The sequence below is a fragment of the Hymenobacter perfusus genome (genome assembly GCF_003944765.1).
GTDB lineage: Bacteria > Bacteroidota > Bacteroidia > Cytophagales > Hymenobacteraceae > Hymenobacter > Hymenobacter perfusus.
In genome coordinates this window covers 1-230,686 of sequence record NZ_RWIU01000003.1, presented here as the reverse complement: position 1 = coordinate 230,686, position 230,686 = coordinate 1, and the positions used below count along the sequence as shown (strand labels likewise).

Below are 230,686 nucleotides of genomic sequence, written 5' to 3'. Positions count from 1 at the left end.
ATGATGTCGTACACCTGTTGCTCGGTGCCGTGGAGGCTATTGGCGCTAGCTCCGGTCGGGATGATGGCGTGGTGGTCGGTTACCTTCTGGTTGTTGAACACCTTGGTGCTCTTGCGGATTTTGCCGCCCGCCAGCAGCGGAGCCGCCAGAGTGGCGTGCTGGCCGCCCAGCCCGCGCAGAATCCCAGGAATCTTGGGGTACTGGTCGTCGGGCAGGTAGGTGGTGTCCACGCGGGGGTAGCTCACCACTTTCTTCTCGTAGAGGCCCTGCACGGTTTTCAGTGTATCCTCGGCGGATAGGCCCAACTGGTTGTTGCACTGCACCTGCAACGAGGTCAGGTCGAACAGCGCGGGTGGGCTTTCCAGCGCCTTCTTGATTTCCACGTTGGTCACCGTCAGGGGCTGGCCGGTTACCTGAACCAGGGCCGCGTCGGCTTCCTCCTGGGTCACGAAGTAGCCCCGGGCCTTCAGGCGGGCCTTTTCGTCGGGCTCGTCGTCGTCCTTGCCTTTTTTCACCACGGCTACGTGGCTGAACATAGTGCCCCGGTACTCGGTGCGCAGCACCCAGTACGGCTCGGGCCGGAAGTTCTGGATTTCATGATAGCGGTCCACCAGCAAAGCCAGCGTGGGTGTCTGCACCCGCCCGATGCTGAGCACCTGCCGCTGCCCGGGCGCGTACTTGAGCGTAAACAACCGAGTAGCATTCAGGCCCAGCAGCCAGTCGCCCACGGCGCGGCTCTTGCCGGCCTGGTACAGCGAGTCGAATTCCGAGCCTTCACGGAGGTTCTGGAAGCCCTGGCGGATGGCCTCTTCGGTGAGGGAGGAAATCCAGAGGCGCTTGGTGGGCTTGCGGTATTTGGCCTCCAGCAATACCCAACGTTGAATCACCTCCCCTTCCTGCCCGGCGTCGCCGCAATTAATGACTTCCTCCGCGTTGGCCAGCAGGTTTTTAATCACGTTGAACTGGCGCACTACGCCATCGTCGCGGCGCATGAGCTTGATGCCGAACTGCTCGGGCAGCATGGGCAAATCATGAATGCTCCAGCGCTTCCACTCGGGGCGGTAGTCCTCGGGCTCGCGCAGCTGGCAGAAGTGGCCGAACGTCCAGGTAACCTGGTAGCCGTTGCCCTCGAAGTAGCCGTCCATTTTGCGGCTGGCACCCAGCACCTGGGCAATTTCGCGGGCCACGCTGGGCTTTTCGGCAATGCAGACTTTCACTCGTAGCGGATTGGATGAAGTACACCGGCCGGAGCCAGCTAGGGAATCAACAAAGATAACGGGGAGAAAAGTCCGGTGCACTGGACTCTTCTCCCCGTTTTTGAGCTGACAAATACTTAGTCGATACTACTGCTTTACCGTTTCGGGGGCAATGCGGGTGGGTGTCTGCTGGCCGCTGATGATGCCGCCGGCTGCCCTGCCAATGGCCGTAATGACGGCCGTCATGTTAGGCAAATCGAGGCTTTCCACCTCGTCGTCCACTGAATGGTACTTCTTGTCCGTCGGAATCTGATCGGTGCTGATGGTGTGGGCTGGTACGCCCAGACGGGCCAGGGTGGCGTTGTCGGAGCGGAAGAACAGGTTCTGCTCGGGGTACGGGTCGGGCTCGAAGCGGAACACGGTGCCCTTGGCATTGTCCTGCAGCATTTTACCAAAATCCGACCGGTCAAAGCCCGTGATGAAGGCCGTGTTGGGGCCGAATTTAGCCTGCTTGCCAATCATTTCAATGTTGAACATGGCCACCACGTTCTTGGGGTCGAGCTGCTTGGAGAAATAGCGCGCCCCAAAACCGCCAATTTCCTCGGCCGTGAAGGCCACGAACACCAACGGGCGGGCGTTGTCGTTTTTCTTCTTGAAATACTCGGCCAACGCTACCACGGCGGTAGTGCCGCTGGCGTCGTCGTCGGCACCGTTGGCAATAGAGTCGCCGGCCACGGCGGGCAAAAAGCCCAGGTGGTCGTAGTGGCCGCTGAAAACCACTTGCTCGGTGGCGCGGGCGGCCTCCTTACCGGGCAACACGCCCACCACGTTGCGCAGCTCCACGGTGCGGATGGTGGTAGTGGCGGCCACCTGAAATTTGAGCGGCGTAGCGGCCGGAGGCGCCAGAATAAGTAAAGTGGTGAACGGGGCCGGCTTTTCGGGGCGCAGGCCACCGCGCTTTACGTAGCTGGCTACCCGGTTGAAGGCCGTCAGCTGGGTGGGGTCAATGAATACAATAGTGTTTTCCCTGGGGTCCAGCAGGGGGCGAACTTCCTTCATCAGGTTATCCTGGGGGCCTACTGTTACCACGCGGGGTGCGGGCTCGTCGGCCTCCGTCCAGTTGAGGTGGGGCTGGCCCGAAACCAGCAGCATCTTGTCGGGGGCTACTTTCGCGCCGTTGATGGTGACGAAAGCGGCGGCCGTGCGGGCCTCGTAAGCCGGAAATGTCTGGGCAAAAGATGTCAGGCCCGGCAACGGCTCCAGACCGATGCGCTGAAACTCAGCGGCCAGAAACTCGGCGGCTTTCACGCTACCGGGCTTACCGGTGGCGCGGCCCTGCATATCATCGGCGGCTAATGCACGGACTACCCGTTCTACCGTAGCGGCCGGAACACCGGCTGTCGGCGGGACAGTGGCTGGTTTTTTCTGAGCGGAAACGTTAGCACTGAAGAGAGCGAGGAACAGGACGAAGGGGGGGAATTTTCGCATACCGCAAAATAACCATTTTGTTCTTTAGCCGGTACAATTTGTGTGCCGTAACCAGTCGGTTTCCGCTGGTTTATTTTCTCACTTCACTTCCTGTATAGTATGCGCCTTTTCCTGCCTCTACTCCTGTGGCTGGGTGCCTGTCAGACAACAGCTCCCACCACGGAAACTACCGCCTCTACTGCTCCGGTTACTCCACCCACCGAGCTACGGGGCACGCGCTGGCTTCTGCACACGCTCAACAATCAGCCAGCTACCCCTACGGCCGATAAGGAAATATATCTACAGCTCAACACGGCTGAGCTACAGGCGGAAGGACAGGCAGGCTGCAACCGTTTTCGGGGCACTTTTGCGCTACCTGCTACCGGTCAGCTACGCTTCGGACCGCTCATGGCTACCAAGATGGCCTGCCCGGACCTTTCTATCGAGACCGGGTTTATGAGTGCCCTGGATGCAGCCCGGACATACCGCATCAGCCGTGATACGCTACGGCTGTATGGGGAACCGGCGGGGTTGCCTCTGGCGGAGCTGCACAAGGGCCAATAGGCTAACCGTCATTTTATAAAAAAGCCCGGCCGCCCGAATTGTTGGGCGGCCGGGCTTTTTTATAAAATGACGGTTACTTTACTGGGTGTCTACTTTGGCCAGTACCGCACCCCAGTCGGCATCGGTTTTGGCAGTGGCGGCTTCGGGTAGGGCCTTTAGGGCGGCGGCCAGCGCGGGCGCCGCCGCCTGCAGGGGCTTCAGGCCGAGCTTTACTGGTAGTAGCTGTCCATCGGGCCGCAACAGGTAATAGGTGATTTTGTCTTCCACCTCATCATACCGTTCCCCCGTGCTGTACGCGCCCTGGTAGTTGGCTTTGCGCAGGGTTTTGGCGTAGCGTTTCAGCAGCGCGTACTTGCCTTCGTGCAGCACTTCCACGTATTCAGCACGTTGGCTGAGCACCGGAGCCTCGGTAAAGCGCCGGAACCTGCGCACCCGCGCCGGCTGCAGACCACGCGCCGGTACATCCAACTCAAAACTAGCCAGCTTTCGGTCATCGAGCACCAAGGAGTCTTTGCGGTGCAAAGGCAGCATCAGCAGCCGGTGGTTCAGGACATCATACTTCACTGGCACGGGTGCCAAAGGAATACCGGTGGTCATTTTCAGCCGGGCCGGCAGCCAGCTGTTTTCAACGTACGGCGAGCCGATGAGGCCATAGGCGCTGCCATGTGGTATGACGGCCGCTGCTCCGTTGGCAAGCGCATCAACATTCGCCTGCGCGGCATTTCCTACCTGCCCGATGGGAGCTTGCTGAGCATACGCAGCAACTGTGAAAACCATAGCCGGCAATACCAGCAACAAGCGAATATCCATAAGTTAAGAAGCGGATTTTACCCGCCTAAAGTAAGATTTTCGCGTGGCTTTCCTGCTACCCCAGCGTCAGCACCAAGTCGTCGGCGTTGACCAGGCTGCCTTCCGCGAGGCTCACGGCCTGAATGGTGGTATCGTCGGGGGCGGTGATGGTGGTTTCCATCTTCATGGCTTCGATGATGAACAGCGGCTCGTTTTTGCGCACCTGCTGGCCGCTTTCCACCAGCACCCGGCTGAGCATTCCCTGCAACGGCGCGCCCAACTGGCGCGGGTTGCCTTTGTCGGCCTTAGGGTTGAGAATGCGCTTGACTTCCACGCTCGTATCCCGGATTTCGAGGTTGCGGGTCTGGCCATTGAGGTTGAAGAAGATGGTGCGACAGCCGTCCTCGTTCACCGGCCCGATGCTTTGCAGGCCCACAATGATGCTCTTGCCCCGGGCAATGTCGATGATGGTTTCCTCACCGGGCTGCAGGCCGTAGTAGAACACCGGCGTGGGCACCACGGCCACGTCGCCGTGGTCTTCGCGGAACTGCCAGTACTGCTCGAACACCTTCGGGTACAGCAGCCACGACAGCACATCGGTGAACTTACCGGGCCGCCCGAACTTCTCCTCAAACCGCCGCTCCTCGGCCGCAAAATCAATGGGGGCCAGGTGCTCGTTGGGGCGGTCGGTGAAGGGCTGCTCGTCTTTGAGGATGAGTTTCTGCAGTTCCGATGGCCAGCCGCCCTCAGGCTGCCCGATGTCGCCGCGGAACAGCTCCCGCACCGATTCGGGGAAGTTCAGGCCCGCCCCTTTCTCCAGCACGTCACGGGTGGTGAGGTTGTTGCTGACCAGAAACAGGGCCATGTCGCCCACCACTTTGGAGCTGGGCGTCACCTTCACGATGTCGCCAAACAGCTGGTTGACGTCGGCAAAGGTCGTTTTCACGGTTTCAAACTTGTCCAGCAGGCCCAGCGAGGCGGCCTGGGGCCGCAGATTGGAGTACTGCCCGCCCGGAATTTCGTGCTGAAACACCTCCGAGGTACCCGCCTTCAACCCCGACTCGAACGGATAATAGTACTCGCGCACGGTTTCCCAGTAGTTCGAGAATTCGTTGAGCGACTTCTGGTCGAACTCCCGGTGCCGCTCCTGCCCGCGCAGCATCTCCACCACCGAGTTGAAGTTGGGCTGCGAGGTAAGACCCGACAGCGCGCCTAGGGCCACGTCAATTACATCTACTCCGGCTTCCACGGCCTTCAGGTAGGTGGCGGGCTGCAGGCTGCTGGTGTCGTGGGTGTGCAGGTGGATGGGCAGGCTCACGGTGGCGCGCAGGGCCGAAATCAGCTCGGTGGCGGCGTAGGGCTTCAGCAGCCCGGCCATGTCCTTGATGCACAGGATATGCGCGCCGGCATCCTCAATCTGGCGGGCCAGGCGCAGGTAGTAGTCGAGGTTATACTTCTGGTTGCGCCGGGGGTCCAGAATGTCGCCGGTGTAGCAGATGCTGGCCTCGGCCAGCCGGTCGGTTTTATTCCGCACGAACCCGATGCAGGCTTCCATGCCCGGCATCCAGTTCAGCGAGTCGAAGATGCGGAATACGTCGATGCCGGTTTCGGCGGCCTGCTGCACAAACCGCTCTGTGAGATTATCGGGATAGGCTTTGTAGCCCACGCCATTGGCCCCCCGAATCAGCATCTGAAGCAAGATATTAGGTACAGCGGCACGCAGCTTGGCCAGTCGCTCCCAGGGGTCTTCGTGCAGGAAGCGCAGCGCCACATCGAACGTGGCCCCGCCCCAGCACTCCAGCGAGAAAGTTTGCGGATGCTGGCGGGCGTAGCGTTCGGCCACCTTCAGCATATCGAAGGTGCGCATGCGGGTGGCCAGCAGGCTCTGGTGGGCGTCGCGCAGGGTAGTGTCGGTGAAGTGCACCTGCTTTTCGGCCCGCAGCCACTGGGCAAAGCCGTCGGGGCCCAATTCGGTTAGCTTCTGCTTGGTGCCGGCGGGCGGTGCGGCGGCCAGGTCGGCCTCGGGCAGGCGCGGCTTGCGCAGCTCGCGCTTGGGGTCCAGGTGGCCGCGCACGTCGGGGTTGCCGTTCACAATCACGTCGCCCAGGAAGCTGAGCACGCGGGTGGCGCGGTCCTGCCGCCGCTTAAACCGGAACAGCTCCGGGTGGTCCTTGATGAAGTCGACGTTGGCCTCGCCGGCCATGAATACCGGGTGGGCAATGATGTTCTGCAGAAACTGGATGTTGGTGCTCACCCCGCGCAGCCGGAACTCATCGAGGGTACGAGCCATCTTGGTGGCGGCCTCGGCCAGCGAAGGGGCGTGCGTGGAAACCTTCACCAACAGGGAATCGAAGAACGGCGACACTTTCACGCCGGTGTACACCGAGCCCTGGTCGAGGCGGATGCCGAAGCCGCCGGCCGAGCGGTAGGCCGTGATGGTGCCGTAATCGGGCTTGAAGTCCTGCTCCGGGTCTTCGGTGGTGATGCGGCACTGGATGGCCACCCCGATTTTGAGCGGCGTCACGTCCGGCCCCAGCCCGATTTCGGGGTCCTGGAGGCGGCGGCCGTCGGCAATGTGGAGCTGGGTTTTGATCAGGTCGATGCCCGTAATCATCTCCGTCACGGTGTGCTCCACCTGAATGCGCGGGTTCACCTCGATGAAGTAGATGCGGTCCTGCTCAGGGTTCACCAGGAATTCCACGGTGCCCACGTTGTTGTAGTTCACGGCCCGGCCCAGGCGCAGCGCGTACTCGTACAGCAGGTGGCGCAGGTGGTCGGGCAGATTGAGCGAGGGCGCTACCTCCACCACCTTCTGGTAGCGGCGCTGCACCGAGCAGTCCCGCTCGTAGAGGTGGGTGAGGCCGCCGTGGTTGTCGGCCACCAGCTGCACCTCAATGTGCTTGGGCTGCTCCACAAACTTCTCCAGGAACACGGTATCATTACCAAACGCCTTGAGGGCCTCGTTGCGGGCCTCGAAGAAGCCGCGCTCCAGCTGCTCATCATCCCGAATGACGCGCATGCCCCGGCCGCCGCCGCCGCTGGCTGCTTTCAGCATCAGCGGGTAGCCGATGCGGTGCGCTTCCTCCAGGGCCACGTCGAGGTCGGTCAGGTCCCGCTCACTGCTCTCGATGATGGGCACTTGGCACGCTACGGCCACCCGCTTGGCAGCCACTTTGTCGCCGAGCGCCTCCATTACCTCGGGGCGCGGCCCCACGAAGATGATGCCTTCCTCACCGCAGCGACGAGCCAGGGTGGCGTTTTCGCTCAGGAAGCCGTAGCCGGGGTGAATGGCATCGGCCCCGTTCTGCTTGGCTGTCCGGATGATGCCCTCAATGTCGAGGTAAGGCTTCAGCGGCTCGTCGTCGCGGCCCACCTGGTAGGCCTCATCGGCCTTGTAGCGGTGCAGGGAGTAGCGGTCCTCGTAGGTGTAGATGGCAACGGTCTGGATGCCCAGCTCGGTGGCAGCGCGCAGCACGCGAATGGCAATTTCGCCCCGGTTGGCGACCAGCAGTTTGCGGATGTTCATCGGTTTTCAGGAGAAGTTGAAAGGTGGAACAGAGAAGCGGTGCAAGCTACGCAACGGGGCGGGATTCGTCAGCGAATTTTTGCTAAATGATTATTTTTCGCAGAAAACAGGTAGTGTGGGATGTATGAGACAGGGCGGCTGTAGAAACGCGACACTTCGCATCTCGTCGTTGCTGAGGTCGTTTATTCAGAGCAGATCAGGTCTTTTAATACGGGGAAGCGAAGTGTCACGTGTCATCACAGGATGTTCATACAGCGTCGTTCAAAGACGAGGCGCGAAGTGTCGCGTCTCTACACGGTTTCGTCAGTTTTCCTGATTAATGAGGTTGACCACCAGCTTCACCATCACGTCTTTGTCCTCCGGTTTGCTTTCGGCAATGAGCAACGTGAGGGCCACCAGGGCGTTGTCGGCGAGGCGGCGGGAGCCGTCGGGTTTGTAGAGGCAGTGGTTCTTGTCCATGAACCACACGAATAGGAAGGCGGCAATGCGCTTATTACCATCGGAAAACGAATGGTTTTTCACCACGAAGTAGAGCAGGTGGGCCGCTTTTTCCTCCACGCTGGGGTACAGCTCTACGCCGTCAAAACTCTGGTAAATCGTGCGCACTGAGCTCTGGAACGATTCATCCTTCTCCCGCCCGAACAGTACGCTGCCCCCGAACTGCTGGCGCAGGCCATCCACAGCCTGCAAAGCGGCCTCGTAGGTCAACTCAAATGGCGTATCTGGCGAGGTAGCCGTAATGCGCAGGCGCTGATGGTCGTACTGGTCGAGCACGTCGAGGGCGCGGGCGTAGTCGCTGAGTACACGCAGCAGGGCCGTGGTCTGGTCAGGGGTGAGCTCCTGGTTTTCCAGCAGTTCGCCCTGCAGCCGCAGCAGCTGTTTCAGTTCGGTAAGCTGGCGGGCATCTTCCCGTAACCGTTTCTCATTCAGCGCGAAGCCCTGCACCAGATACTGACGCAACACCTGCGTGGCCCACTGCCGGAACTGCGTGCCCTTTTTGGAATTGACCCGGTACCCGACGGAGATGATGACGTCGAGGTTGTAGTAGTCGGCCGGGCGGCCGCCTTCCGCTTTACGCTTCCTTTCACCTTCAAAATCGCCCTCCGTTGGCTCAAAAAGACTTCTGTGCATTTTTTGCACAGAAGTCTTTTCGTCCAGTTCACCCGTTTGAAATATGGTGCGCAAGTGCTTGGTAATCACACTTCGTTCTCTGCCAAACAGCTCGGCCATCTGCGCCTGGGTAAGCCAGAGGGTTTCGTTCTGGAGCTGTACTTCCAGCTGAGCGCGGCCATCGTCCGATTGGTAGAGCAAAATATCCTGGGTTGGTTCCATATAGCTGGATAAAAAGGCAAAACACGCGTCCAATCAGCAATATGCAGAATCAGCAACGGGCCGCCAAGCTCGATTGGCACCCCATTCCCATATCCAACCCCCAAAACTTTCCCGTAACCGTTCAGTTCTGAACCCACTCCCTCACTCCTGACTTCGCACACATGGAATTTGCCGACAAAAACATCCTCATCGTAGGGGCTTCCTCGGGCATTGGCCTGGCCACGGCCCGGCTGCTGAGCAAGCTCGGCGCCCACCTCTACACCGCCTCCCGCCACGAGTCGGCGGAGCTGGCCGAGCTGAACACCACCTTTCTGCCGCTCGATGTGCTGCAGCCCCTGGGCACCGCCCTCGACGCCCTGCCCGAGGTGTTGCATGGCGTGGTGTACTGCCCCGGTTCCATCAAGCTGCGCCCGTTCGAGCGGATTCCGGCTGACGATTTCCGGGCTGATTTCGAGCTGAACGTGATGGGCGCGGTGCAGGTACTGCAGGCCAGCATGAAGCGGCTGAAAAAGGCCAACGGGGCCTCGGTGGTGCTGTTTAGCACCGTGGCCGCCGAGACGGGCATGGCGTTCCACGCCAGCATTGCCACCGCCAAGGCGGCCGTGGAAGGCCTCACCCGCGCCCTCGCCGCCGAGTATGCCGCCAGCGGCGTCCGGGTGAATGCCGTGGCCCCGTCGCTCACCAACACGCCGCTGGCCGCCGCCCTGCTCAGCACCCCCGAGAAAGTGGAAGCCGGCGCCAAGCGCCACCCGCTCCAGCGCATCGGCGAGCCCGAAGACCTGGCCTACATGGCGTCTTTCCTCCTCTCCGACCACGGCTCCTTCATCACCGGCCAGGTGCTGCCCGTGGATGGCGGCATGGGCCGGCTGAAGTAGTGAGTCGTCTGTCATCCTGAGCGGAGCGAAGGACCTTATCACGTTAGAACGGTTTTCTCCGACGTAATAAGGTCCTTCGCTCCGCTCAGGATGACAAGCTGGTTTCATTCTCTCTCACTTCTCTCCTATGAAAGTATCCCTGTTCTGGCACCGGCGCGACTTGCGTTTTCAGGATAATGCCGGGCTGGCCGCCGCTTTGCAGGGCGACCAGCCGGTGGTGCCGCTGTTCATCTTCGACCCCGAAATTCTCGACAAGCTGGAAAACCGCCAGGATGCCCGCGTCATGTTCATCTTCGATGAAGTGCAGCGGCTCGTGGCCGAGGCTAAAGAAGCAGGTGGCACCATGCTAGTGCGCTACGGCAAGCCGGAAAAGATGTTTGCCGACCTGCTGAAGGAGCTGGACGTAGCCGCCGTGCACACCAACCACGACTACGAGCCCTACGCCGCCACCCGCGACGCGGCCGTTACGGAACTACTGGCCAAACACCAGATTCCGCTGCGCACCTATAAGGATCAGGTTGTCTTCGAGAAGGACGAGGTGCAGACCAAAACCGGCCAGCCCTACAAGATTTACGGCCCCTACAAGCGCGCCTGGCTGGCCCGCCTCACCGAGGACGACTACCGCCCTCACCCTTCCGCCGACCACCTAGATAAGCTGGCCCACGTGCCGGCCGGCGCCCGCCCTACCCTCTCCGATATGGGCTTTGAGCGCAGCCCCGAGCACATTCCGGGCCGGCGACTGGCTTCCCGCACCCTGGAGCAGTACGCCGACACTCGCGACCTGCCCGCCCGCGACTCGACCAGTCGAATGGGTTTGCACCTGCGCTTCGGCACCGTGAGCATCCGTCACCTGGTGCAGCGGGCGTTGGAGGCCAAGGCCGAAATCTGGCTGAGTGAGCTGATCTGGCGCGACTTCTTCATGCAGCTGATCTGGCACTTCCCCCACACCGCCCACGAAAGCTACGACCCCAAGCTTCGCGACATCCAGTGGCGCAACAACGAGGACGAGTTCCGGGCCTGGTGCGAGGGTCGCACCGGCTACCCGCTTATTGATGCGGGCATGCGCCAGCTCAACGCCACCGGCTTCATGCACAACCGCGTGCGGATGGCCACGGCCAGCTTCCTGATCAAAAACCTGCTCATCGACTGGAAATGGGGCGAGGCCTACTTCGCCGAGAAGCTGCTCGACTACGAAATGGCCTCCAACGTGGGCAACTGGCAGTGGGTGGCCGGCACCGGCGCCGATTCGCAACCTTGGTTCCGTATTTTCAGCCCCGATTCGCAGCTGGCCAAGTTCGATAAGCAGCACGCTTACGTAAAGCAGTGGGTGCCCGAGTTCGGCACGCCGCGCTACCCCAAGCCCCTGGTGGAGCACCCCGCCACCCGCGACCGGGCCCTGGCCGCCTACCGCGCCTCCCGCGACCTGCACGCCTAGCCAAATCCGGCCCGGTTTCTCACAACTTTCAGCCGCTGACGCGGTTATCCTGCTACTATGAAACAGCAACCCACGCCCGCTCCCGAAGCCACTTTCTCGCCCAAAGAACGGATCAAGCAAGCCTACCTCGACTACGTGCTGCGCAAAGGCAAGCCGCCGATTTCGGTGTTCAAGCTGACCCAGAAGCTGGGTTTGCCCGAGCAGGAATTCTACGCCAGCTATGCCAATTTTGACGCCATTGACCGGGAAATCTGGGCCGACTTTGGCCGCGAGGCCCGCGCCACGGCCGCCCGCGAGCCGGTGTGGGAGCAATACGGCGCCCGCGAAAAGCTGCTGGGCTTCTACTACACGCTCATCGAGATTCTCAAGCACAACCGCAGCTACGCCCTGCAAAGCCTTCGCCGCTCGCTCTCCAAAATGCCCGGCATCACGCCCCGCGTGTTGGACGATTTCCGGCAGGATTTTGAGGCCTTCGTGGAAGATTTGCTGCGCGAAGGCCGTCGCACCGAAGAAGTAGCCAGCCGCCAGCTGGTACAGCACGGCTACCCGCGCTTCTTCTGGCAGCAGCAGCTGTTCGTGCTCGGCTTCTTCGCCAAAGACGACACCGTAAACTTCGAGCGCACCGACGCCGCCATCGAAAAGGCCGTGACCCTGAGCTTCGACCTGGTAGGCCGCAACACCCTAGATTCCGCCGCCGATTTCGTGCGGTTCTTAGTGCGCCGGTAAGGCTTTTCAGTTGTATCAGACGGTCATGCTGAGCTTGCCGAAGCATCTCTGCCGCTTCGTTGTTGTAGTAAGGCAACAGTGCGGTAGAGATGCTTCGGCAAGCTCAGCATGACCGTTTTTGGTTTATACTACATTCTCATGGACGATACCCCCAAGTCGCTTACTTCCCTGCCCACCACCAAAGTGGCTCGGGCAGCGCGCTTCGCCAAAACCGGCCTCAACGTGGGAGCCAACTACGTAAAGCACTACGCCAAGCGGGCCGTGGGCGCCGATAGCCCCACCGAGGACCTGCACGCGGCCAATGCGGCCGAGCTGTACGGCACGCTCAGCGAAATGAAAGGCTCGGTGCTGAAAGTGGCCCAGATGCTGGCCATGGAAAAGAACCTGCTGCCCACCGCCTACGCCGACCAGTTTGCTCAGGCCCAGTACCAGACCCCGCCCCTCTCGGGCCCGCTGGTGGTGAAAACGTTTCGGGAGGCGTTCGGCAAGTCGCCGTTTGAGGTGTTTGACGAGTTTGATATCGAGGCCCGGCAGGCGGCCAGCATCGGGCAGGTGCACGCAGCGCGCAAAGACGGCCGGGAGCTGGCCGTGAAGGTGCAGTACCCCGGCGTGGCCGACAGCATCCGCTCCGATATCCGGCTGGTGAAACCCATTGCCCTGCGCGTGCTGGGCCTCGATGAAGCCACCGTGCGCCCCTACATGCAGGAAGTGGAAACCCGCCTGCTCGAAGAAACCGACTACGCCCTGGAGCTGCGCCGCGGTCAGCAGATTGCCGCCGCCTCGGCCGGTCTGGCGCATTTACAGTTCGCCCAATACTACTCCGAGCTATCGGCCGCCCGCATCCTGACCATGGACTGGCTGCCTGGCCGCCACATGAAGGAGTTTTTGGCCACCAACCCCAGCCAGGAAGTGCGCAACCAGCTCGGCCAGGCCCTCTGGGACTTCTACATGTTCCAGCTGAACGAGCTGCGCCAGGTGCACGCCGACCCGCATCCCGGCAACTTCCTGCTCACGGATACAGACGGCGGCACCGTGGGCGTGCTGGATTTTGGCTGCGTAAAGGAAATTCCGGCCGATGTGCATCGCCTGTTCACGGCCCTGCTCACGCCCGAAACCCTCGCCGACCCCGCCCGCCTGGCGGCCCTACTGGAAGAAGGCGGCGTGCTCCGTGCTGACGACCCGGCCGCCCGCCGCGCGTTCTACGTGGATACCATGCGCGCCTCGCTGGAGCTGGTGGGCCGCCCCTTCCGCCAGCCCACCTTTGATTTCGGCGACCCGGCCTACATGCAGAGCCTCTACGCCCTCGGCGACGACCTGATGCAGCAGCCCGAGCTGCGCCAGCAGCGCGAGCCCCGCGGCTCCGAGCACTTCATCTACCTCAACCGCACCTACGTGGGCCTCTACGCCCTGCTCACCGAGCTACGCGCCTCCATCCGCACCAATCCTGCCGAATAATTGAGGGTTTCCAAACTAAACCGGCAAACCATAGTTTAAGCATCCCGGAGCAACTCGTGTACTTACACGAATAGCTCCAGGATGTTTTTTTTTCTCTCCTCATCTTCACCTCCCCTTTTTCCATGAAAAGATTCTGGACCCTTTGCGCCGCGCTGCTGAGCGTGGTATCGGTGGCCTCGGCCCAATCGACGATGAGCTGCTGCACCAAGCCCGCCGCCGGCCAGGCTGCTACCGAAGTATTCGCCATGCTAGCCTCCAACGAGGATTTCTCGGGCGGCCACGATGCCCCGCTGCCCTTCACCTACGCCGGCGAAGGCGGCATGATTGAGTTCAAGACGGCCGACGGCCAGATGGGCAAAGCCTTCGAAATCAAGAGCAAGACCAAGTCGGACAAGTACCTCTTCGTGATTCACGAGTGGTGGGGCCTCAACGACTACATCAAGCAGGAAGCCGGCCGCTTCGCCGAGGAGCTGCCCGGCGTCAACGTCATTGCCCTCGACCTCTACGACGGCCAGGTAGCCACCGACGCCGACATGGCCGGCAAGCTGATGCAGGGCGTGAAAACCGAGCGCGCCCAGGCCATCATCAACGGCGCCCTCACCTACGCTGGCCCCAAAGCCCAGATCAGCAGCATCGGCTGGTGCTTCGGTGGCGGCTGGAGCATCCAGACGGCCCTGCTGGCCGGCCCCAAAGCCAAAGCCTGCGTGGCTTACTACGGCATGCCCGAGAAGGACGTAGCCAAGCTCAAGACGCTGAACACCGACGTGCTGTTCGTTTTCGCCAAGCAGGATAAGTGGATCAACCAGGAGGTAGTAGACCAGTTCCGCAAGGACATGGCCACCGCTAAAAAAGGCCTCACGGTGAAAACCTACGACGCCGACCACGCCTTCGCCAACCCCTCCAACCCCAAGTACAGCAAGGACTTCGCCGCTGACGCCCACGCCGCCTCGGTTGCCTACCTGAAGAAGAACCTGAAAGTAAAATAGCTTTCTGCAGTACCGGCCGCAGTAGCGCGAACTGTGTAGTTCGCAACCCCGCGCCGTTAGAATCCGTGTCGTTCCGGGGCGCGAACTACATAGTTCGCGCTACAGACCGCCCCACAAAAAAGAGGCAGCCCAAATGGGCTGCCTCTTTTTTGTGGGGCGGTCTGTAGAGACGCGACACTTCGCGTCTCCCGGTCAGAACAACCGGAACCGCGCCACCGGAACCGCGCCACCGGAACCGCGCCACCGGAACCGCGCCACCGGAACCGCGCCACCGGAACCGCGCCAGTACGCGCTGGCATGTATTGCCCAAACGACATGCAGACCTGAACAACGTCAGCACGCGCCGAGACGCGAAGTGTCGCGTCTCTACAACCGTACAGGGTTTTCCAGACCGCGGAGAATCTGCTACCTTATTGGCTCCCACCAATGTTCCGCGCCATGTCTACCGCCCTCGTTTCTCCGGTTCAGCGGCTGCTGAACGAGTACGCCGAAAGCCACCAGAATCCTACCAATAAGCTGGTGCACTGGGTATGCGTGCCGCTGATTATGTTCGCCATTCTGGGGCTTCTGTGGTCGGTACCGGTGCCTGCGGCGGTGCGGAATATCAGCCCGTGGCTTAACTGGGCTACCGTAGTGATGGTGCTGGCGGTGGGGTACTATGTGCGCCTCTCGGGGCGGCTGGCTGTGGGCATGGTGCTGGTGTGGCTACTAATGGCGCTGGGGTTGCGCGTGGTGGATGCCGGGGCGGCCCTGCCCCTCTGGGCCGTGTGCCTCATCGTGTTTGTGCTGGCCTGGATTGGCCAGTTCTGGGGCCACAAGGTGGAGGGCAAGAAGCCCAGCTTCCTCAAGGACCTGCAGTTTCTGCTCATCGGCCCGCTGTGGCTGCTCCATTTCATCTACCGCCGGCTGGGCTGGCGGTATTGATGGTTTGCTGGACAAAGTAGCCCGTCATTCCTCGCAGGCTCGGAATGACGGGCTACTTTGTCCAGCAAACCATCCCTCAAAACCTACTCCAACAGCCGCGCCTGCAGCTGAGCCAGGCTTTCGGGGAGCTGTTGCATGTCGGTCAGCACGAAGTAGAGGTCTTGGAATTTATCCTTCTCGAAGGGCGTATCCAGCACGCCATCGAGGGTGAAGGGCAGGCGGGTTGGCGCGTCGCTGAGGCTGAACTTCACCTCGCCGTGTGAGGACAGCAGCCCGGCCCCGTAGATGCGCAGGCCGTCGGGCTGATGAATCAGGCCGAACTCGGCCGTGAACCAGTACAGGCGCGTGAACTGCTCCAGGGTGCCGGGCCAGCGTTGGCCGTGGTGCACGGCGGCCGCCCCCAGCTTCTGCAGAAAATCGGCGAAGCCGGCATCCGTCAGCAGCGGCACGTGGCCGAATACGTCGTGGAACATGTCGGGCTCTTCGAGGTAATCGAGCTGCTCGAGAGTGCGCAGCCAGGTGGTGGCGGGGAACTTGCGGTCGGCCAGCAGTTGGAAGAACACGGCGTCGTCCACGATGCCGGGCACTACCACCAGCTCCCAGCCGGTCAACTCCTGCAGGCGCGGGTTCACCTCCCGGAAATCAGGAATGGCGTCGCGGGTGAAGCCCACCCGGCGCACGCCTTCCAGAAACTCCTCGGCGGCGCGGCCGGGCAACAGGGCCATCTGGCGGTCGAACAGCAGTTGCCACACGTGCTGGTCGGCAGCGGTGTAATCGGCATAGACCTGGTTGAGCAGCGGCAGGATATCGGAAGCAACGGGGGCGGCAGAAACAGACTGCATAACGAAAACGGAAATGGTGGAAAAAGAAAAAGCCTGCCTCCGCAGAGAGCGGAAGCAGGCTTAAAAAGACGTTGGGGAGGGTGAAGTGCTAGTTTCAGTTCCTCGCGTACGCCGCGGCCGCTCCGCTCCGGAGGGGAGCGTAATAGGTAGCAGCGTAATAATAGCAGGACGTGAACAGCAGCATGTGGGGCAAAGGTAAGCGAGTTTTTGGATTTATGAATTGATAGAGGGACGTCATTCCGAACCTGCGAGGAATGACGTCCTTTTTCCACCCGCATTCACTTCACCATCCCCTACTCCACCGGCTGCAGTTCCCAGCCTGAGGACAGCAAAGCAGCCAGTTCGGCTACGCTTTCGGTGAGCTGTTCCCAGCTGTTGAGCACGAAGTATTGGTCCTGGAGGTGGGCTTCGCTGTAGGGTGTGTGCAGCACGGTGGCTAGGTCAAAGGGGAAGCGGCGCGTGATGTCGCCGATGCAGTGATGGATTTCGCCCGAGGACGAGAGCAGGCCGGCCCCGTACATGCGTGTCTGACCGTGCTCCTCCACCAACCCAAACTGCACCGTGAAACCGTAGAGCCGCTCGAGGCGGGCCAAAGCCACGGCATCGTCGAGGTGCTGGGCGGCTACCTGGCCCAGGAAGTGCAGGAAATCAGCGAAGGCCTGGTCCATGAGCAGCGGCACGTGGCCGAACACGCCGTGGAACAGGTCGGGCTCCTCGATGAAGTCGAACTGCGCCATGCTCCGGATCCAGACGGTGGCCGGGAACTTGCGCTGGGCCAGCAACCCGAAAAACTCAGCATCGTTGAGCATGCCCTGCACCGGCTCCAGCTGCCAGCCAGTGGCCTTCTGCAGGCGCTGGCTTACTTCCTGGAAGTCGGGAATGGCGTTGCGGTGGAAGCCTACGGCCTCCAGACCTTTACCGAAGGCCGAGCAGGCACGCTTGTGCAACAGGGCCGTCTGGCGGTCAAACAATACCTTCCAAACCAGCTGGTCCTGCGTGGTGTACCGGTCGTAGTGTTGCTGTATCATAGCGCGTACAGGGCAGAAAAAAAGCCCGGCTCCTGGGGAGGAGTCGGGCTCTTAAGTGGATTTCAGAGAAGGAGAAGCATGCTGTGTTCTACCTTTCATACCCGCAAAAGCGCCCGACCTCGCCCTGGACAGGACGATTAATGGTCATAAAGCGTTTCGCGTTTAGGTTCAGCATGATGATGCAAATATAGAAGACTTCTGGAATAAACAAGTTTTCAACGGCCTTATTATTTATACCCTCTTCCCATACAATACACATACTTTCCAGTCAATATACCTTTTTTCTTTGAGTCATTTTCGGGATAACAATACCTATTATCAGCAACACACTATCAAATCGGAAGGCATTAACTGCTAAAGACTCATAAACCAGGCACCATCTAGCATACTGGATTACAGCTGGCCGTTGGGCTCGTAGGTCATGCTCAGCCGGGTGTCGCCGGTGATTTTGAGGTCTACTTTGGCTTGCTGGGCAGACGGGTTGAGCAGCAGCGCCGTGGAGCCGGCCATGAACCGCAGCGTGCCCCGCTCGCCGGGAGCCAGCGTCGTCTTGCCGAAGATGCCGCCGCCCCGGGGCCGCTCCTTGAATTCGACCGGCACTTTACCCACGTTGTGGGCTTCTACTTTGAAGCCGCCCAGCTGGCCGCCGCCCAGCACGAACTGCTTGCCCGGCTCAATGAGCAGATTGGACGTAATACCCGCCCAGCAGGCCGTAATGAATAGCAACAGGGCAGCGAAGGTGGCAACGGCGGCCGGACGGGAAGGCAGGGAAATACGCATGACAATTGGAGGTTGAAGTGAAACGATATCCCAAAGGAACTGCCCCCGCCGCCCCCAAACGCCCCGATTTACGGCCTGGGACGCCTCAACTTATAGCTTGACACCCGGCAGCTGTAGAGACGCGACCCTTCGCGTCTCGCTATTGCTGAAGTTGTTTGATTGGCGCAGTTCCGGGTCGTTCAACGCGGAGACGCGAAGTGTCGCGTCTCTACATCGTGCTTGGCGCGGGGCCGGTCTTTCAACGATTAGACGCAAGCATGCGTCTCTACAGCTGCCGGGCGGCTTCGCTGGGGGTCTGGCCACGGAGCTTTTTAAAGACGCGGTTGAATGTGGACTTGGAGTTGAAGCCGGCTTCCAGGGCCACGGCCAGTAGCGTGTAGTGGCGGAACTGCGGGTCGCGGAGGCGGCGCTCGGCCTCGCGCACCCGGTATTCGTTGATGAAGTCGTTGAAGTTCTGGCCGCAGCCGGAGTTGATGACCTTCGAGAGCCAGGACGTGTTGGTACGCAGCTGGGTAGCCAGCTCGCCTAGCGTCAGCTCGGGCTCCAGGTAGGGCCGGGCAGTTTGCATGTGGGCCAGCAACCGGGCCGTCCAGCGGGCCAACTCTGCATCGGGCTCGGCGGCCGCTTCAACTGGCGCTTCGGCCGCCGCGTCGGCCATCAATGGTACACTGGTAGCCGACGCGGCGGGCGAAACAGTTATTTCAGGCACCCCGGGTAACGCATCGGCAACTGTCCTTTCGTCTGCAACTGGTGCAATGGCAACAGATACTCCGGTGGCGGCTTCCACCGTTAGTAACGAGGTTGCAGACGGAGCGGCGGCGGCTGGCAACTGGAAGCGCAGGGCGGCGAGGCGGTAACCCGTCAGCAGGCCCGAGATACTGAGGTAGTAGATCAGCAGGCCTGTGAACAGGTAATCGTACCAGTTCTGCACATAGTTCAGGGGCGTGATGAAGAGGTTAACAACCCCGAACACCAACGTGACGCCGGTGCCTACCACCACGGCCACCAGCACGTTGCGCAGCCACCGGAACCGGAGCTGCTCGGTATCGGAGAAGTTGTCGTTGAGGTAGCGGGCGTAGGCGCGGTAGGCGCGCAGCGTATGCACCGCGTAGGCCAGCACCGAGAGGTAGCCGAGCGTATCGGCCAGCAGCCCGATGGGCTGGTAGTCGGCCCAGCTGGCCAGCTGGCCTTTGGTGCCGAAGTGGGATATCAGCGGCTGGCCTAGCAGCCCGTGCCACCAGCCAATATCGTAACTGAATACCATCAACATCCACGCCACCACCGCCAGCGCGGGCGCAAAGTGCCACCAATGCCGCCGTTCCATTCGGAACTCCTGGTTGGTGAGGCTGCGGAAGTAGAAATACAGCGTCGGCCCCACCGCCAGCCAGTTGCTAAACGGCCAGTAAAACATGAACGTCGTGCGGGCATCGTGCGAGTCGTACCAGCCAGCAAAGCCCAGCATCCACTGAGCCAGCCGCACGGCAAACAGCAGCAGTAGCAGCGCCAGCCAGCCGTCGGCCGCCGTATCCTCGCGCCGCCGCCGCGCCCACAGCACCGCCGCCACAATGATGCCTTGCAGGAAAAACGGCAGCAGCAAGCCGCTGTAGAGGTTGAAACCGAAGAACATACCGGCAAGGTAGCAGTAGATCGGGTTTCGGCTATATAAAAAACCCGGCCCGGCTTCCATAGGCCGGGGCGGGTTGTGTGATGTAGAGACGCAATAGTTGGAGTCTCGTCGTTGCTGATGTTGTTTTGAGTGGTGCGGTTCCGTCCGTTCAACGACGAGACGCGAAGTGTCACGTCTCTACATCTTGCTGAATTGCATCTGAAACCGAATAGAACGTCATGCTGAGCTTGCCGAAGCATCTCGCGTGCTGACACTGGATTACTACCCCAACGTCAGCACGCGAGATGCTTCGACAAGCTCAGCATGACGGCCTTTTTTGCCTACCCAACTCGCTTATTCCAGCTCCTGGCGCAGGGCGTACACTTTGCGCAGGTTGCGGATCAGGCGTTCCGACTCGGCGAAATTCAGAGTCTGGGCACCGTCGGAAGCAGCTTCTTCGGGCTTCTCGTGGGCTTCGTAGATGATGCCATCGGCACCGGCCATGACGCCGGCCAGCGCCATGGTGGGCACGTATTCGCGGATGCCGATGCCGTGGGAGGGGTCCACGATGACGGGCAGGTGGGTTTTCTCCTTCAGGATGGGCACGGCGTTCAAATCCAACGTGTTGCGCGAGGCGGTTTCGAAGGTGCGGATGCCCCGCTCGCAGAGAATCAGCTTCTCGTTGCCGCCCGAAAACACGTACTCGGCCGACGACAGCAGCTCCTCGATGGTGCCCGAGATGCCACGCTTAATCATCACCGGCTTATCCACGCCGCCCAGGGCGTCGAGCAGGTTGAAATTCTGGGTGTTGCGCGCCCCCACCTGGAACACGTCCACGTAGTCGTGCATCTCCTCCACCTGCGACACCTGCATCACCTCCGTCACAATCTTGATGCCCCGTTCCCGGGCCATGCGGTGGAAATCCTTCAGGCCTTCCATGCCCAAACCGCGAAACGCGTACGGCGACGAGCGGGGCTTGAACACGCCCCCGCGCATGATGCGCACGTCGTTGTCCACGAGGTGCTGCATAATCAGCTCCATCTGCTTTTCGCTTTCGATGCTGCACGGGCCGGCGGCCAGCGTGAGCGAGCCTTCCCCGATGCGCACCCCGTCGCCGAGGTCGAGGACGGTGGGGCGCACGCGCCACTTGCGGCTCACCAGCTTGTAGTCGTCGGATACGCGGTGGATGTCCAGGATGCCGGGCAGCTGGCCGATGGCGCGCAGGTCCACATCGGCCTTGCCGATGGCCACCAGGTAGTGGGCGCGCTGGGTTTTCACCTCTGTAGCTTTGTATTTCAGCTCCAGAATCCGGGCTTCAATAGCGGCTTTCTGGGCTTCGGTGATGTGGGGGTCGAGTTGGATGATCATGTGGGGAGAAAGAAAAATACCAGCACGTCATGCTGAGCAAAGCGGAACGTAGTCGAAGCATCTCTACCGCTTCGGTGGCCGTTCTCCATAGCCCAGGGTTTAAACCCTGGGCTATGGAGCGGTTATCATTCATTCAAAATGAGTTAGCCAGCGGTAGAGATGCTTCGACTGCGCTCAGCATGACGTTCTATTGGATGGTGCTTAAGCCAGCACAGAAGAAACAAACCGCTTAGCTGCGGCCGGGGCGTCGTCCACGCCGTCGAGGGCGCGGATGAAGGCGGAGCCGATGATGGCACCCTCTGCGTACTGGCAGGCATTCTGGAACGAGGCTTTGTCGCCAATGCCGAAGCCGATGAGGCGGGGGTTGCGCAGATTCATGGCCTCGATACGCTGGAAATAGGCTTCCTGCACGCCCTCGGCCTGGGTGTTGGCCCCACCCGTAGTGCCGGGGCCCGACACGAGGTAGAGGAACGAATCCGTCAGCTCGTCGATGCGGCGGATGCGCTCCGGGGCGGTTTGCGGGGTGATGAGGAACACCGGCCGCAGGTTGTGGCGACGGAAGATGTCCTGGTACTCGGCCACGTAGTCGTCGAGGGGCAGGTCGGGCAGGATGATGCCATCGGCCCCGGCGGCGGCGGCTTCGCGGCAGAAGTTGTCCACCCCGAATTGCATCACCGGGTTGAGGTAGCCCATCAGCAGAATCGGCGTTTCGGGCACGCTCTCCCGGATGCCTTGCAGCTGCTCGAACAGCACCCGCAGGTTCATGCCGTTCTGCAACGCCACGGTGCTGCTGGCCTGAATTACCGGCCCATCGGCCAGCGGATCCGAAAACGGCATCCCAATTTCGATGAGGTCGGCCCCGGACTCGCTCAAGGCTTTGAGGATGGGCACCGTGTCGTGCAGGCGGGGGTAGCCGGCCGTGAAGTAGATGTTGAGCAGGTTTTTCTGCTTCTTTTCGAAGGCGTCTTTGATTCGGTTCATATCAGCGGCCCTGTCATCCTGAGCGGAGCGAAGGACCTTATCACGGTTGGTTTATTACTGAACGATGTCGTTCACGCGTGATAAGGTCCTTCGCTGCGCTCAGGATGACAGACGGTTTGGGCGTTACATAATGGCGTCAGCGTACTTGATGTAGGTTTCCAGGTCCTTGTCGCCGCGGCCGGAGAGGTTGATGACCACCACGTCGTCGGGTCCGGCGCCGAGCTGGTCGAGGGCGGCCAGGGCGTGGGCGGTTTCCAGGGCCGGGATGATGCCTTCGAGGCGGCTGCATTCGGCCACGGCTTTCAGGGCCTGCTCATCTTCGATGCTGATGAAACGGGCGCGCTTGGAATCGGCCAGGAAGGCGTGCAGCGGCCCGATACCGGGGTAGTCGAGGCCGGCGGAAATGGAGTAGGGCTCGGTAATCTGGCCGTCCTCGTCCTGCATCAGCAGCGTGCGGCTGCCATGAATCACGCCCGGCGTACCCAGTACCGAAGTGGCGGCTGAGTGGCCCGAGTAGATGCCGTGTCCGGCCGCTTCCACAGCCACCAGCTGCACCGAGGGCTCCTCCAGGAAATGGTAGAACGCGCCGGCCGCGTTGGAGCCGCCGCCCACGCAGGCCACCACATACTGGGGCAGCTCGGAGCCGGTTTTTTCCAGCAGCTGCTTGCGCATTTCCTCGCTGATAACGGCCTGCAGGCGCGCTACCAGATCGGGGTACGGGTGCGGGCCGACCACCGAGCCGATAATGTAGTGCGTGTCAACGGGGTTCGAAATCCAGTCGCGGATGGCCTCGTTGGTGGCGTCCTTGAGGGTGCGGCTGCCGCTCATGGCCGCCCGCACCTCGGCCCCCAGCAGGCGCATGCGGTACACGTTGGGCTTCTGCCGCTCCATATCGATTTCACCCATGTACACGATGCACTCCATGCCCATCAGGGCGCACACCGTGGCGGTGGCCACGCCGTGCTGGCCGGCGCCGGTTTCGGCAATGATGCGCGTTTTGCCCAGGCGCTTGGCCAGCAGAATCTGCCCCACAGTGTTGTTCACCTTGTGGGCGCCAGTGTGGCAGAGGTCCTCGCGCTTGAGGTAGATGCGGGTGTTGTACTTGGCCGACAGCCGCTTGGCCTCGAACAAGGGCGTGGGCCGGCCCACGTAGTCGCGCAGCAGCTGCTGGTATTCCTGCTGGAACTCCGGCTCGGCCATGATGCTCAGGTATTGCTGGCGCAGCTCTTCCACGTTGGGGTAGAGCATTTCGGGAATGAACGCGCCCCCGAACTGGCCGTAATAGCCGCGCTCCGTGGGTTGTTGGTAGGTTGGTTTCATGGTTGGTTTCTCGCAGTGTCTCGGGGTGGGTGGCGCAGGGTCTCGCAGTGGATTCCCCCGCGAAATCAGACGCAAAAAAAGGGTTCTTATAACAGGTCGTTGGTCATGACTTCCGACAGCGGCAGCTTCCGGGTTTCTAGGCCATGCTCGGCCAGCCAGTCCAGGTAGCGCTGCACCTTGGCAGGGCTCATGTGGCCCCAGCCAGGGCCACTACCGTAGTATTCGGCCGTGTACTGCTGGCTTTCGAGCAGGAAACCGGGGTTGCGGTCGGCGGCCGGCACTAGCTTTTGCAGCAGTGCTACCGCCTCTTCCGGGTGGTCTTTGGCATGCAGGAAGCCCTGCCTGGACACCCGCAGAAACGTCCGGTAAGCCTTCCCGTTTTCCAGCACCCGCTTTTCCGACGCCATGATGACGGGCGAATAGCCGTACGGAATGCCATACTCGGCCAGGCGGAAGCTGGTTAGCTCCACGCCCTGCTGCCGGGCCTGCACGCCTTCCCAGTTATCGAAAATCCAGGTCGCGTCGGCCTGCTGCTGCAGCAGCGTGTTCCAAATGCCCAGCTTCTCGGGGTAGGTAATGGTCAGCGGGCCGGTAGCGCCGTCGTTTTCCAGCATTTTCGCCACTATCTGGTCTTCGTAGCGAGCCTGGTACGAGGCGTAGATTTTGCCGGCCAAATCTTTGGGCGACTGAATATCCGGGCGCTTGAGCGTCACGATGCTGCTCAAGTCTGCCGTCAGCAGGGCGGCCACGGCTATGGCGTCGAACGGCTGGGCCTTGATGCGGTAGCTGATGATGCTTTCCAGCGGGCAAAGCGCAAAATCGGCCTGGCCCAGCTCTACCTTCTTGGCCGGAGTCAGGGCGTAGTTGTCGGCCTCCGGGGTCAGCAGCTCGACTTCCAGCCCGTGCTGCGCGTACCAGCCCAACTCCTGGGCCACTACGAAGCCCGTGTGGTTGGTGTTTACCGTCCAGTCCAGCGCAATCTTTATTTCGCTCATAGCTTCCGTGTAACCGTCTTTACCTCAATCTACCTGTGTATGATGCTGGCTTATTATGCTCTCAGTTCCTGAAAAAAAGCATCCAGCCGGCCGGCGTCCTTGGTGCCCGGGGCGGTTTCGAAGCGGCTGTTCAGGTCCAGGGCAAACAGGCCGGGCAGCCGAAGGTTGCGCAGCGCCGCCGCGTGCTCCGGCCCGATACCGCCGGCCAGAAAGTACGGCACCGGCAGGTTGTAGTCCCGCAGCAGCATCCAGTCGAAGGCGGTGCCGTTGCCGCCGGGCTGCGCGCCGGCCGTGTCGAAGAGGAAGTAATCCACGCAGCCCACGTAGGGCCGGAGCTGCGCGAAATCGAACCCCTCGCCTACCGCAAACGCCTTCACCACCGGCACGCCCCCGGCCCGCACTGCGGCGCAGGTTTCGGGCGTTTCGTGGCCGTGGAGTTGGGCCAGCTGCAAATCAAACTCCCGCACCCGCGCCAGCACCGTGGCCGCGTCGTCGTCCACGAACACGCCCACCTTGCGGATGGCGGCCGGCAACGCCCGCGCCGCCGCCGCCGGCAGCCGCTCCCCCACGTACCGCTTCGACTGCGGGTAGAAGATGAACCCCAGAAAATCGGGCCGCAGCGCCGCCACTGCCCGCAGGCTGTCGGCATCAGCCATCCCGCAGACTTTGAGGTGGGGCGTGTGGTGGGAGTTGGTGGGCATGTGTGGTGGGTGTAGAGACGCAATATTTTGCGTCTCCCCGTTGCTGATGTTATTTGATATGCGCGGTGCTTGTCGTTCAACGACGAGACGCAAAATATTGCGTCTCTACCCCGTTCTGGCTTTTACAACAACGTTACCGCCTCAGTGGCGCGGAGCTGCTGCACTAGGGCGGCGCAGGCTTTTTCGGGGCGGGAGTGGCGCATGAAGGTTTCGCCCATCAGGAAGCCGCGGTAGCCCACGGCGCGCAGGGCTTCGATGTCGGCGGCGGTGGTCAGGCCGCTTTCGGTCACCTTCACGTACTCGTCGGGGATGCGCTGGGCCAGCTCGCCGGAAGTGTCGAGGCTCACGGAGAAGTCGTGCAGGTTACGGTTGTTGACGCCCACCAGGGTCACGGCGTCGGGGTGCAGGGTTTTGTCCAGCTCCTCGGCGTTGTGGATTTCGAGCAGCACTTCCAGGCCCAGGCTCTTGGCCAGCCGGCCCAGGCGCAGCACTTCCTCGCCCGTGAGCACGGCCGCAATCAGCAGCACGGCATCGGCCCCCAGGCTCTTGGCTTCGATGATCTGGTACTCGTCCACCACGAAATCCTTGCGCAGGATGGGACAGAAATTGAAGCGCCGGGCCGTGGTCAGGTCCTCGTTCCTGCCGCCGAAAAACTCCATATCCGTCAGCACCGACAGCGCCGAGGCGCCGGCCTGCATGTAGCCCAGCGTGGTGCGCTCCACCGGCGCGTGGGCGTTGATGATGCCCTTGCTGGGCGATTTACGCTTGAACTCGGCAATGATGCCGCTCAAGTCGTCGCGCAGCAGATAGCGGCGCAGGCTTAGCGGCTGGGCCGGCATGTAGAAGCTCTGCTCCAGCAGTTTCACCGGCACCAGGCTCTGGCGGGTGGCAACTTCCTGGCGCTTATGGGCAATGATGGTATCGAGAATGGTCATGGTGTTGGTTAGTTGTCAGTTGTTGGTTGTGAGTTGTCAGTTGCTGGTTATCAGGTTCACTATGCGTAGATGAGCGACCTGACAACCAGCAACTGACAACTAACAACTAATGAGTGTCCGCAGTGCCTGGCGGGCGCGGCCGGAATCCAGCGACTCGCGGGCGGCGGCCAGGCTGTCGGCGAAGCTGAAAGTGGGTTCCAGGCAGCCGATGGCCAGGGCCGCGTTGGCCGTTACTACGTCGCGCTGGGCACGGGTGGCGCGGCCTTCCAGTACATCAACAAAAATACCGGCCGATTCGGCGGCGGTGCGGCCGCCGGCCAACTCCTCGGGGCGGTTCAAAGTCAGGCCCAGGTCGGCGGCCCATACCACCCGCTCCCCCTCGGGCGTGGCCAGCTTTGCGGCGGCCGTCAGCGAGAGTTCATCGTAGCCATCCAAAGCGTGCACCACAGCGTAGCGGGTGTCGGTTTGCTGGAGCAGGTAGTGGTAGAGGCGCAGCAGCTCCAGGCTGAAGGTGCCCGCCACCTGAAACTTCGGCCGCGCGGGGTTCACCAGCGGGCCCAGAATGTTGAAGAACGTGCGCACGCCCAGCTCCCGGCGCACCGGCCCGGCGTGGCGCATGGCCGGGTGGAAGGCCGGGGCGTGCAGAAAGCAGATACCGGCCCGCTCCAGCTGCCGCTGCAGCACGTCGTTGCCGACGCCAAACTCCACGCCCAGCTGCTGCAGCACATCCGACGACCCGCACACCGACGACACGCCGATGTTGCCGTGCTTGGTAACCTTGTAGCCGGCCCCGGCCACCACAAAGCAGGCCAGCGTGCTGATGTTGAGCGTGTCCTTGCCATCGCCGCCGGTGCCCACAATATCCACCGTGTCGCGGGTGCCCAGCTCCGGGTCGCGGCTGAGGCTCAGCAGGGCCTCGCGGAAGCCCGCCAGCTCCGGCACCGAAATGGGCCGCATCCGGTACACGCTCATGAAGGCCGCCATTTCCGACGCGTTGGCCTCGCCCTGCCCAATGCGCAGCATGGCTTCCAGCGCCTCGGGATGAGTCAGCAACTGCTGGTCGAATAGTTTATTGAGAATCTGTTTCACAATCAGACCGCCACGAAGACGGGTTTGGGGGGAATTGGGTAGGTAATTGCCGGAGGTAGAGACGCAATATTTTGCGTCTTGCCGCGTGCTGATGTTGTTAGCTCCGCGCTACTATTAGCGTTCAACGACGAGACGCAAAATATTGCGTCTCTACATTTAGCCTGTTCAACTCAGCCAGTTGCGCAGCATCTGGTGGCCGTGCTCGGTGAGGATGGACTCGGGGTGGAACTGTACGCCGCGCACGTCGTACTCCCGATGACGGAAGGCCAGCACCTGGCCGTCGGCATCCAGCGCCGTGACTTCCAGCTCGGCGGGGACGCTCTCGGGGCGTACGCTCCAGCTGTGGTAGCGGCCTACTTTAAAGGTGTCGGGCAGGCCTTCGAACAGCTTGTCGGCGGTGGTGAGGTGGGCGTCGGTGGCGAGGCCGTGTAGCACCTGGGGCAGGTTGTACAGCTCCCCGCCGAAGCTCTCGGCCAAGCCCTGGTGGCCCAGGCACACGCCCAGAATCCGCTTGGAAGGCGCATAGCGGCGGATGATTTCGGGCATCAGCCCGGCATCCGAGGGCACGCCGGGGCCGGGCGACAGCAGCACCGCGTCGTAGGCCGCTACGTCGTCCACGGCCAGCTTGTCGTTGCGAATCACGGTTACGTTGCTGGTATGCCCCAGCTCCCGTAGCACCTGCACGAGGTTATAGGTAAAGGAGTCGTAGTTGTCGAGAACGAGAATGTTCATGGTTCAGTAGAGAGTACTAAGTAGTGAGTAGATAGATTAGTAGTGTATTGAGGGAAGCCAGGCGAAGCACCGGCGAGCAAGCCGGACTCTGCTCATCTGTCTCACTACTCAATACCCACTACTCATTACTTAAATGACTTCCGCGGCCTGCAACGCCTTGCGCAGGGCGGCCAGCTTGTGGTGCACTTCGTTGAGTTCGGAGTTGATGTCGGAGGCGGCTACAACGCCGGCCCCGGCCTGAAAGTAAAGCTGGCCGGCGGTGCTCAGGAACGAGCGGATCATGATGGCGTGGTTGAAGTCGCCATTGAAGCCCAGGTGGCCGATGGCGCCGCCGTAGTAGCCGCGGGCAGTGGGTTCCAGGCCATCAATAAGCTGCATGGCGCGGTGCTTGGGGGCGCCCGAGAGCGTGCCGGCCGGGAAGGTATCGGCCACCACCTGCAGGGAGTTAGTGCCGGCGGCCAGGGTGGCATTCACCTCGCTCACCAGGTGAATCACGTGCGAGTAGAACTGGATTTCGCGGAAGGTTTTCACGCGCACGTTGTCGCCGTGGCGGGCCAGGTCGTTGCGGGCCAGGTCCACCAGCATCACGTGCTCGGCGTTTTCCTTGGGGTCGTCGGCCAGCTGCTGGGCCAGGGTGGCGTCCTCGGCGTCGTGGCCGGTGCGGCGGAAGGTGCCCGCAATCGGGAACAAACTGGCCTCGCGGCCCTGAATGCGCACCTGCGCCTCCGGCGACGACCCGAAAATCTTGAAGGAACCGTAATCGAAGTAGAACAGGTAGGGCGAGGGATTGATGGAGCGCAGCGCCCGGTACACATTGAACTCGTCGCCCGAAAAGCCCTGCTGAAAGCGGCGCGACAACACAATCTGAAACACGTCGCCCACCCGGCAATGCTGCTGGCCCTGAGCCAGCACCCCGAGGAACTCCTCGTCGGTCTGATTGGTCTGCTCCTCCCCTTCCGTCCGGAATTTGAAATCGGGCAGCGAGGGGTTACGGATCAGGTTCACCAGCTTGGTTAGTCCGTCCTCGTCCACTTCCTGGCCCTGGAGCGTGTGCTCGAACACGTACAGCTCGTTGCGGAAGTGGTTGATGGCAATGACGTAGCGGTAGGTGCCGTACAGGATGTCCGGAATCTGGCCGGCGGGCTGCTTTTCGGGGTTGAGAGTGAGATCCTCAAAGGCCTGCACGGCCTCGTAGCCCAGGTATCCGAACAGCCCGCCAGTAATAAAGTCGTGGCCGGTATCCTCGGTCTGGAAGCTGGCGGCAAAGGCCTGCAGGCGGGCCAGAGCCGCGCGGGGCGAGTCCAGCGTCTCGGTTTCGGTGGTATCGTCGGGCAGCGTGAGGGTCAGCTCCCGGCCGCGCAGCTCGAAGCGGGCCAGCGGGTCGAACGCTAGGTAGCTGAATGCGTTCTGCTGGCCGTGGTAATCGGAGCTTTCCAGCAGCAGACAGTTGTCGTACCGGTCGCGCAAGCGCAGGTAGAGGCCAACGGGCGTTACGGTATCGGCCAGAACGCGCAGGTGACGGGTGGTGAGCTGGTAGGTTTGCATGAGCGGGGCTGGTTGTGGTGGTGAAGAAGGAGTAGCCAGCGCCGGGCAACAAAAAAAGCCCGGCGGGCGGCCGGGCTTTCTGTAGAGTCGTTGCGAAGAAAGTAGTTCGATACCTTAACGCACGCACAGGCTGTCCCGTCCGGAATTTCCGTAGGGCCACCACCAAGCTTGCAGGTTCATCGAAGGGGTCATTGCCGAAATTTAGGTTTGGGGCGTTGAACGGTGCAAATGTACACCGGGTTCGGATCGACACAACAGTAGGCCCGAATTTTATTGTTCGGACCGCAACGTTGTCCCCACCACTGTCATGCCGAGCGAAGCGGGAAATCTGGGTTAGGCAGGTAAACGACGTAACCCAGCTTCCGCACTCCGTTCGGAATGACAGCTTGTGGCTTTACTCCTTCACCAGCGCCTGCGTACCCTGCATCCGGCCAGCCGTTACCCGTAACAGGTACTGGCCTTTAGTCAGTTGACTTACGTCGAGTACGCCCCCGGCTTTCAGCTTTTCTTTGAGCACTACTCGCCCGCTCGGGTCTACCACTTCCACGCGGGCCTCGCGGGCAGCAATAGGCAACTGCAGCGTCAGGCGGTCTTTAGCCGGATTGGGATATGCGCTGAACGCCAGTGCCATCCCTGGCCGATTGCCGGTCATTACGGCCGGCTGCATCAGCCATTGGTAGGCCGCCGAAAATTCCCGTTTCCAGAACCATTCGGCGTGCTGCCCGTCGGCTTTGGCATTGAAACTCAGGTTGGCAGCTGGCACGCCACCTGCCGCCAAGGAGTCACGCATGGCCTGCATCAGCGGCACCATCGTCTGGCTTTCCGTGCTGCCGCTCACAAAGTAGAACCGCGTGGCTGGGTTAGCCGGATGCTGCCGCAAATACTGGAACAAAGGCTTATCGGCAAACCAGAAGGCCGGCGAGAACACGCCCACTTTACTGTATACCTGCGGATACTTCAAGGCGGCGTAAGTGGAAATCAGCCCGCCCATGCTGCTGCCCGCAATGCCCGTGTACTCGCGGCCAGTGAGGGTACGGTACTGCTGGTCGATGTAGGGTTTGAGCGTCTGGGCCAGGAAATCCACGTACTGGTCGCCTTGGCCGCCGCCGTACTGGGGGTTGTTCCAGGGCGACATTTCGTTGAGCCGGTCGGCACCGCCATTGTCCACGGCCACCACGATGGAGCCCGTTGCATCGAGGCCCTGCTGCTGCAGCTGGCTCAGGGTTTCATCCACGCCCCACTCGCCCGAGAAGCTGGTGCAGTTATCGAATACGTTCTGGCCGTCGTGCATGTACACCACGGGATAACGCTTGGTCGGAGCCGTGCTGTAGTCGTTGGGCAGATACACCCAGATGCGGCGCGTACGCCCCAGCTGCGGCATCTGGAAGGCAGTGCTGACAACCCGCACGTTGGGCTGCAGGGCCGTGCTCTGGCAACTCCCACCGGTAGTGCCCATATCTTTCCAGTTCACCACCTGCAGTTCTACAGTAGCCGGGCCACTGCCCACAGTGTACTGTCGGTTGCTGATATCGTTATTCTGGGCATCCGACTCCACATTTGCCCAGCTGCCCCGAGTGAATTTGAACTCTATACTGCCCGTAACACTGGCGGGCAAAATCAGTTGATAGGTACCATCGGCTGCACGGGTGAAGGCGTGCGGAGCATTACCTGGGTTCCAGTTATTAAAGGAGCCTGCCATATACAGGGTAGCCCTGGCGGGGGTAGATGCCGGCACCGTTGTCAGGCGAAAGGTGGTCTGAGCTAGCACATTGCCCACAGACAAAGTAAGCATACTGCTCAACAGAAAACGATTCATGGAAAGAAAGTGAGTGGAAAGAAAAAGCAAGCTACCACCATTTGTAGCCGGACGCGGCAGAGCTGGGAATATTTTCTGCAAGCGGAGTTGGTACGGGCGAAATACCGAGCAAAGTCAACCTGTACTTTTCCGGGAAAATGCCATATCCGTTCTTTGACTCCCTGAGCCACAGCCAGTAAGTAAGCCCTTACGAAACAGCAACCGCCAGTTACTCCACGCATCTGCCAAATCCCTGTTTTTTACACCTCATTTCAGACAGCCTTACCTCCCTAGAATATATACAAAAAAGACCCACAATGGCAAACCCATTTCATACCAAATAACCAGTCCCTTGTTGATACTGGCTACGCCTGCATTTGCAGGCCAATGAATTCAAATATTCAGAATATTCATCGGCAAACCCCTCCACAAACACCACAACTACTCCCATTGCTATCTATATTCGGTCAACACACTATCAATTCAGTATCTGATCATGCAAACATGCTTAGCATAAAAAGCTTCCCACAAGCCAACCCCTGAGGAGCACATTAGTCAATACAACATTATATATTATCAATCTAAAACTACCTTCCATTGCCACTCTTTATTAGCAAATCAGGAATTATAAGGGCTTTTATGGGGTACTGACACCTGTGTTTCTTACAGTCCTCCACCCTCTCCGGCGCAAGGCTAAACTTCTCTTCCAGTGTACCTGATCGGCAGACCGCTGCAAAATCCAATTATAAAGAAACCCACTTACTATCTAGAGGGCATTGTTTTTATCTGGTCGAACCCTTTAACTTGCGGTGTTTCTTAACGATTTGGTGATGTTGAGCACGGAATAAAGCAGTCAGTACAGAATGGGTCACTCACCTAGTATCGTACTCGCTTTCCGCTGAGAAGGACCACTAAATTCCCACTCCGGTCTGACCGGAAAAATCCATTTCAACCCCTAACTCTTTTTCAATGAAACACCCCTATCTAGCGAAACTGGCGTTGCCGGTCCTGCTCGCCGGTGCGAGCGTGAGCAGCGCATACGCTCAGGGAATCGGGACGGTAAGCGGCCGTGTGCTGGACGAGAAAGGCGAAGGCATGCCCGGCGTAACGGTACTTATTGAAGGTACCAGCCTCGGCGGCTCCACCAACTCTGATGGTTCTTTCTCTATCCAGAATGTTCCTTCCGGCCCGCACACGCTCATTATGTCGTTCGTGGGCTACACCACGCAGCGCCAGACCATCAGCGTAACGGCCGGCCAGAACACGGCCGTCAGCAGCCTGACATTGTCGGAAAACACGACGCTGCTGAACGAAGCCGTGGTAGTAGGTTATGGTGTGCAGCGCAAGCAGGACATTACCGGTGCCGTAACCTCCGTGCAGGCCAAGGACTTCGTGAAGGGGCAGGTAACCAACCCTGAGCAGTTGGTGCAGGGCAAAATTGCCGGCGTGAGCATTACCACCGGAGGCGGTGCTCCTGGTTCGGCTTCTACGGTCCGTATTCGCGGCAACTCCTCCCTCAATGCCAGCAACGACCCGTTGTATATCATTGACGGAGTACCCGTGGACAAGGATGGCATTTCGGGTGCATCCAATCCACTGACGTTGATTAACCCCAACGATATTGAGAGTGTTACCGTGCTGAAAGACGCCTCGGCGTTGGCTATTTATGGTAACCGGGCTTCCAACGGGGTTATTCTGATTACCACCAAGAAAGGCTTGCAGGGCGAAAAACTGACGGTCAATCTGTCGTCGCAGACGTCTGTTTCCAGCCGCACTAAAACGTACGACGTACTCAACGCCCAGCAACTGGCCGATATCGTACGGGCGAATGGCTCTACTACCCAGATCGGGACGCTGGGCTCAGCCTCTACGAACTGGCAGGATGAGATTTTCCGTACCGCCGCTACCTATGACAATTCCGTTAGCCTGACGGGCAGCGCGGCCAAAATTCCGTTCCGGGTTTCTTACGGCAATCTTTACCAGGAAGGTATTGTCATCACCAACAAACTCAAGCGTAATTCCGGCTCCATCAGCCTTTCGCCGATGCTGTTCGACGACCACCTGCGCATTGACATCAATGCCAAGGGGACGCAGATTGACAACCGCTTCATCGACGGCGGCCAGATTGGCAACGCCGTACTGTTCGACCCCACCCAGCCCGTGCGTAGCGCAGAAGCGCGCTATGCTCCGTATGGCGGGTACTTTCAGTTTCTGCAGGCCAACGGTAACCCTCTGGGGCAGGCCATCGGCAACCCGGTAGCAGCACTGGAGAACACCAACAACGTCAGCGACGTGAAGCGCCTGATCGGTAACGTACAGTTTGATTATAAAATCCACGGGGTGGAAGGCCTGCGTGCCAACCTGAACCTGGCTACGGACATTGCCCGTGGTGAAGGCTCCGCTACCACCAACCCGTTCGACTTCGGCAACTTCAATGCCCAGGACCGCACCGACCCCAACCGTAGCGGCCGCTTTACCCAGTACAACCAGAAGAAGGACATGCGCCTGCTGGAGGGATATCTGGCCTACGGCAAGCAGTTCGGTGGCACCCGCTTCGATATTCAGGCAGGTCACTCCTACCAGGATTTCGTAAACAAAGGCGACAACTTCCTGGCTTACCGCTTCGACCGAACTACGTTGGTGAACCCCGACGACAGACTGATTGTGCCGGGCTATTATAGCAAGCTCGTCTTACTGTCCTTCTTTGGTCGTACGACCCTGAACGTGAAGGACCGCTACCTGCTCACGGCCACTGTTCGGAACGATAACACCTCCCGTTTTGCCGATGGCAACCGTAGCGGCATTTTCCCGGCCCTTGGCTTGGGCTGGCGTCTGAAGGGAGAAGAATTTCTGGCAAACAGCAGCACCATCTCGGAGCTGAAGCTGCGCGCCGGATGGGGCCGCACGGGCCAGCAGGACGTTGGTGGCACCTACGATTATTTGCCCCGTTATGTACTAGGCAACTCCGCCGCACAATACAACGGCGTAACCACGCTACGTCCTTCGGGCTACAACGAGGGTCTACGGTGGGAAACTACGGCTACCTGGAACGCTGGTCTGGACTACGGCTTCTTTGATAACCGCGTTTCGGGCTCCCTCGACGTGTATGAGCGTACTTCTGAAGACCTGCTGTCGTTCGTGGACGTACCGGCCGGAGCCAACCTCACCAACCAGCTTAATGCCAACATCGGCTCGCTGCGCAACCGGGGTATCGAGCTTAACCTGAACTTGGCGCCAGTTCGCTCAACCGACTGGAACTGGGACGTTAACTTCAACGCTGCGTACAACAAAACCAAAATCACGGAGCTTGGCGACCAGGCCCCTGGTTTCCAAGGCTACCTGACCGGTGGCATTCCGGGTGGTACGGGCAGCAACATCCAGATCAACTCGGTAGGCTCTCCTAACAACACGTTCTTCGTGCGTCAGCAGGTGTATGACAGCAACGGACGGCCGGTAGAAGGAGTGTATGTTGACCGCAACGGCGACGGCATCATTAGCAACCTCGATAACTACAAGTACAAGCAGGCGGCTCCGCTGGCAGTACTGGGCTTCTCTTCCAACCTGGCGTACCGGAAAGTAAACCTCTCGTTCCTGCTGCGCGGCAACGTGGGCAACTACGTGTACAACTCGGTATCGGCTAACCTGGGTAACTTCTCCAATGCCCAGGGCTCCACGCAGTACCTGATCAACCTGCCCACCAGCATTTATAACACTGGTTTCAACACGCAGCAGCTATTCTCGGATTATTACATGGAAAACGCCTCGTTCCTGCGGTGCGAGAACGTGACGCTGGGCTACAACGTGGGTAAAATTTTCACGGAAAAAGCAAACTTACGTTTGTCGGCTGCTGTTCAGAATGTGTTCCTCGTCACGAAGTACGATGGACTTGATCCTGAGATATCTGGCGGCATTGACAACAACTTTTACCCCCGTGCCCGCACGTTCACTTTCGGTGTTAACGTAGGCTTCTAATATTCCCACCCATGAACCACACACTAATCCGCAGCCTGGTTGCCGTAACAGCCGGCTTGGCCCTCACCACGGGTACCACTTCCTGCATGAAGGAGCTGGACCAGGAGCCCCGCTTCGAAGTAACGCCCGACAAGGTATATGTTGACCTGAACGGGTACCAGCAGGTACTGGCCAAGCTTTATGGTGGCTTCGCCGTTACCGGCCAGCAGGGTCCCGCTGGCCAAGGCGACATCAATGGCATCGACGAAGGCACTTCCGACTACCTGCGTCAGTACTGGAGCGCCCAGGAAGTGACCACCGACGAGGCGACCATCGTTTGGAATGACCCGGGTATCCGCGACTGGCACAATATGAACTGGGATTCCAGCAATCCGCTGATCCGGGGTTTGTACAGCCGTATCTATTTTGAAATTGCGGCCTGCAACGAGTTCATCCGTGAAGCATCCGACGAGAAACTTTCTTCCCGTCTCTCAGCTGCCGATGTTACTGCCGCCCGGCGGTTCCGGGCTGAAGCCCGCTTCCTGCGTGCCGTATCCTACATGCACGCGCTGGACCTATTCGGCAACGGCCCGTTCGTGACGGAAGCCAATGCCGTGGGCTTTGAGCGGCCGGTATACGCCACGCGCCAGCAGCTGTTTGAGTACGTGGAAAAGGAGCTGACGGCTCTGAGCACCGACGCTGATTTCGCTGAACCACGCGCCGGCGGCTACGGTCACGTAGACAAAGCCGCCGCCTGGGCCATGCTTTCCCGCCTGTATCTGAATGCCCAAGTGTACACGGGTACTGCCCGCTACACCGATGCCGCTACGCAGGCTAAGAAGGTAATCGATGCCGGGTATTCGCTCGCCAAAACGGCCAGCAGCAATGCTTCGCAGTATGGCCGCCTGTTCCTGGCTGACAACAATACGACCCCGGCTCGTAACGAAATTATCTGGCCGGTAGTGTTCGATGTAAATAACACCCAGAGCTACGGCGGCACTACGTTCCTAGTGAACGGGGCAACAGGTTCTGCCAGCAACTGGCAGCGCCGCGTAGGCATGACGACCGGCTGGGGTGGCGTGCGCGCCACGAAAAACCTATTTAATCTATTCCAGACCCCGGGCGGAGGAATTACCTCCGATACCACGCGTGACACGCGCGGCCGGTTCTGGGTGAAGAAAGCAGACGGTAGCAACCGGCCGCTGGAAATTGCCAACCTCTATGAGTTTGAGGAAGGTTACGGCGTGGTAAAATTCCGCAACGTCAATTCTGCCGACGTGGCCCAGGGTGGCTCTCAGAACTTCTCAAGTGTTGACTTCCCCATGATCCGTCTGGCGGAGGTGATGCTGACCTATGCCGAAGCAGTTAAACGTGGTGGCACCGGCGACCTTAACCTGGCCCTGACGTACGTGAACCAGATTCGGGCCCGGGCTTTCAATGACCAGCCCGGCAGTGCCATCACGGCTGCTCAGATGACCGAGCAGTTCTTGCTGGACGAGCGTGGCCGCGAGCTACACTGGGAAGGCTACCGCCGCACCGATTTGGTTCGCTTCAACCAGTTTACCACCAGCACCTACGTGTGGCCTTTCAAAGGCGGCGTAGCAGCTGGGCGCGGCGTGGAAAGCTTCCGGAACATCTTCCCTATTCCGGCCGCCGATTTGTCTGTTAATCAGAACCTGAAGCAGAATCCAGGCTACTAGTTCAGTGCGTATGCCATTCCGGGAACCAGCTTGGCTGGTTCCCGGTTTACGGCGATACATCTTCACTTCCAAAATTCCCGCTTACCATGACAACATTCATTACCAAACTGGCCGGCCTGGGTTTGGCGGCTACCGTTCTGCTTGCTTCGTGCGAGAAGGATGAGGAGAAAGTAACTATGGAGCCAGCTACGGCTTCAGCATTAACAGCCAGCACCGCATCAGTTGTGCTGTTGCAGGCTGACGCGGCCAAGAATGCCATAACCTATACATGGGCTCCTACTACCTATGGTTACCAGGCCGCCGTTTCTTATACGCTGCAGTTCGATAAGAAAGGCGGAACTTTTGCTGCTCCGATTGAAATAGAAGCTGGCAGTTCCACGACTAAAGTGATTACCACTTCGGAGCTGAACAATGTGTTGCTCAAGCTGGGTATGGCAGCAGGCAATGCCGGCCAAGTTGATGTGCGGGTAAAGTCGAGCGTGAGCTCGGTAGTTGCTCCCACTTATTCAGGAGCCAGCACCATCACTGCAACGCCTTACTCAGAGTTCATTCTGTATCCGCAGATTTACGTACCCGGCAGCCACCAAGGCTGGGCTCCAGACAAAGCGCCGTTCTTGGCTTCGGAGAAAAGCGACGATAAATACGAGGGTTACATAAACTTCGCAGACGCTTCTACCAAATTCAAGTTTACTCCTGCGCCCAACTGGGATAATGACTTTGGTGATGATGGTACTGGTAGCGGCCTGAAGGCTAAAGGTGCAGATATTGAAGTGGTTGGCGCAGGTTATTACCGCTTCAATGTAGACCTCAAAAACCTGAAGTACTCGTACACCAAGACTGCTTGGGCCATCATTGGTTCTGCTACTCCTGGCGACTGGAACACGGAAACGCCCATGACGTATGATGTCACCAAAGGGGTGTGGACGGTTACTACCACTTTGAAAGCCGGTGCAGAGTTGAAATTCCGCGCTAACAATGCCTGGGATATTGACATGGGGGACAAATTACCCGCTGATGGCAAGCCCGATTACAAAGGCGACAACATTGCAAGCCCGGGTGCCGGCACCTACACTATTACGTTGGACCTCAGCAAAGGCGAAGGCAACTACGCTTATACCATCAATAAGTAAGCTCCTACAAGTTCATCTTAGTTGATGTCTTAAAAGGAAAAAGGCCACACCAGAAATGGTGTGGCCTTTTTCCTTTTAAGACATCAACTAAGCGAGGGAGTCGCAGTGTTGTTGTTACAGCACGGATAACTGCTGGGCCGTGGTCTGGTCACCTACTCGTAGTTTCACGAAGTAGGAACCGGCCTGAAGCGCTTCCAACGGCTGCACCTGCGTACCGCTACGCCGACCCAGATTCAGCTGACGCACGCGCTGACCCAGGGAATTAAACACTTCCATTTCCACCTCTTGCTGCCCACCGGGCACCTGGTAGGTTACCTGGGTTGTGCCGCCGCTAGGGTTGGGGTACACGTTGAATTTCAGTGCGGAAGCAATGGCATTGCGGTTAGCCAGAATCCCTGTGCTCAGGTTGTACGTGACATTTTGCCGGCCAGTCAGAGTCGAAAAGTTAGGCGACGAACCCAGGTCTGTCGTTTGGCCAACTACCTGCGGTAGCACATCGGAGGTGAAAGCACCACCGTCTTTTACGTAGCCGACCATCAGGTTAATCTGGCTGGTAGTGGTCAGGCCCATAGCGGCTAAATCGAACTCCATCTCCAGACCAGCGCCGGCAGTGGTTGCGGCTGTCAGGTCAGCTGATTTCACCAAGGCCACTCGCGTACCGGTAAAAGGTCCCGTTGCAGTGGAGAAAGTCAGGGCTGTGCCATCTTTTTTGCCGGCGCCCTGGTAGCTATCCGCAACTGGGGCTGCATTGCCACTGGTGTAGTCAACAAAGCTGTAGTACACATCGGTCATATTGGAAGGCGACAGGGTAGCACGCACCCCATAGTCCGTTTCCATGTCCATTGTAGGGGTGTGCTTAAGAGGGCTGTCACCGGCTGAGCCGCCTTTTAGCTGAGTACCGGCAGCTACTCCTGCTTTACCCGGCACATTCAGATAAACTACATAGCCGGGGTAATCGGTGGCCGTTTCGGCGGAGCCTACTATCATCACGTAGAGCTTCGTGCTGCTGGCGCCAACGTACAGCGACTGTAGTCCTTTACCAGCCACCGAGTGTGTACCAGTGTAGGTGCTGGCCAACTGATACCGGTTAGTGCCGGTTCCGATTTCGGTGGCTGTTACTTTGCCATCGAGCACAATTTGGGCACTGGCCGAAAACGACGTGGCGGTAAGAAGCCCAAGGGCAGCCAGAGTAAAGGGTCTTTTCATAGGATGTAGGAGAAAATGAGGGGTTAAAAAATCCTGCGCGTGACCGGCAGGTCCGGCAACTGATTAAAAGTACAAAATCTACGCAGCTGAATACCTATTGGTTATGGACATATTAAGTACTCACTCACAATTTTTATTAGCCGTGTTATAAACAGTCGGCTTTTATCGTGTTCCTCTCTGGTCAATGCAATTTTCTATCACCGGTTTTTTTTTGTGTTTCGTTGCCAATAACTGTGGAACTTGCGTTTCATATCACCTTGTGTGGTAGTAACCGAACACTTCCTTTTCTTCACTTTTCCGACCTGATATGATTCTTATTGCCGACGGCGGCTCGACCAAGAGCAACTGGTGCCAACTCGATGCTACTGGCAACCGGGTATACTTCAACACCGAAGGATACAACCCCGACTTTATGAGCACCGCCGCCATTGCGGCTTCGCTTGATAAGAACCTGCCCGACAACCTGCCCCGGCAGGAGGTCACCAAGGTGTATTACTATGGGGCGGGCGTACACAACGCGGAAAAGGCCGAGCGGGTAGCCGCCGCCATGCGCGAAACTTTTCCTAATGCCAACGCCTACGTAGCCGAGGATCTGCTGGCGGCGGCCCACGCGCTGCTGGGCAACAAGCCGGGCTTCGCGGCCATTCTGGGCACGGGCACCAACTCCTGCCTCTACGACGGCGAGAAAATCACGTACAACGTGGATTCGCTGGGCTATTTCCTCGGTGATGAGGGCTCCGGCTCATTCATTGGCAAGCGGCTGCTGCGCGACTACCTGCGGGGCCTGTTGCCCGATGGGTTGCAGGAGATATTCCAGGAGGAGTTCAAGCTCACCCGCGACGAGATTCTGGACCGGCTCTATAACCAGCCGCTACCCAACCGGTTTCTGGCCAGCTTCGCCAAGTTTACCTACGACCACAACAACATCAGCTACTGCCGCGACATTGTGGTGCAGGGTTTCGAGACGTTCTTCGATAACATCGTCCGGCACTACCCCAACTACCAGGACTACACGTTCAACTGCATCGGGTCGGTGGGCTACAACTTCCGCGACGCCCTCACGCAGGTAGCACGCAGCCACAATATGGAGGTGGGCAAAATCATTCGTTCCCCCATTGATGATCTGGTGGCCTACCACGAGGAAAACATCAAGTAAGCGTTGCCGGAACCCCGGCTGGGGGTCGTAACACCACCGAACGCAAAAAGCGGCCGTCCTGTGCAGGACGGCCGCTTTTTGCGTTCGGTGGTAGTAGCTGCCTAGTGCTGCACAACCAACCGGACGGTCTGCTGCTGTTCGCCCGTGGTCAGGCGCACCAGATACACGCCATTGCTCAGGTTGCTGAGCGGCAGCTCCAGCTCCCGGTTGCCGGCGGCCTGGCGGGTAGCGGGCAGGGTCTGTACGGTAGCGCCCAGCAGGTTGCTCACTGTAACCTGTACTGTACCGGCCTGAGGCAGGGTGTAGCGGAGCTGAGCGCTGGCACCAGCCGGGTTGGGCGCGGCCGTCAGTTGCAGAGCCAGAGCCTCGCGGCGGGTTTTGCTGCTCAGCACCGTACCGGCCGGAATGGCAATGCGGCGCGAGGTGTACACGGCGTACTGGCCGGGAGCCAGCGTGAGTGGGGCAGTGGTATTGGTAACCGTAACAGCCTCGCCAGTGAGGTAGTTATACCAGGTACCGGCGGCCTGGAAGTCAGGCACCACCGTGGCCGTCTGCACATCGAAGTTACCCACGATGGTCACGTTCAGGCGGGGGTCGGTGAGGTGCATGGTTTTTACCGCGCCGTTCAGGTTCTGGGTGAAGCTGGCCGGATTCTCAAACGCAGGCTCCTGGGTTTTGAGCGTAATCAGGCTGCGGTATACGTCATACAGACGGCGGCGGTCAGCGTTCTGGTAGTAGTTCCAGAGGATGGGTTTATTGGCCAGCTTGCACGGGCCTTCTACATCATAAGGAGCCGGAACCGTACCATCGGAGCAGGTGGAAATAGATTGGTCGTACCCGACTTCGCCGAACTGCCAGATCATTTTCGGACCGGGTACCGGGAAGAAGAAGGCCGCCGCCATTTCCTGGCGCTTGAGAGCAGTTGGCAGGTTCTTTACCGAGTACGAGCCTGAGGAATTACCAAACGCCACGTTCTTATACATCAGCCGCTCCTTGTCGTGGCTTTCCATGAAGGAAATCAGGTTGGGCTGGTCCCAGCCGCGCTGGCGGTAGTAGCCCCCGCTGAAGTTAGATTTTCCCCCGTCGTGGTAGCCCATAGTGGCTTCATTGTACGGGGCATTCATTTCGCCCCACAACATCAGGCCCATGTCCGACAGTACTTTCTCCTCGTCGTTATTGCCCAAATGCTCCAGAATCGAGTAGGATGTGGCATCGGTGCTCACCAGGAAATCCCGGTAGTCTTTCCAGATATTCACCCGCGACTGGTCGTACTGGTTCCAGGTTCCGACATCAGTTGTCACTTTCTGAGTGAAGCCTTTGCTGAGGTCGAAGCGGTAGCCGTCGATGTTGTATTCTTTCAGCCAGAACTCCATTACGCGCTTGCTGAAGTAGCGGGTGAAGGCGCTTTCGTGGTTGAAATCGTAGCCCACGTTGAAGGGGTGGGTAGCGGTACGGTTAAACCAGGGGTTGGAAGTGGAAGGGTTACCATCCTCAAAGTACATCTGCACCATAGGGCTCTGCCCGAACGACTGGTTGAGCACCATGTCCAGCACCACGGCCATACCGCGGCGGTGGCACTCATCAATGAAGCGCTTCAGGTCGTTTTTGGGGCCGTAGTATTTGTCGGGAGCAAAGTAGAACGAGGTGTTGTAGCCCCAGCTCTCGTTGCCCTCAAACTCGTTCACCGGCATCAGCTCGATGACGTTTACGCCTAGACGTTGCAGGTACGCCAGCGTATCCACCAGCGTCTGGTAGTCGTGGCGGGCAATGAAGTCGCGGGGCAGCAGCTCGTACACCACCATATCCTCTTTCTTGGGGCGCTGGAAATTGGTGGTCTGGAACGTGTAGCCGGGCGCGTTGCTTTGCAGCACCGATACGATGCCGGTGGTCTGGCCGGTTGGGTAGGCCTTCAGGTTGGGGTAGGTGGTAGCGGTAATGAACCGGTCGTTGTTGGGGTCAAGCACCTTTTCGGTGAAGGGGTCCGGCACGCGCAGGCCACCATCTACCTGAAACTGATAAGCATATTCCCGACCGGCGGTCAGGCCGTCAATCTGCACCCACCAGCGGCCATCCACCGAGTTGTCGGCGGCGGTACCGGCGGCGTTGGGCGTGCGCTTCATATACGAAGCCTCGTTGGCGGTCCAGTTGTTGAACTCTCCAATGGCATGGATGAACTGCTTGTTGGGGGCCGTCAGGCTCAGGATGGCCGAGGTACCGTTGTTGATATAGGTCACGCCGTCGCGCTTGGCTCCGGCGGGCAGCGCAGCCAGTGTCACGGCCGGGCGGGTTTGCAGCACGAGGTCGGAGGAGGCGGTGGAAGTGCCATTGGTAGCTGTCAGGCGCACCGTGTTGGCACCGGCCTGGGTAAGCGTTACGCTGGTGCTGATGCTGGTGGCGTTATTTTGCTGCGCCACCTGGGTGCCGTTCAACGACAGCGTGAGCGTGGCGGGCACGGCGGAAGTACCGGTGACCGTGGTAGGCGTGTTCAGAGGCACAAACGTGGCCCCAGGGCCCGTTGGAGCAGTAAAGCGCAGATCAAACTGGTTCTGGGCCACATCCACGTAGATGTCGCCATCGGGGCCGCGGCCCACTAGGCTACCGTCGGCATTCTTGAAAATCATACCCAGGCGGTAGATAGTGGTGCCCGCCGGAATGGGATAAAACGTGTTGGGCGTAAACGTGATGGTGTACACGTTGGCGCTTACCCGCGTCATTTTTGCGGCGGGGTCAGCCTGGTTGAAGCTGGGGCTTTTTACGTTGGTCCACTGGGTGCCGGTGGGTCGGTCAATCACCACGCCGGTCCAGATGTACACGTCGCCGGTGAAGTTGGCTAGTGCTGCGTTACCCTGGGTGGCATTATAGGTAATGGTAACGGCCTGGCTGGCCAGAAACGGGGAGGGCTGGGTGGTGACTACCTGCGCCCGCAAAACCGGTATTCCGGCCAGCAACGCCACCAGACTCAGCAAAAGTCGAAGTCTTGTCATGAAAAAAAGGAGTTGGGAATTTAAGGAAACGATTCGGACCTTTGATGCTATATTGACTCTATCAACGGTTCAGCTGGTCAATACGGCGCAAGGGGGCATTAAAGATAAGGTAACCACTCACACACCACCAAGTCAACAGCGGCTTTTCTTGTAGCTTTAAGCTCTTTTTAATTTGATTTTCCTGTACCCCGTGGTCTGGTCGTTCTGCCGCTTTTCGCTTGTTACCCGCTGGGCTGCGCTGCTGGCCCTGGCGCTATGGGGCAGCCGGCCGGCCCAGGCGCAGGTGCCCCTAGCCGTGCCCCTCCCCGACTCGGCAGCCACGCCGCCCGGCCGCCTCAACCAGCGGCTGCCGGTACTGGCGGGTGGGCTGGTGGTGTCGTACTCGGCTACCATGTACCTGCTCAGCCAGGGTTGGTACACGGGTGAGCGGAGCCGGTTTCACTGGTTCAATGACCTGCCCGAGTGGAAGCAGATGGACAAGGTGGGGCACTTCTGGGGGGCCTTTCACGAGAGCCGGGGGGCCGTGGATATGCTGCGCTGGGCCGGCGTGCCCGACCGCCGCGCCACCTGGTACGGCGGGTTCGTGGGGTTTCTGCTGCAAAGCCCCATCGAGCTGCTCGACGGCCGTGACCCGCAGTACGGCGCCTCCGCCACAGACCTGGCAGCCAACTTCCTGGGCTCGGCCGGCCTGGTCGGGCAGCAGCTGGCATGGGGCGAGGTGCGCCTAATGCCTAAGTACACCTTCCATACTACCCGCTACTCCGCCCTACGCCCCAACGTGCTGGGCCGCAGCCTGGCCGAAAAGCACCTCAAGGATTACAACGGGCAAACCTACTGGCTCTGCGCCGACGTGGGGGCCTGGCTCCCGGCTACCTCGCGCTGGCCCCGCTGGCTGCAACCGGCCCTGGGCTACGGGGCCCAACAGATGGTGTTCAACGACCCCGCCGCCAACGCGGCCTTGGGCCTGCGCGCCTACCGCCAGTACTACCTGAGCCTGGACGTGGACCTGCGCCGGATTCCGACCCGCAGTAAGCTGCTGAAACGGGTGTTTTACGTAGCCAGCATCTTTCACCTGCCCGCCCCCGCCCTAGAGTGGAACCAGCGGCGCGGTTTCGTAGCCCACGGCCTCTACTATTAATCCGGCGGATGGGCTACTGCGTACAGCGGTACCGGCGCGGGCCAAATTGCCCGTACCTTTGTTTTTCTCTATTCCCCCCGCATTTTACTTTCCGTTGATATGAACGTTGGAGACCGTGTACGCCTGCTCACCGGGCGCGAAGAAGGCATTGTAACCCGCCTGCTTAGCGATGAGCTGGTGGAAGTAGCCATTGATAACGATTTCACCATTCCGGTGCTGCGCCGCGAAGTAGTGGTAGTAGCCGCCGAAGAAACCAAGGCTTTCGGCCAGAGTGCCGCCGCCATTGCCTCCGAGAAGAAAGCCGCCGCCACCGGCGCGGCCCACGCGGCCCGCGCCGCCAAGGCCTCCGGCAATCCCACAACCGCCCCGCAACCCGCCAAATCGGAAGGCCCGGCCCCGGTGAAAGCCGATAAGACGATGGCCCCGCCTGTACAGAAAGGCCTGTACCTGGCCCTCACCCACCAGTCGCCGGAGCTGCTGGCCCTGCACCTGGTCAACCACACCGAGCGGGACGTGCTCTATACCTTCGGCGAGGAGCGCCAGGGCAAGTACCGCGCCCTGAAGGCCGAAAAGCTGGAAGCCAAGGCCGCCAGCCCGGCCCTAGGCCACTGGCACCTCAAGGACTTCGACCAGTGGCCGGCGGCCGTAGTGCAGCTGCTGCCCTACCAGTTCAACGGCGCGGAGGCTTTCGAGCTGCTCACCAAACGGATGCAGTTCAAGGCCGCCAGCTTCTACACCAGCCGCCAGCCCAACGTGCCGGTGCTTCAGCGCGAGGCCTACCTGTTCCAGCTGGATGAGAAGCCCGCCGCCCCGGTAGTTATTGCCCCCGAAAAACTGGCCGAGACCCTCAAGGCCCAGCTCACCGGCAACGCCCCTGCCAAGCCCGCCGCCGTGGCCCCGGTCCCCGAGCCCGCTAAGGCCATTGTAGCTCCGCCCCACGAGGTAGATCTGCACCTGGAAGCCCTGCTGCCGGAAGGTGCCGAGGGCATGAGCAACACGGCTATCCTCAAGCTCCAGCTCGAAGCCTTCGAGGATACCCTGAGCCGCGCTTTGGCCACCAACATGCACGAAATCGTGTTCATCCACGGCTCCGGCAACGGCACCCTGCGCAAGGAGTTGCACAAGCTGCTCAGCCGCAACCGCGACATTAAGTTCTTCGAGGACTCGAAGAAGGAGAAGTTCGGCTACGGTGCCACGCTGGTGCGGCTTAAGTAGATTTGACTGGAATTACATCTGCCCCGGAAAGCTATTGATTAGTAGCTTTCCGGGGCAGATTCGTTAATCATATCTTCTCTTTTCATGGCTACTCGCTCCATATACATCTTGATATTTTGTACAGCATTAAGTTACACTCTCCCAGGATGTACGAATAGGTATCACCATTCCAAATTTTCCCCGAAACAACTTGGGCTCAATCAGATTCAGCTGTGGCGACTCAAACGGTTTGTAGGGAAGCAGAGCAGTGATAAATGCGACTACGACAAACGGTATAATTTTATTAAAGCTTACAGCTTCTCTCCAGCAGCCACATCGGCTACTTATACAGGACTGATTTCGATACGTCAGCGGAACCGCTCCCATGGTTCCCCAGTGTACTTTATCAAGAGTAAACACCGCGTTACGCCACTTGATTTAAAGCTAGCCAGGTGCGGATCAGCAGAGTATATCGTGTCTGTTGATACTACGGCTGAAAAACTCAGACGACATCAAATAGTTGAAGCAGCCTTACAACGCCACGCGCGGGAAATGCCAGATAGTCTTCAGCAACGCATCCGGCACCACCTTCACTTTCTTTGGCAGTAACTTTTCCGCATGAAATTCTCCGCGCTTCTCGCCGCTTCTCTCCTCCCCTTATCCTTGGCGGCCCAGCAGCTGCCCGTGCCGCGCAACCTTCAGGCCACATATGCCAAAGGTACCCGCTCCGCCACCGGCCAGCCCGGCCCCAATTACTGGCAGAACTCGGCCGACTACGCCATCAAAGTCAGCTTCGACCCTACCACGCGGCTGGTGAAGGGCACCGCGGACATTGCCTACCACAACCAAAGCCCCGATTCCCTGCGGCAGCTGTGGTTTAAGCTCTACCCGAACCTCTACAAGAAAGGCGCGCCCCGAGCCGGCGGCATGAGCCCCGAGGACGTGGGCGAAGGCATGAAGCTGGAGAAGCTCACCATCAACGGCCAGCCCGTGGACGTGGCCAAGCTCAAGGCTGATTTTACCAACCTGACGGTGCCGTTGCGTCGGGCTATTGGTGCCAAGCAAACAGCCCAGATTTCCGTCAGTTACAGCTACACCCTCAACAAAGGCTCCCACATGCGCACCGGCGAGGTGGAGCCAGGGGCTGATTTCGTGGCGTACTTCTTCCCCCGCGTAGCCGTGTACGACGACATCGACGGCTGGAACCGCAACCCCTACCTCGGCAGCCAGGAGTTCTACAACGACTTCGCCAACTTCTCGGCCGACATCACCGTGCCCCGCAACTTCGTGGTGTGGGCCACCGGCGACCTGACCAACGCCGACAAAGTGCTGGGCAAAAAATACGCCCAGCGCCTGCGCGAGGCCGAAACCAAGGACGGCGTTACCCCCATCATCACCGCCGCCGACCTTAAGGCCAAAGACCTGACGGCCCCCGCCGCCCAGAACACCTGGCACTTCGAGGCGAAGAATGTGACCGACTTCGCCTTCGCCACTACCGACCATTACGTGTGGCAGGCCAGCAGCCTGGTGGTAGACCCCGCCACCAAGCGCCGCACCCGCGTGGATGCCGTGTACAACCCCGCCCACAAGGATTACGAGGAGGTAGTCCACTTCGCCCGCCAGACGGTGGAGGCCATGAGCTACACCTTCCCCAAGTGGCCCTTCCCCTACGCCCACGAAACCATCTTCGACGGGCTGGACCAGATGGAGTATCCGATGATGGTGAACGATAACCCCACCAGCACCCGCGAGGACGCCATTACGCTCACCGACCACGAGATTTTCCACACGATGTTCCCGTTCTACATGGGCATCAACGAAACCAAGTACGGCTGGATGGATGAGGGCTGGGCCACCATCGGCGAGTGGCTGATTTCGGGCATCATCGACCCCAAGCTGGACGACGACTACGGCATTGCCCCCTACGCCGCCGCCGCCGATACCGAGGCGGATCTGCCCATCGTCACGCTCAGCACCCAGCAGACGGGTACGCCCTTCTTCCTCAACTCCTACCCCAAGCCGGGCCTGGGCTACCTCTACGTGAAGGATTTGCTGGGCGACGAGCTGTTCACCAAGGCGCTGCACACCTACATCCGCCAGTGGAACGGCAAGCACCCCATGCCCTACGATTTTTTCAACTCGATGAACGCCGGGTCCGGCCGCAACCTCAACTGGTTCTGGCAGCGCTGGTTTTTTGACGGCGGCTACCCCGACCTGGCCATCCGGCAGGTACAGAAAACGTCGGCTGGCTACGACGTGGTAGTGGAAGCCAAAGGCACCAAACCCGTGCCCGTGGACCTGACGGTAACCTACCAGGACAACTCCACCGAGAAGCTGCACCGCACCATCGGGGTGTGGGAACAGGGCGCGAAAACCGTGACGGTACCCGTAGCCACCACCAAAGCCGTGAAGCATGTGAAGCTGGGTGCCACCCTCGTGCCCGACAGCTACCCCAAGGACAACGTGTGGGAGGGGAAGTAAGCCAACTGATGTATCAATGGGTCTGATCTTGTTTTTCCTGTTTCTGCCGAGCCTGGCCGTTTGGGTGGGGTGTACCTATGCCACGGCTGGCAGCTTGCCTCTCAACTCCACAGAGTGGACGCTGGGCCTCGTCCTCACCGTTCTGGCGCTGGTTGGCCCGCTGGTGAAGTGGAAACGAGCCGGCCGCATGTACGCGTTGGCACCGCCTTTCTTCTACCTGGGTACCTGCGTGCTGCTGCCTGCGGGGGTGGCGCTGCTGGCCAACCTCCTGCCCTTGCCTTCTGCACTAGTGGTGCTGGTGCACGGGCTTACCCTGGCAGTCACGCTGGTGTTCCCGATAGTGTGCGGCTATTTCTTTTTGGCCCCAGCACAGTGGAGCGTTCCGCGCCTGTTGGACATTCCGACGGATTACTAGCCGGTCATTCCGCATCAGTAAGACTTCTTTGTGTACCTTTGCCCGCAGTGATGGGTCGCCCCACCGCGGCGCCAAACGCAAGAATGGCGACGAGGAAAGTCCGGGCAACGCAGAGCACCCTGCTTCCTAACGGGAAGGACTGGTAAGCGTAAAGTGAACCAGGACAGCCAGTGCCACAGAAAAGTACCGCCAAGCAGTGAAATGGTGATTTAGCGAATTAGTGAGTTGTCGTTCTGGGAACTCACTAAATCACTAAGTCGCTAAATCACCTTTGGTAAGGGTGAAAAGGTGCGGTAAGAGCGCACCAGCGGCTGGGTGACCAGTCCGGCTGGGTAAACCTCAGGGGTTGAAAGACCAAATAAGCCAGTACGCGGCCCTTTCGGGGGGCGCACCGGGCGGCTCGTCCGGCGCTGGCGGGTAGGTTGATGGAGCCCGCGCGCAAGTTCGGGCCTAGATAAATGGTGGGGCCGCTTGCCCTCGGGCGGGCGGACAAAACCCGGCTTACAGACTCATCACGCCACCTCAAACGGCCGCCGCATCTTCGGGTGCGGCGGCCGTTTTGGTTGCTGCCTATCCCCGGTTGCGGAGGATGGGGAGCGAGTGGCCTGGGCTCCGGTCCGGCGGCTCTTTTCAGCCGTCGGGCCGGTCGTCGTAAGCGCATAGGACACGTCTTTTTATTCACGGTCACCTCGTTCACATGGTAACCGGCCCGACGGCTGAAAAAAGCCGCCGGACCGGAGCCTGCTCCGCAAAATCGGGTTAAATAGTGTTATTTCGTGTACACAAACGTTTGCATAATGTCTGATCTGATACGTGTAGTGCCCGGCGACGCCCGCCGCTGGTCGCTGGTGCTGGCTGGCTTCGGCTGGCTGCTGGTACTATTGATTTCCCTTCCCGCCTTCGCCCAGAAAGCCCCGCCCAAAACCGCTGATGTGTATGTGGATGCGGCCGGAGTGCTGCGCTGGCAGGGCTCGAAGCAGGAAGTGGCCCTATTCGGCGTCAACTACACCACGCCCTTCGCCCACTCCTACCGGGCCCACCGCCGCCTGGGCGTCACGCCCGAGCAGGGCATCGACCAGGACGTGTACCACCTTTCCCGGCTGGGCATCGACGCATTCCGGGTTCACGTCTGGGACGTGGAAATCACGGATACCCTGGGCAACGTGCTGGAAAACGAACACCTGCGCCTGCTCGATTACTTGCTGCAGCGGCTCAAGCAGCGCGGCATCAAAACGGTGCTCACGCCCATTGCCTACTGGGGCAACGGCTACCCCGAGCCCGACACGGCCCAGACCGGCTTCTCGGCCGTTTACCCCAAGGGCCGGGCCTACAACAACCCGCGCGCCGTGAAGGCCCAGGAAAACTACCTGCGCCAGTTTCTCAACCACCGCAACCAGTACACCGGCCTGCTCAACCGCGAGGATCCCGACATCATCGCCTACGAGGTCTGCAACGAGCCCCACTACCGCCAGCCCGAGGCCGAAGTAAGCGAGTTTGTGCAGCGCATGGTAGCCGCTATGCGCTCCACGGGCTACAAAAAGCCCATCTTCTATAACCTAGCCGAAAGCCCGGCCGTGGCCAACGCCATTCTGAGCAGTCCGGTGCAGGGCTTCACGTTTCAGTGGTACCCCTCGGCGCTGGTGAACGGCCACACCCTGCGCGGCAACCTGCTGCCGCTGGTGGAGAAATACCCGATTCCGTATGCCACCGACCCGCGCTTTGCCGGTAAGCCCCGGCTGGTGTACGAGTTTGAGTCGGCCGATATTCTGCAGCCGGTGATGTACCCGCTGATGGCCCGCAGCTTCCGCGCGGCCGGCATGCAGTGGGCCACCCAGTTCGCCTACGACCCGCTGGCCCTGGCCTACGCCAATACCGAGTACCAGACGCACTACCTCAACCTGGCTTACACGCCCGCCAAGGCCATTAGTCTGCTCATTGCGGGCAAGGTATTCCGGCAGGTGAAGCGCAACCAGCAATTTGCCTCCTACCCCCAGGATTCCACGTTCGGCAACTTCCGGGTGAGCTACCGCAACAGCCTGAGCGAGCTGAACACGCCCGAGGAATTTTACTACACCAGCACCACCACTACCACCCCGCGCAAGCCCGCCGCTTTGCGCCGCGTGGCCGGCACCGGCTCCTCGCCGCTGGTGCAGTACCAGGGCACAGGCGCCTACTTCCTCGACCAGCTGGCTTCCGGCGTGTGGCGGCTGGAGGTGATGCCCGATGCCATTCAGGTGCGCGACCCATTCGCCAAAACGTCTTTGCGCCAGACCGTCACGCGCATTGCGTGGAATACCCAGCCCCTGCGCCTGGCTTTGCACGGCCTGGGCGCTGATTTCACGGTGCGCGGCCTGAACGAGGGCAACACCTTCCAGGGCCAGGCCAATGGCGGCATGGCGGCCCTGCGGCCGGGCGTGTACGTGGTGGCAGCCCGGGGCAAAAGCACGGCGGCCTACACCGCGCAAACCCAACTGGGCAGCATTAAGCTGGGTGAATTCGTAGCTCCCGCCGCCACGCCGGGTCCGGTTCAGGTGATGCACGCGGCTCCAGCACAGCTGCCGGTCGGGCAGCCGGCCCTGCTTCAGGTGACCATTGCCGGAGCCGAGCCGACCGACTCGGTGCTGCTGATTGCCCAGCATTTCTACGGCCGGACGCGCACTATTCCCATGCGCCGCCCCACGCTCACCACTGCCGAAGCCACCGTACCCGCCGAACTGCTCTACCCCGGCCTGCTGCGCTACTGGGTGGTAGTAAAGCAAAACCAGCAAACCACCACCTTCCCCGGCGGCTTTGCCGGCAGCCCCCGCGACTGGGATTACGCCCCCCAGGACCACTGGGAAGCCCCCATTGTACCAGCCGGGGCTCCGCTGCCGTTATTTGAAGCGGCCCACGACCAGCAGCGGGTGGAAACCGGCGGCATCAACGGCTCTGGCTGGACGGATTACGTGACCACCGGCAGCGGCCGGCTGGCCCTGCGGCTGCTCCAGGCCCCCACCCCCGCCAGTCCGCCCGCCTTCTTCGACCCGGCCGCGCCCGTAGCCTTTTTGCGGGCCTACTTCGGTGACCGGCTGGCCGTGCGGGCCAGTGAGGCCGGCAACTTCCGGGAGCTGGTATTACGCGCCCGACGTGGCGGCGCGGCCGGCCCGGTCCGCCTCGTGCTCACCACCCGCGACGCGGTGGCCTACGCAGCGGAAGTAGCCGTAGGGGCCGACACGCAGGAAATCCGGGTGCCGCTGACGGCGTTCCGGCCGGCGCAGCAGGTGCTGCTGCCGCGCCCTTACCCCAGCTTCCTGCCGATGAATGCCCCTGGCAACACTGGCTCATCTCTGCCTTTAGCGCAGGCTGAAGTGCTGCAGATTCTGCTTGGTCCGGCCACCACTTCCGGCTCCACGGAGCGGCCGTATCTGGATGTTGAGTCGGTGGAGTTGCGGTAGCAGCACGGCCGGTCTGGCGGCTGGAAGCCGTCGGGCCGGTTGCCGCAAGAACAACGACGCGTGCCCGATACCGTAACAACGTCAGCCTACGACAACCAGCCCGACAGGCTGCGCCTGCCGGACCGGCCGTGCTGCACCCAATCCGGCAATTCGGCGGCGCGTTTTGTACCTTTCGCGGCCTACACCTTCCTTGTTTTATGCCCCGCATTCTCATTATCGACGACGAAAAGGCCATTCGGCACACGCTGAAGGAAATTCTCGAATACGAAAGCTACCAGGTGGATCAGGCCGAAGACGGCCCCACCGGCCTGGACATGCTCATCCGCGACAAATACGACGTGGTGCTCTGCGACGTGAAAATGCCCAAGATGGACGGTATTGAGGTACTGGAGCGGGCCCGCATTCTGGCCCCCGGCGCTACGTTCATCATGGTATCGGCCCACGGCAACGTGGAAATGGCCGTGGATGCCACCAAGAAGGGTGCCTACGATTTCCTGCAGAAGCCGCCGGACCTCAACCGCCTGCTCCTGACGGTGCGCAACGCCCTCGACCACAGCAAGCTCAGCACCGAAACCACCAAGCTCAGCACCGAGAACAAGACGCTCAAGAAAAAGCTGGCCAAAAACTCGGAAATGATTGGCGACTCCGAGGCGCTGTCGGCGGTGCGCAAAGCCATTGAGAAGGTCGCGCCCACTGATGCCCGGGTGCTCATCACCGGCCCTAACGGCGCGGGTAAGGAAATGGTGGCCCGCCAGCTGCACGAGCTCAGCAACCGCGCCGGCGGTCCGCTGGTGGAAGTCAACTGCGCCGCCATTCCGTCGGAGCTGATTGAGTCGGAGCTGTTCGGGCACGAGAAGGGCTCGTTTACTTCGGCCGTGAAGCAGCGCATCGGCAAGTTTGAGCAGGCCGATGGCGGCACGCTGTTCCTGGATGAAATCGGCGACATGAGCCTTTCGGCCCAGGCCAAGGTGTTGCGCGCGTTGCAGGAAAGCAAGATTACCCGCGTGGGCGGCGAGAAGGAAATTTCGGTGAACGTGCGCGTGCTGGCGGCCACCAACAAAAACCTGCTCCAGGAAATTGCCGACAAAAACTTCCGCGAAGACCTCTACCACCGCCTGTCCGTCATCCTGATTCAGGTGCCCGCCCTCAACGACCGGCGCGACGATATCCCGGCCCTCATCGAGAAGTTCCTCAAGGACATTGCTCAGGACTACGGCAACAAGCCCAAGAAAGTGGACGCCGCCGCCCTCAAATACCTCCAGAGCCTCGACTGGCGCGGCAACATCCGGGAGCTGCGCAACGTGGTAGAGCGCCTCGTGATTATGAGCGACGACACCATCACGGAGCCTGATGCCAAAGCCTTTGCCGGCAAGTAGTCCAGACCAAATTCACCCTGACTGCGTAAGAAAAATGCCGACCCACCTGGGCCGGCATTTTACGTATCTATGGAAGCCTTTTTCGATCAACTATTGGGCATGCAGGCCACGGCCGATACCATTACCGTGGCCCAGACCTGCGCCCGGGCAGTGCTGGTATTTCTGGTGGCGCTGGTGCTGCTGCGGCTCTCGGGCCGGCGCACCTTCGGCGGCAACAGCGCCCTGGATATGGTGGTCAAATTCATGTTCGGAGCCTTGCTGAGCCGCGTCATCATTGCCGATGCGCCCATGGGCATCACTTTCGTGGCCGCCGCCGCGCTGGTATTCGTGCATCGGGCACTGGCCTACGCGCTGTACTTCTCGCCCACCCTGCGCCGGCTGGTCAAAGGCTCCGATTCCGTACTGGCCGAAGGCACCACCATTCACCAGCACGAGCTGCGCCGGGCCAGCGTGAGCGAGCCGGAGCTGCGCGCCGGCATCCGGGCCGCCGCTAACACCGACGACCTCAGCACCCTGGAAAAAGTACGTCTGGAGCACGACGGCGTGATTACGGTGGTGAAGAAGGCGGAGTAATCACACCACTACACCATCTGGTTGCAGCCGCGCACGTCGGAGTTATCCAGCCGGCCCAGCACTTCAAACGAGCCATCGAGGTGCATGCGGGCTAGGTCCTTGGTTTCGATGAAGGCGCAGCTGTCCACGTTGGCCAAGTCGATGATATTGATGGCCCCGGCGGCGCGGGTTTCCGATGCGGAAAACGGGTCGGACGGGTCGCGCAGCAGCACCCGCAACTGGGGCGGAGCGTGGAACCGGCCGTCGCCGAAGCTATAGGCCTGGCCCAGCAGCTCCGTCATGCCGTACTCGGAGTGGATACCGGCCGGTCCAAAAGCCTGCTGCAACTCGGCGTGCAGTTCCTCCCGGATCATCTCGCGGCGGCGGCCCTTCATGCCCCCGGTTTCCAGCACCGTGAGGCCGTGCAGCTCCGCCCGGCCGGCGTAGGCCGCCGCGAAGTCCAGCAGCGCGTAGCTCACGCCCAGCAGCAGCACCCGGCGGCCGGGCTGCTGTTTGGCCCGGCCCAGCGCAGCTACCAGCGCCTCATGATCACGCAGAAAAAACGCCGGCTCCGTCTGGCCCGACTGCTGGGCGAAGTACTCCACCATGGCCACCAGCGAGGAATTGCCCTGCTCCAGATACGAGGGCAGCAGGGCCAGAAATGTCCAGCCCGTAAGCGGGCCGTAGAACTGCTCGAAAATACGGGCCGCGTGCTGGCGATAGAGCAGCGGCTCGCGCACAAAGTGCTGGCTGCTGCTCTGGCGGGTGGTGCCGCTGCTCAGGAAGGTTTCCTGCGGCTCCCAGTCGGCGGCATCGGTGCGCACATCCTGGGTTTTGAAGAACTCGATGGGCAGAAACGGAATATCCTCCAGTTGCTGCACCTGCTCCGGCCGGCAGCCCAGGGCCGCCAGGTACTCGGCATACGGGGCGCAGTGCCGGGCTTGGTAGCGGAACAGCTCCAGAGCCGCCGCAGGAGCAGTAGCGTTGGTTAAAGAGGGAAGCTGGCGGAGGTAATCGGTGCGGAAACTCATTCGGGCACGTTGGGGTTAGCGGAACTGAGAACAATGCGGGCAGTACTTCGTTCGTTGAGATGTTGTACCTTCCTGCCCGGCGGGGGCCGCTTCCCCCGACTGTCTATTCTGCTTTGTATGGCCATATTTCGTACGCTCCGCTCTGCTTCCCTGCTGACGCTTTCGGGTCTGCTGGTTACCTCCTGCATCAGCCCACCGGACTACCCAGAAACCCCGGAAATTGAGTTCAGGCGCATCACCAAGGAGCGTATTTCCGACGCCACCGGCACGTACGATAAGGTAGTCGTGACGGTGAGCTACCAGGATGGTGACGGTGACCTGGGCCTGCGCGACACGGATACCGATCCGCCGTTCAACGTCACCAAGCCGGATAACACGCTCAACCCGGACGGCTACAACTATATTTGTCGCTTGCAGGTGCGGGATGCCAACAACGTCTTTCAGGACATCGTTTTCTCTCCTAACGACCCCGGTTACGACGGCCGCTACCCCCGCCTCACCCCAGATGAGCAAGGCGACCGGAAAGCCCCGCTGAAAGGCGAAATCGACTATAACCTGCAACTCTTCAAGAACTCGGTGCTTCGTACCGGAACCGTCCTGCGCTTCAAAGTCAAGATCAAGGACCGGGCCTTACGTGTCAGCAACGAAGTCATTACCGACCCCATCACGTTGCAGTAGCAGTCAGCAGTGGTGACTGTGGGCCGCAGATTACGGGAGTAACACTCCGTAACCTGCGGCCCACAGTCCGTTAGCACCTTTTGCTATTGGTTAATAGATGGCCGGAAACCGCTTGGGGTCTGCCTCCTGCAGCATCTCGTACACCGTATCGAACACGTCCTCGGCATTGGGCTTGCTGAAGTAGTCGCCGTCGGAGCCGTAGGGTGGGCGGTGAGCCTGGGCCGCCAGGCAGCGCGGCTGCGAGTCGAGGAAGCGGTAGGCCTGCTGCTCGTCTACCACCTGCTGCATCATGTAGGCAGTGCCGCCACCGGGCACGTCCTCATCGGCAAATAGTACGCGGTTGGTGCGCTGCAAGGAGTCAGCAATAACGTGGTCTACGTCGAAAGGCAGCAGCGTCTGCACATCGATTACCTCCACCGAAATACCCACTTCGGCCAGCTGCTTGGCGGCGTCCAGCACAATGCGGCACATCGAGCCGTAGGTCACGATGGTCAGGTCGTCGCCCTTTTTCAGGGTTTCGGGCTGGCCCAGGGGCAGCGTAAACTCACCCACATTGGACGGAATCTGCTCCTTCAGACGGTAGCCGTTGAGGCACTCGATTACAATAGCCGGCTCATCACTGCGCAGCAGCGTGTTGTAGAAACCAGCCGCCTGCGTCATGTTGCGCGGCACGCACAGGTGCATGCCCCGGATAGCGCCCAGAATCATCTGGATGGGCGAGCCGCTGTGCCAGATGCCCTCCAGGCGGTGGCCCCGGGTACGCACAATCAGCGGAGCCTTCTGGCCGCCCTTGGTGCGGTACTGCAGGCAGGCCACGTCGTCGCTCAGAATCTGGATGGCATAAAGCAGGTAATCGAGGTACTGGATTTCGGTGATGGGGCGCAGGCCGCGCATGGCCGCCCCAATGCCCTGCCCCACAATGGTGCATTCCCGAATGCCGGTATCCGTCACGCGTAGCTCCCCGAATTTCTCCTGCAAACCGGCAAAGGCCTGGTTTACGTCGCCGATGCGGCCCACGTCCTCGCCAATGGCAAAAATGCGCGGGTCGCGCTGGAAGTTGGCGTCGAAGCAGGCTTGTAGTACCTCGCGGCCGTCTACCTGGTGGGCGTCGGCGGCAAATTCGGCTTTTACCTCCTCAATGTTGCCAATGGCTTCCTCGCTCTGGCTGAACAGGTAGGAGTTGTATCGGTCCGAGTTTTCGGCCAGGGCCTGCTCCAGCCAGTTCTGCAGGTCGCGGCGGGCGGCGCTACGGGTGCCGCGCACGGCGCGCAAAGCGCGGCGCACGGTACGCACCAGATCGGCGCGGATGGGGGCCGGGTTGTGCTCCAGCGGCTCTACCAGCTCGTGCAGCTTGTTTTCGGTGCCGGTTTCCTTCACCAGGCGGTTCAGCAGGGCCACTACCTCCGTCGCTTCCTCCTTGATGGGGTTGAAGAACGCGCTCCAGGCAGCCGTACGGGCCACTTTCACGGTTTCCTTGGCCTCATTCTCAATCTGCGTCAATTCTTCTTCGGAGGCGTGACCTTCTTGGAGCAGCCACTCGCGCATTTTGCGCAGGCAGTCGTGCTCCTCTTCCCAGCTCAGGCGGTCCTTGCTCTTGTACCGCTCATGCGAGCCCGAAGTGCTGTGGCCCTGGGGCTGGGTCACTTCCTGCACGTGAATCAGCACGGGTACGTGCTGGGTGCGGCACACTTCGGCGGCGCGCTGGTAGGTGTCGATGAGGGCAACATAATCCCAGCCGCGCACCCGGAAAATCTCAAAGCCATCCTGGCCTTCGCCCTCACGCTGAAAGCCTTTCAGAATTTCGCTGATGTTCTGCTTAGTGGTCTGGTATTCGGCGGGCACCGAAATGCCGTAGTGGTCGTCCCACACGCTTACCAGCATCGGAATCTGGAGCACGCCGGCGGCGTTGATGGCCTCGAAGAACATGCCTTCGGAGGTGCTGGCGTTGCCGATAGTGCCGAACGCCACCTCGTTGCCGTTCACCGAAAACTGCGAAAACTGGTGCAGTTCGGGGTTCTGGCGGAAGAGTTTGGAAGCGTAGGCCAGGCCCACGAGGCGGGGCATCTGGCCGCCGGTAGGCGAAATATCGGCCGAGGAGTTTTTGCTTTCAGCCAGGTTTTTGAAGTTGCCGTCCTCATCGAGGTGACGGGTGCCGAAGTGGCCGTTCATGGCGCGGCCAGCGGTGCTGGGCTCGGCCTCCACATCGGCGTGGGCGTAGAGCTGGGCGAAATACTGCTGCAGCGTCAGTTCCCCGATGGCCAGCATGAACGTCTGGTCGCGGTAGTAGCCGGCGCGCCAGTCGCCGGCCCGGAAGGCGCGGGCCATGGCCAGCTGGGGCACTTCCTTGCCGTCGCCGAAGATGCCAAATTTGGCCTTGCCCATGAATACTTCCTTACGGCCGGCCAGGGAAGCGTGGCGACTTTCCCAGCCCAGGCGATAGTCGTGGAGCAGGTCTTCTTTGCTGAGAGTGGCAACTGAGGATAGCACGTCGGCGGCGGTTTCGGCAGTAGACATAAATGAAAGGCGGGTGTGGGGGCAAAAAGTGGGTGGGTGGAAAACGCCCGGCGGGAAACAGGCCCTCAAAAGTACGGACTTTGCCGTTGATGCGGTGACAGGCGGTTTTGTGGTTATCTTTGGCAATGTCATGCTTCGGCTGCGTTGCACTTCGTTCATCATGACGTTCCTCTACTTACTAGCTGCTTTTGACTATGAAACACCTGTTCTCCTTCCTGCTGGCCGTGCTGCTGGCCGGTGCCGCCCAGGCCCAGGGCGTACTCACCTTCGACAAAGAGCTGCATGATTTCGGCAGCGTGCCGGAGGGCACTATGGCTACCCATGAGTTCCGCTTTAAAAACACCGGCAACCAGCCCGTCATCATTGCCAACGTGCAGGCCAGCTGCGGCTGCACTACCCCGGACTGGACCAAAACGCCCGTATTACCCGGCAAAACTGGCATCGTGAAGGCCGTGTACAGCAGCGCCGGCCGCCCGGGCGTCTTCAACAAAACCGTCACGGTGACCAGCAATGCCACCTCGCCCAGCTCGGTGCTCACCATCAAGGGCAACGTATTGAATAAGGAGCAGATGAAATCCTCGCTCACACCGGCCCAGATTGTGCAGTCACCGCGCCTGACGCTGGACCGCGCCGTGCATAATTTCGGCAAGATGGAAGCCGGCCAGTCCCTGACGGCCAAATTCACGGTGAAGAATACCGGGAAACAGGACTTAGTGCTGGGGGCCATTACCTCGCAGTGCTATTGCGTTGGCTACAAGAACGTGCCGGGCCCCATCAAGCCCGGCCAGAGCAGCGTGGTGGAGCTGGTGTACAGCCAGCGCAAGCTGGGTGAACAAGCTGAACCCGTGGTTATTACCAGCAACGACATTACCGGCGACGCGAAGCTGACGCTGAAGGCCAACGTGGTGCAGGACCTGAACGGCAGCAGCATGGTAAAGGAAAGCGGCGCTTCGGTTCCGTTCAAGTAAGCTTACCGCATTGCACGAAAACGTACTATCCGGCTCTGCTTTGTAAGCTTATAAGCAAGCAAAAGCCCTGATGTCCTGCCGGCATCGGGGCTTTGTATTTTTCAGGACGGGCGGCAGCAAACCAGGCAAACCGATGCCGCCTTTTGCGGACAACAGCCCACCGCCTCATAATGCCGGCGGCTTGTCTTATCTTTGCCTTGCTCTCCGGGCATTTTCATCCACCCACGTTTCACCACCCGCATTATCTCATGCTGATCGGCGTACCGAAAGAAATCAAGAACAACGAGAACCGCGTGGGCCTGACGCCCGCCGGTGTAGCTGAATTCCGCAAGCACGGCCACGAGGTGTACGTGCAGGCTACTGCCGGTAACGGCAGCGGCTTCTCTGACGCCGAGTACGAGCAGGCCGGCGCTACCGTGCTGGCTACCATTGAGGAGGTGTACGCCAAGGCTGAGATGATTGTGAAGGTGAAGGAGCCGATTGCCTCGGAATATCCGCTCATCAAGGAGAATCAGCTGCTGTTCACCTACTTCCACTTTGCCTCGGGCGAGGAGTTAACCCACGCCATGATTGAGCGCAAAGCCGTGTGTCTGGCCTACGAAACAGTGGAATTGCCTTCCCGTGCCCTGCCCCTGCTCATTCCGATGAGCGAAGTGGCCGGCCGCATGGCTCCGCAGGAAGGCGCCAAATACCTGGAGAAGCCGCTGAAAGGCCGCGGCATTCTGCTGGGCGGCGTACCCGGCGTGAAGCCCGCCGAAGTGCTGGTACTGGGTGCCGGCATCGTGGGCACGCAGGCCGCCAAAATTGCCGCGGGTCTGGGCGCGAAAGTAACCGTGATGGACATCAGCCTGAACCGTCTGCGCGAGCTGGACGACTTCATGCCCAAGAACGTGGTGACGCAGTACTCCAACGAGTACAACATCCGCGAAGCCATCAAAACCGCCGACCTCATCATCGGCGCGGTACTGATTCCGGGTGCCAAAGCCCCGCACCTTATCACCCGCGAGATGCTGAAAACCATGCGCCCTGGCACCGTGCTGGTGGACGTGGCCGTGGACCAGGGCGGCTGCATTGAGACGTGCGAGCCGACCACTCACGAAAACCCAACCTTCATCATCGACGACATCGTGCACTACTGCGTGGCCAACATGCCGGGCGCCGTGCCGTACACCTCTACCCTGGCCCTGACCAACGCTACGCTGCCCTACGCCGTGAAGCTGGCCAACCTGGGCTGGCAGGAAGCCTGCCGCCGCGACGAGGCTTTGCGCCTTGGTCTGAACGTAGTACATGGCAAAGTGGTGTACAAAGGCGTAGCCGATGCGTGGGGCCTGCCCCTGGAGTCGGTTGACGCGGTTATGGAAGCGGCTGTGGCGTAAGGCTTAAAAGTCAAAGTCAAAAAGTAGAAGTTGAGTATCTGGGGCTGTAATGCACCGGGCACTCAACTTTTACTTTTACCCCTGCCTTATAACCAACGGTAGCTGTCTTGCTGCAGCAACTTTCTTTTCTCTTTTACTTTTCCTTCCCTTGAAAGGCATTATTTATACCGGCGAGGAGCTGACGGACCTTGTAACGTTTGCCCGACTTCCCTCCTATCTGCAGGCCTTTCTGCGCGAGCAGAACGGCGTGGTGGCCTACTTCGGCGGGCTGCACATCCGGGGCTGCGTGGCCGCGCCTAGCTGGCACGCGCTGGCCAACGTGTGGCAGGGCGAACGGGCGCTGTGGCGCACCTACGCCGAAGTGCAGAAAGCTGATATTCCCTTTGCTCAGGATTGTGCCGGCAACCAGTTTCTGCTGCGCGGCGACGCGGTGCTGTGGCTGGATACCGAAACCGGCGAGCTGGCCGATCTGGAAGTGGATTTCAAGCACTTCCTGTTCGGGGCCGAGAAGTTTCCGCTGGATGCCCTGGGCATGCAGCCACTGCGGGCCTTTCAGCAGGCGGGCGGGGTGCTACACCCGGGCCAGCTGCTGAGTTTGTATCCGCCGGTGTGTATTGCCACCAAAAACCAATCCGAAGCCGGGGCCAAAGCCGTATCGGTAACGGAGCGGCTGCGGTGGCTGGCCGATTTCCACGAGCAGATCAAGAACCTCCCCGACGGTCAGTCGGTAACGCTTAAGCCACTGTAAGCACTGGTTACTTCGGGTCACCGCGCCATTTTTACCTGATTCCGTCCGCATCGGACCGACGTACTGCCTGGGTCTACTGCATATGCCAGCTGAGTTTTTGCGTTTACTTGTTCGTCGCTTTTTGTTGCTGCTGGGCGTTTACCTACTGTTGCGCGCGGGATTCTTCGCCTTCAATTACGCTACGTTTCAGGATGCCTCCGCAGCGCAGATGGCCCTGGCGTTCTGGCACGGCTTCCGGTTCGATATTTCGGCACTGCTGCTGCTGAACCTGCCGTTTATCGTGCTGTCCCTGGTGCCGAGCAGGGCGCGGGCCTGGCAGCGGCTGGTACGCGTGGTGTGGCTGCTGCTGAACAGCTTGGGTGTGGCGCTCAACCTGATTGACGTGGAGTACTTCCGGTTCATCGGGCGGCGCACCAGCAACGAGCTGCTTACCATCGGCGACGATGTGCGCCGACAGGCCGGGCAGCTACTCCTCAGTTACTGGTTTCTGCTGCTGCCGTTCGGGGTGTTGCTAACGGCGCTGTGGTGGCTGTATCCGCTGCCCCAGACCGGGGCGGCCGTTACGGCTCCGGCAGCACGGCGGCGCGGACGGACGGCACTGGTGTATGCCGGGCAAGTGTTGTTGCTAGTTGGATTAATTGTACTGGGTATTCGCGGGGGGCTGCAGCTGAAACCGCTACGCACCGGCCACGCCTTCATGCAGAGTCCGCCGGCGCTGGGCCACGTAGCCCTCAACAGCACGTTCACCTTCCTCAAAAGCCTCGGCTACCAGCAGCTGGAACGTCGCAAATTCTTCCCGACTGCGCCACTGGCCCGCCAGGCCCTGGGCAGCAGTACGCCCGCTGCCCGACCCGGCGCGCCCCGCGACAACGTAGTGGTGTTGCTGCTGGAGAGCTTTGCCTCCGAATACACCGGCATCGAAAACGGTGGCCAGGGCTACACGCCTTTTTTCGATTCTCTGGCTACCAAAGGGCTGTTTTTTCAGGAGCATTATGCTAATGGCCGCCGCTCCATTGAAGCCCTGCCGGCGGTACTGGCTGGGCTACCCTCTTTGCTTGAAAGTCCGTTCATCACCTCCAATTTTCAGACCGATGAGCTGCATGGACTCGGCGAAATTCTGAGCCGGGAGGGGTATGCAACGTCCGTTTATCACGGGGCGCAGAACGGTACGATGGGGTTCAACACGTTTAGCGGCATTGCCGGCGTGCAGCAATACTACGGGCTGAACGAGTATCCGGGCGGTGAAAAAAGCCCCGATTTCGATGGGCACTGGGGTATTTCGGATGAGCCATACCTGCAGTATTTCGCGCGGCAGCTGAGCCAGCAGAAGCAACCGTTTTTCTCCACGCTCTTCACCCTCACCTCACACGAACCGTTTGTGGTGCCCAAGCCGTACGAGGGACGCTTCCCCGGTGGCACACTGCCTATTCACGGGGTTATCGGCTACACGGATTTTTCCCTGCGGCAGTTCTTCAAAACGGCCAGCCGCCAGCCCTGGTACGAGCACACCCTGTTCATTCTGCTGGCCGACCACACCTCCCAATCGGACCGGCCCGACTACCAGAATATTCTGGGCAACTACAAGACGCCGCTGCTCCTTTTCCACCCGGGCCGTCAGCTGCCGCCGGCCGATGTACACCGCATCACCCAGCAGGCCGATGTACCGGCTACCGTGGTGGACGTGCTGGGCTTACCCGCCAACCGGCAATTGCTGCCTTTCGGCTACTCCGTTTTCGATGCCAGCACTACCGGTCGGGCCTTTTTCCTGAGCGGCAGCTCTCTGTTCCTAGTGCACCACGACTTTGTGACGGAGCTGACGGCGGATGATAAAATCCGGCTGTATCCCTACCAGACCCACCAACTCTCTACCGAACCGCTGGCGCAGCCGGACCCCATCAAAGCACAACAGTACGGCAACGAAGTAAAAGCCGCCGCCCAGCTCTATACTGATGGCTTGCTCGATAACAGCCTGTACCACTAATCCTGTGCGCAGCTATTCAGCAGCACCTTTTTCCTCAAACTGCGACTGGATAGCCCGGATTTCCTCTGTATCAATGGGCTTGTGAATGAGGCCGGAAACCAGGTCGTAGCTTTTTGATTTTTCCAGGTCGGCCAGAGCCAGCGAGGAAGTGAGGATGTAAATGTGGCAGTGCCCCAGCAGCTCGCCCTCGTAGGGGGCTAGGGCATCCAAAAACTCCCAGCCATTCATGGCGGGCATGTTCAGATCCAGAAATACCACTTGAGGCGCGGCTTTGTCCTTATCCTCTACCAGTTGCTGCAACGCCTGCTGCGCCGAGTCAAACGTGTTGATGGTATTCGAAAACCCTTCGGCCCGCAATAGCTGCTCCGTTAAGTAAGTACTAAGCGTATCGTCGTCGATAAGGTAGGTTTTCATGCGCGGGGCGCTGGAGCGAGCGTTAGAAGAGGAGAGTGAATTGAGTGCCGACACCGAGCTGGCTTTGTACGCTGATACGTCCGTGCATGGATTCAACGTGGGATTTCACCAGAAACAGCCCGATGCCCCGACCGGGTTTATCGGGATGGAAGCGGCGGTACAGCTGGAATATATCCCCGCCTACCTTCTCCTGGTCGAAGCCCGACCCGTTGTCTTCTACGACAATCCGGACTGGTCCGCCGGAACTGCCGGTGGCTTCAATGGCAATCTGCAACACGCGCGCGTCGGAGCGGTACTTGATGGCGTTGGAAATCAGGTTGTGAAAAATGCTGTGAAAGTAGGCCCGACTACCCGGTACCCGCAACTCTTCAGGAATAACGCACCGCAGTTCTCCGCCGCATTCCTGCAGTTGGTGGACCAGACTGTGCAGCGCCTGCCGGCACACCTCGGCCAGGGCTACCGGCTCGGGCCGATAGCTGCCCTGCTGGTCGCGGATGGACAGAATGCCGTTGATATCCGTCAGTACGCCATCCAGCAGGTGCAGGCTGGTGCGCAGGTTTTTGAGCGACTCATCAAATACCTCCGACGTTTTTTCCACCCGTGAAAGCAAGTCGGCGTAGCCCAGGGCATTGGCCAGCGGGGCGCGTAAGTTGTGCGAAACGATGTAGGTAAACTGCTGCAGATCGGCATTCTGCCGGCCCAGCTTCTCGGCCAGCAAGTGCTGCTGGTTCTCGGCTTCCTTGCGGGCCGTAATGTCCTGCATGGCCCCGATCATGCGGGTGGCCCGGCCCTGGGCATCCCGCAGAATGTAGCCCCGGTCGAATACCATGGCCCAGGAACCATCGGACCGGCTGAAGTGATACTCCTGCTGCCAGAACAGATTGCTCGTTTCAAAGGCCGTGTAGCGTAGCCCCGCCACTACCCGGTCGTGTTCCGTGGGCTCTACGTAGTTGGCCCAGGTGCTGAAAGGCGTTGGGTTTTCCGTCAGCTTATGACCAAACAACTCCTCAAATCCCTCGCCCCAGTACAGCGTATCGGCGGCAATATTCCAGTCGTAAATGGCATCGGTGGTAGCCTTCAACGCGTAGTGAAACCGCTCGTTACTAACCTGGAGCCGGATTTCGGATTCCTTCTGCGGCGTAAGATCATGCACGATGCCCACCAGCTGGCAGCAGGTTCCATCGGCTTCCAGCACCGGCGTTACCCGAACTTCGCCGGTTTTGCGGCCGGTGGGATAGTCAGAAGTTTCCTGCCACGCCACGGGCTGCCGGGTACGCAAAGCGGTCCGGTAGTATTCCAGCACCTCACTAAGGGCCGGCTCCGGAATAATTTCTGAGACCAGCCGGCCCACCACCTGCGCGGCCGGCAGGCCAGTGGTGGTTTCAAAGGCCCGGTTAACAAACACGAACTGGAACTGCCCATCCGTTTCGGCCCGCAGCACAAACGTCACGTCGGCAATGTTATCAAATATGACGGACAGATGCCGCTCCCGCTCCAGCAGCAGCGCATTGGCCGCCGACACCGACGGCGCAGCCCGCAACAGGCCGTACAGTTCGCCGCCGCCCGGCAGCGGCAGCAGCGAGAGGCAGTGCGCCCCGGGCTGCTCATTCACCGCTACCTCTATACTGACTACCTCGCCGGTAGCGGCACGATGCAGACCGGCCGCCAGCTGCTGTTGCTCTGTCAGCGGCAGAAAACCGGCCAGGCTTTTCCCCACCAACGCGGCGGCTGGCTGCCCCAGCAGCTCCGCCAAACCCGCCGTAACTTGTCGCAGCTGTCCTGCAACATCCAGCACAAAGGCAGCCTCGGCGCTTTGCGTAAACGGCGAATCCGGCACTGGAGCTTCGGGCGGGGACAGGGACATGAGCGGAGGGTAGAAAACGGTTTCGGGGCCGGCCTGGCAGCCACCGTGCGCCGGAACCAAACGGAAGCAAGTATCCGGTTTTCAACCTAAAGAAAGCAAATTGGCTTCATTCCCCGGGCAACTCGTCCCTTAGCCGGGTCGCAGCCGGCTACCGGCCCGCCGCCGGAGCCTCGTACCGGGGTACCTCGGCGAGTCGCTCGTTGGTGCGTTCGGCAAAATTGACGCGCCAGCAGAAGTGCTGCAAACCGTTCGTCAGCAGCAGCAGCGGCGCCCCGATGGTCTGGTTATACGTGGCCGCCTGCATAGCCGTAGCCGCCGTAATGGGCACCGTGGGCCGTTTGCACTCCACCAGCAGCAGCGGCTGGCCGGCAGCATCCAGGGCCACTAAGTCGGTGCGTTTCTGGCGCTGGTTGTAGCGGTGGCCGCGCTCCAGGCTCAGCAGTCCTTTGGGGTAGCCCCGGTGCGTAATCAGATAATGCACTACGTGTTGGCGCACCCATTCCTCGGGCGTGAGTACCACATTCCGGCGGCGCAGAACGTCCCAGATTAGCAAATTTTCGCTGGATTGTGTAACTTTGTACTCGAAAGGCGGCAGGTTCAACTCTTGCATCACCTCCAAAGGTACGGCCCTGGGTACTCTGCTCCCGCTTTTCTTCCCGTACCGTCGCACCCCACCTGGTGGGTTCCGACGGTTTTTTTGTACCTATCCTTTTCCGGCTGAACGCAGCTGGTTGCCGCCTGGCGCAGCAACCGGCGCAGGTATAGCCTTTCTTCACGCAACACTTACTTTTTTACCCTTATGAAAACCAAAGCCGACATCGTCGAGAACTGGCTGCCCCGCTACACGGGCGTAGCGTTGAAGGAGTTTGGCCAGTACATCCTGCTGACCAACTTCGTGAATTATGTACACATGTTTGCCGAGCAGTTCGGCGTGGAAGTTCGTGGCATCGACAAGCCGATGCAGACGGCCACGGCCAACGGCATTACCATTATCAACTTCGGTATGGGCTCCCCGATGGCGGCTACCGTCATGGACCTGATTTCGGCCGTAAAACCCAAAGCGGCCCTGTTCCTGGGCAAGTGCGGCGGCCTGAAAAACAAAACCAAGCTCGGCGACCTGATCCTGCCCATCGCCGCCATCCGGGGCGAGGGTACCTCCGACGACTACCTGCCCGCCGAAATTCCGGCTTTGCCGTCGTTCCGCCTGCAGCGCGCCGTGAGCAGCATGATCAAGAAGCACGAGAAAGACTACTGGACCGGCACGGTGTACACCACCAACCGCCGCGTGTGGGAGCACGACGAGAACTTCAAGGAGTACCTGCGCCAGATCCGGGCCATGGCCGTGGATATGGAAACGGCTACCATCTTCACCGTCGGCTTCGTGAACGAGATTCCCCACGGCGCGTTACTGCTGGTGAGCGACAATCCGATGACGCCCGAAGGCGTGAAAACCTCGGAAAGCGACAAAAAGGTAACCGCCGATTTCGTGACCTCGCACCTGCAGATTGGCATTGATTCCTTGCTGGAGCTGAAAAACTCCGGCGAGTCGGTGAAACACATGCGGTTCGAGTAAGCAAAAAAAACTGCTATTTGCGGGGCCTGTATTCTGTTGGAATGCAGGCCCCGCTCTTTTTCCGCGCCTGCTTCTGCTATGCCCCTCGTTGCCTCCCCGCCTTATCTGCTCATCAACTACGAAGGCCGCCGCCGCACGCTGCTGGGCCAGTGGCGGCGCTCCGTCATGCCGTTTGAAATGCACCAGGGTTACGCCGCTTTGCTGGATACGGCCGAGGAGTACCAGTGCCGGCACTGGCTGATTGACACCAGCAAACGGGCCGCCGGCATTGCCCCCACCGACGTATTCTGGATGCTGGAGGTATTTTTTCCGCAACTGGCCCCGCGCCTGGGCGGTACCACGTACCTGGCGTTTCTGATGGCCCCGAACCAGCTGGCCGGGGTACTGGCTACCCCCGCCATTCCGCCCCTGCCCGACGACGCCAACCAGCCCTATCACCTGCAGCGCTTCACTGATGAAGCCGAAGCGCGCCGTTGGCTGCGGCAGTGCGCCAAAAAGCGGCCGTAGCGGCTGCGGATTGCCGGTCGGCTGCGTACTTTCGCCGGCATGATGCCTTCCCTCCTCCTTCTACGCCGGCCCGCCTTCGGGCTGCTGGCCGCTACGGCCGCCTTGGCAGGCTGTAACTCCGGCACCCGCCAGCCCGCCGACCTTATCGTGTACAACGCCACGGTGTACACCGTCGATTCGGCGTTCAGCAAGGCGCAGGCCTTTGCCGTGCAGAATGGCAAGTTTGTGAGCGTGGGCACGGCCGAAGAAATCCGGGCCAAGTACCAGAGCAAGCAGGAAGTGGACGCCCAGGGCCAGTTCATCTACCCCGGCTTCTACGACGCGCACTGCCACTTCTACCGCTACGCCCTGGGCTTGCGTGATGCCGACCTGGTAGGCACTGGCTCGTGGAAGGAAGTAATACAGAAGCTCCAGCAGCAACGGCAGCAGTACCCGCAGGCCGCCTGGCTCACCGGCCGCGGCTGGGACCAGAACGACTGGACCAACAAGCAGTTTCCCACCAAAGACACCCTCGACGCGCTGTTCCCGAACACGCCCGTCTTCATCATCCGGGTGGATGGCCACGCGGCCCTCGTGAACCAGAAGGCACTGGACTTAGCGGGCGTCACGGCCCGTACGCCCATCAGCGGCGGCACTATCAGCAAAAACGCCCAGGGGCGGCTTACCGGTTTGCTGGTAGATAACGCCGTGAAGCTGGTGGCGGCCAAAATTCCGGAACCCACCGCCGCCGAAGCGGAAACGGCGCTGCTGGAAGCGCAGCAGCGGTGCGTGGCCGTGGGCCTCACCAGCATGGCCGATGCCGGCCTGGAAAAAGCCAACGTGGATCGGCTCGATGCCTTGCAGCAACAGGGCAAGCTGAAAGTGCGCTTTTATGCCATGCTGGCGCCCACCAAAGAGAACAAAGAGTTCTACCTCAAAAACGGCCCGGTATTCAAGGACCGCCTCACGGTGTGCTCGTTCAAGGTGTACGCCGACGGCGCCCTGGGCTCCCGCGGGGCCTGCCTGATTCACCCGTACGCTGACCGGCCGAAGGAAACCGGCTTCCTGCTGTCGTCGGCGTCGGATTTCCGCAGCCTGGCGAAAGAGCTGGCGGCCAGCAAATTTCAGATGAACACCCACGCCATCGGGGATTCCTCGAACCGGCTGCTTCTGGATATCTACGGCGAGGCGCTGAAGGGCCAGAAGGACCGGCGCTGGCGCATTGAGCACGCCCAGGTGGTAAGTGGGGCCGATATAGCCAAGTTCGGGCAGTACGGCATCGTGCCCTCGGTGCAGCCCACCCACGCCACCTCCGATATGTACTGGGCCGGCGAGCGGCTGGGTGCCGACCGCCTCAAAACAGCCTACGCCTTCAACGACCTGCGCAAGCAGTACGGCCAGGTGGCCCTGGGCTCCGACTTCCCGGTGGAGGACATCAACCCGCTCTACGGCTTCCACTCGGCCGTGGCCCGGCAGGATGCCAAGAATTACCCGGCCGGCGGCTTCCAGATGGAAAACGCCCTCAGCCGCCCCGACGCATTGCGCGGCATGACCACCTGGGCCGCCCACGCCGCCTTCGAGGACAAGCAGAAAGGCAGCATCCGCCCCGGCATGGCCGCCGACTTCGTGATCCTGAAAACCGACCTGCTGGAAGCCCCCAAAGAGCAGCTCCGCACCGCCAAAGTCCAGCAAACCTGGATTGCCGGCGAGCGGGTGTTTTCAATTAAAAATTGAGAATTAAAAATTAAAAATGGGCCGCTCAAATACCTCCCACGAGATAATTGAGCGGCCCATTTTTAATTTTTAATTCTCAATTTTTAATTCCCCTTACCCCCAGCCCTGCTCGTCGGCGGAGGGGCCGTACATGGCGGGCAGCGGGATGTCGAGCAGGCGCAGGTACACGGAGAGCTGGCCGCGGTGGTGGATGCTGTGGTTGAGGCCCATGATGCGGATGGCCGCGCCTTTGGGGCGTTCCATCAGGGTTTGCTCGCCGCGGTGCAGGCGGAAGCTGCCGGTCAGCTGCTCGTCGTCGGAGTCCTGCAGGGCCTGGCGCAGGCTGGCGCTGTACTGGTCGAAGCGTTGCAGCAGCTCCTCGGAGCTGGTGGGCGTGGGGCCGGGCTTGGGGCCGTTCGGGTCGAGAAAGTCGCGGGAGGCATGCTGCACGAACAGCTGGTTGAACGCCAGCAGGTTCACGATGTGCGAGGCCAGCTGCCACAGCTTCATGCTTTTGGGGTGCGGCGTGAAGTCGGCTTGGTCGTAGGGGACGCGCTCCAGTAGCTTGCGGGTGGTAGCCAGCTCATGGTCGAGTTCGGCCAGGATATTCTGTTGAAGGGAGGACGTGTGCATAAGGAACTGCGGTTTGAGGGCGTGAAAACAGCAACGAGCACCGGGGCGGCCGGTGCTCGTTGGCAAGTACTGAAATTTGCGGGTATCAGGCGGCGACTGGGGTTCGACCGGCTGCTAGTTGCCGCTGAGGCCTTCCGCCAGCTTCGGATCAGCCCCGCTCACATCGTCGCGCAGCTTCTTGCCGCGCAGACGCAGCAGGAAAATTAGGCCTAGCACGAAGAACACGATGAGCGACAAAATGCTGTTGCGCATAGAGCCCGTCACCTGGGCAATAACCCCGAAAACAGCCGTACCGATTACGATACTGAGCTTTTCCGTCACGTCGAAGAAGCTGAAAAATGCCGCCGTATTGGGCGTGTTTTCAGGAATAATCTTGGAGTAGGTGCTGCGCGAAAGGCTTTGCACCGCGCCCATAGTGAGGCCGATGACGGCGGCCAAGGCGTAGAACGACCATCCCGCCTGCACGAAGTAGCCACCGATGCAGATCAGCATCCAGATAAACACGGCCCAGCTCAAAGCCCGGGTGTTGCCGATGCGCTCCGAGAGTTTCGAAAACAGGTAGGCTCCCAGGATACCCACAATCTGGAGCAGCAAAATGGTCAGAATCAGGGCCGAGCTTTCGAGCTTCAGCTCTTCATCGCCGAAGATGGTGGCCACGTACATTACCGTCTGCACGCCCATGTTGTAGGTGAAGTAGGCCAGCAGGAAGCGTTTCAGATTGGGCAGCTGTTGGAGCTGGTCCCACACTTTGCCCAGCTCCCGGAAACCGTTGAGCAGCCAGCCCGATTCGTCGGCGGCCCCGGCCGGGCGGCCGGGGTCGGCGGGCAGCGCGAAGAAGGCAATCTGGGCGAAACCGGCCCACCAAAGGCCGGTGAGCAGGAAGGCCAACCGGGTGGCAAATCCTTCTTCCAGCCCAATGGCCTCATGGCCCATGATCAAACCCAGACAAACCAGCAGCAGCAGCACCGAGCCGATGTAGCCCATGGAGAACCCGCGCGCCGACAGCGAATCGTACTTTTCCTCGCTGGAAATCAGGGGTAGATAGGAGTTGTAGAAGACAATGGAGCCCGAAAACCCGATGGTGGCCAGCACGAACACGAAGGTGCTGAGCGTGAGCGTATCGGGCGTGAAGAAGAACAGCGCGGCGCAGGAAAAGGCCCCGAGGTAGCAGAAGATCTGCATGAACAGCTTCTTGCGCCCCGAGAAATCGGCCAGCGACGTGAGAAACGGGCTGATGATGGCAATGAACAGGAAGGCCGCCGAAATGGCGTAGGTCAGCAGCGAGGAGCCGGGCACCTGGAACCCCAGAAAATCCACCGGGCTTTTGCCGCTGTCGGTTTTGGTAATTTCCTTCACCATCGCGCCCCAGTAGATGGGGAAGATGCTGGAGGTGATGACCAGCGGGTACACCGAGTTGGCCCAGTCGTAGAACGTCCAGCCCCGAGTGATGCGCTTATCGTCCTTGGGAATGTTCTCGAAGCCCACTTCGGGCGGGGTTACGGCGGCGGTAGCGTCGCTCATACAAGGAGGGGGTTGAGGTAGAGTTCGGGCAAGATAACGGGAATTCGGCGCGGCCGTTGCCGGGCCTGCGTTGTTAGCGACGCGGCAGCAGCACAAACGTGACCCATTCGCTCCCTACGCTACTGCCCCGCCAACAGAGCCGCGTACTGCTCAGGCGTGTCCACATCTACGGCACCCAATGCGAAGGGCACTGCCGCCACTAAGGCCCCATGCTGGCGCAACAGATGCCCCGCTCCCGCCCCGGCCGGCAACGCCCGCAGCAGCGGCACCGCTTCGGCCGCGAAATACACCGGCACGCCCTGAGTTTTGGCGTACGCCGAAGCCACGATGGACCGGCCGGTGCGGGCGTGCGTTTCGCGCAACTCCGCCAGCAGCGCGGGCGTCACGAAGGGTTGGTCGCAGAGCATGACGGTTACGCCATCTGTGGCCGGAAGCAGGGTTTCGAGGAAGGTAAGACCGGTTTGAATGGAAGAGCCCATGCCGGCGGCCCAGTCGGAGTTGCACACCACCTGCACCGGCAGGCCCGCCAGCTCCGGCAGCAGCTCCTGATGCAGCGCGCCAGTGACGACGACGACTGGCACGCCGGCCGCGGCGGTTACAGCTGTTTCGGCGGCGCGCCGCAGCAGCGTCTGTCCCTGAAACTGGAGCAGCTGCTTGGGTTGGCCGAGGCGGGACGAGGAGCCGGCGGCAAGCAGGATGATGGCGTTGGGCATTGAGTTGATAGGTAGCCGGAAAGTGTGGCTATCCAGTGGTAAAACCTGGAGGCGGAAAAGCAGTAGCGCGAACTTTGTAGTTCGCGTCCTTGCGCCGTCTGATTCGTTTAACGGCGCGGGGACACGAACTACAAAGTTCGCGCTACTGTGGGTTTACTCGCCGATGGCGCACATGGCATCCACCCGGCCCTCGGGCACCAGCGGGGCGTTGCTGTGCAGAGGCGGGTGGATGGGATGCGGGGAGTCGCGGAGGAAGCCGGCAGGGCGGCCGGTGAGTACTGCCTGGATTTCGGCCACGATGGACAGGGCAATTTCCTCGGGCGTTTCGGCCCCCAGGTTCAGGCCGATGGGACTGTGGATGCGGCCCCGCAGCTGCTCGGCGGCGTCAGGCGTGTCCTTGGTGAGGTCATCCAGTAGCCGCTCGTACTTCTTGCGCGGCCCCAGCAACCCGATGTAGCGCGCCGTGGCGGCCGGCAGCAAGTGTTGGAGCACCGCGAGGTCGTAGTAGTAGTTGTGGGTCATCAGCAGCGCGAAGCTGCCATCGTGAGGCTGCTGGTTTACTTGCGCCAGCGGCAGCACGCGCACTTCGTCGGCTTCGGGGAAGCGGGCGGGCTGGGCCTGGGCGGGACGGCCATCCACTACCAGCACGCGCCAGCCGAGGCCGGCAGCTAGGCGCACCAGCGGCTGCACGTCGTTACCAGCACCGTACACGGTGAGGCGCACGGGCGGACGTAGGATTTCCAGGCTCACGCGCACGGTACCGGCACCGGCCGGGTAGTGACGGGTAGCCGGCTGCCCAGCCGCCAAGGCGGTGCGGGCATCGGCCAGAATAGCGGCGTACAGGTCAGCAGCTTCCGGCAGCGTGCCTTGCGCGGTGTTATCGGATGTCAGCAACAGGCGCTGACCCACGGCTACCTCGGAGCCCGGGCCCGCCGTGCTGAATACGGTGGCTACTACGGCGTTGGCCTCCACTCCTTCGGCCCAGCGGCGCAGCAGCTCCACGGGGTTGTCGGGGTTTTGGAAGTCGAGGGGTTCGAGCAGAATCTGCACGATGCCCTGGCAGCCCAGCGCGGCGCCGAATTGCAGGTCGTCGTCGGGGTCGGTGGAATCGTAGGTAACGACAGTGGGGCGGCCCTGCTGAATCACGCGGCGGGCGCGCTGGCGGGCGTCGCCTTCGAGGCAGCCGCCGCTAATGGCCCCGGTCAGGCGGCCTTCGTCGGTGACGAGCATGCGGGCGCCAGGGCGGCGGTAGGCCGAGCCGGCCACGTCCACCACCGAGGCCAGGGCGCAGGCGCGGCCCTCGGCGCGGTGCGCGTCGTAGGCGATAAGCAGGCGTTGGAGTTCAGTCATGATACACAGCAGTACGGATAGAGAAACGGCGGCGTTGGCCTGAACTAAGACAAAAGCACGTCATGCTGAGCTTGTCGAAGCATCTCGCGTGCTGATGTTGAGTTACTAGCCCAACGTCAGCACGCGAGATGCTTCGACAAGCTCAGCATGACGTGCTTTAGATCATCCGCATAATCTAAGCCTGTACTGGTTTCGTGGCCAGCACTTTATCGGGGGTGATAGGAAGGCTGCGGACCCGCTTACCGGTGGCGTGGAACACGGCATTGGCTACGGCGGCGGAGACGCCCACCATCGAAATTTCGCCGATACCCTTTACGCCCATGGCGTTGATGTGGGGGTCTTTTTCGTCGATGAATTCCACCGTCATTTCCGGAATATCGGCGTTGACGGGAATGTGGTAGTCGGCCAGGGAGGCGTTGGTGTAGCGCGAGTAGTTCTGGTCGCGCACGGTGCCTTCCATCAGCGCCGCCCCGATGCCGAAGATGCTGCCCCCGATGATCTGGGAGCGGGCGGTTTTGGCGTTGAGGATGCGGCCGGCCCCGTGCACACTCACCCAGCGCGTAACGCGCACGGTGCCCAGGTCGGGGTCCACTTTCACCTCGCAGAAGTGCGCCCCGAAAGAATGCATGGAATGGTCGGCGGCCTGATCCTTTTTGGCGGGGTCGGCATTTGCGGCGGCTTGGGCGTCTTCGTAGCCACTGCCGTAGCGGCCCTGGCCGTTGCCCTCGATGTCGGCCATTTCGGCGCGCTTCATGATGGCGGCGAAGTCCTCCCCTTTCTGCGGATTGTTCTTGAGCTGCAAACGGCCCTGCTTCACCTCCACATCAGCCGCTTTGGCGCGATACAGCGGCGACTTCTTATCGAGTACCGCCACCTTGATCAGCTTCTGCCACACGTCCTGCGCGGCCATGTACACCGACGACGACACCGTACCAGCCGCCACCGAGCCGCCCGAGTTGGGCGCAGTGGGCAGCTTGGTGTCGCCGAGCTCGAAGCGCACCTTGTCCACGGGCAGAAACAGCGCATCGGCCGCTACCTGGGTCATGACGGTGTAGGTGCCGGTGCCCAGGTCGGTGGCGCCGGCCTGCACCACGGCGTGGCCGTCGGCGTAGAGGCGGGCGCGGGCCGTGCCCTGCGAGTTGTGGACGGGGTAGCTGGCCGTGGCCATACCCCAGCCCACCAGCAGGCGGCCGTCGCGGGTGGCGCCGGCCTTGGGGTTGCGCTTGCTCCAGCCGAACAGCTCAGCCCCGCGGGCGTAGCACTCCTTCAGGCTCTTGCTACTCCAGGCCTGGCCGGTGCCAGGGTCTTTCTCGGCATAGTTGCGCAGCCGGATTTCCAGCGGATCAATTCCTAGCTGGTAGGCCAGATCATCGAGGGAACTCTCCAGGGCAAACGAGCCGGGCGCTTCACCGGGAGCCCGCGTGAAAGTGGAAGTCATGACGTTGGCGCGGGCCAGCTGATACGAGGCCTCGAAGTTCTCGCACGCATACAGCATATTGATGATCTTGCTGTTCGACTCGGCGTAGTTGTCCCAGGGCGATGTAGTCGAGGTCTTCTCGTGGATGAGGGCCGTGAGCTTGCCGTCGCGGGTAGCGCCCATTTTCAGGGTCTGTGTCTGGTCTTCGCGGTGACCCATGCCGGTGAACATCTGGGGCCGGGTGAGCGAGAGTTTCACGGGCCGGCCCACAGCTTTGGCGGCCTGCACCGTCAGGATGGTGTGGGGCCAGCTGGAACCTTTGCACCCGAAGCCGCCGCCGAGGTACTTGGTCACTACCCGCACCTGCTCCGCCGAGAGGCCCAGCATAGTACTGACGGCCTTCTGAGTGCGCGTCACGCCCTGCGTGGCGTCGTAGATGGTGAGGCGGTCGGGGGCTTCCCAGTGGGCCGTGGTGGCGCCGGGCTCCATGGGGTTGTGGTGGTTGATGGCGTGGGTGTAGGTGTGGGTAAGCTGCACCGGCGCCGCCGCGAAGGCCGCCTGCGCGTTGCCGCGCACAACGTGGGCCGGCGCTTTGCCGTCCTGCACCTTCGTGGGGTCAAACAGCTTGGCCTGCGGGTCTTCGTAGGAGGCAATCGGCTTTTCGGCCGCTACTTGCACCTTCAGCAGCGCAGCGGCGTACTGGGCGCGCTCCAGCGTATCGGCCACCACAATGGCCACCGGCTGACCGGCGTAGTGAATCTGGTCCGTGGTCAGCGGCAAAAAGCCCATGGGCGCGCCGATAGCCTTTTTGCCCTCCGCATCATTGGGGGTTTTGGCCAGCTTGGGCAGATTCTGGTGCGTGAGGATGGCCAGCACGCCCGGCTGTTTCATGGCCGCCGAGGTATCGAAGCCGGTGATGCGGCCCTTGGCCACGTCGCTGGTTTTGAGCACGGCGTGCACCAGACCCGGCAGCTGGTTGAACTCGGCCGAGTACTTGGCCTTGCCCGTGACCTTATCCCGGCCGTCTACCCGGTTCAGCGGCTGGCCTACAACGCCTGCCTTGGGGTTGGTATCAAAGAAAGTTGGTTCTGCGGTATCCATGGGAATGAGGTCCGTGAGGGAGAGTAGAGACGCGATACTTCGCGTCTCAATCGTTGCTGACGCTGGCTGTTGCGGCTTTTCAGAAGCAAGCCGTTCAACGGGGAGACGCGAAGTGTCGCGTCTCTACACTGTTCTTAGCCCGCTACTTTCATCAAAGCCTGCACCAGCGTATTCTGCGCCAGCTCTACCTTGAAGGCGTTTTCCTTGCGGGGCTGCGCACCGCGCATTGCGGCGGCTGCGGCGGCCCGGAATGTAGCCTCGGTGGCCGGCTGGCCTACGAGGGCCTTTTCGGCTTCGGGGCTGCGCCAGGGCTTGGTGCCTACGCCGCCCAGCGCCACGCGCGCCGCCCGGATGGTGCCGCCCTGCACGTCGAGGCCGACGGCGGCCGAGGCCAGCGCGTAGGCGTAGCTGCTCCGCTCGCGCACCTTCAGGTAGGTGGAGCGGCGGGCCTGCGCGGTCATCGGAATAGTCACGGCTACTATCAGCTCGCCGGGTTCCAATACAGTTTCTTTCTGGGGCGTTTTGCCGGGCAGCAGGTAGAAGTCCTTCACCAGCACCTGGCGCTGCTTGCCTTTCTGGTTTTCCAGGGTCAGCACGGCATCGAAGGCCGCCAGGGCCACGCTTAGGTCACCGGGGTAGGCGGTGGCGATGCAGCTCTCGGAGGTGCCCAGCACGGCCAGGTTGTGGTTGTCGCCGGTGAGGGCGGGGCAGCCCGAGCCGGGTACGCGCTTGTTGCACGGAAACGCCGCGTCGCGGAAGTAGCCGCAGCGGGTGCGCTGCAGAATGTTGCCCCCGATGCTGGCCATGTTGCGCAGCTGGGGCGAGGCGGCTAGCAGCAAGGATTCCGAAATAGCCGGAAACTGCTCCAGCACCAGCTTATTTTCGCCCACGTCGCTCATGCGCTCCATAGCCCCGATGCGCAGGCCGTCTTTGGTCTGCTCGATGCCTTTGAAGGGCAGGGTGTTGATGTCGACCAGCTGCGGGTGCTCCTCCAGGTTGGCCTTCATCAGATCCAGCAGCGTGGTGCCGCCGGCAATGTAGGCCGCCTGGGGTTTGTCTTTCAGCAGGCCGGTGGCCGCCTTGGCCGAGCCGGCCTGGGTGTAGCTAAAGTTGTTCATGGAATTAGTGATGAGGTGATGAAGAGATGAGGTGACAGGCAGCAAGCAGATGACGAAAATTCCTCATCACTTTTTGCCTCATCACTTCATCACGCTTTGCCAGCCACTTCCCGCACGGCGGCCACAATGTTGGGGTAGGCGCCGCAGCGGCAGAGGTTGCCGCTCATCCACTCGCGGGTCTGGTCGTCGGAGCCGGCATGGCCTTCTTTCACGCAGGCCACCCCGCTCATAATCTGGCCGGGCGTGCAGTAGCCGCACTGGAAGCCGTCGTGCTTGAGGAAGGCTTCCTGCATGGGGTGCAGCGCGTCGCCCTGGGCCAGGCCCTCGATGGTGGTGATTTCCTTGCCCTGTTGCATCACGGCCAGCGTGAGGCAACTGTTGATGCGCCGACCATCCACGTGGACGGTGCAGGCGCCGCACTGGCCATGGTCGCAGCCTTTTTTGGTGCCGGTCAGGTCCAGATACTCGCGCAGGGCATCCAGCAACGTCACGCGGGGCTCGGCCTGAATGCTACGCACGGTGCCGTTGATTTTCAGCTGCAGCGACGTGACGCCCTCCACCGTTTTGGAGTAGGCCGCTAGCCGCTCGGCGGGGCCCACGAAGGGCGGGGCCAGGGCCAGACCCAGCAGGCCGCCGGCCTGTTTCATGAACGAACGACGCGTGCCGTCTTCGGGGCGCACTGGCTGGCCTTCCGGGGTATCAGGAGAAGAGAAAGTCGACATAAAGCAGATAGTAAAAAGCCCGCACCACGTACGGCCCCTGGTCCAATACAACTGTGCGAAGCCGGACGGGGTTGCCCTGGGTTAGCTACAACATATTGGCATGCCGGGACCCAGCAGCGTATGCGCTGCTTTTACGCTTTGCCGCCAGCTTGGTTGAAGTAGGTACATAGTTTCTGCCCCGTCCTGTCGATTAAGAGCCCGGACCGACTCAGGTTCAGCGCATAAGTCTTTCCGATTACACGCATTACGTAATGACTACCCACAACATCTCTATCAACCGTCACCAAACGGATAGCGGCAGCGCCGAAGTAATCGGCCGAACGAAAGCGTTGCCCGTTTCAGAACGCTAGGAACGCCGCCCGAAAAGCTAACAAACATTAGTTTGCGTATCCGTAGGTTTAGTACCTTAGCTCCCGAACGACCAGCGCTTCCTTTCCTTCCTACCCCACCCATGCTCCCAATCCGAAAATCCAATAAGCGCCAGCTGATTCTGGAAGAAGCGGCCAAGCTGTTCCGACAGAAAGGGTTCAGCGGCACCTCCATGCGCGACCTGGCCGGCGAGGTGGGCATTGAGGCGGCCAGCATGTACAACCACATCAAGAGCAAGGATGAGATTCTGGAGCTGATCTGCTTTCGGGTATCGAGTACCTACATCTCCCAGCTCGCCGAAATAGAGTCCACCGAGGCTTCCTTCGTGGAGAAAATCACGGCCCTTATTCGGTTGCACATCCGGCTGATGATTGAGGATGGCGCGGCCGTATCGGTGGGCAATCACGACTGGAAGTACCTGCGCGAGCCCGCCCTCACCGAGTTCAAGCAGGCCCGCAAGCAGTACGAGAAAGGCTTCGCGGCCCTGATTGAGCAGGGGATTGCGGCCGGCGAGTTTCAACCTGTAAACGTCTCGGTGGCGCTGTTTACCATCCTCTCGGCCGTGCGCTGGGTGGAGCTCTGGTACCGCCCCGGCCGCGAGCTGTCGGCCGAAGAACTCGAAGACAACATCGTCACCATGCTCCTTTCGGGGCTGAAGAAATAGTATTAGCAGTGCTTAAGACTTAGGGCTTAGAGAATAGGTAGTCTTTCTTTCGCAGATAAAACTACCTATTCTCTAAGCCCTAAGCCCTAGGCACTAAGCACTAACTACAATGAGCCGCTTTCATACGATTAAAGTCAAGAGCATCACCCGCGAAACGCCGGATTGCGTGAGCGTGGCCCTGGATGTGCCCGCCGAGCTGCGCGACACGTTTCGGTTCACGCAGGGCCAGTACCTCACGTTTCGGCGGCACCTGAACGGCGAGGAAGTGCGCCGCAGCTACTCCATCTGCAGCAGCCCGCTGGAAAACGAGTGGCGCGTGGCCATCAAGCAGGTACCGGAAGGCCGCTTCTCCACCCACGCCGTGCAGCAGCTGCGCGTCGGCGACGAGTTGGAGGTGATGCCCCCGATGGGCCATTTCACTACCGCGCTGGATGCCGCTCAGGCCAAACAGTACGTGCTGTTCGCGGCCGGCTCAGGTATCACGCCGGTGCTGTCCATCCTGAAAACAGTGCTACTGACGGAGCCCAATAGTCGCGTGACGCTCATCTACGGCAACCGGGGCCGCAACTCCATCATCTTCAAGGAGGAAATCGAGGGCCTGAAAAACCGCTTCCTGCAGCGCCTGAGTGTATACCACGTGCTCAGCCGCGAGCAGGGCGACACAGACCTGCTGTTCGGCCGCATCGACGGTGCCAAAGCCCGAATGTTCCTCGACAAGATCATCCCGGCGCAGAAAATAGACGAGGTGTTTCTGTGCGGGCCCGAGGAGATGATTATGGAGGTGAAAAGCGTGCTGCTGGAAGCCGGCGTAGCGCCCGAGAAGGTGCATTTCGAGCTGTTTGCCTCCGCGGCTGGCGCCCAGAAAGCCGCCGCCCGCCAGGCCCAGCGCCCCGCCGGCCAGGACGATAAGCACAGCCAGGTAACGGTGCAGCTGGAAGGCACGAAGCGCGTGCTGGAAATGTCGTACTACGGCGACACGATTCTGGATGCGGTGCTCGAAACCGGGGCCGACGCGCCGTATTCGTGCAAAAACGGCATGTGCAGCACCTGCCGCTGCCGCGTGACCGAAGGTACTGTGGAAATGGACGTGAACTACTCGCTGTCCGAAAAGGAAGTGGCCCAGGGCTACGTCCTCAGCTGCCAGGCCCGCCCCACCTCGGAGCGGGTAGTGGTGGATTTCGACCAGTAATTGATAGCCTCGTAAATAGAACGTCATGCTGAGCGGAGTCGAAGCATCTCGCGTGCTGACGTTGTAATACTAATTTGATTACTGCTGCACGCGAGATGCTTCGACTACGCTTTCAGCTTCGCTCAGCATGACGTTCTATTTACGAGGCTGCAGGCCAGCAGCCCGAATTTTTCCTTACATTTAACTAACGATTGTTAGTTAACCTTTGTTGAAGAGGCATGGAAACCCTAGAACTCACCCAGGAAGAACAGTTTCAGGCCCGCATTGATGCCGATGTGCGCATCGAGCCCAAGGACTGGATGCCCGAGGCGTACCGCAAGACGCTGATCCGGCAGATTTCGCAGCACGCGCACTCCGAACTGGTAGGCATGCTGCCCGAAGGCAACTGGATTACCCGTGCTCCTTCGCTGAAGCGCAAATCCATCCTGCTGGCCAAGGTGCAGGACGAAGCCGGCCACGGCCTCTACCTCTACTCGGCCGCCGAAACCCTGGGCACCACCCGCGACCAGATGCTGGCCGACCTGCACTCGGGTAAAGCCAAGTACAGCAGCATCTTCAACTATCCTACCCTGAGCTGGGCCGATATGGGCTGCGTGGGCTGGCTGGTCGATGGTGCCGCCATCCTGAACCAGGTGCCGCTGTGCCGCACCAGCTACGGCCCCTACGCCCGCGCCATGGTGCGCGTGTGCAAGGAGGAAAGCTTCCACCAGCGCCAGGGCTTCGAGATTATGCAGACCCTGTGCGAAGGCGCGCCCGAGCAGAAAGCCATGGCCCAGGAAGCCCTCAACCGCTGGTGGTGGCCCACGCTGATGATGTTCGGCCCCGCCGACGCCGATTCGCCCAACACCGAGCAGAGCATGAAGTGGCGCATCAAGCGCTTCACCAACGACGAGCTGCGCCAGAAATTCGTGGACATGATGGTGCCCCAGGCCGAGTTCCTGGGCCTCACGGTGCCCGATGAGAAGGTGCAGTGGAATGAGGCTCGCCAGGCCTACGACTTCGGCGAGGTGAACTGGGAAGAGTTCTGGAACGTGGTGAAAGGCAACGGCCTCTGCAACCAGGAGCGTCTCCAGGCCCGCGTAGATGCCTGGGAAGAAGGCGCCTGGGTGCGCGAAGCCGCCCTGGCCCACGCCGCCAAACGCGCCGGCCGCGAGCTGGCCAAGTCGGCCGCGTAAGCGTCGCCTCACCCCCTAGCCCCCTCTCCGAAAAGGAGAGGGGGGACTAGCTTCTAGTTTTTCTAACCTTAAAATATCCTCACTCCGTCTACCCTGAAAACTGCTCTAGGAAACTAGAAAGCTAGTTCCCCCTCTCCTTTTCGGAGAGGGGGCTAGGGGGTGAGGCGAACGTGAGGCGCATCGTATGACGCAACAAGAATGGCCGCTGTGGGAAGTTTTCATCCGCAGCAAACAGGGCCTCGACCATAAGCACGTGGGCAGCCTCCACGCTGCCGACGCCACCATGGCCATCCAGAACGCCCGCGACGTGTACACGCGCCGCCTCGAAGGCGTGAGCATCTGGGTGGTGGAAAGCACGCACGTACACGCCTCCAACCCCGACGACGCGGCCGCCTTCTACGAGCCCGCCAACGACAAAATCTACCGCCATCCGACCTTCTATCAGGTGCCGGATTCCATCAAGCACATGTAACCGATGACGGACGACTTCACGCCCACGCCGGCCCTGGCTACTGTCACCGAAACCCAGCGTAAGATGCTGCCCTTCGTGCTGCAGCTGGCCGATACCAGCCTGATTCTGGCCCACCGCCTGAGCGAGTGGTGCGGCCACGGCCCCATTCTGGAGCAGGATCTGGCTATGGCCAACATTGCGCTGGATCTGCTGGGCGAGGCCCGCAGCTACTACCAGTACGCCGCCGAGCTGGAAGGCCAGGGCCGCACCGAGGACGACCTGGCTTACCTGCGGCCCGCCGTGGAGTACCGCAACCCGCTGCTGGTGGAGCAGCCCAACCAGGATTTCGCCCACACCATCGTGCGGCAGTTCCTGTACGATGCCTTCCACTACCACCTGCTGCTCCAGCTCCAGCAGGGCCCCGACGCGCACTTGGCAGCCATTGCCGAGAAATCGGTGAAGGAGGCGGCTTACCACATCAAGTGGAGCTCGGAGTGGCTGATTCGCCTCGGCGACGGTACCGACGAAAGCCGACGGCGCATCGAGAAGGCCATCCGCAACCTGTGGCGCTTCGGCGGCGAGCTGACCATGCCCACCGCCACCGAGCAAACCCTGCAAGCCGCCGGCCTCGTGCCCGACTACGCCGCTTTGCAGCAGCAGATAAACGCCCACGTCGCGCGCGTATTCGAGGAAGCCACCCTGCCCGTACCGGAAAACGTGTTTGCCCAGCAAGGCGGCAAAGACGGCCGCCACTCCGAGCACCTTGGCTACCTGCTGGCCGAGCTCCAATACATGCAGCGGACTTATCCGGGCATGCAGTGGTAGACTAACTAGCCCGTCATGCTGAGCGCAGCGGAGCGGAGTCGAAGCATCTCTACCGTTGACTAACTCAGTCGTGAGAACTAAGCAGTAGAGATGCTTCGACTTCGCCTCCGCTCAGCATGACGTTCTGATCTTTATCCCATATGCCCCACCAACCCCACGTAATGCCCACCGAAGCGCACATCTGGCAGCTGCTGGAAGAGGTTTCCGACCCTGAGGTGCCGGTGCTCAGCATCCTGGATCTGGGCATTGTGCGCGGGGTGCGGTTGGAGGGCGAGCAGGTGCACGTCACCATCACGCCCACCTACTCGGGCTGCCCGGCCATGAACACCATTGCCACCGAAATCCGGCTGCGGCTGCTGGCTGAGGGCCTCACGCAGGTACACATCCACAACCAGCTCAGCCCCGCCTGGACCACCGACTGGATGAGCCAGGCCGGCCGTCAGAAGTTGGAAGACTACGGCATTGCCCCGCCCGTAGACGGAACCGCCACCGGCCACGTCCTCAACCTGTTCGGGGCTGATACGGCCGTGCGCTGCCCGCTCTGCAAGTCCACCCACACCCATTTGGTCAGCCAGTTCGGCTCCACCGCCTGCAAAGCCCACTACCAGTGCGACGACTGCCTGGAGCCCTTCGACTACTTCAAGTGCCACGCTTAAGGCCTCACGGTTGCCTCACCCCCTAGCCCCCTCTCCGGTGGAGAGGGGGAACTAGTATCTAGCTCTTTCTAACTCTAAATCCACTCACTACCCTTACCTCAAGTAAACACTAGCTCTAAAATGCTAGAAAGCTAGTTCCCCCTCTCCACCGGAGAGGGGGCTAGGGGGTGAGGCAACCGTGAGGCTCAACATGAACGACTCCCTACTCTTCTCCCTCGAAGCCGGCGTGGCTACCATCCGCTTCAACCGGCCGCAGGTGTTCAACAGCGTCAACAAGGAAGTGGCGCTGGCCTTGCAGCAGCGGCTGCGCGAGTGCCAGCAGAACCCCGAGGTGCGCGCTGTGCTGCTCACAGGCACCGGCAAAGCCTTCTGCGCCGGCCAGGACCTGGCGGAAATCACCGGCCCCGACAGCCCCGAAGTGGCCGAGATTGTGGAGCAGCTCTACAACCCCATCGTGGAGCTGATTCGGGCCCTGGACAAGCCGGTAGTGGCGGCCGTGAACGGCGTGGCCGCCGGCGCGGGGGCCAACCTGGCTCTGGCCTGCGACATTGTGGTGGCCCGCGAGTCGGCCTCGTTCATTCAGGCGTTCAGCAAAATCGGGCTGATTCCGGACAGCGCCGGCACCTACTTCCTGCCCCGCCTTGTGGGTTTGCAGCGCGCCACGGCTTTGATGATGACCGGCGACAAGGTATCGGCCCCGGAAGCCATGCAGATGGGCATGATCTACAAGACGTTTGCCGACGACCAGTTCGACGCCGAAGTAGATGCCCTGACCCGCAAGCTGGCTGCCATGCCCACCAAGGGCCTCGCCTACACCAAGCAGCTGCTCAACGGCACCTTCTCCAACACCCTCACCCAGCAACTCCGCGCCGAAGCCGACTACCAGCTCCGCGCCGGCAGCACCGCCGACTACAAAGAGGGCGTGTCGGCCTTCATGGAAAAGCGCCAGCCGACGTTTACGGGGCAGTAGAACAAGTATTGTACGGCGTAGAGACGCAATATTTTGCGTCTCATCATTGCTGATGTTGTTAAGCCCCCACGGTTCCGGGCCGTTCAACGACGAGACGCAAAATATTGCGTCTCTACGCCGTTCACCTAAGCACTAGGCACTAAGCACTAAAAGAATGACCATCGGAATTATCGGGAGCGGGGCTATGGGGGCGGGGATTGCGCAGGTGGTGGCCCAGGCCGGCCACTCGGTGCGCCTGCTCGACCAGAACACGGCCGCGCTGGAGCGGGCCGTAGCCGGCATCCAGGGCAGCCTGCAGAAGCTCACGGAGAAAGGTAAAATCACCCCGGAGGCTGCCGAAGCCGCCGCGGCCCGCGTGCTGCCCACCACCGACATCAACCTGTTTGCTGACTGCGGGCTGGTGCTGGAAGCCATTGTGGAAGACCTGGGCGTGAAGCAGCAACTGTTCCGGGAAGTGGAGCTGGTGGTGTCGGAAACCTGCGTGCTGGCCTCCAACACGTCCTCGCTGTCGATTGCCAGCATTGCGGCGGCCTGCCAGCACCCCGAGCGGTTTATCGGCATCCACTTCTTCAACCCGGCCCCGCTGATGCAGCTGGTGGAAATCATTCCGGCGGTGCAGACCCGCGCCGGGCTGGCCGAGGAAATCCGCCAGCTGGTGCAGAGCTGGAGCAAGCTGCCGGTGCTGGTGAAAGACACGCCGGGCTTCATCGTGAACCGCGTGGCGCGGCCTTTCTACGGCGAGGCCATCCGGCTGCTGGAAGAAGGCGTGGCCGATATGGCGACCATCGACTGGGCACTGACCGAGCTGGGCGGCTTCCGCATGGGGCCGTTTGCGCTGATGGATTTCATCGGCCACGACGTGAATTACCGCGTCACGGAGTCGGTGTTCACTTCGTTCTTCTTCGACCCGCGCTACAAGCCCAGCTTCACCCAGAAACGTCTGTTCGAGGCCGGCTACTACGGCCGCAAATCGGGCCGCGGTTTCTACGACTACCGCCCCGGCGCCACCCCGCCCGAGCCTACGCGCGACGAGGCTCTGGGCCGCCAGATCGTGCAGCGCGTGCTGGCCATGCTCATCAACGAAGCCGCCGACGCGCTGGCCTTCAATGTAGCTTCCCGCCAGGACCTGGAGCTGGCCATGACCAAGGGCGTCAACTACCCTAAAGGCCTGCTGGCCTGGGCCGACGAGCTGGGTTTGCCGAACGTACTGACCACCCTCGACGACCTCTACGCCGACTACCACGAGGACCGCTACCGCGCCAGCCCGCTGCTGCGTCGCCTGGTCCGGGCCGGCCACACGTTTGCCCAGTATGAGCCAACCGCCCGCTAGCGCCGCCGTGGTTCGCGCCGAAGCTGTGAAAGACCAGATGCTGCAGCACGACGCCTTCAGCCACTGGCTGGGGCTGGAAGTGCAGGAAATGGGCCCCGGCTACTGCCGCCTGCAGTTTCGGGTGCGCCCCGAGATGCTCAACGGCTTCGGCATCCTGCACGGCGGCGTGGCCTTCGCCGCCGCCGATTCGGCCTTTGCCTTCGCCTGCAACAGCCACGGCCGCCAGAGCGTGGCCCTCAGTGCCACCATCGACTTCCTCGAACCCGGCCGCCCCGACGACCTCATCACCGTGGAAGCCCGCGAGGAAAGCCTCAAGCACAAAATCGGGGTGTACCAGCTGCGCCTCACCAACCAGCACGGCACCCCGCTGGCCCTGTTCAAAGGCACCGCCTACCGGACGAGTACGGAGGTGCTGTGAAGCAAGTAGAACGTCATGCTGAGCTTGCCGAAGCATCTCGCGTGCTGACGTTGCCACAGTAATCCAACGTCAGCACGCGAGATGCTTCGGCAAGCTCAGCATGACGTTCTTTCCTGACCCAATCATCACCACCACCCACCCCATGACCCAAGCCTACCTCATCGACGGAATCCGGACGCCCATTGGCAACTTTGGCGGCACGCTCGCGGCCGTGCGGCCCGACGACCTGGCGGCCCACGCCATCCGGGAACTGCTGCGCCGCCACCCCAGCCTCGACCCTGCCGCCGTGGCCGATGTGCTGCTGGGCTGCGCCAACCAGGCCGGCGAAGACAACCGCAACGTGGCCCGCATGGCGCTGCTACTGGCCGGTATGCCCACCACCGTGCCCGGCGAAACCGTGAATCGCCTCTGTGCCTCCGGCCTCTCGGCCAGCATTGCCGCCGCCCGCGCCATCCGCAGCGGCGACGGTGACCTGTTCATTTCGGGTGGGGTGGAAAACATGACCCGCGCCCCGCTGGTGGTATCCAAGCCCAGCAAAGGCTTCGGCACCGACTCGCAGATGTACGACTCCAGCTTCGGCTGGCGCTTCATCAACCCCCAGCTACAGGCCCTCTACGGCACTGACGCCATGGGTGAAACCGCCGAAAACCTGGTGGACCAGTACCACATCAGCCGCGACGACCAGGACCAGTTTGCGCTACACTCGCAGCAGAAAGCCGCCGCCGCCCAGCAGGCCGGCCGCCTGGCCGAGGAAATTGCGCCGGTGCCCATCCCGCAGCGCAAGGGCGAGCCGCTGCTTTTCGCCGAAGATGAGTTCCTGAAGCCCGACACCAGCCTCGAAGGCCTCGGCAAGCTGCGCCCGGCGTTCCGTAAAACCGGCACCGTCACGGCCGGTAACGCCTCCGGCCTCAACGACGGCGCGGCAGCCCTGCTGCTGGCCTCGGAAGCCGGCATCAAGCAGCATAACCTCACGCCGCTGGCCCGCATTGTGAGCATGGGCGTGGCCGGCGTGGAGCCGCGCATCATGGGCATCGGGCCGGTGCCAGCCAGTCAGCAGGCTCTGCAACGCGCCGGCCTCACCCTCAACTACATCGACGTAATCGAGCTGAACGAGGCCTTCGCCGCCCAAAGCCTGGCCTGCCTGCGCGCCCTGCACCTCGCCGACAATGACCCGCGCGTGAACCCCAACGGCGGCGCCATTGCCTTGGGCCACCCGCTGGGCATGAGCGGCGCCCGCATCCTCAACGCCGCCGCCCGCGAGCTGCACCGCCAGCACAAGCGCTACGCCCTCGTGACCATGTGCATCGGCGTGGGCCAGGGCTACGCGGTAGTGCTGGAACGGGCGTAACCTCTCATTCGCCTCACCCCCTAGCCCCCTCTCCGGAAAAGGAGAGGGGGGACTAGCTTCTAGTTTTCTAGAGCTAGTTCCCCTCCTTGGAAAGGAGGGGTTAGGGGTGGTTGATTCGTTGAACGATAATCGAAAGAGCCGTTTGCGTTAGTTTGCGGAACGCAAGCACGATGTAGAGACGCGACACTTCGCGTCTCCCCCTTGAACGACCGGCAAAGTATATAAACAACCTCAGCAACGACGAGACGCAAGATATTGCGTCTCTACACCCCAAACTTCCCACCCACCAACCTCACAACCCGCCCAGCTAGAAAGCTAGAAAACTAGTTCCCCCTCTCCCCCTGGAGAGGGGGCTAGGGGGTGAGGCGAACGTGAGGTCCTCCAAATCCACCAATGGCACAACTACTCGAAAACTACGCCCTGGGCCGCTGGACGGCTGGCTCCGGCGACCAGCAGGAACTCTACGACGCCTCCACCGGCGAGGTGGTAGCCATTGCCGACGGCGAGGGGCTCGACTTCGCGGCCATGCTCGACTACGGCCGCCGCGTGGGTAACCCCGTGCTGCGCCGCATGACTTTCCACGAGCGGGGCCGCATGCTCAAGGCCCTGGCCCTGCACCTCGACAGCAAAAAAGAGGACTTCTACACCCTCAGCTACCGCAGCGGTGCCACCCGCGCCGACTCCTGGATTGACATCGAAGGCGGCATCGGCAACCTGTTCGCCAACGCCTCCCTGCGCCGAAAATTCCCCGATACGCCGTTCTACGCCGAGTCGGACCCAATTGCGCTGTCCAAGGCCGGCAACTTCATGGGTCACCACCTGATGGTGCCTAAGGAGGGCGTGGCCGTCCACATCAACGCTTACAACTTCCCTATCTGGGGCATGCTGGAGAAGATTGCCGTGAACCTGCTGGCCGGCATGCCGGCCATCGTGAAGCCGGCCGTGCCTTCGGCCTACCTCACCGAGGCCGTGGTGCGCGAAATCATCCGGTCGGGCATTCTGCCGGAGGGCGCGCTGCAGCTGGTCATCGGTTCGGGCCACGGGCTGCTGGAACACGTCACGTACCAGGATGTCGTGACGTTTACGGGCTCGGCTGAAACCGGCCGCAAGCTCAAGGGCCACCCGCGCATTCTGGCCGAATCGGTACCCTTCAACATGGAGGCCGACTCGCTGAACGCCGCCGTGCTGGGCCCCGACGCCGTGCCCGGCACCGTGGAATTTGACCTGTTCATCAAGGAAGTACGCAAGGAAATGACGGCCAAAGCCGGGCAGAAATGCACCGCCATCCGCCGCATCATCGTGCCCGAAAATCTGGTGGAGGACGTGCAGATTGCCTTGGGCAAAGCCCTGGCCCAAACCACCGTGGGCCATCCGCAGGCCGAGGGCGTGCGCATGGGCGCCCTGGCCGGCCTCGACCAGGTAAAGCGCGTGCGCGAGCAGGTGCAGCGCCTAGCCCAGAACACGCCCATCGTGTACGGCGACCTGGACAACGTGCAGGTTATCGGCGGCGACTGCAAAACCGGCGCGTTCATGTCGCCGATTGTGCTGCTGAACTCCGAGCCGTTCAAGTTTACCGACTCGCACGAGCTGGAAGCCTTCGGGCCGGTAGCCACGCTGATGCCTTACAAGAACGTGGGCGAAGCCATTGAGCTGGCCAATCTGGGCCGCGGCTCGCTGGTGTGCTCGGTGGCCACCAACAGCCCCGCCACTGCCACCGAGTTTGTCATGGGGGCCGCCACGCACCACGGCCGGATTCTGGTGCTCAACGGCGAGGTGGCTAAGGAAAGCACCGGCCACGGCTCGCCGCTGCCGCTGCTGGTGCACGGCGGCCCCGGCCGGGCCGGCGGCGGCCAGGAAATGGGCGGTTTGCGCGGCGTGGAGCACTTCATGCAGCGCGTCGCCATCCAGGGCTCGCCCAGCATGATTACGGCCATCACGCAAGTGTACCAGCCCAAGGCCAAGCAGATCGAGAAGGACAAGCACCCCTTCCAGCACTACTTCGAGGAGTTGGAAATCGGCCAGACCTACACCACCCACCGCCACACCGTGTCGGAAGCCGACATCACCAACTTCGCGCAAGTGTCGGGCGACAATTTCTACGCCCACGTCGACGCCACTTCCCTGGATGGCACGCTGTTCACGGGCCGCGTGGCCCACGGCTACTACGTGCTCAGCAAGGCCGCCGGCATGTTCGTGGACCCGCGCAAAGGCCCCGTGCTGCTCAACTACGGCCTCGATGAGTGCCGCTTCACCAAGCCCGTCTACCCTGGCATGACCATCGGCGTGAAGCTCACCGTCAAGGAAAAAATAGCCCAGGAAAAGCGCGACGAGCAGGATGTAGCCAAAGGCATCGTGCGCTGGCTGGTAGACGTCTCCGACGAAACCGGCGAAACCGTAGCCGTCGCTACGATTCTGACGATGGTGAAAAAGAAGGATCAGGAGTAGCCTTTAGAACGTCATGCTGAGCAGAGCGAAGCATCTCGCCAGAGGCTAACCGTCATGCTGAGCTTGCCGAAGCATCTCTACCGCTTCGTTGCATTGCTAGCCCAACGAAGCAGTAGAGATGCTTCGGCAAGCTCAGCATGACGGGCTATTTGCAGCATGACGCTCTTTTTACAACTCAATTCCCCCCATGACCACAGGAACCGTTACCACCCACACCACCCCGGAAGGCATCAGCACCATCCGCTTCTTCCACCCCTCGCACAACTCCCTTCCCGGCGCGCTGCTCACCCAGCTGGCCGCTACCATCACCCAGACCGCTCAGGCCGAGGCCACCAAAGTCATCGTCCTAGAAAGCGAGGGCGAAAAGACCTTCTGTGCCGGGGCCAGTTTCGATGAGCTGATTGCCATTGAGGACGCGGCCCAGGGCCTGGAGTTCTTCTCCGGCTTCGCCAAAGTGATTAACGCCTGCCGCACCTCGCCCAAAATCATCATCGGGCGGGTGCAGGGCAAGGCCATTGGCGGCGGCGTAGGCGTGGCCGCCGCTACCGACTACTGCTTTGCCACCACCAATGCCAGCGTAAAGCTGAGCGAGCTGGTGGTCGGCATCGGGCCATTTGTAGTAGGGCCGGCCGTGGAGCGCAAAATCGGCACCGCCGCCTTTGCCCAGCTGGCCCTCGATGCCAGCGAGTTCCGCCCCGCCGAGTGGGCGTTGCAGAAAGGCCTTTACGCCGAGCTGCACGACTCCGCCGAAGCCCTCGACGCGGCCGTGCTGGCCTTTGCCCGCAAGCTGGCCGCCTACAACCCCGAGGCTCTCACCGACCTCAAGCGCGTCATCTGGCAGGGCACCGACCACTGGGATACGCTGCTGCCGGAGCGGGCCGCCATCAGCGGCCGCCTCGTGCTGTCCGACTTCACCCGCGACGCCATCCGCCAGTTCAAGAGCCGGTAAAAACGGTCTGCCGATACAGCAAACGGCCTGCTTCCAACGCTGGAAGCAGGCCGTTTGGCCTCATGCCGTGGGGTAGTATTGTGGTTTCGCGAACCGTGCGGTACACGGCGGCGGCAGCTATGTGTGCTACGCCTGAAAACGGTATTTCAGCCACACCACTTCGTTGTCCAGCTGCTGGACCTGGGTTAGGTGTACGCGGGTGGCGGGACCTTTGTGGAGGTAGTCGCTCACCTCGAAGGTAGTGGGTGAATGGGACGTACCGTCGGCAATGGGCAAAAGCAGAAGACTCAGCTCGTCAATTAGGCCGGCGTTGAGCAGGGAGCCGTTGAGATGGCCGCCGCCTTCCAGCATCACCGTTTCGATGGGAAACAACGCCGCCAACTGTTCCAAAGCCGAGGCAAAGTCGATTTCCTTCTTCCCGGCAAATAAATAGGAAATGCGCTGGCGCTGCAGGTAATACAGGTACTCGTCGCTGACCTGCTCGGTGAGGATTTCCACGATATGGTCGCCGCCGGTGGCGTTGCTGTCCCAGCCCAGCTTGCCGTGGGCATCCACGGCCACGGCGAAGGAAGTGGCTTGCGCATCCCCAATGAACGGCTCCCGGGCAATGGGGTGTGGGGTGGGCTGCAGATCGGGTTGCACACCGCCGGAGAAGTCGCGCTCCATGGTGATGCGCCCGCACATCCAGGCTTGGCTGGTGAACGTGTCATGGTATTTCTCGAAGTAGCCGGAGTAGGTGTCGGTCAGCATTTTATCCTGCCAGTTGGCGGCCAGAATTTTGCCATCCACGGTGGACATCATGTGGCAGATTACGTGGGGTCGTTTCATAGTAGGCCTTCAACGGAAGTTACGACCCGGCGGCCAACTCCGGCCCGCTCCTACGCGTCCGCAGGAAAAAAAAAGTCCCGTTTCTGATTCAGAAACGGGACTTTTTGCAGAGAGGATGGGATTCGAACCCACGATGAGCTTTAGACCCATACACACTTTCCAGGCGTGCTCCTTCAACCACTCGGACACCTCTCTGGGTGTGCATCGGGGATGCGGTTAGGTGGCGCAAAATAACACCCGATTTTCGGGATACGCAAGCCTCGCATGCGTATCCCGCTACATTATTGTGATTTCGCCGCGTAGGTCCTGAGTCAGCAGGTGACGCGTGTGGGCCGGTTGTTCGTTGAGGCTCAGCACGAACATGAGCTTGGTAATGGCGGCTTCCACCGTAATATCGGCCCCGCCAATTACGCCCAAATCGGTGAAGTGGGCGCTGGTTTCGTAGCGGCCCTGGAGCACGCGGCCTTCCTCGCACTGGCTCACGTTGAGCAAAACGGTTCCCCGGGCCGACGCGGCGCGCAGGGCGTTGAGAAACCACGCGGCCGTGGGGGCATTGCCGGAGCCGTAAGTGAGCAGCACGGCCCCGCGCAGGCCGGGGGCTTCCAGCTGGGCGCGCAGCATTCGCTCGGTGAGGCCCGGAAACAGGTGGACGATGGTGACGTTTTCCTCCAGTTGCTGATGCACTTGCAGCGGCGTGGCCGGCCGCGCCCGAATCTGCCGGTCGTTGAATTCCAGCTCAATGCCGGCTTCGGCCAGGGGCGGGTAGTTCTCGCTGCGGAAGGCGTTGTACTGCTGGCTTTCCACCTTTTTGGCCCGGTTGCCCCGAATAAGCTGGTCGTTGAAAAACAGGCACACCTCGGGCACGCGCACGGTGCCCGAAGTGGGGCAGCGGGCGGCGGCCATTTCCAGGGCCGTTACCAGGTTGCGGCGGGCATCGGTGCGGATGCGGCCCACAGGTACCTGCGCCCCGGTAAACACCACCGTTTTGGCCAGGTTTTCGAGCAGAAAGCTGAGAGCAGCGGCCGAGTAGGCCATGGTATCGGTGCCATGCAGCACCACGAAGCCGTCGTAGCGGGCGTAGTTTTCCTCGATGAGGGCCGCCAGCCGGAGCCAGTCCTGCGCGGTTACGTTGCTGGAGTCGATGGGCTCGCCGAGGTTGGTGACGTCCACCTGCATGTTAAGCTGGCGCAGCTCGGGCATCTTCTTACGAATCTGCTCAAAGTTCATTGGTACCAGCTCGCCGCGCTTGTTGTACGCCATCCCGACGGTGCCGCCGGTATAAATGATAAGAATGGAGGTTTGCGGGGTGGTTTCGGCAGCGGACACGGGCAACGGGTTGGGTGGAACGGTAAGGTAGCAATGGGGAATAGAACGTCATTCCGAGCGGAGCGAGGAATCTCGCGTGCTGACGTTTTATGAAGCTGCTACTTCAGGCGCTCAGCTTCACCGAACAGTTCCAGGGTGTTGCGGGTGGTGGCCTGGGCTACTTCGGCCCCGGTAACGCCCAGGATTTCGGCTACGCGGTAGGCTACCAACGGAATGTAGGATGGCTCGTTGCGCTTACCGCGGTGGGGTACGGGGGCCAGGTAGGGCGCGTCGGTTTCCAGCAGCAGGTGTTTCAGGCCCAGGCCGGGCAGCACCTTATCGAGGCCGCCGTTCTTGAAGGTGGCCACCCCGCCAATTCCCAGCCGGAAGCCCAGCCTGATAACTTCCTCGGCTTCCTCGCGGGTGCCGGAAAAGCAGTGAAACACCCCCCGCAGCGTGCCGTCCTGGGCCGCCGCGATGATGTCGGCAGCTTCGCGGAAGGCGTCGCGGGTGTGCAGCACCAGCGGCAGGTTGTGCTTTTTGGCCAGCTGTACCTGAATGCGCAGGGCTTCCTGCTGCTCGGCCAATAGGGTTTTATCCCAGTACAGATCAATGCCGCACTCCCCTACCGCCGCGAAGGGCCGCTGGCTGAGCCAGGTTTCTACCTCGTAGAGCTCCTGCTCAAAGTTGCGGGTGACGTGGCAGGGGTGCAGGCCCATCTGGGCGAAGCACTGGTTGGGGTAGCGGGCTTCCACGGCCAGCATGGCGTCAATGCTGTCGTGGTCGATGTTGGGCATGAAGATGGTTTCCACCCCGGCCTCAAAGGCGCGGAGCAGCATCTCATCCTGATCGGGTTTGAATTGTTCGGAGTAGACGTGGGCGTGCGAATCGGAAAACTGCATGCCACAAAGGTAAGCCGGAGGCGAAGTTGTGAAATGTGATTTACCGGTAACTTCTCCCCTTCCACTCGAACGACAACGGCAACAGACGAAACAAAAGCAAACCAGTTGTCATAACAAGAGTGTACAGCTCGAACATGGGCAGCAGCTCCAGCGGCGGCCGGCGGCCCACTGCACGAAAGCACTTGGCTGCCAGCAGCCCCTGCACGCCCATTTTAGCGGCCCACAGCCCCAGCGCCACGCCCGGCCCGGCAACCAGCGCCATCATCAGCAGAGCGGGATAAAAGGAACCATAGAGCACTAGGCAGATCTGTAGCCAGCCGGGCAATTGCTCTACCCCGCGCAGCCAGCGCCGCCGCTGGTGCAATAGCTCCCGCCAGGTGTACATCGGCAACGACTCGGCCAGCACTTCCGGCCGGAACAGGTTGCGGTAGCCGTATCCCTGCCGCAGTAGGGCTTTGAACAACTCGAAATCCTCAGTTACGGAAAACGGCAGGGCCTCGTAGCCGCCGGTGGCCTCGTAGGCGACGCGCGTCACCAGCATATTATTGCCCATGGCCGTTACGGGCCGGCCCAAGTCGGTAACCACCTGCACCAACCCCAACGACAACAGCCAGTCGAGGCCCTGCAGGCGGTGGAACAGGCGGGGCCCGGTGACCAGCGTGAGGCCCGTCACGCTGCCCACGCCGGGGTACAGGTGCGCCAGCAGGCCGGTTAACCAGGTAGCAGGAACGGCAATATCGGCATCAGTAATGCAGAAAATGTTGGTACTGGCGGCGCGGGCTAGGTGGGCCAGCACATTGGCTTTACCCCGCGCCGTACCCAGATTATCGGTAATGGGAATCAGGCGGAAGCTACCGGCGTAGTCCTGCATAGCGGCGGTGGCAACAGTGGCCGTCCGGTCCGTCGAACCGTCGTCGCCGAGCAGCACTTCCAGCAACTCCGGTGGGTAGTCCAGCATACGAATGGCCTGCAGGCAGCGGCCGATGGTGGCTTCCTCGTTGCGGGCGGCAATCAATATACTGAGCCGGGGCAGTGGAGCTGGCAGCGACACTGCCCCACTGCCGCGCCGCCCGAACAGCACCGTGGCCGTGAGCAGCAAGGCAAACCAGCCGATAAAATAGAAGGCAAGCAGAAGCATCGGGAGAAGTAATACAGGTAGTTCAGCCTGCTGACCAGCACCAGGCAGCGCAGTATTTACAGATGTGCAAACGTATAACCCAGCTCCGCAAAATGCGTGAGGTAGCGGGGCAGTACGTAGCGCAGATTGGCACTGGCCTTGAGGCTGTCATGAAAGACGACAATGGAGCCGGGCCGGGTCAGGCGAATAGCAGTAGCCAGGCATTCCTCGGGGACAAAATCCCGGTCATAGTCACAGGTCAGCACGTCCCACATAACTACCTGATGGGTCTGGTTCAGCTCCCGGGCCAACGCGGGCGTAATGCGGCCGTAAGGCGGGCGCAACAGCGGCCGGGGTTCGGGCTGCAACTGTTGCAGCAACGCATGGCACCGGGCCACATCGGCCCGGTACTCGGGGCGGGAGTGGCTCCAGCCACTGAGGTGATGGTAGGTGTGGTTAGCCAGGCGGTGGCCACCCGCCAGCACCTGCCGGGCCACGTCCGGGTGCTTGGCCAGATTGTCGCCCACGCAGAAGAACGTGCCGCTGGCCCCGAAACGGGCCAACTGCTCCACTACAAACGGCGTTTCCTCCGGGATAGGACCGTCATCAAACGTCAGGTACAGGGTGGGCGGCGTGGTGGGTGGCATCGTCCAGAGGCAGTCGGGAAACAGCCGCTGCACCAGCCCGGGCATTCGGTGTAGGTGCATGTTTGTCCTTTTGTTTTGGGTGCGGGTTTTTGGCTGTCCGTTTTCAGTTGCCCGATAATTACTTCTCCAGCCGGTCAAATCTCAACAAACGAACGGTCAGCAACCAAAATCTACTAACTGCCATCCGAGGCGGCGCGCTCTACTTCGGCCCACAGCAGCCGGGCACTTTCGGCCCAGGAAAACCGCTGGATGTTGCGCTGCCCGCGCAGAACCAATTCCTGTCGGTAGTCGGCGGAGGCATGTACCTGGGTCAGGCCCCGGGCAATGGAGGCCACCGAGAACGGGTCGACCAGACAGGCGGCGTCGCCGGCTACTTCGGGCAGAGAGCTGCAGTTGGAGGTGATGACGGGCGAGTGGCAGGTCTGGGCTTCGATAATGGGAATTCCGAAGCCCTCGAAGTACGGCACGTAGCAGGTAGCCAGCGCGGCGGCATACAGTTCCACCAGTTCCGGGTCGGTGACGCGGCCGGTCAGGTGTACATCGTGGCGGTACTGCAGCTGCTGATACACATCGAAGATGGGGCCGGCCTTCCAGGCGGTGCGGCCTACCACCAGCAGCTTCGCGGGCGACGCGGTGGCCACTTTGAACGCATCGAAGGCCCGCAGCAGGTTAACCAGATTCTTGCGCGGCTGCAACGCTCCCACAAACAGAAAATATGGCTTACCCGCCGCAAACCGCTCCCGGGTGGCCTGCTGCACGGCGGCCGTCAGGGGCCGAAAATGGGCGTCGGCCGCGTTGTACACCACGCTGATTTTGGCCGGCTCGGTGCCGTAAGTGCTTATAATATCCTGCTTCGTGGCTTCTGACACCGCTACCAGTCGCGCGGAGGCGCGGGCGAACCGGGGCGTGAAATGTCGGTAGTAGCGCAGCACCAGGCGGTCCACATCGGCCGGGAAGTGCTCGAAGGCCAAGTCGTGCAGCACCGTTACGCGGGGCACGCGGGTACGCAGGGTGGTGAAGCCGTCGGGGCTCAGGAAAACGGCCGGGCGGTTGCGCCGCAGCCAGTGAGCCACGGCGCCTTCAAACCAGGCCACCCACAATAGCGGGTGCCGGGCCGGCGGCTGCAACACGTGCGGTACTACGTTCGGGCCCAGCAGGTACCGCTCATCAAAAGCCCGATCAAACAGAAAATGGAACGTGTGTTCCGGCTGCTGCTGCACCATGTGGCGCAACGTTTCCAGCGTGAAACGCCCGATACCCTCCAGCTTATCGCCGGGCAATAAAAAGCGGACGTTGACGGCTATATGCAAGTTGGACGGATGAATGGGTGACCGGGTGGAGTGCGGAATAGCTGAGCTGATGGGCTGGTGAAGGGCTGCAATGCTGGATGTTTTTGCCCATTCAGAAATCCACCCATTTTACATTCCGGCACCTTATCCTTTTTTCCGCAACGCCTGCAGTTCGGAAAAACTGACGATGCCCAGGGCGAATATCAGGACCAGTAACCAGATACCCGCCACGCCGGTTTCCAGCCACCAGGGTAGCCCGGCGTAGGTGCGCAGCGCGTACCAACCCGCGCACAAACCGCCAAACGCCAGGGCCAGTCGCCACAGCACTGCCAGCGGCAGCTGCACGCCGGTCCGGCGCGGCACCAGCCAGACGTAGCCGATGGATACCACCACCGCGCACAGCAGCGTATTGGCGGCGCCGGCCAGTGCGCCGTAGCGTGGCAGCAGCAGGAAGTTGAGGCCGGTATTGAGTACGATACTGCCCGTCACGAGCCAGGACACCGGTTTTTCGTGGTCGGTGCTGGTGAGTAGGGTGCTGTAGATGGCGAAGAAGGCATGCACCAGCACGTTCAGAAACAGAATCTGCAGGCATTGTGTCATGCGCAGCAGCTCGGTCGGGGTGCTGTGCTTAAACTGGAAGAACAGCAGCTCCCCCCGGAACAGCCCAAAACCTACCACCAGCAACAGCGGCACCGTTACGATGCGCTGCCCGAACCACAGCAGCTTCTGCTGTTCTTCGGGGCGGCCGGTAGCGTGGGCGAAGCGGGCAAAAAACAGCGGCAGCACCGTCCAGAGGTACATCATCACGGCATCTACCCAGCGGTAGGCCGCCGCGTAGTAGCTGGCCTCGCGGGCCGATACCAGCCGCTCCAGCATCAGCATATCAATCCGCTCGTTCAGGCCATACACCAGCGTGATAAAGGCCAGCGGCAGACTTTCCAGCAGCACCTGCCGCGCCTGAGCCCAGCGGGGCCGCAGGGCTACCCGCCCGTACAGCCGCCGGATCAGGCCTACCAGCAGCAGAAACGTGAAGAGCACCGCCACGGTGCGCACGCCCACAAACCGGTCCAGCGTGAGGCCCATTGGCAGCAGGGCCAGCACCAGCCCCAGCAGCAGCAGCCGCTCCAGCACCGATAGTACCGCATCGGTATTGAACCGCTGATGCGCCTGCAGAACTCCACGCAGAAACAGCGTGTACTGCGTCAGCAGCAGACCGGCGGCGGTAATAGCCAGCAGCAGCAGCCAGTGCCCCCGGTAGCCCAGCACCCAGCCCAGCCCCACCGTGAGGGCCAGAAACCCCACCCCCAGCCCCGCCCGCAACGGTAGCAGCGTCGGGAAAAAATCGGTGAAGAAGCTAGGGGAGGCAGCCAGTCGCTTGGTAGTAAGCTGGGTAGTCCCTAGGTCGGAAACGGCCGCCACAATGGTAGCCAGCGTGAGCAAAGCCGTGAACGTACCGAACAGCTCATGCCCGATGCGGTCCTGCACCACATTTTCCAGCACCACCCAGCCCGGCTTTACCAGTAGGTTGAGCAACACCACGAAGCTGATATTTCCGAGGAAGCGTTTGATGGATGTGAGGTTAGGAGAACGAAAAAACTGTCCCGTTGAGCGGCTGCAACCGCCAACCGCCAGCAGCGGGAAAGCGCAAAACTACATAAAAGCCACCGGGGTTAAAGCCGCAGATAGGGGCCGGAGCCGGGCGTTTTTCCTCTATATTTGCCTGCCGCCGACGTCTGACCTTTCCACTTTCCGGTCGCGCGGCCTTATTTGCAGCATGTCGGAGCCGTCTTATTCCCTCCTGGGCCTGTGGCCTATTATCAACCGTTGGAAGAAACTTGTAGGCACCGCTCTGGTGCTGGCGTTGGTACTAAGCATAGCCGTGGCGCTGCTGATGCCCAACGTGTACAAGTCTACCGCCGTTTTCTTCCCAACCAACCCGCAGACTACCGACCCTGACCGCATTGCCACCGAAGGCAGCAAGCTGGAGCTGGGTGGCCGCACCGAAGACCTGGACCGCATCATCACCATTGGTGAGTCGCAGCCGATAGCGGAGCTGATAATCAAGCGTTTTAACCTGCACGAGCACTACGAAACCGGTACGGCCGGCGACGATGCCGCCGACGATGCGGCCCTGCGCAAGTTCAGCGCCAACCTCGACATTGTGCACAACGAGCGGGACGCCATTGAGCTGACGTTTTTTGATGAAGACAAGCAGCTGGCCGCCCGCATTGCCAACACCCTGGTGCAGGTAATTGACTCGGTGAACCAGCAGCTGACGCTGGAAAACCGCCGCAACGTGCTGGGGCTTTATCAGCAACGCTTTCAGTTCCTGAACAAGGAGTTTGAAACCTCGCGCCAGAAGCTCATCCAGGCCCGGCGCCGCTACGGTATCTATGGGTTAGAGCAACAGTCGCGCTACCTGGCCCGGGAAATCATTGAAGTGGAAACCGACTTGCGTAAAGCAGAAGGCGAAGGCGACGACAGTCGCAAGATTGCCGGTCTGCGCCGCGCCCTGCGGGGCCTCACCCAATCCGATCAGGGCAACGTGCTGAACCTGGAGGACTACACGCGCGGTGTCGACTCGCTGAACCTATTCGCAGCTCGCATGACGGACCTGCAGACTCGTTTGGTAAAAGCACGCGGCGACTACGAAACGGCCGATGTAGCCCTAAAAGGCAAGCTTTCCTCGCTTTATCTGGTGCAGAAAGCGTATCCGGCCACTAAAAAGAGCAAGCCCATCCGCTGGCTGATTGTGGTTGGCTCGGTGTTCCTGACGCTGGCCCTGTCCATTGTGGTGATTACGCTGCTGGAACTGTGGCGGCGTACCACCAGACGCCCCACTAGCCGGCCGGCCCTGTGAGCCAGCGGCTTGCCTCGCTCCTGCCCTCCGACCCGGCCCAGCGCATCTTCGTGGGGTTTGTGGTGGTGTTGCTGGGCGGCGGCGCCACGGCCCTCCTGCTCGATACGCCACTGGCCCTGCTTCCGCTGGTCCTGGGCGTGGGCCTGCTGGTAGTATTCACGGAGTGGCGGCTGCTGTACTACCTGCTGTTCCTGACGCTGGCTTTTTCCCGGGAGCTCCCGCTGCCCGGCGGCCTGAGTATGGATGTGCCTTCCGAGCCGCTGCTGCTGGTACTCACGGGCTGCGTGCTGGCTACGGTGCTTATGCGCAGGGCAACCATTCCGGGGCGGGAATTGCGGCATCCGCTGGTGGTTATTCTGCTGTTGATGCTGCTCTGGTCGGTAGTATCCACCACCTTCTCGGTAGATACCACGAAGTCCGTCAAGTATTTGCTGGCGAAAGTCTGGTACCTCGTGCCGTTCGGGCTGGGCACCCTGCTGCTGGTGCGCCGCCCCGCCGACGTGTGGCGACTGGCCGGGCTGTATGCCATCAGCGCCACGCTTACGGTGCTGGTAACGGCTGCCAAACACGCTGCACACGGCTTCAGCTTCGAATCCATCAACGAAGCCGTGCAGCCGCTGTACCGCAACCACGTAATTTATGCCACCGTGCTGGCGTTGCTGCTGCCTTTTGCGCTGTACAGCATCCGGAGTACGCACGGCAAGGAAAAAATGGCCTGGTGGGTGGCTCTGGTCGTGCTACTGTTCGGGCTCCTGACGTCGTACACCCGCGCTTCGGTGCTGTCGTTGCCGGTGGCGGGGCTGTTTTACTACGTGGTGCGGCTGCGCCAGACGCGCCTGCTGCTGGTGGGCGTGTTGGTGGCCGTGCTGTCGGGAGCCACGTATTTCCTGAGCCAGAATAACTACATGCTCTACGCCCCCAACTTCGAGAAGACCGTTTTCAATGGCCAGAACTTCGAGAAGCACCTGGAGGCGACCTATAAGCTGCAGGACGTGTCGGGAATGGAGCGAGTGTACCGCTGGGTAGCGGCCGGCCGCATGTCGGCCGATAAGCCGCTGGTAGGCAGCGGCCCCAGCACGTTTTACCCTGAGTACAAACGCTACACGGTACGCAGCTTCCGTACCTACGTGAGCGAAAACCCCGAAAAATCAACCACTCACAACTACTTTCTGCTGGTGCTGGCCGAGCAGGGTTTTCCCGGGGTGGTCCTGTTCATCACGCTGCTGGGGGCCGCCCTCATCACCATCGAAACGCTGTATCACCGCACCCAACCGGGCACTCAGCCCCGCTACGTACTACTGGCCTGCGGCATGAGCTTCATCATCATTGTATTCCATCTGCTGCTGAATGAGCTGGTAGAAGTCGATAAAATTGGCTCCTTCTTTTTCATCAACCTGTTCATGCTCATTCGGGTCGGCACCTGGTCGAGAGATGAAATGGTGAGTGAGGCAGCGCCGGAGTAATCCGCCCTTTTTCTTACCCAGAACCCTAAAAACCGAAAGCCCCCAACGTCTGGTTCTGATGTGGGGGCTTTTGAATAGAATAGCGCTTCTGACTGCGTAAAGGACGGATTGCTTCGGCGTTGCCTCGCAATGACAACTTCACCACTTCACAGTTCCACCCCTACTTGAACCGGCAGCTCAGGATGGTCACGTCGTCGGCGAAGCGGTTGCCGTTGGTATTGAAAACCTCTATTTCGCGCAGCAGCTCGCGGTGCACGGTGGCCAGTGGGGCGTAGCGGTTGTGGCGCAGCACCCGCAGCACGCCTTCCTCACCAAACTCCTCGTGGTCGGCATCAAATACCTCGGTGAGGCCGTCGGTGTAAGTGAGCAGCAGCGCGTGGGGAGGCACTACCACGCTGCCGACTTTGAGCATGGGCAGCTCATCCATCACGCCCAGCATGATGGTGCCGTCCTTCAGCAGGAGCACCGGGCCGGAATCGGGCACCAGCAGCGGGTCGTTGTGGCCGGCATTCACGTATTCCAGCACGCGGGTGCGCCGGTCGTACAGGCCGAAGAACACCGTGATAAACTTATCACCACCGGCATTGCGAAAAATGAGGTTGTTGAGCTCCTGGGCCACGGTAGCCAGGTCCACTTTCTGGCGGAGCAGCGTCCGGAGGCCAGCCTGGAAGTTCGACATCAGCAACGACGCGGCAACGCCCTTGCCCGACACGTCGGCCACGCAGAACAGGAACCGGTCAGCATCGAGGTCCACCACGTCGTAGTAGTCGCCACCCACGGCGGTGTGGGGCACGTAGCTGGCCTGCACCGCCACGTGCGCATCGTTGGGCAGCTTGCGCGGGAAGAGCATCGTCTGCACCTCCTGGGCAATTTCAATTTCCTTGCGCATAGCCGCGTCGGCCACCCGTTGCCGGGCCAGGCGGCGGTTCTGAATGGCCCCGATCAGGATGTTACTCAGCGTCTGCAGAAACTTGGTGGCTTCCTCGCCCGCGTAGTCATCGTGCACGTTGCCGATGAACACGTACGCCAGCACGTTGCCGTTCTGTACCACCGGAATGCTGGTTTCCAGCAGTTGCCACTCGGCCGGCAAAGGCCCGAAGTTGCTCAGCGGGCAGGGCTGACCGGTGCAGCCGTCCAGAATGGCGGCCGGCATTTTCAGCCTACGAAAGTCACTCAGGCCCGCCCCGAACGAGACAACGCACACCCACTCCTGCTCCTCTTTCACATAGAGTACCAATCGGCGTATGTTGAGCTGCCCGAGCAGGGTAAACTGAAAGATTTTATACAAGGTCGCTTCCGTCGAGTCGAGGTTGATGGCCTGCGTGATTTCCAGCAGCGCGCCCAGCTCCCGCTCTTTCAGAAATAAGCGCTTTTCGGGGGTCGTAGTAGGCATAGAGAGTTGAGTTTTGAATGATGAGATATGAATTGATGAGATATGAATTTTCAGTTTGAGCGACATGCCGTTTACTGCCTGGAAATTCATCAATCAGAACTCATCACTCAACCAAGAGGGGTTTTAGGGTCGTAGGCGTCGCGCAGGCCGTTGCCGAGCAGGTTAAAGCTGAGTACCAGCAGGCTGATGGCCAAACCGGGCAGCAACGTAAGCCATAATCCGGCCTCGGTGCCCAGCAGCTGGAAGCCTTCGTTGACCATCAGCCCCCAGGACGGAGCCGGGGGCTGCACGCCCAGCCCCAGAAAGCTCAGACCGGCTTCCAGCAGAATAGCCGCCGCAAAATTACTGGTTGCCAGCACAATCAGCGGGCCGGTCATGTTGGGCAGCAGATGCCGCCAGATCAGTCGGTTCTGGGGCAGGCCCAGCACGCGGCCGGCCTCCACGAAGGTTTTTTCGCGCAGACTCAGCATTTGTCCGCGCACTACCCGGGCCACATCCACCCACATGGTCAGGCCCACGGCCACGAAGGAGGTCCAGACGCCCTTGCTGTCGAGGGCCAGGGAAATGGCAATGACCAGCATAATGCCCGGAATGCTCCACACCACAGTCATCAGGCCCAGCAGCAGCGAATCAACCCAGCCGCCCACGTAGCCGGCCACCGCCCCGATGAGCATGCCCAGCAGCACCGAAATCAGCACCGCCACCAGCCCAATGCCCAAGCTCACGCGGGTGCCCAGCAGCAGGCGGCTCAGCTCGTCGCGGCCGGCTTTATCGGTACCCAGCCAGTACGTGCGGGTCCCGATGTGGTCCTGCTCTACAGTTCGGGCCAGCTCCGAAGCCGGACCGGAATGGCCCGCCACGGCCGCTAAAGCATAGGCCTGCGGCTGGTCGGCCAGGGCTGAGTGGTTCTGGTAAGGCGTGGTCAGCAGCGAATCGCCCTGAATACGGTAGCTGGCAATGGGCACTTCGCGGAAACGCGGGGCGCGGCCCTGCCACCAGGTAAGCAGCGGGTTGTCGGCGGCCCGGACTGAATCCCGCAGCGGCAGGCGCAGAATGACCGCCCGAAAGCCGGGAGCTTCCTTTTGCAGCTGCACTACCCCGTTATTGGCCGAGGGCGAGTTATCCGGCAGCACCCAATAGCCCAATAGGGCCACCACCGTGCAGAGCACAATAAACCCCAGACCCAGCATAGCCGGCGTGTTGCGCAGCAGCCGCTGGCGCACGTAGTAGCCGGGTGGTCGGGCGGCGGCATCGGTTACCGGCGCAACGACAGAAACCCCGGCCATTAGCGGGTGTTGTGCTGGAGCAGACCTTCTTTCGAGGCCAGAAAGAAACTGTCGCGCACGATGGCCCCGTAGGAACTTTCCTCATAGGCCAGCTCCGTGTCGGGGTCGGGCCAGTAGCTGCGCACGAGGCCCTGCTCCAGCAGAGTGCGCAGGGCCGGCTCCAACGCGGCGGGAGCCAGGCCGGTTTTACGACTCAGATCAGCAAAGGAAATGACGAAATACAGCTCGTCGAGGATATCAAATTCAGCGTCAGTCACGGCAGGCGGGGTTTAGGGCAAAGGTAGTATTCCGGACGGGTTGTTCTCGCAGTCATTCCGGCCCCTATAACCATCCGGCACCCATTTCGGCTGACGTCTGCTTCAGGGCTGCGCCGGAGCATAGGCCATATACTGATTACCGGACGCTTCGACATAGTCCAGAATTTGGTTGATTTCCTGATCGGATAGCTGGAAGGTGGGCATCTGCTGCTGCTGGTACTGGTTGAAGATTTTCACCGCGTACTCGTCGCCCCGAGCTACCAGCTTGCCGGAGTTTTTTACCCAGGCCTGAATCCACGCTTCGGGCCGCCGTTTGCGGATGCCGGCCAGGGCCGGCCCTACCACCACCTCGTTTATGGCGTGACACTGGGCGCAGTTGCCTTTGAACAGGGCGTCGCCGGCGGCCACGGCGGTGGCATCAGCATTGGAAGGCAGCGACTGAGCCTGTTTGACGGGCTCCGGCAAAGGCCCCATGCCGGCGCAATTCGAAACCTCAGCCGCAGCAGGCTCCGGCGTCAGGTGGTCGCCCAGAGTAAACAGGCACACGGCAATGGCTCCGGCAACGGCCGTCAGGCTGGCGGGCATGATGATTTCCAGTAGATTTTTCATGCGGATACGGGCTGCTAAATTACCTACTGAAGTACGCCCGCAATGGTAGCAATAGCAAGTAAAAACCTCTCCGATTCAATGGCTAAGACAACGATACAACAACATCAGCACGCGGCAACCGGCCCGACAGGTTGCGCCTGCCGGACCAGACGTTCTAGCGCAGTTGCCGGCCTTTCCACTGGTAGCTGCCGCGCAGGCCCGCCAAGCCGGTGAGCAACGCATAGGGTGCGTAGGCCAGTTGCAATATCGGCACCCACCACAGCCACCGGCGGCGGCCCAGAAATCCCAGTACCGGCCCCAGCAGCAGCGCGTCGGCGAGGAGTTTGAGGGCCCAGCTCAGGCCGGCTACCCCACCCGGCACCAGCCCCGCCGCCCACAGCCCCGCCCCTACCGGAAAAGTGAGATTGGCCAGCAGCACCAGCACGGCCAGCCGCTGCGGAGTGCGCGTTTGGTAATGCCGCCACTTACTGGCCCAGCGTACCCGCTGCCGCAGCAGTAGCCGCAGGGTTGGCTGAGCGCCAGTTTGCACCACGGCCTGCGGGTCGGCCAGAAACCGAATGCTACCAGAGAAAGCCGCATGCAGCTTATGCAGCAGGAATTCATCGTCGCCACTGGCTACGGCCTCATTGCCCTGGAAACCCTGCACAGCATAGAAATCCTGGCGGCGGTAGGCCAGGTTGGCCCCGTTGCACATGGTAGGTTGATTACGGCCGATGGAAGCCGCCCCCACCCCTACCAACCCGGCCAGCTCCAGCCCCTGCAACGTGGCCAGCCAGCCCGCGCCAGTAAGCAGCACCGGCCCGCTGATGAAGCGGGCCGTGGCGTCGGTGGCGACCAGACGGGCGTAGGCCCGTACCCACCCGGCCGGCACCCGGCAGTCAGCATCGGTAAGCAATAACCAGGGCGCACGGGCTACCGTGATGGCGGCCTGCACGGCTGCTTTCTTGCCCGTGGGAGTGCCGGGCTGACCGGCCAGCGGCAGCAACTGCACCGGAAACGGCAGCTGTTGCGCGGCGGCCTGTACCACCTGCGCCGTGGCATCAGTGGAGTGGTCATCCACGATAATCACCTCAAAGCCACCCGGTACCGGCAGCTGGGCAGCCAGGTCGCGCAGCAGGTACGGTAGGTTTTCGGCCTCGTTACGGGCCGCAATCAGAATGGAAAAGGCCGGCGTTGATTCTGCTGGAGTAACTGCTGGCAGGTTTTCGGAAAGATCGGGCACCGATGAGGCTGTGACCAGTCGTTTCCACGCCCGCCGGTACTGCAGCATCCGGCCCAGGTACGTGCCCGCCGTTCCCACTAGCCCCACCGACCACAACCACCCGGCTACACTCATGCGGCCGGGGCCGGATCCGGCGTTTTACGCTTGCGCAGTACGTTCAGCCGGAGCACAAATATCAGCCCGATGGCACTGGGCACGGCAATATTCAGTACCCACAGACTCAGGCTGGCACTGAGCACCGGCAGGACCGGCTCGCCCAGCAACCCGAATAAGTGGGTGGCCGACAGCTCCCGTACCCCCACATCGGCCAGCGCGTTGAGCGAAGGCACCAGGGATTTGAGCAGGAACGTGCCCGCAATGGCGGCCAAGGCTGGCCCTACCGGCGCCTGCACTCCATACGCCAGCAGCAACAGCCCAAACTGCGCACAGAACACGGCATAGCGCAGACTGGAAATCAGCAGTACATCGGTCAGGATGCGGGCCGGATAGGTGGGCATGACGGCCAGAAACCGGCTAAAGCGGCGCAACGGCCGCACCGCCTCCACCGCCGCCACCAGCAACTCGGAGTGATACAGCGGCAGCAGCACCAGCGCGTTGATGAGCAGGGTGAGTCCGACCAGGCCCAGCTTGGCGGCCGGGTAAGCGGGCAGGTAAAACCGTAATAGAAAATACAGCAGGCCCAGCGTGCCGGCCGCCACCGTAGCTACCAACTGGCAGTAGCGCCCCAGAAATACGGCTCCCAGCGCATCGAGCCGGCGACTTTTCAGCTCCATGATGCGGCCGGCGTAGTCGCCCACCCGGTTGGGCGTCACGAAGCCCAGCGTGAGGCCCACCAGCACCGCGCGGAAGCTGCGCCGGAACGATACGGGCTCTAGGTGCCGGGCCAGTCGCCACCACTTCCAAGCCTCCAGCCCCCAATTGACGGGCATCAGCAGCAGGGCCAGTAGTACCGGGCCCCGTCCGGCCCCGCTGAGGGCACGAGTGAGCAGGCCCCGCCAGGCGGCGGCCGTAGCAGTATCGGCCACCACCGAGTGCCAGAGCAGGCCCAGCGTGAGCAGCGTGATGCCCACTTTACCGGCCACCACCCAGCCGCGCCGCCGGATGGGCGCGGGTTGTTCGGGGGTTTGGACGTAGCTTTGAGGCTTGGGCAGGGGCAAAACGGCGGGCAGTTGCGTAACTTCGGCAAGTTAACGGGTTGCGCGCTGGCAGCGGCTCCCTCACCGGCGGCGGGCTGCTTTCGGTGGCCGCCGGCCGCACTACGCTCACCGGCTGTTTGCCATGTACTTTTTTGAGCGGACGACTTATTGCCAGCCGCTACCTATTTATGATTCTGCCCCTCGCCTCTTCTTCCGAGCTACTGCCCAAAGTTATTATGGGCGTAGATCCCGGCACCAATCTGATGGGCTACGCCGTAATTGAGGTGCAGGGCCAGCAGGCCCGCATGCTGGCCTACGACGTGATTGACATGCGCAAGCTGGGCACCAACCACGCCCTCAAGCTCAAGCGCATTTTTGAGCGCATGACGGAGCTGATTGACGAGTATCTGCCCGATGAGCTGGCCATTGAAGCACCGTTTTTTGGGGTGAACGTGCAGAGCATGCTCAAGCTGGGCCGGGCCCAGGGCGTGGCCATTGCCGCCTGCCTGGCCCGCCAGATTCCGTACGTGGAGTACGCGCCCACCAAGGTCAAGCAGGCCGTGACGGGCTCCGGCAATGCCAGCAAAGAGCAGGTGGCCCACATGCTGCGCCAGACGCTCAAGCTGCCGCCCATCGAGGAAGCCCCCAAGTTCCTCGACGCCACCGATGCCCTGGCCGTGGCCATGTGCCACCACTACCAGAAGGGCAACAACGTGAAAGCCGGCGGTAAAAGCTGGGGCAAGTTCCTGGCCGATAACCCCGGTAAGCTGGCCGCCCCCGTCGCCGGCAAAAAAGCCCCAGCTGCGCGGAAGAAGCCGGCGGCGTGAGGAGGATTATTTAACGTATTGGGCCTCCTCAGACAGAGCTAATTAAGCCAGCGCATGCCTCTTTTCACCACCTTCCACACCCCCTTTTTCTGCTCCAGAAACAAGTCAGATCCACGGCCACAGCCCGTACAAATACGATCTACTTGAATATACGCTCTCATGCTATCCTGCGAAAAGAGGGGCAGTGTAATGCGATAATAATTGTCTAGTTCTCGTAACTTCTTCCCTGCTCCCGAGTCCGAATCAGTAATCAAGTCTCCTTGTGTAAACAACATTGTGTCTAATACCCCTGCACGCAGTTGCCGCCCTTGCTGAAGTAGAAATACAGAATCTTGTCTACTGAAGAAAGGCTGATTCTGGTAGGTGTACCGCAGAAGAGAAGGCAGGTATACAGTAAAGTCTTTAGGCGGCGGCGGTGGAATATTGGTTTTTGGATAATGAAGAATGAGTTCGATGGGCTGTAAGCAGTACGCAAGAAGACCTGCGTGCCCACTTCGACTAGAAAGCAGAAGACTATCGTGCTTGAGTATAGTTAAGACAATGGCATGAGTAGCACGACCAACTGTATCTGTAGATACATCGGCTTTTTTGTCTTGTGGAGTACACGAAAACAGGGTAATTACTATTAATCGAAAAAACACAGCCATTAAACAGCTAAAACAGAATTTTGGGCAAAAAGTATCTAACATAACATCTCCAGGCAATCTTAAAAACAGTCATTAATGTAGTTGGTATTCTTTACGAACGAAACATTAAAAAGACCTTATTCGCTTCTTTAGTCACAGAGTCATCTATTTTGTGAATTTTCTGCACACAATCATCTTCACTCCATGCAGCGCCGCTCCGTTCGTTCTACTTCCCTGAAGGCCGTGGGCTACGAGGCCGCCACGCAGACGCTGGAAACTGAGTACCGCCACGGCGGACTGGTACGGTACGCGGGCGTGCCGGCCGCCATTCACGCGGCGCTACTACAACTGCCCAACAAGCTCCTGTTCGTGGAGCAGGTGCTGGAGCGCGGTTACGAGCGGGAGCAGGTGCGCGGGTAGTATTGAGAAGGTGTAACCACGATTTACATTGTAATGCTAATCACGCCTCTATTTCTGGTTAGATATTAATTGCACCTGTATTAGCTGCTGCACTATAAATTGTGCCTCATTATGGCCCAGATGTCCGTAGCCTGACGATTGGTCATCCTCGTATTTACCAACAGCATCAATCACCAGATATTGGGATGAATAATTAGCGTGTACCGACGCGTATTTTTCCTGTATAGTTTCAATTAGAGAATCCGACAGAGTCAACTCTATTGAGGGTGAACTGCATTTTTTTCTTCCCTCTGCAAAACTAAAACCCCAGTATTCCTCCACACCGCTGTATACACCACGTACATATACTACTTTATTCCGATAAGCAGGAAGTTGGCAGAATGGTACCGGCGTATGTTTTCCGTGAGTTGACACCTGTGGCTTCCACTGTTTAGGGTTACGTTTTGCTACGTAACCGCGCTGACAACCCAATAAGAATGTCAGTAACAATAGGCTACATATTCCTTTATTCGCTGGCACCTTGGATACATGCTAAAAACTGATACTACCCTCTCTCTTCTGGTGAAATACCGCTCCTACTTCGGCCACGCGTACGCCGCCGACCAGCTGCGGAACTCCTCCACGGTAGCCGTGTGGTTGGCCAGCCAGGTTTGCACCTCGGGCGTGCGGGTGGCCCTCGATTCCTGCACTGCATACGCCAAGGCCGGCAGGTAGCCCTGCTTCTTCAGCTCCACGAAGTAAGGCACCAGATACTGCCAGGTAAAGCCTTCCTGCTTTTCCGGGTGCAGCTCGTCCAGCACGCTGATCAACGCGTCCAGCTTGCGAATGAGCTGCTCGGTGGGCGTTTTGTCCTTATTTTCCTCGCTGTAATCCATGGCCCCGCTCATGCTCAGCAGCATATCGGCCGCGCTAAAGTTGTCGGGACGGCCTTTTTTACCGGCGTTTTTCAGGGTTTCCGGGGAGATGTCAATGGTCACGGCTTTTTCGCCGGTTTTCTCCACACCCCGGCCCAGCAACTTATCGAAGCGCGCCAGCACCGCCTCGGCCCGTTGGCCGGTGGGCTCCATCTGCAACAGACGTAGCATGGCCAGCAGCGCCGGCACGCGGTTGCCTTCCTGCTGCTGCAGCAGAGCCAGCGCGTTCAGCGAGTTGGCGTGCCCCGGCCGACACCGCACCGACTGCTGCATGCTGCCAATGGCTTCAGCTGGCTGATTGAGGGCCGTGGCCTGCGTGACGCCCAGGTTGAAGTGCAGCGCGCCGTCGTTGGGGTAACGTTTCAGGCCCTCCTGATACACTTTGGCGGCTTCTTTGGGCTTTTTCAGGCCGTCGAGGGCGTTGCCGTAGGTGCTGTAGATGGAGGGGCCGGGCTCGGCTTCCTGTTTCAGAATCTGTTTGCTCAGGGCCACGGCTTCCTCGTTGCGGCCTAAGGCGTTGTAGGTCAGGGCCAGCTCGTAGCGGGCGGTGGTGTTGGCGGGGTCCTGCTTCAGGGCCTCTTTGTAGCGCAGCACCGCCTCATCGGGTTTCCCCTGGTCGTAGAGAGCCACGCCTTGTTTCACCAGCTCCTGGCTGCTGGTGGTTTGGGCTGATGCCAGCCGCGTGGCTACGCTTAAACCAAGGGCCAGCAGCAGGGCCATATATGTAGTATGCATTCTTCTAAAGAATATAAAATGGAAGAGAATGGATCAATGGAAATGCCTGTATGGCCGTTATCAGACTGTTATTTCGCCCTTCAGATACGTAACGGCGTGGCCGCTCATCAGCACCCGCTCGCCGCGCAGCTCGCACCACAGGTCGCCGCTGCGGGCTGATACCTGGCGGGCGTGCAGGTGCAGCTTGCCAAGCCTTTCGGCCCAATAAGGCACCAGCGTGGTGTGGGCCGAACCGGTTACCGGGTCTTCGGGCACGCCCACCCGGGGGCCGAAAAAGCGCGACACGAAATCCGCGCCATCGGAGCCAGGTGCGGTGGCAATTACGGCGCGGTATTCCACCTTGATTAGGTGCGCCATGTCGGGGTGCAAGGCGCGCACTTCGGCTTCGGTGGCGAAGACGCACACCAAGTCGGGGCCGGCCAGCAGTTGCAGCGGCGTGGCGCGCAGGCCATCGAGCAGACCGTCGGGGTGCGCGGTAATGGGGTGCGGCGGGCGGGCCGGGAAGTCGAGGGTGAGCATCCCGGCTTCGGCCTGACTTACCCGCAACGGGCCGCTCTTCGAGTGAAACACGATTTCTGCGCCCGTGAACCCCAGGTGGCGGTAGAGTACGTGGGCCGAGGCCAAAGTGGCGTGCCCGCACAGTTCCACTTCCACAGCTGGCGTAAACCACCGGATTTCAAACTCTCCATCGGGTTTCGGCACGAAGAAGGCCGTTTCGGCGAGGTTGTTTTCGGCGGCTATGGCCTGCATGGTGGCGGCGGGCAGCCACTCAGTCAGCGGGCACACGGCGGCGGGGTTGCCGGCAAAGGGCCGGTCGGAGAAGGCATCAACCTGGTAGATGGGCAGCAGCATAGCGGAGTGGAAAACAGCGGCGGATACACCCGCCGACAAATGAGGCACGGCGAGAAGGCGAAACTACGGTTTCGGGCGGTAGGGTGTAGTATGTTGCGGAGCTTTATCAGCGAAGGAAAATATTTCCTGGCCCCACGCAACCCCAAAGCGGGGTCGGCCGGTCATGGGGGCAGAACGCTAGTGCATCGTATCCTTACCTTCTTATCTGCCTCCGCCTATGGCCGAATCAATTAACGAACTCGTGGAAGGGTGCCGCCGGGGCCGGGCGGCGGCCCAGCGGGGCCTGTACGAGCGGCTGGGGTACCAACTGATGGGCGTGTGCCTGCGCTACTGCCCTTCCCGGGCCGAAGCCGAAGACGCCCTCCAGTTGACCTTCGTGAAGATTTTCACCCGCCTCGACCAGTTTCGCAACAAGGGCCCTTTCGAGGCCTGGGCCCGCCGCATTGCCGTTACCACTTCCCTCAACCTCTGGCACCAGCACCAGCAGCGCGGGCCGCACCTGGATACGGAGGAAGCCGCCGACCTCCCCCACCCCGACGGCACGCCCTTCGATCAGCTTTCCGCCGATGATGTGGTGCGCCTGATGAATACGCTGCCGCCCGGCTACCGCACCGTCCTGAACCTGTACGCCGTCGAAGGCTACTCGCACGCCGAAATCGGGGAGCTGCTGGGCATTTCGGAAGGCACCAGCAAGTCGCAGCTTTCCCGGGCCCGCCGCCTGCTGGAAGAACGCCTGCAACAGCAGGCTCACACCCCTCACTACCATGACTGAGCACGAATCGGAACAACTCTACCAGGACCTGAAGCGCAAACTTGAAGGCTACGGCAGCGCCCCGCCCGAAGCGGTATGGGCCGCTATACGGGAGCAGGTACCCGCCAAACAGCCCCGCAACTGGCGGCCCTTGCTGCTGCTGTTGCTGCTGGCCTTTGTGGTAGGCACCGTAAAAATCGGCAACGACTACTGGCATCCGTTTGCAAGCCTCAATGCCGGCAGCCAGGCGGCCCAACGCACTTCAAGCCAGCCTGAAGCTGACCGCGCAACCAGCCGGAAGTTACTGCCGCCAGCCCACACCACAGCTGAGCCGGCTGCCCTTGCTGAATCCAGGGCGGCCCGCGCAGTTACTTCAGCAGTAAGCCCGCTTTCGGGGTCAAGCGGCAATCCGTCAGCAGAGTCTGGCTCGCCGATACTACCAGCCATAACCGCCCGCACCAAACGGGAGCAGCGTACCCATAATGGCGTTGTGGTGGGAGCGGCAAACGGCCCCGATGGCGCGCCGCGCAGCAAGCGGCGCAACCTACGCCGGGCTGTCGGGCTACTGGCAGGCACCACCAAAACCGCTCGCACTTCCTACCCAGGCTTGGAAAGTGAAGGAAACCGCCGCACCCTGCAGCGGTCCGGGGCCGCCCGCCGCAGCCGTACCGACCTGAGCCCTACCGCCGGAGAAGCTGCCGAAAACCCCACCACCGGCGACGCTACCGCACATGCCACAGCTACCCGACGGAGCCGGCAACAGGCGCAGAAAGTCAGCAACGAGCCGTTGGCGCTACTGGCCATCAGGCCGAAACCACTGGAGCCGGCCGAGCCGGAAGTACATGCCAAACGTCGTGCCCGCAAGCGGCATACCAAACAGGAGCTGCGGCTGCGCAACTGGAGCGCCCAACTGGTGCTTGGCCCGAGCCTTACCTACCGCTTCCTGGGGGGCTCACCTACGCAGCTGGAACGGCTGGAACGACCCAACCTCGGCTTTTCGGGCCAGGCAACGGCCGCCTACGCCTTTTCGCGGCAACTGACGGTAGCGGCGGGGTTGGGCTACGCCGAGCTTGCCAATTCACTACAGTATCAGCTTAAGAAAACTTCCCAGGAAAACCTGCTGCAGAAGGACTTCCGCGACGTGTACCGCTTCCTGACCATTCCGGTGCAGGCCCAGCTGACGCTGCAGGGCAACCACCGCTGGCGCTACGGCGTGCTGGGCGGCGGCAACGTGGCCTTCCTCACCGGAGCCCGCACCACCGAAGGCTCGGCCTGCAACTGCGGCCAGCGCCAATGGCCCACCGACGCGGTGAATCTGCCTTTCCGCCGCCTCAACCTGGCTCTTACCGGGGGCGTGTTTGCCAGCTACCAGTTTGCGCCGGGGCAGTGGCTTACCATACGGCCCCAGGGCCAAGTGTTTCTAAACTCGCTCACCATTCCTGACAGCACCCGTGCGCCCCGCCGCCCCTGGAGCACCGGCGTGCAGATTGGCTACAGCTGGGACCTGGACCCGCGCAAACACTAAGTACAGCTTATTCCTTTTATCCAACTTACCTCTGAAAACCCAATGAAACGACTACTGATTGCCAGCCTGCTTACCTTACCTTTTCTGCTTCCGGCCTGTCAGTTTGATGCGGGCACCGTGGTGTGTGAAGACGGCACTACTCCCGGTCCTACCCTCCCCGTGCCCAGCACCGTGAAGGCCCTGCAGACGCAGCTGGGAGCCGCCGTACAGACCTTTACCTACGACCCTACCCGCGCCAACACCTTCACCGGCTCGAAAGGCACCATCGTGACGATTCCGGCCAATGCTTTCGTGAAGAACGGCCAGGTGGTAACCGCACCGGTTCAGCTGGCTTTCCGGGAGATTTTCAGCCGGGCCGATATGGTGCTCAGTAACATGCCCACGGTATCCAACGGGCGGGTGCTGCAGTCGGCCGGGGAAGTGTACCTGCAGCCCGCGCAGGATACCACCCTGCGTATGGCTCCAGGCGCTACCATCCGGCTCCAGACGATGAACCCGCCCAACGTGTCGCCGCAGGATACCATGCGGCTGTTTGTGGCGCCGGGCGGTTCCGGTGGCGGTTCCGGCTCTGCCAGCAGCTGCTTTAACTGGACGCTGAATACGGACCCCGGCTCCACTCTCAGCCCGACCCCTACCGGTAATCTGATAACGGTGAGCAGCGTGCTGTATAACCAGGGCATCGGCTGGTTTAACTGCGACCGGTTTTACTCTACCCCAAACCCGCAGACGATTACCGTCAACGTAGCCGGCACCAACATCGACCCGCAGAAAAACACGATGGTATTTGCCGTGTTCCGCACCTTCAATGGGGCTATAAGCGTGTGTACTTTTACCGCGCCCAACAGCTTCCGAAGCGGCGGGGTACCGCTGGGGGCGGCAGTCAGCATTGTGGTTATCCGGACGGTGGATGACAAGCTGTACTACGGCCGCCAGGATGGCACGGTACAAGTGGGAGTTCCTTTCGCGCCCGTTTTGCAGGAAACCACTCCCGCCGACCTTATAGCCAGCCTAAACACACTGTAATTCAGCACAGTTTGCAGGCACTAAAAAGCCCGGTCGTCAGGTCTGACGGTCGGGCTTTTTGTTGGTCGGATGCTAGGCCAATTCTCCGCCGATAACCACCTGCCGCACCGGGTTTTCGCCCAGCCAGTACGGAATTTCCTCCAGCGCAGGCACGTCCAGCACCAGAATATCGGCCCGTTTACCGGGCTCCAGGCTGCCACATTCCCGCTGCTGCCCGATGGCCCAGGCCGCGTTGATGGTTACGGCCGCTATGGCCTCGCGGGGCGTCAGACCCATTTTCAGGCAGGCCACCGACACCGCCAGCCACAAGTTTTTGCTGGGACAGGAACCCGGGTTGAAGTCGGTGCTGAGGGCCACGGGCAGTCCGGCTTCGATGAAGGCACGCCCGGAGGCATATCGTTCCTGCCGCAGAAACAGCGGCACCAGCGGCAGCAGCACCGCTACGGTGCGGCCCTGACTCTGGCGGGCAATGCGCGCGGCGGCGGCCGGAGTCAGGTAGTCGGCATGGTCGATGCTGATGGCCCCCAGCTGCGCGGCCATTTCGCAGCCGCCCAAGTCGTGCAGCTGCTCCGCATGGATTTTCAGGCCGAACCCCAGCGCCTGCGCCTGCGTCAGGTACTGCCGCGAGTCGGCCACGGAAAACGCGCCTTCTTCGCAGAAGATATCCACGAACGGTACTTCCTGCGGATTCAGGTGCGGCAGCACGTCGCGCACCAGCATAGCCAGATATTCGGTCGGGCGGCCCCGGTACTCGGGTCCGGGAACGTGCGCCCCCAGGAAAGTAGGTACCACCCGCACTGGCTGCCGCCGGCCAACCTCCCGGGCAACCTCCACAAGCCGCAGCTCCGTTTCCGCGTCAAGCCCGTACCCGCTTTTGGCTTCCAGCGTAGTGATGCCGTAACGCTGAAACCCCGCCAGATGGTGGAGTGCATTAGCCAGCAGCTGCTCCTGCGAAGCGGCCCGCGTGGCTTGCACCGTACTCAGAATGCCGCCGCCGCTGGCCAGAATATCGAGGTAGGTTTCGCCCTGAAGCTTGCGCTGAAACTCGTGGGCCCGGTTGCCCCCAAAAACCAGGTGCGTGTGGCACTCTACCAGGCCCGGCAGTACCACGCGCCCCGCCGCATCCAGCACCGTAGTAGCCGCCGTGACCTGGGTTTCATCCAGCTCCGCCATCGGGCCCACTGCCACTATCCGGTCATTTTCGCAGGCCACGTAGCCCCCCGGAATACTGCGCCAGTCCGTAAGTGCGGAGCCGGTAAGGGGCTGGTTAGTGGAGGAGCCGGCCAGCGTAAGCAGCTGGCCGCAATTGCGGATCAGAAGGGAGTAAGCCATTGGTACGTTGGGTGGAGCGGTAAAAGTGTAAAAAAAATTTCGGCAGCTTTTGTCCGAACCGGTAATGTGAAGGCTGTATTTCGACCTCAACGAGTGGTTCACAGCTATATACGCAGATAAGAATACACTTGCCAAAGTGTATCCATTTTCGGGAAAGAGGAGTTTATAGGCCCATGTTTCGTACCTTTTACCTACCGTTAAATGTGGCTTCTACAAGCGGATATGGACTTTTTCGGACCTCTGCCTTACTTCCCAAAATGAAAAATTCTATACTCTTCCTGCTCCTGCTCGGTGGTTATAGCGCGTGGGCCCAACTGCCTACCAGCAGCTTTGCCGTATCATCGGCGTGTCCGGCTTCGGCCCGCAACCCTTCCCAACTGTATCAGGTCCTGCAGGATGGGTCCCTGCAAACGGTGGGCACCGTGCGCATTAACGGCGGCAACAATTTAATCATCAATGGTTTGGGCTATAACCAAGCCGACCAGTCGGTGCTGTACGGTATGCGGGTGGAGCAGCAGAGTCTGGGTAATTTCACTACGTTCACGCCTCAGCTGTACCGCATTAACCTGAGCACTGCCCTGGCCGATTCTGTGCGGCCCATGACGGCCCCGGATACGCCGCCCGCCGGTGAGTTGACGCAGCCCACCGGCTCCCAGTCCACTACGGACGTGCGGCAGGCCCTCAACTTTGTAGCCGACAGCGGCCCCGACGGCCAATACTACATTGGGGGTGCCACATTCCGCATCATTTTCAATACGCTTTTCGGGTTTCCGCTGCCCAACACCGCCCGCGTATCCGATGCCCGCCTGTACGTGGGCACCGTAGACCTGACCAACATTGCCGCGCCCACCTGGCAGCGCCTCAACACCTCCGACCCAGCCACGGCCGCCGTGGTAGAGTCGTTCCGTAGTCAGGCAGAGGCGTACATCCGCTCCGGCGGCTCGGGGCCAACGCCCGAGGGCGGCATTCAGGACTGGGTGTACGATAAAGCAACCGGCAACTTGGTGAGCTACCTGGGCCTCACCGACCAATACCTGACCATCAGCAACCCAGCTACGGCTCCGGTGGCCGTTACAACCAACGTAGCCACCCCAATTCCAGCTGCCACCTCCGGCGACAGGAACGTGGGTGCCATGTTTTCGGACCGGTTCGACAATGTATACACGGTGCGGGCGGCCACCGGGGAAATTTTCCGGATTGATGGCCAGACCGGCAACTACACCGGACGGGCCTATGGAGCGGCGCTGGGCTGCACCCGGGGTGATGCCGTGAGCTTCCGCGACGCGCTGCCGCTGCCCGTCACGCTCGTGCGGTTTGGTGCTGCTGCTACCACCGCAGGCGTGCGGCTCGACTGGTTGACTGCCAGCGAGCAGAAGGTGGGCTATTTTGAAGTTGAGCGCAGTGCCACCGGTACCAGCTGGCAACCAGCCGGGCGGGTTACGGCCGGAAACCGGCCCGGTGGGCAGTCGTACTCGGTGCTGGACGCCAAGCCCCTGGTCGGACAATCGTATTACCGGCTGGCGATGCACGATGAGGACGGCCGCGTGGCATATTCCTCGGTTCAGCCCGTGAGCAGGGCCGGCGACTTTGCGGTGCAGGTGTATCCTAACCCGGCCCGGGAGCAGGTGCAGGTGCTGTTGCCTACCGCTGAACTACCGGCTACGCTGGAGTTGCGCAATACCCGGGGCCAGCTGGTGCGGCAGCTGCGCACCGATGCAGGAAGTAACCCGGCGCAGCTACGCACTGCCGGGCTGCCGGGCGGTGTCTACTTTCTGCGGGTCCGCCAGGCCGGCTACAGCAAAACCTCCCGCTTAATGATTGTAGCGCCGTAGATCCGGCGCAAGTAAAAGCAATGGGGCAAAGCCGCCTGGCGTGAATTTCACGTACAGCCGGCTTTGCCCTTTCTTATGACCGATTCTCCTGCGCCCCTCATACTAACGCTGACGCTGGACGCGGCTTCGCACCGGTATTTCAACCAGCTGCGGCAACAGCATTTCCCGCCGGAGCGCAATTATCTGAAAGCTCACGTCACCCTGTTTCACCATTTGCCCGGCCTGGAGCAGGCTGCCATTGAGCAGCACCTGCAGGCCGTAACAGCCACTGTGCCTCCTCTCCCGCTACACGTCAGCGGCTTGCGGTTTCTGGGGCAGGGCGTGGCCTATTCGCTTGAGAACCTGCGGGTGCAGCAGCTCCACCGGGAATTGCAAAAAGCCTGGGACGCCTGGCTTACTCCCCAGGACCGGCAGCCCCTCCGGCCCCACGTTACGGTGCAGAATAAAGTTCTGCCTACCGTCGCCCGGGGTTTACACCAGGAGTTGACCGCCGGTTTTACGCCGTTTGAGGCCGTGGGCACGGGTTTTACGCTGTGGGCTTACCAGGGCGGACCGTGGCAGGAGTTGGCCCGATTCCCGTTTCGGGCAGCGCAGGTGTAGCAGCTACTTTTTGCGGGCGGTTATGGTGTGGGTCATACTCTTGAACTGTGTGAGCGTCGCTTCAAAATCCTGACGGGCAATGGCCTGCATGGCTACGGCGGTGCTGCCTATCACCGTCACCTGCTGATACACCAGCACCCGCTGCCCCAGCAGCTGCGCGAAGCCTTCCGTTTCGTAGGTTACTAGGTCGTTTATCTTGCCCGAAGCCATTTTTCGGGCCGTGTAACCCGTCAGGCCGGTTTGCTGGCCCAGCACCTGCTGGCTGATATCGGCGGCCGTGATGGACGGATTATACGCGTGGGTGGTTACCGTTACCAGGGGCTCGGTTCCGTAATCGGCTTTGCGCTGCCCGCCCAATGCGTACACGTACCGGCCAGCCCGCAGGTCAGCCAATGCAAACGGCGACTTTTTTTCGTCGAAACTGAAGACCATGTCGGCGGTAGAAGGGCTGCCGGTTTCATTGGCCTTGCGGTACGTGGCGCTGAGCAGGCTGCGGCGCATCGCAGTAGCCAGGGCCGTATCGGCGGCGGGGTAACGGGCATCCAGCAGCACGGCAAACGTGGAGTCGCCGAACAGTAGCTGCGACGATTCCTGCGTGGGCGACAGACGCACCCGCACCAGCCGGGCCGGATAAGCTGTACCGGATACTTCCTTAAAATCCAGTACTTTGCCCCCTCGCGCCTCAAACCGAGCCGGGCTGAATCCGGCGGCCTGCCGGTAATAGTTGCTTCCCTTCAAATCTAACACCTGCAACACCGCCTCGCCCCGCCGAAGTCCCGCAAAACCGGTAGCCGGCCCGAAACCGGGGGGCGCCACCAGCCACACCTGCGTACCCGGAATAGCGCGGGCTTCCGTGGTCTGAGCTGCCGCCGCCATCGGCAGCGCGGCCCCCACTGCTATACTGATTCCCGTGAAAAAACGACCTGTCATTGCCTTGCTGTACCAGAATCCGGAGTCCGCCACCTGGGAGGCCCGGTATGGCGCAAGGTAACGATGAATTACAGCGCATAAGCGCAGGCAGCGGAATTAAGACGGTATATACCGACGCATGCGGCCGGCATTCAGCTGAAAATCATGGAGCAGCATCCACAGGGCCGCGTCAGTAATGCTGAGCAGGGCCGGCAGCGCGTCCTCAAAGTCGGCGGCGGAGCAGATGCCGTAGTTCACCAAACCCATCGACCAGGTACTGAACTGCCGTTGCGCCACCGGGCCGTTGGCCAGCACCTGCACATCGGTATGGCGGCAGTCGGGTACAATACGGCTGAAAATATGGGTAATGGCCACCGCCGGACCTTCCAATATCTGCAGAAACCGGCTGCCGTCGTATAATAGCATGCCGGATACCCCGGCCAGTTGGTTATGCACCCGACATTGATGGAGCAGCCGCTCCAGTTCCGGCCCAGCTAGTGCCATGACGGCCGTGCTCTGGTAGATGATATGCTGTAGTGAATCCATGACGGAATACCTTAGAACAACAAGTATAAATCAAACACTAAAAAATACGATTAAACAGAGCACAAGTATTTGAACAGTATGCTCTATTTTGAAGCTTTTCTTTCCCAATCTGAACCACCCGCTTGCCATTTTTCGCTGTATGACTGCTCTCCTGCTCATTGACATTCAGAACGACTTCCTGCCCGGCGGCTCACTAGCCGTACCCGCCGGTCACGAAATACTACCGCTGGTAAACCGCCTGCAACCTCACTATGAGCTGGTGGTAGCTACCCAGGACTGGCATCCGGCCGACCATCAGAGCTTTGCCAGCCAGCACCCCGGGCACGCGCTGTTTTCACAGCTTGACTTACACGGCCTTCCGCAAACGCTGTGGCCCGACCACTGCGTGCAGGGTACACCGGGAGCCGAATTCAGCGCCCAACTCGACCAACACTGGATTGAAGCCATTTTCCGCAAGGGCATGAACCCGGAAATAGATTCCTACAGCGGCTTCTTCGATAACGGCCACCGCAAAAGCACCGGCTTGGCCGATTACCTGCGGGGCCGGGGAGTGCAGGAAGTACACCTGTGCGGGCTGGCGGCCGATTACTGCGTGTATTTCTCGGCGCTGGATGCCCTGCAGGAAGGCTTCCGGGTTATTTTTCTGGCCGAAGCCACCCGCGCTATTTCGGCGGAAGGCTACCAGGATGCCCAACGCGTGCTGGCCCAGCGGAGAGCAACTTTCCCACTTCTCGCAGATGTATTGCCACTGCCGCGCTAACCGGCTTTGCGGGCTACCACGGAATACAGCATGGGTAGCTTACCGGGCAGGGCGCTTAGCTGATAGCGGCGCTCAGCTACCTGCTCCAACCCCGCAAAGCAGTCGTAGGGAGAATAATCATACTCCGCAAAATGCTGGATTTCGAGGCCCTGATCTAGCAAGGCCCCCAGCACTTCGCCCAGACTATGATTCCAGGAAACGGCGGTTGCCTCAATGGGCGCTTGGCGGTCGGCGTAGGTGCCGGTTTCTACCTCCGTGATGGTCTCCCGGTTGAAATAGGCGTATTCCACCCGCGTGAAATCGGGGTTAAACATCCATAGTACCGGATGAAATTCCACCAGCACCAGCCGGCCGCCAGGTTTCAGGAAGTGCGCAACCACGTGGGCCCATTGCTCCATATCGGGCAACCAGCCCAGCACCCCGTAGGTGGTAAATACCACATCGAACTGCTGCTGCAGGTGCCGGGGCAGCTCATACACATCGGCGCAGATGAACTGCGTGTCCGTTTGCAGTTGGGCGGCCAGCTCCCGGGCCGTGGCAATAGCCGTATCGGCCAGATCAACGCCAGTTACCTGCGCGCCCAGATGGCTCAGCGACAACGAATCCTGCCCGAAGTGGCACTGCAGATGCAGAATCTGCTGGCCGGCCACCTCTCCCAGCAGCCCCAGCTCCACCTCGTTCAGGGAAGATTGGCCGGCCAGAAAGCCTGGCACGTTGTAGAAATCAGAAGCGACGTGATGCGCCGTTTTGGCGTTCCAGAGGCGGCGGTTCAGCTCCAAGTAGTCAGCGGGTACGGAAGGCATGGTGGGCGACGATGAGGTTCCAGGGTTGGGGCACTGCGTGTGTCCTGCCAGCAAGGTGGACATTTTCCGCCTTTCCTGCTCCTGCAGGCGTCCCGGTAACCTTTCCTTCACGTTGCGGGTAAGCTACGCCTGATGAAGCCCGCTTACCTGCTCATGCTGCAACTTCCCGCCGACCTCGTTCCTGATCTGCTGCAGCTGTTACTTCGGGCCGCCGGCATTATAGCGGGTAGTCTGGCCGTGGGCTGGCTGTTGAAGACGCTGATGTTCGGCCTGCTAAAGCGCTACGCCCGCCGCCAGGACACCTTTTTGGCGCAGTCGGTGCTGCGGCACCTGAGTACGCCCGCCGCCTGGTTTCTGCCGGTGCTGGTGGTGTCGTTCACCCTGCCGCTCACCCTGCTCGATGACCGCCCCCTGGAAGTGGCGCGGCGGCTGGTAGAAACTGCTCTGCTTACCACTTTTGCCTGGTGCCTGGTACAGGCCGTGGATGTGGTGCAGGACCTGGTACAGCGGCATTACCAACTCACGGACGGCGACAATCTACGGGTACGCAAGCTGTTCACGCAGCTGCAGTTCGTTAAGAAGCTGGTGGTGTCGTTGATTGTATTCGTGGCCGTGGCTCTGGTGCTGATGAGCTTTGCCACGGTACGTAAAATCGGGACGGGGCTGCTTACTTCGGCCGGTATTGCCTCGGTTATTGTGGGCTTCGCGGCCCAACGCTCCATTAGTAACCTGCTGGCCGGCTTTCAGATTGCGTTTACGCAACCGCTTCGACTGGATGATGTGCTGGTAGTGGAGGGCGAATGGGGCCGGGTGGAGGAAATAACCTTTACGTATGTGGTGCTGCGCATCTGGGATGAGCGGCGGCTGGTATTACCGCTCAACTACTTCATCGAAAAGCCCTTCCAGAACTGGACCCGCAGCACCTCGCAGCTGCTGGGCACCGTGTTTCTCTACACCGATTACACTATTCCGGTAGAAGCAGTGCGGGCCGAGCTGAAACGCGTAGTGGCCACCAATCCGCTCTGGGACCAGCGGGTATGCGTGTTGCAGGTCACTGATTCCAAGGAGCGCACCCTGGAATTACGCTGCCTGGTGAGTGCCAGCAACTCCAGCCGGGCCTTCGATTTGCGCTGTGAGGTCCGGGAGCAGCTGGTGCGCTTCATTCAGGAGCAGCACCCTGAAAGCCTACCCAAATCACGTTCCCTATTCGAGCCCACTGACCGGCCTTTCACACCTCTGCCCGACGGTATGGAGTAAAGCCCATCTGCCCCGGCAATTGCCAGTAATACTAAACTCCGACAAGGTCTTCGGCTAATGAAATCTTGGAGCAGGTTAGCTGTCTACCTCTCTCCTACTTCAGTTCCAGCACCCAGATGTTACGGAAGCTAATAGGCGCGCTCGGGTCGCCGTGCGACTGGAGCTTGATGGGTGCGGGTCCGTGGGCCTCGTACTGGGGCGGGCCAATGTAGCGCGTGGGGCCGGCCAGGGCCACGTTCTTTTGTACCGTTACGCCGTTGAACTTCACCGTAACGCGGGCGGGCGTCAGCACTGCGCCATCGGGCTTGAAGGTGGGGGCGGTCCACCACACGTCGTAGGACTGCCATTCGCCAGGCTGGCGGCCGGGATTGGCCAGCGGAATGCGCTGCTTGTAGATGCTGCCGGCCATACCGTTCACGTAGGTGGGGTTCTGGTAGGGGTCGAGGATCTGCAGCTCGTAGCCCAGGTCGCCTTTGCCCAGGGAAGCCAGAAACACGCCGCTGTTGCCGCGCACCTGGCCCTGGCCGGTAATGTCGGCGGGCACGCGCCACTCCAAGTGCAGGCGGTAGTTGGTGAAGGTGCGTTTGGTTTCGATGTTGCCTTTGGGCTTGTCCACCGTCAGCAGGCCGTCGGCCACCGTCCACTGGGCCGGCTGGGTCCGGTCGTCGGCCGACACCCACTCGTTCAGGTTTTTGCCATCAAACAGCACCACCGCGTTGGCCGGTGGCGGCGTGGTTTTTAGCTTGCCGCGCACCGTTTTCGGAATCGGCTTCCATACCTCGGTATCTTCCGGCTTGCCGGCTTGCTGGGCGCAGGCGGCTACGGAAAAACTAAAAAGAGCGGCCGTCAGGAAAGGAAATTTCATGAGTAGAGAGGCTAGAACGACGTAGAGACGCGACACTTCGCGTCTTTACGTTGAACGTTTTGAAACCGTGCGGCAATAACAATATCAGCAACGACGAGACGCGAAGTGTCGCGTCTCTACATCGTTCAGACGTCGCAGAGCTGCACGGCCTGGCGCAGGGAGGCCAGCTTGTCGGGCTGCTTCGGGATGAACTCCTGAGCCACGTAGCCTTTGAAGCCGGTGGCCAGGATGGCGCGCATGATGGCCGGGTAGTTCAATTCCTGGGCGTCGTTGAGCTCGTGGCGGCCGGGCACGCCGGCGGTGTGGTAGTGGGCAATGTAAGGGTGAAACTCAGTGAGGGTACGAATGACGTCGCCCTCGTCAATCTGCATGTGGTAGATGTCGTAGAGCAGCTTGAAGTGCTCGGAGCCCAGCCGTTTGGCCAGCTCCGCGCCCCAGGCGGTCCGGTCGCACTGGTAGTCTTTGTGGTCGATTTTGCTGTTGAGCAGTTCCATCACCAGCACCACGTTGTGTTGCTCGGCCAGCTTCATCAGCGGCTTCAGGCCAGCTACGCAGTTGGCCCAGCCCTGCTCATCGGTTTTGTCCCTACGACTGCCGCTGAAGCAGATCAGGTTGCGGTAGCCGGCCTTGGCCACCTGCGGAATCATAGCGGCGTACTGCTTCTGCAGGCGGGCGTGAAACTGCGGGTCGTTGAAGCCGTCGGTCAGGTTGATTTCCGCGCCGTTGCACATGGGCGAATCGAGGCCGTACTTTTTCAGGGTCGGCCATTCCTGGGGGCCAACCAGATCAATGCCCCGGATACCCATTTCCTTGGCGGCGGCGCAAAGCTGCTCCAACGACAAATCGGCGAAGCACCAGCGGCACACCGACTGGCGGATATTTCCTTTCAAAGCAGCAGGCATAGCGGGGCGTTTTTCGGCGATGGTGCCGGCCCCGGCCAAACCAACGGTGCTCACGGCGGCGGTAGTGGTCAGCAGCCCTTTGAGAGCGGCGCGGCGGTTCCAGATGGTAGCCATGGGTGCGCTAGTTGGCACTGGCCAAACGCGGTGCCGCATCAGCGCCGGCGGTTTCGGCGGAAGCTCGGGCGGCGTTGCGCTCCTTGAACAGCAGCAGGAACAGCACCAGCACGGCGGCGGCAATACCGGCCGGAATCAGCCAGATCATGCGCCAGTCGTGGGCCCCGGCTGCCAGTTGGTACTGGTCGAAGATGCGGCCCGAAAGCAGGGTACCAATCAGCATGCCTACGCCGTAGGTTGCCAGCGTGATAAAGCCCTGGGCGGAGCTTTTGAACTGTTCCCCGGCCAGGTTGTCAGTGTAAATCTGGCCCGTCACGAAGAAGAAATCGTAGCAGATGCCGTGTAGCACGATGCCCGCAATCAGCAGCCAGTAGCCATTTTCCCCGCCGCCGTAAGCAAAGCACACGTAGCGCAGCACCCAGGCCGCCATACCAATAGCCAGCATCTTCTTCACACCCAACTTGCTGAAAAACAGCGGAATGGCCAGCATAAACAGCAACTCCGATACCTGCCCCAGGCTCTGTACGCCGGCAGCGGCCTTCATGCCCACTTCATTCAGGAAGGGGTTGGTGAAGCCGTAGTAAAAGGCCAGCGGAATGCAGATGGCAATGGAGGCCAGGAAAAACGTGAGGTAGGAGCGGTTTTTCAGCATCCCAATGGCATCCAGTCCCAGCAAACTGCCCAAAGAGCTGGACTGCCCCTTTTTAACCGGCGGCGTAGCGGGCAGCGTGAAGCTGAACGCGCCCAGCAGGGCCGAGGCCCCGGCCGCCATCAGGAACGTGGATTGGAGACTGTTGGTCTGCTCCCAGTTTAGCCACCCAATGGTGAGGCCGGCCACAATCCAGCCCAGGGTGCCCAGCACCCGGATTGGCGCAAACTCCTTCTGAGGGTTCTGCATCTGCCGGAAGGCAATGGAGTTCACCAGCGCCAGCGTGGGCATGTACAAAATCATGTAGGTAAGGATGCTGGGGTAAAAACTGCTGAAATCCGGGGCCTGGGAGGCCCGCCACAGCAGCACCGCGCCCGCCAGATGCAGCACACCCAGAATCTTCTGGGCCGAGAAAAACCGGTCGGCAATGAGCCCCACAATGAACGGGGCTACAATAGCTCCGATGGACTGCGTCAGAAATGCCACGCCCACCTGCGTGCCCGAGGCCCCCAGGTTGCGCAGTAGATACGTGCCCAGCGTGACAAACCACGCGCCCCAGATGAAGAACTCCAGGAACATCATGAGGGACAGTTTTACCCGGATTGTAGAAGTCATAAGCAGGTGGGCGTGGGATTGGGAAGTGGGTCGTGGTAGGGTTAGCTGAACGTCATTCCGAGCATGTTGCGCTTAGAACAAGGACGAAGAATCTAGCGTGCTGCCGCAGTCAAACCAGATGTCATGCTGAGCTTGCCGCAGCATTTCTACCGGGGTAATTAATTAGCAATGCAACGAAGCGGTAGAGATGCTTCGGCAAGCTCAGCATGACGTTCTTGTTTTGTACCGATTCAGCTTCTATTTCAGGCTGAGGATGTAGCGGGTCATTTCCTCGGCGTCTTTCTGGGAGAGGCCGGGGTGGGGCGTCATGGCTACCTCGCCCCAGTTGCCGCTGCCGCCGCTGATGATTTTCTTGGCCAGCATGGTTACGTTGGCCGCGTTGGCGGGGTACTTGGCGGCAATGTCCTTGTAGGACGGGCCCAGCAGCTTCTCGGCCTCTCGGTGGCAGCTGGCGCAGTCGGAGCCGGCAATGAGCTTGGCCCCCGAGGCGGCCGGCGTACCGGTGGGCGTCGTACCGATTTTGGTGGCGTTGGTATCTACCTGGGGCTGGCGGGCCACGGCGCTGAGGTTGGCGCTGGTGGTGCTGTCCTGGGCGGTTTCGGCTTCGTCGGCGAGGGTGTAGGATTCCTTGGCGGCAGGCTTGTCGGATTCGGAGCCGCAGGAGGTCAGGCCAGCGCAAAGGGTCAGGAGCAGGAGGGCGTTTTTCATAGGAAAGGCGGTAGGGTTAGAGGCCAAGCAGGCTTTTGTTGCGGGCCGCGTCGATGCCGGAAGCGGCGAAGTCGTCGAAGGCTTTGTCGGTAACGCGGATGAGGTGGCTCTGGATAAAAGCGGCGCCTTCGCGGGCTCCGTCTTCGGGGTGTTTGAGGGCACATTCCCACTCCAGCACGGCCCAGCCGGGGTAATCGTACTGGGTGAGCTTACTGAAAATGGCTTTGAAATCGACCTGCCCATCCCCCAACGAGCGGAAGCGGCCAGCACGGTCTACCCAGTTCTGGTAGCCCCCGTACACCCCCTGACGGCCCGTAGGGTTGAACTCGGCGTCCTTCACGTGAAAGGCCCGGATTCGTTCGTGGTAGATGTCGATATACGCCAGGTAATCCAGGCACTGCAGCACGAAGTGGGAAGGATCGTAGAGCAGGCAGGCGCGCGGATGGTGGTCTACTTTCGCCAGAAACTGCTCGTAGCTCACGCCATCGTGCAGGTCCTCGCCGGGGTGAATTTCGTAGCACACATCCACGCCGCACTCGTCAAACACGTCCAGAATGGGCCGCCAGCGGCGGGCCAACTCCTCAAAACCGGTTTCCACGAGGCCCGCCGGGCGCTGGGGCCAGGGGTACACGTAGGGCCAGAGCAGCGCCCCGCTGAACGTGGCGTGGGCCGTCAGCCCCAGCCGCTGCGAGGCCTGGGCGGCATACTTGAGCTGCTGCACCGCCCACTGCTGCCGGGCGGCGGGGTTGCCGCGCACTGCCTCGGGGGCAAAGCCGTCGAACAACTGGTCATACACGGGGTTCACGGCCACCAGCTGCCCCTGCAAATGGGTAGACAGCTCGGTGATTTCCAGACCGGCCGCCTGCACCGTACCGCGCAGCTTGTCGGCGTAGGTCTGGCTTTCCGCGGCCAGCTTCAGGTCGATAAAGCGGCTGTCCAGGGTCGGGATCTGCACGCCCTTATACCCCAGGCCCGCCGCCCATTCGCAGATGTTGGCGAGGCTGTTAAATGGGGCCTGGTCGCCGATAAACTGGGCCAGAAAGATGCCGGGGCCTTTGATAGTTTTCATTTTGAGAGCTTAGGGCAGAGAACGTAGAGCTTAGGCCTTTTCGATTGCATGTAGTAGAATCTAAATTCTAAGGTCTTCGCTCTAAGCTCTCGACAGCCGGAAAATCCGTCCACTTCTGTGCGGAGCGGCCTGAGGCAATGACGGTTTCGATGAAGGCCATACCCCGCACGCCATGCTCAATGCCGGGGTAGTCGTGGGCTTCGGCTGGGGCAGGTTGGCCGGTTTGGTCGGCCAGCAGGGTCAGGGCGAAGTTGCGGTAGAGGTTGGCAAAGGCTTCGAGGTAGCCCTCGGGGTGGCCGGCCGGAATACGGCTGTTGTGGCGGGCGGCAGCGCTGAGGTAGCCCGCGCCCGTCCGCCGGATTTCGGTGGGTCGGTCCAGCCACTTCACCAGCAAGGTGTTGGCATCGGCCTGCTGCCAGTCGAGGCCGCCTTTCTCGCCGTAGATGCGCAGGCGCACGTTGTTTTCCTCGCCGGCGGCCACCTGGGTAGCTACCAGCACACCGCTGGCCCCACCCGTGAGGCGCAGCAGCACAGCCCCGTCGTCGTCGAGCTGGCGGCCGGGTACTACTGTGTTGATGTCGGCGCAGAGCTGGGTGACGTGCAGGCCGCTCACGTACTCCAGCAGGTTGAAGGCGTGGGTACCGATGTCGCCCATAGCCCCGGCCACGCCGCTGCGGGCGGGGTCGGTGCGCCAGGCGGCCTGCTTGTTGTTGCCGCCTTCCTCGAAGGAACTCAGCCAGCCCTGGGGGTACTCCACGTACACTTTCCGGATGATGCCCAGCGCCCCGGAGGCTACCAGTTGCCGGGCTTCCTTGAGCATGGGGTAGCCGGTGTAGGTATGCGTCAGGCAAAGCCGGCGGCCGGTGGCTGCTACCACTTTCTGCAGCTCCTTAGCTTCAGCCAGGGAAAACGTCATCGGCTTGTCCAGTACCACATCAAACCCACTTTCCAGCGCCAGTTTGGCCGGCGCAAAGTGCAGGTGGTTAGGCGTCACGATGCTGATAACCTGCACCCGCTCATCCGCCGGGCGTTGGGCTTCCTGCTCAATGAGTTCCTGATACGAGCCGTACACTCGTTCCGGAGCCAGACCCAGCTCCTGCCCGGTGGCCCGGGATGTTTCGGGGTTGCTGCTGAACGCACCGGCCGTCAGCTCATAAAGGCCATCCAGGGCGGCGGCCATGCGGTGCACCGCCCCAATGAACGCGCCCTGCCCGCCGCCAATCATGCCCAGTCGTAATTTCATTTAGTTGCTGGTTTGATTTTAACAACACGTCATTCCGAGCTTGCCGAGGAATCTCGGAATGACGTTGTAATGGTACCTGTCATGCTGAGCGGAGTCGAAGCATCTCTACCACTTCGATTGGGTTACTACCACAACGTCAGCACGCGAGATGCTTCGACAAGCTCAGCATGACGTTCTGGTTTCTGAGGAATCAGGTAGTAGCCCAGGCCCGGTCACCTTTTTTGTAGGGCACGCAGCCGTCGTACTTGCCGGGAACGGGCAAGTAGCGCAGGGCTTTGGTGGCGCCCACTTCGGAGGTGAAGTATCCCAGCAGCGTGAGTTCCTTCATCATGCGGAAGTAATGGTTGGGCTGCTCCGGCGTTTTGGTTTTGGCGTAGTTTTTCTGCTCCGCGTCCAGGGCCGTCAGTAGGTTGGTGCGCTGGGTGGCATCGAGGGCCAGGAAGCCCTTTTTGTACTGCTGATTGGCAGCGGCTTCCAGCTTGGTCAGGCCCTGCTTGAAAATCTGCTGGTCAGCGGGCTTGTAACAGTCGCGCACCATCACGGCCATGAAGCCGCCCACATCGGCCGCCTTAGCCCCCGGCGACTTTGTGGTGGGTAAAATGGTGTCGCCCACTTCGTTCAGGTAGGCTATTTGCTCAGCATTGAGCACGGCCGGCAGCTCTTTGGGAGCGGCGGCAGATTGCGGAGCTTTGGCCTTAGTTTTTTCCTCGCTGGGCGAAGAGCAGCTGCTCAGGAAATAGTCGCCCCCGATAACGGCTCCGCCCATCAGCAGAGCTACGCGGGCCAGGGCATCACGTCGGTTCATCATCATCGAAAGGAATTAAACGTTCTGTTTTTTCAGCTCGCTCACGGCATGGTCTACGGCGCGGGCCGTGAGGGCCATGTAGGTGAGCGAGGGGTTCTGGCAGGCAGCTGAAGTCATACAGGCCCCGTCGGTTACATACACGTTGGGAGCGTCCCACACCTGATTGTGCTGGTTGAGCACCGAGGTTTTCGGATCGCGGCCCATGCGGGCGGTGCCCATTTCATGAATGCCGCCGCCCAGGTTGTAACCGCCGTTGTAGGTGCTCACGTTCTTGAGACCCGCTTTTTCCAGCATTTCCTGAGCGTCCTGCATCATATCGATGCGCATTTTCTGCTCGTTTTCCCGGATGGTGGCATCAATAGCCAGCACCGGCAGACCCCACTTGTCCTTTTTGGTTTTGTCGAGGAAGGCACGGTTGTCGTGGTAAGGCAGGGTTTCGCCAAAGCCGGTGAGGCCCATCGTCCAGTTGCCGGGCTCGGTGAGGGCATCCTTGAAGTCGCCGCCGATGCTGAGCTCGGCCACGTCGCGGCCCCAGCCTTCCCGGCCAGCCCCGCCCTGGTAGCCAAAGCCCCGGATGTAGTCGCGCTTATCCCCGAACAGGTTGCGGTAGCGCGGCACGTAAATGCCATTGGCGCGGCGGCCGTAGGTGTATTTGTCCTCGTAGCCGGGCATTTCGCCGTGGGCCCCCGCCCGGAAGTGGTGGTCCATCAGGTTGTGGCCCAGTTCCCCGCTGCTGCTGCCCAGCCCCTCGGGCCACACGTCGGTAGCCGAGTTCATCAGTACCCAGGCCGAGTTCAGGGTGGAGGCGTTCAGGAAGATGATTTTGGCGAAGTACTCGTAGGTCTGGTTGGTTTCCGCGTCCAGCACTTCCACGCCCTTGGCCCGCTTGGTATCCTTGTCGTAAAGGATTTTGGTGACGATGGAAAACGGCCGCAGCGTAAGGTTTCCGGTGGCCACGGCGGCCGGCAGGGAGGCCGACTGCGTGCTGTAATAGGCCCCGAACGGGCAGCCCAGCCAGCACTTGTTGCGGTACTGGCAGTTTACGCGGTTGTTGTGGGGCTTGGTGATGTTGGCCGTGCGCCCAATCACCATGTGGCGGTCCTTGAAGTTCTTGCGGATGCGGGCAGCCACGTCCTTTTCCACGCAGTTCATTTCCATGGGCGGCATAAAGTCGCCGTCCGGTAGCTGGGGCAGGCCGTCCCGGTTGCCGCTGATACCCGCAAACTTCTCCACGCGGCTGTACCAGGGCGCCAGGTCTTTGTAGCGGATAGGCCAGTCCACGGCAATGCCGTCCTTGGCGTTGGCCTCAAAATCGTACTCGCTCCAACGGTAGCTCTGGCGGCCCCACATCAGGGAGCGGCCTCCCACTTGGTAGCCCCGGAACCAGTCGAAGGGCTTTACCTCCACGTAGGGGCTTTCCTTTTCCTTCACCCAGAAATCCAGGTTGCTCTCATTCAGGGTATAATCCCGGCTCAATACCGGGTAGTCCTTGATCATCTGCTCGGTACGGCCGCCCCGGTGCGGAAACTCCCAAGGGTTCTTGTTGGCATTCACGTAGTCTTTGATGTGCTCTACGTTGCGGCCCCGCTCCAGCATGATGGTTTTCAGGCCCTTTTCGGTCAGCTCTTTGGCAGCCATGCCGCCCGAAATGCCGGAACCGATGACAATGGCATCATAGGTATTCTTTTCCATAAGAGAATGGGTGGGAAGAGTGGGAAGCGAATGGCAGCCGGCTACACCAGGTTGCGCTTGATGTGGGTAATGCTTTGCTGAATGCTATCGAAGGGCGAACCGGGCGTCTGGTCCTGTTCCACGAAGAAGTACTTCATGCCAGCTACTTTGGCCTGAGCGAAAATGCGCTTGAAGTCGATGCTGCCGTTGCCCACTTCCGTGAAGCCATGCTGGGGCGTTTTGTCCATGTCCTTCACGTGCCAGAGCGGAAAGCGGCCGGGGTTCTTCTTGAACAGTTCTACCGGATCGTGGCCGGCTTTGGTGGCCCAGTACAGGTCCAGCTCCATCTGCACCAGGTTTTTATCAGTTTCCTTGAGCAGCACGTCGTAGGGCAGCTTACCGTTCTGGGCCGCAAACTCGAAGTCGTGGTTGTGGTAGGCCATCTGAATGCCCGCCTTTTTGCACCGCTCCCCGGCCTTATTCAGGCGCTCGGCCAGCAGCTTGTAGTGGTCGAGGTTGCCCCGCTCTCCTTCCAGTAAGTAAGCGCACACCATATACTTGATGCCCACCTGGGCGGCATCATCCACAGCTTTGTCCCAGCCATGGAGTATGGTGCCCTGTGTAGCCTGTCCGTTGTTTTCCTGCTCGCCGAGGAGGTAGTGGCTGCTGGGCATGATGAGGCCGTTCTGCTTCAGCACCTTGGCAAAAGCAGCGGGCTCCATACCATAGAACTTCTGGTTGCCGGTGTAGGTGGCGCCTTCCACAGAGTTGTAGCCCAGCTTAGCCAACCGGGCCAGTGTGCCAGCCGGGTCCTGCTGCATGGCATCACGCACGGTATACAGCTGCAACCCAATAGTAGAAGGGGATTTGGCCAGCAAGGCCGGGGCCGCCAGTACGCCTGCCGAAAGCAGGGCGGCGGACTTCACAAAGGCACGACGGGAAGTCATAGGAGCAGGAAGGGTGGGAAGGTAGATACGATGACCTTGTAAAGATTCAGGGTTCAGCTTCCCGGCTTATGCTCAAATCGTGCAGGTGGTGTTCAATATGAAATAAATATATAAATACCTGACATAAAGGCACTTGCTAATAAAAACAAATGCCAATGTGTTAACTTTTTACCGCCAGTACAAGCCGTTGATGCACAATTACTTCAACTGACCCCGGCCTGATGGCGGGCCCGGAACTCCGAAGGAGCCAGCCCATAACGCGCCTTGAAGCTGTTGGAGAAGTAGGAGTGCGAGGCGTAGCCTACCTCGTAGGCCACGGCCGTTACACTGAGTGTTTCGTCGCGCAGCAGCTCGCAGGCCTTCTGCAGCCGCACGCTCTGGATAAAGTCGGTGATGCTGGTGCCGAGCACGGCTTTCACCTTTCGGTAGAGCTGCATGCGCGAGAAACCCAGCGCGTGCGCCAGCTCCTCCACCGTCAGGTCGGTGCGGGTGAGGTCGGTTTCTACCTGGGCAGTGAGGGCCTGAATGAAGGCCTGATCGGGGTTGGGGGCGGCGGGCGTTTCGGTAGTGGCGACCAACTGCCGGCTGAGGTGCTCGCGCTGCCGGGCCCGGTTAGCCAGCAGGGTACGGACGCTTTCCAGCAGGAAGGCCGGGTTGAAGGGCTTGGTCAGGTACACATCGGCGCCGGCCTGCACGCCTTCCACCTGCTGCTCGGGGGCGTTACGGGCCGTGAGCAGTATCACCGGCACGTGCGAGGTGCGCCAGTCGGCGCGGAGGCGGGCCACCACTTCCAGCCCGCTCAGGCCGGGCATCATCACGTCGCACACTATCAGGTCCGGAATCAGCTCCAGGGCCAGCTGCAGGCCCGTCTTGCCATCCGTGGCCGACTGCACCCGGAAATGGGGGCGCAACTTGCGGGCCACAAACTCATTCACATCGGCATTGTCTTCAATCACCAGCACCAATGCCTCCGCTTCCGAAACCGGGCCTTCGGCATCGCCGGCTGGCACTACCAGGGGCTCGTCCAGAGAAAATGCCAGCGGCGCGGCAGCATCGGTGGCGCGCAGCTCCCGGGGCAGTTCCCGGGGCAGCGTCACGGTGAAGGTGCTGCCCTGGCCCACTTGGCTGCTGAAGGTAAGCTGGCCCTGATGCAGCCGCACCAGCCCCTGCGCCAGGGCCAGCCCCATGCCCGATCCTTTGGCCGTAGCCGGCTGCTCGCCCTGGTAAAACCACTCGAAAATGTGCGGGCTGTCCTGGGGCCGGATGCCACGGCCGGTGTCCGCTACCTGCACCTGCAGAGTGCGGCCCTCGTCGTCGGGCTGCACGCGCACGGTAATCTGGCCACCGCGCGGGGTGTATTTGAGGGCGTTGGAGAGCAGGTTGAAAAAGACTTTGTCCAGCACGTTGCGGTCAACCCAGGCCGGTAACGCAGGCTCCACCGGTACAAACGTCAGGCCCACCTGCTGCACCCGGGCGGCCGGCTCAAAGGTTTCCACCAGCTCCCGCACGAAGGCCACCACATCTTCCTCGTACGCCTGCACGGCCATCTTGCCCACCTCAATCTTGCGGAAATCCAGCAGCTGATTGACCAACTGAAGCAGGCGCTGGGTGTTACGCCGGATCAGGCCCAGATCGTGGCGGTGGGTGGGCTGCAAGGCAGTGCTGTTGCGGCCGGTCAGCATCTCCTCCACCGGCCCCATAATGAGGGTGAGCGGGGTACGCAGCTCGTGGGAGAAGTTGGTGAAGAACCGCAGCTTGGCCTCGGTTTCGCGGCGGGCCTGCTCGGCCAGTTCGGCAAGTTGGTTGCGCTGGGCCCGGATTTCCTCGTTCTGGGTGCTAAGCTGTTGGTTAATGACGTCGTTGGCCGCGTTCTGCCGCACCAGTTCCTGGTTAATGACGTCGTTGGCTTCGTTCTGCCGCACCAGTTCCTGGTTGATGGCGTCATTGGCTTCGTTTTGCCGGGCCAGCTGCTGGTTGATGCGACGGTTGTTGCGGGCAGCGCGCCAGGCGCTGGCCCCCAGCCCTACCGCCGCCAGCAAGGAAATCACCAACCCATACAACACCGTGCGCTGGCTGGCGTAGGTGGCCTGCAGGGTGCGCAGCAGAAGCTGCTGCTGCTCAATGCCTTCCTGCTGGCTGGTGAGCTTGGCGGCCTGCTGCTGCAGGGTCAGGGCGTTGGTGGAGTCGATGACGATGGTTCCCAGGATATTTTCCCGCTCGTAGGCCTGATGGTGCAGAATCCGGAGGGCCACGCGAATGGCTTCCTCCCCACCCGGCGAGTAGAACAAAGAAGCCGTGCTCCGGCCCTGTTGCACCATTTCCAGCCCGTTGCCCGCACCCGCCAGCCCATCCACCCCAATAATGCGGATATCCTCCCGGCCCAGCTTTCGGCACACCTCGTAGGCACCCTGGGCCATCAGGTCGCTGTGGGCGAAAATCAGCCGGGTTTCCGGGTAGTTCCGGAGCAGCTCCGTAAGAGCCGGCTGCAATGCGGTAGTGCCCCAGTCGCCGGATACTGCACCCACCACGCGCATCTGCGGGTAGGCCCGCAGCGTCTGCACAAAACCATTGTGCCGCTCTTTGGTAACGGAAGAAGACGAGCCGGTAATTTCTACTATCTGACCGCGCTGCCGCAGCAGCTGGGCCGCATAGCGCGCGGCGGCGGCACCCACCCCGGTATTGTCGCCGCCCACGTAGGCCGCGTAGTGCGGCGAGGTGGTGTGGCGGTCCAGCAATATTACGGGTACGCCGCGCCGGTAAGCCTCCTCAATGGCCGACGACAACGCCTGTTCCTCGTTGGGGGCCACAATCAGCACATCGGCCCCGGCCTGCAGCAGGTCATGTATCTGCTGCTGCTGGCGCTGGCTGCTGCTCTGCGCATCGCGCATCAGAAACTGAATTTCCGGGTGAAACGCCAGCTCCCGCTCCATGCCCGCCAGCATAGCCTGCCGCCAGTCGCCGGAACTTACGCTCTGCGAAAAGCCAATGCGGTAGATGGGGCGAGGAGGCGTGGCGGGCGTACACATCGTGACCAGACCCAACAGGCCCAACGACACCAGAACCCGACTCAGGCAGATAGGACAACGCAAGCAGTTCCGTCGGTTATAAATGAATCGGCTTCTGGAATGTGGGCTACTTCTCAACCAAAGTTACGAAAAACCCCAGCGCAGCCAGCAAGGCCCATTGTAGCCCGTTCAGACTGCTCGGCCCGCTCTCTGAGGCTGCCCTGCGCTGCCTTGTCCGGCCCGAAAAAGCTCGTCCTGTACTTACCTCAAATTAAGGTATTGCCGGCTGCTGTTTACCAGCTCAACGGTGCGTACCTTCGTTAGTTCTGAGGCCACCCGAAATCTGCCTATTGCGTGATTTCCGGCCGGTTTGCCCGTTGTTGCCCGCATGATCCGTCTGGACTATTTTACCCCTGCCGATTTCACCCAGCTTATTACCTGGATCGACTCCCCTCACTTGCTTATGAACTGGTCGGGGCCGATGTTCAACTTCCCCCTCACCCCCGATAAGCTGGAGTGGTATCTGCAGGACACCAACCAGCTGGGCGAGTCCGATGTGTTCATCTTCAAAGCGGTAGATACGACCACCGAAACCGTTGTCGGCCACATTTCCCTGGGCAGCCTCAGCCAGAAAAACAGTGCCGCCCGCATCAGCCGGGTGTTCATTGCACCGGAGCAGCGCGGCCGGGGCCTGGCCCGCCGGATGCTGACGGAGGCCCTGCGCTTCGGTTTCGAGCAGCTTCAGTTGCACCGCATTGATCTGGGCGTATATGATTTCAACGAGGCCGCCATTCGGGCCTATACCCGGGCAGGCATGCAGCAGGAAGGCTGTTCGCGTGATATTCTGCGCTACGAAGGGGAATATTGGAGCCTGATTGAGATGAGCATGCTGGACCACGAGTGGCAGGCCCTACACCCGCAGGCCTGAGCCTGTCGGCCGGACTACTTTACTTGCTGGGACACTCTATTTCCGGGAGCACCAGCAGGTGGTCGGAAGGATACGCCACCAGCTTTTCTGCGTTAGTGAGATGAGCGTGTTGTAGCACCTCAGCAGTTCATCACCCGCAGCCTGGAGCGGACCCGAGCCTGTCCGGCAGGCGGGAAAAGTCGGACGCTAAACTAGCCTGGTGCGTTATAATCGGTTCGTCACCGCATATTTCTACGGCATCAAAGGCCACCTTTTCTGCTTTCTGCCGTACTTCGTAAGTCCTATTCTGAACTACGCATGAGCACGACCGACAGTACTGCTCCTCTCACCGCCGATGTGGTGCTGATTGGAGCTGGAATCATGAGCGCAACCCTGGGCCTGATGCTTAAGGAGTTGCAACCCGACCTCACCATTGCCATTTTTGAGCGGCTCGACGTGGCTGCCGCCGAAAGCTCCGACGCCTGGAACAACGCCGGCACCGGCCACTCGGCCTTTTGTGAGCTGAACTACACGCCTGAAAAGCCCGACGGCAGCATCGACATCAGCAAGGCCATCAAAATTGCCGAGCAGTTTGAACAGTCGAAGCAGTTCTGGGCTTATTTGGTGGAGAAGTACCAGGTCACGGGTGTAACGCGCTTCATCAACCACATTCCGCATTTAAGCTTTGTGTGGGGCGATAAAAACGTGGATTTCCTGCGCAAGCGCCACGCGGCTCTCGTGCAGTCCCCCCTGTTCCAGGGCATGAAATTCAGTCAGGACCGCGCCGAACTGGCCCGCTGGATGCCGCTGGTAATGGATGGCCGCGACCCGCAGCAGCCCGTGGCCGCCACCCGCATGGACCTGGGCACCGATGTCAACTTCGGCTCCCTCACCCGGGGCATGTTCACGCTGCTGCAGGAAAAGCCCGGCGTTTCGTTCTACTTCCACCACGACGTGGAGGGTCTCAAACGTAAGGACGACGGCCAATGGAGCGTGAAAGCCCGGGACCTGACTACCGACGCGAAAGTGAAAATCCGGGCGCCGTTCGTATTTATCGGGGCCGGAGGCGGGTCGCTGCCGCTGCTCATTAAGTCTGAAATTCCGGAAGGTCAGGGGTTTGGCGGCTTCCCCGTGAGCGGCCAATGGCTCAAGTGCATCAACCCCGAAGTCATTGCCCGGCACCACACCAAAGTGTACGGCAAAGCATCCGTGGGCTCCCCTCCCATGTCGGTACCCCACCTCGATACGCGGGTAATCAACGAGAAACAGGAGCTGTTATTCGGCCCGTATGCCGGTTTCAGCACCAAGTTCCTCAAGCAGGGTTCCTACCTCGATTTACCGCTGTCGGTGAAGCTCAGCAACATGCGCCCCATGATTATTGCGGGCCTCAAGAACATGCCGCTCACCAAATACCTGATCAACCAAGTCAGGCAGTCGCCGGAAGACCGGCTGGCGGCCCTGCGCGAATACCTGCCCGAAGCGCGAGGCGAAGACTGGCAGCTGGAAACGGCCGGCCAGCGCGTGCAGGTTATCAAGAAGGACGCGAAGGAAGGCGGCGTACTGGAATTCGGCACCGAGGTAGTAGCCGCCGCCGACGGTTCCATTGCGGCCCTGCTAGGCGCTTCGCCGGGTGCTTCCACGGCCGTGAGCATTATGGTGGGCTTGGTGCAGCGGTGCTTTGCCGAAAGCGCCCGCACACCAGCCTGGCAGGACAAAATGCGCGAAATGATTCCTTCTTTCGGCAAAAATCTCAATGATGAGCCGCAACTAGTAGCGCAGCTCCGCGCCCACACCAGTGCCGTTCTGGGGCTGGACGAAAATGCCCCCGCTCAGCAGTAGCCGGTAGCTTCCATCCGGGCCTTATACGGCAGAAGCGCCCCGCTGAACCTTGTTCAGCGGGGCGCTTCTGCCGTATAAGGCCCGTTATTTATACTGCGGCCTGTGCAGTGGCTGGTAGAAACACTTCCGCCAGCATGCAGCGGGCACTGCCGCCACCAATGGTTTCAATGGTTGGAATAGCCAGCGGCAGTAGCTCGGCATACTGGCCGAGGACGTGGCGCTGCGCGGGTGTCAGAGCATCATACGCACTCTGCGACATGGCCAGCAGCGTCGTTCCAGCCGCTGAGCGCAACTCCAGCATATTCCCGGCAAAGCGCGCCACCTGCTCCAGACTGATGGCAATGATTTCGTGGCCCGTGCCCGTGAGCGAGGTTACCACTGCAGTCCGCTCGGCTGTATCGGTAATACTTTCCAGGCAAATCACCGCGAATTCCGTTCCGACGCACATCATCACGTTGGTATGGTAGATTTCCTGCCGCAACGCATCGTAGGCATGAAAAGCCACAGGCCGATAGCCAAGAAGACGGGTGCATACGTCCGCAAACAGTGTCTGTTCCGTACGCGCCGAGAGACAGGCATAGGCCACATGGTGAAGGTGGTCGAAAATGATGCTGCCGGTTCCCTCCAGAAACCGTCCCTGCTGCTCATGGCTCGATAAATCCACTACTTCCCGCAGAGAAAACTGCTGCCCCAGCACCTCCAGAATATCAGGCCGCCGTTCGGCGCGGCGGTTTGGGGCGCACATTGGATAGAGCAAGGCTCGGCCATCGGGATGAAAAGTACCCCAATTGTTGGGAAATACCGCGTCGGGAGTGTGGGGCTCCGCAGTATCCTCAAACACCAGCACCTGCACCCCATGGCCCCGCAGCCGGGCTACCATTGCATCAAACTCCTCGAAAGCGCGGGCCTGAATGGCGCTGTCATCGAGCCCGGCCATAAATCCCTGAAAATGGTTGGAATGAGCCGTTTCGGTATTGAAGGTGAACCGCGTGGGCCGCACCATAAAAACGGAAGTAGTGGCTTGCATGGGTAGATGGGTGGGAGAAGTTGGGAACACAAATAAACACCCGGAACTTCTGCTTTTCCAATCACTTACAGCTAAGCTCCTTTTATCCGGACAGGCACCACTGCCCCACTGGCAGCCATTCTGCCCCATCCCCAAGGCCTGAGCTGTTGGCACATTGGCAAAAAAAGAGGCTTCTCCATGCGGAGAAGCCTCTTTTCAGCTACAAAGCGGGCTGTACTAAGCGCGACGCACTTTCACAGCGTTCAGGCCCTTGCGGCCCTGCTCCACTTCGAATTCTACCTTGTCATTGTCGCGGATTTCGTCAATGAGGCCGGTTACGTGTACGAAGATGTCTTCGCCGGTTTCGGCGTTGTTGATGAAACCAAACCCTTTGGTTTCATTGAAAAATTTTACGGTTCCCGTCTGCATGATGCTTAAAAGGAGGTGATGGATGATGAAGCAAGCTGCAGCGGAACCCTATAGTTAATTCAATAAGCTGAATTAAGATAGTGACACGAGACGATTTGCCTTTGACGATGTAAAGGTAGGCTTTATTTTCGACTCTGGCCCGTAATGCTCCTGATTAACCCGGTATACTCCCATATAATGGGTATGCCATTAACAAGAATCCAGGAACTGCTGGAGCCTACTTTCTGACCACTCACCCAGCTAAAAAGCTGGCCTTTTGAGATTATAACAAAAAATATTTTTCCCTTTTTTATCGTCATATACTCCCTCCATTTTCCCATTTTGGGGCATCATCACGTCAGGCAGGATACTCGTGCATTTTCGGGGATTTTGCAGTGTTTATCGTGGTTTTATCCGCCACCTGTTATAGTACGGCAACAGCGCCTGAGCTTGCTATCAAGCAGTTACCAAGCTCAGGCATAGCAACAGGCCGGGCAGCAGCAGATGTCCGGAAACGCTTGTTTTTCCGCGGCAGCCTGTAAATTGACTCCGGAAATAGCTGCGCGCGTAGTCCCACATACGCCAGGATTTGCTTACCCGCGTTATCCCCAAACGCGTGGCAGGCAGTAGATGAGGAAGAACCATTGGGTGTGCTTACATTCTCTAGAGTAAGACATCAGAAGCCCCAGAAGTGGAATGGATAAAGAGCTTTACGCAAGAACAAAGTAGCCCTGTGTGCTGACGTTACGGCAGCAGGCCCGGATAACCGGGTTCTGTTGGTGAAAATGAGCATTTGGGTAGTGTAGTACGCTTTAGTGCGGCCGTGTCCGGCAGTTGTCGGGGCGGCCGGGTGTGGCAGTTGGCTTAGAATTTCGGCTCCTACCAACGCTTTTAGTTTACCTCTTTACTGCTCCTGTTGTATGACGCCACAACCCCGACGCCTGCGCATTGCCTTTCTTACCGCCACCAACCCGCACGACCGACGCGCTTGGTCGGGGCTGCACTACATGCTGGGCCAGACCTTAGAAAAGCATGTGGGCGATGTGGAATACCTGGGGCCGGTTTCGCTCCGCTACCTGTTTGCGCTGGGCGACCGGCTGAACAAGGTTATCGGGTGGCTGACGGGTGGTAAGCGCTACCATTACAGCATCAGCGTGCTGGTTTCTAAAATCTATGGGCTCATTTTTGGGGCGCGGCTCCAGGGCCGCCGCTTCGATGTAATTTTTGCGCCGGCTGCGTACACTGAGCTAGCCTACCTGCGCACCAATATTCCGATTGTGTACTGCGGCGACTCGACTATCACGCAGCTGATTGATTACTACGCGGGCCTCTCCAACCTGCTGCCCGTATCCAAGCGGGAGCTGGCGCACATCGAGCAGCGGGCCATTAACAAGGCTAGCTTACTGCTATTTTCCTCGCGCTGGGCGGCGCAGTCGGCCGTGCAGGATTTTGGGGCAACTCGGCGCAACGTCTTAGTGCAGCCTTTTGGAGCTAACATGGCGCAGGTATTACCCCGCGCTACTGTGCTGCAGCCTAAGCGCACTTCAACTTGCCATCTGCTTTTTGTGGGGGTAGAATGGGGACGCAAGGGCGGCGAAATAGCTTTCGAAACGTTGCTGGAGCTGCGCCAGTCAGGGATTGACGCCCATCTGACCATTTGCGGCTGTGTGCCGCCAACCGGTTTTGAGCATGAGAACCTGACGGTTATTCCGTTTCTGGATAAGAACGACCCGCAGCAGCGGGAGCAACTGGATAACCTATATCTGGCCGCTGATTTCTTCCTGCTGCCCACCCGGGCGGAGTGCGCCGCCATTGTCTTCTGCGAGGCTAGTGCCTTCGGGCTGCCTTCCTTCACGACTGATACCGGCGGCATAGCCGAATTTGTGGAGGAGGGCGTGAACGGCTACCGGCTCAGTCTGGCAGCCCGGGGCCGGGAGTTTGCTGCCGCCATCAAGCCCATCTTCGAGGATCCGGCGCGGTACGCCCGGCTGTGTGCTTCCTCGCGCCAGCTTTTTGAGCAGCGTCTGAACTGGGACGTCTGGGGCTATAGCGTGAAGCGCGTATTGGAAAACCGGTTTATGCCGGCCGCCGCAGCTTTCGTGCCCCGCTGGTCCCGCACCTATCAGCTTGCAGGCAACCAGAATTTTTAGTGGGGAAGGCAAATAGACGGCAGCGTGGAATGCTGAGGAAGCGGCTAAACCACGCTCACCAACTGCTTTAAGTCGAACTGGTAGGCCGGGTAGCCGTATGGGGGATACGACTAACCGGCCTATTATGCTACCTGCTGCTTCTGAACACGGATTGCCTTCGACTTCTACCCCCGCTCCTACTGCCGCCACCATTGTGCTGGCGGGTGCCACCGGTGGCCTGGGCCTGCTGATTGCCCATCATTTGCGCCGACGAGGTGCCACCGTTCGGGCCTTGGTTCGGCCAGGATCCGGCCGAAAAGCCGAAACAGAATCACTGCGAATGCAGGGAGTAGAAGTAATGGAGACGAACTTCAACAGCGCAGCCGACCTCACCCGGGCCTGTGCCGGCGCGACCTGCGTGGTATCGGCTCTTTCAGGGCTGCGCGATAGTATTGTGGACACGCAGACCCGCCTGCTCGAAGCGGCCGTAGCGGCGGGTGTCCCGCGCTTCATTCCCTCCGACTTCTCCGCTGATTTTACCACACTTCCCGAAGGCTCCAACCGGAACTTCGATTTGCGCCGGGAATTTCAGCGCCGGCTCGATGCCGCGCCCATCCGGGCCACGTCCATTCTCAACGGCATGTTCATGGATTTGCTGAAGGGCCAGGCACCGCTGGTGCAGCCGGGCATCCGGCGCATTGTGTACTGGGGCGACGCCGACCAGCCGCTGGATTTCACCACGATGGTGGATACGGCCGACTTTACCGCCGCCGCTGCCCTTGATACCAATACCCCGCGCTACCTGCGGGTAGCCGGTGAGGTGGCCAGTATCCGGGAACTGGGGGCCGAAGCCAGTGCGGCGTTTGGTCAGCCGTTCAAGCTGCTGCGCGTGGGTGGGCTGGGTTTTCTGGCCGGTATGATTAAGGTAACCCGCGCCCTGGCACCCGCCGAAAATGAGGTATTCCCGCCCTGGCAGGGTATGCAGTATATGCACAACATGCTCAGCGGCCAAGCCAAGCTGGCGGAGCCCCTGGACAACGCCCGCTATCCGGACATCCGCTACACGCAGATACGCGAGCTACTAGCGCAAGCCATCTGAGGGACGTGACGACGCGACCCTTCGCGTCTCGTAGTTACTGACGTTTTCATGGTTGAGCGTTGCCATTCCGGGCGCTCAATCACGCGTCTCTAGTCCGGCAGCGCGGCCCGCAGCTGGTCGCTGGTGAACTGGAAGCGGACGGCTCCGCCGGGGCCGCTGATGTGGGTGGTGTAGGTTTTCGCCCACAGAAACGTCTCTTCCTGCACCGGCCCGAAGGCCGACCAGGGAATGAACAGCGGCGGGTGCCCCACAAAGAAGATTTTCCAGGTGCTCAGGTACAGGCCTTGGGGCGTCAGGCCCATGCGGGCGGCATTGTTGTACTTCGCCACCCCGATGCGCAGATACATCAGCGTCTGCCGATGTACGGTGGCGGGAACTTCTGCTACGGCATACGCTTCGGCCAGGCGGCTCCAGCCCATGCGGGATATCATGAAGACCACCAGACACCAGAAGGCCCCGAAAACGGGCAGAAACAGCAGCGGAAGCCAGGGCACGATTGGATGCATACGTGCGGATACGCGCAGATCCGCGCAGGGGTTGAAACGGGTGCTTGCGTGCGAATCACCTGAAACGAAAAATGCCGCCCCAGTTTCCTGAGGCGACACTTTGCAGTTTGTTGCGGCACTTGCGTGCCCCGGCAGCCGAAACCGCCGTGCAGTAGCGCGAACTGTGGAGTTCGCGCTACTGCACCGATGGCACTATCCAAACGGCTCGGAGACGCGAACTACAGAGTTCGCGCTACTGTGCGGCGGCTCCGGAAAGGCTTTAGGCTGTTGGCTATTTCAGCTTGATGCCCTGGGCCTCCATCTGCTGCTCCGTCTTGGCGTGGTTGGCCAGGTATTCGGCGTGCTGGGCTTCGGTGCGCTTGGTGCCGAGGCTCTCGAAATGTTCGCGCAGCTTATCAGCGGGCATATCGGCGCCGTAGGATGGGGTGCCAGGCTGCTGGCGCCACGACTGGGCCAGGGTGCCGTCGTCCACGGCGTCGAAGCCGAGTTCGTCGACCACGGCCATTACTTTCTGCTTGGCGGCGGCATCGTCGGAGGCCACGGGCAGGGCAATGCGGTCGGGCGTGCCGGCGGGCTGGCCTTTATTTTCGAGGTGGTCGGCGTAGATGTTGTTGAACACCTTCACCACGGGGCGGCCCAGGTGCTGCTGCACCCACTGGCTTTCCGTCAGGTCGCCGGTTTCCAGTTCGGGCATTTTCCCGTCGCGCAGGTGCGGGTAGTAGTTGCTGGTGTCGATGACGGGCACCTCGGCCGGTACGTTGGCGAACAGGTCCTTGGGCAGGTCGGGAATGTTCTTGAGCGGGATGGTTACCACAATGAGGTCGGTGCCGCGCTGGGCAGCTTCCTCGGCCGTAACGGGCGTAGCGCCGGTTTTCTGGGCCACATCCTTGAGCGTTTCGGGGCCGCGGGAGTTGGCAATGTAAACCGAATGGCCAAGGCTGGTGAGCCGTACGCCCAGGGCGCTGCCGATGTGGCCGGCGCCAATGATTCCGATGTTCATAGGTTGTGTTGTTTGGTTGGTGCGCCGGTGATGGACCAGCGCAGGTATAGGTTACTGAACAGCGGAGGTGTAGGTTTTGATTTTTTTGGGTGGCAGATGCGTTTATTTACTTAAACCTCTAATACAATATTGCAGGCTCAAAATTCTCACCATAATAAGACCTAACATTAACGCTAGCATGAGCCACCATTCCCACGCTACTAATGAAAACGCAAATTACTTACACTATTTTAACATCATCCATTGATATATTGAAGTTTTTCTCAAAATCCTTTTTTACAATATTCACAATATTGTCAGCACGGCTACTTGCAAGCCAAGTATAATCAAATTTAAAATCTCCTTCCTGAGAAACCCATTTTAAAATAATATCATATAAAACATTATACATATAAAAGTCATTGAATGTATCCCAAATATCTTCTTCTTCTTGTCCATCAAACACCACTGGTTTAATCTCACCATCATAATCATCTATAAATAACGCATGATGTTTCTTTCTAATATAATCAACAATACCAAATACTTCATCATTATTGCTCGCACCATGGTAACCAAACCAACAAAAAACATTTGGATACTTCTGTTTATCCTCCTGAAACCTATAATATTTTGAAAACATCAGCCTAATAGACAAATTTTCATTCAAGTAGTTAAACTTTTCTTCCTCTCGAAGCACCTGCATTACACTTTCATTCTCACCCCATTTCAATACCACTGCTATACTCTCATAAGGGCATATGCATCCAATAGATTCAGATAGCTCTTTACTCAATTCAATATACTCCTCCTTAGAATGCAATTTTATCTTATCAAGGAAAAAATCTGGCTTTTCAGCAATAGTATGACAAAGCTGCATAAATCTCATACCTGGATCATTCTTAATAATAAAATCCTCATAGTCATAAATTTCTAATGGAAAACCATTACTTGGATTTATTGACAAATCACAAACAAGAAGAAATAGAGAAATTTTTATATCTAACACAAAAACAGGTCTAGCAATGTTTGTAGTCTTTAAATAAATTTCGAATGCTTCAACATATACACCGTGTAACATGCCTATATTTTCGCATTCTACATACATTAACTTTTCGTTTAATGCTTTAGCCAAATACTGCACTTGGTTAAATATTGCTTGACCTTCATATATTGCTTTCACTCCAGTAAGTGACATATGAACAGGGGACTCAACATAAAAGCCGTCTATTTTTTCATCAGTCAATCGCACAAACTCCTTAACCCAATCATTTATCTTAGGCAAAAAGCTATACTGTGGATCAATCGTATCAGCCACAACACTAATATTGGATGACCAAAATATATGATAACAATGACCAATATTTAAAAAATATCTTTTATCATCATATATATATTTGATATTTTTATTATCAATTGCAAATAATTTTGCGTATTCAAGATCATAATAATTATTCACAATTAAATTAATGTCAAATATGTCAGCTACGCCATATTTTTCATAATAAGTTTTATCAAATTTTAATATTGATTTATAAGCCAAATCTTGATCGACAAGTTTGCTCAATAAATGTTTAGACATGTGAGCAAAAGCAGGATAACAAAGGCTGTATAAAAACCCAAAATTAGAACCCACATGCTGCCACCAATGGATATTTTCATGAATACTTGTCGAAAGAGCTTGTATTTTCTCCGGATAAAAATCACTTTTTAACGCATCACGAACATCGTTTCTTAACCTTAAGACAAATTGCATTGGACTATATGCACCTCTAACATCTGTATTATTAAGCGTAGATCCAAGACAAATATCTTCTTGCAGAAGCAGTAAATTTTCAGAAAGCATTGCAGTTGTTTTTTTTGGTTTGTTTTTTTTTAAAAAAGCATTGTCATATATAAACAGTAAAAACCAACTAACCTAACAAGTCTCACACACTGGAGACGCAGCAATCAATTACTTCTTCTGTTCTGCCCCGGAATCTTCACCCCACGCTCCTGGGCTACCTGTTGGGCCAGCTCGTAGCCGGCATCGGCGTGGCGAAAGACGCCCATGCCGGGGTCGGTGGTGAGCACGCGGCGCAGGCGCTCGGCTTTTTCGGGGGTGCCGGTGGCCACTATCACCATGCCGGAGTGGGTGGAGTTGCCGATGCCCACGCCGCCGCCGTTGTGCAGCGAAACCCAGTCGGCGCCGCTGGCGCAGTTGGCCAGGGCGTTGAGCAGGGGCCAGTCGGCTACGGCGTCGGAGCCGTCCTTCATGCCCTCGGTTTCGCGGTTGGGCGAGGCCACGGAGCCGCAGTCGAGGTGGTCGCGGCCGATGACGATGGGAGCCGATACTTCGCCCCGCGCCACCAGGTCGTTGATGACCAAGCCGAACTTCTCCCGCTCGCCGTAGCCCAGCCAGCACACCCGCGCCGGCAACCCGATGAACGGCACTTTGGCTTGGGCCTTCTCAATCCAGCGGGCCAGCATTTTGTTGTCGGGGAAGGTTTCCAGCAGGGCGCGGTCGATGCGCAGGATATCCTGGGGGTCGCCGCTGAGGGCGGCCCAGCGGAAGGGGCCTTTGCCCTCGCAGAACAGCGGCCGGATGTAGCCGGGCACGAAGCCGGGGTAGAGAAACTGGCCATGCTCGTCGCGCACTTTCAGGCCGCCCTTCTCGGCCTGGCCGCGCAGGTTGTTGCCGTAGTCGAGGGCCACGGAACCGGCCGTTTGCATGTCAATAATGGCCTGGCAGTGCTTCATGATGGACTGCAGGGCCTGCCGCCGGAATTCGGCAGGGTCATCTTTGCGCAACTGCAATACCGCGTCGATGTCGCCTTCGGGGAGGTAGTCGAGTAGGTCGTGGGCGGAGGTCTGGTCCGTGACGATGTCCACTTTGTAGCCCTGGGTTAGCAGTTCAGGCAGCACGGTGGCGGCGTTGCCGGTGAGGCCGATGCTCCAGCCGGTGCGGGCGGCTTTGTATTGCTCACACAGCTCCAGGGCGTGGGTCAGGTCGCGGGCCTGCTCGTCGAGGTAGCCTTCGCGCACCTTCTGCTTCACCCGCTCGTCGATGGGCTCGATAACCAGGCACACGCCGTCGTTCATGGTCACGGCCAGCGGCTGCGCCCCGCTCATGCCGCCCAGCCCGGCCGTGACGGTCACGGTGCCAGCCGCCGTACCCGAAAAGTGCTTGTCGGCCACGGCGGCGAAGGTCTCGTAGGTGCCCTGCAAAATGCCCTGGGTGGCAATGTAAATCCAGGAGCCGGCCGTCATTTGCCCGTACATCATCAGCCCCAGCCGGTCCAGCTCATCGAAATACTCCTGGGTGCTCCAGGCGGGCACGAGGTTGGAGTTGGCTATGAGCACCCGCGGGGCGTGGGCCCAGGTGCGCAGTACGCCCACGGCCTTGCCGCTTTGCACGAGCATGGTTTCGTCGGGCTCCAGGTTTTTGAGGGTCCTGACGATGGTCTGGTACTCCTTCCAGTTGCGGGCGGCACGGCCGGCCCCGCCGTACACAATCAGCTCGTCGTACACTAGGCTCACGGCCGGGTCGAGGTTGTTTTCCAGCATGCGCAGGGCCGCTTCGGCTTCCCAGGTTTTGCAGCGCAGGGTAGTGCCGTGCATGGCGCGCACGGTTTCCTCGGGCTTGTACTCGTAGTACATGGGCCGGGTGGCGGGCTTATCGGCGGCAGATGACTGGCTGGTGGCTTCCAGATTCAGCTCGGGCGTATCGAGGGCGGAATGGGGCATGGGATTTTGAATGGGGATTGGCAGCCGGAAGTTATTGCTTTTGCCGACCGGCCGGAAGCCACAGCCAGAAATCGGGGATTTTTTGCAGGCTCTCTACTCCATAATCTCCAACTGGTGGGCTGGAAAGCCTGGTTCGGTTAATAATAACCTGGGATTAATATACCTCGCCGTAGTTTTGCCGTATGATTCGGCAATACCTCCGGGCAAGGAGGTAGCTTTCTGATTACCTGACCCTTACTCTATGCAGCGTTTTTCCACCCTTTTGCGCTTTCTGGTTCTTTTCGTGCTGCTGGTCTTAGGCGCAGCCAACCGCCCGCAGCCGCAACCCGCCCCCCTCTCCGATGCCATTTCCACCCTGTTGCGGAGTGTCACGCCTTCCAACGGCTGACCGCAACCAGGCTGCCGGTCCGGCCTATTCTTTTACTGTTTCCTCCGCAACGCGAAGCCTGGCTTCGCGTTTTTGTTTGGTAGCCAGCCGGTCCGGGTTTTCGGCTTATAGTAGCCTTTTACATGACTACCTGAATGGAGCACCATTCAGAAGAACTGCTCCACCTACTTGGCTGATAGGCGACTTTCTTTGCATATTGCCGGGGTATATTCTTACCCTTTGGTATGGCTGAGTTGTTCCAGTATTTAAAAGACGGGCTACGCTGGCTAGGCGACCTGCTGCTGGATGGCCTGCTCGCCGATTTATTCGCTTGGCTGAGCGACTGGTTTGCTTCCTGAATAGTTTTCGCACAGGCAGGCCAGTCAGGCTGTTACACACGCGCCGCTTACCCGTCCAGCCGCGCCAGCAACTCCTCTACCTGCCGTTCCAGCCGCGTCACCCGGTCCTCAATGCGCGACGGCGGGCGCAGGTGGGTGGTGAACACGGCCTTCACTTCCCATATTTCCAAGGCTTGCTCCAGGGCGAATTCCTGGGTGCCGTAGTCGGGGTTGTCGGCGCGGAGCTTGAGCACGTTAGCAGGCAGGCGCTCGGAGAGGCGGCGCACCAGCAGGCTGCTTTGCGTGACGAAGGCATAGATGCGGCCCGGCCGCAGGGTGGCCGTGGCCTTATCTACGCGGCAGCATAGCACTACATCCTGGTGACGCAGGCCTTGCTGCTGGTGCTGCATTTCGGCCCCTACAATCTCGAAGGCCCGGGTGGCCGGCCCCAGCTGGTGCGGAAACGTGAGCGGCGGCAGCGCGTCGATGAACCCGGTGCTGTGGTGCTGCACAATGTACTCGAGCAGGCGGTCGGCGGGCACAAAGGGCGTGAGTTGGGCCAGGCGGTCAGCCTCGGCAGCGGCCGGCTTGGCGGGTACTTCGGCGGCGGGCTCCTGCCGGAAAATGTCGAAGTGGTAAAGCTCGTTTACGGTCAGCTCTTTCGTAAGTAGCAAGTCTACCGATAAGCCAAAATAATGAGCAATCTGGATCAGCGTCTCCATTTTTGGCTCAGACCGTCCTTCTTCGTATGCCCCTACGCTGGGCCGGGCCAGGCCAAACAACTCGGCAAAAGCGGCCTGGCTCAGCTTCTTGACGGTTCTAATTTTGCGAATGTTCTTTCCTACGTACGACATGCGGCAAAAATATTTTCTGCTCAAAACTTGAGCGTATCTCAAACTTTGAGTACACTTGCATCGTAAAGCTAGCACATATTCCCGATGGCAGTTTTCTGCTCCGCTATTTTTTTGAGCCATTAGATCCAAAGCCTTTCCGCACCGCGCTACGGACGGCTTCCCGATAGTACTTACCTTCTGGCCAACTTCCCTTCTCCCCAAGTTCGACTTACTCTATGGCCAACTCCTACTTCTATAAAATCCAGAACTATCTGCTGGAGCTTGACTTCGACATCTGCCACCAGGATGAGGCTAACAACCTGCTGGTAGTGAGCAAGCCGGAGCTAGGCATCGAGCACTTGGTGCTGGGCTGCGGCGAGCCGCTGCTGATTCTGGAGCAGTACCTGCTGGATCTGCTGGCCCCTAACTGCGACATCTACCAGCGCCTGCTCCAGAAGAACCGTGACATCATTCACGGCGCTTTCGTGCTTGACGAAACAGGCCGCAAGGTCATCTTCCGCGACACGCTTCAGCTGGAGCACCTCGACCGGCAGGAGCTGGAAGCCGTTTTCAATTCCCTGGGCTTGCTACTCAGCGAGTTCAGCGACGAGCTGATTGCGTTTTCGAAATCCGGTTCCGAGGACATCTGACCGTCATGCTGAGCGCAGCGGAGCGAAGTCGAAGCATCTCTACCGCTTCGTTGCAATACCATTCAGACGAAGCGGTAGAGATGCTTCGACAGGCTCAGCATGACGATCCAAACTTCCTCAACACCCCAAACTCCCAACAGCCATGAACCTCTTCAACCGCATCTTCAAAATCGGGCAGGCCGAAGCGCATTCGGCAGTCAACCAGTTCGAGGACCCGATCAAAATGATCGAGCAGGGGCTGCGCGACCTGCGCCTGGACCTAGACAAGGCCCTGCACGCGCTGGCCGAGGTGAAGGCCCTGGCCATCCGCAGCCGCAATGAGGCCGAAACGGAGCGTGGCCGCGCCCTTGACTACGAAAACAAGGCCGTGCTGCTGCTCCAGAAGGCGCACCGCCAGGAGATGGAGGCTCCCGAAGCCGACCGCCTCGCCACGGAAGCCCTGCTCAAGAAAACCCAGCACGAAGCCCAGGCCACCCGCGCCACCCAGGAACAGCAGAAGTTTGAGGCCTCGGCCCAGCAGCTCGACCAGAACGTGCAGCAGCTCAAAAGCACCATTTCGCAGTGGGACAACGAGCTAAAAACCCTGAAAGCCCGCGTGACGGTGAGCACGGCCACCAAAACCATCAACCAGCAGCTGGCCCAACTGGATTCGTCGGGCACGGTGGCGCTGCTGGAGCGCATGAAGGACAAGGTGGCGACTGAGGAAGCCCTGGCTGAATCGTACGGGCAGATTGCCCAGGAAAGCAAGTCCATCGATCAGGAAATTGACAAGGCGCTGGGCAAGGACGGCAGCGGCCAAGCTTCCGCCGATTTGCAGGCCCTGAAGGCCAAGCTGGGGCTGGGGTAAATTCCCAGTCAACATCTTCGGCACTGGCTTTCTACCCCACTTTCTATTCTGCCATGACCGAACTTCTACATGCTGCCGTTTCGCCGCCCAACCTGCTGCCCACCGGCTTGCTGGTGTTCGTGCTGCTGTACTGGCTGACGGTGCTTCTGGGCGTACTCGACTTCAAGACCCTTGACGTCGATACCGACCACGCCGCGCACTTCAGTCCCGACGGCCACACCGCGCCCGATCCGGCCGATATGGGCGTGAGCTGGCTGAACCATGCGCTGGCTTTTTTCAACCTGGGCCGGGTGCCGCTGATGGTGCTGGTGAGCTTCGTGGCGCTGCCGTGGTGGGTGGGCAGCATTCTGCTGAACCACTATTTGGGCAACACGTCGGGGCTGCTGGGGGCGGTGCTGCTGGTGCCGCTGCTGCTGGGCAGCTTGCTGGTGGCCAAGGTGCTCACGCTGCCGTTTGTGCGGCTGTTTGCGGCCATGGAGCGCAACCACGACGGCGGCGCGCAGCCGCTGGGCAAAGTCTGCACCCTGCTGCTGCCCGCCAGCCAGCAGCAGTTGGGGCAGGCCAGCGTGCCCCAGGCCACCGGGGCACCACTGGTACTGAGCGTGCGCGCCGCCTCCGCCGCCGTTGAGCTAAAAAAAGGTGATACGGCGCTGGTGATTGACTACGATGCCACCCGCCGCTGCTACCTTGTGGAGCCATATGACGCGCCCTGAATCGTTTCGCAGATCAACAGAACGGTGTAGAAACGCAATATTTTGCGTCTCGTCGTTGAACGACCGACAGCGCATATAGATAACAACATCAGCAACGACGAGACGCAAGATATTGCGTCTCTACAGCGTGTACCAAGCTGACGGCTGTACCGCTTACCTACCAATAATTTTCTCTTCCTTTCTCCCGATTTGCCTCTACTCCTACTCCTTACTTCCATGCTAGAACAACTTTCTCTCGCGGTGATTGTCATCGTGGCCGTCCTCTTATTGGGCTTTATTGCCATTGTGGCGCGCATGTACCAAAAGGCCGTGCAGGGCGAGGCCCTGGTGCGCACCGGCATGGGCGACACGCAGGTGTCGTTCAGCGGCATTTTTGTGGTGCCCGTGCTGCATAAGCTGGAGGTGATGGACATCAAGCTCAAAACCATCGTTATTGCCCGCGCCGGCTCCGAAGGGCTGGTCTGCAAAGACAACATGCGCGCCGACGTGAAGGTGAACTTCTTCGTGCGCGTCAACAAAACCAGCCAGGACGTGGTGAACGTGGCCCAGAGCATCGGCGCGCACCGCGCCTCCGACCCGGCCGCGCTGGAAAGCCTCTTCGACGCCAAGTTCTCGGAAGCCCTCAAAACCGTGGGCAAGCACTTCGATTTCATTGAGCTCTATAACTCCCGCGAGCAGTTCAAGCAGCAAATCCTGACCATCATCGGCACCGACCTCAACGGCTACGTGCTCGACGACTGCGCCATCGACTACCTGGAGCAAACCCCGCTAACGGCCCTCAACCAGGACAACATTCTGGACGCCGAAGGCATCAAGAAGATTATTTCCCTGACCTCGGAGCAGAAAATTCAGGCCAACGCCATCCAGCGCGAGCAGCAGAAAACCATCAAGAAGCAGGACGTAGAGGCGCAGGAAACCATCCTGCAGCTGGAAAAGCAGCTGATTGAAAACCAGGAAAAGCAGAAGCGCGAAATTGCCAACATCAAGTCGCGGGAGCTGGCTGAAACCGAGAAAGTGCAGCAGGAAGAGCGCCTGAAGGGCGAAAAGGCCCGCATTGCCACCGAGGAAGAAGTGGGCATTGCCGAGCAGAACCGCGACCGGCAGGTGCTGGTGGCCGAGCGCAACAAACAGCGCACCGACGCCGTGGAAACCGAGCGCGTAGCCCAGGCCAAAGCCCTGGAAGTAAACGAGCGGGAGCGAATAGTCGCCTTGGCCCAGATCGAGAAGGAAAAAGCGCTGGAAGAAGAGAAAAAGAACATCCAGGCCATCATCCGCGAGCGAATCACGGTGGAAAAAGCCACGGTAATCGAGGAGGAGAAAATCAAGGACACCCGCGCCCAGGCCCTGGCCGACCGCGACAAGCTGGTGGCCCTGACGGCCGCCAAGCAGCAGGCCGAAACCGCCACGGTGGCCCTGGTCGGCGGCGCCGACATGGAGCGCCAGGCCGCCGAGTTCCGCGCCAAGCAGGTGCTCATTGACGCCGAAGCCGAGAAGGCCGCCGCCGAGTTCAAGGGCCAGGCCATTCGCACCCTCGCCGAAGCCGAAGCCAGCAAGGCCACGGCCGTAGGTTTGGCCGAGGCGCAGGTGATGCAGGCCAAAGCCACCGCCCGCCAGAAGGAAGGCGAAACCGAAGCCAACGTGCTCCAACTCACCGCCGCCGCCGAAGCCCAGGCCATCCAGTCGCGGGCCGGTGCCCAAGCTGAGGCCGACGAGAAGCTGGGGCTGGTAGCCGCCAAAGTCAACCGCGAAAAAGGCCAGGCCGACGCCGACATCATCCAGTTCCGCGCCGACGCCGACCAGAAGAAAGGGTTGGCCGAAGCCGCCGTATCGGAGCAGAAATTCGCGGTGGAAGCCAAGGGCATCGAAGCCAAGGCCGACGCCATGAAGAAGCTCGACGGCGTGGGCAAAGACCACGAGGAGTTCAAGCTGCGCCTCGACAAGGACAAGTCGGTGGAACTGGCCCAGATCAACATTCAGAAGGACATTGCCGCCTCCCAGGCCGGCGTTATCGGCGAGGCCCTCAAAGCCGCCAAAATCGACATCGTGGGCGGCGAAACGATGTTCTTCGACCAGATCATCGGCTCTATCACCAAGGGCAAAATGATTGACCGCACCGTCCACAATTCTGAAGTGCTGGGCACCGTGAAGGACGCCTTCTTCTCCCAGGACGGCGGCGACTTCAAAGCCAACCTGCGCCGCTTCGTGGACCAGTTCGGCCTCAGCTCGGAGGACATGAAGAACCTGAGCGTCTCGGCCCTGCTGCTGAAGATGATGAACCAGGCCGGCGACGACGCCACCCGTGCTACGATTACGCAGCTGGCGGGTACGGCGGCGGCGCTGGGCATCGGGGATAAGCCGGCGCGGCTGCTGTAACCTCTAGTCGCCTCACCCCCTAGTCCCCTCTCCGAAAAGGAGAGGGGGAACTAGCTTCTACCCTTTTAAAGCTAGTGCTAGTTTCTCTCTACCTCCAAACTCTACAACTAGAGCCCCTCTCTTTTTCATTCCGCGCTTTGAGCGGCGAAGGGGTTGGGGTGAGGCGACTAGTATCTAGCGCTGACTACCTGCTCATGCAAGCACCCGATTCCACCACTCCACCCCAAATGACCCGCCGGCAAATCGTGGGTCTCGCTCTTGGACTGGCTTTCTCCATTGCTCTTTTTGCTAGCCTTATCTACTTCATCAGAGCGGATATTGCTGAACAGCGCGCGGCTATCCTGAAAAATCCAGGGTACGCCACGGGCATTATCACCCGGGTCAGAAGGCACAAAAATCGGCGCGTATCAGTGCGGTATACTGTGGGCGGCGTGGAGCATTCCCTTCGGACGCGGGTGTCCAGAAACTTTTTGCGCACCCACGCCAAAGGTGACACTACCGCCGTCATCTATGCTAAATCAGATCCAGCTAATGCTATCCTGAAGGCCCGGTTACGGTCCTCCCGAAACTAATTAGCCGTTTTTTCTCCCCGCAAGGGTCTGTGCCTTGCCATCCTATGGAAGCTCAAGCTACCCAACTCGAAACCGGCACCTACGAAATCCTGCGCAACCGCCTGCTCAAAAGCAGCACCGACCTGCGCCTGCGCCTCGACCAGCTCAACGCGGAGCGCAAGCAGGTGTTTGGGGCCGTGGATACGCGCCTGATTGGCACCGGCCGCATCAGCACCGAAAACAACTGCGTGGCCTGGGACATGGTGCCGGTGGGCCAGCGGTTCATCTTCGGCTACAACGTGGTGCTGGGCCTGAAGGCCGAGCCCGACTTGGCCGATGTGTTTGGGGTGTACGAGTACGCCGCGCACGACTTCCGGCCGCTGGGGCTGGAGCTGTTACAGAACCCGCAGTTTCTGGAGGATTTCCGCAACCTGTACCGCTACTACAAGAACACCCAGTTCGTGAAGTTCGCCGTCATTGGCGTGCACCTGTTCATGGTGTTTCGGGTGGGCAAAAGTGCCTCGGATGTCAAGACGTTCAAGTGGCTGGTGCAGGGCGATACGCTCACCTACCTCGACAACCGCTCCGACCACGAGTACACCTTCCCGCCCCAGCACGAGTTCCAGTGGAAGCGCGCCACCCGCGACATGCAGCGCGGCGGTAAGCACCCCCACATCAGCATCGAGGACAAGGTGTTCGTGGAAACCGTGGGCGGTGATTTGACCATCAAAGTTGAGGACAATACTGCCTCCGGCCACGGCATTCTGAGCGAGCCGGTGGACGACAAGGACCAGACCCTCGACGACTCGGAAATCTACTTTGCCGTGGTGGGCAACCTGATTCTGCTGAAAATCCGACCCTACCAGGAGCAGCAATACCGCTACTTCATCTTCAACCACCGGCTCAAAACCGCCCAGCACCTCGATGCCCTGGCCGATGCCTGCGTGCTGCTGCCCGACGGCCAAGGCATCATCTTCCCCCACGGCTTCTACCTGCAAACCGGCGACAACAAGCTGTTCGACAACGGGCTGCGGGAAATGCTGTTCGAGAAGCGCGTGGTGTCGCCGAACGGGGAGGATTTCCTGTACGTGTTCTTCAACAAAGACCACGGCACCTACCTGCTGCTGAGCTACAACCGCATTGCCCAGCGCGTGGATAACCCCATCGTGTGCCACGGCTACGCGCTGTTTGAGAATGGGGAGCTGTGCTACTTCCGGGCCGACGACGAGCCCAAGAAGCACCACGCCGTGCAGATCTGGCAGACGCCCTACACCGCCCCCGATTTCCAGCTGCCCATCACCTCCGACTCCTACCTCTACAAGCTGGGCAACAAGGAGATTGTGCGGGCCATGAGCGAGGTACAGGAAGTGCTGACGCTGGCCGGCAAGGACGACAGCTACGCCGGCCTCTACCTCGACCTGATCCGCCAGACCACCAGCCTCACCGACGCCTACCACTGGCTGCGCGAACCTGCGGCCCAGGCTTTGGCCGAGCCCCTGGCCGAAATCCGCCAGACAGCCACGGCGGCCGTGGAGGAGTTCGAGAAGGTGCAGAGCCTGCGCAAGAACACGGCCCAGCAAACGGCCACCGTGTTCCAGAAAGCCGACGAGCTGACCGGCCGCATCCGCCGCTCAGCGCCCGATACCGTCACGGAGTTTGTGCAGCTGCTGGGCGAGCTGCGCGGGGTGCGGGGCGAGGTCATTTCGCTGAAGGAGCTGCGCTACGTGGAGCTGCCAGCCGTGGAAAAGCACGCCGCCGACCTCGAAAGCCTGAGCAAGGAAGTGGCGCTGCAAACCGTGGACTTCCTGCTCCGGCCCGATGCCCTCCTGCCCTATTCCCAGCGCGTGCAGGCCATTGCCGACGGCGTAGAGCAGGTGCAGAAAACCATCGAGGCCGACCAGCGCGAGCAGGAAACCGCCGCCGTGGCCCAGGAGCTGGAGCTGCTGATTGAGATGGTGAGCAACCTGCCCATCCCCGACCCCACGCAGACCACGGCCATCATCGACAATATCTCGACGGTGTACGCCCGCTTCAACCAGATCAGGGCGGCGCTGAAGCGGCGGCGGCAGGCGCTGGCCGGCACCGAGGCCCAGGCCGAATTTACGGCCCAGCTAAAGCTGTTGGAACAGGCCCTCACCAACTACCTCGACCTGGCCGACACGCCCGCTAAGTGCGACGAGTACCTGACCAAGCTCATGGTGCAGCTGGAAGAGCTGGAAGGCAAGTTCCCCGACTTCGACCAGTTCATCGAGCAGCTCACCACCCGCCGCGAGCAGGTAGTAGAAGCCTTCGAATCGAAGAAAACCGCCCTGGTGGCCGCCCGCAACCAGCGCGCCACCGCCCTGCTGCAAAGCGCCGAGCGGCTGCTGAAAGCGGTGCAGAGCCGCGTCAGCCGGATGGAATCGGTGGCCGACATCAACGGCTATTTTGCCGCCGACGTGATGGTGGAGAAGGTGCGCCAGACTGCCCAGGACCTGCTCAGCCTCGGCGACTCGGTGAAGGCCGACGACGTGCAGAGCCGCCTGAAAACCCTGCGCGAAAACGCCGTGCGCCAGCTCCGCGACCGGGCCGACCTGTTCGCCGACGGCGGCCAGACCCTGCGCTTCGGCACCCACGCCTTCACCGTGAACACCCAGCCCCTGGAGCTGACCGTGGTGCTGCGCGACGACGACCTGCACTACCACCTCACCGGCACCAACTTCTTCCAGAAGATAACCGACTCCGCCCTGCTGGCCTCCCGGCCCGTGTGGGAGCAAACCGTGGTGTCGGAAAACCAGGATGTGTACCGGGCCGAGTTTCTGGCCTGGCGCATCCTGCAGGCCGCCCACCACCCCGCCCCCGCCAACCCCGAGGCCGGCCGACCCGCTGTGCTGTCGGTACCCGAGCTAACCCACCTCAGCCTCGCCGAGCTACTCACCTACGTGCAGCAGTTCATGGCCGCGCGCTACCAGGAAGGCTACCTCAAAGGCGTGCACGACCACGACGCCGCCCTGCTGCTCACGGCCCTAGTGCGCCTCACCCGCACGGCAGACCTGCTCCGCTACCCGGCAGATACCCGCGCCGCTGCCGCCCTTTACTGGCTGCGCTTCGCCGACCCCGACCAGCGCGCCCACTGGGAGCGGCAGCTGCAGGGTATCGGCGTGCTGCTGCAGGTCTTCCCCGACTCCCAGGAGTTCGACCAGCTCAAAGCCGAGCTGCAAGCCGCCGTCGAAACCTTCGCCGCCCAAACCGGCATCTTTACGCCAGAACAAGTGCAGGAAGCCGGCGACTACCTGTTCCACGAGCTGACCCACACCGGCTCCTTCATCATCTCCCAGGAAGCCGCCGACCTCTACCAGCAGTTCCAGAAGCAGCTGCAGGAGCGCCACGCCACCGACCTGTTCCAACAGTCCATCACCCAGCTCCAGGACCAGCCCGTGGCCCAGTTCCAGCTGGTGCGCCAGTGGGTGCAGAGCTGCCTCACCCCCCGGCCCCCTCTCCAGGGGGAGAGGGGGAGCCAGTCGGCAAATAGCGGTGCTGGCCTAACTCAACCCAAACTACGAGACTCATCCAACGATATCAATCGTCAGGCTCCCCCCTCTCCCCCCGGAGAGGGGGGCCGGGGGGGTGAGGCAACAGAAACTGCCGTCCTCCTGCTCACCCAAACTTTCGACCCCGCCCGCGTGGTCCACACGCCCACCACCGAAACCCTCGACGGCTTCCAGGGCACCCACCCGCGCATCATTACCACTAACAACGGACAACTAACAACCAACAACTACACCCTCAACTTCCCCGAACTCCGCCGCCGCCTGCTGCACTACGACCGCACCACCGTGGCCCAGTTCGAGCAGTTTCAGGAGACGAAAAAGCAGCTGTTGACCCGCGCCGCTGAGGATATGCGCCTGGAAGATTTTCGGCCCCGCGTGCTCACGTCGTTCGTGCGCAATCAGCTGATTGATAAAGTGTACCTGCCACTCATCGGGGCCAACCTGGCCAAGCAGATCGGGACGGCCGGCGAGGGCAAGCGCACCGACCTGATGGGGCTGCTGCTGCTGATTTCGCCGCCCGGCTACGGCAAAACCACCCTCATGGAGTACGTGGCCAACCGCCTGGGCCTCATCTTCATGAAGATCAACGGGCCGGCCATCGGGCACGCCGTCACCAGCGTCGACCCCGCCCAGGCCCCCAACGCCGGGGCGCGGCAGGAGCTGGAAAAGCTGAATCTGGCCTTCGAGATGGGCGACAACGTGATGATTTACGTGGACGACATTCAGCATTGCCACCCCGAGTTTCTGCAGAAGTTCATCTCACTCTGCGACGCCCAGCGCAAGATTGAGGGCATCTACCAGGGCCGCGCCCGCACCTACGACTTCCGGGGCCGCAAGGTGGCCGTGGTGATGGCCGGTAACCCCTACACCGAAAGCGGCGACGTATTCCAGTTGCCCGACATGCTCGCCAACCGCGCCGACATCTACAACCTCGGCGACATCCTCACGGCCGGCTCCGAAGACGCCTTCCGCCTCTCCTACCTCGAAAACGCCCTCACCAGCAACACGGCCCTAGCCCGCCTCGCCACCCAAAGCCCCCAGGACGTGCCCGCCCTCATCCGCCTCGCCGAAACCGGCCAGCAGGACGGCCTCAGCTTCGAGGGCAACCACTCGCCCGAGGAGCTCAACGAGTACGTGGCCGTGCTCGGCCAGTTGCTACGCCTGCGCGACGTGGTGGCCAAGGTAAATGCCGCCTACATTGCCAGCGCCGCCCAAGCCGACGCCTACCGCACCGAGCCGCCGTTCAAGCTCCAGGGCTCCTACCGCAACATGAACAAGCTGGCCGAGAAAGTGCGCCCCGTCATGAACGACCAGGAAATAACCGACCTGCTGGCCGCCCACTACGAAAGCGAGGCCCAGACCCTGACCAGCGCCACCGAATCCAACCTGCTCAAGCTGCGCGAGCTACTCGGCTGGCTCACCCCCGAGCAAGCCGCCCGCTGGCAGCAAATCAAGCAAACCTACCTCGACAACCTCCGCCACTCCGGCGCCGGCCAGCTCCTGCAAATGCTCGATAAGCTGGAGAATATAGCTGGTGGCCTGAGCGGGATTCGGGAGGCGCTGAAGCGGGAGTAATTTACCGAGATGGAACACCCATACCTGACTGCCACAGTGTGCTTCACAATGGGCATCTACCTAATCTGGATTAATGCTCGGCAGCTCCGGCTAAATATATATCTGCGGGCTAATGGCATTCTTACTTCGGCAGTCATTACTGAGGCCAGGCTTACCAGAGAGAGGGATGCTTTCATCAGCCACTTCAAGGCTACTTACCAGGACCCGCACCACCGCTTGCATGAAGCTAATTTCTCGGCGAAAGATTCGAACGAGGAATTCTTATACCTAGTAGGGGGAGAAATACACGTCTACTACGACCCCTTGCGGCCGGAGAATTGCGCCCTTGCCACCGATGTTAAGTCAACTGGCGCCTACTATGCTTTGGTATTCGGAGCAGCAGCCATTACCTACGTGGCTTATATGATTTGGGAGGTGCTAAAACAGGGGTAAAATTTCACGCATGGGTTTTACTTTACTTTCCCCCTGCAGTCGCTCGGCTATTGCCGAGTGACCACTATGCCGGAGCGGCTGTGCCGCGAGCGTCCCGCGCCGTGCCGCCGTTTGCCCTGGTGGCGCGGGCTACTGCTCAGCCGTAACTGCGGCGGGGTAGCCGCCGGGAGGTTTGCAAGGAGCCATAGACCAACCCAGTACCCTTTATGGCAGGCCCAGAGGCCGTTGCTTAGAGCAAACAACGGCCTCCGGTCAGGTGCCGGCCACCCGGCCGCTTACCCACATTCATTAACAAACCGCTATACTCTCCGGCAAACCCCTATCTTCCGCCCCTTTATCTACTCCCTCTATTCCCCCTGTGAAGAAACTCTTTCTGCTGCTTGCCCTACTCGGAGTCGTCATATCGGCCACCGTGCTGCGGGCCCAGCACCCTAAACCCGCGCCCCACCCCATTACCACCGTCCCTCAGCTCACCGATTCCATCCAGCGCATCATGCGTCAGGAGCACATTCCGGGCCTGCTGCTCAGCCTGGTAATCCACGACTCGGTGCTGTTTGAAGGAGGATTGGGTCTGGCCGACGTGGAAAACCGCCGGCCCGTGACGGCCCACACCCTGTTTCGGATGGGCTCCGTTACCAAGACGTTTGTGGCCACCGGCCTGCTCCAGCTCGTGGAGCAAGGCAAGCTCAGCCTCAACGACGAAGTGCGCAAGCTGGCCCCCGAAATTCTAATCGACAACCCCTGGGAAGCTACCGACCCGGTGCGCGTGGTGCACGTGCTGGAACACACCGCCGGCTTCGACGATATGGGCATCAACCACATGTACAACGCCACCGCTACCGACCCGCGCGGGGCCGCCGCCGTGCAGGTGTTTCGGCGCGAGCTGCGCTGCCGCTGGCGGCCCGGCGAGCGAATGTCGTACGCCAACCCCGGCTACCAGCTGGCCGGCTACCTGCTCGAAAAGCTCAGCGGCCAGCCCTACGAGCAGTACCTGAGCCAGCACCTGCTACGCCCCCTGGGCATGCCCGAGGCTACCGCCGACCTGCGCCCCGCCGCCAACCCCAGGCTGGCCCGCGGCTACCGCTACGCCGATGGCCGCTACCAGCGCATCATGCCGCTGCCCATCTACGCCGGCCCGGCCGGCTCGCTGAGCGCTTCCGCCGCCGATATGACCCGCTGGGTGCAGTTCTTTCTCCACGACTTCCGGGGCCCCAACGGTACGGCCCTGCTCCGGCCCGCCGCCCTGCACGCCATGGAAACGGCCCACACGGCCCTCGGGGCCCGCACCGGCGTGCCCGGCGGCTACGGCCTGGCCAACATGGCCATGAACCCGCTCGGCAAAGCCGTGTTTCGGGGGCACGGCGGCAGCATCGGGGGCTTCTCGTCCACGTTTGCCTACCACCGCGGCCTGGGCGCGGGCTATGCCCTATCCAGCAACGGCGACCAACGCACCTCCAGCATCGATAAGCTGGTGCTGGAATTTCTGTTGCGCCAGGTGCCCCCGCCGCCCCGGCCCCGGCTCGTACCCCTCGATGCCGCTGCCGTAGCGCCCTTCCTGGGCCACTACCAGAACGAGGCGCCCCGCCAGCAGCTCCTGGGCCTGCGCGACTACCTGCTCGGCGACCAGCGCCTCACCCGGCGGGGGCCGTTGCTGCTGTTGCTGCCCCTCCTCGGCCAGCCCGACACGCTGGTGCCCACCGGCCCGCTCACCTTCCGCCGCCCCCGGGAGCAGTTCGCTTCCATGGTGCTCACCCACGACCACGACGGCCGCCGCACCCTGGTTACGGCCAAGGGCTATTTCCTGGAAGCCAGCTCCGGCTGGTGGTGGCTGCGGCCGGCCCTGCTGGCCCTCAGCCTGCTGCTGGTGCTCACGGCCAGCCTAGCGGGCCTGGTGTGGCTCGTCATGGCCCTGCGTCGCCGGCTGCCCCGCGCCCAGGTGCTGCCCCGTCTGCTGCCATTGCTGGCCACTACGGCCCTGCTGGTTGCCGTGGCGGCCTTTGCCAGCCTGGCCAGCCATTTCTGGGACGCTGGCCACCTCAGCCTGACCACGGGGCTCATCGGCGTGGGGCCGCTGGCCTTTGCCGTGTTCAGCCTCGCCGGGCTGTTGCTTACGCTGCGCCGCTTCGGCCAGTTCCGTAGCCGCGCGGTGGCCTGGTACCTGCTGCTCACCTACGGAGCATTGGGCTGGCTGGCCGCCACCCTGGCTACCTACGGCTGGCTGAGCCTGCACCTGTGGTCGGTGTAGGCAGTCAGGGGTTTCAGCCCCCCGGCAACCTGCGCCACTCCGACCCCGCCCAGCTCCTGCAGATGCTGGAGAAACTGGAAAGTATTGCTGGCGGCCTAAGCGGGATTCGGGAGGCGTTAAAGCGGGAGTAGTTCACCAGCACAGAACGTCATGCTGAGCTTGCCGAAGCATCTTGTGTGCTTATGTTGCCAAGCTAACCGTCATGCTGAGCGCAGCCGAAGCATCTCGCGTGCTGACGTTGCTCATCTACCCACTTGCCAATGCCGCAGCGTAAGCCTCTACCTCCACCCCAACGGCCTCAAGTGCCATGACCATCCCGGTAATTCCTGAAGATCTGCTGTTCGCGCTTATCTGCCTGCTGCTGGGTGGGCTGTTCCTACGCAAAGCTAATCGGCTCCACCAGAAACATCAGCACATGCTCATCCACAGCCTCTCCGCCACAGCCACCATTGTCCGCCTCGAAGACAACCCTTCTACCGACCACCGCACCTACTTCCCCGTCCTGCGTTTCCAGACGGCTACCCAGGAAACCGTTACGGTTTGCTACCCCCACAGCAAGCGCCGCTACCAGTTTCGTGTGGGCGAGCCGCTGCAAATCCAGTATAATCCCGCCACGCCCACCGAAATTCTGGTCCCCTCCTACAATCAATCTGATATAACAATCTACCGCTGGCTAGGCCGGGCCGCTGGCTAGGCCGGGCCGCTGGCTAGGCCGGGCCGCCGGCCTGTTAGGTGTCGTTGCTATACTTGCTTATATGCTGGCGTAACAGGTAGCAGCACTCCGCAACTTTCCGCTACTCCCACCCCGACCAGCTCCCGCATTTCCCAATGAACACCTTCTTCTTTGTACTATTCGCAGTGGTGGTTGCAGGAATGGCATTTGCCTTCTACCGCTCCAACAAAAACTCCCACAGCCGCCTGGATATTCTCCGGTATGGCAAGCGGGTTCCGGGAGAAATAGTAGACCTCGAGTTCTTTGGCCTGTTTTACCGCTTCCCGGTGGTCCGCTTCCAAACGAGGGCCGGGCAACTCCTGACGCTCACTGCTTCAGACAAAGCACAGGTCACCGAGTTCAGCAAAGGTCAGCAGGTGGAAGTGTGCTATCTGCCAGAAGCCACAGACCAGTTCATAATCGTCTCCGGTCTTGACGTCCTGGTCAACTCAGAAACCGAAGTAGCGAAAGGCAAATACCGGCTTAAAAAAGGCCAGGAGCGGCGCGACAATAGAAAGTAAAAGCCCAGTAGGTACAATCGGCAAATGGAAAAATCTGTGCGGAATTATCGTTGAAACGGAGGAAGTTCTACCTTGCTGCCGGGCCAAACCCCTCTCCTTTATGGGCAAGCACTACCCCACCATCACGCCTGAAATCCAAACGTTCATTGAGCGGCAGCACCTGTTTTTCGTGGGCACGGCTGCCGCGGATGGGCGCGTCAACATCTCGCCCAAGGGCCAGGATACCCTGCGCGTGCTCGACGCCAACCGCGTGGCCTGGCTGAACCTGACCGGCAGCGGCAACGAAACCGCCGCCCATCTGTTGGAAGTCAACCGCATTACCCTGATGTGGTGCGCCTTTGAGGGCCGGCCCAACATCCTGCGCCTCTACGGCGCTGCTACCGTGTACCACCCCCGCGACGCGGAATGGGTGGAGCTGCTGCCGCTGTTTCCGACCCTGCCCGGCGCCCGCCAGATAGTAGTCGTAACCGTGGACCTAGTGCAAACCTCCTGCGGCATGGCCGTGCCATTACTGGATTTCCGGGCTGAACGCGACGAGCTAAACGACAGCATGGAAAAGCGAGGCCCAGAGCAGGTAGCGCAGTACTGGCACGACCGGAACGCCCGCAGCCTCGACGGCAAGCCCACCGGCATCTGAGCCACGTAGCAGAACGTCCAACTGGCGCGAGTCTGGCGCAGCACAACTTGTGCCCAGCCATAGTGCGCAGACTACCCATCCACTGCCGCGCCAGCGGCAAACCACTTCCGTGCCAACACACAAGAAAAGCCCCTCAACATGATGCCAAGGGGCTTTTTGCACAGGAAATACACCAGGCAATCCGGTGCCGGCAAAGACCGGTTACGCCATGTGCTGGCCGCCGTTGATGGCGAAGTTGGAGCCGGTGATAAAGCCGCTTTTCGCCGAAATCAGGAACGAAACGGCTTCGGCAATTTCCGTGGGGCCACCCAGGCGGCCTACCGGAATCTGGGCAATGATTTTCTCCCGGATATTCTCCGGCACGGCCATCACCATTTCGGTTTCAATATAGCCGGGCGAAATCGTGTTGACGGTAATGCCATACTTGGCCACTTCCAGCGCCAATGACTTAGTGAAGCCGTGCATGCCAGCCTTGGCGGTGGAGTAGTTCGTCTGGCCGTACTGGCCCTTCTGGGCGTTGATGGACGAAATATTAATGATGCGGCCGAAGCGGCGCTCCACCATGCCCTGAATCACGTGGCGGGTGCAGTTGAATACGCTGTTGAGGTTGGTGTTCAACACCTCGTCCCACTGCGCCTTGGTCATCTTCACAAACGAAGTGTCGCGCGTGATGCCCGCGTTGTTGATCAGAATATCAATGGGGCCGATGTTCGTCTCGATGTGCTGCACCATCGTGCCCACTGAGTCGAAGTCGCTCACGTCGCCGTGCACCAGCTCAATGTGGTGGCCGGTTTTATCCAGCTCCTGCTGCAGCTGCACCGATTTTTCCTCGTTGCGGAAGTTACCCACCACCTGGTAGCCGTCTTCGCTGAGCTTGCGGCACAACGCCGTACCAATACCCCCGGTGCTCCCCGTAATCAATGCAATACGCTCGTTGTTCTGCTTCATGCTGTCTGTAACGTCTAATCGGTTTGTGTGTACTACTTTTTTTTCGCGGGCGAAATGAATAGAGTGGGTGACACGGCGGAGCGGCCAGGGACACCGCTGCCCGGAGTAGCTACCCGGAACGTATCGGCTGGGTTTACGGGCCGCGTGGGCAGCGGTCCGTCAGCCGGAGCGGCCAAAGTTATTACATCTGCTCCGAAGCCCGAGCCCCAGACCAGCAAAGCGGGACACTTTTTCGCGGAATAGTGCCTATCCTTGCGGCCTGTATTTTTTTCCGCGCCGCGTATGATTCATTTTTTGCTGATTGACTGCCCCGACGAGCCGGGCCTGGTGTACCGCGTCACGGAGGTGCTCTACCGCCACGGCCTCAACGTGCTGCGCAACGGCGAGTTCGTGGACCGCCACGACCAGCACTTCTTCATGCGAACCGAGTTTGATGGCCCATGCGAGCCGGAGGCACTGCTGCAAGAACTACGCGCCGCCCTGCCCCCCACCGCCCGCGTACGCCTGCGCAACGACCAGCCCCGCCGCATTGTGCTGCTGGCCACCAAGGAGCACCACTGCCTCTCCGAGTTGCTGGTGCGCCACTTCTTCGGGCAGCTCCACGCCGAGGTTCTGGCCGTCATCAGCAACCATGATACCCTGCGCGCCATCACCGAGAAGCTGGGCGTACCCTACCACCACCTCAGTGCCGAGGGCCTCTCCCGCGAAGCCCATGAAGCGGCCGTACTCACCCAGATTGAGTTCTACCAACCCGAGTTTGTGGTGCTGGCCCGCTACATGCGCATTCTGTCCTCGGAGTTCGTGGCGCACTTTCCCGAGCGGCTCATCAACATTCATCACAGCTTTCTGCCGGCCTTCATCGGGGCCAGCCCCTACGCCCAGGCCTATGAGCGCGGCGTGAAAAGCATCGGGGCTACCGCCCACTTCGTCACCGATCAGCTCGACCAGGGCCCCATCATTGCTCAGAGCGTCATCCCTACCGACCACACCCAGAGCGCCCGCGACATGGCCCAGGCAGGCCGCGACGTGGAGAAGCTCACCCTGGCCCGGGCCCTCACCCTGGTGTTCCGCGAGCAGGTGGCCGTGCACCGCAACCGCACCATCGTCTTCGAGTAGCAGCCGGTGGGGCAGTTCTGACAGGGGCCGCACGTCATTGCAAGCAGCACGTCATTCCGAGCGGAGCCGAGGAATCTCGCGTGCTGACGTTGAGTGGTAACGACACCCCAGAACGTCATTCCGAGTGAAGGCGGAGCCGTAGCCGAGGAATCCCGCTTGCGGACGTTGCCAGAGCAATCAGATTACTAACGAGCGAGATTCCTCGGCTACGGCTCCGCCTTGGCTCGGAATGACGTGCTACTTGTAATGAAGTTTCATTTTTGGCAAGCAACCCCGTCACCGGCCGCAACAGCCTGAAATAGCCGTAGCTTTAAGGCTCTTTTTGCCGTTTACCACTGCTTCTGCCGATGAAACGACTTGTACTTTTTGTCCTGCTGCTCAACAGCCTCAGCTCTTGGGCCGTGCCGCTTACTTTTCGGGTGGATATGCGGCAGCAGACGGTGGCCGCCACCGGCCTGCACGTAGCCGGCAACTTCCAGGCCGCAGCCGGCTTTCCGGCCGACTGGAACCCCGCCACCACCCTGCTCACCGACCCCGACAACGACCGGGTGTATGAGGTGACGGTGAACGTGCCGGCCGGCACCTACCTCTACAAGTTCGTGAACGGCAACGCCTGGGGCGGGGCCGAGCTGCCTCCCGCTACCTGCGGCGTTACTGACGGAAGCGGCAACGTGAACCGGGAAGTAGTGGTGGGCGGTAGTGCCGTGCGGCTCCCCACCCTACTGCTTGGCGGCTGCAATACGCAGGTCCGGTTTGCGGTGAACATGCGCGGCCAGAACGTGTCGCGCGCCGGGGTGCACGTTATCGGCAACTTCCAGCCGCTGGCCGGCTACGGCCTGGAAGGCGACACCAATGCCCTGCCCCTTGCTGACGACAACGGCGACGGCATTTATGAGGTGCAGATTGCTTTGCCCGCGCCCATCCGGTTTCAGTACCGCTTCGTGAACGGCAGCACCCTGGCCGACACGGAAACCGTACCCGCCGCCTGCGGTACGCCCGATGCCAGCGGCACGCTCACCCGCGTGTTTGAGGCTATGGCGGCCACCAACCCCATGCCGGCCGTTTGCTTCAGCACCTGCCAGAATTGCGCTCCATCTCTTACCGACTATACCACGCACTGGTGGAACGACGCGGTGTTCTACGAAGTGTTCGTGCGGAGTTTCTACGACAGCAACGGCGACGGCAAAGGCGACTTTGCGGGCCTTACCCAGAAGCTCGATTACCTCAACGACGGCAACCCCTCCACCACCACCGACCTGGGCGTTACCGGCCTCTGGCTGATGCCCATGATGGCCTCGCCGAGCTACCACGGCTACGACGTAACCGACTACAAAGCCACCGAGCCCGATTACGGCACCATGGCGGAGTTCGAGGCGTTTCTGGCCGCCGCCCACGCCCGGGGGCTTCGGGTAATTATTGACCTGGTACTCAACCACGCCTCGGACCAGCACCCCTGGTTTCAGCAGGCGGCCAGCAGCCCCTCCAATGCCTACCGTGACTGGTTCCGCTGGTCGGCTACGGTGCCGGGAACGGGGCCGGGCAACGGCACGGTTTGGCACCCGCGCAACGGCAATTACTATTACGGCGTGTTTTGGAGCGGTATGCCTGACCTGAACTGGCGTAATCCGCAGCTGAAAGCGGCCATGTGGGATGCCTCGCGGTTCTGGCTGCGCAAGGGCGTAGACGGCTACCGCCTCGATGCCGTGAAATACCTAGTGGAAAATAGCAACACCATCGAAAACACGCCCGAAACTCTGGGTATTCTGGAGGAATTTCATGATTCGGTGAGGGCTGTCAACCCCGCCGCTTTCACCGTGGGCGAAGCCTGGTCGAATACGCCGGCCGTGGTGCCCTACGTCCTCAACCAGCGCCTCGATGCCTGCTTTGAATTTGATCTGGCCGCCGCCATCATCAGCAGCCTGAATGCCGGCAATCCGGCGGCCCTGCGCACCCAGTTGGGCGTGGTGGACCGCTCCTACCCCAAGCTGCAGTACGCCACGTTCCTCACCAACCACGACCAGAACCGCGTGCTGGATCAGCTGGGCGGTAATCTGGCCCGCATGAAGCAGGCGGCGGCCCTCTACCTCACCATGCCCGGTATACCGTTTCTGTACTACGGCGAGGAAGTAGGAATGCTCGGGGCCGGCGTGGATGAGGACAAGCGCAAACCCATGCAATGGACAGCCGGCACGCAAGCGGGCTTTACGACTGGCTCGCCCTGGCGCGGTATCAATGGCAACTATGCTCAGTTCAACGTAGCTACCCAACAGGCCGACCCAGCTTCCCTACTCAACCACTACAAGCAGCTCATCCGGCTGCGCAACACCCACGAAGCCCTGCGCAAAGGCTATCTGCTGCCTCTCTCCTCCCCAACCGGCAACGTGCTCAGCTATGCCCGCGTGCATCAGCAGCAAGCCATGCTAATGGTAACTAATATGGGCAGCTCAACTACTCCGGCGCTTTCCCTGGCCTTGTCTACGCTACCGGCCGGCGTGTACCGGGTGACTGAATTACTGACGGGCCAGGCGGCCGGCACCGTCACGCTGGACGCGCAGGGCGGCTTCAGCAACTGGTCCTCGTCTCTGGCAACCCTGGGAGCTAATCAGTCGTGGCTGCTGCACCTTTCGCCCACTCAAATTACGGCCACTATCAGCCGCGCTACTTTCCCCACGAACGTCTACCCAAATCCGGCCACGCAGCAGGTAACACTGGAGCTGCCAACAGCTGCTCCGGCACAGCTGCTGGTGTATAATGTGCAGGGACAATTGCTGCACACCATTCCGCTTATCGGCCGGCGTCACACCCTCGATACCGGCACCTGGGCCAACGGCACCTATCTGTTGCGCATCCGGAGTGGCAAGGCCGTATCGGTGCAGCGGCTGGTGGTAGCCCGCTAGGGCACGGTTCTATCCGCCTGAACGCACAACAGGCCCTGAACGTCGGCTAGAACCGGCATTCAGGGCCTGTTGTGCGTTCAGGCGGGTTATTTTCCGCCGGAGAGGTAATGCTCATCAATGGCTTTGTCCATCTCCTCGCGGAAGGTGATGAGCAGGCGGCTGCGTTCCTGTTCCGGCATGCTTTGCAAAGCGTGCTCAAACGTCAGGCGGTAGACGTGGGCCATGAAGGTGGCCCCATAGGTGGTAAAAAAGCCGTCGTGAACTTTGGTAAAAGCCACTTTCTCGGCGGAGGAGATGGAGAGGGAAAGGGCCAGCCATTCCTTGGCGTTGTTCGCCAGACTAAGTTGTAAATCGGTATCCATGAAAAAAGTAGTGAGGCAAAAAGGTTTCGTGCATGCGGGGCTTCTACCGCTGACACCGGTACGGCAGAAACGTGTGCGGCCCGGTGGCGGGCCCGGTGGCTTGGCCGCCATGCGCCGCTAAGAATCGGCCATCGGTAGTATAGGAAAGAGAACGGCAAGCGGAATGTTTCAGGCCGATTGCACTTCAGCGGGCCAGTTTACCTGCCGCAGCAACACCCGGAACTCGGCCTCCGAGGCCACCCGGCCCTGGAAGCAGTAGAGCATTTGCCCGTTCACGGCTTCCAGCAAGGTCAGTTCCTCATCGGGGTAGAGCACCACGGTTTCCTGGCCGCACTCGCTGGGGCGGCTGTAGCGCGTCTGGCCTGCCGGGGAGCTGAAGCGCGTGAAGCCAAACGCCTGCAGCAGCTCGGCGGAAGGCTGATAAAATGAGGACATGAAACGTAACCCGTAAAGGGAGAAGCCCACCGAAAAACGGGGCCAAAGGCACTGCAACAGCCGAAAGGCAGGCAGTCGGGCGGCACATTGCCGCTTCGGGTAACAGGCGGCCACCGTCGGAGTATGGCCTTTCCTCCAAGGTACGCTTTATTCTCCCGATAAGCCGTTGGGCAGTCCGGCCCGGGCATTTTTTGCACCGAAACCAGACGTCGGCCGTACCTTTGCGCCTGCTTATGCCCCTTACTACCCGCCATATTTTCAAGCTCACCCCACCCTGAGGACTGGCCTGCTTACCCTGCGCCGCCGCTTCCTGCCCGGAAGTGGGCGGCTTTTGTTTTGCCCAAACCCGTCAAGTCTCAGCTGCTTATGTTTCAGGTTCAGCCCTATCTGGCTCAGTATAAAGTCAACGTTAAAAATGAAATTCTCGCCGGCCTGACCACCGCCCTGGCCCTGGTGCCGGAAGTGGTGGCCTTCGCCCTGCTGGCCCACATCAGCCCGTTGGTGGGCATCGGCTCGGCCTTCATCATCTGCCTCATCACGAGCGTATTCGGCGGCCGGCCGGGCATGATTTCGGGCGCGGCCGGCTCGGTGGCCGTCGTCATTGTGGCTCTGGTGGCCCAGCACGGCGCCGAATACCTGTTCCTGGCCGTGGCCCTGATGGGCATTATCCAGATTACCGTGGGGCTGCTGCGCTTCGGCAAGTTTATCCGGCTGGTGCCGCAGCCGGTGGTGTACGGCTTCGTGAACGGGCTGGCCGTTATCATCTTCATGGCCCAGCTGGAGCAGTTCAAGGTGCCCGGCGCGGGCGGCGAGGAGCAGTGGCTGCAGGGCACCCCGCTCCTGCTGATGCTCGGGCTGGTGGCCCTCACCATGGCCATCGTCTACTTCCTGCCCAAGCTCACGAAGGCGGTGCCGGCCTCGCTGGTGGCCATCATCGTGGTGTCGGCGCTGGTGATTGGTGGCAAGCTCGACACCAAGTCGGTGGGCGATATTGCCTCCATCAAGGGCGGGCTGCCCACGCTGCACTGGCCGCAGGTGCCCCTGACCTGGGCTACGCTGGCGCTGGTGCTGCCCTACTCCGTTATCATGGCGCTGGTGGGCCTCACCGAAAGCCTGCTGACCCTGACCGTGGTGGACGAAATGACCGACACGCGCGGCCACGGCAACCAGGACTGCGTGGCCCAGGGTTTGGCCAACGTGGCCTCGGGCCTCACCGGCGGCATGGGCGGCTGCGCCATGATCGGGCAGACGATGGTGAACCTGGAATCCCGGGGGCGCGGGCGGCTGTCGGGCGTGGTGGCGGCCGGGGCGCTGGCGCTGTTCGTGGTGGCCGGCTCCTCGCTCATCGAGCAGCTGCCGCTGGCCGCGCTGGTGGGCGTGATGTTTATGGTGGTGATTGGCACCTTCGAGTGGGCCAGTTTGCGCATTCTGCGCCGCATGCCCCGCCCCGACGTGCTGGTGATGCTGCTCGTGACGCTGGTCACGGCCGTATCGCAGAACCTGGCGCTGGCCGTGCTGCTGGGCGTGGTGGTGTCGGCGCTGGTATTTGCTTGGGAAAACGCCAAGCGCATCCGGGCCCGCAAGCACACCGACGCCGCCGGCACCCGCCACTACGAAATCTACGGCCCGCTTTTCTTCGGCTCGGTGCAGGCCTTCACCGATAAGTTCGACGTGCAGCAGGACCCGGCCCAGGTGGTCATCGACTTCCGCGAAAGCCGGGTGGCCGATATGTCGGGCATTGATGCGCTGCACAAACTCACGGAGCGCTACCACCGCCTGGGCAAAACCCTGCACCTGCGCCACCTCAGCCCCGACTGCCGCCAGCTGCTGCGCAATGCCGGCGCCCTCATCGAAGTCAACATCCAAGAAGACCCCGAGTACCGCGTAGTGACGGCGGAGTAAGGCAGCAGTAGCGCGAACTTTGCAGTTCGCGCTACTGCATAAACCGCTTCAGAAATGGGGCGGTTTTGCTGTTTTTGGCGGCAGCTACGGTGGCGGGCGGGCCTTGGGCTACTACCTGGCCGCCTTCGTCACCAGCACCGGGGCCCATGTCCAGCACCCAGTCGGAGGTGGCTACCACGCGCATGTCGTGCTCCACTACCACCACGGTATTGCCCGCGTCGGTGAGGCGCTGGAGCTGCACTAGCAGGCGCTCCACGTCGGCGGGGTGCAGGCCGGTGGTGGGCTCGTCGAGCACGTAAAGGGAATTGCCGCGGCCGGTGCGCTGCAGCTCGGTGGCCAGCTTGATGCGCTGGGCCTCGCCCCCGCTCAGCTCGGTGGCCGGCTGACCCAGGCGCAGATAGCCCAGGCCCACTTCGCGCAGCACCGTAAGGGCGCGATGCACGGGCGCCTCGTCCCGGAAAAACTCCCAGGCCGCGTCCACCGTCAGGTGCAGCACCTCGGCAATGTTCTTCTCCTGATACTGAATTTCGAGGGTTTTGGCGTTGTAGCGGGTGCCGTGGCATACCGAGCAGGGCGCGTACACCGAGGGCAGAAACAGCAGCTCCACCATCACAAACCCCTCGCCCTGGCAGTTCTCGCAGCGGCCCTTGGCCACGTTGAAGCTGAAGCGGCCGGCGTCGTAGCGGCGCTTGCGGGCCTCGGGCGTGGCCGCGAACAGCTTGCGCACGTGGTCGAACAGGCCGGTGTACGTAGCCATGTTGGAGCGCGGTGTGCGGCCGATGGGCTTCTGATCTACCCGCACCAGCCGCCGGATGGTTTCCAGCCCGGCCACGATGCGCCCGCCGGTTTCGGGCGTGGCGGCGCGTTCCAGCGGGTCGGTGTCGGCTTCTTCTTCCGCTCCCACGGTCTGGCCCAATTGCCCGGCTACCAGCTCCACCAGCACCTGGCTGACCAGGCTGGATTTACCGGACCCCGACACGCCCGTAACGGTAGTGAGCACGCCCAACGGAAACCGCGCCTCCAGGCCGTTGAGGTTATTGCGGCGCACGCCTTCCAGCCGCAGCCAGCCGGCTGGCTCGCGCACGGTGCGGGCCTGGGCCGCCCCGGTCGCCGGGTACAGGAACCTGCGAGTCTGGGAATCCTCTACGCCAGCCAAACCTTCAGGCGGGCCGCTGTAGAGGATTTCGCCGCCCAGCTCGCCGGCGGCGGGGCCCACGTCCACCAGCCAGTCGGCCTGCCGGATAACGTCGAGGTTGTGCTCCACCACAAACAGGGAATTACCGGCCTGCCGCAACCCGGCCAGGGCTTTGAGCAAGGCCTGGGTATCGGAAGGATGCAGGCCGGCCGAGGGCTCATCGAGCACGTACACCACCCCAAACAAGTTGGAATATAGCTGCGTGGCCAGCCGCAGCCGCTGCAACTCCCCCGGCGACAACGTGGGCGTGCTGCGCTCCAAAGACAAATAGCCCAAGCCCAGATCAAGCAGCACCATAAGGCGGGCGCACAAATCCTGCGTGATGCGGCGGGCTACTTCGGCCTGCTCGGGGTGGTCCTGGTCGTGGGCCTGGGGCCGGGCGTTGCCCTCGGCGAAAGGCCGGATGAGGGCTTCCACCCGCTTGAGCGGCAAAGCCGAAAAATCGGCAATATCCAGCCCGGCAAACGTCACGCTCAAGGACTCCCGGCGCAGGCGCTTGCCCTGGCAGGTGGGGCACTCGGTGCTCAGCATGTACTGCAACGCCCGCTTTTTCATGAGCGGGCTCTGGGTGGTGGCGAAGGTGTGCAGCACGTGCCGCCGGGCGCTGCTGAAGGTGCCCATGTAATTCGGCGGCTCCCGGCGCTTCACGGCCCGCTGGGTTTGCTCGGGCGAGTAGCCGGGGTACACCGGCACCACGGGCTGCTCCTCGGTGAACAGAATCCAGTCGCGCTGCTTTTGGGGCAGCTCCTGCCACGGGATATCCACGTTGTAGCCCAGGGTTACGAGGATGTCGCGCTGGTTCTGGCCGCCCCAGGCCTGGGGCCAGGCGGCAATGGCCCGTTCCCGGATGGTAAGCGTGGGGTCGGGCACCATGCTTTGCTCGGTTACCTCGTACACGCGGCCCAGGCCGTGGCAGGTGGGGCAGGCGCCTTCCGGGGTATTGGCGGAAAAGGCTTCGGCGTAGATGATGCCTTGCCCCGCCGGGTAGTCGCCGGCCCGGGAATAGAGCATGCGCACCAGGTTGGAAAGTGTGGTAACGGAGCCCACCGAGGAGCGCGTGGTGGGCGTGCCCCGCTGCTGCTGCAGGGCCACGGCCGGCGGCAGCCCGTCAATGGACTGCACCTGCGGCACCGACATCTGGTGAAACAGCCGCCGCGCGTACGGCGACACCGATTCCAGGTAGCGGCGCTGGGCCTCGGCGTACAGCGTGCCAAAGGCCAGGCTGCTTTTACCCGAGCCCGACACGCCGGTAAACACCACCAGCGCATCGCGCGGAATGTCCACATCCACGTTCTTGAGGTTGTGCTCCCGCGCCCCGCGCACCCGCACGAAGCCGTTGAGGTTGGTAGTAGGTTGAGCGGAATCGGGCATGATGGCGGAGTAAGTTGGCGGCTCCGTATACGGCAGCGGCGGGGAAATATCCCATCAATTACAGCAGCCAGTTTTTGCCTCCACGTAGTGCGCTTATCTGCCAAGACTTATGCAGTCACTATTTCACTTCTACCGCACGGTTACATCAAAAAGCTGCCGCTTCATATCCGCTGTTCTCTTTCCGTTCATCATGTCCTGCAGACTGGCTGTTTCCACTCGCACCGTAGTAGCCGAAATCCAACCGCCGCTCACCACAAAGTAATTCTGCAACCGGACCTCTTTGAGGAGCTTTAACGCGCCTTTATTGATGCGCCACAACTGGAAGCCCGGGGGGCATTCATCTGTCATAACGAAACATTCATTCTGCTTAGCAAATAGCAACGTACCGCTCCGGTTTATGCTTGGCTCATTTGCTACCTCAAATACTCTCCCACTCGCCTGACTAGTGAGTAACTGCTCTAGGTCTTCGTATCTCTGCCTGGTAATCCACACCAAACCGGTGAGAACATTCATACCTCTATAACTATGATTCACCATTTTGGACTCATCTAATGGCGGGTTAAAATCACGAAATACAACACGCTGTTTGTTAGGCCAAGCTATACTAATACCATGATTGCCAATAGATACATTAGACGGTAGCTTTGACGTGAAAGACGCCTGCTGAAACGCCACTAAGCCGCTTTTCGCCGGTGCTACGGTTGCTACCGTACCTACCGCCTGCCACAACTCAGCCAGCGCACTGGTATCGGCCGTTGGCTTTTCGAAATTTGTTCCGCCGGATGCTCCGGTCAGGGTATGCGGTGGGCTGAGCAGCGTCACAGCTAACAGGATAACGCGTGGAAATACCGAAAGCAGATTGCTCATCTAAGATCTATAAGTAAAGAGGAAAGGGCCGCGCAAAATACGGTTAGACTGCTTCTCATCAGTTGCTACCCTGTCACCCGCATCGGCCGCCGCATGAGCAGCACGTACAGCACGGCCGAGAGGAAGAACCCCACGAACCAAGCGTAGCTGTAGAGGCCCGCCAGCCAGGGCCACACCGCACCGGCCGGCACCGCGCCCACGGCCTGCAGAAAGCCCGGCACGTTGGGCAGAATCCCGACGATCAAAGCCAGCATGGCCCGGTAGTTTACGCCGTTCCGGTAAGCATAGCGACCCTCGTAGCGGTAGAGGTCGGGGACGTCCAGCTGCTGGTGGCGCAGCAGGTAGTAGTCGGCTATCATGATGCCGCCGATGGGCCCCAGTAGCGCCGAATAGCCCACCAGCCAGGTAAAAATGTAACCCGAGGGGTCGGCAATAAGCTTCCAGGGAAAGATGAGCAAACCGATAACGCCGGTGATGTAGCCGCCGGTTTTGAAGCTGATGCGCTGCGGATTGAAGTTGGCGAAGTCGTTGGCGGGACTGACGATGTTGGCGGCAATGTTGGTAGCCAGCGTGCTCAGGGCCACTGCCAGCATGGCCACGCTCACCAGCATTCGGCTCTCAAACTTGGCGGCCAGCACTACCGGGTCCCAGATGGTCTGCCCGTAAATGACCAGCGTGGCCGACGTCACCACCACGCCCACAAACGAGAACAGCGTCATGGAGGAAGGCAACGCCAACGCCTGCCCCAGCACTTGGGCCCGCTGGCTCACGGCGTAGCGGGTAAAGTCGGGAATGTTCAACGACAGGGTGGCCCAGAAACCCACCATCCCCGTCAGGGCCGGAAAGAAATAGGCCCAGAACTCCGCCGACGAAGCAAACCGGGCCGGCTGGCTCAGAATCGGGCCCAGGCCGTGACCGGCCGCAATGGCCCACCACAACAGCGCCCCCGCCGCCACCGGCAGGAAAAACGCCTTGAACACCAGCAGCTTTTTGATGCTGTCTACGCCCAGGTACACCACGTACATGTTCAGGGCCCAGAACAGCACGAACACCAGCGCCGGCCCGGTAGCCAGCCCCCAGCTCGGCGGGAATACCGGCGGCAGCTGCCCCAGGGCCGGCAGCCACAGTACCGCCATCTGGTAGAGCGCGTAGCCGCCAATCCAGGTCTGAATACCAAACCAGCCGCAGGCAATAATGGCGCGCAGCAAGGCCGGCACGTTGGCCCCGCGCACCCCAAAACTGGCCCGCGCAAACACCGGAAATGGAATGCCATACTTGGCGCCGGCGTGGCCGTTGAGCAGCATGGGCACCAGCACCGCCGTATTCCCCAAAAAGATGGTCAGTAGCGCCTGCCACCAGTTCATGCCGCCCCCAATGAGCGAGCTGGCCAGCATGTAGGTAGGAATACACAGACTCATGCTGATCCAGAGGGCCGCGTAGTTGGCCGTCGTCCAGGTGCGGGCGGCGGCGGGCACGGGGGCCAGGTCGGCGCTGGTCAGGCCGGGGCTTGGGGGCGCAGCGGCCACGGTGGTATTCGGGGTCATGGCAGGAAGGCCGGGGTGGTTCTTCCTAAAGAAAGCAGATTACCCAAGCATTTCACAATGAGCTGGTAGCGCGCCGCTCCAGACTCACGGAGTTGATGCAGTAGCGCAGGCCGGCCGGGGCCGGGCCATCGGGGAAAACGTGGCCGAGGTGGCTGCCGCAGCAGTTGCAGCGCACCTCTATCCGCTGCATATGGTGGCTGTCATCGAAATGGTAGCGCAAGGCGGCGCGGGTGGCGGGCTGGATGAAGCTGGGCCAGCCGGATATGGCGTGGTACTTGGTGGCTGAATCAAACAGCACCGCGTTGCAGCCGGCGCAGTGGTAGCGGCCGGGCTCGTAGCTGCGGCAGTAGGCGTTGCGGTAAGGTGGCTCGGTGGCGTGCTGGCGCAGTACCTGATATTGCGCCGGCGTCAGTTGCTGCTGCCATTCGGCATCCGGCCGCTCCAGCCGCTGCGGTGGCTCGGGGTTACCGTAGCGGGCAAATGTGAGAATATCGATCCAGCGAATCATTTTTCTGCGTAGGTGTTGCCTTGAATACCTTACCTTCCGGTAGCTGGCAGCAGCGGTGCCGACTATTCCCTTTTGCCATCCCCGGATATGGAGTACCTGTACGATACGCCTCCCCTCTCCATTGCCTACGACCCCAACCACCAGTGGCTGTACGTGGAATGGAAAGGCCAGCACGACGCGGAATCGGCCCGGACGGGTGGGGAGCTGGTGCTGAAATTCCTGCATGAGCGACCCTGCCACAAAATGCTCAACGACAACAGCCAGGTTTCCAGCGAATGGGAACAGGGCGCACGCTGGGTTGGCACCGAATATTACCGCTTACTGGCGCAAGCAGGCATGCGTAGTGTGGCGTGGGTATGCCCCGCGTACTGGCCGGCCCGCAAATCCATGGAAACAGCCATGTGGTTCGTCACGCAACCCACCGTGTTGCTGTTCGATGACGTCGCCGCCGCCTACACCTGGCTGCTGCGGCAGATGTAAATGAGTTGTTGGTTGTTGGTTCTTAGCAGAAGTTCGTCCACTAACGCCTAATAACCAACGCCTAACAACTCATTACGAGCTGCACGAAAGCGTGGCGCTGCCGGGTTTTTCCCTGGCCCAGTCCGGGCGTTTGGCGGCCAGGTCCTCGTAGGCCGGGTGCTCCTCGAAAGGGGTTTTGAGGACGTGGTAGAGCCGTTCCAGGTCGGTCAGGTCGCCGGCCTCGGCGGCTTCAATAGCCATCTGGGCCAGGTAGTTGCGCAGCACGTACTTGGGGTTGGCCGCCAGCATACCGTCCCGGATGGCCTCGGGCGCGGCTGCTTCCTGCCGCAGCCGCTGCACGTAGCGCGTCAGCCATTCCAGCAGCGGCGCGTGCACGGCTCCCAGCGGGTTGTAGCTCACTTCTTCGATGAACAACTGGAAATCCGGCGTGCTACCTTCCGAAGCCGCCAGCAGCGTGGGCACCAAGTGCGACAACTGCCGGAAAAACAGCGTCATGTCGGCTTCTGAGGCTTCCAGGGCGGTGTGCAGCGCTTCGGTCAGGGCATAGTCGGGCTGGCCGTCGGGTTGGGGCGTGAGACCCAGCTTGCGCAAAAGTAGGGCCTGGCGCGTCTGGTTGAAGGTGGCGGCGTAAAGGTCGAGGGCGGGGCGCAGAGTGGCGGTGGCGTCCGTGACCAGCGGCGAGAGGGCCTGGGCCAGCTGCATCAGGTTCCAGAGGGCCACCCGGGGCTGCTGCCCAAAGGCGTAGCGGTAGGTGCTGAAGTCGGTGGTGTTGGGCGTCCAGCCGGGCTCGTAGGGCTCCAGCCAGCCGTAGGGGCCGTAGTCGATGGTCAGGCCCAAGATGCTCATGTTGTCGGTGTTCATCACCCCATGCACGAAGCCCACCGTCATCCAGTGCGCCACCATCACAGCCGTGCGCCGACAGATTTCGGCAAACCACTGCGTGTACACCGCCTCCGAGGGTTCGCCCAGCTCCGGGAAATGGTGGCGAATCACGTAATCGGCCAGTTGGCGCAGGTTGTCCAGCTCCTGATGGGCCAGCAGAATCTGGAAGTTGCCGAAGCGCACGAACGACGGCGCGACCCGGCATACCACGGCCCCCGGCTCAGGGCGGGCGTTGCCGTTGTAGAACATGTCGCGCACCACCTCGTCGCCGGTGCCTGCCAGACTCAGGGCGCGGGTGGTGGGTACGCCCAGGTGGTGCATGGCCTCAGAGCACAGAAACTCCCGGATGGAGGAGCGCAACACGGCCCGCCCATCGGCCCGGCGCGAGTAGGGCGTGGGGCCGGCCCCTTTCAGTTGCAGCTCCCAGTGCGAGCCATCCACGGCCCGCAATTCCCCCAGAGAAATGGCCCGCCCATCACCCAGTTGCCCGGCCCAGTTGCCGAACTGGTGGCCGCCGTAGCGGGCCGCATAGGGCTGCATAGTAGCGGCCACGTGGTTGCCGGCCAGCAGCTCCACCGCCGCGCCCTGCTCCGGCGGCCGCGCCAGGCCCAGAAACGCGGCCAGCTCCTCCGACCAGGCCAGCAGCCGGGGCTCCTGCACGGGCGTGGGCTGCACCGTCGAGTAGTGGTAGCCGGGCACTTGGCGCGGCACGTTTTCGCGGGAAGGGTCGCCGAGCAGCTCCTCCACGAAGGAATTAGTGAAGTGAACCTGTTCGAGGGGTTGAGAAGCAGCCATAGAAAATCCGAAGGAAAAAGACGCGGCCCGGCAACAAACCGGGCCGCATTATGAAGCAAAGAAACAGGTTTCGGCGCACCCAATGCGGGGCCACGCCTCTTAACCGAGCCGGGCGGCGGCCCGTTCCCCGGCCTCAATGGCCCCATCAAGGCGTCCCCACTCGCCCTGGGCGGTTTCGGCCCCGGCCCACAACAGCCGGCCGTCCCAGAGTGGCTCCCTCAGCACGGCCGGCCCCTGCAGCGGTACTGACTGCGGAGGCTGCTCGTCGCCAGGCACGCTGGTAAATGGGTCCTGGGTCCAGTCGAGCTCATGATAGGCTTTTGGGGTAGCGGCTTCCGGCCCAAACAGGCGGGTCAGCTGGGTCACCACCGCTGCCTGGCGGATGGCCGCGTCGGCGGCGCGCAGCGGGTGCGGGGCAGCAAAAAAGCCGAACAGCACCCCGGGCTGGCCATCAGCCGGCGACGCGTCATGAATTTCTACCAACGGCCCGGACTGACTCACAACAAACCCGGCCCACCCAGCTGCCCGCCAGAAGGGCCGGTCGTATACCAGCACGCTTTTCATGGCGTGGCTCATCCAGATTGGGGTGGCCTGCTGGGCCGCCGTGACAGCCGAAGGCAGCGCGGGCGCAAAAATAAAGGAGTGCGCCGCCAGCCGGGGCGGCAGCGCCACCACCACGGCCGCGCCCGGGTACTGCTGCTGTTGGCCCTGGTGCGTGGCCGTGAGCACAACACCGGTCGGGGCTGATTCGATGCGCGTTACCTGGGTATCGAGCTGCACGCAGCCGGGCGGCAAAGCGGCGGCCAGGGCCTGCGCCAGAGCCGCCGCGCCACCGGCAAACCGCAGGTAGCCCGCCGAGCCACTGGGCTGGGCCAGCCGGTGGACGGTAGCGCCGGCCTCGTAGGCAATGGAGCCGGCGCTGTACTGCTCAAACCAGGCCACGCCCAGCTCGCGGGCCAGTGCCAACAGGCGTTGGTGGTGCTGCCAGCCCCAGGTAGCCCCCAGGTCGATGAGCGGACCGGCGGGTAGCGCGGGCACGGCCCAGGTCCGACCGCCCACCCGGGAACGGGCCTCCAGCACCCGCACTGCCCGGCCGGCGGCCGTGAGCCGGTGCGCGGCCACCAGCCCCGACAGGCCCGCGCCCACAATCAGGATAGGCGGCGGGGAAGTTGCATCTGTTGTCATAGCCTGCTTAACCAGCCCGGTTCCCTATTGTGAGAGCAAGCGGTGAAATTCAGACGTCGTACCGACGGGGCAGCGGCCAGAAAACGTTGGAATCGGCTTTGACAAAGCGCTGGTTATCAGTCACGGAAATTGTATATCGAACTTATTCACACCTTGCATTAAACGACTATTTTATTTACCTTTTACAGCTTCCAAATCTAACCTGGCATTCTACTGCCGAGGCCGGCAGGGCTGTCTTCACTCCCACACCACCATGAAAAACCTGCTCGTTCCCACCGATTTTTCCATGGAGGCACACTATGCTTTTGAGGCGGCACTGCAGCTGGCCCACCGCAGCGGCGGCTACGTAACGCTGCTGCACGTAGTAGATGCCCCACCGGCCGCCGGCATTGCCACTTCAGGCGGCATGATGGTCGGTGATGGTCTGGGTAACGTGTACATGATTAAGCTGCTGCAGGCCACCAAGCGCCGCATGCACGAGTGGATGGCCGAAGCCCGCCGCCTGATGCCCGACGTGCCGGTGCGCGACCTGGTGGTAACGGCCGAATTCGAGCCCGCCGTGCTGGAAATCATCCGGGAACACCACATCGAGCTGGTGGTGATGGGCGTGCATGAACACACCTCCTGGACGCGGTTTTTCCTGGATTCGCACACCGAGCAGGTCATGCGGGCGGCTCCCTGCCCGGTGCTGACCATCAAGCAGCCGGCCCCCGATTTCCGGGTGCAGCACCTGGTTTTCGCCTCCGACTTCACCGCCGAGGCCGACCGCGCCGTGCCCGGCCTGCGGCAGTTGCTGCAGCTGTTCCCGGAAGCCACCCTGCACCTGCTGGACGTGGTGCCCTCCGCCGACCGCCACGGGGCAGCTCTGCACGCCATTGAGGATTTCGCCCGCCGTCATCAGTTCACGCACTACGAGGCCGAGGTGTTCGACGCGCCCCGGGTAAGCACCGGCATTCCGCGCTTCGCCGAGCTGGCCCACGCCGATCTGGTGGTGATGCTTACCCACGGCCGTTCCACGCTCAGCCACCTGTTCCAGAGTAGCACCTCCGAAGCCGTGGCCCTGCACGCCCCCCTGCCCGTCATGACGGTACATGCCTGACCCGGAACCGGCCTAACGAAGCGTATGGTCCGGCACCAGCAGGAGCTGATTGGCGCCCTGCTGCAGCGCCACAGCCTGCTGCCACGTCTTCAGCCGACGAACGTCGCGCAGCAGCGGCAGCAGTTGCCAGGTGGTGCCGCTGTTGCTAGTGGCCATTACCTGGCCGTCTTCGGTCAGCAGATACCCCTTGCCGGTGCCGGGCACGAAGGCCACCTGCCCGAAGCTCTGGGCCTGAGGCACGGCATACGGCTGCCAGCGGCCCTGCGCAAAGCGCAGCAGCTGCCGGGCAGGCAGTGGCACGTAGCGCAGTATTCCTTTGGAGAGACGCGGCTTGCGGTTGTCCAACGTGGCCCACAGCTCGCCGGTATCGGCTTGGGCCAAGGAAGTGACTTCCACGGTATCGGGCAGGTCGAGCAGGCGGTAGGGCGGACGCAGCGACACGGGCAGCGCGTAGATATTGCCAGCCGTGGCGCTGACTTCATCAGGCGGAATAGTCGGCATCCGGTCACTGCCAAAGATGAACAGTTGCTCCCCGGTAGCCGAGAAGCTGAAGCCCCGAATGGCCCGGTGGGCCGACAGCCCGTACGGACGCGCCGGGGTATTGCGGGCCAGCTCGGGGCTGATGGTGGAATCCTGCCCGTATATCCAGACGTCGCCATCGGCGTGCATGGGGCTGCGGGTGCCTTCATGGGGGTTGGCGTACGTGCCCACCAGAAAGTTCCGGCCAATAGCCGTGAGGGCGGTGACGTAGAAATTGGTTGGTATCTGCTGGGTTTCCCAGTTGGCCCCGGCCGTTTGGGTCAGGGCAATGAAGGCCGTTTGGCCCTTGTTGGCGAAGTACGTATGCCCACCGGAAGATGTCTTCAACGCATTGCGGCGAAGATGCGTCACGCCTTCCGAGGCCGGATCGGGCGTACGGTACTGCTGCCACGCCCGGCTGCACCCGAACACCAGGCCGCTCAGCAGTAGCACGCTCGCCACACCGGCCCCGCGCCGCCGCCCAGCCCCGGACCGACGTAGCATCAGCCCCAGCCCCAGCACCACCGGCAGCAGAACCGCCGCGCCCATGCTGCCCTGCTGCATCGGCAACGCCGTCGGCCGGAAGTTACCAGCTACGGCCCCGTGCGTGGCATCCAGAAAATGAAACTGCGTTACCGTGAAGCTGGCGGGCGTCGGGACCAGTTCGGTGCGGTTGCCCCGGAACCGGTAGAGCTGCCCGCCTTCGGCCAGCACGTAACCGGAGGAATCGGTGAGAAATTGGAAATCCTGAATGCGCTGGATGGCTTCGAGCGTAAAGACACGCATAGGGAGATAAGAAATACGGGTGCATAGCGGCTAATGAGCCGACAAACATACTCGCATTTGCCCGTAAGCAAACATCCCCCGCTGCCACGGGGGTAACGGGGGATGCGGAACGGATATGGGCTGAGCCGGGTGGCTACAGATTCTTCAGCCACACTTCCCGCAGTGCCAGCTGGGCGGGCGTAGCGGCGGCATTCTGGGCGAAAACGTAGCGCTTCACCTCCTCGGTGCTGCCCAGCTTCACGCGCACAACCTGCTCCTGGCCGTTGCGCACGATGGTGAGGGGCAGTTCGGAGCCGGGGGCGCGGCTGGCAGCACGGCGCAGGCCGGCGTAGTCGTTGCGCACGCCATCTACGGCCACCAGCTGGTCGCCTACCTGCACGCCGGCGGCGGCCACCGGGCCGGCCACGCGGGTGAAGTACACGCCCGCTTCGCGCGGAGCCAGCCCAATGGCCCCCACCGTGGCTATCTGCTTGCCGGTATGCTGGATGGGCGCGTACGTTACACCCACTTTGGCGTAGTACTCGGCCAAGGGCAGCGGCTCGGCATTCTGCACGTAGCGCTTGAAGAAGTCCCCGATTTCGGGGTAGGTGAGCTTGGTGAAGTCTTCGAAGAAGGTCTTCTCACTGAACGGCTTGTTGGGGCCGTATTGCTTGGCCAGCTGCAGCAGCACGTCGCGGAAGCCGCGCTTGCCGCCGCTCAACTCCAGCAGGCGCAGATCGAGGAGGCCGGCCGTGAGGGCCCCGCGCTGGTAAATGTTGCCGTACTGGCGCTGGCCCTCATCCGAAAACGAATTGAGGCCCAGGCGGCTGAGGCTGTAGGTGGTATCGGTGCGGGTACGGTCGTACTGCACTTTGTCGTGCAGCATGCTCAGGTAATCATCCAGGGGCACCAGGCCGCCGCGCAGCTGCATCATGTGCGAGGCCCACTCGGTGGTGCCTTCGTAGAGCCACAAATGCTCGGAGCCGGTGGGTTGCACGAAGTTAAACTGCTCAATTACCTCGGAGTGGATGTTGAGCGGCGTCATCACATGGAAGAACTCGTGGGCCGCAATGTCCACCACGCCCTGCGCCGACTCAGGCGTGAGTGGCTGCTCGGGCAGCACGTACTCGGAGCTGTAGGAGTGCTCCCAGGCCCCGGCCGAGCGGTCGGCGAAGTGGTAGAGGAAGGCGTAGCGCTGCACCGGCAACTGGCCCCCGAAGAAGCTCTGGGCGGCCGTCAGCATCTTCTGCATGTAGCCCAGCAGCGGCTCGGCCTGCACCTTATCGGTGGCCGAGTAGCAATACAGGGCCACATCGGCGTTGCCTAGCTTGGTGCTGGCTTCGGTGAGACGGCCCAGCAGAATGGGCGAGTCCACGGCGTGGTCGTAGCTTTTCAGGTGGTAGTAGCCGTCCTTATCGGCCTGTAGCACCGAGCCGGCTTTCCAGCCGCCGGGGTACTGCAGCTTCAGGCGCAGCGGGGCGGCCTGCATGCCCTGGGGGTAGCCCAGCAGCGTCTGGCCGTTAAGCAATGCGTGGTCCAGCTCCAGCGACGAGCCGCACATGCGGTAGATGCTGTGCTCCTTCACCGGCGTGTCCCAGGTTTCGGCAATGGTGTAGCGGATTTCGCGGGTTTTCTCGGGCTGACTGAGCTGCCACTGATTGGTGTTCAGCTGCTTTACTTCCAGGGCTTTGCCTTTGTCATCGAAGGCCTGAAAGTTGCTCACGAAGCGGCCCATGTCCATCACCTGGTAGGTGCCAGGCGCGGTGGCCGCAAACTGGTAGATGGCCTGGTCCTTTTTGAGCTTGGGCAGCTCCAGCTTCACCTGGAAGGCGTTGCTGTTAGTGGCCGGGTCCATGCTCACGGTGTAGGTCAGCTCCTTGGGGCCTTTGGCCAGGGCCGGCGCGGCCAGGCCCAGCAAAGCGGCCAGGGCGGCCGAACGGAAAATCGGGTTCATGCAGGGAAGATGGGGTGAAAAGAGGGCTAACAGACGCGGCCCGGCCCTAACCGTTGCGTTGGAGCCGGGCCGCGGGAGCCGCAAAGATTACCCAAAAATCGGGAGCGGTTACGGGAGCTTCATCCGGAACAGGCGGAACGGGTATTCCACCCGGTCCTGGCCGTTGTTCCACTTGGGCGTGCGCTCAATCTGGGCGGCGGTGAGGTAGAGGTAGCCGTCGGGGCCGAGGCCAAACGAATCGGGCCAGAGCAGACGCGCGTCGCGCACCACGGTTTCCAGGCGGCCGGCCGGCGTCAGGCGGCGCACGGCGTGGTGGGGCGAGTCGGTGAGGTACACGTTGCCGGCTGCATCGGCCAGCATGCCGTGCTAGATGCCCACCTCCCCTATTTCCTCTACCCGTGCCGCCAGCTCGTAATCATAGTCCTTCGGCTTCTTGGGGAAGGTCACCAAGATGCGGCTCTGTTTCAATACGGCTACTCCAATGGGCCGGCAACGGCCAAACTCAGCAACCGGCTCCAGCGTGGTGAGCGGCTGAAGCAACTGGGCGGAAGCAGCGGAAGAGAGCATAAGCAGGCAGAAAGTAGCAACAGTACACGGATTGGTTTTATAGCGAACAGCGTGGGTTTGACGGCAGACCGAAGCCCGTTGCTACGCGGCCTTGCAACGGAATGCGGCAACTCACCCCAACGGCTCCATCTACTTCACCGATCCGCCTTACGGCCTGCCCGATCAGGCGCGAAACACCGTGCGCGAGCAGCCCGGCAGCTATGTGTACCGCTGCAGTGCCAATGGCAAAGTCACCCGCGAAATCTTCGATCTGCTCTTGACCAACGGCGTGGTCCTGACGGCCGATGGCCGCACGCTTTTTGCTTCGCAGGCTGATTCCCTGCGGCCTGTGCTGATGGCTTATTCTGTGCAGAGCAATGGCAAGATGGGAGCCGGCCGGGTGTTTTTCGACATGCAGCCGCTGCCCCGCCGCCCCAAGGAAGTACCCGACGGCCTGAAAGTTGACCGCGCCGGCAACGTGTGGGCCGCGGGTCACGGCGGCGTGGTGGTTATTTCGCCCCAGGGCCAGCACTTGGGCACCATTGAGGTAGGCGAGGTGGTTTCCAACTGTGCCTGGGGCGACGACGGCAGCACGCTATATTTCACGGCCGGATCTTTCGTGTGCCGCATCAAAACCCTGGCGCAAGCTGTAAGCCGCAAGCCGTAAGCCACAAGCTGATGTCCTGTTACCAGCTTGGGGCTTGCGGTTTGCAGCGTACTGGAACTTGCAGCTCAACGGCACTACTTCTTTAGCGGGTCGTGGCCCCAATTCATCAATGAATAGCGCCAGCGCGAGGTTTCCACGTCGTTCTTGTCGTGCGGGCCCTGGGCCATGTGGCGGCTGATGTAGCGGTGTACTTTGTGCAGGTGAGCTTCGTCGTCGGCGGTGAGGTCGGCTTTCTTTTTGTGCAGAATCCGGACGATTTTCTCGCCCGAGTGGTGGCCAATACTGGTGCCGTCGCCACTGTCCTGCCCCACGGACTTCGACTCCTCGGTTTTCAGCCATTTTTCCAGTTCGGCGGCCGTCATGTTCACGTCTTTTTTGAAGTCGGCGTAGATGCCGTCGGAAGAGTCGTTTGCTTTGGTTGTCATGGTAAATATGCAAGAGGGAATAGATGAATCAGGTGCCCTGCAAGGCGTTTTCTCCAACGAAACCCGCCGTCGAGCCGTTGCCAGTCGGGCTGTATTTCCCCGAATCCTGTTACTACATTTTATCTCACCCTGGCGGCCCTTTCAGTACCGCGCAGGCCCGTAGCTTTGCCCCTTATGGTTGTTGACATACTTATTCTCGGAGCCGGAGCCGCCGGTTTGCTGGCGGCCCGCAACCTGGCCCAGGCCGGCCAGCGCGTAACGGTGCTGGAAGCCCGCTCCCGTCCCGGCGGACGCATCCAGACGCTGGCTGCCGACGCGGGCTTTAGTGCCCCCACGGAGGCCGGAGCCGAGTTTCTACACGGCGACGTGCCGCTGACCCGACAGCTACTCCAGGAATACGGCATCCCTTGGATTGATACCACCGGTACTACCTATGAGGTGACCGACGGGCAGGCCCGTACCGCCGAGTCGTTTCTGGATGACATGCCCCTGCTCCTGTCAACGCTGCACCGCCTGCCGCACGACATGCCACTCGCGGAGTTTCTGGCGCAGTATTTCCCCGGCGACGACCACCAGACGCTGCGCGAGCAGGTCATCCGCTTTGCCGAAGGCTATGATGCTGCCGATGCCCACCGGGCCAGCTGCTTCGCCCTCCGCGACGAGTGGAGCGGCAACGGAGCCGAAGATTCGCCCCGGCCCTTGGGTGGCTACGCAGGCCTCATCAACGGCTTGGTGTGGGAGCTGGAAGCCGCTGGCGGTCAGTTGCTGCTTGGTACTCATGCCCGTCTAGTCACCTGGCAACCAGGCCGCGCCGAAGTCCGGTGCCAGGACGGCCGGGTGTTTGCGGCCCCGCGTCTGCTGCTTACGGTGCCGCTGGGGGTGTGGCAGGCTGAAATGGACCAGCCCGGCTACCTTCCGCTGCGTCCCGACCTACCGGAACACCGCGCCGCCGCCCGGGCATTGGGTTTCGGCGCGGTTATCAAGTTTCTGCTTGAATTTACGGAGCCCTTTTGGGAACAGACCACTGCCGAAATCGGCCAGCCCTTGCCTGAGCTGGGCTTTCTGTTTTCCGACGCCGCTGTGCCCACCTGGTGGAGCCAGCACCCGGCCCAGCAGCCTTTACTTACGGGCTGGGTGGCTGGCCCGGCTGCCGCGCAGCGTCGTCACAGCTCTCCCGAGGAGCTGCTCACGGAAGCCCTCAGCTCATTGGCCTACCTGCTGCACACCACGCCCGCTTTCCTGCGGCAGCACCTACGTGCCCACCACATCATCAACTGGGCCGCCGATCCGCTGGCATTGGGGGCCTATGCCTACGCCACGGTCGGCGCCCCCGAGGCCCGCGCCATCCTGGCCGCGCCCGTCGCCGACACGTTGTTTGTAGCCGGTGAGGGCGTGTACGATGGCCCATACCTGGGCACCGTGGAGGCGGCCCTGGCGACCGGCGAAGCTGCGGCCCGGCAGTTGCTGCTACCGTAGTAGCGTGTGAATAATTACGAATAGAAAAGCCAACGGGCACCGCTATAGCAGCGGTGCCCGTTGGCTTTTCTATTCGTACTAAGTCAATTAATGACGGTCCCGGTCGTTGCGGTGCTGGGCTTCCCAGCGGGCTTTCTCGGCAGATGTCACGCGGTGACTTTTGCCGTAGCCGTAGTTGAAATCCTTGTCCCGACGGTCGTTGTCGTAGCGGCGGTCATCGTCGCGGCGGTCATAGCGGTGCTGTGCTTCCCAACGGGCTTTTTCGCTAGACGTCACGCGGTGCTTTTTGTCGAAGCCGTAGTTGAAGTCCCGGCTGTTGCGGTCATCATACTTGTTGTATTCTTTGCGGTTGCGGTCATCGTCGCGGTGGTCGGCCACGGGAGCTGCCAGCGAGGCGGTAGACGACAGGAGAACGAAGGCAGCGGCGAGGGAAAGCAGGGAGGTTTTCATGACTTGGGAAAGATGGAGAGTGAAAGAGAAACAGCCGTTTCCAGATCAGGAGCGAGCTTTTTTAAAGATTCAAGCGCTTGCCAGACCACTTGCAAGCGCAGTGCCGAATCCGGCCCAGCTGCTTCAGCAACGGGTTTTACTCTACCAATCCTTCGTTTTCTTCGTCTGTTTCTCGTTAATCATCCTTCCGAAATACAAACCAGCCACAAAAAAGGGCGGAGAAGCTACGGCCGCCAAACCTGCTTCCCCGCCCTGCTGCCGGAGGCAGCAATTTCCGGCCGCGCCTACAGCAGCCCTACGCCAGCCTCAGCCAGCTCGGCACGCACCGCGTCCGACCAGATACTTACCTGCACTTCACCGATGTGGCCTTTGCGCAACAGGAACATGCACACCCGGCTCTGCCCGATACCGCCGCCAATGCTCTGGGGCAACTCATCCTTCAGCAGCCGCGCGTGGAACGACAGTTCCTGCCGGTCTTCGCAGCCGCGCAGGGCCAGTTGGCGCACCAAAGCGTGCTTATCCACCCGAATCCCCATTGATGACACCTCAAACGAGGTTTGCAGCACCGGGTGCCACAGCAGAATGTCGCCGTTGAGGCCTCGGTAGCCACTTTCCGTTTCGGTGCTCCAGTCGTCGTAATCAGGGGCGCGGCCGTCGTGAGGCTCCCCGTGGCTTAGCTCACCCCCAATGCCCATCAGGAATACGGCACCGTACTGCTTCACGGCCTCGTGCTCCCGCTCTTTGGGCGTAAGCGCGGGATATTGCCTGAGCAGGTCCTCGGCGTGCAGGAAGGTGATTTTACCGGGCAGCACGGGCGTAATTTCAGGGTATTCAGCCGTTACGCGGGCTTCTGTCGTTTTCAGTGCCTCATAAATCCGCTCCACGGTATCCTTCAGAAACTCCGGCGTACGCTGTTCGGGGGTGATGTGCTTTTCCCAATCCCACTGATCCACGTAAATGGAGTGAATGGGTGAATAGTCCTCATCCGGACGCAACGCGCGCATATCGGTCAGCAGACCTTTACCTGCCTCAATACCCAACTCCTGCAGGCGCACCCGTTTCCATTTGGCCAGGGAATGCACTACCACTGCCCGACGCTCATCCAGTGCTTTGATGGGGAAGCCAACGGGCCGCTCAACGCCGTTCAGGTCGTCGTTGATACCCGTGCCATCCAGTACCGCAATTGGCGACGACACTTTACTGAGCTGCAACTGCGCGCTTAATTCGCGGGCAAAAACGTCCTTTACAAAGCCAATGGCTACTTCGGTTTTCAATAATTCCTGCGCGGTCATGAATTTATTTTTTATGGTTTTTCAGAAAGGTTTTATTTTCAAAAAGGCACACAGTTTTCCTGCTCCCTTATGGGAGTTTTTTGAAAACCGGAAAATTATCTATGCCTAAGAAGCAGGGTAGTTACCCGGTGGCCTTGAAAGCCGAACCGATACCGTAGGCACAAAAAAAGCCTTCCGATTGCGGAAGGCTTTAAAAGGAAATCAGTTAATGATTTACCGTTTCTCCAAAGGAGCAATAGCCTTCCAGTCCCGAATAAGATTATTATTCGATTTATTATTCTGGAGATTATTGCGGAAATGACGCATGGTCGAAGTCAGTTTTTCGTCAGATGTACTGCAAGTATAGCAGATGAAATTCAAACGACCAAAATTAGCCATGTTTATTTTCTCAAAGCAATTAATTATCGGAGTATTAATTGCGTGGTTTTATTGCGCTACGCCTTCTGTACGACTATTCGGACAAATACGTTTACTCTTCCCCCGTCAGGGCAGCCCGCACCTCGCGCACGGCCTGAACTACCGAAAGCGGCACCGGTGCCTCGGGTTGCAGCAGATGGAGCAGCCGCAGGTATTTGGCACGGCCTTCGTTGCGCAGCAGCGGCGGCACTTCGTACACAAACACCTTGAACGGCTCCACCTTCTGCACGCCCACCAGCAGAAACCGGTCAGCCTGCAGGGCATCGGCGTAGAAGGCGGCCTGCCGGTCGTAATCGTAGCCGGAACACTGCTCCACAAAGTGGTTATGGTCGCGGGCCATGGTGGTTTTGAAGTCCACTACGGTATAGGGCTGGCCGGGCTGGTCTACTACCAAATCGGCGCGGAGCTTGCAGAGCGTGTTGGTTACGGGTTCGGTGAAAATGCAGCTGGGCTCTGGGATACCATTTTCCAGCAGCGCATTCACTTCGGGGTTTAGCTTCACGCCTTCCACCATCCACCACACCAGCGTATCATTAATACCTGGCTCTCCGGGCTGGTACAGATCAGGCTCCAGCAGTGCCGTATGGAAGGCCGTACCGAGCCCGAGGGCACCGCCGATACTGGTGTGGGGCCGGGGGGGGCGGCCATTCAGGGCATCACGCAGGCGCGACAGGTCGGAGTTGGCAATGGCCGGCAGGGCGCGGTAATCATCGTAGGGGATGCGCAGCAGGTCGGGGCGGGCAGGGGTAGTAGTTGCTTCAGTCACGTAAAAAGAACAACGGAGCCCTGAAAAAGGCTCCGGAAAGAAAGGGCAAGTCGTTTTCGTAAGGGAGTATACGGTTTTTTTTTGAAACCCCGGGCAGCGGGCAATGCGCTGCTCCGGCTCCGCATACCTGCCCGGCGAATTCCTCCGCCCCCTCTCCTATGGGTACGGCTGTGGTTATTCGCTTGGCTGGTACGCGAAGCCGGCGCTTCGTGGCATCGTCTTCTGCTGCTCTCTACTGGGGGCTGCCAGGCTCCTGGTTGGCCCGTTCACCGGTTTCCGGCGGCATTTCGTACTCGCCCACGCGGCCGTACTGCCGTTCGCGCTGCAGGCCTTTGTCCTCGCCGTAAGGGTGGCCGCCGAAACCGTGGCGCATCATGGCAATGGATTTGGCCCAGGTAGGTTCTTTGTCGCGGGAGGTGAACAACTGCATGACTGACTGCGTGATGACCGGAATGGGCACTTCCATGTGCAAGGCATCGGCTACCAGCCAGTTCACTTCGCCGGTATCCTCAATATAGCTGGGCACGTTGAAGCCGCCTTCCTCGTCGTACATTTTCTTCATGAGCTCCACCAGCCAGCTGCGCACCACTGAGCCATTGTTCCAGAGGCCCAGAATGGCACTGATGTCCAGCTTTTCGCGGAAATGCGTGAGCAGGCCCATCCCCTCGCCAATGGCCTGCAGCATACCAAACTCGATGCCGTTGTGCACCAGCTTCACGTAGTGGCCGGTACCGGCGGGACCGGTGTGCAGAAAGCCATCGGGCACGGAGGTTTCCACAAAGAACTCCTTCAGCTGACTGACAGCCTCATCCTCACCTCCCACCATGTAGCAGGCCCCGGTACGCGCACCGCCAGGGCCCCCGCTGGTGCCGCAGTCAATAAAATACAGGCCCTGTTCCCGCAGGCGCGCCGCCCGCCGAATGGAGTCGCCCCAGTACGAGTTGCCGCCATCCACGATGATGTCGCCTTCTTCCAGATGCGGCTGTAGCTGCGCAATAAGCCCATCCACGGCGGCCCCAGCTGGAATGTAAAGAAACACCTTACGCGGCCGCTGCAGCTGCTTCACCAGCTCTTCGATACTGCCCACTACGTGCAGGTTCTCTGTTTCCAGATCCGGGCGCGGATGAATATCAAGACCTACTACTGGATACCCTTTTTCAGCCGCCTGACGGGCCAGACCGGCGCCCATTTTGCCCAGGCCAATAACTCCAATTTGCGTTTTGCTCATGTTGTTGAGGGGAAATTGTACGATGTAAAATTGAGCGGGTGGGATTGGGCAGGAAGGAGCGAGAAGACAAATACAGCCCTAGGCCGGCAGTTTTCGGACAATGACGCGGGCGGGGGCCCCATCAGCCCCCGCAATTTTCAGCGGCAGGCAAATCATGTCGTATTCACCCGGTTCCAGCTGTTGCAGGGCCAGGCCTTCGATGACACTTACACCCGCCTCCAACAGGATATGGTGGGTATCGGCAGGGCCCACGGAGAGGTAATCGACACCCACGCACACCACGCCCTGGTCGCGCAGCCAGGTGGCGGCATCGGCCCGCACCCGCACAAAATCGGGGTCGAAGGGCTGAGTAGCCCACTCACGGCGAGAGTTGCGGGTTTTGAACAGGATGCGGCTGCCGGCCCCCAGCTTCAGGTGTTCGATTTCGGCTTTGGTAATGAACTGCTCATGTTGAATTTCCACAACCAGCACCGGCCCTATCAGCGTCTGCAGGTCGAGGCGGGTAATGTCGTCGCCATCGGCCAGGAAGTGCAGCGGCGCATCTACGTGGGTAGCCGTATGGACGCTCAGGCTCATTTCCGTCACGTTGGCGGCGTCGCCGGCGACAATACTCAGCGTCTTTTTGATGTGAACCGGCGCATTATCAGGCCAGTAGGCCATGCCGTCGGAGATGGTGGTCGTAAGATCAAGCCAGGTCATGTGGGTTTGGGTTTTGGTGGCTGGTTTTCGGTTTTTTGGTTGGTGATTTTTAGTCGATCAATTCGGCTGACAACCAAAAACTGAAAACCACCAACCAAAAACCAAAACCCGTTTACTCTTCCAGAGGGCGGGGATGCAGCAGCTTGGCAATGAGGCCCGTCCAGCCGGTCTGGTGACTGGCCCCGAGGCCCGCCCCGGTATCCCCGTGGAAGTACTCGTGAAACAGCAGATAATCCCGGAAATGAGGGTCGTTCTGCTGTTGCTTATCCTGGCCGAAGCAGGGCCGCTGCCCCTCCGCGTTGCGCAGAAACAGGCTGGTGAGCCGCTCTGTGAGGGCCAGGGCAATTTCCTGCAGCGTACAGTAGCGGCCCGTGCCGGTCGGGTATTCCACCTTAAATTCGGGGCCGTAATAGTGGTAGAACCGTTGCAGTGACTCAATGAGCAGGAAGTTCATCGGCATCCAGACGGGGCCGCGCCAGTTGCTGTTGCCGCCAAATAAGGAAGTACTCGACTCGGCCGGCTCATAGCTTACCACGGCATTCAGTCCCCCTTCCCGCTGAAACACAAACGGGTGCTCCAGATGGTAGCGCGACAAAGCCCGCACGCCGTGCTCCGAGAGAAATTCAGCCTCATCCAGCATGCGGCGCAGCAACAGCTTCATGCGGTGGCCACGCAGCAACGACAGCAAATGCCGCTGGCCCTTACCCGGCTCCTGCCAACGGCTTACCAGGGCCGCCAACTCAGGGCGGTGGTCCAGAAACCAGTTGAGCCGACTCACGAAACGCGGCATTTCCTGCAAGGCATCCGTATCCAGCACTTCCACGGCAAACAACGGAATCAGACCCACCATAGAGCGCAGACGCAACGGAAACCGGCCGTTTTCGGGCGTATTCAGCACATCGTAGTAGAATCCGTCTTCATCATCCCACATATCAATCTGCTGCTCCCCCATATTGCCCATAGCATGGGCGATGTACAGGAAATGCTCGAAGAACTTGCTGGCCAGATCCTGGTACACGGGGTTGGTGCGGGCCAGCTCCAGGGCAATGCGCATCATATTGAGGGCGAACATGGCCATCCAGGCAGTACCATCGGCTTGCTCCATGTAGCCACCAGTAGGCAACGGGGCGCTCCTATCGAATACGCCGATGTTATCCAGTCCCAGAAAGCCACCCTCAAATACGTTGTGGTTGTGGCGGTCTTTGCGGTTTACCCACCACGTGAAGTTGAGCAACAACCGGTGGAACATGCTTTCCAGAAAAGGCGTGTCGCGCTGCCCTCGCTGTTTCTGGTCCATTTTATATACCCTCCAGGTAGCCCAGGCATGCACCGGCGGGTTCACATCTTCCAGCTTCCACTCATAAGCCGGCAACTGGCCGTTGGGATGCATATACCAATCCTGACACAGCAGCCGCAGCTGGTTTTTGGCGAAATCGACATCCACCATAGCCAGCGGAATGCAGTGAAACGCCAGGTCCCAGGCCGCGTACCACGGGTACTCCCACTTGTCCGGCATTGAGATGATGTCGGCGTTGTTGAGGTGAGGCCAGGTGTGGTTGCGGCCCTGCCGACGGTTGGCGGGCGGCTCGGGAAAAGCGGGGTCACCTTTCAGCCACTCCGCCACATCGTAGTAGTAAAACTGCTTGCTCCAGAGCATACCGGCCAGCGCCTGCCGCTGCACATTGCGGGCATCAGGGTTATCGATGCCGGTTTGCAGGGCCAGGTAATAGGAATCGGCTTCCGCTTTACGCTGACCAAGAATTGCGGCAAACTCCGCAAATGGGTCCTGCAGGCCCGGAGCAGCTAACCGCACCCGCACGGTGCGGCTTTCGCCGGCTGGTATGCTCAGTTGGTAATGCACCGCCACTTTGGTGCCCTGATGCGCCGGATTCACCGCTTCCTGGTGTCCGTGCAGCAGGTAGTCGTTAATACCATCTTTGCTGAATTCTGCCGCGTTGGGTGCCCCGTGCAGCCGCTGAGCATTGGTCTCGTTGTCACAGAACAGCAAATTGGCCGGCTGCTTATCGGGCTGGTCGTAGTAGAGTGCCAGCGGCGGCAGGCTGCTGTGGTCCACGTTTATGGCTCCAGCTTCCGTACTATCCAGCTGGGGCCGATAGGCAGCATAGCCCCATGCCCAGGTATTACGAAACCAGAGCTGCGGCAACACGTGTAGCGGCGCTTCCTGCGCCCCTCGGTTATACACCGTAATCTGCAGCAACAGGTCTTCAGGCCCGGCTTTGGCGTACTCCAGGAAGATATCGAAATATCGGTCCTCCTTGAAAACGCAGGTATCCGCCAGCTCAAACTCGGGTTTCTGACGGCCCCGGCGGGCATTTTCCTGTACCAGCCAGTCGTACGGAAAGGCGTGCTGCGGATACTTGTACAGCATCCGCATGTAGCTATGCGTGGGGGTGTTATCGAGGTAGTAATAGTGCTCCTTTACGTCCTCGCCGTGGTTGCCCTCCGGCCCGCTCAATCCGAATAGCCGCTCCTTGAGAATGGCATCCTGCCCGTTCCAGAAGGCAGGAGCCAGACACAGAAACTGCTTCTCGTCGCAGACACCCCCAATGGCATCTTCCCCCCACCGATACGCATAGCTGCGGGCCATGTCGTGGGTGGTGTACGTCCAGGGCTGTTCGTCGGCGGAGTAGTCCTCCCGCACCGTGCCCCACTGCCGCTCCGACACATATGGTCCGAACCGGTGCCATGCGGCCTGTCCGTCCCGGGCTTCCTGCTGCCGTTGTTGTTCCTCCGTCATCCTTGCTCAGTTACCAGTTGGGTGTTGTGAGTTGGTAGGTGCTGGTTATCAGTTGTCCATTTTCTGCTAACAACTAAAAACTGACAACAGGCAGCCAACATCTGCTACCTCAGCCGTTATCGGCGAAGCCCGGGTACAGGGTCATGCCGCCATCAGCAAATAGGGTGGTTCCCGTCACGTAGTCCGATTCGTCGGAAGCCAGCCATACGGCCACTTTGCCAATATCGGCGGGCTCCCCGATGCGGCCGTAGGGAATAAGGGTGAGCAGGCTTTTCTCTTCCTCCGGCGTGTCGCGGGCTTCCAGGTTAATGGGCGTGGCAATGGCACCCGGCCCGATGCTGTTCACGCGGATACGGCGCGGGGCCAGTTCCTGGGCCATACTTTTCATCAGCTGCATAATGCCGCCTTTGCTCACGGCGTAATTGACGTGGCCCGCCCACGGAATCACCTCGTGCACTGAGCTCATGCAGATAATCTTGCCCGTGGCCCGCGAAATTTCCGGCTGCGGACCCCGGCGCACAAACTCGCGGGCCGCTTCCCGGGCGCACAGAAACTGCCCTGTCAGGTTCACTCCCATTACATTTTCCCACTGTTCCAGCGTCATCTCCAGGAACGGGGCATCGTCCTGAATTCCGGAGTTATTCACCAGAATGTGCAACGTGCCGCACTGCTTCCGTATTTCGTCGAACATGGCCAGCACCTGCTCCTCCTTGCTAACATCGGCATGCACAGCAAAGGCTTTGCCGCCTGCCTGCTCAATTTCCTTCACTACTGCCGCCGCGCCGTCGGCACTATGCGAGTAATTCACAAAAACAGTCGCGCCTTCCGCAGCCAAAGCCAGCGCCACGCCCGCCCCGATGCCGGAGCTGCCACCCGTTACCAGGGCAATTTGATCAGTAAGTCGCTGCGGATTTTGGGGAGTTGCCATGTCGCTCAGGATAAAACGTTTCCCTACTAGACTCCCAAGCGTCCGCTTTAGTTACATGAATTTATAATGAAGCATTGATTGTCAATTGCTTACCTCTAAAATAATATGTTTACTGTCATGTAGCCGGCTGCCCGGTAGCCCCAAAAACAAAAAAGCCTTATCGCGTGCGACAAGGCTTTTGGTGATCCCGCTGGGATTCGAACCCAGGACCCATACATTAAAAGTGTATTGCTCTACCAGCTGAGCTACAGAATCATTTCCGCTTTCGTTAAGCCAATTGCTTTTCGGAAGGGAGTGCAAAAGTATAGGTCTTCTTTTTACTGTGCAACAGCACGGCTGACATTTTCACTAAAACCAGCTCTTATATAATTTATAACACTGACTTTCAGAATCTTATTTCTTACATATTTTTCTCATTTCACAGATTACCACTACTTGTAGCTACGACAATCTGTGAAACGAGCCCTCCCCCCATGAGGCAAGGCTAACCGCAACATCTGGCCAGCCCTGCCTTATGGTGAAGAGACAAGCCTGCTATAACTTCGCCATTTCGTCGCGCACAAAGTCAGCGAGAGTACGCAGATAAGAAGTACTGAAGTCGAAGCGGATACCGGCCGCAGCGTAGATTTCGCCGATGGGCGCGGTGTAGCCCAGAGCCAAAGCACGCTGGTAGCCGGCCAGGGCCGCCTGGGGGTTCTGGCGGAAGTTGCGCCACACGGCAATTGCCCCCAGCTGAGCCATGGCGTATTCGATGTAGTAAAACGGCACTTCGTAGAGGTGCAGCTGTTTCTGCCAGAGGTAGGGCTTCACGTGTTCCAGCCCCTGCCAGCTGACCGTGCGCTGGTTAAACTCATCGAAGAGCTGGGTCCAGCGCTGGTGGCGCTCCTGCTCCGTGTGCTGCGGATTCTCGTACACCCAGTGCTGAAATTTGTCGATGGTGGCTACCCAGGGAAAGGTTTCCAGCACGCTTTCGAGGTGGGTTTTCTTGGCCCGGCGCAGCGCGTCGGCATCCGTAAAGAATACGTCCCAGTGGTCCATACTGATGAGCTCCATGCTCATCGACGCCAGCTCAGCTACCTCGGAAGGTGGGTGCTTGTCGGCACTGAGCGGCAGGCGGCGCGTGAGGAAGCTGTGCACGGCGTGGCCGCCCTCGTGCAGCATCGTTACCACGTCGCGCAGGGAGCTGGTGGCATTCATAAAAATGAACGGCACGCCGGTTTCATCGAGCGGGTAGTTGTAGCCGCCGGGCGCTTTGCCCTTGCGGCTTTCCAGGTCGAGGTTGCCCATTTGGCGCATGGTGCGCAGGCACTGGCCCAGGAACGGGTCGAGGCGGTCGAATACCGTAACGGTTTTCTCCAGCAGCTCCTCCCCCGTTTCGAAGGGCCGCAGCGGCGGCTGACCGGAAGGGTCCACGTCCAAATCCCAGGGCCGTAGCTCGGCCAGGGCCAGATCCTGGCGACGCTCCAGGTCGAGGTCGTCGATGAGCGGCACCACGGTTTCGCGAATGGCCTGGTGGAAGTCAAATGTATCCTGGGGCGTGTAGTCGAAGCGGCCCAGGGCCGCGAACATATAGTCGCGGAAGTTGGCGAAGCCGGCATTTACGGCCACCTGATGGCGCAGGCCAATGAGGCTGGTAAACAGCTCATCCAGCGGCTTGGCATCCTGCAGGCGGCGCGCCTGAATGGCTTGCCAAGCCTGCTCGCGCACGGCGCGGTCGGGGTTCTTGAGGCGGTCGGCGGCGCGAGGCAGCGTAATTTCCTCCCCGTCCAGCGTCACCGTCATGGCCCCGGCTAGGGCGGCGTACTGCTGCTGCTGGGTGCTGATGTTGGTTTTGAGCGGAATGTTTTCGGGGCGGTAGATATCCAGGGCCTGCTTTACCGAGCGGATGAAGATGCGGTAGCGGGCCGGATCAAGACCTAGCAGAAACTCCGAGGCCATCATTTTCTCATTGAGCGCGTGGTCGTAGGGGGCCACGTTGGGCTCGATTTCGCTCACAAAGTACTGGAAGGCCTCGCTGCGGCTCTGGTCCTGGGTATCACAGGTCATGCGAATGTAGCGCCAGGCCAGGTCCTCGCTCAATACCGATTCCAGCTCCGAGCGGTTGAGCAGCCAGCGTTCCAGCTCCGCCGCCGAGGGAATAGCCCGGTCCCGCAGCTCCTGGAAATAGGGCTCAATGGCTGCCCAGTTAGTTACGGTGAAGGATTCGGGCAAAAAATGCCGGGGTGGGCGCTGGGTATCAGTCGCCAGATCGGCAGCGGGAGCTGAGTTGGTCATGAGCAAAGCAAAGAGGAGAAAGGCCAGCGAATGACCCAAAAGAATAGTATCGTAATCAAGCCGGAGAAGTTGGCTGGCAAGGCCAAGTTATCCTTCGGCTTTTCTGGAAGGCGGCCAGAACCGTGCCAGCCGTTACGCCGGCTCTTTCTGACAGCCCCGCAAGTGAACTTGCGAATGCAAAAAGCAAAAAGGCCCTCGAAACTGAACAGTTCGAGGGCCTTTTACAGCTAAAAAAATCAACCTGACAGGTTATTGGGCAGCCTTGCCTAGCCAATTTCGATTACCACGTCGCTGGTGAGCGGGTGGCCCACACAGGTGAGCACGTAGCCCTGCTTCATTTCGGAATCCGACAGGCCCTCACTCTCATCGAGGTGGACTTTGCCCGACAGACACTTGCCGCGGCAGGCGGTGCACAAGCCGGCCTGGCAGCTGTAGGGCAGGTCGATGTCCTGATCCAGCGCGGCCTCCAGAATGGTCTGGCTGGGCGACACGGCAATCTGGTACTCCGCACCCTCGTACTGGATGGTCACGTTGCGGGTCACGGACTGGCCCTCGTCATCGGCGGCCGACACATCGCCGTGGCCGTTAGGCTGGCCGGCAGCAGCTTCGGCCGAGTCGGCGGCGGCGACGAAACTCTCGCGGCGGATACGGTTGGCCGGTACGCCCAGCAGCTCCAAAGCGGCCTGCGCCTCCACCATCATGCCATCGGGGCCACAAAGGAAATACTCGGCCTGCGGGGCCGGAAAATGGTGGCGCTGCTCCAGAATACGCAGCAGCGTGGTGCGGTTGAGGCGGCCGGTGTGCTTGTGCTCCGCCGAAGGCCGCACGGGCTGGCTGAACACGTGCTCTACCTGGAAGCGGCCGGCGTACTGCTGCTCCAGCTGGCGCAGCTGCCCGGCAAAAATCACCGAATCCTCGTGGCGGTTGCCGTACACCAGCAATACGTGGCTCTGGGGCTCGTCGCGCAGCACGGCTTTCAGCATGCTCATGAGCGGAGTAATACCCGAGCCGGCCCCTACCAGCACCAACGAGCGGGACGCGCCTGGCTGGGGCGTGAGGGTGAAGTTGCCCAGCGGAGCCATCACTTCCAGCTGCTGGCCCACCCGCACGGTATCAAGCAGGTAATTGCTGACAAGGCCGCCCGTTACGCGCTTGACCGTAACGGCTAGGCGCGGAGCCTCGGAGGGCGTGCTGCTGAGCGAGTAGGCGCGGCGCTCCTTTTTACCCCCGGGGCCGCAGGGCAGAATCAGGGTTAGGAACTGGCCGGGCTGGCTGGCCACCGGCTGGCGGTCGGGCCGCTCGAAGTGAATGGTAACGGCATCAGGGGTTTCCTGGGTCAGCTCAACTACGTTCAGCGTCAGGTAGGGGCTACTCATAAGGCGGGAAAATATCCGGGAGGAATGGCAGAAAGCAAATCAGGCCACAAAAATACGGGATAATGTGGCGTAGGCAGTAGCTTGCCCCGCGTATAGATTTTTGGGCTGGGCCGGCCGGCGCAGTGCTGTAAGCGACAGGCCGCCCGCTCTGTTTTCGGTTTTGGCCTTGCCGGGACCTTGTTTGCGCGAATTTCATTCCACTGACCACCCGCTTATGCTTTCCGACCTGCTCGAACGCCACCAGCACGAATTTGCCCCCGTGCTGCCCGTTGACCTCAACGCCCCCGACGTGGCCCGCCTCGATTTCACTGCCGCCAACCCCTTGCTGCAGGATGCCGACCTGCGCGACACCCCTGCCTTCGAGGAACTGGTTTCCCGCTTGCTGGCCGCCCAGAACGCGCACATTGGGGTGGGCGGCTACTTGGAAAACCGGGTAATCTACCGCCGCAGCCCCGGCCTTTTCGGCGACCCGGCCGTGCCCGCCCGCTCTTTGCACCTAGGCGTGGATGTGTGGCTGCGCGCCGGCACACCGGTGCTGGCCCCGCTGGCCGCCGTAGTCCACAGCGTGCAGGACAACGACAACTTCGGCGACTACGGCCCCACCGTTATCCTGCAGCACCAGCTGGAAAACACCACGTTCTACACCCTCTATGGCCACCTCAGCCGCCGCGAAACTCTGCTGCTGCGCCCCGGCATGACCATTGAAAAAGGCGACACGTTCACGGAAGTAGGCCCCGCCCCTGAAAACGGCGACTGGCCGCCCCACCTGCACTTCCAGGTTATAGCCGATCTACAGGGCCGCTCCGGCGACTTCCCCGGCGTAGGCCTAGTAGAGGAGCGCACCCAGTGGGCCGCTTTGTGCCCTGACCCAAATCTGGTGTTGCAGAGCCGGTGGCTGTAAAGTTTTAGCCCGCAGAAGGCGGAGTGTTTAGCGCAGAGGGCGCAGAGTCGTTGAACGATTCTGCGCCCTCTGCGCTAAACACTCCGCCTTCTGCGGGCTAAAGCCGCCTGAGTTAATCGAACTTAATAGCCACCACGGGCTTGATCCGCGAAATCAGATAGGTTGGAACCAGTACGGCCAGCAGGGAAGTCAGGAACGTAGCGGCGTTGAGCACCAGAATGATGGTGGGGTCCCAGTGAATCGGCACCCGGTCCATGTAGTAGTTCTCGGGGTCGAGGGGGATGGGATGGAAGAAGTACTGGATGGCGCAGAAACCCAATCCGATGAGGTTGCCGTAGAGCATGCCCCGCAGCGTAAGGCTAAGGCCCCGGAAGAAGAACATGCTCCGGATCTGATTATCGGTGGCCCCAATGGCCTTGAGCACCCCAATCATGTTGGTGCGCTCCAGAATCATGATGAAGATGGTGGCCACCATGTTAAACGTGGCCACGAAGATGATCAGGATGAGGAAAATCACCACGTTGCGGTTCAGCAGTTGCAGCCAGTCGAATAGCTGGGCGTACTGGTCCGTAATTTTATCCAGCTTGAGGTCGTAGCGTAGGTTCTCGTACAGGTTATCGGCGACGGGGTCGAGGCGGTTGAAGTCCTTGAGCGTGACCTCCATGCCGCCTACCAGCGAATCGGGCCAGGCGTTGAGCTGGCGGATCTGGCCGATGTCGCCGATGACGTAGGCTTCGTCGAACTCGTCGAGGCCAGTCTGGTAGATGCCGCTGACGGTGAACTGGCGCACCCGAGGCGGCGTCTGGATGAAGTAGAACAGCGCTTTGTCGCCGGGCTTGAGGCGCAGCTTGTCGGCCACCTTGCGCGAGAGCATGATGTCGTTGCTGGCGGCCGTATCGGAGAAGCTGATGAACTTGCCGGCCACGAGGTTCTTGCGCATTGGCGACTGACCGGCCTTCTCGTCGATGCCTTTCAGCACCACGCCCAGCACCTCTTCCTTGGTTTTTATGATGGCCGTTTTGCGGGCGAAGGGCTGCATGGAAGCTACCTGTGGATTGCGCCGCAGGTCCTGCACCAGCCGGGGGCCGGCAATAGGCTCTACCTCCAGAGAGTTGTTGGTATCGTACTTGCTGATCTGCAGGTGCGAGCCGAAGGAGAAGATCTTATTCTGAATTTCGTTGCGGAAACCCTCCAGAATGGCAAACGACACCACCATCACCGCCAAACCCATGGCAATGCTGATGATGGCTATCTTTGTCACCGACGAGGTAAACGAACCTGCATCGGCTCCGTCAATCTTGTTAGATATGTACTGCGAGACGTTCACTGGCGTAAAGCTAGATGAATCCCGGTAGTTTTCCAGTTCCCCCGCCCGCCTATGTCTTCATTCCTTTCTTCGGGCCTGCTGAGCCTCTCAGTCCTGCTCTCTGACTGCACCCGCCCACCGCAGCAAACCACGGCCGCCGCGCCCGATACCACGCTCCGCCAGACGGTGGCCTCGCCCCCGCAGGTGCTGCTGCCCGCTGCCACTCCGCTACGCACCGGAGCCGAACAATTTGACAAGTACCTGCCGCTGCTGAAAGGCAAGCGCGTGGGCGTGGTGGTAAACCAGACGGCCCGCGTGGGCCGCTCGTTTCTGGTGGATACGCTGCTATCCAAAGGCGTAGGAGTTAAGGTGATTTTCGGTCCGGAACACGGGTTTCGGGGCGAAGCGGCTGACGGGGCCACCATCAAGGATGGCAAAGACGCCCGCAGCGGTCTGCCCGCGCTGAGCTTATACGGCGCTACCAAAAAACCGACGCCTGAAATGCTGCGAGATGTTGACGTGCTGGTATTCGACATTCAGGACGTGGGGGCGCGCTTCTATACCTTCATCAGCACGATGCACTACGTGATGGAGGCCGCCGCCGAGCAGGGCAAGCAGGTTATCATCTTGGACCGGCCCAACCCCAACGGCTGGTACGTGGACGGGCCGGTGCTGGAACCGGCCTTCAAAACCTTCGTGGGCATGCACCCCATTCCGGTGGTGCACGGCCTCACGGTGGGCGAGCTGGCCCGCATGATTAACGGCGAGAAGTGGCTGGCCGGCGGCAAGCAATGCCAGCTCACGGTTATTCCGGTGGCCGGCTACACCCACAGCACCCGCTATGATTTGCCCGAGCGGCCTTCCCCCAACCTGCCCACGGCCCACTCGGTGGCGTTGTACCCGGCCCTATGTTTGTTTGAGGGCACCGACGTAAGCGTGGGCCGGGGCACGGCCACGCCTTTCGAGGTGATTGGCGCGCCCACTCAGCCCAGCACCCGCCCGTTCAGCTTCACGCCCAGCCCCAACCCCGGCTCTACCTCCCCGCCCCAGAACGGCAAGCGCTGCTACGGCCAAGATTTGCGCTCGGTCGGCGACATCGGGTTTACCCTGAAATACCTGCTGGACTATTACCAACAAAGCACCAACAAGGAGAAATTCTTCCTCTCCGACCGGGGCTTCGACCGGCTGATGGGCAACGCCACCGTGCGCCAGCAAATCATAGCCGGCAAGTCGGAAGCAGAAATTCGGGCCGGCTGGGAGCCGGGTCTGACGGCGTACAAAGCCATGCGGAAGCAGTATTTGTTGTACCCGGATTTTCAATAGGCCTTACGACTTTAGCCCGCCGAGGGCGCGGTGTTTTCCGCAGAGGACGCAGAGTCGTTCCGGAAGGAATCTGCGTCCTCCGCGAAAACACCGCGCCCTCGGCGGGCTAACAACTCAAAAACGATATGCTGAACATCATCTTCATGGGCACCCCGGAGTTTGCGGTGCCAACGCTGGAAGCCCTGCTGGGCTGGGATGGGTGCCGGGTGGTGGCCGTCCTGACCGCCCCCGACAAGCCCGCGGGCCGGGGCCGACAGCTGCAAGGCTCGGCCGTGAAGCAGGCCGCCGAGGCCCACGGCCTGCCGGTACTGCAACCTACCAACCTCAAGTCGCCGGAGTTTCAGGCTGAGTTGAAAGGCTACGCGGCCGATTTGCAGGTGGTGGTGGCCTTCCGGATGCTGCCCGAGGCCGTGTGGAACATGCCGCCGCTGGGCTCCATCAACATCCACGCCTCGTTGCTGCCGCAGTACCGGGGTGCGGCGCCCATCAACTGGGCCCTCATCCACGGCGACACCCAAACCGGCGTGACCAGCTTCTTCCTGCAGCACGAAATCGACACCGGCAACCTGATTTACCAGGATGCGGTGGATATTGCCCCGGAAGATGATTTCGGGTCTCTATACGAAAAGCTGCAAGCGGCCGGGGCGGCACTGGCGTTGCGCTCGGTGCAGGCCATTGCGGCCGGGGCGGCTCCCAGCATTCCGCAGCAGAACCTGCCGGAACTGCGGCCCGCGCCCAAGCTCAGCAAGGAAACCGGCCGCCTCGATTTTACGGAATCGGCGCCGGCGCTGGCCAACCGGGTGCGGGGCCTCTCCCCCATCCCGACGGCCTTCACCCAACTCCCCGACGGCCGCACGCTCAAAGTATTCAAGGCCCAGCCCTTCGACGACGAGGAAGCCAGCGGCCCCGACCAGGGCGGCGCGGGCCGCTGGCTCACCGACGGCCGCACCTACCTGCGCGTACAAACCGCCAACGGCCTGCTCGACCTGCTCGACGTGCAGCTGGAAGGCAAAAAGCGCATGCCCGTAGCCGACTTCCTGCGCGGCTTCGATGTGAAGGTGCTTGGTTAATTGTCATCCTGAGCAGCGCGAAGGCCCTGTTACGTTTGCACAAGTCGTTGTTATGATGGCCGTTCTCGCATAACCACACCCTACGTGCTGCTCAGCATGACTGCAATACTGGCTCGTTCCTGAACGGACACTCACCATTTTACCACTTCACCACATGACCGCACTCGTTGTAGCCGTGGCCGATAACGGCGTTATCGGGGGCGAAAACCGCCTGCTCTGGCATCTACCCCTGGATCTGAAGCACTTCAAACAGCTTACCCAGGGCCACCCGATTGTTATGGGCCGCAAAACCTACGAGAGCATCGGCCGGCCGCTGCCCAATCGCCGCAACATCGTGGTTACCCGTCAGGCCGACTGGCAGGCTGCGGGGTGCGAAACGGCTGCCTCAGTGCCCCAGGCGCTGGAGCTGGCCCGCACCACCGATGAGCAGATGTTCGTCATCGGCGGGGGCGAAATCTACCGCCAGGCCCTGCCCGCCGCCGATGTAGTGTACCTCACGGAAGTACACCACCCTTTCGAGGGCGACGTGACTTTCCCCGACCTCACGGCCAGCGAGTGGCGCGAAGAAACCCGCCAGCGCCACGAACCCGACGAAAAACACGCCTACGCCTTCAGCTTCGTCACGCTCCGGCGGCGGTAGAAGGTGAGTGTTGAGTAAGATGTCATTGCGAGCAGCGCGAAGCACCCGAAGGACAGCGCAGCTAATCCCTCCTTCCCAATTCTCCGAGCCCTGAAAAGCAGAAAGCCCCTGACGTTCGTTTTGACGTCAGGGGCTTTTGCGTAGGTCGAAATCAGATGCATCGAAAAGGACGGATTGCGTCGTCGTGCCTCCTCGCAATGACACTTACTATTTCACTTTATCCCCTTTTACCGTAGCAACACCAGCTTGCCCCAGTCCTTTTTGAAGGCCCGGTCGCCGCCGGTGGCGCGCTGCTTGAACTCGCCGCTGGGGTCATCGAGTACCACGCGGTAGAGGTACGTGCCGTTAGCCAGCCGGTCGCCGTAGTCGTCGGTGCCGTCCCAGGCGTACTCCGTGATGTTGTTGCCAATGCGCAGCGGCCCCAGGTCGGCCATCATGATTTCCTTTACTACCCGGCCCGTGAGGCTTACAATCTGAATTTTCATGTTGCGCGGCAGCGTAGAGCCGGTGAGCGTGAACACAAACTTCGTCTTGCTGGTCACCGGGTTCGGGTACGGGAAGACATTGGTGATGGTCGATTCAGTGATGACCTCAAACGTGATGCGGTAGGGCTCGGTGCCGGCCAGGTTGCCCGAGCCGTCGCGGCCCTGTACCTCCAGCGTATACACTCCGGCCTCCAGACCTTTGATTTTACCTGGCTGATACTCCAACCGGGCCGTGCCCTGGGCCGAGTCGGCCACGAATACGATGCCCGAAGAGTTCAGATCCACCGTCATAGGTACGCCGGTACTCTTGGGCGTCAGCACCACAATGAAGTTCGACCGGTCGCTGATGGGCCGTAGCTTGTCAATGTCGCGCAACTGAATGCTGATAATCGGCTGGGGCGACACAATTTCGCCGTTGAGCAGGTGGCGGCCATCGAAGGCCACATCCAGCACTGGCGGAGTATCGTTGTTGGTTACCTCAAAAGGCGGTAGCGTCAGCTCGTTGTTGAAGTAGTGCTGCTCGGGCTGACGACGGGGGTTCAACACCACCTGGCCTGAAAGCGTCCCGAACAAGCCGCGCACGTCCAGCGTCACGGAGTAGTCGCGCTGGGAGTGAGCCGTAAGGGCCGCCCCGGCCAGCGGATAATACCGCTCCCGGGGGGCACCGGCGTTATTGGAACGCACCACCACGTAGCCTACCAGCGGGGCCGTGAAGGCGTAGTCGGCCACGTTCTGGAAGGTAACCGGGATGGTGAGCGTACCGGTACGCTGGGCTTGCTGGGTGAGGGCTGCCGCCGTAAGCGGGGTAGCCGAGGGCCGCACCACGCCTTCCGGCACGCCTTGGTAGGTTATGAGCCACTGCTCCAGTTGCGGCGTTACGCCTGTGGTGGTTTCGCGCAGCACTGCTTGTAGCTGCAGGTACGGGTATAGCTGGGCCGAAACGGAGCTGAGCGGCAGGGCCCGGTTGGTCACATCGGGGTTAAGAACGGTGGTCTGCCCCAGCGTATCGGTGCCCAGCAGCCGGAGCGTGTACTCGCCGGTGGGGCTGGTGCGGATGGTGTGGTACAGTGTTTCCCACTGCCGCGCCGGCCCAATGCGGGTGGAAGTGATGGTTGCTTCCTGGGTAGCGGCATTGAACGTCCATTGCCCACCGGGCACGGCTACTTCCACGCCCGCCCGCTCGTCGCGGCGAAACTGGCCCGGGTGGCTCTGCGACCAGCCGCCTTGCGTGCGCCCATTGATGACGCGGAACGAGCTGGTGGCCCAGTTGGCGCTTTCGTCGCCCTGCGGCACGGCTAACCGTACGCGCCAGTACCACACTACGCTGTCCTGCCCGGCCAGGGTGGGCAGCGTGGGCTGCCACTCCGGCACCATCACGGCATTTATTTTCGTGCGCTGCACTAGGGTACTGGTGAAGGTTTGCACCGTATCCAGCTCCAGGTCGTAGTCGCGGGCGGTGATGGTGGGCACGTTGCTCTGGGCCACCAGCCGCACGGCGCGGTTACCCACAATGGCAAATTCTGGCGGGCTGAGCGTGGTCACGCCACCGGTCAGGAAGGTGTAGTTGAGGGTTGCGCGGTTGTTGGTTTCGTCCGACTCGGCAATGAGGTTATCAGGGTCGAGGTCAACCTGGAAGGTATTCTGGCCGGCTACGCTGCCTGTGGCCGGGTTGGTGAGAGCCAGCGTGTAGGTGGTATCCTGCCGGGCCTGAGGCACCGTGAAGTTGACGACTACCGGCGTCCCGCTGCCCACCGTACGCGTCACGCGGATGGCCAGCGGCCCGGATGCAATGCGGCCGGGGTTACTCACGCCCAGCTTCAGCTCGAAGCGGGCATTGGCCGTGGCGGGTACTACCGAAGGCGAAATCTGCAGGCGCGCATCGGCCGTCTGGAAATCGGGCTGCAAGGGCGAGAACAGCTTCAGGGCCGGGTCGCCCTGCCAGATGGTGTTCATCAGGCTGGCAATCTTTCTGGCCTGCAAGTTATCGTTGACTGATAGCCCAACGCCGAGTCGCCGATTTGCTTCCTGCTGTACCTCCGCTATGGGCTTACCATACCACGTGTTATCAGCGAAGAGCAGTTTCATCATCTCGGTGTGCAACTCATGCAAATCCGGATCATACCCTAAATCGGAATCAGCCAGAAATCCAATAATTCCCTTGTCCTCCGCAAACAGATAATTCTCGCCGCCAAACGAGCCAGCTGCTGTAAAGGAATTACCAGATGAACAGCCGCTTACATACCAGACGGGATATTTCCCTTTGTTTACAAAGCCTGTGGCAGCCAACCTGATATCAGGAATATTGAATTCTAAATTATTAGGGCCTCCATGGCCGAAATACGATATAAATCCAACACCCGCGTTAAAATCGGGTGCCAAGTTTAAGGGGGCATCTGCGGGCAGCGTTCCTGGAAATGTCTCTCTACGATACAGTTTGACTACTTTTCCGGCAAACGGAGGGCTTTGTACGTAACGGGCATATGTGTTCAGATAGCCGGTAAACAAAGGATCTTCCCACGGTCTGTTTTTATCACTACCCACTATATGTACAACGTTCTTACGCCACGGCTCATAGCCTGACGCCTCATGCTCTTTCAGCTTATTCAGGTAATTAATCACCTGCTGCGGCGTTTGGGCAGCAATGCGCCCCGTAATCATGCGGGGGCGGTAGTCGCCACTCTGCCAGTTAGCCGTGAAAAAGATATCAGAAATACCCCGAGTACTGGCCGGCACTAGGTTACGCACCGGGTTAGTACCAGAACAATCTCCGTACAGCAGCGGATACTGCCGGTGATAAGCCGCTCCGCCCGTTACGGAGCCACATCCGGTAGCCTCACTTACGCCCAGGCCCTTGCCTAACAGTAACAACGTCTGAGGGCGGGTACTACCGGCCAGCATCCATTGCGCAAACTGGCGTACCGCTAGTGCCGACTGCTCGCCATAATGGAACTGATCATACAACTGCTCCGAGGTTACAACCAGCGTATCCCAGCCGCCACCCAGTGCAGAGGCCCGGTAATTGGCATAGGCGCGCACGACATTCGGTACGGCTGTGGCACCGGTTCCGGCCGGCTTCATCAGCACCCGGCTGGTTACGATAAGAAAGTTATGGGCTGCCGGTGAGATGCTGCGGAAGAATACCCGCTTCGGAGTAGCAGGCACCAATGCCCGATCCGCATCAGCCAGTAACAGGTTACGAGTGCGGCCATTGGCATTGCTGAACGTGAAGCCTCGTTGTGTACCACTGGTACCCGCCTGACCTTCTACCCGCTGTACAGTGTAAGGGTCCGTTACATCATACCCCCGAACGGTGGACGGAATAGAATCGAGTTGATAGTAGGCCGGTCCGGCCAGCGTAGAATCGTTGGAAAACAGAAGTTGCGTTTGCCGTTGAGTCCATCTTACGCTTTGCTTGTAATGCAGTTGGGCAAATGCTACCCGGGCGACGTCACCGTATGTTGCATTTAGTGTCTTACCGAGCTTTTGCTCAACCCGAACTGTTACCCGGCCATTACTAAGCCGTTCGGATGGGAGTAGCTGATAGGTACCCCGGGCAAAGCTAAAATTGTTATAGACGAGTGAGCCTAGTACCCGTACGGTGCCATTAGCACCTACCACGCTCACCTGCGACTCGTGCCCGCCAGTGGTTTTACCAACTACCTGAACCGAAACCTGGAGCGCCGCACCGCTGGTTACTGCCCACACCGAATCGAAAGTGATGCTGTAGCCAGCTTCTCCGAATTCGTTACTAAAAAAACCTTCCCCACGCTCTGCCCACGGCTGATAGGTGTTATAGCCTACCTCATCATTAACAACATTGTAGCGGAAGGAGTACACCTGCAATGGCTTCCGCACGCGGCTGACGTGGGGCGTGCCGGTAGCGGCCGGGTTGCTTTGCACCATGCGCTTGCCGGCCGCAGAGTTCGACCAGGTAAGGAAGTACGAGGCCGTATCCGTGAACAGACTATAGTAAGGCTGCGCCTGATCGGCTGCCGCCAAGTGCATGCCCCGGTCCAGGGCCGCGTCGTTGCGCTGACCGAAGAACTCGATGAACGTGCTGTTGTCCAGCGCGGTGGTGTTGCCGCCCACGTGGATGGCCACCTCCTTGCCCCGCCGCCACAGCTGCAGCCGCTGCGGGCTCACGCCGCTGATGCCAGCCTGCTGCAGATACTGATAATTCAGCCGGTACAGGCCGTCGCGGGCCACTTTGATTTTGTAGTACTGCTGGCCCGGCACAATCCACTCGTTGCCGTAGGGGCCGGACTGCGCCTGCGCGGCCGGAGCCCACAGCGTCAGGAGCAGCGCCAGCAACCATAGCTTCTGGTAAGCTTGTTTCATAGTATAGTCAGTTACCTGTTGTCAGTTGTTGGTTGATAGTTGATGGGTGGTAGCTGTCGGTTACCTGAACAGTTCTGACAACCAAAACCACCAACCGTCAACTCTATTTGATGCCGTAGCCAAGGGAAACGATGATGGAGGTGGGCTGAGAGCGTTGGCCCAGCTTTTCCACGGCCAATCGGGAAAGGGCCATATCCAGCCGCAGGCCGCTCAGGGCCAGGCCTACGCCCAAGCTGGGCTGCACCTTCCACTCCTCCTTGCCCGTGAAGGCCTGCACCTGCTGCAGGTTGCCCACGCCGCCGCGCAGGTACACCAGCTGCTTGTAGCCGATTTCCAGGCCGGCGCGCGGGTCGAGGCTCACGGCACTCGTGGAAACCAGGGTATTGCGCTGGCCATCGGTGGTGATTTCCAGATCCAGGGCGGGCAACGCGGTAAACTCGCCGGGGAGCTTAAACAGGCGGCTGGCTCCCAGCACGAAGGTGGGCAGCGTAATTTCGGTGCTGCTTTTGGGCAGCTCATCCAGCGCGTTGGCTGAGCCTTCGAACTCCTCCGGGTTCACCGTCCAGGCGTTGTAGGTGGTGGTGATGTCGCGGGCCATCAGGCCCAGGCGCCAGTCGTTGCGCTGGTACTGCACGCCGGCATCCACCCCAAAGCCCCAGGCGTTGGCAAAGGACCCGATGTTGCGGTAGATGACTTTGGCGCTGGCGCCCACCTGCAGGCCCTCAATGTTACCAATCTGGCGGGCGTAGGACACCAAAGCGGCGTAATCGGCCACCGAGAAGTAGCGGATGTTATTGTAATCAATGTAGCCGTACTCGTTTACCAGGTTGCGGGTGTCGGCAATGTCATCGACGCCCAGCCGGAAAAAGCTCACGCCCAGCGCGCTCTTCTCATCCAGCTTCATGCCGAAGCTGGCGTAGTCGTTTTTCACGATGCCCGAGAACAGCTCGGAGTGCATCAGCACGCCATCGTACTTGGTTTTCTGGTTCACCAGGCCGGCGGGGTTCCAGTAGCCGGCCGTGGCATCGTCGGCTAAGCTAGCCTGCACTTTTCCCATCCCGAGGGCCCGCCCCCCTACCCCAATGTTGAGAAATTCATTGCTGTACTTGGGCGTTTTGTCCTGGGCCAGCGCGGGGCGGGCCGCCAATACAGTCAGACCAGCCCCCAGCAGCAGGACGGTAGTACGGGAAAAGTGAAGCATAGAAAGTGAAGCCAGATAGTATCTCAGAAAAGAAGAAGCAGCGCGGCAGCAACGCAAGATACTCATTAATAGTGCGGGGCGGTTTTAAGTTCTCGGTCAAACCGCATTTTACGCGGTAAAAAGCGGGTTTTCTGCCGTTTCGCGGGCCGTCGTCTGTCCTCTTTTACCACGACGGGCAAATGAATATTCAGCTTCCTGAAAATAATTTTCACCAGTACCTTGCGTCGCATAGTACCTTCCGTTATATTTGTCTCATTCTTCACCGTATATCTGCCTCAGCCCATGAAAGTCGAGAACACCCAAGTGCAGATGCGGAAGGGCATCCTGGAGTTCTGCATTCTGGAAATCATTGCCCGCGGGGAGGTGTATGCGTCTGATATGCTCGAAGAGCTCACCGCCGCCCGCATGATTGTGGTGGAAGGCACGCTCTACCCGCTGCTGACGCGCCTCAAGAACGCGGGCCTGCTGGACTACACCTGGAAGGAATCCACCTCCGGCCCACCCCGCAAGTACTACACCCTCACCCCCGACGGCCAGGAGTTTCTGCACCAGCTGCGTCTGACCTGGGAGGAAGTCCAGGACTCCATCCGCATCATCCGTCAGAAGCCCCACGCCCCGGCCGCCCCCACGCCGGCCCCGCTCACGGTAGCCCCGCCGGATGCGCCCTCTCCCCCTGACGCGCTGCTCTAAGCACCGCCCCCTACCAGTTATTCTTGACTAGTTGCAGCACTGAGATGAAAAAGAACATCAGCATCAACCTTCAGGGCATGATCTTCCACATTGAGGAAGATGGCTACGAAGTGCTTAGCCGCTACCTGGCGGAAGTGAAAGCCCACTTCAGCGGCTACCGCGGCCACGAGGAAATTGTGGCCGACATCGAGAGCCGCATTGCCGAGCTCTTCGCCGCCCGCCTCTCCGGCCTCAAGCAGGTGATTACCCTGGAGGATGTGGAAGCCATGACCACCAAAATGGGCCGGGTGCGCGACTTCCAGAGCGCCGATGAGGCCGAGGACGAGGAGGAGCTGTTGGCCGAAGCCGTAGCCAATGGCTCGGCCCAGGGCACCTACGCCGGCAGCACTTCCGGCGCCAGTCGCCGCGCCAAGTCCGGTCCCGAAGCCGCTGCCGACGCCGATACCACGGAAGCCGCACCTAAGCAAATGTACCGCGACATGGCCCACCGCAAGGTGGCCGGGGTAGCGGCCGGGCTGGCGCACTACTTCGGTACCAACCCGCTTTGGATTCGTATAGGCTTGCTGGTGTTGTTTCTGGCCGTGCCGGCGGTGTTCGACGATACGCCACTGAACAACTTTGGCGAGCGAGTAGCGGGTATCACGTTGTTAGCCTATATCATTCTGTGGGTGGTGCTGCCCAAACGCTACGACACGACCGACCCCGACACCGACCCGGCGTTTAAAAAGCTTTACCGTGACACCGACAACGGCAAAGTCGGCGGGGTTTCGGCCGGGTTGGCCGCTTACCTGCGGGTAGATGTGGTAGTGGTGCGCATTGCCTTCCTGCTGCTGCTCATTGCCGGCAGCCTGGGCTTCTGGCTCTACATCATCCTGTGGATTCTCTTGCCGGAGGCGAAAACCGCCTCCGACAAGCTCCGCATGCGCGGCGACGCCGTCACGCTGTCGGCCTTGGATGAGAACCTGCGCAACAATCCCTACGCCGCCGGCTCCGAGGCCGGACCGGTAAATAACCGCCCCGTAGGCACGTTCCTGGAGGATTCCTTTAGCAACGTCCGGCCCCTTATCAACGGCATTGGCTCGCTGATCCGGGTAGTGGCCGGTGGTATTCTCACCCTGACCGGGTTTAGCCTGCTGCTTTCCATCATCATTGCGCTGGGCGTAGGGCTGGGCCTCATTGCCTCGTCGGATAACCTGGAATTCGGCCCGCTGCAGCCCTTCCTGCTCTTCAATGACATTTCGTCCTGGGCGGTGCTGTCGTTCTTTTTGCTCACTGCCATCCCGGCCCTGGCCTTGCTGCTGATGGGCGTGGGCTTGCTACTGCGCCGCACCATTCTGAGCCGCACGGCTTCTCTCACGCTGCTGGGTTTGTGGCTGCTGGGAATCGTGGGCAGCTCGGTGGCTGGTGTGCGGGTAGGCCGCGAGTTTCAACGGGAAGAGGAAATTACCCAGACCACCACCCTGGGCGGCCTGACCAGTCCCCGCCTCGTGCTGGAGCGTCGCCAGCTCAATAATGATAAGTGGGTGGACCTCGACATCGTGGGCATCGACAGTGCCCAGGCCCCGCGCCTAGAGCGCATCATCTCGGCCAAAGGTGCCACCGACTCCCTGGCCCGCCGCACGGCGGCCACTTCCACCAGCCACAACCTGCGCATCCTCAACGACTCGACGCTGAGCGTGGATGACCACTTCACCTACCAGCCCAGCGCCCGGTACCGCGACCAGGAAATGCGCCTGCGCCTGCTTATGCCCCGGGGCCGCACCTTCCGCATGAGTGAGCGGTTTGCCGACTGGCTCAACGACGAAGACTACGTGAACGGCCAGGCCCCGCACCACCCCGAAAACGGCATTTACCGCATGACGGGAAACAAAGTAGAGTGTATTAGCTGCACCGCCGACGACCTCCGCGCCCGGGATACCGATAATGACGAAAACAGCAACGACTACAACGAAGGCCGCGACGATTCCGACGTGAAACTGAGCTTCGACAGCATTGAGCCGATTAACACAGACGAAAACTCCTACGGCTCCGAGCGTCAGACCTTCGAGGAAACCGACTTCGACCAAGTGAGCATTGTGGGCGGCTACCGGGCCATCATCCGGCAGGGCAGCACCTACACCGTGCGCGCCGCCGGCAACGGCCGCGCCCTGCGCGACCTGAAAGTCACCCGCGACGGCAAGGAGCTGACCATCAGCCCCCGCAACCGCGACCTGTTCGATTCCCGCAGCGGCGACCAGGATGACGTACTGCTCATCATTGAAACGCCGGAGCTCAACAACCTGGAGTTGGTGGGCGGCACCCACGCCGAGGTCAGCGGCTTCAACTCTGGCGACCTGAGCGTGACCCAGGCCGGCGGCAGCCAGCTCAAGCTGAAAGCCAACCTGCAGAAGCTGCGGCTGGAACTGGCCGGCGGCTGCCAGGCTGCTTTGCAAGGCGAAGCCGAGCAGCTCACCATTGAAGGAGCCGGTGCCTGTGACGTAGCCGCCGCCGACTTCACCGCCCGCCGCGCCGATATCGAAGCCGTGGGTGCCACCAAGGTGCGCCTGCGGGTGACGGAGGAGCTGAAGGCCGAGGCCATCGGGGCCAGCGTGATTGAGTACAGCGGCAAACCCAGCCAGGTGCGCCGCGAGGCCGTAGGTGCGGCAGCTGTTCGCTCCGTAGAGTAATTCAGCCGGCCAAAACCTTTATTTTTCTCTTTTCGCCACCAACTGCTACTCAACGCCTTATCTCAGGCAGCGGCGCAACCCTTTAGCCGTTCATTCGTTCTACATGTCAGATGCTGAATATTGCTGGAACAGTTCTTGCCCAGGCAACGGCTGTACTGGTTTGTGCATCTGACCTGCCAACACGCAGAGCAAGTCTCAACTATACAGGGTCCATTTGTGAGTGAAAAGGTGAGACCCGAAGGCAGCCCCGGCCTACCCTCCTGCTGCAACAGGACGGCCGGAGCTGCCTTCATTGTTTAGCCTTGCTCTGCGCCAAAAAAGCCACCGCCTCCCGGAGTATTCCGGGAGGCGGTGGCTTTTTTTAATGACTATTGGTCAGGCTACTTTGATACGACGCTCAGCCCTTTCTGCTTCCCTAGCTCCAGCAGCAGTGCGAAGGCCTCGTCGTGTTCGTTGCGCACTTTGCCTTCCAGAATGGCTTCCAGTAGCGCCTCCTTCAGCTCGCCTACCTCCCGGCTGGGTCGCAAGCCAAAGGTTTCCATGATGATTTCGCCGGTGATGACGGGCTTGAAGTTGCGCAGGTGGTCCTTTTCCTCCACCTCTTTCAGCTTCTCCTCCACCACATCAAAGTTGCGCAGGTAGCGGGCCACGCGCTGGTGGTCCTTGCTGGTAATATCGGCCCGGCACAGCAGCATCAGGCGGTCCACATCGTCGCCGGCCTCGAACAGCAAACGGCGCACAGCCGAGTCTGTCACGATTTCCTTGACCAGCGCAATGGGCCGCAGGTGCAGCCGCACTAGCTTCTGCACCTGGCGCATTTCCTCGCCCAGTGGCAGTTTTAGATCCGTGAAGATGCCCGGCACCCAGCGCGCCCCTTTATCCTCGTGGCCGTGGAAGGTCCAGCCCACACGCTTGTCGTAGCGTTTGGTGGCGGGTTTGGCAATATCGTGCAGGATGGCGGCCCAGCGCAGCCACAGGTCGCCGCCGGCTGCCACCACGTTATCGAGCACCTGCAGCGTGTGGTAGAAGTTGTCCTTGTGCGCGTGCTGGCCCACTTTTTCCACGCCCTGCAACTGCGCCATCTTCGGGAAGATGAGTTGCAGCAGCCCGCAGCTGAACAGCAGTTTAAAGCCGTAGCTCGGCTTCGGAGCCATAATAATCTTATTCAGCTCGGTCGTAATCCGCTCCTGCGAGATGATCTTAATACGCTCCTTGTTGCGGGCCAGCGCATCAAACGTATCGGGCTCGATATCGAAGTTGAGCTGGGTGGCAAACCGGATGGCCCGTAGCATGCGCAGTGGGTCGTCGGAAAAGGTGATGTCGGGGTCGAGGGGGGTGCGGATGAGCTTGCGCTGCAGGTCGCCCATGCCGTCGTAGCGGTCCACCAGCTCTCCAAAGTGCTCCGGATTCAGGCTCAGGGCCAGGGCATTGATGGTGAAGTCACGGCGGGCCAAATCGTCTTCCAGGGTGCCGGCTTCTACTTCGGGCTTGCGGCTTTCGGCGCGGTAGCTTTCCTTGCGGGCTCCCACAAACTCCACCTCAATTTCGGGCGTGGGCAGCATGGCCGTTCCGAAGTTCTTGAACACCGTCACGCGGGGCCGGCCGGGCAGGCGGCGCCCGACCTCCTGGGCCAAGGCAATACCGTCGCCCACGCACACCACATCCACATCCTTGCTGCCGCGCTCCAGCGCCAAATCGCGCACGAAGCCCCCAATCACGTAGGCCGGGTAGCCCAGCACACTGGCGGCCTCAGCAATGGTACGGAACAAGGGCAAATCGGGCAGTTGGGGCTGTTTCATGGCACAAAGGTAGCAGGTGCCGGCCTACGGCCCAGGCAACACGAGGCGGGTTGGACAGTAAAAAAGCTCCTCTGGCGCGGGCCGGAGGAGCTTTTCGTACACTGCCGTGGGACAGAACTACTTTTTAACGGGGGTTTCTTCTACTACCGTGGTAGTGGTTTTCTCAACCACTACGGCCGTGTCGCCGGCGGTGGGGGTAGTTTCTTCTTTTACTTCGGCAGCAGCCTTGTCAGTAGCGTTTTCAACGGCGTCGCCGGCCTTCTCAGCGGTGGCAGCGGCATCGTTGGCGGCACTTTCGGCGGTAGCTTCCGCGTTTTCCTGAGTTTTCTCCGAGCAGGAAGCCAAAGCGAAAGGAGCGAAAGCGGCCAGTACGAACAGAGATTTGAAGGAGAATTTCATAGTAAGCAATGAGTAAGGTTAGACTTGAATTCGGGTTTGATACCGTCAAATGGGAAAAGTAACCCGCCAAGCTGACACTTCAGTCCCGCAACACCTCCAGCCGGCCATCGGCCAGCACCCGCACCACGCGCGAAGGCTGGGAGCGGCTTCCGTCATCCTGCCGCCAGTTTACTACGTGCTCCACCTCGCGCACCAGCTTCGGGTCCACTTCGCTGAAAATGGCCGGGGTTGGCTCCCCGCTGCGATTAGCCGACGTCGAAACCAGCCCGTGGCCCAGCCGCCGCAGCACCAGCCGGCAGAACTCGTCCTGCTGCACCACGCGCAGCCCCACCGTGCCATCGGGGGCCAGCAGGTTGGGAGCCAGCAGCCGGCTGCCGGGCACCACGTAGGTAGTAGGCCGCGTCTGGGCCGCCAGCAACTCGGGCAGATTCGGCGGCACCACCTCGGCGTAGCGGGCAAACATCTGCTCATCAGCCACCAGCACGATGCAGGCTTTTTCGGCGGGCCGCTGCTTGAGCTTGTAAATCTGGTCCACGGCCTTCGACGATTCGGCGTCGCAGCCCAGGCCCCATACCGTATCGGTGGGGTACAGGATTACCTGCTGCAACAGCAGCACGTCCACGGCCGCGTCGGCTTCGTCTCGTAAAAATCGGATATTCATAGCGGTTAAATCGACTGGCAAAGTTCCACCAACACGCCATTGGCGGATTTTGGGTGAATAAAGCAGACCAGTTTGTTGTCGGCCCCGCGCTTGGGCTCGTCGTTGAGGATGGTAAAGCCGGCCGCCCGCAGCCGCACCATTTCTACCCGGATATCGTCTACCTCGAAGGCCACGTGGTGAATGCCTTCGGGCTTTTTGTCCAGGTATTTCGTGATGGCGCTGTCGGGCGACGTGCCGGCCAGCAGCTCAATTTTGGAGCCGCCTACCTGAAAAAACACCGTATCCACGGCTTCGGAGGCCACGTGCTCCCGCTTATAAGGCTCCTGTCCGAGCAAAGTGGTGTACAAAGCGGTGGCCGATTCCAGGTCTTTTACGGCAAGACCCAGGTGTTCGAGGTTGGTGAGCATCAGCTGATCGAAAAAGGGAAGCCGGGCCATAGCGCGGCTTCTTTGGATTTGTTCTACTTTTGTAGTTGCAAATGTGGGAAGAAAGTAAAACCCGTACGCGGTTTTTTGTGTTCTACCTGCGAATGATTCTCCGCTGAAACCTGACTGACGACCGAGCCATGCTCAAGCTACCTATTTACCTCGACAACAACGCAACCACGCCCCTTGACCCCCGGGTTCTGGAGGCTATGATGCCGTATCTGACCGAGGTGTTCGGCAATGCGGCTTCCCGTAATCACCCCTTCGGCTGGGCTGCCGAAGAAGGAGTGGATTACGCCCGGGAGCAGATTTCGAGCCTGATCAACTGTGATCCCAAGGAAATTATCTTCACCTCGGGGGCTACGGAATCCGACAACCTGGCCATCAAGGGTGTGTTTGAGATGTACGCCCAGAAGGGTAACCACATCATCACCACCACTACCGAGCACAAAGCCGTACTCGATACCTGCAAGCACATTGAGAAGCTCGGGGGCCGGGTTACGTACCTGCCCGTAGATTCCGAAGGCCTCATCAGCCTGAGCGAGCTGGAAGCTGCCATGACACCGGAAACCATTCTGGTGGCCATCATGTACGGCAACAACGAAACCGGCACCATCCAGCCCATCCGCGAAATTGCCGCCATTGCCCACAAGCACGGCGCCCTATTCATGACGGATGGCACCCAGGCTGTCGGCAAGATTCCGGTGGATGTCATTGCCGATGGCATCGACCTGATGGCCTTCACGGCCCACAAGATGTACGGTCCTAAGGGCGTAGGTGCACTGTACGTACGTCGCAAAAACCCCCGCGTAAAAGTTACCGCCCAGATGGACGGTGGCGGACACGAGCGGGGCATGCGCTCCGGCACGCTGAATGTCCCCGGCATTGTAGGCTTGGGTAAGGCCTGCGAGTTGGCCAAGCTGGAAATGGCCGCTGACACGGCCCGCCTGAGCGCCATGCGCGACCGGCTGGAAAAAGAGCTGCTGACTCTGGAAGAAAGCTACGTTAATGGTTCGCGTGAACACCGCCTGCCGCACGTAGCCAACATCAGCTTTAAGTACGTGGAAGGTGAAGGCCTGATGATGGGCGTGAAAGACCTCGCCGTTTCGTCCGGCTCGGCTTGTACTTCTGCCTCTTTGGAGCCATCTTACGTACTCAAAGCCCTGGGCCTGAGCGACGACCTCGCCCACAGCTCTTTGCGCTTCGGTCTGAGCCGCTTCACTACCGACGAGCAGATCGATTACGCCATCAACCACGTAAAAGAGGCCGTCACGAAGCTGCGCGAAATGTCGCCCCTGTGGGAGATGTTCAAAGAAGGCATCGACCTCGATAAGATTGAGTGGGCTGAGCATTAATTTTTAGTGCTTAGAACTAAGAACCAAGAGCTTTGCATTGGTTCTTATTCTAGGTTCTGAGTTCTAAAATCTGACATCTAAATTCATCAAAAGCCATGGCTTACTCCGATAAGGTAATCGACCATTACAGCAACCCCCGCAACGTGGGCACGCTGGATAAAAGCAAGAAAAACGTAGGCACCGGCTTGGTAGGTGCTCCTGAGTGCGGCGACGTAATGCGTCTGCAGATTGAGGTAGACGAGACGACCAACACCATCACCGATGCCAAATTCAAGACGTTTGGCTGCGGTTCGGCCATTGCTTCGTCTTCCTTGGCGACAGAGTGGCTGAAGGGTAAAACCGTTGATGAGGCCCTGGCCATCGACAACATGGAGATTGTGGAGGAGTTGGCTCTGCCGCCGGTAAAAATTCACTGCTCGGTGCTGGCCGAAGATGCCATCAAATCGGCCATTAACGACTACCGCGTAAAAAACGGTTTGCCGGAGCTGGAAATGGCTAAGTCGCACCACTAGTCTGGTAGCAAGTAGTTAAGGAGCCAGAAGATGAAATGCACCTGCCTTTGCGGTTGGTCATTTTATCTTCTGGCTCTTTTCTGTACCTCCTGACTTTTAGATTCTCCACACATGGACCTCTCCCCTACCGACGTACACGTTGAGAGTGCCCGGATTCAGCGGCAGATTGAAGATTATCTGGCTCTGGGACCGGGTAACCTGCTGTTTGAGTTCCGGCAACTCGACGGCCTCACGCGGCTCGACCTGATAACGGTAAACCCACGCCATCATCAGAGCTTTCTGTTTCGCTACGAAACCGGGTATGACAAGCTGGAAGTGCTGCGCCGGATGCTGGCTTACGTGCAGCGCTACCGCGACGAGGAAAGCTCTTATACTATACAGTGGCGCACGCGCGGCGACCGGGAGTTGCAGACCTCCTACTTCCGGGCGCACAACGTATACGAGGCATTGGATAAGCTCTATTATGGCCGCGACTTGAGCACGATTACCGTGTTCAGCGTGGTTTTGAACCCAAGTTCTTAGAATGTTTCTGAACAAGCAGCGTATCTTTGATGTTCTGCTTCTGAAATATCCTTCATCGGTCTGCCTGGCGGGCCGCCGAAACTAGCTTGTTGCCCCATGATTACCGTTTCTGACAAAGCCAAAGAGAAAGTTGAAAAGCTCATGCAGGATGCGGAGCTGGATGCGACGTACCGTTTGCGGGCCTCGGTGGCCGGCGGCGGCTGCTCGGGCTTGAGCTATAAGCTTGACTTCGATAACGAGGTGAAGCCGATGGATCAGGAGTTTGAGGACAAGGGCGTGCGCGTGGTAGTTGATATGAAGAGCTTCCTGTATCTGGCCGGCACGGAGCTGGATTTCTCGGATGGCCTCAACGGCAAAGGCTTCTACTTTGATAACCCTAACGCTTCCCGTACCTGCGGTTGCGGCGAGAGTTTTTCGGTGTAGCACTAACTTATCTGATTCGCTTCCTAACAAAAAGAGCCTGTTTCCAGCTGGAAACAGGCTCTTTTTGTTGACATTTTGTTATTTATTGTTTCACAAATCGGTGCGTGGTACGGCTAACAGCGGTAGTCACTTGCAGATGGTACAACCCAACCGGCAGGCCAGCTATAGGTAGCGTAGCAGTTCCGGTGAGGCTACCAGTAACCACCGTATTTCCAGCGGCATTCAGTATGCGGTAACGGGCTACTTCCGCAGTTGGCAGCTCCACCCGTAGCTCGGCGTGGGCCGGATTAGGATACACACTTATATTCAACTGACTACCCACTACCTGCACCGCTGACAGCGCCTCCTTTCCATCGGTATCTACCTGGCGCAACCGATAGTAAGCCATGCCCTGGCGGAGCGGCTGCGGGTCGTAGGCTTCATAGCGGGCGGCAGTGCCTTTGGCTTTTACAGTGGTTACTTTCTGAAAGCTGTGACCGTCAGGGCTGCGCTGCACTTCAAAATACTGACTATTATGCTCGGCTGCCGTCTGCCACGCTAGGCGCACCTGCGAGCCGTGGCGACGCGCCGTGAAAGATACAAGCTCTACTGGCAAGGGATTCAGGGCGTAGCTAGGGTCGGTACTGGCCAGCGCAAAGTCGCTGAACGAAGTAAAGGCATCCGATGTCAGCGAACCGGCCACAAAAGTGCCGCCCGCTCCAGCCCCCGAGCTGGCCGACCGCCCGATGGATTCCCATGCGCCACCGTTGCTCCGTTTGGCTACGACCAAGGAAGCCGCCGATGGATCTGTTACCTGGTCATCGGTATCGAAGCTCAGGGTAACTGTGCCGCTGAAGCCGGTAGGTGGCACCGTGGGCGTAATGGTTATAAACCGGATACCGGACACGCGGGCTAAAGGAGCCTGCACGGCCGTGGAGCGGGCGGAAGTGTTCCGAAGGTCGGCTACGTATGTGGTGGCGGTGGCCTGGGCATTTATGCGCAGGCTAGTGGGCCGGTAGTGGCCATCTTTCCCAATGGGAAACGTAACATCGGTAGAAGTTGTCGTGACTACGCCGGTTTGGCGAGCCAGCGGGCCAGCTACGTAACTACTATTGCTCCCGCCAGTCAGCACGGCATTCACAGCTAACGTGAGCAGATTGCTTGCCGTAGTGGTGAGCGTTCCGGTACTCAGCTGCAACCGCGCGAGAGTCAGCGGCCGAGCAAGCACTGCGCCGGCCGCGTTATCCAGTTGCAGGCGTGAAGTATTTCCGAAGGTAAGCGTACCCGCTCCGCTTATGGTTTGGGTGGTGGAGCCGTTCAGCGCTACGGTTTCAATTCCGCCGGCATCCGGAGCAAACGAAAGCGTACTGCCGGCATCAATCTGAATATTGCCGCCAATAGAAATGGTATTGTCCAGGTTCAGGCCCACGTTACCACTGCTGACCTTCAGGTTACCCAGGATAGTAAGTGTGCCGTTGGCCCCGGAGGAGGTGTTTACGCCGGTACCTATGTTAAACTCCAGATGGCCAAATGTGCGGCCACTGAGCGGCGGCACGGAGTTATTATCCGGAATGCTGTACACGTACTGGCTGGTGGGTTCCAGCGTGACTACCGAACCCGGCGCGGTTATGGCGAAAGGCTGCAGGCCGCCAGCCTGCTCCAGCCGGGAGCCATTGCGGAAAATCACGCTGCCAGTATAGGCGGTCAGTGCCCCAAAGGGCGTTCCGGACACATTCAATCCGCTTCGGAAGGAGCTACCACTCAAAAACTCGATGCTATTGGTCCCGCTCCCTATCAACCGATGGGCCCCAGTGTTGGCATTAATGGCTTCAAATGCTACTGCTCCGGCAATGGATGCGGTAGCATCAGTGCTCAGCTGCATCGTGAGGCCAGTTTCGGTACTCCCCGTATTGGTAAGCGTCAGGCCGGAACCGGCTGTAATTATCAGGTCTGCTCCCGTGGCACTGCCGTTACTGATGGTTAGCGTGCGGGTGCCGGTATTGTTGAAACCCACCGTGGCCGCGTTACGAATGAGTAACTGTCCGATAGTTTGGGGCGAACTGAAATCAACTGTCACGGTGGTGGTTGGCGTAGAAGATCCGTCAAACACCACTACGTCACTGTTACTCGGGGTGGCACGATTAGGCGTCCAGCTACCGGCGGCGGCCCAGTTGGTGCCGGTCCCGTTCCAGGTGTAAGTAGGCGGCACGGCCCCGGTGAGGTTCAGGATATACGGGCTTTCGTCGGCATCGTCGCTGGCAATGCGGAGCGTGGCGGTCTGCGGAGCGGTGGCAGTAGGCGCAAATGTAACAGTGAAGGTTGTACTACTACCGCTGCTCAGAACAGTAACAGCCGGTTGCGCCATCAGCGTGAAATCGGCGGAGCCGGTGAGTTGCACGGCCGGATTGCCCAACTTCAGATCGGAAGTACCCAGGTTTCGGATGATGAATGTGCCGGAAGCAGTATTGCCCGCCGTTACGAAACCAAAGTCATAAGTCCCGTTGGAGGAGATTGAACTGGCATTTTGTACCAGATCTATTTCCGGCCCGTTAGTGGGCGCGTAATCTGCAATGGTTACATCATCGATATTGATGCGGTTACCTGCGGTTTTCCGTACGCGCAGCCGCACATTGCCCGCGGTGTTGGCCGTGAAGCTAAACGTAGTGAGTGCAGTGGAAGTCAGGCTTATCGTGCTGCCCACCTGCGTCCAGGTTCCGCCCTGGTCAGACGATACTTCCACGACAAAAGCGCCACCAGTATCGCCGGCGTAGTTGGCGGCTTTAAGCGTTATATCAGCCGCGCCGCCGATTTTGTCGAATAGCATCGTCAGCAGGCCCGTACTCTGAATCCGCACTGATTTACTTCCGTTTTTGGCGTCACCAGTTGCGGTACCCACCAGCGCGTTGTTCAATTCCCAGGGACCGGAGGCAAACGATACGTTCCCTGTGGCATACCCGCCTTTACTGCCCTGTTCAAAGGGCTCCGTTAACCCAGCAAACGGTACTGCCACAACAAAGGTCACCGCCCCGGACGTGCCGCCACCAGGAGTTGGCGAGGTAACCGTAACCGGATAAGCCCCGGCCGTTGCAATGGCAGCAGCCGGCACCGTGGCGCTAAGTTGCGTTTCAGAGAGATACGTAGTACTGAGAGCCGCCCCATTGAAATAGAGCACGGAAGATGGGATAAAGTTGGCACCGGTAGCCGTTAGCATGAAGCCGCCCGCGCCTGCTACCTGCGTAGCCGGATCAAGGCTGGCAAGTGTTGGCACCGCGTTTTCCACGCTGAAGCTGGTACTCGAGGTGGCCGTGCCACCGCCGGTAGTCACCGTAACAGGACCGGTTGTAGCCCCGTCTGGAACAGTTGCCGTGATGGTAGTAGCATTCGTGACGGTGTAGCTGCTGGCCGCCGTGCCATTGAACCGTACGGCAGTAGCCCCGGTAAAATCTGTTCCGCTAAGGGTAACCACCGTACCGACTGGGCCACGGTCGGGTGTAAAACCTGTAATAGCGGGAGTTGCAATAGGAGCCGTTACGTCAAACGTACCTGTAGCAGTATACTCAGTGGTTCCATCGTTCAGCACTACCGCTGCCGCACCAATCGGCGTGCCGGCCGCCACGGTAGCAGTTACGTTGCTGGTAGTAGCCAGAATATTAGTGGCACTGGTACCCGCGAAGGTGACGCCTGTTATAGTCGCCAGATTAATACCGCTGATGGTTACCACTGTTCCGGCCGGCCCCGTTTGTGGTGTAAAACCGGTAATAACCGGGGCCGTACTGCAAGGTGCAGCCGCCGTAGCTGAGTTACGGGGGGCAACAGCTACTGCCCCGAAGTCAGCGTTATTGTTGTCACTATCCGTGCAGCCGCCACTGAGGCGCATTACACTGGTTGTGGTACTCGGGGCAGGAGCCCGGCCGCCTCCTTCGTAGGCATTGGCGGCTCCACCGTAGCCTACAAAATCCACGACGTTACCAGATGAGAAGGTACTGGGTGCCGTGAAGGTGACAGTAGCAGTGGTATTAGCCAGCACGACCTTGCCCGCCGAACCGCTCAAATCAATAGCTCCCGTGGCGTCAGGAGTGGGCAATGCAACGCCATTGCTCGTGCCACCGGACAACTGCACGAGGTAATATTTGCCGGCTCCTATTATACCATTTACGGTGGCCTTACCGCTAAATGTCCCGCCGCTGGACGCATACTGCACTGACCAGTTGGTCATAGTGACCGGAGTTGTTCCCCGGTTAAACAACTCTACGAAGTCGTTGCGGTAGGTTGCTCCGCCCGTGTTGCCGCTACCATAAATCTGGCTGATGACAACCTGCGCCTTGACGAAGGAAGGACAGATCAGCAGCAGCAGTACTGCTAAGACCTGCAACGTCATCTGCCTTCCCCGAAGAGAAACTGAACGAGTAAATGAATGCAACATAGGCCATTAGGAAATAGTGGGCATCTCTTTTCAGACAGTTACAAAAGTACAATTTACACTTTATAATGTCATATTACAAGATATTATGAAATGGTTAAGACTGAAAACGAAAAAGGGCCTTCCCAATTGGGAAGGCCCTTTTTCCAAAAGTGTTCGGCAGGATATACCTTACTTCTTCACGATACGACGGGTAACTTTTGCATCACCCTCACCAACCGTTACCAAATAAGTACCAGCCTGCAGATTCGTCATGTCCAGCTTGCTGTCAGCGCCCAGCTTGCGGGTGCTGATGAGGCGGCCAGTCATATCAGTAATAACAGCAGTTACACCTTCGGCCGAGCCAGCTACATCGATAGTCAACTGATCCTGCACAGGGTTCGGATACATCGTCACCTCACCCGAGTTCAGGAAGTTGACAGTTACCAGCGAGCTGAAGCTCGACGAGCCATCCAGATCCACCTGCTTCAGGCGGTAGTAAGAAAGGCCGTTGAGCGGCTTCTTATCTACCTCATTGTACGTGGTAGTGGCGCTGGTAGTGCCTTTGCCTTCACGGGTCAGGATGGTTTCGAACGAGCGGCCATCACGGCTACGCTGTACTTCGAAGCCTTTGTTGTTCAGCTCCGAAGCAGTTACCCAGTTCAGCGCAACCTGATTGCCTTTCACTTTGGCCGAGAAAGAAACCAGCGTAACGGGCAGTGGCGAAGGAGCGATAATACCAGGGATGGTATTCGGCACCGGCGGCGACAGGTAGTTCTCCGCTCCGATTACGCTCACATTGAAGTTGTTATCAATGTTGTTGTATTCAAAAGTGTAGAAGTAATAGGTGGTAGCCAGATCAAGACCATCAACTACTACAGTCTGGTTCGAACCGGAGTATACCGCGAAGAAACCGGGGGCAATCTGCGGGCCTTGACCATACGTCTGATTACCCGTCTGGTAAGAGTTACCATCAGCGGGCTGGCTGTTAGCCGGCAACTCAGAATTTGTGCTGGCGACAATAAGACGACCTTCACCGTAGCCAAGGGCAGCATAGTTAGCGGGCAGATTGAAGCTAACCGTAGCAGTGGTGTTGTTACGGGTTACCGTAGCAGTGCTGCGCAGAGTAGGCTCAATGTCAATCGAGCGTGCAGACAGCAGATCATTAGCACCAAAAGCTTGTACCGACTTGTTGGCGAAATCATTGCTCTGGAACTGTAGCGTCGACTGAGCCGAACCCAGATATGTAGGCTTGTAGCGCACATAGATAGGCTGGTTAATGCTATATGTAGTAGCATTCGGCGTCAGAACCACCGAGTTAGTGAACGTCACGTTGTCCAGCGACAGTTCAAACTGTGGCACGTTGCCAGGGTTCAGTGGGTTCGTCGAAAGGTTCTTCGAAATGGTAACCGGCTGTAGTACCCGTTGCGCGTTGATGGTCAGTGCCTGCGATGCAGAAGTAGTATTGATGACTACGTTGCGTACTTCCTGGAAAGCGTTGGCAATCTGAATAGTCGGCTCACTGGTGCCAGCCACTGGAATACCCTGCGAAACAGCGGGGCTGCTGGAATTCAGAATCAGCGAAGAGGAACTAAGCGCCGATGGCGGCAGGAAGCGCACATAGACTGTAGTAGCCGTTACATCGGGACCGGAATTACGAGGAACTACAATTGTGTTACCCGTGGTAGTCACTCCGGCAAACGTAGCATCGAGGGATACCTGGAAATACTGCGGAGCAGTTACTGTAATATCCTGGAGCAGGTTAGAACCAGAGAGGGTATAGGACTGTACCGATGAGGCTACACCAGGTACTGTAGAAAACAGGCTCAGGTTACCGGAGGCATTGATAACCGAGTTGTTACCCGTACTATTGGCAGTGATGGTCACCACTACGCTGGTAGCACCCGTGCTCGAAGCAGTAATGCTGCCGCTGAACGGACCTGAAGCAATCGGGCCGGTTAGCTGCACCTCAATATTGCGGATCGAAACTGAGCCATTGGGAGCCGGGTTGATGATAATCGGGCCATTCACAAAGCTACCACCAGCAGTGGCATCACGGAATACGATGTTGTTGTTCGAGCCGGTCAGAACCAGCGGAGCCGTCAGGTTGCCAGCATTGACCGAGAAGGTCAGCGTCTGGGCCGAACCACTAGCTGAAACCGTTCCAAAATCGATAGCCGTAGGGTTTGCTACGATAAAAGGACCTGTTGGAGCCGGAGTAGCAGTACCGCTGACGCTAACTCCCGAAGCGGGAGCACCCGTCGAAGTTACTGCAACCTGGGCATTGTAGTTACCATCAACTGTAGGCTGGAAACGCACTTCAACATTTTGGTTCACAGAACCGGCAGAAGGCACCAGTGTAATGGCAGCAGAGCTAAACGTACCGTTGGGCAGACGAATCTGGAAACCGGCCGGCGGAGTAACGACTACGTTATTCGTCAGATTAGAACCCTGTATGTTGAACGTCTGAGCAGCAGAAACCTGGCCTACCTGCACCGAGCCAAAGTCCGGCAATGCAATGGGACTTACCGTCAATGATGGTGGCGGTGCAGTGGCATTACCTGCCACATTAGTAGCAACGGTAGTAGCACCTGGGCTGGCTGCTGAAATCTGCGAGAAATAGGAACCGGTTGCGGTAGGAACAAATACAACGTCAACCTGCTGGCTGACACCGCCACTCCCATCCTGGGTCAGAACAGCTGTGGAAGCATAGGCATCGGAGCCGGTACGCACCAGGAAACCGCTTGGGGCTGTTACGGTAACAGGGCCAGTTAGGTCAGTGCCAGTGACAGTAACCTGCTGAGCAGCCGACTGGGTACCTACCGTAGTGTTTGGAAAGATCAGACTAGCAGGTGAAATGAACAGCGCAGGAGACAACGCACGCAGCATGAAGTCGTCCAGACGATACTGGCGGGTGCTGGCATTGCCTACCCGCGTGAAACGGACACGAACATTGGTAGCAGCCGGAATAGTGGTGTTTACAGCCACAAATTCCCAACTGCCGCTAGCAGCCGGGCGAGTGAAACCAATATTGGTATAGTTAGCTCCACCGTCCAGGCTATACTCAGCAATGAACTCATTGGTAGCAGCGGTCTGTGAACCAGCGCTACGGAACAAGCCAAACTCCAGGCGTGGATTAGCACCGGTACCGGCAGTTGTCGTGTTCAGACCATCGATGATAAGGGTGTAGTCCGTATTTGCGGTTACCTGTACGCCCTGCGTTGTGGGACTAGGCTCTGCAAACACAATACTGCGTCCACCACTTGCCCCGGCGTAATTGCTGGGGTTGTTGTTGTTAGGATTGACACCCGGCGAAGCAATAGCGGTACCGCTATACACCAGTTGGTCTTCATCAAACTCTCCCGCAGCTTGGGCTGAAGTAATAGTTTCACGAGCCTGCAATCCATTGAAAGTCTCCTGATAGCTCATGCTCTGGGCCTGCATAGCAAGCGGAGCGAACAAGCCCATCAGTAACACTACCCAAAGCCAAGGTCGGCTGATTAAGGGTACTGTACTCAAGTAAGATTTTTTCATAATTATGCAAAAAGAGAAAGGTTCAAAAGGAAGAAAAAAGGTCTTAAGTTGATTTTGTGCTCAAACATTGATCTGCGGGGGTTTACGCAAGATGCTCAGCAATGGATGAGGACATTTTCAATACTTGTGTGCATTATTCAAATATAATACTGTACTATCCTACATAGAAGCGCAGCATTTTCACAATTCGTGCCAGAAATACCACTTGTCAGCAAACAACGTCTTATGCGATAATCCTATTCTATATATATTCAAATTATTCATCCTCTACTACATCTGTTTTCCGGTACCGTTATCCAGCGCAAAAATACTCTACAAACTTGATACTTCTTCGTTCTTAATTTATTGACTCCTCACTTATTCGTTATTTGTAGTTAAACTCGACTTTATAGCGAAAGCCAATCCTTGTTATATTCCTATTTATAATTGCATAATATTTGTTGAATTATATATTTTGAACGGCATCAAAGTCCTAATAAATCTGGCTGTACTTCGCATCAAGCAGAACGAGGCCGGATTTATGCGCAGGATAAGAATAAGATTATTTCCAGTCGGACGGTGCGGTATTTTGGAATAACCAGATTGGGCGGCTGATTTCATCAGTACACATGTCAGGAACCGACTGAGCGACGTTATATACCTACGTAAAAACAGTTTCGCACTAGGCCGGAGCGTAACGTAGCATCACGTCATTATAGCATACCCTAACACCCACCAAGGGTAGTACCCGGCTCGGCTAAGAAGCCTGCAAAATAGATAACTATCAGATTTTAATACACATACAATGTTAACACGATTTAGCAGCAAAGTCAGCCAAAAGTCACGCGTATACATCAGTCAACGGCCACGGATGCTGAAAAGAAGCAAGTTCGGGCATCCTAGCAGATTAACGACAAGCAGCTAAGCAGAGCCAAGTTAGGTAAAGAGAATACACGGTAGCAGGCAGTTCATTACCTAGAGCGAATTCCAGGTTTGTGTACAGGTTTTAGTGTAGATTCCGTTGATGAAAGCCTACTCCACCGACTTGCGTGAACGTGTGGTGGCCGCTTGTCAGCAAGGCGGCCGCACAATTGGCGAAGTGGCCGCGCAATTCAGCGTGTCGGATTCGTTTGTGCGCAAGCTACGTCGGCGCCAGCGCACGAGCGGTTCGGTGGCTGCTTTGCCGCCACATAGCGGCCCGGCGCCAGTGCTGAACGCGGCGGCTCAGGCGCAATTGAGCGCCTGCTTGCGCCAAGAACCCGACGTCACGCTGACCGAACTCTGCATCTGGTTGGCCGCCATCGGCGGCCCGGCCGTGAGCCAGACCACGCTCTGGCGGGCGGTGCAGGCGCTGGATTGGCGGCGAAAAAAAAGAGTGTCCACGCTGCCGAGCGCGACACCCAACGCGTGAGGGCCTTGCGGGCCGCCTTTCTCGAAGCCGTACAAAGCGAGGATGTTACCTGTTTCAAGTTCGTGGACGAAACCAGTACGAACCTGACCTACTGCCGCCGTTACGCCCGCGCCGAAGGCGGCCACCGCGCCCCGCAAGCCACGCCGTTGCACGGCGGGCCGAACGTGACGCTGGTGGCGGCGCTGACCCCGACCGGCTTGCAAGCGGCGATGACCGTAAGCGGAGCCGTCAACGGCGACGTGTTTGCCGCTTACCTAGAGCAGGTACTTGGCCCCACGTTGCGACCCGGCGATGTGGTCGTGCTCGACAACCTGCCGGCCCACAAAGTGGCCGGCCTAGCCGAACGGGTGGAAGTCCGCGGGGCGCGCCTGCTGTATCTGCCTCCCTATTCGCCCGATTTTAATCCCATCGAACTGGCCTTCAGCAAGCTGAAAACCTGGCTGCGTACCGCACAGGCTCGCACGCGAGAGGCGCTGGAAAGCGTCATCCAAACTGCCATCGACTGGATAACCGAACAGGACGCAAAAAACTGGTTTGACCATTGTGGCTACCATGTACACTAACCTGAAATCTGCTCTAGG

Annotated in this window: 186 protein-coding genes, 2 tRNA genes and 1 other RNA gene (1 of these 189 cut by a window edge); 85 read left to right on the top strand and 104 right to left on the bottom strand. The window is 60.3% G+C overall.

Annotated elements, in window-relative coordinates:
- Positions 1-1,217, bottom strand: the start of a protein-coding gene (locus tag EI293_RS10920; protein WP_125437505.1) for a type IA DNA topoisomerase. It extends 1,327 nt beyond the left edge of the window; 1,217 of the gene's 2,544 nt are visible here — the first part of the coding sequence; the start codon lies at positions 1,215-1,217; its stop codon lies beyond the left edge, outside the window.
- A 126-nt stretch (positions 1,218-1,343) separates the two neighbouring features.
- Positions 1,344-2,684, bottom strand: a complete 1,341-nt coding sequence (locus EI293_RS10915; protein WP_125437503.1) for a M20/M25/M40 family metallo-hydrolase — start codon at positions 2,682-2,684, stop codon at positions 1,344-1,346.
- A gap of 99 nt (positions 2,685-2,783) precedes the next feature.
- On the opposite strand from EI293_RS10915, the gene EI293_RS10910 reads away from it, so the two are divergent.
- A complete protein-coding gene (locus tag EI293_RS10910; protein WP_125437501.1) occupies positions 2,784-3,227 on the top strand; it encodes an META domain-containing protein in 444 nt (147 codons plus the stop codon).
- A 78-nt stretch (positions 3,228-3,305) separates the two neighbouring features.
- On the opposite strand, the gene EI293_RS10905 is transcribed toward EI293_RS10910, so the two are convergent.
- The 3 genes from EI293_RS10905 to rhuM form a co-directional block, all read right to left on the bottom strand.
- Positions 3,306-4,037, bottom strand: a complete 732-nt coding sequence (locus EI293_RS10905; RefSeq protein WP_125437499.1) for a hypothetical protein — start codon at positions 4,035-4,037, stop codon at positions 3,306-3,308.
- 55 nt (positions 4,038-4,092) lie between these two features.
- Positions 4,093-7,542 carry a pyruvate carboxylase gene (locus EI293_RS10900; RefSeq protein WP_125437497.1) on the bottom strand — a complete coding sequence of 1,150 codons (3,450 nt, stop codon included), beginning with the start codon at positions 7,540-7,542 and terminating at the stop codon, positions 4,093-4,095.
- A 303-nt stretch (positions 7,543-7,845) separates the two neighbouring features.
- Positions 7,846-8,874: a virulence protein RhuM/Fic/DOC family protein gene (rhuM, locus tag EI293_RS10895; protein ID WP_125437495.1), complete on the bottom strand. Its 1,029-nt coding sequence runs from the start codon at positions 8,872-8,874 to the stop codon at positions 7,846-7,848.
- Positions 8,875-9,035: 161 nt separating this feature from the next.
- Between rhuM and EI293_RS10890 the strand changes: the two genes are divergently transcribed.
- The 6 genes from EI293_RS10890 to EI293_RS10865 all read left to right on the top strand — a co-directional run bounded on the left by EI293_RS10890 (position 9,036) and on the right by EI293_RS10865 (position 15,275).
- On the top strand, positions 9,036-9,749 hold the full coding sequence (locus EI293_RS10890) for an SDR family NAD(P)-dependent oxidoreductase (protein ID WP_125437493.1): 714 nt from the start codon (positions 9,036-9,038) through the stop codon (positions 9,747-9,749).
- A gap of 127 nt (positions 9,750-9,876) precedes the next feature.
- Positions 9,877-11,184, top strand: a complete 1,308-nt coding sequence (locus EI293_RS10885) for a cryptochrome/photolyase family protein (RefSeq protein WP_125437491.1) — start codon at positions 9,877-9,879, stop codon at positions 11,182-11,184.
- Positions 11,185-11,241: 57 nt separating this feature from the next.
- Complete coding sequence (locus EI293_RS10880; RefSeq protein WP_125437489.1) at positions 11,242-11,910, top strand: TetR family transcriptional regulator C-terminal domain-containing protein; 669 nt, start codon at positions 11,242-11,244, stop codon at positions 11,908-11,910.
- 138 nt (positions 11,911-12,048) lie between these two features.
- A complete protein-coding gene (locus tag EI293_RS10875; RefSeq protein WP_125437487.1) occupies positions 12,049-13,365 on the top strand; it encodes an ABC1 kinase family protein in 1,317 nt (438 codons plus the stop codon).
- Positions 13,366-13,487: 122 nt separating this feature from the next.
- A complete protein-coding gene (locus EI293_RS10870; RefSeq protein ID WP_246010613.1) occupies positions 13,488-14,351 on the top strand; it encodes a dienelactone hydrolase family protein in 864 nt (287 codons plus the stop codon).
- A 438-nt stretch (positions 14,352-14,789) separates the two neighbouring features.
- A complete protein-coding gene (locus tag EI293_RS10865; protein ID WP_125437485.1) occupies positions 14,790-15,275 on the top strand; it encodes an Mpo1 family 2-hydroxy fatty acid dioxygenase in 486 nt (161 codons plus the stop codon).
- Positions 15,276-15,358: 83 nt separating this feature from the next.
- On the opposite strand, the gene phhA is transcribed toward EI293_RS10865, so the two are convergent.
- The 14 genes from phhA to EI293_RS10795 form a co-directional block, all read right to left on the bottom strand.
- Positions 15,359-16,117 carry a phenylalanine 4-monooxygenase gene (phhA, locus tag EI293_RS10860; protein WP_125437483.1) on the bottom strand — a complete coding sequence of 253 codons (759 nt, stop codon included), beginning with the start codon at positions 16,115-16,117 and terminating at the stop codon, positions 15,359-15,361.
- Between the two features lie 293 nt (positions 16,118-16,410).
- Entirely contained in the window at positions 16,411-17,145 is a 735-nt protein-coding gene (locus tag EI293_RS10855) for a phenylalanine 4-monooxygenase (RefSeq protein WP_125437481.1), read from the bottom strand.
- A 393-nt stretch (positions 17,146-17,538) separates the two neighbouring features.
- Positions 17,539-17,925, bottom strand: a complete 387-nt coding sequence (locus EI293_RS10850; protein WP_125437479.1) for a hypothetical protein — start codon at positions 17,923-17,925, stop codon at positions 17,539-17,541.
- A gap of 265 nt (positions 17,926-18,190) precedes the next feature.
- Positions 18,191-19,552, bottom strand: coding sequence for a helix-turn-helix domain-containing protein (locus EI293_RS10845; RefSeq protein WP_170170339.1), 1,362 nt, complete (start codon positions 19,550-19,552; stop codon positions 18,191-18,193).
- Between the two features lie 333 nt (positions 19,553-19,885).
- Positions 19,886-20,899: a 3-deoxy-7-phosphoheptulonate synthase gene (aroF, locus tag EI293_RS10840; RefSeq protein ID WP_125437475.1), complete on the bottom strand. Its 1,014-nt coding sequence runs from the start codon at positions 20,897-20,899 to the stop codon at positions 19,886-19,888.
- A gap of 201 nt (positions 20,900-21,100) precedes the next feature.
- Positions 21,101-21,880, bottom strand: a complete 780-nt coding sequence (gene trpA / locus EI293_RS10835) for a tryptophan synthase subunit alpha (protein ID WP_125437473.1) — start codon at positions 21,878-21,880, stop codon at positions 21,101-21,103.
- A gap of 123 nt (positions 21,881-22,003) precedes the next feature.
- On the bottom strand, positions 22,004-23,200 hold the full coding sequence (gene trpB, locus EI293_RS10830; RefSeq protein WP_125437471.1) for a tryptophan synthase subunit beta: 1,197 nt from the start codon (positions 23,198-23,200) through the stop codon (positions 22,004-22,006).
- Between the two features lie 86 nt (positions 23,201-23,286).
- Positions 23,287-24,195, bottom strand: coding sequence for an ABC transporter substrate-binding protein (locus EI293_RS10825; protein ID WP_125437469.1), 909 nt, complete (start codon positions 24,193-24,195; stop codon positions 23,287-23,289).
- Between the two features lie 53 nt (positions 24,196-24,248).
- Positions 24,249-24,896 (bottom strand): phosphoribosylanthranilate isomerase, encoded by a 648-nt coding sequence (locus tag EI293_RS10820; RefSeq protein WP_125437467.1) that lies wholly within the window; start codon positions 24,894-24,896, stop codon positions 24,249-24,251.
- A 122-nt stretch (positions 24,897-25,018) separates the two neighbouring features.
- Complete coding sequence (trpC, locus tag EI293_RS10815; protein WP_125437465.1) at positions 25,019-25,831, bottom strand: indole-3-glycerol phosphate synthase TrpC; 813 nt, start codon at positions 25,829-25,831, stop codon at positions 25,019-25,021.
- Positions 25,832-25,930: 99 nt separating this feature from the next.
- Entirely contained in the window at positions 25,931-26,920 is a 990-nt protein-coding gene (gene trpD / locus EI293_RS10810; protein WP_125437464.1) for an anthranilate phosphoribosyltransferase, read from the bottom strand.
- 165 nt (positions 26,921-27,085) lie between these two features.
- A complete protein-coding gene (locus EI293_RS10805) occupies positions 27,086-27,652 on the bottom strand; it encodes an anthranilate synthase component II (RefSeq protein ID WP_125437462.1) in 567 nt (188 codons plus the stop codon).
- Positions 27,653-27,781: 129 nt separating this feature from the next.
- Positions 27,782-29,197: an anthranilate synthase component I family protein gene (locus tag EI293_RS10800; protein WP_125437460.1), complete on the bottom strand. Its 1,416-nt coding sequence runs from the start codon at positions 29,195-29,197 to the stop codon at positions 27,782-27,784.
- Between the two features lie 394 nt (positions 29,198-29,591).
- Entirely contained in the window at positions 29,592-30,989 is a 1,398-nt protein-coding gene (locus EI293_RS10795) for an alpha/beta hydrolase-fold protein (RefSeq protein WP_170170338.1), read from the bottom strand.
- 972 nt (positions 30,990-31,961) lie between these two features.
- Here EI293_RS10795 and EI293_RS10790 point away from each other — a divergent pair.
- The 3 genes from EI293_RS10790 (at position 31,962) to EI293_RS10780 (ending at position 37,773) form a co-directional block, all read left to right on the top strand.
- Positions 31,962-34,964, top strand: a complete 3,003-nt coding sequence (locus EI293_RS10790) for a SusC/RagA family TonB-linked outer membrane protein (RefSeq protein WP_125437456.1) — start codon at positions 31,962-31,964, stop codon at positions 34,962-34,964.
- A gap of 11 nt (positions 34,965-34,975) precedes the next feature.
- Complete coding sequence (locus EI293_RS10785; protein ID WP_125437454.1) at positions 34,976-36,643, top strand: RagB/SusD family nutrient uptake outer membrane protein; 1,668 nt, start codon at positions 34,976-34,978, stop codon at positions 36,641-36,643.
- A gap of 86 nt (positions 36,644-36,729) precedes the next feature.
- Positions 36,730-37,773: a SusE domain-containing protein gene (locus EI293_RS10780; protein WP_125437452.1), complete on the top strand. Its 1,044-nt coding sequence runs from the start codon at positions 36,730-36,732 to the stop codon at positions 37,771-37,773.
- Between the two features lie 114 nt (positions 37,774-37,887).
- On the opposite strand, the gene EI293_RS10775 is transcribed toward EI293_RS10780, so the two are convergent.
- Complete coding sequence (locus EI293_RS10775) at positions 37,888-38,979, bottom strand: T9SS type A sorting domain-containing protein (protein WP_125437450.1); 1,092 nt, start codon at positions 38,977-38,979, stop codon at positions 37,888-37,890.
- 307 nt (positions 38,980-39,286) lie between these two features.
- Here EI293_RS10775 and EI293_RS10770 point away from each other — a divergent pair, with 307 nt between their 5' ends.
- The gene (locus EI293_RS10770; RefSeq protein WP_125437448.1) at positions 39,287-40,135 is read left to right on the top strand and encodes an N-acetylglucosamine kinase; all 849 of its coding nucleotides are present in this window, start codon (positions 39,287-39,289) and stop codon (positions 40,133-40,135) included.
- 101 nt (positions 40,136-40,236) lie between these two features.
- Here EI293_RS10770 and EI293_RS10765 read toward each other — a convergent pair whose 3' ends face one another.
- Complete coding sequence (locus EI293_RS10765; protein ID WP_125437446.1) at positions 40,237-43,119, bottom strand: DUF4961 domain-containing protein; 2,883 nt, start codon at positions 43,117-43,119, stop codon at positions 40,237-40,239.
- A 172-nt stretch (positions 43,120-43,291) separates the two neighbouring features.
- Here EI293_RS10765 and EI293_RS10760 point away from each other — a divergent pair, with 172 nt between their 5' ends.
- The 8 genes from EI293_RS10760 to EI293_RS10725 all read left to right on the top strand — a co-directional run bounded on the left by EI293_RS10760 (position 43,292) and on the right by EI293_RS10725 (position 53,730).
- Entirely contained in the window at positions 43,292-44,257 is a 966-nt protein-coding gene (locus EI293_RS10760) for a DUF2279 domain-containing protein (protein WP_246010612.1), read from the top strand.
- 99 nt (positions 44,258-44,356) lie between these two features.
- Complete coding sequence (locus EI293_RS10755) at positions 44,357-45,472, top strand: Smr/MutS family protein (protein WP_125437444.1); 1,116 nt, start codon at positions 44,357-44,359, stop codon at positions 45,470-45,472.
- Between the two features lie 597 nt (positions 45,473-46,069).
- Positions 46,070-47,932, top strand: a complete 1,863-nt coding sequence (locus EI293_RS10750) for a M1 family metallopeptidase (RefSeq protein ID WP_125437442.1) — start codon at positions 46,070-46,072, stop codon at positions 47,930-47,932.
- A 16-nt stretch (positions 47,933-47,948) separates the two neighbouring features.
- The gene (locus EI293_RS10745; RefSeq protein WP_125437440.1) at positions 47,949-48,347 is read left to right on the top strand and encodes a hypothetical protein; all 399 of its coding nucleotides are present in this window, start codon (positions 47,949-47,951) and stop codon (positions 48,345-48,347) included.
- Between the two features lie 47 nt (positions 48,348-48,394).
- An RNA gene (rnpB, locus tag EI293_RS10740) (RNase P RNA component class A) lies at positions 48,395-48,867 on the top strand.
- Positions 48,868-49,144: 277 nt separating this feature from the next.
- The gene (locus EI293_RS10735) at positions 49,145-51,781 is read left to right on the top strand and encodes a membrane or secreted protein (protein WP_125437438.1); all 2,637 of its coding nucleotides are present in this window, start codon (positions 49,145-49,147) and stop codon (positions 51,779-51,781) included.
- A 197-nt stretch (positions 51,782-51,978) separates the two neighbouring features.
- Positions 51,979-53,157: a sigma-54-dependent transcriptional regulator gene (locus EI293_RS10730; protein ID WP_125437436.1), complete on the top strand. Its 1,179-nt coding sequence runs from the start codon at positions 51,979-51,981 to the stop codon at positions 53,155-53,157.
- Positions 53,158-53,226: 69 nt separating this feature from the next.
- Positions 53,227-53,730, top strand: coding sequence for a DUF421 domain-containing protein (locus EI293_RS10725; RefSeq protein WP_125437434.1), 504 nt, complete (start codon positions 53,227-53,229; stop codon positions 53,728-53,730).
- Positions 53,731-53,738: 8 nt separating this feature from the next.
- Here EI293_RS10725 and EI293_RS10720 read toward each other — a convergent pair whose 3' ends face one another.
- Positions 53,739-54,740, bottom strand: coding sequence for an acyl-CoA synthetase family protein (locus EI293_RS10720; RefSeq protein ID WP_125437432.1), 1,002 nt, complete (start codon positions 54,738-54,740; stop codon positions 53,739-53,741).
- Positions 54,741-54,857: 117 nt separating this feature from the next.
- Between EI293_RS10720 and EI293_RS10715 the strand changes: the two genes are divergently transcribed.
- On the top strand, positions 54,858-55,418 hold the full coding sequence (locus EI293_RS10715; protein ID WP_125437430.1) for a hypothetical protein: 561 nt from the start codon (positions 54,858-54,860) through the stop codon (positions 55,416-55,418).
- A gap of 90 nt (positions 55,419-55,508) precedes the next feature.
- On the opposite strand, the gene EI293_RS10710 is transcribed toward EI293_RS10715, so the two are convergent.
- A complete protein-coding gene (locus EI293_RS10710; RefSeq protein ID WP_125437428.1) occupies positions 55,509-57,932 on the bottom strand; it encodes an alpha-ketoacid dehydrogenase subunit alpha/beta in 2,424 nt (807 codons plus the stop codon).
- Between the two features lie 194 nt (positions 57,933-58,126).
- On the opposite strand from EI293_RS10710, the gene EI293_RS10705 reads away from it, so the two are divergent.
- The 4 genes from EI293_RS10705 (at position 58,127) to EI293_RS10690 (ending at position 63,005) form a co-directional block, all read left to right on the top strand.
- Entirely contained in the window at positions 58,127-58,900 is a 774-nt protein-coding gene (locus tag EI293_RS10705; RefSeq protein WP_125437426.1) for a DUF1573 domain-containing protein, read from the top strand.
- 248 nt (positions 58,901-59,148) lie between these two features.
- A complete protein-coding gene (ald, locus tag EI293_RS10700) occupies positions 59,149-60,276 on the top strand; it encodes an alanine dehydrogenase (RefSeq protein WP_125437424.1) in 1,128 nt (375 codons plus the stop codon).
- Positions 60,277-60,424: 148 nt separating this feature from the next.
- Positions 60,425-61,024 (top strand): SMI1/KNR4 family protein, encoded by a 600-nt coding sequence (locus tag EI293_RS10695; RefSeq protein ID WP_125437422.1) that lies wholly within the window; start codon positions 60,425-60,427, stop codon positions 61,022-61,024.
- Between the two features lie 97 nt (positions 61,025-61,121).
- Positions 61,122-63,005: an LTA synthase family protein gene (locus EI293_RS10690; RefSeq protein WP_170170337.1), complete on the top strand. Its 1,884-nt coding sequence runs from the start codon at positions 61,122-61,124 to the stop codon at positions 63,003-63,005.
- A 12-nt stretch (positions 63,006-63,017) separates the two neighbouring features.
- On the opposite strand, the gene EI293_RS10685 is transcribed toward EI293_RS10690, so the two are convergent.
- From EI293_RS10685 to EI293_RS10675, 3 genes are all read right to left on the bottom strand, one after another.
- Positions 63,018-63,419 (bottom strand): response regulator, encoded by a 402-nt coding sequence (locus tag EI293_RS10685; RefSeq protein WP_125437418.1) that lies wholly within the window; start codon positions 63,417-63,419, stop codon positions 63,018-63,020.
- A 22-nt stretch (positions 63,420-63,441) separates the two neighbouring features.
- Positions 63,442-65,283, bottom strand: a complete 1,842-nt coding sequence (locus EI293_RS10680; protein ID WP_125437416.1) for a PAS domain-containing sensor histidine kinase — start codon at positions 65,281-65,283, stop codon at positions 63,442-63,444.
- Between the two features lie 148 nt (positions 65,284-65,431).
- A complete protein-coding gene (locus EI293_RS10675; RefSeq protein WP_317127211.1) occupies positions 65,432-65,836 on the bottom strand; it encodes a type I restriction enzyme HsdR N-terminal domain-containing protein in 405 nt (134 codons plus the stop codon).
- Positions 65,837-66,082: 246 nt separating this feature from the next.
- On the opposite strand from EI293_RS10675, the gene EI293_RS10670 reads away from it, so the two are divergent.
- The 3 genes from EI293_RS10670 to EI293_RS10660 all read left to right on the top strand — a co-directional run bounded on the left by EI293_RS10670 (position 66,083) and on the right by EI293_RS10660 (position 69,076).
- Positions 66,083-66,856: an AMP nucleosidase gene (locus EI293_RS10670; RefSeq protein WP_125437412.1), complete on the top strand. Its 774-nt coding sequence runs from the start codon at positions 66,083-66,085 to the stop codon at positions 66,854-66,856.
- 78 nt (positions 66,857-66,934) lie between these two features.
- The gene (locus EI293_RS10665; RefSeq protein ID WP_125437410.1) at positions 66,935-67,363 is read left to right on the top strand and encodes a hypothetical protein; all 429 of its coding nucleotides are present in this window, start codon (positions 66,935-66,937) and stop codon (positions 67,361-67,363) included.
- Positions 67,364-67,405: 42 nt separating this feature from the next.
- Complete coding sequence (locus EI293_RS10660; RefSeq protein WP_125438036.1) at positions 67,406-69,076, top strand: amidohydrolase; 1,671 nt, start codon at positions 67,406-67,408, stop codon at positions 69,074-69,076.
- A gap of 93 nt (positions 69,077-69,169) precedes the next feature.
- On the opposite strand, the gene EI293_RS10655 is transcribed toward EI293_RS10660, so the two are convergent.
- The 7 genes from EI293_RS10655 to EI293_RS10625 form a co-directional block, all read right to left on the bottom strand.
- The gene (locus EI293_RS10655; protein ID WP_125437408.1) at positions 69,170-69,688 is read right to left on the bottom strand and encodes a DinB family protein; all 519 of its coding nucleotides are present in this window, start codon (positions 69,686-69,688) and stop codon (positions 69,170-69,172) included.
- Positions 69,689-69,802: 114 nt separating this feature from the next.
- Positions 69,803-71,209, bottom strand: coding sequence for an MFS transporter (locus EI293_RS10650; RefSeq protein ID WP_125437406.1), 1,407 nt, complete (start codon positions 71,207-71,209; stop codon positions 69,803-69,805).
- A 119-nt stretch (positions 71,210-71,328) separates the two neighbouring features.
- A complete protein-coding gene (locus tag EI293_RS10645; RefSeq protein WP_125437404.1) occupies positions 71,329-71,922 on the bottom strand; it encodes a nucleotidyltransferase family protein in 594 nt (197 codons plus the stop codon).
- Positions 71,923-72,075: 153 nt separating this feature from the next.
- Positions 72,076-73,272, bottom strand: a complete 1,197-nt coding sequence (locus EI293_RS10640) for an XdhC family protein (protein WP_125437403.1) — start codon at positions 73,270-73,272, stop codon at positions 72,076-72,078.
- A 175-nt stretch (positions 73,273-73,447) separates the two neighbouring features.
- On the bottom strand, positions 73,448-75,790 hold the full coding sequence (locus EI293_RS10635) for a xanthine dehydrogenase family protein molybdopterin-binding subunit (protein WP_125437401.1): 2,343 nt from the start codon (positions 75,788-75,790) through the stop codon (positions 73,448-73,450).
- Between the two features lie 134 nt (positions 75,791-75,924).
- Positions 75,925-76,908 carry an FAD binding domain-containing protein gene (locus tag EI293_RS10630; protein ID WP_125437399.1) on the bottom strand — a complete coding sequence of 328 codons (984 nt, stop codon included), beginning with the start codon at positions 76,906-76,908 and terminating at the stop codon, positions 75,925-75,927.
- 89 nt (positions 76,909-76,997) lie between these two features.
- Positions 76,998-77,630, bottom strand: coding sequence for a (2Fe-2S)-binding protein (locus EI293_RS10625; protein WP_125437397.1), 633 nt, complete (start codon positions 77,628-77,630; stop codon positions 76,998-77,000).
- A 451-nt stretch (positions 77,631-78,081) separates the two neighbouring features.
- On the opposite strand from EI293_RS10625, the gene EI293_RS10620 reads away from it, so the two are divergent.
- From EI293_RS10620 to EI293_RS10565, 12 genes are all read left to right on the top strand, one after another.
- Positions 78,082-78,663: a TetR/AcrR family transcriptional regulator gene (locus EI293_RS10620; RefSeq protein WP_125437395.1), complete on the top strand. Its 582-nt coding sequence runs from the start codon at positions 78,082-78,084 to the stop codon at positions 78,661-78,663.
- Between the two features lie 109 nt (positions 78,664-78,772).
- Complete coding sequence (gene paaE / locus EI293_RS10615; RefSeq protein WP_125437393.1) at positions 78,773-79,852, top strand: 1,2-phenylacetyl-CoA epoxidase subunit PaaE; 1,080 nt, start codon at positions 78,773-78,775, stop codon at positions 79,850-79,852.
- A 218-nt stretch (positions 79,853-80,070) separates the two neighbouring features.
- Positions 80,071-81,027 carry a 1,2-phenylacetyl-CoA epoxidase subunit PaaA gene (gene paaA / locus EI293_RS10610; RefSeq protein WP_125437391.1) on the top strand — a complete coding sequence of 319 codons (957 nt, stop codon included), beginning with the start codon at positions 80,071-80,073 and terminating at the stop codon, positions 81,025-81,027.
- A 184-nt stretch (positions 81,028-81,211) separates the two neighbouring features.
- Entirely contained in the window at positions 81,212-81,499 is a 288-nt protein-coding gene (gene paaB, locus EI293_RS10605) for a 1,2-phenylacetyl-CoA epoxidase subunit PaaB (RefSeq protein WP_044004358.1), read from the top strand.
- Positions 81,500-81,502: 3 nt separating this feature from the next.
- The gene (gene paaC, locus EI293_RS10600) at positions 81,503-82,303 is read left to right on the top strand and encodes a 1,2-phenylacetyl-CoA epoxidase subunit PaaC (RefSeq protein WP_125437389.1); all 801 of its coding nucleotides are present in this window, start codon (positions 81,503-81,505) and stop codon (positions 82,301-82,303) included.
- Positions 82,304-82,443: 140 nt separating this feature from the next.
- A complete protein-coding gene (gene paaD, locus EI293_RS10595; protein ID WP_211339558.1) occupies positions 82,444-82,959 on the top strand; it encodes a 1,2-phenylacetyl-CoA epoxidase subunit PaaD in 516 nt (171 codons plus the stop codon).
- Between the two features lie 190 nt (positions 82,960-83,149).
- Positions 83,150-83,929, top strand: a complete 780-nt coding sequence (locus tag EI293_RS10590) for an enoyl-CoA hydratase-related protein (RefSeq protein ID WP_125437387.1) — start codon at positions 83,150-83,152, stop codon at positions 83,927-83,929.
- Between the two features lie 154 nt (positions 83,930-84,083).
- Positions 84,084-85,259 carry a 3-hydroxyacyl-CoA dehydrogenase NAD-binding domain-containing protein gene (locus tag EI293_RS10585; protein ID WP_125437385.1) on the top strand — a complete coding sequence of 392 codons (1,176 nt, stop codon included), beginning with the start codon at positions 84,084-84,086 and terminating at the stop codon, positions 85,257-85,259.
- A complete protein-coding gene (paaI, locus tag EI293_RS10580; RefSeq protein ID WP_125437383.1) occupies positions 85,240-85,677 on the top strand; it encodes a hydroxyphenylacetyl-CoA thioesterase PaaI in 438 nt (145 codons plus the stop codon). The genes EI293_RS10585 and paaI overlap by 20 nt, the downstream gene beginning before the upstream one ends.
- Before the next feature lie 142 nt (positions 85,678-85,819).
- Positions 85,820-87,025: a 3-oxoadipyl-CoA thiolase gene (gene pcaF, locus EI293_RS10575; RefSeq protein WP_125438034.1), complete on the top strand. Its 1,206-nt coding sequence runs from the start codon at positions 85,820-85,822 to the stop codon at positions 87,023-87,025.
- A 393-nt stretch (positions 87,026-87,418) separates the two neighbouring features.
- Entirely contained in the window at positions 87,419-89,470 is a 2,052-nt protein-coding gene (gene paaZ / locus EI293_RS10570; protein ID WP_125437381.1) for a phenylacetic acid degradation bifunctional protein PaaZ, read from the top strand.
- Between the two features lie 187 nt (positions 89,471-89,657).
- Entirely contained in the window at positions 89,658-90,419 is a 762-nt protein-coding gene (locus EI293_RS10565) for an enoyl-CoA hydratase/isomerase family protein (RefSeq protein ID WP_125437379.1), read from the top strand.
- 126 nt (positions 90,420-90,545) lie between these two features.
- On the opposite strand, the gene EI293_RS10560 is transcribed toward EI293_RS10565, so the two are convergent.
- From EI293_RS10560 to EI293_RS10525, 8 genes are all read right to left on the bottom strand, one after another.
- Entirely contained in the window at positions 90,546-91,247 is a 702-nt protein-coding gene (locus EI293_RS10560) for a dihydrofolate reductase family protein (protein WP_125437377.1), read from the bottom strand.
- Positions 91,248-91,354: 107 nt separating this feature from the next.
- Positions 91,355-91,442, bottom strand: a tRNA-Ser gene (locus EI293_RS10555).
- 81 nt (positions 91,443-91,523) lie between these two features.
- Positions 91,524-92,573, bottom strand: coding sequence for an asparaginase (locus tag EI293_RS10550; protein WP_246010611.1), 1,050 nt, complete (start codon positions 92,571-92,573; stop codon positions 91,524-91,526).
- Positions 92,574-92,671: 98 nt separating this feature from the next.
- Positions 92,672-93,454 carry a TatD family hydrolase gene (locus tag EI293_RS10545; protein WP_125437375.1) on the bottom strand — a complete coding sequence of 261 codons (783 nt, stop codon included), beginning with the start codon at positions 93,452-93,454 and terminating at the stop codon, positions 92,672-92,674.
- Between the two features lie 40 nt (positions 93,455-93,494).
- Positions 93,495-94,592 carry a glycosyltransferase gene (locus tag EI293_RS10540; RefSeq protein WP_125437373.1) on the bottom strand — a complete coding sequence of 366 codons (1,098 nt, stop codon included), beginning with the start codon at positions 94,590-94,592 and terminating at the stop codon, positions 93,495-93,497.
- Positions 94,593-94,648: 56 nt separating this feature from the next.
- Positions 94,649-95,278, bottom strand: a complete 630-nt coding sequence (locus EI293_RS10535) for a polysaccharide deacetylase family protein (RefSeq protein ID WP_246010610.1) — start codon at positions 95,276-95,278, stop codon at positions 94,649-94,651.
- Positions 95,279-95,391: 113 nt separating this feature from the next.
- On the bottom strand, positions 95,392-96,528 hold the full coding sequence (locus EI293_RS10530) for a glycosyltransferase family 4 protein (RefSeq protein WP_125437371.1): 1,137 nt from the start codon (positions 96,526-96,528) through the stop codon (positions 95,392-95,394).
- Between the two features lie 123 nt (positions 96,529-96,651).
- On the bottom strand, positions 96,652-98,046 hold the full coding sequence (locus EI293_RS10525) for an oligosaccharide flippase family protein (protein ID WP_262706517.1): 1,395 nt from the start codon (positions 98,044-98,046) through the stop codon (positions 96,652-96,654).
- Between the two features lie 235 nt (positions 98,047-98,281).
- On the opposite strand from EI293_RS10525, the gene EI293_RS10520 reads away from it, so the two are divergent.
- Positions 98,282-99,367 (top strand): GumC domain-containing protein, encoded by a 1,086-nt coding sequence (locus tag EI293_RS10520; RefSeq protein ID WP_170170336.1) that lies wholly within the window; start codon positions 98,282-98,284, stop codon positions 99,365-99,367.
- Positions 99,364-100,830, top strand: coding sequence for an O-antigen ligase family protein (locus EI293_RS10515; RefSeq protein ID WP_125437365.1), 1,467 nt, complete (start codon positions 99,364-99,366; stop codon positions 100,828-100,830). The genes EI293_RS10520 and EI293_RS10515 overlap by 4 nt, the downstream gene beginning before the upstream one ends.
- Before the next feature lie 160 nt (positions 100,831-100,990).
- On the opposite strand, the gene EI293_RS10510 is transcribed toward EI293_RS10515, so the two are convergent.
- From EI293_RS10510 to EI293_RS10485, 6 genes are all read right to left on the bottom strand, one after another.
- Positions 100,991-102,223, bottom strand: a complete 1,233-nt coding sequence (locus EI293_RS10510; RefSeq protein WP_125437363.1) for a PP2C family protein-serine/threonine phosphatase — start codon at positions 102,221-102,223, stop codon at positions 100,991-100,993.
- Positions 102,224-102,330: 107 nt separating this feature from the next.
- Entirely contained in the window at positions 102,331-103,509 is a 1,179-nt protein-coding gene (locus EI293_RS10505) for an ABC transporter permease (protein ID WP_125437361.1), read from the bottom strand.
- Complete coding sequence (locus EI293_RS10500) at positions 103,509-103,766, bottom strand: helix-turn-helix domain-containing protein (protein WP_125437359.1); 258 nt, start codon at positions 103,764-103,766, stop codon at positions 103,509-103,511. The genes EI293_RS10505 and EI293_RS10500 overlap by 1 nt, the downstream gene beginning before the upstream one ends.
- 102 nt (positions 103,767-103,868) lie before the next feature.
- Complete coding sequence (locus tag EI293_RS10495; protein ID WP_246010609.1) at positions 103,869-104,375, bottom strand: c-type cytochrome; 507 nt, start codon at positions 104,373-104,375, stop codon at positions 103,869-103,871.
- A 154-nt stretch (positions 104,376-104,529) separates the two neighbouring features.
- Positions 104,530-105,597, bottom strand: a complete 1,068-nt coding sequence (locus tag EI293_RS10490; protein ID WP_170170335.1) for a glycosyltransferase — start codon at positions 105,595-105,597, stop codon at positions 104,530-104,532.
- A gap of 110 nt (positions 105,598-105,707) precedes the next feature.
- Entirely contained in the window at positions 105,708-106,754 is a 1,047-nt protein-coding gene (locus EI293_RS10485) for a lysylphosphatidylglycerol synthase transmembrane domain-containing protein (RefSeq protein ID WP_246010608.1), read from the bottom strand.
- A gap of 167 nt (positions 106,755-106,921) precedes the next feature.
- Between EI293_RS10485 and ruvC the strand changes: the two genes are divergently transcribed.
- Entirely contained in the window at positions 106,922-107,560 is a 639-nt protein-coding gene (gene ruvC / locus EI293_RS10480; RefSeq protein ID WP_125437355.1) for a crossover junction endodeoxyribonuclease RuvC, read from the top strand.
- A gap of 38 nt (positions 107,561-107,598) precedes the next feature.
- Here ruvC and EI293_RS10475 read toward each other — a convergent pair whose 3' ends face one another.
- Positions 107,599-108,249: a hypothetical protein gene (locus tag EI293_RS10475; RefSeq protein ID WP_125437353.1), complete on the bottom strand. Its 651-nt coding sequence runs from the start codon at positions 108,247-108,249 to the stop codon at positions 107,599-107,601.
- Between the two features lie 141 nt (positions 108,250-108,390).
- On the opposite strand from EI293_RS10475, the gene EI293_RS10470 reads away from it, so the two are divergent.
- Complete coding sequence (locus EI293_RS10470) at positions 108,391-108,606, top strand: KTSC domain-containing protein (RefSeq protein WP_125437351.1); 216 nt, start codon at positions 108,391-108,393, stop codon at positions 108,604-108,606.
- A gap of 575 nt (positions 108,607-109,181) precedes the next feature.
- Here EI293_RS10470 and EI293_RS10465 read toward each other — a convergent pair.
- Positions 109,182-110,255, bottom strand: a complete 1,074-nt coding sequence (locus tag EI293_RS10465; protein ID WP_125437349.1) for a tetratricopeptide repeat protein — start codon at positions 110,253-110,255, stop codon at positions 109,182-109,184.
- A gap of 60 nt (positions 110,256-110,315) precedes the next feature.
- Positions 110,316-111,107, bottom strand: coding sequence for a PhzF family phenazine biosynthesis protein (locus EI293_RS10460; protein ID WP_125437347.1), 792 nt, complete (start codon positions 111,105-111,107; stop codon positions 110,316-110,318).
- Between the two features lie 217 nt (positions 111,108-111,324).
- Between EI293_RS10460 and EI293_RS10455 the strand changes: the two genes are divergently transcribed.
- The 3 genes from EI293_RS10455 to EI293_RS10445 are packed head-to-tail and all read left to right on the top strand — an operon-like array spanning position 111,325 to position 114,406.
- Positions 111,325-111,879, top strand: coding sequence for an RNA polymerase sigma factor (locus EI293_RS10455; RefSeq protein WP_125437345.1), 555 nt, complete (start codon positions 111,325-111,327; stop codon positions 111,877-111,879).
- On the top strand, positions 111,872-113,383 hold the full coding sequence (locus tag EI293_RS10450; protein ID WP_125437343.1) for a PorT family protein: 1,512 nt from the start codon (positions 111,872-111,874) through the stop codon (positions 113,381-113,383). Before EI293_RS10455 ends, EI293_RS10450 begins: the two co-directional genes overlap by 8 nt.
- A 42-nt stretch (positions 113,384-113,425) precedes the next feature.
- Entirely contained in the window at positions 113,426-114,406 is a 981-nt protein-coding gene (locus EI293_RS10445) for a hypothetical protein (protein ID WP_125437341.1), read from the top strand.
- Between the two features lie 72 nt (positions 114,407-114,478).
- On the opposite strand, the gene hutI is transcribed toward EI293_RS10445, so the two are convergent.
- The gene (gene hutI, locus EI293_RS10440) at positions 114,479-115,738 is read right to left on the bottom strand and encodes an imidazolonepropionase (protein WP_125437339.1); all 1,260 of its coding nucleotides are present in this window, start codon (positions 115,736-115,738) and stop codon (positions 114,479-114,481) included.
- Positions 115,739-115,995: 257 nt separating this feature from the next.
- Here hutI and EI293_RS10435 point away from each other — a divergent pair, with 257 nt between their 5' ends.
- Together EI293_RS10435 and EI293_RS10430 are read left to right on the top strand one after the other, a co-directional pair.
- Positions 115,996-117,570 (top strand): T9SS type A sorting domain-containing protein, encoded by a 1,575-nt coding sequence (locus EI293_RS10435; protein ID WP_170170334.1) that lies wholly within the window; start codon positions 115,996-115,998, stop codon positions 117,568-117,570.
- A 75-nt stretch (positions 117,571-117,645) separates the two neighbouring features.
- A complete protein-coding gene (locus EI293_RS10430; RefSeq protein ID WP_125437335.1) occupies positions 117,646-118,170 on the top strand; it encodes a 2'-5' RNA ligase family protein in 525 nt (174 codons plus the stop codon).
- A gap of 3 nt (positions 118,171-118,173) precedes the next feature.
- On the opposite strand, the gene EI293_RS10425 is transcribed toward EI293_RS10430, so the two are convergent.
- Both EI293_RS10425 and EI293_RS10420 read right to left on the bottom strand, forming a co-directional pair.
- Positions 118,174-119,100, bottom strand: a complete 927-nt coding sequence (locus EI293_RS10425) for a hypothetical protein (RefSeq protein WP_125437333.1) — start codon at positions 119,098-119,100, stop codon at positions 118,174-118,176.
- Positions 119,101-119,196: 96 nt separating this feature from the next.
- Positions 119,197-119,625 carry a BLUF domain-containing protein gene (locus EI293_RS10420; protein ID WP_125437331.1) on the bottom strand — a complete coding sequence of 143 codons (429 nt, stop codon included), beginning with the start codon at positions 119,623-119,625 and terminating at the stop codon, positions 119,197-119,199.
- Positions 119,626-119,764: 139 nt separating this feature from the next.
- Here EI293_RS10420 and pncA point away from each other — a divergent pair, with 139 nt between their 5' ends.
- Complete coding sequence (pncA, locus tag EI293_RS10415) at positions 119,765-120,385, top strand: bifunctional nicotinamidase/pyrazinamidase (RefSeq protein ID WP_125437329.1); 621 nt, start codon at positions 119,765-119,767, stop codon at positions 120,383-120,385.
- On the opposite strand, the gene EI293_RS10410 is transcribed toward pncA, so the two are convergent.
- Positions 120,382-121,188, bottom strand: coding sequence for a class I SAM-dependent methyltransferase (locus tag EI293_RS10410; protein WP_125437327.1), 807 nt, complete (start codon positions 121,186-121,188; stop codon positions 120,382-120,384). The two genes, pncA and EI293_RS10410, sit on opposite strands and share 4 nt — an antisense overlap.
- Positions 121,189-121,341: 153 nt before the next feature.
- Between EI293_RS10410 and EI293_RS10405 the strand changes: the two genes are divergently transcribed.
- Positions 121,342-122,445, top strand: a complete 1,104-nt coding sequence (locus tag EI293_RS10405; protein WP_246010607.1) for a mechanosensitive ion channel family protein — start codon at positions 121,342-121,344, stop codon at positions 122,443-122,445.
- 94 nt (positions 122,446-122,539) lie between these two features.
- Here EI293_RS10405 and EI293_RS10400 read toward each other — a convergent pair whose 3' ends face one another.
- The 10 genes from EI293_RS10400 to EI293_RS10355 all read right to left on the bottom strand — a co-directional run bounded on the left by EI293_RS10400 (position 122,540) and on the right by EI293_RS10355 (position 135,122).
- Positions 122,540-123,310, bottom strand: a complete 771-nt coding sequence (locus EI293_RS10400) for a 3-keto-disaccharide hydrolase (RefSeq protein ID WP_125437326.1) — start codon at positions 123,308-123,310, stop codon at positions 122,540-122,542.
- A gap of 125 nt (positions 123,311-123,435) precedes the next feature.
- Entirely contained in the window at positions 123,436-124,326 is an 891-nt protein-coding gene (locus EI293_RS10395) for a hydroxypyruvate isomerase family protein (protein ID WP_125437324.1), read from the bottom strand.
- A 7-nt stretch (positions 124,327-124,333) separates the two neighbouring features.
- The gene (locus EI293_RS10390) at positions 124,334-125,590 is read right to left on the bottom strand and encodes a nucleoside permease (RefSeq protein ID WP_125437322.1); all 1,257 of its coding nucleotides are present in this window, start codon (positions 125,588-125,590) and stop codon (positions 124,334-124,336) included.
- Between the two features lie 237 nt (positions 125,591-125,827).
- Complete coding sequence (locus EI293_RS10385; RefSeq protein ID WP_125437320.1) at positions 125,828-126,298, bottom strand: c-type cytochrome; 471 nt, start codon at positions 126,296-126,298, stop codon at positions 125,828-125,830.
- Between the two features lie 16 nt (positions 126,299-126,314).
- The gene (locus EI293_RS10380; protein WP_125437318.1) at positions 126,315-127,367 is read right to left on the bottom strand and encodes a sugar phosphate isomerase/epimerase family protein; all 1,053 of its coding nucleotides are present in this window, start codon (positions 127,365-127,367) and stop codon (positions 126,315-126,317) included.
- Positions 127,368-127,434: 67 nt separating this feature from the next.
- On the bottom strand, positions 127,435-128,610 hold the full coding sequence (locus EI293_RS10375) for a Gfo/Idh/MocA family protein (RefSeq protein WP_211339556.1): 1,176 nt from the start codon (positions 128,608-128,610) through the stop codon (positions 127,435-127,437).
- Positions 128,611-128,800: 190 nt separating this feature from the next.
- A complete protein-coding gene (locus tag EI293_RS10370; RefSeq protein WP_246010606.1) occupies positions 128,801-129,418 on the bottom strand; it encodes a gluconate 2-dehydrogenase subunit 3 family protein in 618 nt (205 codons plus the stop codon).
- Between the two features lie 12 nt (positions 129,419-129,430).
- Positions 129,431-131,107, bottom strand: coding sequence for a GMC oxidoreductase (locus tag EI293_RS10365; protein ID WP_125437316.1), 1,677 nt, complete (start codon positions 131,105-131,107; stop codon positions 129,431-129,433).
- 41 nt (positions 131,108-131,148) lie between these two features.
- Positions 131,149-132,033: a sugar phosphate isomerase/epimerase family protein gene (locus EI293_RS10360; protein ID WP_125437314.1), complete on the bottom strand. Its 885-nt coding sequence runs from the start codon at positions 132,031-132,033 to the stop codon at positions 131,149-131,151.
- Positions 132,034-132,236: 203 nt separating this feature from the next.
- Positions 132,237-135,122 carry a substrate-binding domain-containing protein gene (locus tag EI293_RS10355; RefSeq protein ID WP_125437312.1) on the bottom strand — a complete coding sequence of 962 codons (2,886 nt, stop codon included), beginning with the start codon at positions 135,120-135,122 and terminating at the stop codon, positions 132,237-132,239.
- A 286-nt stretch (positions 135,123-135,408) separates the two neighbouring features.
- On the opposite strand from EI293_RS10355, the gene EI293_RS10350 reads away from it, so the two are divergent.
- A complete protein-coding gene (locus EI293_RS10350) occupies positions 135,409-135,966 on the top strand; it encodes a GNAT family N-acetyltransferase (protein ID WP_211339555.1) in 558 nt (185 codons plus the stop codon).
- A gap of 297 nt (positions 135,967-136,263) precedes the next feature.
- A complete protein-coding gene (locus EI293_RS10345) occupies positions 136,264-137,784 on the top strand; it encodes a malate:quinone oxidoreductase (RefSeq protein WP_125437311.1) in 1,521 nt (506 codons plus the stop codon).
- An 88-nt stretch (positions 137,785-137,872) separates the two neighbouring features.
- Here EI293_RS10345 and ctlX read toward each other — a convergent pair whose 3' ends face one another.
- Positions 137,873-138,811 carry a citrulline utilization hydrolase CtlX gene (ctlX, locus tag EI293_RS10340; RefSeq protein ID WP_125437309.1) on the bottom strand — a complete coding sequence of 313 codons (939 nt, stop codon included), beginning with the start codon at positions 138,809-138,811 and terminating at the stop codon, positions 137,873-137,875.
- Positions 138,812-139,027: 216 nt separating this feature from the next.
- Complete coding sequence (locus EI293_RS10335) at positions 139,028-139,219, bottom strand: cold-shock protein (RefSeq protein WP_019949498.1); 192 nt, start codon at positions 139,217-139,219, stop codon at positions 139,028-139,030.
- Between the two features lie 899 nt (positions 139,220-140,118).
- Here EI293_RS10335 and EI293_RS10330 point away from each other — a divergent pair.
- Both EI293_RS10330 and EI293_RS10325 read left to right on the top strand, forming a co-directional pair.
- The gene (locus EI293_RS10330) at positions 140,119-141,348 is read left to right on the top strand and encodes a glycosyltransferase family 4 protein (RefSeq protein ID WP_125437307.1); all 1,230 of its coding nucleotides are present in this window, start codon (positions 140,119-140,121) and stop codon (positions 141,346-141,348) included.
- Positions 141,349-141,499: 151 nt separating this feature from the next.
- Positions 141,500-142,426, top strand: a complete 927-nt coding sequence (locus EI293_RS10325; RefSeq protein WP_246010605.1) for an NmrA family NAD(P)-binding protein — start codon at positions 141,500-141,502, stop codon at positions 142,424-142,426.
- Between the two features lie 89 nt (positions 142,427-142,515).
- Here the strand turns inward: EI293_RS10325 and EI293_RS10320 are convergent, their stop codons facing one another.
- The 4 genes from EI293_RS10320 to hutU all read right to left on the bottom strand — a co-directional run bounded on the left by EI293_RS10320 (position 142,516) and on the right by hutU (position 147,637).
- Entirely contained in the window at positions 142,516-142,932 is a 417-nt protein-coding gene (locus EI293_RS10320) for a hypothetical protein (protein ID WP_125437303.1), read from the bottom strand.
- Between the two features lie 271 nt (positions 142,933-143,203).
- Positions 143,204-143,971 carry an NADPH-dependent F420 reductase gene (locus EI293_RS10315; RefSeq protein ID WP_262706519.1) on the bottom strand — a complete coding sequence of 256 codons (768 nt, stop codon included), beginning with the start codon at positions 143,969-143,971 and terminating at the stop codon, positions 143,204-143,206.
- Positions 143,972-144,152: 181 nt separating this feature from the next.
- On the bottom strand, positions 144,153-145,757 hold the full coding sequence (locus EI293_RS10310) for a hypothetical protein (protein WP_125437299.1): 1,605 nt from the start codon (positions 145,755-145,757) through the stop codon (positions 144,153-144,155).
- Between the two features lie 104 nt (positions 145,758-145,861).
- Complete coding sequence (gene hutU / locus EI293_RS10305) at positions 145,862-147,637, bottom strand: urocanate hydratase (RefSeq protein WP_211339553.1); 1,776 nt, start codon at positions 147,635-147,637, stop codon at positions 145,862-145,864.
- Positions 147,638-147,878: 241 nt separating this feature from the next.
- Between hutU and EI293_RS22095 the strand changes: the two genes are divergently transcribed.
- On the top strand, positions 147,879-148,025 hold the full coding sequence (locus EI293_RS22095) for a hypothetical protein (RefSeq protein ID WP_170170333.1): 147 nt from the start codon (positions 147,879-147,881) through the stop codon (positions 148,023-148,025).
- A gap of 385 nt (positions 148,026-148,410) precedes the next feature.
- On the opposite strand, the gene EI293_RS10300 is transcribed toward EI293_RS22095, so the two are convergent.
- Positions 148,411-149,196: an XRE family transcriptional regulator gene (locus tag EI293_RS10300; protein ID WP_125437297.1), complete on the bottom strand. Its 786-nt coding sequence runs from the start codon at positions 149,194-149,196 to the stop codon at positions 148,411-148,413.
- Positions 149,197-149,411: 215 nt separating this feature from the next.
- Here EI293_RS10300 and EI293_RS10295 point away from each other — a divergent pair, with 215 nt between their 5' ends.
- The 11 genes from EI293_RS10295 to EI293_RS10250 all read left to right on the top strand — a co-directional run bounded on the left by EI293_RS10295 (position 149,412) and on the right by EI293_RS10250 (position 163,961).
- Positions 149,412-149,825, top strand: coding sequence for a type III secretion system chaperone family protein (locus EI293_RS10295; RefSeq protein ID WP_125437295.1), 414 nt, complete (start codon positions 149,412-149,414; stop codon positions 149,823-149,825).
- Between the two features lie 142 nt (positions 149,826-149,967).
- Complete coding sequence (locus EI293_RS10290) at positions 149,968-150,672, top strand: PspA/IM30 family protein (protein ID WP_125437293.1); 705 nt, start codon at positions 149,968-149,970, stop codon at positions 150,670-150,672.
- 53 nt (positions 150,673-150,725) lie between these two features.
- A complete protein-coding gene (locus EI293_RS10285) occupies positions 150,726-151,385 on the top strand; it encodes a DUF1449 family protein (RefSeq protein ID WP_125437291.1) in 660 nt (219 codons plus the stop codon).
- Positions 151,386-151,601: 216 nt separating this feature from the next.
- On the top strand, positions 151,602-153,758 hold the full coding sequence (locus EI293_RS10280; RefSeq protein ID WP_125437289.1) for a flotillin family protein: 2,157 nt from the start codon (positions 151,602-151,604) through the stop codon (positions 153,756-153,758).
- Positions 153,759-153,952: 194 nt separating this feature from the next.
- Positions 153,953-154,330, top strand: a complete 378-nt coding sequence (locus EI293_RS22735; protein ID WP_449404892.1) for a DUF3592 domain-containing protein — start codon at positions 153,953-153,955, stop codon at positions 154,328-154,330.
- Positions 154,331-154,374: 44 nt separating this feature from the next.
- A complete protein-coding gene (locus tag EI293_RS10275; protein WP_125437287.1) occupies positions 154,375-159,414 on the top strand; it encodes a DNA repair ATPase in 5,040 nt (1,679 codons plus the stop codon).
- Between the two features lie 9 nt (positions 159,415-159,423).
- Positions 159,424-159,846, top strand: a complete 423-nt coding sequence (locus tag EI293_RS10270; protein WP_125437285.1) for a DUF3592 domain-containing protein — start codon at positions 159,424-159,426, stop codon at positions 159,844-159,846.
- Positions 159,847-160,204: 358 nt separating this feature from the next.
- Positions 160,205-162,091: a serine hydrolase domain-containing protein gene (locus tag EI293_RS10265; protein ID WP_125437283.1), complete on the top strand. Its 1,887-nt coding sequence runs from the start codon at positions 160,205-160,207 to the stop codon at positions 162,089-162,091.
- A gap of 307 nt (positions 162,092-162,398) precedes the next feature.
- Positions 162,399-162,785 carry a DUF3592 domain-containing protein gene (locus EI293_RS10260; protein WP_125437281.1) on the top strand — a complete coding sequence of 129 codons (387 nt, stop codon included), beginning with the start codon at positions 162,399-162,401 and terminating at the stop codon, positions 162,783-162,785.
- 134 nt (positions 162,786-162,919) lie between these two features.
- A complete protein-coding gene (locus EI293_RS10255) occupies positions 162,920-163,324 on the top strand; it encodes a DUF3592 domain-containing protein (protein WP_125437279.1) in 405 nt (134 codons plus the stop codon).
- Between the two features lie 100 nt (positions 163,325-163,424).
- Positions 163,425-163,961 (top strand): pyridoxamine 5'-phosphate oxidase family protein, encoded by a 537-nt coding sequence (locus tag EI293_RS10250; RefSeq protein ID WP_125437277.1) that lies wholly within the window; start codon positions 163,425-163,427, stop codon positions 163,959-163,961.
- A gap of 201 nt (positions 163,962-164,162) precedes the next feature.
- Here the strand turns inward: EI293_RS10250 and phbB are convergent, their stop codons facing one another.
- Entirely contained in the window at positions 164,163-164,909 is a 747-nt protein-coding gene (gene phbB / locus EI293_RS10245) for an acetoacetyl-CoA reductase (protein ID WP_125437275.1), read from the bottom strand.
- Positions 164,910-165,191: 282 nt separating this feature from the next.
- Here phbB and purU point away from each other — a divergent pair, with 282 nt between their 5' ends.
- Both purU and EI293_RS10235 read left to right on the top strand, forming a co-directional pair.
- Positions 165,192-166,025, top strand: a complete 834-nt coding sequence (gene purU, locus EI293_RS10240) for a formyltetrahydrofolate deformylase (protein ID WP_125437273.1) — start codon at positions 165,192-165,194, stop codon at positions 166,023-166,025.
- A gap of 347 nt (positions 166,026-166,372) precedes the next feature.
- Positions 166,373-168,922 carry an alpha-amylase family glycosyl hydrolase gene (locus tag EI293_RS10235; RefSeq protein WP_125437271.1) on the top strand — a complete coding sequence of 850 codons (2,550 nt, stop codon included), beginning with the start codon at positions 166,373-166,375 and terminating at the stop codon, positions 168,920-168,922.
- 86 nt (positions 168,923-169,008) lie between these two features.
- On the opposite strand, the gene EI293_RS10230 is transcribed toward EI293_RS10235, so the two are convergent.
- Both EI293_RS10230 and EI293_RS10225 read right to left on the bottom strand, forming a co-directional pair.
- Positions 169,009-169,284 (bottom strand): hypothetical protein, encoded by a 276-nt coding sequence (locus EI293_RS10230; RefSeq protein ID WP_125437269.1) that lies wholly within the window; start codon positions 169,282-169,284, stop codon positions 169,009-169,011.
- Positions 169,285-169,452: 168 nt separating this feature from the next.
- Entirely contained in the window at positions 169,453-169,719 is a 267-nt protein-coding gene (locus tag EI293_RS10225) for a hypothetical protein (protein ID WP_125437267.1), read from the bottom strand.
- A 366-nt stretch (positions 169,720-170,085) separates the two neighbouring features.
- On the opposite strand from EI293_RS10225, the gene EI293_RS10220 reads away from it, so the two are divergent.
- Positions 170,086-171,621 carry a SulP family inorganic anion transporter gene (locus tag EI293_RS10220; RefSeq protein WP_125437265.1) on the top strand — a complete coding sequence of 512 codons (1,536 nt, stop codon included), beginning with the start codon at positions 170,086-170,088 and terminating at the stop codon, positions 171,619-171,621.
- Between the two features lie 31 nt (positions 171,622-171,652).
- On the opposite strand, the gene uvrA is transcribed toward EI293_RS10220, so the two are convergent.
- The 4 genes from uvrA to msrB all read right to left on the bottom strand — a co-directional run bounded on the left by uvrA (position 171,653) and on the right by msrB (position 177,106).
- Positions 171,653-174,187 (bottom strand): excinuclease ABC subunit UvrA, encoded by a 2,535-nt coding sequence (gene uvrA, locus EI293_RS10215; protein ID WP_125437263.1) that lies wholly within the window; start codon positions 174,185-174,187, stop codon positions 171,653-171,655.
- Between the two features lie 129 nt (positions 174,188-174,316).
- Positions 174,317-175,054: a hypothetical protein gene (locus tag EI293_RS10210; RefSeq protein ID WP_125437261.1), complete on the bottom strand. Its 738-nt coding sequence runs from the start codon at positions 175,052-175,054 to the stop codon at positions 174,317-174,319.
- 65 nt (positions 175,055-175,119) lie between these two features.
- On the bottom strand, positions 175,120-176,598 hold the full coding sequence (locus EI293_RS10205; RefSeq protein WP_125437259.1) for an NCS1 family nucleobase:cation symporter-1: 1,479 nt from the start codon (positions 176,596-176,598) through the stop codon (positions 175,120-175,122).
- A 52-nt stretch (positions 176,599-176,650) separates the two neighbouring features.
- Positions 176,651-177,106: a peptide-methionine (R)-S-oxide reductase MsrB gene (gene msrB / locus EI293_RS10200; RefSeq protein WP_125437257.1), complete on the bottom strand. Its 456-nt coding sequence runs from the start codon at positions 177,104-177,106 to the stop codon at positions 176,651-176,653.
- Positions 177,107-177,193: 87 nt separating this feature from the next.
- On the opposite strand from msrB, the gene EI293_RS10195 reads away from it, so the two are divergent.
- Positions 177,194-177,586 (top strand): STAS/SEC14 domain-containing protein, encoded by a 393-nt coding sequence (locus tag EI293_RS10195; protein ID WP_125437255.1) that lies wholly within the window; start codon positions 177,194-177,196, stop codon positions 177,584-177,586.
- Between the two features lie 72 nt (positions 177,587-177,658).
- On the opposite strand, the gene EI293_RS10190 is transcribed toward EI293_RS10195, so the two are convergent.
- Both EI293_RS10190 and EI293_RS10185 read right to left on the bottom strand, forming a co-directional pair.
- On the bottom strand, positions 177,659-179,263 hold the full coding sequence (locus EI293_RS10190) for a protein adenylyltransferase SelO (RefSeq protein ID WP_125437253.1): 1,605 nt from the start codon (positions 179,261-179,263) through the stop codon (positions 177,659-177,661).
- A gap of 99 nt (positions 179,264-179,362) precedes the next feature.
- Positions 179,363-180,448, bottom strand: a complete 1,086-nt coding sequence (locus EI293_RS10185; protein WP_125437251.1) for a flavin monoamine oxidase family protein — start codon at positions 180,446-180,448, stop codon at positions 179,363-179,365.
- A gap of 253 nt (positions 180,449-180,701) precedes the next feature.
- Here EI293_RS10185 and EI293_RS10180 point away from each other — a divergent pair, with 253 nt between their 5' ends.
- Complete coding sequence (locus EI293_RS10180) at positions 180,702-181,547, top strand: universal stress protein (protein ID WP_125437249.1); 846 nt, start codon at positions 180,702-180,704, stop codon at positions 181,545-181,547.
- A 12-nt stretch (positions 181,548-181,559) separates the two neighbouring features.
- Here the strand turns inward: EI293_RS10180 and EI293_RS10175 are convergent, their stop codons facing one another.
- The 4 genes from EI293_RS10175 to EI293_RS10160 form a co-directional block, all read right to left on the bottom strand.
- On the bottom strand, positions 181,560-182,852 hold the full coding sequence (locus tag EI293_RS10175) for a hypothetical protein (protein ID WP_125437247.1): 1,293 nt from the start codon (positions 182,850-182,852) through the stop codon (positions 181,560-181,562).
- A gap of 133 nt (positions 182,853-182,985) precedes the next feature.
- On the bottom strand, positions 182,986-184,785 hold the full coding sequence (locus tag EI293_RS10170) for a M61 family metallopeptidase (protein ID WP_125437245.1): 1,800 nt from the start codon (positions 184,783-184,785) through the stop codon (positions 182,986-182,988).
- Positions 184,786-184,893: 108 nt separating this feature from the next.
- Positions 184,894-185,145 (bottom strand): hypothetical protein, encoded by a 252-nt coding sequence (locus EI293_RS10165; protein WP_125437243.1) that lies wholly within the window; start codon positions 185,143-185,145, stop codon positions 184,894-184,896.
- Positions 185,146-185,151: 6 nt separating this feature from the next.
- On the bottom strand, positions 185,152-185,352 hold the full coding sequence (locus tag EI293_RS10160) for a hypothetical protein (protein ID WP_125437241.1): 201 nt from the start codon (positions 185,350-185,352) through the stop codon (positions 185,152-185,154).
- Positions 185,353-185,443: 91 nt separating this feature from the next.
- On the opposite strand from EI293_RS10160, the gene EI293_RS10155 reads away from it, so the two are divergent.
- The gene (locus EI293_RS10155; RefSeq protein WP_125437239.1) at positions 185,444-185,998 is read left to right on the top strand and encodes an SMP-30/gluconolactonase/LRE family protein; all 555 of its coding nucleotides are present in this window, start codon (positions 185,444-185,446) and stop codon (positions 185,996-185,998) included.
- A gap of 74 nt (positions 185,999-186,072) precedes the next feature.
- Here the strand turns inward: EI293_RS10155 and EI293_RS10150 are convergent, their stop codons facing one another.
- On the bottom strand, positions 186,073-186,423 hold the full coding sequence (locus EI293_RS10150; RefSeq protein WP_125437237.1) for a DUF3140 domain-containing protein: 351 nt from the start codon (positions 186,421-186,423) through the stop codon (positions 186,073-186,075).
- A 174-nt stretch (positions 186,424-186,597) separates the two neighbouring features.
- Here EI293_RS10150 and EI293_RS10145 point away from each other — a divergent pair, with 174 nt between their 5' ends.
- Entirely contained in the window at positions 186,598-187,899 is a 1,302-nt protein-coding gene (locus EI293_RS10145) for a flavin monoamine oxidase family protein (RefSeq protein WP_125437235.1), read from the top strand.
- Between the two features lie 87 nt (positions 187,900-187,986).
- Here the strand turns inward: EI293_RS10145 and EI293_RS10140 are convergent, their stop codons facing one another.
- The 10 genes from EI293_RS10140 to EI293_RS10095 form a co-directional block, all read right to left on the bottom strand.
- Positions 187,987-188,349 carry a hypothetical protein gene (locus tag EI293_RS10140; RefSeq protein ID WP_125437233.1) on the bottom strand — a complete coding sequence of 121 codons (363 nt, stop codon included), beginning with the start codon at positions 188,347-188,349 and terminating at the stop codon, positions 187,987-187,989.
- Between the two features lie 284 nt (positions 188,350-188,633).
- Entirely contained in the window at positions 188,634-189,641 is a 1,008-nt protein-coding gene (asnA, locus tag EI293_RS10135; protein ID WP_125437231.1) for an aspartate--ammonia ligase, read from the bottom strand.
- A 469-nt stretch (positions 189,642-190,110) separates the two neighbouring features.
- Positions 190,111-190,824 (bottom strand): PD-(D/E)XK nuclease-like domain-containing protein, encoded by a 714-nt coding sequence (locus EI293_RS10130; protein ID WP_125437229.1) that lies wholly within the window; start codon positions 190,822-190,824, stop codon positions 190,111-190,113.
- Positions 190,825-191,056: 232 nt separating this feature from the next.
- On the bottom strand, positions 191,057-192,076 hold the full coding sequence (locus tag EI293_RS10125; protein ID WP_262706518.1) for an NADP(+)-dependent, decarboxylating phosphogluconate dehydrogenase: 1,020 nt from the start codon (positions 192,074-192,076) through the stop codon (positions 191,057-191,059).
- 54 nt (positions 192,077-192,130) lie between these two features.
- Entirely contained in the window at positions 192,131-192,751 is a 621-nt protein-coding gene (locus tag EI293_RS10120) for a cyclase family protein (RefSeq protein WP_125437225.1), read from the bottom strand.
- 112 nt (positions 192,752-192,863) lie between these two features.
- Complete coding sequence (locus EI293_RS10115; RefSeq protein WP_125437223.1) at positions 192,864-195,509, bottom strand: MGH1-like glycoside hydrolase domain-containing protein; 2,646 nt, start codon at positions 195,507-195,509, stop codon at positions 192,864-192,866.
- Between the two features lie 109 nt (positions 195,510-195,618).
- Positions 195,619-196,437 carry an SDR family oxidoreductase gene (locus EI293_RS10110; protein WP_125437221.1) on the bottom strand — a complete coding sequence of 273 codons (819 nt, stop codon included), beginning with the start codon at positions 196,435-196,437 and terminating at the stop codon, positions 195,619-195,621.
- Positions 196,438-196,616: 179 nt separating this feature from the next.
- Positions 196,617-196,692 (bottom strand) — tRNA-Lys (locus EI293_RS10105).
- A gap of 279 nt (positions 196,693-196,971) precedes the next feature.
- Positions 196,972-198,711: a M3 family oligoendopeptidase gene (locus EI293_RS10100; RefSeq protein ID WP_125437219.1), complete on the bottom strand. Its 1,740-nt coding sequence runs from the start codon at positions 198,709-198,711 to the stop codon at positions 196,972-196,974.
- A gap of 266 nt (positions 198,712-198,977) precedes the next feature.
- A complete protein-coding gene (locus EI293_RS10095) occupies positions 198,978-200,087 on the bottom strand; it encodes a ferredoxin--NADP reductase (RefSeq protein WP_125437217.1) in 1,110 nt (369 codons plus the stop codon).
- Between the two features lie 181 nt (positions 200,088-200,268).
- Between EI293_RS10095 and EI293_RS10090 the strand changes: the two genes are divergently transcribed.
- Positions 200,269-200,988 (top strand): peptidoglycan DD-metalloendopeptidase family protein, encoded by a 720-nt coding sequence (locus EI293_RS10090; protein ID WP_317127210.1) that lies wholly within the window; start codon positions 200,269-200,271, stop codon positions 200,986-200,988.
- 112 nt (positions 200,989-201,100) lie between these two features.
- On the opposite strand, the gene EI293_RS10085 is transcribed toward EI293_RS10090, so the two are convergent.
- Positions 201,101-202,249 carry an ABC transporter permease gene (locus EI293_RS10085; RefSeq protein ID WP_246010604.1) on the bottom strand — a complete coding sequence of 383 codons (1,149 nt, stop codon included), beginning with the start codon at positions 202,247-202,249 and terminating at the stop codon, positions 201,101-201,103.
- 117 nt (positions 202,250-202,366) lie between these two features.
- Between EI293_RS10085 and EI293_RS10080 the strand changes: the two genes are divergently transcribed.
- The 3 genes from EI293_RS10080 to EI293_RS10070 all read left to right on the top strand — a co-directional run bounded on the left by EI293_RS10080 (position 202,367) and on the right by EI293_RS10070 (position 205,327).
- Positions 202,367-203,617, top strand: coding sequence for an exo-beta-N-acetylmuramidase NamZ family protein (locus tag EI293_RS10080; protein ID WP_125437212.1), 1,251 nt, complete (start codon positions 202,367-202,369; stop codon positions 203,615-203,617).
- 125 nt (positions 203,618-203,742) lie between these two features.
- Positions 203,743-204,687, top strand: a complete 945-nt coding sequence (gene fmt, locus EI293_RS10075; RefSeq protein WP_125437210.1) for a methionyl-tRNA formyltransferase — start codon at positions 203,743-203,745, stop codon at positions 204,685-204,687.
- Positions 204,688-204,841: 154 nt separating this feature from the next.
- On the top strand, positions 204,842-205,327 hold the full coding sequence (locus EI293_RS10070) for a dihydrofolate reductase (RefSeq protein WP_125437208.1): 486 nt from the start codon (positions 204,842-204,844) through the stop codon (positions 205,325-205,327).
- A 227-nt stretch (positions 205,328-205,554) separates the two neighbouring features.
- Here the strand turns inward: EI293_RS10070 and porU2 are convergent, their stop codons facing one another.
- Positions 205,555-210,150 (bottom strand): putative type IX secretion system sortase PorU2, encoded by a 4,596-nt coding sequence (gene porU2 / locus EI293_RS10065; protein ID WP_125437206.1) that lies wholly within the window; start codon positions 210,148-210,150, stop codon positions 205,555-205,557.
- Between the two features lie 103 nt (positions 210,151-210,253).
- A complete protein-coding gene (locus EI293_RS10060; protein ID WP_125437204.1) occupies positions 210,254-211,351 on the bottom strand; it encodes a putative type IX sorting system protein PorV2 in 1,098 nt (365 codons plus the stop codon).
- A gap of 282 nt (positions 211,352-211,633) precedes the next feature.
- Here EI293_RS10060 and EI293_RS10055 point away from each other — a divergent pair, with 282 nt between their 5' ends.
- Together EI293_RS10055 and EI293_RS10050 are read left to right on the top strand one after the other, a co-directional pair.
- Positions 211,634-212,041: a PadR family transcriptional regulator gene (locus tag EI293_RS10055; RefSeq protein WP_246010603.1), complete on the top strand. Its 408-nt coding sequence runs from the start codon at positions 211,634-211,636 to the stop codon at positions 212,039-212,041.
- A gap of 44 nt (positions 212,042-212,085) precedes the next feature.
- Complete coding sequence (locus EI293_RS10050; protein WP_125437202.1) at positions 212,086-214,707, top strand: PspC domain-containing protein; 2,622 nt, start codon at positions 212,086-212,088, stop codon at positions 214,705-214,707.
- Between the two features lie 380 nt (positions 214,708-215,087).
- Here the strand turns inward: EI293_RS10050 and EI293_RS10045 are convergent, their stop codons facing one another.
- The 4 genes from EI293_RS10045 to mce all read right to left on the bottom strand — a co-directional run bounded on the left by EI293_RS10045 (position 215,088) and on the right by mce (position 217,973).
- The gene (locus tag EI293_RS10045) at positions 215,088-216,506 is read right to left on the bottom strand and encodes a CCA tRNA nucleotidyltransferase (RefSeq protein ID WP_125437200.1); all 1,419 of its coding nucleotides are present in this window, start codon (positions 216,504-216,506) and stop codon (positions 215,088-215,090) included.
- 117 nt (positions 216,507-216,623) lie between these two features.
- The gene (locus EI293_RS10040) at positions 216,624-216,905 is read right to left on the bottom strand and encodes a hypothetical protein (protein WP_125437198.1); all 282 of its coding nucleotides are present in this window, start codon (positions 216,903-216,905) and stop codon (positions 216,624-216,626) included.
- Between the two features lie 79 nt (positions 216,906-216,984).
- A complete protein-coding gene (locus tag EI293_RS10035) occupies positions 216,985-217,566 on the bottom strand; it encodes an L-threonylcarbamoyladenylate synthase (RefSeq protein WP_125437196.1) in 582 nt (193 codons plus the stop codon).
- Positions 217,567-217,571: 5 nt separating this feature from the next.
- The gene (gene mce, locus EI293_RS10030; RefSeq protein ID WP_125438014.1) at positions 217,572-217,973 is read right to left on the bottom strand and encodes a methylmalonyl-CoA epimerase; all 402 of its coding nucleotides are present in this window, start codon (positions 217,971-217,973) and stop codon (positions 217,572-217,574) included.
- Between the two features lie 158 nt (positions 217,974-218,131).
- Here mce and EI293_RS10025 point away from each other — a divergent pair, with 158 nt between their 5' ends.
- The 4 genes from EI293_RS10025 to EI293_RS10010 all read left to right on the top strand — a co-directional run bounded on the left by EI293_RS10025 (position 218,132) and on the right by EI293_RS10010 (position 220,803).
- A complete protein-coding gene (locus EI293_RS10025; protein ID WP_125437194.1) occupies positions 218,132-219,346 on the top strand; it encodes an IscS subfamily cysteine desulfurase in 1,215 nt (404 codons plus the stop codon).
- A gap of 95 nt (positions 219,347-219,441) precedes the next feature.
- Complete coding sequence (gene iscU, locus EI293_RS10020) at positions 219,442-219,858, top strand: Fe-S cluster assembly scaffold IscU (protein ID WP_044001465.1); 417 nt, start codon at positions 219,442-219,444, stop codon at positions 219,856-219,858.
- Between the two features lie 111 nt (positions 219,859-219,969).
- Positions 219,970-220,380 carry a hypothetical protein gene (locus EI293_RS10015; RefSeq protein WP_125437192.1) on the top strand — a complete coding sequence of 137 codons (411 nt, stop codon included), beginning with the start codon at positions 219,970-219,972 and terminating at the stop codon, positions 220,378-220,380.
- A 96-nt stretch (positions 220,381-220,476) separates the two neighbouring features.
- On the top strand, positions 220,477-220,803 hold the full coding sequence (locus EI293_RS10010; protein WP_125437190.1) for a HesB/IscA family protein: 327 nt from the start codon (positions 220,477-220,479) through the stop codon (positions 220,801-220,803).
- Positions 220,804-220,885: 82 nt separating this feature from the next.
- Here the strand turns inward: EI293_RS10010 and EI293_RS10005 are convergent, their stop codons facing one another.
- Positions 220,886-225,160, bottom strand: coding sequence for an IPT/TIG domain-containing protein (locus tag EI293_RS10005; RefSeq protein WP_170170332.1), 4,275 nt, complete (start codon positions 225,158-225,160; stop codon positions 220,886-220,888).
- 213 nt (positions 225,161-225,373) lie between these two features.
- Entirely contained in the window at positions 225,374-228,715 is a 3,342-nt protein-coding gene (locus EI293_RS10000) for a T9SS type A sorting domain-containing protein (RefSeq protein WP_125437186.1), read from the bottom strand.
- 1,003 nt (positions 228,716-229,718) lie between these two features.
- Between EI293_RS10000 and EI293_RS09995 the strand changes: the two genes are divergently transcribed.
- Together EI293_RS09995 and EI293_RS09990 are read left to right on the top strand one after the other, a co-directional pair.
- On the top strand, positions 229,719-230,105 hold the full coding sequence (locus EI293_RS09995) for a helix-turn-helix domain-containing protein (RefSeq protein WP_125437184.1): 387 nt from the start codon (positions 229,719-229,721) through the stop codon (positions 230,103-230,105).
- Positions 230,102-230,668 (top strand): IS630 family transposase, encoded by a 567-nt coding sequence (locus tag EI293_RS09990; protein WP_246010602.1) that lies wholly within the window; start codon positions 230,102-230,104, stop codon positions 230,666-230,668. Before EI293_RS09995 ends, EI293_RS09990 begins: the two co-directional genes overlap by 4 nt.
- The last annotated feature ends 18 nt before the right edge of the window (positions 230,669-230,686 follow it).

What these genes read in the sequence shown, in the direction of transcription:
- EI293_RS10745 (WP_125437440.1), top strand. Translation starts at nt 47,949, where the DNA reads ATGGGTCTGATCTTGTTTTTCCTGTTTCTGCCGAGCCTGGCCGTTTGG.
- EI293_RS10375 (WP_211339556.1), bottom strand. Translation starts at nt 128,610, where the DNA reads ATGAAATTACGACTGGGCATGATTGGCGGCGGGCAGGGCGCGTTCATT.
- paaI (WP_125437383.1), top strand. Translation starts at nt 85,240, where the DNA reads ATGAGCCAACCGCCCGCTAGCGCCGCCGTGGTTCGCGCCGAAGCTGTG.
- EI293_RS10140 (WP_125437233.1), bottom strand. Translation starts at nt 188,349, where the DNA reads ATGAAAACCTCCCTGCTTTCCCTCGCCGCTGCCTTCGTTCTCCTGTCG.
- EI293_RS10400 (WP_125437326.1), bottom strand. Translation starts at nt 123,310, where the DNA reads ATGAAATTTCCTTTCCTGACGGCCGCTCTTTTTAGTTTTTCCGTAGCC.
- EI293_RS10455 (WP_125437345.1), top strand. Translation starts at nt 111,325, where the DNA reads ATGGCCGAATCAATTAACGAACTCGTGGAAGGGTGCCGCCGGGGCCGG.
- EI293_RS10640 (WP_125437403.1), bottom strand. Translation starts at nt 73,272, where the DNA reads ATGACTGAACTCCAACGCCTGCTTATCGCCTACGACGCGCACCGCGCC.
- EI293_RS10805 (WP_125437462.1), bottom strand. Translation starts at nt 27,652, where the DNA reads ATGAACATTCTCGTTCTCGACAACTACGACTCCTTTACCTATAACCTC.
- EI293_RS10390 (WP_125437322.1), bottom strand. Translation starts at nt 125,590, where the DNA reads ATGACTTCTACAATCCGGGTAAAACTGTCCCTCATGATGTTCCTGGAG.
- EI293_RS10260 (WP_125437281.1), top strand. Translation starts at nt 162,399, where the DNA reads ATGACCATCCCGGTAATTCCTGAAGATCTGCTGTTCGCGCTTATCTGC.
- EI293_RS10380 (WP_125437318.1), bottom strand. Translation starts at nt 127,367, where the DNA reads ATGAAAACTATCAAAGGCCCCGGCATCTTTCTGGCCCAGTTTATCGGC.
- EI293_RS10450 (WP_125437343.1), top strand. Translation starts at nt 111,872, where the DNA reads ATGACTGAGCACGAATCGGAACAACTCTACCAGGACCTGAAGCGCAAA.
- EI293_RS10765 (WP_125437446.1), bottom strand. Translation starts at nt 43,119, where the DNA reads ATGACAAGACTTCGACTTTTGCTGAGTCTGGTGGCGTTGCTGGCCGGA.
- EI293_RS10540 (WP_125437373.1), bottom strand. Translation starts at nt 94,592, where the DNA reads ATGCTTCTGCTTGCCTTCTATTTTATCGGCTGGTTTGCCTTGCTGCTC.
- trpA (WP_125437473.1), bottom strand. Translation starts at nt 21,880, where the DNA reads ATGAACCGAATCAAAGACGCCTTCGAAAAGAAGCAGAAAAACCTGCTC.
- EI293_RS10870 (WP_246010613.1), top strand. Translation starts at nt 13,488, where the DNA reads ATGAAAAGATTCTGGACCCTTTGCGCCGCGCTGCTGAGCGTGGTATCG.
- rhuM (WP_125437495.1), bottom strand. Translation starts at nt 8,874, where the DNA reads ATGGAACCAACCCAGGATATTTTGCTCTACCAATCGGACGATGGCCGC.
- EI293_RS10820 (WP_125437467.1), bottom strand. Translation starts at nt 24,896, where the DNA reads ATGCCCACCAACTCCCACCACACGCCCCACCTCAAAGTCTGCGGGATG.
- EI293_RS10800 (WP_125437460.1), bottom strand. Translation starts at nt 29,197, where the DNA reads ATGCAAACCTACCAGCTCACCACCCGTCACCTGCGCGTTCTGGCCGAT.
- EI293_RS10300 (WP_125437297.1), bottom strand. Translation starts at nt 149,196, where the DNA reads ATGTCGTACGTAGGAAAGAACATTCGCAAAATTAGAACCGTCAAGAAG.
- EI293_RS10145 (WP_125437235.1), top strand. Translation starts at nt 186,598, where the DNA reads ATGGTTGTTGACATACTTATTCTCGGAGCCGGAGCCGCCGGTTTGCTG.
- EI293_RS10855 (WP_125437481.1), bottom strand. Translation starts at nt 17,145, where the DNA reads ATGATACAGCAACACTACGACCGGTACACCACGCAGGACCAGCTGGTT.
- EI293_RS10285 (WP_125437291.1), top strand. Translation starts at nt 150,726, where the DNA reads ATGACCGAACTTCTACATGCTGCCGTTTCGCCGCCCAACCTGCTGCCC.
- paaC (WP_125437389.1), top strand. Translation starts at nt 81,503, where the DNA reads ATGACGGACGACTTCACGCCCACGCCGGCCCTGGCTACTGTCACCGAA.
- EI293_RS10165 (WP_125437243.1), bottom strand. Translation starts at nt 185,145, where the DNA reads ATGCTGGCCGATGCAGCCGGCAACGTGTACCTCACCGACTCGCCCCAC.
- ald (WP_125437424.1), top strand. Translation starts at nt 59,149, where the DNA reads ATGCTGATCGGCGTACCGAAAGAAATCAAGAACAACGAGAACCGCGTG.
- EI293_RS10460 (WP_125437347.1), bottom strand. Translation starts at nt 111,107, where the DNA reads ATGCTGCTGCCCATCTACCAGGTTGATGCCTTCTCCGACCGGCCCTTT.
- EI293_RS10280 (WP_125437289.1), top strand. Translation starts at nt 151,602, where the DNA reads ATGCTAGAACAACTTTCTCTCGCGGTGATTGTCATCGTGGCCGTCCTC.
- EI293_RS10005 (WP_170170332.1), bottom strand. Translation starts at nt 225,160, where the DNA reads ATGACGTTGCAGGTCTTAGCAGTACTGCTGCTGCTGATCTGTCCTTCC.
- EI293_RS10590 (WP_125437387.1), top strand. Translation starts at nt 83,150, where the DNA reads ATGAACGACTCCCTACTCTTCTCCCTCGAAGCCGGCGTGGCTACCATC.
- EI293_RS10865 (WP_125437485.1), top strand. Translation starts at nt 14,790, where the DNA reads ATGTCTACCGCCCTCGTTTCTCCGGTTCAGCGGCTGCTGAACGAGTAC.
- EI293_RS10035 (WP_125437196.1), bottom strand. Translation starts at nt 217,566, where the DNA reads ATGAATATCCGATTTTTACGAGACGAAGCCGACGCGGCCGTGGACGTG.
- iscU (WP_044001465.1), top strand. Translation starts at nt 219,442, where the DNA reads ATGGCTTACTCCGATAAGGTAATCGACCATTACAGCAACCCCCGCAAC.
- EI293_RS10665 (WP_125437410.1), top strand. Translation starts at nt 66,935, where the DNA reads ATGCCCCTCGTTGCCTCCCCGCCTTATCTGCTCATCAACTACGAAGGC.
- EI293_RS10495 (WP_246010609.1), bottom strand. Translation starts at nt 104,375, where the DNA reads ATGAAAAATCTACTGGAAATCATCATGCCCGCCAGCCTGACGGCCGTT.
- EI293_RS10445 (WP_125437341.1), top strand. Translation starts at nt 113,426, where the DNA reads ATGAAACGACTACTGATTGCCAGCCTGCTTACCTTACCTTTTCTGCTT.
- EI293_RS10185 (WP_125437251.1), bottom strand. Translation starts at nt 180,448, where the DNA reads ATGACAACAGATGCAACTTCCCCGCCGCCTATCCTGATTGTGGGCGCG.
- EI293_RS10465 (WP_125437349.1), bottom strand. Translation starts at nt 110,255, where the DNA reads ATGCATACTACATATATGGCCCTGCTGCTGGCCCTTGGTTTAAGCGTA.
- EI293_RS10320 (WP_125437303.1), bottom strand. Translation starts at nt 142,932, where the DNA reads ATGCATCCAATCGTGCCCTGGCTTCCGCTGCTGTTTCTGCCCGTTTTC.
- EI293_RS10915 (WP_125437503.1), bottom strand. Translation starts at nt 2,684, where the DNA reads ATGCGAAAATTCCCCCCCTTCGTCCTGTTCCTCGCTCTCTTCAGTGCT.
- EI293_RS10365 (WP_125437316.1), bottom strand. Translation starts at nt 131,107, where the DNA reads ATGGAAAAGAATACCTATGATGCCATTGTCATCGGTTCCGGCATTTCG.
- EI293_RS10290 (WP_125437293.1), top strand. Translation starts at nt 149,968, where the DNA reads ATGAACCTCTTCAACCGCATCTTCAAAATCGGGCAGGCCGAAGCGCAT.
- EI293_RS10705 (WP_125437426.1), top strand. Translation starts at nt 58,127, where the DNA reads ATGAAACACCTGTTCTCCTTCCTGCTGGCCGTGCTGCTGGCCGGTGCC.
- EI293_RS10545 (WP_125437375.1), bottom strand. Translation starts at nt 93,454, where the DNA reads ATGCAGTTTTCCGATTCGCACGCCCACGTCTACTCCGAACAATTCAAA.
- EI293_RS10505 (WP_125437361.1), bottom strand. Translation starts at nt 103,509, where the DNA reads ATGGCCGGGGTTTCTGTCGTTGCGCCGGTAACCGATGCCGCCGCCCGA.
- EI293_RS10015 (WP_125437192.1), top strand. Translation starts at nt 219,970, where the DNA reads ATGGACCTCTCCCCTACCGACGTACACGTTGAGAGTGCCCGGATTCAG.
- EI293_RS10405 (WP_246010607.1), top strand. Translation starts at nt 121,342, where the DNA reads ATGCTGCAACTTCCCGCCGACCTCGTTCCTGATCTGCTGCAGCTGTTA.
- EI293_RS10845 (WP_170170339.1), bottom strand. Translation starts at nt 19,552, where the DNA reads ATGTTCTTCGGTTTCAACCTCTACAGCGGCTTGCTGCTGCCGTTTTTC.
- EI293_RS10470 (WP_125437351.1), top strand. Translation starts at nt 108,391, where the DNA reads ATGCAGCGCCGCTCCGTTCGTTCTACTTCCCTGAAGGCCGTGGGCTAC.
- EI293_RS10880 (WP_125437489.1), top strand. Translation starts at nt 11,242, where the DNA reads ATGAAACAGCAACCCACGCCCGCTCCCGAAGCCACTTTCTCGCCCAAA.
- EI293_RS10040 (WP_125437198.1), bottom strand. Translation starts at nt 216,905, where the DNA reads ATGAAATTCTCCTTCAAATCTCTGTTCGTACTGGCCGCTTTCGCTCCT.
- EI293_RS10220 (WP_125437265.1), top strand. Translation starts at nt 170,086, where the DNA reads ATGTTTCAGGTTCAGCCCTATCTGGCTCAGTATAAAGTCAACGTTAAA.
- msrB (WP_125437257.1), bottom strand. Translation starts at nt 177,106, where the DNA reads ATGATTCGCTGGATCGATATTCTCACATTTGCCCGCTACGGTAACCCC.
- EI293_RS10110 (WP_125437221.1), bottom strand. Translation starts at nt 196,437, where the DNA reads ATGGCAACTCCCCAAAATCCGCAGCGACTTACTGATCAAATTGCCCTG.
- EI293_RS10475 (WP_125437353.1), bottom strand. Translation starts at nt 108,249, where the DNA reads ATGTTAGATACTTTTTGCCCAAAATTCTGTTTTAGCTGTTTAATGGCT.
- EI293_RS10620 (WP_125437395.1), top strand. Translation starts at nt 78,082, where the DNA reads ATGCTCCCAATCCGAAAATCCAATAAGCGCCAGCTGATTCTGGAAGAA.
- EI293_RS10205 (WP_125437259.1), bottom strand. Translation starts at nt 176,598, where the DNA reads ATGACCCCGAATACCACCGTGGCCGCTGCGCCCCCAAGCCCCGGCCTG.
- EI293_RS10410 (WP_125437327.1), bottom strand. Translation starts at nt 121,188, where the DNA reads ATGCCTTCCGTACCCGCTGACTACTTGGAGCTGAACCGCCGCCTCTGG.
- hutI (WP_125437339.1), bottom strand. Translation starts at nt 115,738, where the DNA reads ATGGCTTACTCCCTTCTGATCCGCAATTGCGGCCAGCTGCTTACGCTG.
- EI293_RS10875 (WP_125437487.1), top strand. Translation starts at nt 12,049, where the DNA reads ATGGACGATACCCCCAAGTCGCTTACTTCCCTGCCCACCACCAAAGTG.
- paaE (WP_125437393.1), top strand. Translation starts at nt 78,773, where the DNA reads ATGAGCCGCTTTCATACGATTAAAGTCAAGAGCATCACCCGCGAAACG.
- EI293_RS22735 (WP_449404892.1), top strand. Translation starts at nt 153,953, where the DNA reads ATGCAAGCACCCGATTCCACCACTCCACCCCAAATGACCCGCCGGCAA.
- ctlX (WP_125437309.1), bottom strand. Translation starts at nt 138,811, where the DNA reads ATGCAAGCCACTACTTCCGTTTTTATGGTGCGGCCCACGCGGTTCACC.
- EI293_RS10055 (WP_246010603.1), top strand. Translation starts at nt 211,634, where the DNA reads ATGAAAGTCGAGAACACCCAAGTGCAGATGCGGAAGGGCATCCTGGAG.
- EI293_RS10885 (WP_125437491.1), top strand. Translation starts at nt 9,877, where the DNA reads ATGAAAGTATCCCTGTTCTGGCACCGGCGCGACTTGCGTTTTCAGGAT.
- EI293_RS10715 (WP_125437430.1), top strand. Translation starts at nt 54,858, where the DNA reads ATGGCCATATTTCGTACGCTCCGCTCTGCTTCCCTGCTGACGCTTTCG.
- EI293_RS10250 (WP_125437277.1), top strand. Translation starts at nt 163,425, where the DNA reads ATGGGCAAGCACTACCCCACCATCACGCCTGAAATCCAAACGTTCATT.
- EI293_RS10160 (WP_125437241.1), bottom strand. Translation starts at nt 185,352, where the DNA reads ATGCTCTCTTCCGCTGCTTCCGCCCAGTTGCTTCAGCCGCTCACCACG.
- phbB (WP_125437275.1), bottom strand. Translation starts at nt 164,909, where the DNA reads ATGAAGCAGAACAACGAGCGTATTGCATTGATTACGGGGAGCACCGGG.
- EI293_RS10120 (WP_125437225.1), bottom strand. Translation starts at nt 192,751, where the DNA reads ATGACCTGGCTTGATCTTACGACCACCATCTCCGACGGCATGGCCTAC.
- EI293_RS22095 (WP_170170333.1), top strand. Translation starts at nt 147,879, where the DNA reads ATGCAGCGTTTTTCCACCCTTTTGCGCTTTCTGGTTCTTTTCGTGCTG.
- EI293_RS10070 (WP_125437208.1), top strand. Translation starts at nt 204,842, where the DNA reads ATGACCGCACTCGTTGTAGCCGTGGCCGATAACGGCGTTATCGGGGGC.
- paaD (WP_211339558.1), top strand. Translation starts at nt 82,444, where the DNA reads ATGCCCCACCAACCCCACGTAATGCCCACCGAAGCGCACATCTGGCAG.
- hutU (WP_211339553.1), bottom strand. Translation starts at nt 147,637, where the DNA reads ATGCCCCATTCCGCCCTCGATACGCCCGAGCTGAATCTGGAAGCCACC.
- EI293_RS10625 (WP_125437397.1), bottom strand. Translation starts at nt 77,630, where the DNA reads ATGTCGACTTTCTCTTCTCCTGATACCCCGGAAGGCCAGCCAGTGCGC.
- purU (WP_125437273.1), top strand. Translation starts at nt 165,192, where the DNA reads ATGATTCATTTTTTGCTGATTGACTGCCCCGACGAGCCGGGCCTGGTG.
- EI293_RS10310 (WP_125437299.1), bottom strand. Translation starts at nt 145,757, where the DNA reads ATGCTTTCTGAAAATTTACTGCTTCTGCAAGAAGATATTTGTCTTGGA.
- EI293_RS10900 (WP_125437497.1), bottom strand. Translation starts at nt 7,542, where the DNA reads ATGAACATCCGCAAACTGCTGGTCGCCAACCGGGGCGAAATTGCCATT.
- EI293_RS10100 (WP_125437219.1), bottom strand. Translation starts at nt 198,711, where the DNA reads ATGACCAACTCAGCTCCCGCTGCCGATCTGGCGACTGATACCCAGCGC.
- mce (WP_125438014.1), bottom strand. Translation starts at nt 217,973, where the DNA reads ATGCTCACCAACCTCGAACACCTGGGTCTTGCCGTAAAAGACCTGGAA.
- paaB (WP_044004358.1), top strand. Translation starts at nt 81,212, where the DNA reads ATGACGCAACAAGAATGGCCGCTGTGGGAAGTTTTCATCCGCAGCAAA.
- EI293_RS10255 (WP_125437279.1), top strand. Translation starts at nt 162,920, where the DNA reads ATGAACACCTTCTTCTTTGTACTATTCGCAGTGGTGGTTGCAGGAATG.
- EI293_RS10000 (WP_125437186.1), bottom strand. Translation starts at nt 228,715, where the DNA reads ATGAAAAAATCTTACTTGAGTACAGTACCCTTAATCAGCCGACCTTGG.
- EI293_RS10720 (WP_125437432.1), bottom strand. Translation starts at nt 54,740, where the DNA reads ATGAGTTTCCGCACCGATTACCTCCGCCAGCTTCCCTCTTTAACCAAC.
- EI293_RS10775 (WP_125437450.1), bottom strand. Translation starts at nt 38,979, where the DNA reads ATGAAAAGACCCTTTACTCTGGCTGCCCTTGGGCTTCTTACCGCCACG.
- EI293_RS10425 (WP_125437333.1), bottom strand. Translation starts at nt 119,100, where the DNA reads ATGACAGGTCGTTTTTTCACGGGAATCAGTATAGCAGTGGGGGCCGCG.
- EI293_RS10420 (WP_125437331.1), bottom strand. Translation starts at nt 119,625, where the DNA reads ATGGATTCACTACAGCATATCATCTACCAGAGCACGGCCGTCATGGCA.
- EI293_RS10385 (WP_125437320.1), bottom strand. Translation starts at nt 126,298, where the DNA reads ATGAAAAACGCCCTCCTGCTCCTGACCCTTTGCGCTGGCCTGACCTCC.
- EI293_RS10435 (WP_170170334.1), top strand. Translation starts at nt 115,996, where the DNA reads ATGAAAAATTCTATACTCTTCCTGCTCCTGCTCGGTGGTTATAGCGCG.
- phhA (WP_125437483.1), bottom strand. Translation starts at nt 16,117, where the DNA reads ATGCAGTCTGTTTCTGCCGCCCCCGTTGCTTCCGATATCCTGCCGCTG.
- EI293_RS10050 (WP_125437202.1), top strand. Translation starts at nt 212,086, where the DNA reads ATGAAAAAGAACATCAGCATCAACCTTCAGGGCATGATCTTCCACATT.
- EI293_RS10190 (WP_125437253.1), bottom strand. Translation starts at nt 179,263, where the DNA reads ATGGCTGCTTCTCAACCCCTCGAACAGGTTCACTTCACTAATTCCTTC.
- EI293_RS10210 (WP_125437261.1), bottom strand. Translation starts at nt 175,054, where the DNA reads ATGAGCAATCTGCTTTCGGTATTTCCACGCGTTATCCTGTTAGCTGTG.
- EI293_RS10180 (WP_125437249.1), top strand. Translation starts at nt 180,702, where the DNA reads ATGAAAAACCTGCTCGTTCCCACCGATTTTTCCATGGAGGCACACTAT.
- EI293_RS10170 (WP_125437245.1), bottom strand. Translation starts at nt 184,785, where the DNA reads ATGAACCCGATTTTCCGTTCGGCCGCCCTGGCCGCTTTGCTGGGCCTG.
- EI293_RS10345 (WP_125437311.1), top strand. Translation starts at nt 136,264, where the DNA reads ATGAGCACGACCGACAGTACTGCTCCTCTCACCGCCGATGTGGTGCTG.
- EI293_RS10395 (WP_125437324.1), bottom strand. Translation starts at nt 124,326, where the DNA reads ATGGCTACCATCTGGAACCGCCGCGCCGCTCTCAAAGGGCTGCTGACC.
- EI293_RS10630 (WP_125437399.1), bottom strand. Translation starts at nt 76,908, where the DNA reads ATGAACAACTTTAGCTACACCCAGGCCGGCTCGGCCAAGGCGGCCACC.
- EI293_RS10225 (WP_125437267.1), bottom strand. Translation starts at nt 169,719, where the DNA reads ATGTCCTCATTTTATCAGCCTTCCGCCGAGCTGCTGCAGGCGTTTGGC.
- EI293_RS10660 (WP_125438036.1), top strand. Translation starts at nt 67,406, where the DNA reads ATGCCTTCCCTCCTCCTTCTACGCCGGCCCGCCTTCGGGCTGCTGGCC.
- EI293_RS10680 (WP_125437416.1), bottom strand. Translation starts at nt 65,283, where the DNA reads ATGTCCCTGTCCCCGCCCGAAGCTCCAGTGCCGGATTCGCCGTTTACG.
- EI293_RS10750 (WP_125437442.1), top strand. Translation starts at nt 46,070, where the DNA reads ATGAAATTCTCCGCGCTTCTCGCCGCTTCTCTCCTCCCCTTATCCTTG.
- EI293_RS10430 (WP_125437335.1), top strand. Translation starts at nt 117,646, where the DNA reads ATGACCGATTCTCCTGCGCCCCTCATACTAACGCTGACGCTGGACGCG.
- paaZ (WP_125437381.1), top strand. Translation starts at nt 87,419, where the DNA reads ATGGCACAACTACTCGAAAACTACGCCCTGGGCCGCTGGACGGCTGGC.
- trpC (WP_125437465.1), bottom strand. Translation starts at nt 25,831, where the DNA reads ATGACCATTCTCGATACCATCATTGCCCATAAGCGCCAGGAAGTTGCC.
- EI293_RS10850 (WP_125437479.1), bottom strand. Translation starts at nt 17,925, where the DNA reads ATGCGTATTTCCCTGCCTTCCCGTCCGGCCGCCGTTGCCACCTTCGCT.
- EI293_RS10330 (WP_125437307.1), top strand. Translation starts at nt 140,119, where the DNA reads ATGACGCCACAACCCCGACGCCTGCGCATTGCCTTTCTTACCGCCACC.
- EI293_RS10770 (WP_125437448.1), top strand. Translation starts at nt 39,287, where the DNA reads ATGATTCTTATTGCCGACGGCGGCTCGACCAAGAGCAACTGGTGCCAA.
- EI293_RS10535 (WP_246010610.1), bottom strand. Translation starts at nt 95,278, where the DNA reads ATGCACCTACACCGAATGCCCGGGCTGGTGCAGCGGCTGTTTCCCGAC.
- EI293_RS10565 (WP_125437379.1), top strand. Translation starts at nt 89,658, where the DNA reads ATGACCACAGGAACCGTTACCACCCACACCACCCCGGAAGGCATCAGC.
- EI293_RS10115 (WP_125437223.1), bottom strand. Translation starts at nt 195,509, where the DNA reads ATGACGGAGGAACAACAACGGCAGCAGGAAGCCCGGGACGGACAGGCC.
- aroF (WP_125437475.1), bottom strand. Translation starts at nt 20,899, where the DNA reads ATGATCATCCAACTCGACCCCCACATCACCGAAGCCCAGAAAGCCGCT.
- trpB (WP_125437471.1), bottom strand. Translation starts at nt 23,200, where the DNA reads ATGAAACCAACCTACCAACAACCCACGGAGCGCGGCTATTACGGCCAG.
- EI293_RS10730 (WP_125437436.1), top strand. Translation starts at nt 51,979, where the DNA reads ATGCCCCGCATTCTCATTATCGACGACGAAAAGGCCATTCGGCACACG.
- EI293_RS10275 (WP_125437287.1), top strand. Translation starts at nt 154,375, where the DNA reads ATGGAAGCTCAAGCTACCCAACTCGAAACCGGCACCTACGAAATCCTG.
- EI293_RS10910 (WP_125437501.1), top strand. Translation starts at nt 2,784, where the DNA reads ATGCGCCTTTTCCTGCCTCTACTCCTGTGGCTGGGTGCCTGTCAGACA.
- EI293_RS10295 (WP_125437295.1), top strand. Translation starts at nt 149,412, where the DNA reads ATGGCCAACTCCTACTTCTATAAAATCCAGAACTATCTGCTGGAGCTT.
- EI293_RS10670 (WP_125437412.1), top strand. Translation starts at nt 66,083, where the DNA reads ATGAAAACCAAAGCCGACATCGTCGAGAACTGGCTGCCCCGCTACACG.
- EI293_RS10195 (WP_125437255.1), top strand. Translation starts at nt 177,194, where the DNA reads ATGGAGTACCTGTACGATACGCCTCCCCTCTCCATTGCCTACGACCCC.
- pcaF (WP_125438034.1), top strand. Translation starts at nt 85,820, where the DNA reads ATGACCCAAGCCTACCTCATCGACGGAATCCGGACGCCCATTGGCAAC.
- EI293_RS10825 (WP_125437469.1), bottom strand. Translation starts at nt 24,195, where the DNA reads ATGAGCGAAATAAAGATTGCGCTGGACTGGACGGTAAACACCAACCAC.
- porU2 (WP_125437206.1), bottom strand. Translation starts at nt 210,150, where the DNA reads ATGAAACAAGCTTACCAGAAGCTATGGTTGCTGGCGCTGCTCCTGACG.
- EI293_RS10095 (WP_125437217.1), bottom strand. Translation starts at nt 200,087, where the DNA reads ATGAGTAGCCCCTACCTGACGCTGAACGTAGTTGAGCTGACCCAGGAA.
- EI293_RS10045 (WP_125437200.1), bottom strand. Translation starts at nt 216,506, where the DNA reads ATGAAACAGCCCCAACTGCCCGATTTGCCCTTGTTCCGTACCATTGCT.
- EI293_RS10585 (WP_125437385.1), top strand. Translation starts at nt 84,084, where the DNA reads ATGACCATCGGAATTATCGGGAGCGGGGCTATGGGGGCGGGGATTGCG.
- EI293_RS10175 (WP_125437247.1), bottom strand. Translation starts at nt 182,852, where the DNA reads ATGCGTGTCTTTACGCTCGAAGCCATCCAGCGCATTCAGGATTTCCAA.
- EI293_RS10735 (WP_125437438.1), top strand. Translation starts at nt 49,145, where the DNA reads ATGTCTGATCTGATACGTGTAGTGCCCGGCGACGCCCGCCGCTGGTCG.
- EI293_RS10655 (WP_125437408.1), bottom strand. Translation starts at nt 69,688, where the DNA reads ATGCACACGTCCTCCCTTCAACAGAATATCCTGGCCGAACTCGACCAT.
- EI293_RS10650 (WP_125437406.1), bottom strand. Translation starts at nt 71,209, where the DNA reads ATGAGCGACGCTACCGCCGCCGTAACCCCGCCCGAAGTGGGCTTCGAG.
- EI293_RS10890 (WP_125437493.1), top strand. Translation starts at nt 9,036, where the DNA reads ATGGAATTTGCCGACAAAAACATCCTCATCGTAGGGGCTTCCTCGGGC.
- asnA (WP_125437231.1), bottom strand. Translation starts at nt 189,641, where the DNA reads ATGACCGCGCAGGAATTATTGAAAACCGAAGTAGCCATTGGCTTTGTA.
- EI293_RS10520 (WP_170170336.1), top strand. Translation starts at nt 98,282, where the DNA reads ATGTCGGAGCCGTCTTATTCCCTCCTGGGCCTGTGGCCTATTATCAAC.
- EI293_RS10785 (WP_125437454.1), top strand. Translation starts at nt 34,976, where the DNA reads ATGAACCACACACTAATCCGCAGCCTGGTTGCCGTAACAGCCGGCTTG.
- EI293_RS10560 (WP_125437377.1), bottom strand. Translation starts at nt 91,247, where the DNA reads ATGAAACGACCCCACGTAATCTGCCACATGATGTCCACCGTGGATGGC.
- EI293_RS10635 (WP_125437401.1), bottom strand. Translation starts at nt 75,790, where the DNA reads ATGGATACCGCAGAACCAACTTTCTTTGATACCAACCCCAAGGCAGGC.
- EI293_RS10335 (WP_019949498.1), bottom strand. Translation starts at nt 139,219, where the DNA reads ATGCAGACGGGAACCGTAAAATTTTTCAATGAAACCAAAGGGTTTGGT.
- EI293_RS10230 (WP_125437269.1), bottom strand. Translation starts at nt 169,284, where the DNA reads ATGGATACCGATTTACAACTTAGTCTGGCGAACAACGCCAAGGAATGG.
- EI293_RS10235 (WP_125437271.1), top strand. Translation starts at nt 166,373, where the DNA reads ATGAAACGACTTGTACTTTTTGTCCTGCTGCTCAACAGCCTCAGCTCT.
- EI293_RS10795 (WP_170170338.1), bottom strand. Translation starts at nt 30,989, where the DNA reads ATGCTTACTTTGTCTGTGGGCAATGTGCTAGCTCAGACCACCTTTCGC.
- paaA (WP_125437391.1), top strand. Translation starts at nt 80,071, where the DNA reads ATGGAAACCCTAGAACTCACCCAGGAAGAACAGTTTCAGGCCCGCATT.
- EI293_RS10685 (WP_125437418.1), bottom strand. Translation starts at nt 63,419, where the DNA reads ATGAAAACCTACCTTATCGACGACGATACGCTTAGTACTTACTTAACG.
- EI293_RS10780 (WP_125437452.1), top strand. Translation starts at nt 36,730, where the DNA reads ATGACAACATTCATTACCAAACTGGCCGGCCTGGGTTTGGCGGCTACC.
- pncA (WP_125437329.1), top strand. Translation starts at nt 119,765, where the DNA reads ATGACTGCTCTCCTGCTCATTGACATTCAGAACGACTTCCTGCCCGGC.
- EI293_RS10150 (WP_125437237.1), bottom strand. Translation starts at nt 186,423, where the DNA reads ATGACAACCAAAGCAAACGACTCTTCCGACGGCATCTACGCCGACTTC.
- EI293_RS10060 (WP_125437204.1), bottom strand. Translation starts at nt 211,351, where the DNA reads ATGCTTCACTTTTCCCGTACTACCGTCCTGCTGCTGGGGGCTGGTCTG.
- EI293_RS10790 (WP_125437456.1), top strand. Translation starts at nt 31,962, where the DNA reads ATGAAACACCCCTATCTAGCGAAACTGGCGTTGCCGGTCCTGCTCGCC.
- EI293_RS10645 (WP_125437404.1), bottom strand. Translation starts at nt 71,922, where the DNA reads ATGCCCAACGCCATCATCCTGCTTGCCGCCGGCTCCTCGTCCCGCCTC.
- ruvC (WP_125437355.1), top strand. Translation starts at nt 106,922, where the DNA reads ATGATTCTGCCCCTCGCCTCTTCTTCCGAGCTACTGCCCAAAGTTATT.
- EI293_RS10080 (WP_125437212.1), top strand. Translation starts at nt 202,367, where the DNA reads ATGTCTTCATTCCTTTCTTCGGGCCTGCTGAGCCTCTCAGTCCTGCTC.
- EI293_RS10510 (WP_125437363.1), bottom strand. Translation starts at nt 102,223, where the DNA reads ATGCCTACTACGACCCCCGAAAAGCGCTTATTTCTGAAAGAGCGGGAG.
- EI293_RS10370 (WP_246010606.1), bottom strand. Translation starts at nt 129,418, where the DNA reads ATGATGAACCGACGTGATGCCCTGGCCCGCGTAGCTCTGCTGATGGGC.
- EI293_RS10010 (WP_125437190.1), top strand. Translation starts at nt 220,477, where the DNA reads ATGATTACCGTTTCTGACAAAGCCAAAGAGAAAGTTGAAAAGCTCATG.
- fmt (WP_125437210.1), top strand. Translation starts at nt 203,743, where the DNA reads ATGCTGAACATCATCTTCATGGGCACCCCGGAGTTTGCGGTGCCAACG.
- EI293_RS10270 (WP_125437285.1), top strand. Translation starts at nt 159,424, where the DNA reads ATGGAACACCCATACCTGACTGCCACAGTGTGCTTCACAATGGGCATC.
- EI293_RS10755 (WP_125437444.1), top strand. Translation starts at nt 44,357, where the DNA reads ATGAACGTTGGAGACCGTGTACGCCTGCTCACCGGGCGCGAAGAAGGC.
- EI293_RS10710 (WP_125437428.1), bottom strand. Translation starts at nt 57,932, where the DNA reads ATGTCTACTGCCGAAACCGCCGCCGACGTGCTATCCTCAGTTGCCACT.
- uvrA (WP_125437263.1), bottom strand. Translation starts at nt 174,187, where the DNA reads ATGCCCGATTCCGCTCAACCTACTACCAACCTCAACGGCTTCGTGCGG.
- EI293_RS09995 (WP_125437184.1), top strand. Translation starts at nt 229,719, where the DNA reads ATGAAAGCCTACTCCACCGACTTGCGTGAACGTGTGGTGGCCGCTTGT.
- EI293_RS10025 (WP_125437194.1), top strand. Translation starts at nt 218,132, where the DNA reads ATGCTCAAGCTACCTATTTACCTCGACAACAACGCAACCACGCCCCTT.
- EI293_RS10725 (WP_125437434.1), top strand. Translation starts at nt 53,227, where the DNA reads ATGGAAGCCTTTTTCGATCAACTATTGGGCATGCAGGCCACGGCCGAT.
- EI293_RS10360 (WP_125437314.1), bottom strand. Translation starts at nt 132,033, where the DNA reads ATGACTTCCCGTCGTGCCTTTGTGAAGTCCGCCGCCCTGCTTTCGGCA.
- EI293_RS10905 (WP_125437499.1), bottom strand. Translation starts at nt 4,037, where the DNA reads ATGGATATTCGCTTGTTGCTGGTATTGCCGGCTATGGTTTTCACAGTT.